The following is a 228,326-nucleotide window of genomic DNA, read 5'->3' on the forward strand; positions in this document are numbered from 1 at the left end:
GCGTAATCGCCACGCTGGGCCTGGATGCGGGTGCCGCCGTGGGGAAACACCGCGCAGCTGGAGGACAGCGTCGGCGTCAGCTCCTGCCACTTGCCTGTCGCCGCATCCCCTTCGACGAGCTCGTCCGCAGGCCAATAGCCTGCGCGGGCGTTGCCAACGAGCGGCCGGTACACGTGGATCTGGCCACGGCGCGTCACGATGTCGCCGGCGCGCTGTGCGACCACGGCAGCAGACTTGTAGTCATCGGTCTGATGCAGGAAGCCGCCGCGCGGATACACGTTGCCCCATAGGTTGAGCGTCAGGCGCGCGCCGATCTCGCGTCGGCCCGGCAGCAATGATTCTGGGTAGACGGATTCGGGAACGTTGTAGCGCCACGCCAGCGTATCGAGGGTGCTCAGCAGGTATGGCTGGTAGGGTGTGCCCGCCCCTGCGCAGGTGTAGCCGAAGGAACTGACAAAGCGGTTGAAGATGATGCCAGCCGGATGGCCGATCACATCTGCGTTCTTGAACTTCGCGAGGTTGTTTTCGTTGTCGTGGTTCGTCGTGCCGTCGCCGCCGCCCAGTGCACCCGGAACGGGCACGCTCATCGTCCGCACTTCGAGCCAGGGGTTCTCGCCGACGTTCGCGTAGCTCGACACCACGGCGTCGGGCACGTAGTGCCGGATCTTGGCGGAGGTGCGCACTGAACAGCCGAACTGTGTACAGAACAGCCAGTAGCAGATGCCGACGACACGGTAGTCCAGGCAGTCCGGCGATAGTGCGGCGGACGTGATCGTGCCCGTGTTCAGCGCGGATGCCGTACCGCTGCTCAGCAGCAGGGCTGCGGTGATTCGCCGCCACCGCGAGGCAGACCCCGTGATCCTGTGGCTCATGGCTGGGTCTTCCGATAGGCGGCGATCCGCGCAACCGCTCGTGCCACATCGGTCTCGCCGTAGATCACATAGCGGCGATCGACGATGACGGCGGGAATCGTCGCGATGCCTAGCGATCGTGCATCCGCTACGCCCTGATACGCGTTCGAGATGCGACGTTGCAGCGCCGCGCCGCCCTCGCGAATCCGTTGCTGCGCGATCTCTGTTGCGCGGGCAGGATCGGGGGGAAGGTCGCGTGCGAGTTCGGCCTCGATACGCGCTGGCAAGTCCAACTCGATGATGCGTGTGTCGCGCGCCGCACGAACGGGGTGATGGGCATCCGTCACGACCAGCACGTCGGTCGCGGCCGCATGGGATGCCGGACCGAGAAAGGACAGCAGTGCCAGCGTTACAAGTGGCAGCCGACGAGGCCTGACAGCATGGTGGAAAAGGGGTAGCACGCCGAGCCTCCCTGACGCAATCAAGGCTCCATTCGACGCGCTCTCGCCACTGACCAACGAGGAAGAATGCGATCTATGTGGGGTCCACTTTTCCTGCCCGGCATCGTGAGCCGGCCGAGGGTCGCTCAGTCCTTGTGACGGCAGGTTGGGCGGCCGCTGCCTGTGCGGGTCGTATCCCGCACAGGCACCCATCTAGCTGTCTGAATACTGAAGCTGCCCCGCCTCGGCGAAGGAATAGGCGCCACCCTGCCCAATCACCAGATGGTCCAGCAGCCTCACATCGATCTTGAGCAGAAAGTCCCGAAGTTCCTCCGTCAACTTGCGATCCGCTGGCGAGGGGGTGGTCGAGCCGGAGACATGCTGATGCGCAAAGATCACGGCGGCCGCGTTGTGGGCAAGCACGCGTTGCGCAACCACCCGGAAGTTCACGTGGGTTTCCGTGATGGAGCCCGTCGACAGCGCTTCATACGCCAGCGCCTGAAGATGGCTGTTGAGAAAGATCGCGGCGAACACTTCATTGGGCTGCGGGACGAGCCGCAGCTGAAAGTAGTTCATTGCCGTGGGCAAGGTGAGGACGGGGGCTTCGTGCTTGAAGATCCGGGCTTCCAGCAGCGCGATCGCTCGCCGGATAAGTCGGTCCTCCTTCTGTACTGTGGTCAGTGGCGTGCTGCGACGAGTCGTGGACGTGGACATATCGACCTCCATGGCGATTGGAGGGCGTACGCACCCGGAAGGGCCGAACGCCCTTCTGTGGGTTTAGTGGAAACGACGTGCTGCCGGTGGCGCGAAGACAAGAAATGGCCGTGCCCGAGCGGGCACGGCGAAGTACTGCTACAGCAAACCGGATTCAGCGAACGAGTAAGGTTTTCCCTTACCGATGATGAAGTGGTCAAGGATCCGCACGTCGATCATCGCCAACGCATCTCGAAGCCGCAGCGTGATCCGGCGGTCGGCATCGGATGGCGTCGTGCAGCCCGAGGGATGTTGATGGGCCAGTATCAGCGATGTGGCGTTGTGGACCAGGGCACGCTGGAGTACCACGCGCGGATACACGTCGGCCCCGTCGACGGTACCGCTGAACAACTGCTCGAATGCTAGCACTTGGTGGCGACTGTCCAGAAATACGGCTGCGAAGATTTCGTTGGGGGCGCTGACCAGTTTCAGCCGCAGATATTCACAGGCTGCAGCGGGTCCATCGAGGGGCGACCTGTCCTTGAACAGGCGCTGTTCCAGTAAGGTGATCGCCTGCTGGACAATCCAGTCTTCATGTTGCGCGGCAAGCAGATCAAGTGGCGCACGGGGAGCGTCGGCGACAAGGCAGGACATGCGAACCTCCATTGCAGTGATTGGAGGGTATGCCCCAGGAGGGCGAACCCTCCATGGGGATGACGTAGAGCGGGTGGGGACTGCGGGAAACGTTTCGGCATCCGTCACCGATCACGGTGACTGTTCGCGTGGGGATGCGGTGCGAACGGGTGCGATCGACGCGGCTCGCCGCGTCGTAGCCTTGAAGATCGCTGGCTACCTGGGCATGTTGCCGATGGGGATCGGCACGCATGAAGCTGTATGGGAATGCGGCGTGAAGCCCGGCGAATCGAATGGTTCAGTCATGCCGCGAGTTCCCACCGTAGCGGTTCAATGCCGCGCGCACGGTCGATGCGCTCGGCGACACGGAGGGCCGCATCGAGTTCGCTGAGGCCGAACTGCTTCATCAGCTGGAATCGCTCGGCCTTCTCTTCGGGTTCGGTCATGGCCATCGCGAGATGCAGGCTCGGCGGCACCGCCCGGAACAGCACTTCCATCGACTTCGACAGGATGACGCCTTCGCTGAACTTGCCGGCTTCCTTCCGCGCCGACAGCATCAACGCCTTCTGCGCGGGCGTGAGTTCCCGAAAGCGCGCAATCTTCTCGACCTCGTCAGGCGGCATCGAGAGACAGATCCACCACTCGATCATGTTGAGCATGGGTTCCGCAGCCTTGGGCAGGTCATCGAGGTTCTGCGTCGCGAGCCAGAACCACGCGCCCAACTTCCGCCACATCTTCGTGATCTTGACGATGTAGGGCGCGAGCAGCGGGTTCTTGGTGATGATGTGGCCTTCGTCGGTCACATTGATGATGGGCCGGCCCAGAAACTGATCGCGCTCGGCGAGGTTGTTCACCGCGTTGATAAGGCTTATATAGGCGATCGAGAGCTGCGCGTTGTAGCCCTCGCGGGCGAAGGTCGCCAAGTCGACGATGGTGATGTCGGCTTCGGGCCATGGTGTGCCGGGCCGATCGAATAGCTCGCCGTCCGTGCCCTGGCAGAACATGTCCATCGCGTCGGCCATCTCCAGCAGCCGCGCGCGGCGTGCGTCCGGCAGCGAAGCGTCGCGGCCACGCTCGCGCAGTGCGTCGCGTACGTCGCGGGTCAGCACGGTGCGCTGCTCAGTCACACCGCGTTGTGCGGCGTCGAGGATACATTGACGAATCAGGCTGCGGTCTGCGCGCGTCATGCGCGCGTCTTCCTTGTCCTCGCCACCCGTAATCATCAGCCGGGCGGTGATCTCCAGTTCGCCGAGCACGTCGCGCTGCTCGTCGCGGGCTTGCGCCGTGGTCGCGCCGGATGGCTCCTCGTCCAGCGCGTCGATGTCGAGCGTTTGCACCTGGCTCGGCGTGTCGACCAGGCGCCACGCATCGGCAAACGGCGCCAGCCGCACGCTCGAACCCGGAGCGAGCTTCACCCGATGCACGCTCAGGCCGAGCCGCGCCGCGAAATCCCCGAATAGCCCAAACGAGTTGCCCGCTTCCACCACAAACAACCGCGGCCGATAGATCGCCGTCACCTGGTTGAGCAGGTTGTTGAGCGTGGCCGATTTGCCGGAACCCGTCGGGCCGAACAGAAAGAGGTGGGCATTCATCTGCCGATCGAGCCGGTTCAGCGGATCGAAGGTGATCGTGCCGCCACCACGGTTGAAGAACGTGATGCCAGGGTGTCCGGTGCCAGCGCTGCGGCCCCACACGGGAGCGAGGTTCGCCGCGTGCTGCACAAACATCAGCTGGCTGTACCACTGGTGCCGATCCGCGGCGGGATCGAAGACCGCGGGCAGCCAGCGCAGATAGCTGTTGAGCGGCGCGACCTCATCGTCTTCGCGGACCGGCTGCAGTCCCGCGGTGAGCATCACGTTGGCGAGTTGGAGACCTCTTGCATCGAGCTCGGCCTCGTCGCGACCTCGCAGATAGAACGCCAGGGTGCCGCGGTAGAGCTTGTGCGCGCTGCCCACCAGGCGGCGCACCTGCTGCACATCCTCGCGGGTCTGTTCCGACGCGAGCGTCTCGCCAACCGCCTTCTTGGCAAGATGGTTGAGATGCGCTTCGAGCACGTCCTGGGGCGTGGCGATCAGCGTCAGGCACATCACCGTGCCTTCGGGCATCTGATCGAACAGTGCGTTGCACGCGTCACCGCCCTTGCGTGTTTCCCCGGTGATATGTCCGGTCGACGGTGGGGTGCGCAGACGGTCCATCACCATCACGCGATGGGGCATCCCATCGAAGTACCACGCACCGTTCGCGACGTCGGAGCGTGGCTGACCAAAGAACAGACGCTGCGCGAAATCGCCGCTGGTGCGCTCGATTTCACCCACTTCCTGTTCATCGGGGTAGCGGGTGAGCGCATAGAAGCGCTCACGATCGGCGGCGTCCGGGCCGAGTTGGGTCGGATGCGGATTGAACCAGCGCAGCAGCCAGGCATGGATATCGGCCGCCCGCAGCCGACGCGACTTGACGCCCGCACTGGCGAGGCCGCCCAGCAGCCGGTCGCAGGTGACCGCGAGCGCCTGCTCGGGGGAGTGACCACGCCGCGAGACGGCGCCATGGGGGATGCGGCGGTAGACGACCATGCGCACGCGCCGGACCTGGCCGCGCCAGGGGAGTCGCGTCACGGTCGTGTCGTCAAACAGGCCGCCGGGTTTTGCGACCGCGCGCAAGTGATGCGCAACCGATCGCAGATAGCACTCGGTGAAGGCACTTCCCTGCGCACGCGGCTGCACATAGCTCGCCAGCGAGCGCAGGTAGTCATCCCAGTTGGCTTCATCCTGGGCATAGAGCTGCACCACCCACGGATGCTCGTCGAGTTCGTCGAACGCGTCCTGCAGCGCATGCTCGATCGCATCACGCGCCTGCCACAGCCACGCGAGCTCACGGCCATCGGTGCCGATCGGGATGAGTTCGAAGAAGGCAGCCACCGATTGACCGTCTTCGAGCAACAGGCACTGCGAGTCGGGCAGGTATTCGACCCAGGGCAGCAGATCCGCGAAAGACGGGGCGACGTCGTAGCGCGCCGCATGGTCGGCCTGGGTGGCCGGTCGTCTGCCCTGACCGCGTGCGAGGCCCGGTTCGGCGATCCCATGGGCGGCCAGCTGCGACACATGCCGCTGCCACGCATCGGGCGTGTCGTCCTCGGCGGACCGGTGTCTGGCCGCCGCCTTGCGCCACGGCCAGGCCATCAGTAGTCCTCCAGCCGCTCACCCGGCAGCGCGTAGGGCACGCGCGCGTGGAGCGGGAACACCGTGCTGTAGCCCGGTACCGGCACGGCGAGCGAGCCCGCCAGATGCGGAAACACATACATCACGAGGTCAGGATTGGGCAGTCGCCGAAACTGGGCGGCGATCTCATCGCGCGCCGTGCGCGCATGGGACGCACGGTCTGCACCTGCCGCTTGGTGATCGCGCTCGGTCAATGGCCGCCGCAGGGCGAGGCGTGCGTCGAGCAATTGGCGAGCCGCGACACTGCCGCTCGCCTGGCCGCCCGTTTCCTGCTGCCAGATGTCGAGCATCGTGCGGTCGTGATGCGCGAGCAGCTGGGCCTTGTTCGTGGCACAGCCACTCACGGCCGCGACGGCCAGGAGCGCCGCCGTCTTAATCCAGATCCGAGACATTGGGGACTCCGGTGCGGTGTTGGACGCGACGCCCCTGGGCGTCATAGTCGATGTCGAGGGCGTGTTCGAGATGGACGGCGACTTGGGCGCCGGGCGGCACATACACCGCGGCAAACGCCTGGCCATAGAGCTTGTTGACCCACTCGGCCATGTCGCTCACGCCTGCGGCCAGCACACGCCCGACGGCCTCACTGCCGCTGATGCCGACCGTGCCCAATGCCCCGCTGCCGTTACCGACCACCGCGACGCGACCGGTATCGGCCGGCATCAGCGACGCCGCGCCTGCACCGGCCGCGGTGATCAATGCCTGCGTGCCGAGGTACTGCTGCGCATTCGAGCGTCGCTCACCCGTGACGCACGGGATACCGTGCGGGTCGCTGATCCATCCGAGGCCACCGCGGCTGCCCGCACCGCTCGGGTCGCCCGGATGGCTGCCGTTGGCGCTGCCGCGCGCCTCGGGTACGGTCCTGATCGTGCCGTCGTGGAACACGAAGGTGATCGAGCGAATCTGCCCGCGGACACACGAGAGCGTCCAGTCGCCCGAAGCGGTGCTACTGACGACGGCGCCGGCCACGTCAGGGAGGTCAATGCCATTGGCCGTGAGGTTGTCCGGGCCGATCAGCACCTTGAACGGATAGGGATCGTTGACCGTGCCGTCGATCGGCACGCGACCGATCAGGGCGGTCATCGCGATCGAACCCATCAGCGTCGAGTTGGCCGGCACCGTGTAGACCGCCTGGCGGGTGGGCGCGACACGGTCGCCCGTGTCGTCGTGGGCGGCGGTCGCGCCGGGCTGGCTCGCCGGTGCCGGAGCAAAGCTCGTCGGAAAGCTCGGCAGTGCACTCCCATTGGTGCGAGGCAACTCGGGCCTTGCGTCGGCGGGCTCCACCCAGCGCGTGCTGCCCAGCGATGCACTGCCGCCTGTGAGGCCCTGCGCATCGCCCGCTTCGAGGCCGAGACCGACCGGCAACTCGACCTGCTCGCGCTTCTGCGCCAGGGTGTCGAGCCGACGCTGCAAGTCCTGCAGCAATCCCTGCGTCTGTTCGCGTTCGCTCGACGCCTGCTCGCGTGCCTGTTGCAGCTGCTCCCGCTCGTCAGCCAGCGCATTGTCGATACGCTGATCGACCGCACTCTCACGTGCTCGCAGGCGCTGGTTCTCCGCTTCCTGCTGTGCGTTGTCGTCGAGCGCAGCCTTCAGTTCGCCGCGCAACTGCTTGACCTGTCCCACCAGGGTCGCCACGGTGTCGTTGGGCGTATCGCCCTCGATGCCGAGCGCCTGCATCTCCTCGTGCGTGAGGCGCGTCGCCGGCGATGTCGAGGGCGTCTCGCGTGCGGCATTACCCGACAACAGCTTGATGCCGATGAGTGCCAACACCAGCGCCATTGGGATCAGCAGCCACTTGAGCAGCGGATTACTTTTCATCGGGCGCTCCTTCGGCGTGACCTGCGACCGTGGACGACGGCAGCGTCGTGCCGGCGTCGAACGGACGCAGGTTCGGCAGCATCGACTCGGCCAGGCCATGGCCGCGGGTGATCAGATAGAGCACGGTGGTGTCGGTCGACTGGCCGACCGGGCCGAGATCCGGATGCTGGAAGGTCGCCGCGATGAAATGGCCCTGGAGCACGCGCGGATCGAGGACGAGCCAACGGGTGGACGTGTTGGTCAGCTGGATCGCGGTCACCCAGTGGTCGTCGAGCTGCCACGCGGCCAACGTGTGAGCACGGATAGAAAGCGTTGGCAGCAGACGATCCAGCGCGAGGTCACGGCGCAGGTTCACCCGTTGAATGCCGGCGACCGGCTCGACCGTGCGCAGCGGCGCGTACAGGGACTGCGCGGCGTAGCGCGTCAGCACGACCGCAACAGGTGTCTCTGCCCGCCGCATTGGCTGGCTTCGCTCCCCGTCCACGGACTGGACCGGATCCTCCTCGGCCGTCGGTGCGGCATCACCCTGCACGATGCGAACCGGTTCGAGGGCGGCTTGACCATCCTTGGCGGGCATGGCGGTGATGTCGAGCAGGATCAGCGCACCCGTCTCGACATCCTGTACCTGGAGCCGCGAGGACGCGATCGGGCCGCTCGCCAGGAGATAGATCGCGCCCGCCGCGCTCTGTACGCGGAGCCGGTTGCCCAACGCTGCCGGCACACCGACGCGTACATTGCTGTCGACGAACACCACACGCTCCTGACCGACGTGCAGCGATACCGCCACGGGCAATCGCTCCCACCGCCGCAGCTCAATGGCATGGGCTGGCAGGGCGGCCAGCACGAGCACGAGGTTGAGCAGGGCCGACAACGTTGCGGGCTTCATGGCAACTCTCCTTGCGCGTGCGCAGGCGCTGAGGCCGCGCTGCCCGGGCGGGGCGTGGGGGGAAGTTCGATCCGTTGCGGCGGACTGGCGTAGCAGTCGAGCGCGAGGCCGAACGGATTGCGCTCCGGGTCCACGTCCTGCCGAACGGTCTTGAGCGTGTAGCGGATCAGTGCGCGCTTGATCTGCTCAGAACCGTAGTACTCGTCCGCATTGACATCGAGCATCACGATCCAGTCGCGATCGGACACGACCTTGACGCGTGCACTCGGCTCGTCGCCGTAGCCGCGTCCAGGGATTTCGTAGATGCCGCGCACGCGCTGACGCAGCTCACCGCTACTGCGGCGACGGGCGTAGTCCTGTTGCAGGAAGGCCTGGCAGTCCGGGGTGAGGTAGGCGGAAAGCGCGCGCAGATTGCGCGCGTAGTCGTCCTCGCCGTTGGTGGGCCAGCGCTGGAGCTGCTGCCAGATATAGAGCGTGAACGCGTAGACATTCTCCGGAGGCGTATCCCACCACCGGCGCGTACTGCCCGAGCGCAGATCGGGCGGCACATGCACCGTGAGCTGGCTCGGCGCACTCCACCAACCGAAGCCCAGCAGCAGGGCTACCGCGAACAGCGCACCCAGCGCGAGGCGCAGCGTACGGACATGCGCTTGCAGATGGTCGACTTCGTTGCGAAAGCGGCTCATGTCGAGCCCCGCTTCCCGGTGCGTCGCGTGCTCCAGTACCCGGAACGCGTCACGAGGAGGCGCCCGCCCACATAACCCGCCAGCGACGGGTAGTGCACCGCGAGCCACCACTGCAGCTGGCGATACAGCCAGGTATCGGGTCGCCCGCGCTTTTGCCGGCGCAGAAAGCCACCGCCCACAAAGACCCCGGTCGCCATCCCCGCCACGATGGCGGTCGGCACCATCGCGATGCTGCCGGCGAGCCACGCGAGTGGCACACCACACACGAATCCGATCGTCGCGAAGAGCCCTGCGCAAACCCACAGCTCATCCGCGGTGAGCCCGCGCACGACCACGGGCTGGCGATTGAGTCGATGCGGCAGGAGCGTGACCAGCCCGTCCTGCGGCGTATCCGTCGTCGCAGCCATCGCCTACAGCACACCCGTGGCCTTGGTGAGCATCCAGATCGCCACGACGAGCAGGATCGCGCCCACCGCAACCGTCAGTCCGAACTGCCCCCAGGTCGCGCGGCCCGTGTGGATTTCCGAGTAGCGCGTATAGGCGTGGTAAGCGACGCCGACGAACATCGACGACACCACGAGCAGCGCAACCAGCATCACGATGTCGTAGCCATAGTTCTGAAGCGTCTGCAGAATGCCGTCGCCCTGACCGCGCGACGGGTCTTCCATGGTCGGCAGACCCGCCGCGAACGCCGTCAGCGGTGTGCTCGTGAGCAACGCGGCGATCAGGGCATTGCGGAGCAGTGGGCGGGAAGTGTGCGAAGGCGTGTGCATGATGAGGAGCCTTTCGTGAGGTCAGGACAGCAGGAAGAAGGTGAGCACCAGGTACATCGCCACGAAGCGCACCACGACCGCCACGAGCTGCCGCTCGGCAATGCGGTGTTCGGCCCAGCCGGTGTAGGCCGCGCGCAGTGCCCAGGCGCCCCACAGCAGCAGCACGGCGAACACGAAGCCGAGGACGACCACGCTGACCGCCGAGGGCGGGAAGCCGCTATTGGCCTGGAACGCCGCGACCTGATCGGCAGTCGGTCTCATCGCGCAGCCTCGCGTGGTGCCTCGCGCGTGTAGTCGCCAATAAGCGGCACGGGATCGCGCGGTTGCGCGCGGTACGGCACGAGATAGTCGTGAATGCCAGCGTGGACGCGCTGGAGGTCAGCGCGCAGGCGGGTGTAGTCGAAGTGATAACGGGCGGGGGCTTGCGAGGCGCTTGCGGCGGCGTGCGCAGTGAGACGCTCTGCCAGTTCGAGCTGGCGAATGAGCGCGGCGAGATGCTGGTGTTCCGGGGTGTCGGCAACGGCGACAGGACCACACAGGCACGACAGGAGAACGACCAGCACAGCCGGTCCGCGCGTCACCGCCCCGGCATGACGTTGAGCATCCATCGTCTCCACTCCTCATCAAGCGAATGGAGCGATGCTGCGCGGCGCCCGTGGGACGAGCCGCAATCAATCGGATCTGTCGGACTACCGCATTTCGCAATGGCCAAGCGATGCCTCAGCATCGACGCCGTTCGGTTTGCTGTGGAGTCGCTGTTGGGCTGCGTCTTCCTTGCGCTTCGCACTATCACAGGCGCCAAGCCAAAACTGCGCCGCGTGCAAACATGCTGATCCGAACCAGGATGGAGAGGCTTATGACTCGTCGTTGCTGGCGTGGTGAGTGCGGCGCAAGTCGGAAACGACTGACATCAACCGCTTGATCGGCTCGGCCAATCGCTTTGGTAGTACCCGATGGTCGCTATAGCTCTTAAAGTCGGCCTCCCAGCGGCGCGCAACCCAAAGATCGTCTTCTGGCTGGTCGTTATCCACGCCATTGCAGTACTTGTAGCCGACCAATGCATCGCTCCGTGACAGCAGGAGGCGCGCCATCGTCATATGGAAGCGATGAGCCTGGAGATCCGCCGGGCCCTTGGACCGTGGAAGCGTCAGCCGCAAACATCGTTGTGCGTTGAACTCGCTCCAGTCGGGCCCAACGACTTGTCCAGCGCGTTCCAGCATCTTGCGCGACTGTTCATTCTTGCCGTTGACCACGGCGACGGCGACCGATCCCTTCGGGTACTCCAGCTTCTCTGCAAGCCGATTCATCCAGCGCACCAGCGTGTTCAGGTTCTCATCGTCTGCAAACACCAAAAACTGGTGGCGCTGTTCGCGATCCAAGAAGGCAGGGAGTTGTGCATAGAGGGGATATAAGAGCTCGTGGAGATAGATGTAGGTCTGTCGACGTCCTTGCTCGTGACTACGCGTGGTCGCAGTCAATACGCGCTGCGCCCACGCCGGCGTAATGTCGGCCAGCGTCATTTCGGTGATGTCGATAGAGATCAGTGCAAAACCGAGCGACTTGCCTATCAACGCCTTTCGGCCGTCGAAGGCATGGCCGAGTTCGATTTCAACGCCACCTAGTATCATGGGCTCGGCCTGGATCGGTGGCCCCAGCACGGCAACGTCGAGCCGAAAATGGCTACCGAATGGGGTCTCAACGAGGTGCTCGGTGGCGACTTCGCTGGCACCCAGCAATAGGTTACCTTCCAGCGGAAAGTCCGACACATCCGCGTCCTTGAACGACCATGGCATTGCCAGCCCGGCCGCTATCCGTCGGGAGAGTTCGGCTGCGATGAGTTCTTTCGCTTGGCGGTGCTCGGGACTTTCCTGCACGGCACGCCAGCGGCTTTCTTCCTCGTCGTCGAAGTGCGCTTTCGTGTCATAGGCGTGTTGAGCAGGGAGCACGCGGAAGTGGGATCTGCGACGCAGCTTGCCGTCCTCAATCGTGGGACTGACCCAGGTCACCAATTGGCGCATGGCACCAGGCGACACGAGAGGCCAGAGCTTGCGAGCATGTTCTCGGCTTCGAACATCGCGCGCTGCGATTCGCGTCTGGAAAATCCCTTTTCGAGAGAAGACAACGATTGCTTCGTCCATTCTTATCTTTCTGCCTGTGGTCGTACGCCTGCTGCGTTCACTATGTCGTCCAGCCTGATGAGCCAGCAGCATTGGGATATGCAGGACATCCTGATCAGCCAATAGCCGATTCATATTGGATGCAGCCTCCAGTGGATCGCGCGTAGCTCCCAGAAGTTGCCGATGAGGAAGGGGCGACTGCCGCTTTGCTCGGACTGTCCGGACTCATGGTGAACAGTCCTAAGACCCCATCGATAATGATGAGAAGCAGGAGGATACTCTCGTTCGCGATGAGAGGCGTGTCCCCGGAACCGACACTTTCACCGCCCCTAGCCTAGTTGCACGGCCGATTTGCGTCAGGTCGAAAATCGCATAGTGGGTAAGCGTCGGTAGGCGGCGCACATCATGGATGTGCGGGAAGCGCGTTCAGAGATACTTCTTGAAGGTCGACGCCGTCACAGTTGTCGCCACACCAAGCAGTGCGGCGCTCGGTAGCAGGATCAGCAAGGGATGAACACTGACTGGCAGGGCCAGATAGATAATCCACGGCAGTACCATCAGCGGAACGAGACTCGCCTTGGCACGATGGAAGACAAAGCCCGACTCGCGCCCGGCCCCGAAGCGACGAATGTCACGACGCACCAGGCCGTCAACCAGGCCAACGAAAGCCGCGAGCAGAAACAGCGGTAGCGACAGGCCGAGCACGAGCAGCCGCACGAGGAACACCAGCACCGTATAGGCCGCGGCGATCAGGTAGCTTTCGAGATGGCCGTACACCACGCCAACGTAGTAGCGAACATCCTGGGTGGCGTGCTTGCTGCCCGCTTTCGCCTGCGTGGAGGCCTCGCGTATCCAGTCAAGCAGCCCGCTGCGAACGAACAGCCAGTCGTAGCCGTGTGTGACCCACTGATGCGCCGTGCGACCAGGTTCCTGCACCAGCGCACTGCGGACGAAATGGGTCGAGAGTTGTTCGAGTTCGTCGTTGAGCATCCCGCGCGCATGCCGCCAGCCCTGCTCGGGCCAGAACCAGTGCATCCCCACGCACTCGATCACAATGCTCAACAGAAGGGAACCGCACAGCACGCCGAGGAAGCGAAACGGCAGCGTGACTAGGTTCGCGATCAGTCCCTGCTGCTGTTGCTGCTGGCGTTGCGCCGCGACTGCCGGATCGCTCATGCCGTGTCCTGATCATCGTCAGCCGCCCTCTGCCTGAAGTCGTCACGCAGGTCGGGCGGCAATGCGCTGTCTCGCAAACCCGGGAGCGTCGTCTTGTCCCACCAGTCGCTGGCCTCGACATAGTGCTGCCGCATATGGCCGGTGAGCGCCTGCAGATCCTTCGGCATGACTTCGTCCGGGTCGGGTGCGGGCAGCGGCATGCGGATCTTCCACAGATTGCCGCCTTCGATCAGCGCAAAGCACTGCCCCTTGGGGAGCGCCACCACATGCGCGGGCTCGATCAGCGGCACGCTCGTGCTGGTGACGCGGTCCTGCGTGCTGGAGCTGAAAGCGGTCGTTCCGTGGGGGTCCGAGCTGTCGGTCGCTCCACTCATCACGGCCGTGGCGTAGACCTCCACCTTTGGCAACTGGCGGGTCAGCAACTCGGCGGTCGCGGTCTCGCGCACGCGCAGCATGAACAGGTTGTTGAAGTTGCCGACCACCTGGCCGGCCTTGGCACGGTTGCCGATGCGCGCCTCGATGTCGGAGAGGGTCTGGGTGTAGGCCGTGACCTGCACGCCCGCCCCGCCCCCTTTGTTGATGAGCGGAATGAACTCGTCGCCCATCAGTTCGTTGAACTCGTCGGCATGCACATTGATCGCGCTCTTCGTCGTGCTCGCGGTGTCCGGCAGACCCTCGTCAAGGCCGAACTTGTAGAGATGGCCCGCCACCGAGACAAGATCACTGAACATCGAATTGCCAACGGCCGCGCTGACCTCGGCGTCAGAGAGCGCGTCGAGCCCCACATAGACAATCGCGCGCTTTCGGACGACCTGCATCCAGTCGAAGATCGGGCGCGGATCGGTCAGGTCCGCATAGTTTGGGGCAAGCAGCTGCGCGATCTTGCCGGTGGTGAGCTTCTCCAGCAGGGGCAGCAGCGACGCCACGATCTTGTCGAAGTAGGTGCGGTCGTAGCGCACCGCACTGCGTAGCCCATCGAGCACGGGATCGTGCACGCGGACCTGCGACAGATACTGTTCGAGCGCCACGACGCGCTTCTCGCGTCCGACCATGTGACGCGGGATGGTCTTCTCGTTGAGTCGGGCCTCGAGCTGGACGATGACCTCCCACGCTTTCGGTTCCTGCTGGGCGAAGTAGCGCTGGGCGTATTCGATGAACAGGGCGTCGATATTGATCACGTAACGCTGGATCAACAGGTAGTCCGGCCGTTGTCCGAGTTCGACCAGGGCACGCGCGATGATGTTGACGAATCGCCAGGAGAATTCCTTGAACGCCGCGCTGTTGCCCTCGCTGGACAGCTGCCCGGCGATGCGCGTCGCCACTTCGCTGATGCGTCCAAAGCGGCCGATCGCGTTGTAGCGCGCGCTGAGGTCCGGCCAGCCCAGATGAAACACATAGAACTCGCCTTCGCGACCCGCACGCTTTGCTTCCACGTACATGCGCTTCAAGAGGTCCGCATCGCCCTTGGGGTCGAACACGATCACGGTCTCGTGCTGACCGTTGACGCGACGGCGGATGTCCTGGGTGATGAAGAGTTCTGCCAACCGCGTCTTGCCCACGCGTGTCGTGCCGAGCACCAGCGTGTGGCCGACGCGCTCGCCCAGTGGCAGGGTCACGTCGACCTCGTGCGGTTCGATGCCATGCAGTCGTGGCAAGCCACCGACGGGCGGCAGCGGTCGTGCGGGATTCCAGGGGCTGTCCCAGGCCAATAGCCGGGCGAGCGTAGAGAGTGGGGCTGGGGCGAACGCCAGTCGTGCTTCAAGTCGGCGGGCAAACCGGTAGAGCGCGGTGGGCTCCACGAAGCGGCGGAACTCCGGCCGGTAGGTCTGCATCAGCCGATGGGTATGTCGCTGGTCCCACCGAAAGCCGCGGCCGATATACAGGCGCTGCTGGCTCACTGGCACCTCGCGACTCGTCATCACATAGCGCGGCAGCCGCCGGATATGGCGTCGGTAGCGCAGGACAACGAGTGCATCGCAGAGCCGCAGCGACCCGAACACGACAAACGCCGCGGCCGAGGCGTGCCCGAGCAATGGGTCGAGGGCAAGCGACCATGGCGCGACCACGCACAGCACGGCCGCGCCCGCACAGGCCGCCACGCTGTAGAGTTCGACCGCAGGACGCAACAGCACCTCGACCGCATGAGAGGGCGCCATGGTCCGGCCTAGGGCTCGATGCCGGTCGCCGTGATCAGCACCGGGTAGTGACGCAGGCCAAGACGCTGGGCCAGTTCGTCGCCCGATACGGGCGAGAGCCGGATACCGGGCGCGAGGCGTCGGAGGGCATGCAGGGCGTCGTGCGTGGTGACGTTCACGACGAGGCCGACCGCCTGGAGCTCGCGCAATGCGTGCTGCCGGCGCTGCAACCAGGCACGGGAGCGCTCGTCATCACCGATGAGGAAGAGCGGCGTCAGTCCGGGCGCCTGAATCGCCCGGCGCGGTTCGCGGCCCGGCGACAGCGTCATCGAGCGCACCGGCAGCATCGCGGCCTCGGCCTCTGCGGCCGTGCCGATGCGCGGGGCCGGCACGGATGCCGAGGGCGGGTGGGCGTCCGGCGCCGGGCTCAGTGCTTCGTAGTACGGCAAGGCGGACACGCCCCCTCGGTCCTCGACGACGATCAGCGGTGGCGGGGTATGCGCATGGGCGACCGAGGCGGACAGCAGCCCGAGCACAGCGAACAGGACGGTTTGTTTCATTGGACGAAGCCCTGGTCAGTGGAGGAAGGGGCGGTCACGCCGAGCACCCGGGCGAGATGGCGGTGCACGCTGCGGCGGTAGCGCGCAGCCGGCTCGCCGCCCGCTGGGCGGTGGTAGCGGCCGATCGCGAGCAGCCAGTCCTCGCCCGGCGTGTGGTGCTCGCGCAGGATCTCGGCGGCGATGGCGAGGTTGCGGTAGGGGTTGAGCAGGTCGCACGGCGCGTCGTAGCGGTGTGCGTGATAGCCGAGATTCACCTGGCCCAGGCCCACATCGATCCGGTTCGCCGTCGTGTCCCGCAGCGCCTGCTGCAAGCCGCGGCAGGCGTCGGTCTGGGTCGTGTAGCGCTGCGGTGTGCCCGCCACATTGAGTGTCCAGGGCCAGGGGACAAGGCGGCCGCGGCGCGCGATCCCGCTTTCCTGCAACGCCACGGCAAAGAGCACCGAGGGCGGCACGCCGGCCAATCGCGCGGCGAGTTGGTAGGCAGGCGGCGGCAGGTCTTGCGCGCGCACCGTGGATGCGACAACGCACAACAGGGCGGCGAGGACAGGGCGGCGACCTCGCCGGGATGACAGCGCCCCGCGCCGGCCTATTGCCGTTGCCATTGGCCGTTCACTTCGCGCACCACGGCCGGCAGGTCGCCCGTCAGGCCCAGCGACTGCCAGCGCCCGGCATCATGGTTGAGCGTGATCGTGCGCGCCCGCACCTTGGCGGGATCCACCGCGGCCTGTGTCGCCCACTGGCGAATCCGGGCATCGTCCGGGCGACTGTCGACGAAATACACATCGAAGGCCGTGCCAGCCGCTTGCAGCTGCTGAACGCGCTGCACGCACGGCGGACAGTCGGCCTTGACGAAGACGGCGAGGCGCGCCGGGCTGGCTTTGACCGTCGTCGCTCGCGGCGCCTCGAAGCCGTTCATGCGCTGCAGGTCCGGAAACAGCCGCTGCCACGCCGCGTCGTAGGCGCGTTGATAGCTCAGCAGCTTCTCGACGCGCCGGGCTTCGGCCTGCACTTGCAGCTCGGCATAGCGCCGACGTTCTTCGTTCGTGCGCGCCTCGATCCCGAGCGCCGTCAGCGGATCAAGGTTAGGCGAATAGACCCCGAGCGGCCCCTGCATGAGTTGGCGGTAGCGTGCCCACTCGTCGGGGCGAAGCCCCCAGTCGCGCGCCTGGTGCGCGTCGGAGGTCGCCTCGGCGCTCACCTGCGTCCGGCTCTCCACCGCGCGGACCGTGTCGGTTGGAGGCGACTGCGCATAACCCTCGACCGCAGCGATCAGACAACCGCCCAGGCAAACCACACGATACCGATCCATGACCTACTCCTGGGGCAGCGCTACGCGCTGCGTCTGATCGCCCAGGCGAAACACGACGGCGTTGGTTTCGATCGACTGCAAGCGCCACACACCCGCCTCGCTGCCTTCGCGCAGCAGTCGGACCTCGGCCAGCGACGTGGCCTCACGCGGCAGAACCGACACAAAGCGCTCGGCCGCGCGTTGCTGCAGGCCGACGACGCGGAACGGCAAGGCAGGAACCGTCTTGGCTTGGGCTTTCGCCTGAACGAGCGGACGTCGTGCTGCCTGCGCACGCGACGGCACTCGCTGCGCCTGCGCAAGCTGGGCTTCGAGTCGATCGAGTCGGAGTTGCAACACCTGCACATCGGCGGCCTGCGCCACGCTGTGGTGGGCCTGCTCGATCGCGGTGAGCCGGGCGTCCAGTGCCCGGCGCAGGCCCTCGACCTCGGCGGGGGTGACTACCGCCGGTTGATGGGACAGCGCCGTGTCGAGCTGCTGCCTGAGGGTCGCCAGGCGCGCTGCGTGGTCGCCGAGCTGCGCCCCGACGCGCTCGGCGTCTGCCGCCTGCATCAGGCGAAACACCGCCGCGCTGTTGACGGCCGTGACCACGCCCATGACGAGCATGAAGACGCGTTGCGCCACGCGAACGCGCGGCCGGCCAGTTTCGGTCGAGTCGATCACGGATGGCCTCCTTCCGGAATGCGCTCGGCCGTGCCCGGATCGGGCGACGGCAGGTCTCGCTGACGGAAACACACGGTCCGGCTGACGTCGTCGACCGACATCGTCCAGGCGGGGCCGGCCAGCGTCAGCAGTGCGTCACGCAGCGTCAGGGGGCCGAGGGTGAGGTGGGCGGCGGGCAGCGGCAGCCGGTACAACGGGGCCGCATCGGCCGCCTCGCAGAGCCCGTAGCCGGTGCGCGCGAGCGCATGGCGCAGGGCGTCCCCGACGGTCGCGTCAACGTCGACCGGGATCGACATCGTCACGACCTGCGCGAGCAGATCACGCTGAAACGGTTCCGGGACCAGCTCGACGAGCGTATAGCGACCTTGCCGCACCACGGAGACGGACGACGCCACCGCAGTGGGGATGACGTCGGTGACGAGCGGGCGTGTCGCATCAGGGAGTACAGCTGGCTGCGTGGCGCAGCCAGTCAGCACGGCCCCTGACAGGCACAGACAGAAAACTTGCAGAGGGAAAGGCAGCACACGGCACCTCGTTGCGCAGAGTGATGCTGGCAACATTCCAGAACGGGACGCGGTGAGGTGCAGAGAATCCGCTCTGCCGCACGCCCCGATTTCCGCGAGGCAGGCACAGGCCGCACCGCCGGATCAGATGCTGGGTACTGGTGAGGTGAGGTTTTGCGATTTTCCGAAAATCGGAAGTCGCGCATAGCGTGGGAGGCCGCCCTCGGTCCTGCGGCCCCATGCCCAAGTCGATCTATCGCGACGAATACCGGATGCTGGTTGATCTGCTGCGTCACGCACGCGAGCAGGCGGGCATCACGCAGGGATCGGTCGCCGAGGCCTTCGGCTGGCCGCAGTCAACCCTGAGCCATCTGGAACGCGGTTCCCGTCGCATCGACGTGGTGGAGTTCGTCGACTACTGCCGCGTGATCGGCGTCGATCCGCGGACGGTGTTCAACGAGTTCCTGCAGCGAAGCGACAAGGCCGTGAGACGCTCGACCAGAAAGTCCTGAGCAACGGGTCGAGCCACTGGCTCAACGCGGTCGCGCTGGCAGGCAGACTCAGGCGGTCTTGGCCAGGTCGGCGATTAGGTCGCAGTGGACCTCGATGCCGATCGCTTCGGCCCCTTGGTCAAAGACCAGCTAAAGCGCGAAGCAGAAACCCGCCTCATCTTGCCGGAGCGCATGGGCAGATCAACCACCCTACCGACGGAGAAAACGATGGAACGAGAAGCAAGCGGCCAGCAGGCCAACCGGGACGAAGGCGCAGCCCTGCGCCGCAGATCAGCAGCAAGAAGCGCTCAAGCAAGAGCAAGAACAGCCCCGCGAATCGCAGCAGCAGGAGCAGCAGAACCGCCTCCAACAGCTTGCCAACCACATGGAGCAGCAGCGTATGGAGCGGGAGTGCCAACGCCAGCAGGAGCGCGAGCTCAGCGGCCCGGATTTGAGCCTACGAGGTGGCACCAATGGACGGCAAGGTGTCGGCAACCGTTGATGCCCTGTCGGCCACTCTTGAAAGGATGTTTCCAATGAAGACCAAAACCGACTTCTAAGCCTTCGGCGCAGCCGTGGCAACATGGATCGCGGAGCGAACCGACGAGCCGGTATCGGCCCAGCGCCTGCGCTGACACGCTCGCCACTGGCGAAGCCATCATCACTGCCGCCCAAGTGGCAAGCCATTTTGGAGGCCCGACCGGATGCCGCCGAGTTGGCCGGGTTGATCGAAGAGTGCCGGGCCTACGTCGAGGACTTGGCGTGATCCTCGTTATTGACCCTGAAGCGACCGTCGGTTTGACCTATCTGGAGAGTGTCCAAACAGTTAAGATTGCCGTCAATTTTTCTATGTTTGGGTACTGTCAATGAAACAACGAATAGGCTATGTCCGCGTTTCGACGGATGACCAGCACCTTGCCTTGCAGCGGGACGCACTGACGAAAGCCGGTTGCAGCGTCATCTACGAGGAAGCGGCCAGCGGGAAATCGACGGCCCGCCCGGAGCTTGAGCAGTGCCGCAAGGGGCTGCGAGAGGGTGACACGCTTGTGGTGTGGCGACTGGATCGACTCGGGCGCAGCCTGCCGGACTTGGTGCAGATCGTGGCCGAGCTGGAACAGCGCGGCGTTGGCTTCGAGAGCTTGACCGAGAAGATCAAGACGGACAGCGCAGCGGGCAGGCTGGTTTTCCATGTGTTCGCCGCCCTGTCGGAGTTCGAGCGGAACTTAATCCGCGAGCGCACACAGGCCGGTCTAACTGCCGCCCGTGCCCGTGGCCGGGCCGGTGGCCGCAAGCCGAAGCTGGATGAGCAGCAGGTGCGGGAAATCAAGGCGCTTTTGCGCGACCCAGACATTCAGGTGGCAGACGTGGCCCGCCGCTATGGCGTGTCCCGCACCACCCTTTACAAACACGTCGGCGTCATCGCGCCGCGCCAATGAGGACGTGACGGAATGCTTGAACAACTTGACACCGCAGACAGCGTGCGCCGCGAGGTTGCCCCCCGCACCGCCCAGAAGCACAAGTCTGAGTTGGGCCAGTTCATGACCCCTTCGAGCGTGGCCCGCTTCATGGCGGGCATGTTCCCGCCTAGCACCCTGCAGACCTGCCGCTTGCTGGATGCAGGCGCGGGCGTCGGTGCCCTCTCCTGCGCCTTCCTTGACCGCTGGGTGGCCGGTGGCTTCGGCTTCAAAGCCGTAGAGGCGACGGCCTACGAGGTGGACGAGAAACTGCGGGGACACCTCAAACAGCACTTGGCGGCCTACAGCAAGGTCAAGGCCGAAGTCATCGCCGGGGATTACATCGAGCTGGCGACCGCCGAGGATCTCCAGGCCAAGGGCTACACCCACGCCATCCTCAATCCGCCCTACAAGAAAATCAACAGCAATTCAGCCCACCGGCTGGCCCTGCGCTCTGTCGGCATTGAGACGGTGAACCTGTATTCGGCCTTCGTCGCGCTCGCCGTGGCACAGGCCGCACCGGGCGGCCAGATCGTGGCGATCATCCCGCGCAGCTTCTGCAATGGGCCGTACTACCGCCCGTTCCGTGACTTCATCCTTGAGCGTGCAGCTATCCGCCACATGCACCTCTTCGAGTCGCGTAACAAGGCGTTCAAGGACGATGAAGTGCTGCAAGAGAACGTCATCATCCGCCTTGAGCGTGGCGGCCAGCAGGGGCCGGTGACGATCACCACTTCGACCGACGACAGCTTCACCGACCTTGCCACGAACGAACACCTGTTCGACCGGATCGTATTCCCGGATGACCCGGGACGGTTCATCCATGTGCCCACCACCACCGAGAAAAGTGCCATCGAGCTATCGCCCGCCGTGCGCTACTCGCTGGCCGATCTGGGCATCAAGGTATCGACCGGGCCTGTGGTGGACTTCCGCTTGAAAGAGCAACTGCGTGACATGCCCGAAGAGGGCACGGTGCCGCTGATCTACCCCGGACACCTGAGCATCACCGGGACGGTGTGGCCGGTGCCGGGCTTGAAGAAGCCCAACGCGATCATGCGCAACGCCGAGACGGAAAAGTGGCTTTACGCGAACGGCTTTTATTGCGTGGTGCGCCGGTTCTCATCGAAGGAAGAGAAGCGTCGCGTGGTGGCGAGCGTGGTTGATCCTGCGGCCTTTGGCGACCATGCCGTACTGGGCTTCGAGAACCACCTGAACCTCTTTCACGAGAACAAGCGCGGCTTGCCGGAGCTGCTGGCCCGAGGGCTTGCCGTGTTCCTGAACACCACCGCCGTGGATGAGAACTTCCGCCGCTTCAACGGCCACACGCAGGTCAACGCAACCGACCTCAAGCTGATGAAGTACCCGAGCCGTGAGGCGCTGATCGAGCTGGGCCAATGGGTCAAGCAGCACAGCGAAATCACACAGGAAATGATTGATGAACAACTCGGGAAACTGACTGCATGACCGACAAGAAGAACGACTACATCGAGGCCGCCCACCAGATCATCATTTCGCTGGGCCTACCCCGAGCGCAGCAAAACGAGCGATCTGCTCTGTCACTGCTGGCCCTGCTGAACCTCACGCCGGGCAAGCCGTGGGCAGAGGCAGAAAACCCGCTTGTGGGCATTACACCGATCATGGATTGGGCACGCGCTTACTACGGCAAGGAGTACGCGCCCAACACCCGCGAGACGTTCCGCCGCCAGACCATGCACCAGTTTTGCGACGCTGGCGTGGCCCTCTACAATCCGGACAAGCCAGACCGCCCGGTGAACAGCCCGAAGGCCGTCTATCAAGTCGAACCCGCCGCCCTCAAGCTGCTGCGCAGCTTTGGCTCGCCCAAGTGGCACGACAACCTCACCGCCTATCTGGCCGAGCGTGAAACGCTGGTTGCTAAGTACGCGATGGAGCGCGAGCAGAACCGCATCCCGGTCGAGATCGCGCCGGGGAAGAAAATCACCCTCAGCCCCGGCGAACATAGCGAACTCATCCGGGCCATCATCGAGGACTTTGCGCCCCGCTTTGCGCCAGGTAGCGTGCTGATCTATGCCGGGGACACCGGCGACAAGTGGGGTTACTTCGACGCCGCGCTGCTGGCCGAGCTGGGCGTGGATGTGGACTCACACGGCAAGATGCCCGATGTGGTCTTGCACTTCACCGAGAAAAATTGGCTGCTGCTGGTGGAGTCCGTCACCAGTCACGGCCCGGTCGATGGCAAGCGCCACGCCGAACTCGCCAAGCTCTTTGCCGGTTCCAAGGCTGGGCTGGTCTATGTGACCGCCTTCCCGAACCGCTCCATCATGGGCCGCTACCTTGGCGAAATCGCATGGGAGACAGAGGTGTGGGTGGCCGATGCGCCGTCGCACCTGATCCACTTCAACGGCGTGCGCTTCCTCGGCCCCTACGCGACCGAGGGCTGACGCGATGACGAACAGCCGAGTCCACTCGCAACGGTGGATTTCGCTTTTGATCGCTGGAGCATGAAGAGCGGGCCAAGCAGATGCGGGCCGTGCGTAACCGCCAGTACGGGAACATCTACGCTGAGGCCGCCACCGATGAGCGATGGGTTGGCGACTTGGGCGAGATGGTTTTCAACTCGTGGCTCAAGCACGAGGGCATCCAAGGCTTCGAGTGGGTGCTGACGATGCAGCCGGTGCGCCTGACTTCGTGACGGCCCTGAACATCCGAATCGGGGTCAAGACCGTGAAGCGCAAGGTGCTGCCCCGCGAGGACTACACGGCCCAAATCACCCCCATCACGCTTGAGCAAGTAGCCCACGCCGGCACCTTGACGATGCTGCCCAGCGGATCGGCATTGCTCCTGAATGCCGACGCCGCGTGGTGCCAGTCGTAGCGATATTCGCGGCCGGATTCGGTGCGCACCACCAGGGCCGTGGGGGCCGTGACGCGTGCACATTCGCTGGCCTTCGCCAGTCGCGCTTCGCATTCGAATACCGGATTGGCGAGGGTGCCGGTGTAGAACGCGAGCGTGTGCTCGACATTGCTGCTCCAGCCCGCGCCCCACAGTCCCCGCTCGTGATCGGATGCCGCCGAATAGCTGCGCACGAGCTCCAGCGGCATCTCACCCGTGCCGCCGAAGTCCGTGTCGATCTGAATCTTGTTGCCGCTTTGCACCACGATCGGGTTGCCGACTGCAGCACTGATCCCTGGCACGGTGCTCTCGCACGGGTCGGCCGGCCACTCGTCTTCGTTGTCGGCAATCGGCGCGACGATAAAGGGGCGGGTGTGGCTATCCACTGCACTGAAAATCCGCGAGAACCCTGGGCTCATTGGCTGCAGTGGCAAGGGGTAGCCAATCACGGTCGTACCAGGCAGTCGACGCTGTGCGAGGGCTTCAGTGGGCAGGCAGAGGATGACCGCGGCGGTCACCATCGTGACGGCGAGCAGCACGAGCCGGAGGGCAGGACGCACAAGCGTTCGGATCAGTCGTTTCATGCAGGCGATAACTCATCAGGGGCAGGCTGCCCGTGGCGGGAGGGTTTGCAGCGGATGATCTGAAGGGTGGAGGTCGGTCGAATCACTTCCGTGCTGACGAAGGCCGTTCGTCCAGTGTCAGCACCGGGCGCGATCTCGCAGGTCGCCGAAAGGAAATTCGCGAGCTTGGAAGCTGCCGCCAGGCGCGACGGCGAGGGACCGGGCAATGCGGGGCGGGATGTCGACTATTCTGCAAGGCGACCGTCTCGCGGTCTGCGACGAATTCGCCCGGACCTGTTGGAGCGTGATGGGTGGGATTTCATGTTTTGCGATATCGGCATGCAGCCGATCACGACATCACAACACGACCCGGCCCGCCTCTATCACTCGATAGAGGATGAGCAAGACGATCCGGTGAGTGCGGCTATGGGCGGGACTGCGGCGCCTCGTCGCTGAGCATGAAGCGCAGCCTGAAGGTGCCGGCCGCTTCGGCTTCAAGCGCTGCCTTGGCCTGATCCAGTTCAGAGCGGATGAGGTCGAGCAGGTTGTGCTGGATATCGTCACTGAGGCGCTGGAACCGCTCGAAGCTCTCGCCGATCAGGCTGTTCGCGAGTGCCCAGGCGCGGGTCACATGCGCGATGGGCTCATCGGTGTAGTGACCACTGACGGGCGACTCGGCCATGGCTTGTCTTCGCGGCAACACGGGTGGGGCAAAGTCTGGCAGCTTCTGGCAGCGCCGATGACAAGCGCACTTTCATGGAATTGAAATTGCGTTTTCATCGGCGGTCGGATCGCATCGGGCCAGCGATCACTGCCTCGGTGGCCACCATAGTTGTCTACTTTTCAATTGATGTCGCGAGCGTCGACACGCGGCATCCGCCACAGCGGCAGAACGTGCGTGGGCTTGATGATGTGTGGCGTGCCGACTTTGAGCCCGATAAGGTGTTCATGCTGGTGGACGGCATTTCTCATCGAACTACCGACGTTTCGCACGGCGCTGTTGGCGCGGCTGCAAGACCTGCCTCGATCGGGCGCCGATGAGAGCCCAGGTATACGCCACCTAGTTCGCTGGCTACAGACGATGATTTCGCAGGGACGTTAAGAAGTGGCTATCCTCGATCCGCTCCGGTATTCAAGGGGAAACGCGATGACAAAACTCACCCAAGTGTTCGGCGTTAGCGCAGACCCAGTGCTGTCATACATCGTTCGCGACAGTATCGATGGCCTGTTCACCACAGTGCTGAACGAAGATAAACACATAGTAGTGTACGGCGCGTCGAAGCAAGGAAAGTCGGCCCTCGTTTCTCGGTACCTTCCTTACGACCAGAATATAGTTGTCCGGCTATCGCCGAACACGAACGTAGAAGATATCTATTCGAGCATACTTCGACAGTGCGGAGTAGAAATCGAAACAGGTAAGGTCGATGAAATGTCTTCGGAAACGTCCGCAACATTGGGTATTAGAGCTAAGGCAACCCTCTGGTTCTTCGGGGAGGGAGAAGCAAATGCGTCAGGTGGCCTTAAGGCGAACGACAAGGTTCAAAAGGCATCAAAGACAATTCCTTTCAACTTGGCTTTGGCTCAAGACATCGCTGAGCTTCTGAAAGCGGTCGGCTTCAAGAAGAAGATCGTACTGGAAAACTTTCATTACTTGGCAGAGGAAAAGCAACGCCAACTGGCGTTCGATCTGCGCTCGTTTCAAGAAATGGGGATCGTGTTCGTGATCTTGGGGGTCTGGCGTCAAAAGGACAAACTTCGCATCTATTGTCCCGACCTTACGGACCGTGTCGTAGACGTTGCGGTCGAGCCATGGACCGAAGAAGAGTTCAGGAAAGTTGCAGCAGAGGGTGCAAAGTACCTAGATGTCGCATTTAGCCCTGAAGTAATTCAGCGATGTATTGCGAATTCCTTTGGAAGCATTGGAGTCTTCCAAGAGCTGGTGAAGCACACCTGTCTAGCAGCCGGCGTGCTTGAACGGAAATCGCGTCCCCAGCAGGTCACCGATGCCGCATTCGCAGACAAAGCAATCAAGGATAAGGCCGATCAGTACGGCGCGACTCATCAGCAAGCGCTAGAAGTAATTTCCTCGGGGAATGTGACGCACTCAAAAGAAAAGGAGAAGACGCCTCTGCACCTGCCTTATTACTTGGTGTGTGCCATTTTGGAGATGGGGTACGCTGGGTTGGAACACGGAGCTAGCCGGTCTGATATCACGGAGAAAATCAAGCAGCAGCATCACCGCAAGGACGATGTGCGCGGGTCCGACATGAGCAACCTGCTCCACAATCTTTCGACGCTTCAGCACAAAAAGGGAATTAATCCCCCGCTCATTGACTATGATGTTGGAAAACGCCGGCTATACGCGATCGACTCCACGTTTTTCTTCTTCTTGCGGAACTGCGACCTCCAGCTTGTAAAGGATGAATTGCCTTCGCCGATTGATGGCAATGAGGGGTAGCAGGTCGTCTGCTACCTAACGTTATGTGGGTCCAAAAGGAAACGGCCCCGAAGGGCCGTTCAAACCATCACCTCAATTCACCAGCTGACGCGCCAGCGCGACTTCCACCGAGTCACCATCCGCGTTCAGGATGTCGAGCCCGGAGTCGGGTACATCGCCCGACGTGCTCTGCGACACCGCGATCTTCTTCGCCATCAGCGACAGACACGTCATTTGCGACGTGCCCGTGTAGCCGAGGTAGATCACCTTCACCGGCCACTGCTGTCCGATGCGCCATGAACGCCGTGCGGCCTGCTGCAACGAGTAGACGTTGTAGCCAGACTGCATGAAGACGATCGTCGGGAAGTCGAGCAGATCGAGCCCGGTCTTGACGAGTTCCGGGTTCGTGATGAGCACATCGGTGCCGCGGTCCAGCTGCTCGGCGATCCAGTCTTCTCGGCGTGCGGCATCGACGCTCGCGCGCAGTACCGCCACCTTGAAGCTTTCCTGCTCCAGCAGCGCCTTCAGGCGCGACGTGGTATCGCGCGTGCCGGTGTAGACCGTGTAGACTAGGGTCTTGCGCCCTTCTGCCTTCTGCTGCAGGCAGATCTCGATCAGCTCCCGCTCCTTCGGGATCACTTCGAGCTCGTGGAACTGAGCAGGCACGAAAGCCAAAGTCTGGCGCGTGCGCGGGTGCACCACTGATTCCGAGCGGAAACAGCAGTCCGGCCACGCCAGCAGCACGTTGAGCACCACGCCGAGCAGGGTCGTATCGCGTTTCGCGAGCGCCTGCTTGAGTTCCAGGGTCAGCCGACCCGCCAGATCACGATAGGCCGCAGCTTGCGCCGTGGTCATTGCGACCTCGCGGAATTCCTCGTCGTACGGCGGCAGCACATTGCCGCCGATGTCGCGAAGTTTGAGGAACACCGTGAACGGCAGTACGCAGCGCAACACCCCGTTGGGACCAAAGCCCGGCGCCTTGACCGTGCGCACCGAAACCTTGGTGCCTCTCGCGGTCTTGTGCGCCGTACCCTTCGTCTCGGAATAGATGTCCTTGAGCACGCCGTGGTCGCGCATGAAGGCCATGGCGGCCGCCGTCATGCTGCCCTGCCTGGTCGGCCGATAGCCGTCCTCGATCATGCGCGCCGGCAGCGCGCGGAACAGCAGATGGAACAGATCGTCACCATAGCCCCCCATCAGCGTGCCGGTAAGCAGCAAGGTCTTGCGCGACTTCGCCGCGAGCACGCCCATGGCCTGACCCTGCGCACTGCCACTGTTCTTGTACTCATGCGCCTCATCGGCGATCAGCAGGTCGAACGTGCCCTGCGGCAGGTAGCGTTTGATGAACTCGGACGGCTGATAGCCGCCCTCACCAAAGCCGAACTCCATGTTCGCCATCGCCCGCTCCATGCGCTGCGCCTGCCGATCCGAGAAGATCAGTTCACCGCGGCCATCCATCAGGTTGATGAACTCGTAGAGATTGTCGCCCAGCATCGAGGCGAGGAAGCCTTCGCCGAAGGTGTGGATCAATTTCTGTGCGGTGACATCCCCAATCGTGGGAATGCGTTTCAGGGCCTTGAGGACGGCCGAGGATTGATCGCTCTCGGACAGACTTCGCGGGCGCATCAGCGTCCAGAGTGGCGACGCGCACTGCCCACACTTCCGACGATGGGCTTCGGCGTCGAGCGCCGCGACGAGCATCGGCTCGCCATCGAGGTCCGTGATGAGCTGACCGCAGTCGGGGCATGCGCCGACGTCGCCGTGAGGCGTGTGCCGCCGCATGAAGCTGGGCTTCCAGTGGAAACCCATCCTCATCCGCACGCGGCCCAGCACGAAGAACTCGGGACCCTGCGCGGGGGCGTCCAGCTGCTCGCGCAGCCTGATGAGCTTGAGCAGGGTATCCGGGCCATTGAGCACCCAGACCTTGGCCCCGGCGATCGTCTCCTGGATCTCGCGCCGCCACTTGTAGACCAGATGGGGCGGTGAGAGTACCAGGGTACGGCGATAGCCCTCGGCATGGAGGACGGCGGCGACGGCAATCCCGACAGTGGTCTTGCCGCAGCCCATTTCGCCGTTGACGATGGCCGCGCGCTCGCCGCGATCGACCAGCAGTTCGGTCACGGCATGGACGACCTCGGCCTGGGCGGTAAACAGACGCCGCTTGAGGCTCGCGATCACCAGTTGCCGCGGTGGGCGCGGCTCTCCCGTGTAGACGGGCGGATTGGCACGGTTGAGGGAGTCGAGCAGCTCGTCGCCGAACTCGGTGACGAAGTCCTGCAGGCTGAGTGTGAGCGGCGAATCGTTCGCGTCGAGCAGGTCGCCCTGCCCGGGCAGATCGTGAGACGACGAGGTATCGAGAGGCATGGTGCGGCTCCTGAAAGCATCGGGGCACACACCGTCCCCGAGGGGCGATGGCGTGCCCCAGGTGGGAAGAGAAACGGCGTGAGGCTGTCGCGCGGATCAGTAGTCGCTGGGCAGCAGCACGGTCGTGACGCTGCGATCCCATTCGGTGATGATCCAGAGCGTGAGGTCATCCCTCACCCGGTAGGACGAGAACAGCCGGTCTTCACCGGACTGCAAGGCAAGATCGTTCGATCGGCGATCGGCATCGCTGACATCGCCCCAATCGCCTTGAAGATGGCGACACAGGTACGGGATCGGATTGAGCTGACCCTGTCGGACCAGTTCATCGATGCGGTGGGTGACGACCAGCTTGCCGGTCGAAAAGCGGGGGCTTGAAACCAAGCCAGTGCGTGTGAGGGAGGTCATGGTGGTTGCTCCGATAGCGGGGCCGCCACCCCCTGCGGGGTGGTGAACCCCGTGGGTGGGAAATGCGAGAAGTCCGTGGTGCCGTCAGCGAATTGGCGTGATCGAGAACGGCTCCGTCGGCAGCGCGATATAGGTCGCGCAGCGGTCGGCTTCGGTGAAGATGCGAATCGTCAGCTCGCGCGTGACCACATAGGTCGAATCGAGATAGCCGCCCGACGCGAGTGCACCGCTGTTCTCCAGCCACTGGATGTCCGACACGTCGCCCCAGTCACCGCGTCGGTGACGTTGGAAGTACGGCATCGGGTCGAGTCGGCCTTCGTCAATCAGTCGCGCGACACCCGTGCTGAAGACCAGGGCGCCGGTGGGAAACAAACGTCGCGGAAGGCCGCGATTGGTGGGGGTCATCGTGGTAGTCCTCGGGTTGCAGGGCCACGACCCCAGCGGGGAACGGGCCCCGGTGGGTGGCGACGGCAAGCCGTCGTGGAACAGTCGTCAGCGGATCGTCAGCACCTGGCCGAGCGTTGCGGAGCCGGGTGTCAGATCCCAGGCGCGAATGACTGGCACAAACTTGTCGGTGAGGATGCGGGTCTCGGCCACCGAACCGTCATCGCGCTCGGTGTATTCCGTCTGCAAGGTCTTCTCCTTGTGCGTGTCGCCCTTGACGACCAATACGCGGCCGGTCTTCGACTGCACGACGCCGGCAATCGCCCCGGCGGCGAGCGCGAGCGCCAGATGCCACGGCGACAAGGCTCGTGCCGGCGGCCGCAGTGACTGTTGTGCAGCACCCAGGTGCGTCTCGAACGCGGACCAGAGACCGTCCAGTCGGCCGACTTCCTCGGCAAACTGCTCGGGCTCCATCGTCACGCGATAGAAGTGCTCCGGTGCGCTGACACTCGCGGGGACGGTATACGGCTCGAATGGCCACGCCTCGGGCAGCACCTCGGCCTCCCGCTCGCCTTGACCAATCTGCAGCAGCAAGTTGCGGATCGCTTTCGCGGATTCCGCGGCGGCGTCCCGATGACGAACCCGCCGTCCGAAGATCACCACCTGTTTGAACTGCGTCTCCACCGCCCGGTAGACGCGCAGGTCCGTGAAGTGTCGTGTCAGCCAGCCGACCAGTTCGGCGTCGAGCACGTGGGACGGCACGATGAAGATCAACACGCCGTCGTACTGCAACAGCGGCAGCGTGCGCTGATAGAACAGCTTCTCCAGCCGCGCGCGACCCTGGCCCTGGTAGCCGAGGTTGCCGTTGAGGTCCTTCGGCAAGTCGCCGTAAGGCGGATTGAGCCAGAGCAGGCCAAAGGCCTGGCGCGAGATCAGCGTATCCATCAAGTCGCCGTGGAGGCAGTGATCGACCAGCTGCCGGGCATGGCGTGCACGCTCGGCGTCGTACTCGACGGCGAATGCGTTGACGCGCTCGCGCCCGAGCGCGTGGGCGACTTCGGCGATGGCCACCCCTTCGCCCGCACAGGGATCGAGGAGGCACATCGGCCCCGCGGCCGGTGCGAGCGCCGAGAGCGCCCGCGCCAGGGTCGGCTCGTCAGTGGGGAAATAGCCGTTCTTCACAAAATTGCGCGCGAGGCGCGGAAACATGAGTGCCATGGCGGGCTCCTGAGAAGGAAGGAAGCAGAGGCGTGCGCGGCGGCGCACGCCTGGGGGACGGTCAGGCTGCGAGACATACCGGTGTGGCCGGGAGCGTGCTGACGGGCGACGCCGTCAGCGTGCCGTGACGAATCAGCGTGCCCAAGGCCCGCGTCAGGGCCGGCACATCGATTGCGAGCCGAAAGCCTTCGAGCGGCCCAAGTGCGAGGGGCAGCGGTGTCAGCATGGCCTGGCGCTGCAACAGGGACAGCACCGGCTCGCGCCAGTGATCGAGCAGTGGCAGCGGACAGGTGTCGCACACCAGCGTCCACAGCCGGTCGAGCCGATGTGGGGCATCGCGGGGCAACAGTGCGAGCGCACTCGCGTTGGCCTTGTCGGGCTTCACGCAACGCCGATCGAACAGCCAGAGGTTCACCAGGGCGCCGAACAGCGTGCGCCGATAGGCGCGTGTGCTGCGCTTTTCCAACTGGTCAACGTGACCCATGGCGAGCGGCAGGGAGCCCCCGTCGAGCACGAGATGGAGTTGATCCAGACCGCGCTCGTCCTCGGCGAGCGTCAGCCGCGCCAGGAACTCCTGAATCGCGGTATCGCGTGCCCAGACAGACAGGAACACCAGATTGCCGCGGTCGTCGCCGACACAGCCGTCGACCATCAGATCGGGACATTCGTCGATGCGATACAGCACCGGGGAAGTAGCGGAAGCGAACATGGGGATGTCCTCAGAAAAGGCGGGACACCCTGCCCGACGGGGCGGGTGCCCCATCGGGTGGATAAAGACGGCTCAGTCAGATTCGAATTGCCGTGTATGCGGGTTGTAGTGAAGCGCGTCGCAGCCTTTGCGGATCGGCGTGAAGCCTTCCCGATAGATGCGGCACCAGTAGAGCATGCGATAGGTCAGGGCCTGGCGCGCCTGCGCGTCGCTCAAGCCATGCTCGACAAAGTAGGCGTGCAATTCGCCGTCGCTCGCGTCGTCATTGTGGGACAACTGATCTTCGACGAGTTGCAGCAGCGGTTCGGAGAGCGAGGATAGGACGGCGTCCATCATGTGACTCCTGAAAAGCCGGCGTGCTGCGGTGGGAAGCCGCCGGCAACGAGCGGGATGACCCGAGGCGCTCAGGCGCCGATGCGGGTCCACTGCTGGGTCGACCAATCCAATCGGTAGCCCAGGTCATGGAGCCGATCACGCTGCTGACGCAGGAGGCGACGGTCAGCGGTCGCGTCGAGCTTGAAGACGTCGGCCAGCGGCCAGAGAGACCCGAACAAGTCGGCATCGTCGGCGGCCGTGGCGGCCTCCGTCGCCGCCGTCGGTTCACTGCCAAACGGCGTGGTGTCGACCAGCGGATCCCGCGCGTTGCGCGGTGTCGGCTGCGGTGCCGGGACGGGCACTGTGGAGGTGGCCGCCTGCTCTTCGTCGAGTGGATCGACTTCCTGTGGACTCAGGCTGCGTGCTTCGTCGCGACTCAGCGCATCGGCCTTCGAGAGCGTCATGCCGCCCAGATGCGCGCGGATTTCGATGACCATGCGGCCATTGGCGTTGTAGGTCGACGGACGAATCTCGGCGATCAGGAAGTCACCGTCGTACTTGCCCTCGTCGTATTGCTCGAGCTCGGGGTTCTTGACCACGAACTCGCCGATCGACGTGGCCAGACGGCCCACCTTGAAGTCGCCGTTGCGACCATGAATCGTTTTGATGGCCAGTTGGCCTTGGACGGCAATCATGGGGAACTCCTACTGAAAAATGGCCGCACGAGCGCTGCCGATCGAGAATCGCAGCGCTGCACGCGAGGATGAGACTGCGGAACCAACGGATCAGAAGGACTCGGCCGTGGCCGAGAACGACTCGGCCGGCGCATCGTCGACGGTCTCCACACCAGGTGGCGTCGTGGTTGCCGGCGGCAAGGCCTGCGTCGCGGCGGCAGCCACGTTCGCAGCACCCGTGTCGTCCTCGTGCGAGGGCGTCCTGGGCTCGGCCTTGTAGACCGGCTTGCCGTCCACCTTGATGAAGCTGATGAACAGGAGACGCGCCTTGAGGCTGACACCGGGTTCACCGGCGTGCTTGCCCTTGGTGTGCACGAAGAGGTCCGTCCACAGGTCGCCGAGTCGAAAGCCGATCAGGACCTTCTTCTGGGCGTCCACGGCCTGGATGCAGCGACGAACGAGATGCTGTGCTTCCTTGCCCGTCACGCGGGTATCGAAGCGCACATAGGCGACGTCATCGCTCGCGCCCGTGAGTGCGGCGATGTCGCAGGCGAGGAACGCCTCGCCCTTCTTGGGTTTCACTTCGCGGATGCGATTGAGAAAACCGATGCCTGTGGTGTGCAGATCGAAATAGGTCTTGTCGGTCGAGTCGGACATGGTGAATCTCCCGAAGTGGTGCGGAGAGACACCTGGCCCTGGCGGGAGGTGTGGCACCCCGCATGGGTGGAGGAAACAGCGTGTGGGCATCGCCATCGGAACCGATGGACGTTCGCGCATGGATGCCGGTGCGAACGGGACCGATCAACGCAGCAACGCTGCGTCGTAGCCTTGAAGATCGTGGCTACCTGGGTGCTGACCGAAGTCAGCGCAATGCAGCCCGAGCGTCGCACGACAGGCGTCCCTGCTCGACGGCGAATGGGAATCCACCGCTCGCCGGTTTTTGTTTACCCGTGCGTCTGTCCATGCGAGCCGACGATGCTGCTCTCAAAGAAAAAGGACCATGCCCGGGTAGGCATGGTCCTATGGCTGGCTACGTTTTCAGTTGATGCATGCGTTCGGCCAGCAGCCAGAGCGCGCGATTGAGTCGCACATTCTGGTCGATGCCATGAACCGGTCGCGTGGTTTGCCGGCGGCCATGGACACTGCGGCCATCGAGACCGCCCTTGACGAGATGTTCCTGGACCCGGTTGAAGGTCGACCAGAGATCCGCCTGGTCGTCATCCCAGCGCCGCGGCTGCAACAACTGCAACGCCGTCACAGGCGCGGGGTGATCGGTGAGGTCATACTTGAGTTCGAGCGCCGCGCTCGCGAACACTTCCGCCTCACGCTGGTCGAGCGCGACATCGCGCATCGCATCGCGAGACTGTGCCACGCGGTCGAACGAATCGAGCACCGAGTACGCGCCTTCGATCACTCGTCCAACCACGTCGCCCTTGTGCGGGACGCGCACGTCGGCCACGGGGTCGCCAAAGACCAGGCCATTCTGACAAACGAAGCGAAACAGGCCCGCGAGCATCTGATAGCTGCTCGTGCCGTCGTGCGAGTTCAGCAGAATGATTTCGTTGGCTTCCGTCCCATTGATCTGGCTGGCATGACGCAGACGGATCATGTGCTTCGTGAAGTCATGGCGATCAGGCCGTCGTACCCGACTCTGACAGACGAAGAAGGGCTCGAAGCCCTCCTCTCGCAGCCGGTGCAACACCGAGCCTGTGGGAATGTAGCTGTACCGCGCCGATCGGCTCCCATGGGCCGCCTCGGCAAAGATGGCGGGGGCGACACGGTGAATCTGGTCGTCGGATAACGGGGCGTCGGAACGCAGGGCGCTCGATCGAGCCCCAAAACGAGAAGCGAGAAGCATGGACGTCTCCTTGAGAAAAGGCACACCACCACGACGGCGTGGCCGGCATGGATGGGGTGCGGGGGAAAAACAGCGGTCGCGGAGACGCGCGCCCCATCGCGGGGCATACGCGGCCCCGCAAGGGTCAGGATTAGGCGGACCAGAACGATGGCGTCGGGCGGTTCCTGCGCCGAGGCCCGTCCCACAACGGCAGCGTGCGATGCGCTGTGGGCGAGGCAGGCGACAGCTCAGTCGGCGTGGTAGATCGGCAAGCCATCGAGCACCGGCGCATTGGCATCAAACACCAGCATGCGCACATCGGCCGTTGCAGCGAGCACGATCACGTCGATCAGCGAGTCGGGCATCCCTTGCCGTTGCATCAAGCGGCGCATGTCGGCGAGAGTGATGCCGACGAGTGACTGCAGGTTGGCATCGGACCAGGGGGTGTCGAGCAACTTGACGCCGATTGCCCAGCTATCCGGAATGCGAAAGGCAACGAACAGGAAGTGGAGCGGCGTGCCGATATCGGCGAGTTGGGCGAGAAACTCGTTGGCCTCGATCGTGAGGTGCGTGCTGCTGATCTCGAAGCAGCGGCTGTAGACACCCGTCTGGAACCGGAGCCGTTCCACCACTGCGCGTGCGGCGTCGGCGGCGTACAGATCCCCCACATGCCGTGGCTGGTCCATCTGCTTGGCCATGATCGCGTAGACCACCGCGCGGACGGTGCCGACACCCGAACAGCGGGCATCGAGTTCATCGGGCACGGTTTGACCTTCCGTGATCAGCGCGAAGTCCTCGCAGAAGGTGCAGGGAAAGCGATCGATGTCGCCGTCCTTCAGATGTGCTTGTGACGGATGGAGCGGCCGGTAGGCGAGCGGACAATCGGCTTCGTAATCGATGGCGACCAGTCGCTGGACGGACAGGTCGCTAAAGCCCCGGATGAACGGGTTGATGAGCGGTGAGGACATGGGCGTTCTCCAGCGAGCGTGCTGGGGCGATTCCCTTGCCGGGATTGCCTCCCCAGCAGGTTGAAAAATGGCTTCGACGATGCGCCCGCAACGGGGTCGATCGTTGAGCCGGTACAAAAGGACATGCCCGGATCACCGGGCATGGGTGGAGAAAGCGGGGATTGCGTGCCGGCATGCGAGCGTTCACCAGCCTTCGTGGTGCAACAGCAGGTCAGCGATCACGCGACGACGCGCGAGATCGAGGCCGCTCAGATCAGAAAGACCAGCAAAGCCACAGCGCTTGAGCATCGCGCCGCCTTCGCGGGCGTTGTAGAAGCTCACCATCGCCGAGAGAAAGAGGCGTTGACCGCGGCTCAGCACACCCAACGCATCGTTGAGCAGCAGAACATTGGGTCGCAGCTCCCCCTTGCTCGTCGCGTGCAGCAGACCTTCTTGCGTGCCGTCGCCGAACCATTCGGGACCGGCGAGCTGGACGCCGCGTTTCCACGCCGCGAAAAACCGTTGCGGGGCCGTGGCAAAGTGCTGTTGCTCCAGCACGAACAGATCGATGGCTTCCTGGGGTAGTGCCTGGTTCATGGTTGACTCCGTCGGCTGAAGACAGGGATGGGGACGTGCTGCCAGGTCGAGGTGGGCGCGGCGCGGGCAGCGAGGAGAGGAGGCATCGGCGCGATAGGCGCTCGTCCGCTGATCGATGCGGTGCGGACGGTCGGTCACGCCAACACGGCGCGCAGCACTGACGACCGGAGCTGCCTGGGCATGCTGCTGACGACGTCAGCGAGACATGGGCTCAGCATGCGAGCGGCACGACAGACCGTCGCGCGCGAAAAGGCACTTCGCGTCCCCCGCATTCCGGTGCGCGGCGCGGCGAGCGAGTCGAGGTCAAATGACGAGCCGGACGAGATCAGGATGCCGAAGGCCCGCAGGCCTTCGGCTGGAGAAGAGCCATGCCACCTGTGGCTGTCGCCCGGCGGCCGTCGTCAACGCCGTGGGTCAGCAGTCGCACTCGGCTCGTGTCGTGGCGGGAGCCGACATTCATAGGCGTGTATCCACACACAAACGGCGCCCAGTGTTTCGCCGGCGGGCACCGGCATTGAATACCGTCGACCGGAGCGGTCTCCGGATGGCTCGCCCAGCGCAAGGCATCCGGAAACCGCTCGCGATCGGCGGGAGAGGTGTCGATCAGCGGGAACGGCGATCAGCGCGATTCGCGGAACAAGGGCCTTCTCGTCCCGAGGCCGCTTGGCTCGTGGACGCGCACACGGTGGTGAAGACGATGCGTGCTGGGACTCCCGCTGCGCGGGAGCGGGTCGCGGCCGGTGGCCAGCGAGAATGACGTCAGGACGCCTTGGACGCCGGGCGGCGCTTCTGCGGTGCCGGGCGACGGTCAGCGGGGGTGTCGACCGGCTGGGTGCCGCGACAGTCCGGATAGCGGGGACACGACCAGAACGCGCCCTGCTTGCCGCGGCGCTGGCGCATCGGCGCGCCGCACTGCGGACAGTTCGGGCCGGGCGGAAGCGCCAGGGCAAGCGTCGCGTCGCGGTACTGCGCAACGAGCTGCGTGACCCACGCCGACTGCCTGGCGAGGAAAGTGTCGAGTGTCATCTGCCCGGTTTCGATCATATCGAGCGCCTGCTCCCAGACGGCCGTGGTACCCGGATCGGCAATGGCCGCGGGCACCGCATCGATGAGCGTGCAAGCCGCTTCCGATGCGCGGAGGGCGCGGCCCTTCTTCACCAGATAGCCGCGGCCGATCAGGCCGGTGATGATGCTGGCACGCGTGGCTTCGGTGCCGATACCGGTCGTGTCCTTGAGCTTCTGCCGCAATCGCGGATCGGTGACGAGCTGGGCGACGCCCTTCATGGCCTTGACCAGCGTGCCCTGGGTATAGGGTTTGGGCGGCAGCGTCTTCAGCGCCTTCAGTTCGACCTGCTCGACCGCGCATCGCATGCCGCTCGCGAGCGACGGCAGCCTCTGGCTACGCGCGACCGGCTCGTCGGCAGCGGCATCGGGCGCCTCGTCGAGCACCGCGCGCCAGCCCACCACCACGACGTGTTTGCCGCTCGCCTGCAGCGATTGGCCCGCAGCGTCCAGCATGGCCGTTGTCCGGTCGAACTCGTGGTGCGGCAGAAACTGCGCCAGGTAGTGCGCGCGAATCAGGTCGTACACCGCGCGCTCCTTCTCCGACATCGCGGAGAGCCGCACGGGTTCGAGCGTGGGAATGATGCCGTGATGCGCCGTGACTTTCTCGTCGTTCCAGGCACGCGAGCGCTGTGTCCGATCGAGTTGCCCCAGCAACGGCCGCAGGCTGGGATCGGTGACGAGCAGCGCATCGAGTACGGTCGGCACCTCCGTCAGCATGCTCTCCGGCAAGTAGCCCGTGTCCGAGCGTGGGTAGGTGGTCGCCTTGTGCGTTTCATACAGCGACTGCGCGATGTCGAGTGTTTCCTGCACATCGAGACCGAGTTGGCGCGAGCAGACTTCCTGCAGCGTGCTCAGGTCGAACGGCAGCGGCGCCACCTCGCGCAGGCGCTCGGTCTCGACCGACCGTACCTGGGCGCCTGGCATCGTGCGCAGGCGATCAGCCGCCTGCTGCGCCACGACCTGCTGCAGACACCGCCCTTCGGGATCGGTGCTGCCTTCGGGAGGAACCCAGCTGGCCGTGAACGATTGGCCAGCCTGCGACAGCACGACATCGATGGCCCAGTACGGCACGGCGACGAAGCGCGCGATCTCGCGATCGCGATCCACCACCAGGCGTAGCGTCGGCGTCTGCACGCGTCCGACCGAGAGCACGCCGGGGTAACCGGCCTTGCGCCCGAGCAGCGTGAACAGCCGGCTCAAATTCATGCCGATCAACCAGTCGGCGCGCGAACGCGCGAGCGCCGCGTGGTACATCGGCAACGTCACGGACGAAGTTTTCAGCGCAGCGAGTGCAGCGCGGATCGACGCGTCGTTGAGCGCCGACAGCCACAGTCGCTGGATCGGACCGCGGTAGCTGCACCAGTCGACGATCTCACGGGCAATCATTTCGCCCTCACGATCTGCGTCCGTGGCGATCACTAGTTCGGTGGCTTGGCCGACGAGCTGCTGGACGATCTTGAACTGCGCAGCCGTCGCGGCCTTGGGTTCGACGCGCCAGTACTCAGGAATAATCGGTAGCTGCGCCAGAGACCAGCGCCGATACTGTTCACTGTAGGCTTCCGGCGGCACGGCCTCCACCAAGTGGCCGATGCACCAGGTCACCACGATTCCGACGCCGCGGTAGCAGCCGGTGCCGCGTTGTGCCGCGCCGAGCACGCGGGCGATGTCCTTGCCCTGCGATGGCTTCTCGCACAGGAACACGCGCATATCGCCTCCCGGGTGTGCATGATCGTTTCAGACAACGATCAGCATTCCCATCGGGCGCCACCACGACAGCAAACAACGCGGCATCGTGCCTGCCGCGAACGCGGCGCACAGCGTTAGGCCCCGGCATTGGCGCAGCTCGACGACTGCCAATCCCCGCTGTTGCACTGAAAGCGGCAATGGGCTGGTGCAGCCGCTTTCCTCGCACGCTTACAGGACTATCACGGATCGTTTCTGCTCTATACGAACGGATGGATCAGGCTGGGGCTGGCTACGTCAGCTCATTGCCCATGTCATGAGCAACGTCAAGGCGGCTATACGCCCAGACAACGGGAGCGCTTAGCACACGTATCGGCAATGCGGTCGGCTAGCGTGCCATGCCCCTCCGCGTCGTTGGTGATTGGCGTACGCAGCAAAGCACCGCCCATATACAGCGACCACATCGGGAAGGCGATCACGAAGCAGATGACGACGTACCTGAGCAAAAGCAGGTCTTGTAGCGAAGCAGCAAGCGGATCGAGATTCTGCATGCCGCGAAAGGCGAACCACCACGCGGTTGCTGGCACTAGCCAGAGGACGGCAGGGAGCAGGGTGAGCAATACTTCGGATTTCCAACGCATGCGCGCGCGCTGCCACAAGACGGCCAATCGTACTTCTGTTATCCGTGGATCGAGTGGTAGAGGCAGGCTAGCATCGCTCCGCTCGCTCTCACAGCTTGAGCCGGCGCAATGTGCTGTGCCGTGCGTACTAATTACCCGCGTCGGGCGAGGCCGACCTCGTGCTCGCGGCCGTAGATCAGCCGTTCAATGAGTTGCAGTTCTTCCTTGTCGCCTACCACCTTGAACTTCGCAATGATCGCACCACCGGAGCGCGCCGCAACTCGAGCGTGGTCCCGAATGCGGTCGTTGATCGCGTTCTTCGCTCGGCCGACGTAGGGCTTGCCGTCCGTTAGCCGACATCCGCGAGCGCTATGTCGAGAGGTCGCACTTTCGCTTGGCTGAGGTGTTCGAATTTGGTAATGCAGCGCCCTGGCCGCACGGCGCTGCGGATGGCTTCTTCCGAAATCAACGAAGGATCCCACCAGCCGAAAACAGCTTCGATGCGCGGCATCAACATCGCGGCGAACCAGTCGATCAACGGCACGCCCTTTCCGCCAATATGTAGCGAGCGGAGGTTCTGCAATTCGTACAGCTGCGCCGTGTTCGCTTGCTCGCTGATGAAAAGCAAGCGTATCCATTCCAACGTCTGCGCACTACCAATCGGCAGCAGGTCGATGAGCTGCCGGGCGCCTTCGATATCTAGCTTTTTAATGCGCGTTGCTTCGATTCCGCTTAAGCTCGTCAGCTTCTTCGCATCAGTAACCCGGAGTTCGTTCAATGCGGAGAATGCCGCAATGCCGTTCATGGAAGCAATCGCAGGGTTGGAAAGCCACAGATATTCAATCGTCGATTTGTTTGGAAGAGCGCTCAATGACTCGCCAGCGTACCCGCCGATCACCAACGTCCGCAGACGCGGGAGTTGGTCGATGGTATCCATGAGTCCCTTTTGCCACTTCGCATCCAGCGATTCGAGGAGTGGCAGCGGAAGCGGATGGAGTCCAGACTTGACCTTGGAGACAAGCGAAAGCCGTCTGAGCGATGAGAAAACTTCTATTCCGCCAAGGGCCTTAATTTCACCTCTTTCAAGAGAGCCCGAAATCTTGAGTCCTTGAATGCTGTCGACGGCGCCGGCGAACATCGAGAGATCAGACCAGTCCCCCGAAAGCTCCATGCGCGACGGCTGATACTGCAGAAGCGCATCCCGGATGTCATCGGTCCAGCGACCCGCAATGAACGCCTTCTCGGAATTGATGTTGTGACCTTGAGCCATGAAGACCTCTTATTTGCAGAGCTTGATATCGGCGAGCCGCTTGCGAAGCGTTGCTTTCGATGGGCGGTCCGGACTGAGCGGGTAATTATCGTTTGACATCGAGGGCTTCCCCTCTTCGCCAACAAGGAAGTCGTAAATGAGCTGTTCGATCAGTTGCAGCTCATCCTTTCCTGCATTACCTACGGTGTCATCTGCGTTCCTGATTCCGACTTTGAGTTTCGAGATGATGGCGCCAACGAGTCTCTTGCCATCGCGCGAATGTTGCTTCATCCGCTCGTCCAAGTCGTTCTTCGTCTGGCCGACGTACGGCTTGCCGTCTGCTTTGGCGTCCAAGAAGACGTAGATTCCATTCGTGATCTGCTGCTCGATCACGTTCTCGATCAGCAGGCACCCCGTCTTCTCGAACACGATACGGAAATTGCCCGTACTGGACATCACCTGCCGGGCCGCCGTGTTGAGCGTCTGTCCCAGCTCCTGCAGCGTCATGTGCCCGCTGGGATCGAGCTTGTTGACCGGGTCGGCGTGCGCGTAGGCGTACTTGTGCAGCGACGGCGGGTCCATCGCGAACCCGGCAAAGCTGTCCATCGTCGGGAAGCGCCCCGTCGACGGGTCGTAGTAGCGGGCGCGCAGGTAGTAGAACGCCAGCGCCGGGTCGTACTGCTCGCCGCGATACAGGTGGGTGACGGTCGTGGTGCCCGTCCGTTCCAGCTCGTTGCCGAACGCGTCGAATACGAACGTGTCGGTCACGGCGCCGGCCGCATCGGTCAGCAACCGGGTCGAGCCCATCCCGTCCGCAAGCAGGTACTGCGTCAGGCCATTGCGCGTCTGCGCAATCGGGTCGTCGCCGAAGGTGTGAATCGCCGATAGCCGGCGCGGTCCCGTGCCCTCCTGCGTGTGCTCCTCGATGACCTGCGCGTACTCGCCGCTCTTGTCGAGCAGGTAGAAGGTCGAGACCGTCGGGCCGCTGGCCGGGTGGTAGGTCTGGCCGATGCGCAGTCCGTCAGCGTCATACTGGTAGGTATGCCGCGCTCCGCCGGCCCGCATCTCGACCAGGCGGTCGGCGTCGTCGTAGGCGTATTCGACGCGGCCGTCGGGGCCGTCCTGGGTCAGCGTGTTGCCGTTGGCGTCGTAGGTGTAGCGGGTGACGTAGCCGCCGGTCGTCTCGCTGACCAGGCGATCGTTCGCGTCGTAGTCGTAGGCCGTCGTGATGGCCACGCCGCGCACGGTGACGGTCTCGGTCTTGCGGTTGCCGACCTTGTCGTAGGTCCAGGCCAGCGTCCGGTTGCGAGTCGCGTCGCGGGCCTCGACGGCTTCGCCGATCAGCCGATCGTGGTCGTCGTAGGTGTAGGTGACGGTTCGCGCGATCCCCGATGCGTCGCGCTCCTGCGCGATCCGGCGCTTGCCGGCCGGCGTCAGCGAATAGGTGACGCCGAACAGCAGCTCGCCCGCCGCCGTCTTGTGCGTGAGGCTGACCAGCCGGTTCTGTACGTCATAGCCGTAGTCCGAGCGGACGCCGTTCGGCCGGACGATCGCCGTGCGGTTGCCGACGCCGTCGTACTCATAGCGCGTCGTCCCATGGTCGTCTGTGACCGTGGCCAGGCGGTTCATGTCGTCGTACACGAACCGCAGGTGCTGGAACGCCGAGATCAGCTCGACGCGGTTTCCTGCGGCGTCATATTCGTACGCGATCGATTCGCCGTGCGGGTACTCAATGCCGAGCACTTCGCCGCGCGGACCATAGCCGATGGTCGTCGTGCCATTGCCGTCGGTGATCTTGACCGGCACGGTGTCGCCGCGCAGGTACTCGATCGTGACGTCGGGGTCGTTCGGGTAGTCGATCGAGGTCCGACGGTCGACCGCGTCGAAACCGTAACGCGTGGTCGCACCGTTGAAGTCCGTCCGCGCGACCAAGCGGCCGACGATGTCGTACTGCATCGTCTCGAAGTTGCCCGACGGCAGCGTGCGCTTGATGGGGCGATTGCCGTAGTCGTAGACCCAGCGCGTCGACCGGTCCTCAGCGTCGGTCTGCGTGATGAGGTTGCCGCGTGCATCGAACGCGTAACTCGTCGCGGCGACCGTTTCACGTCCGCTGGTCGACTGGACCAGGCGGCCGAGTTTGTCGTAGCGGAACGTGACGCGGCGACCGTCCTGGTCCGTCCGCGCGATGGGCCGGCGCACCGCGTCGTACTCGACCTTGATCGAGCTGCCGCCCTGGTACTTCGTCTCGGTGATGTTGCCGACGCCGTCGGTGACGAACTCGACGCGGTGGCCGTTCGGATCGATCGTCGCAGTGCGTCGGCCGCTCGTGTCGTACTCGTGGCGGGTCGTGTGGCTCAGCGGGTCGATGATCGTGACGACCCGGCCGGCGAGGTCATAGCCGAAGTTGGTGCGCTTGCCGCGTTCGTTGGTCTCGCCGACGATCTGGCCGGCCCGGTCGTAGGTGGTGACCCGACGCGGGTTGTCGTCGTCGCTGGCCGGCGTGGCGTCGGGCAGCACGACCTGGGTGCGGCGGTTCGCCTTGTCGTAGATGAACTGCGTCCGGCGGCCGGCGCGATCGGTCTTGGCGATGATGTTGCCGTTGCCGTCGTACTCGGTCGTGGCACGCGACCCATCGGCATAACGCACCTCCGACTCCAGGTCGCGGAGGTTGTAGACGCGCTCCACGCAGTGCAACAGCGCGTCGCACTCCTTCACCGGCTTCTGCGTCGGGCTGTAGTCCGTGGTCCGGAAACTGCCGTCCGGGTAGTCGGTGCGGGTGATGTTGCCGTTGCGGTCGCGCGTGTAGCGCGTCGTCAGGTCGACGGCCTGGCTGCCGTCGGCAGCCGTGCGTACGACCGCGCCGGCCTTCGGTGCAACTGCCGCCGTGGCGGCGCTCTGGTCACGCGACAGGCTCTCTGCGGCGAACGCGGACAGTGGGGCGAGCAGGGCAAGGGCGAGGGTCGCGAGTCGGCCTATGGCGCGCAGGCGTCGGTTCTGGTGCATCACGTCGATTTCCCCATGGTGGCTCGCCGGCGGTATTTGCCGGCCACGTCGGTATTGCTGTGTCGCGTCTGCGCGCGTTCTCGCAGCGCAAGCGCGCACGGCCGAGGCGCGAGGCCCTGGCCGTGTCCGATGTGTGTCCCTACTGAGGATTCCGCGAGCCGTGAACCGGCTTGATCGTCAGGCTGCCGCGGTGCAGCTCCTCCCCACGCACGATCGCAGCGCGCACGTCCTGTGCGGCTACCAATCGCCCCCCATCCGAAGGGCGCGCACTGTAGCCAGTAAACGCTGAGCGTTCAATGCGTCGCGACGGCATGGTGTGCCCCACCATTCAGATTGGCCGCCACGCATCGGGTCGTTCCAACACGTCTCTCCATGCCGCACACAGGTCCGCTAGCCGTGGCTGCCTACGTTTGATTGCCCCGCCTCGGACGACGTCGGCTTGGTGCTCAACAGCACCGAGTCCAGGCGATACGGCAGGATCGCGACGCGGCGTGCTTCAATCTTGAAAGTGACGCGCTCGTTCTCCTCGGCGTCCTCCCATTCCTCACGAACCGCGCGGCCCTCCACGAGTACCCGCATCCCCTTCTGATATAGGGCTTTCCAATGGTCGGCGTCGCGATGCCACAGCTCGACCGGTGCCCAGAAACCGCCGCGGTCTTCAAACTCGCCGTCCTTCTTGGGGATCGGGTTGTCGAAGTAGACATTGAGCCGGAGCAGTCGCCGCGGCTCCTCGTTGCCGTTCGGAAACTCCCGGTAGTCGGGCACGCTGCCGATATTGCCTTCGCCGATGAAGTGGGTGCTCATGATGACCTCGAGCCGGTGGTGGGATGGGCAACCGTCGGCGCGGGCCGACCGGTGCGTCGCTGAAAGATCGCTTCGGCGTGTGCCATCTTGTTGGCGCACGCCAGCGTCTGGCGGTTGATGGTGTGGATCAGGCTGACCTGCATGTTGAGCACGATTCGCTGCAGCTCGATCGCATACAGGTCCTCGATGAGCAGAGCCGGTGCACTGGCCATCAGCGCTTCCCACAGCGCGACGCCCATCATCGAGCGGTCGAGGTTGCGCCAGCGCAGGAAGGTCGTGCCGGCGCCCGTCGTCTGCGGGGACAGCTGGACATCGAGCAGATGGAACGGATGGGCGCGTGCCTGCGGCAGTATGCGCCGGAGCGCCAGCCCCACGAGGTCGTCGCGCAGCGCTTCACACTGGCTGGCCCACATGGTCAGACTCCCCTTACCCTTAAAAGGCCGTAAAAGGCCTTTTAGGTAGCCTGCGTGTTCCAGGTGCTGGAAGTCTGCGGGTTCCAGCATCCGAAACGCGTGCCGTGCGACTCGTGGATCGGTCATGCCGTCCCCGCCTCGTCATCCATCGGCACGAGCGGTGCGAGATCGCGGTCGCCGGCTTCGTTGTTCGTGGCCACCGGCGTCGAGGCGGGACGCAACGACAACGGCTGCCGCCGGATGATCGGCGGCGCATAGCGAGAGCGGCGGGTACCTTCGAGCACGTCCTGCGGCAAGGGGCCGAGCTTGTCGAGCGCGGCGCGCGCCGCGGCATTGTTCGCAGCGAAATCGTCGCGCTTCGTCCCGGAATACCGGTACTGCTGGGCCAGCGCGAACAGCGAGCGAAGCGCGTGGCCCCCTTCGTTGAGCCAGCGCTCCAGGGTGCTGCGATCGATAAGTGCTGCGTGGTGCGCGAGGATCAGCTTGCGCGCCAGGTCGTCGTAGTCAGCGAGCAGATAGACCGCCAGAAAGCCCAGCTGCGACGAGATGAACAGCGGCAGCTTCACCGGTTGCACATTGAGGTTTTCGCCGAGGCTCAGCGCGGTCGGCACCTGGGTCAGCGCCTGCTCGACCTGGTCGCGCAGCGTCTGCAACGTGGCCTTGGTGGCATCGAGCTTCTGTTCGATCCGCAGCATCCAGAAGTCGCTGTACGGGCAGTCCTGTTCCGCGCCGCGCTTCATCTTCTGCACCGCCGACACGAAGCTCGCGAGTCCTGCGATGCCGGCGCGGCCCTCTGCCGCGGCACGGCCATGCCAGATGCGCGAGGCATGATGCGTGTGAAGCGTGAGCGACATGGCGCTTCGCAGGGCGCCGAGATTGAGTTGCAGATCGTTGGCCATGGCAGCGTCCCGTGTTGACGAGACCGCAGCATCGACGGCCACAGGAAGGCTGTCAGTCAACAATCCGCATGAGGTGCACCGGGCATTCGCCGGCTGTCGCGGATCTATACCACTGGTATAGCGCGACACCCTGCGATGTTGCGCGCGAAGACGTGGTGCACCGGTGCTGCCTGGATCAGCGTCGCGCCTACTCGGCAAAGCTATACCACTGGTATAGCTGCCGCCGTCGCGCCAAAACGGTGGTGCAAAGACCGCCATCTATACCAGTGGTATAGCTTGATGCGTGGTGTCGCCAAGTCGACGGATCGTCCAGCGCATCGCCTCTGCGTCGACGCTATACCACTGGTATAGCGAACGCTCATCGCAGCTGAAGCAGATCGCGAAGCCGCGCGATGTGTTCCCTGACCAGTTCGGGATCGCTCGGTGGTCGCGCTGGCGCAGCCGGGGTCTCGGGCAGTGCGGATCGCGCGGGCGCCGATGGCTTTGCACAGGCCTTGAATTCACCGCGCATCGCCTTCTGGATGATCCCGAACAGGTAGCCCGCAGGATTGCGAACGGTGGTCGCTCCACAGCGCAGATCCCACTCGTCGAGCACGCCCTGCTGCAAGGCGGTGTCGACGCGCAGCAGGGCCGTGATCGCGCCCGCCTGCTGTTCTTCCTTGAGCGTGAGAAAGCGCGGCGGCAGCGCGAGGTGGCTCGCCATCAGCCAATCCTGGCTCGCGCGCGCGGTACGTTTTTTAGAACTGAAACTAGAACGTACAGTACTGTCCGACTTCGGATTCCGAAGGGAGTCGATTTTCAAGGGTTTGGCACCGATTTCGGATTCCGAAGTCGGGGCTTCCTGATTCCGAAGGCGGGTAGCCGAAGGCACTTCGGATTCCGAAGTGCGGACATCGGTCGGGAGGTCGGGCGCGAGCCCGCTGCGCTGTGCATCGATGCGCTGGGCAAGCAGCTGCAGTCGCGTCGGCAAGGTGCGGCCGGCGAGCGCCGGGTCTTGGTCGATCTCCTGGAGAACATGCTGGCCGGTCACCTGAATGGCGCGGCTCGCATGGGTCAGCGCATCGCTGACGAGGGACAAGTATTCGGGGTCGAGCTGAATCGCTTCGTAGGGTGACAACGGCGCGTCATGGAGCACATAGAGGTTCCCCAGCACGCGGCCGGTGCGCGGATCGCGCCGGCGACGGACGAGGCTCAGCCAACGCGTCAGTCGAAGGAGCGTGAGTGTGCGGGCCACGGTCTCCGTGGAGGCCAGCGCGCCCGGCATGGCGGCGAGAAACGGTCGCAGTGCCTCGTAGGTCGGCAGCACAGCGGGGCCGTCGTCCCGGACCTGGAGCCGGAATACCTGCCAGGCGTTGCGTTCAAGCGGCGTCAGTCGCCGGTCGAAGAACAGCGCGCGCGGCACGCTTTCATGCCGATTGCCGCTGAACAGCAACAGGTCGGTGGGAGGTGTCGGGTGGGTTGGGGGCTGCCCCGGGTCAGGCTGGGCGCGCGGCACGGCGTCGCCACGAGGCAGCTGCCGCGCGGTCATCAGGCGAGTCCCTGGTCGATCCAGGACTTGATCGCGGCCCAGATCACGGACGCGGGCAGCGCCATCGCCTCGGCCAGATCCAGCGTCAACGCGAGCATCGCCGTCTCATCGTCGAGGGCCATGCCACGCTGCTTTACTTCGGCGTGCCAGCGCGTCCACAGCGCCGTGTCCTGCGCCTCGTTGAGCACATGGTGGCGGCCCTTGCGTTTCGGCAAGCCCAACACATCGCGCCGCAGCGCGACTTCCTGATGGGTCAGGCCATAGAAGTGCGACACCATCTCGGTGCTGGCGCCGGCTCTCAGCATCCGATCGATCGTGGCGATCTCATGATCGACGGCGTCGACCTGCTTCAGCAGCCGCTGGACCACTTCGCGGTTGACGCTCACCGAACACCACGACACCGTCGCGTTGAGCAAGACGCTGACCAGCGCCGGATGCTTGAGCGCATCGAGTTCGCGCTCCGAAAAACCCATCGCCAGGCAGCGTCGCAACTGCCCGTTTCTCAGGTCATGCAGGGCCTGCGCCACCACGGCCTGGTTGAGTGGATGAGGCATCGACATGCGTCCCTCCGAAGAAGCTGGCGGCGTGGGGCTCGATATCGACGAGCACGCGGGCCAGACGAATCAATCGGAACAGCTTGAATAGGCCCAAGTCGCTCAAACGCGGCACTGGGCGTGATCCCGGCCCGGCTCGGACCAGCAGCGCGAGGCCTTGTGCGAGGGCGGGCGTGCTCACCGTCGTGGCGTGGTCGCCGCGATAGCCCGCTGCGAGGCTCGACAGCAGCGCCAGCAGCGCCTGGCCAGAGCGGTCGTCGCCTGCGTCAGCCGAGCAATCGAAGCCCAGACCCTGCGGCATCGGTTGAACGCAATCCGCCACCGCCGCCTCGTTCGCAATGGCACGCGCGAGCTGCGCGAGTTGGGCGCGCAATGGCGCCGGTGCGTGCAGATCAGGCTCGACCGACCACAGGTCAGTGGTCGGAAACCGCGCGTCGACAGCGAGTGCATCGGTCGCTGCCCCATCGGCCTCGATCTGACCGAACGTCTCACCCGTGTGTTCGGCCACGAGCTGCTGGATCGACTGCAGTCGCGTGGTGGGCACTTCAGCGGGCGGCTCGCGCGGAGCGTCAGGACGGGCGGCCTTGGGGAGCGGCACGACCTGCGCGGGGGCTTCGGTATCCGACGTACGGCGCCGCTCAGTCGGCGGCAGCGCCGGTCCAGCGTCAGGTGTCGCCTCCCCGGTCGGTGCGGACGGCGACGCCACGGGGACGGGGTCTGTGGATAGCGCGCGCTGCCGCGTCTCGGTCTCGTCGAGTTCGAGCGTGAGTAGGTCATAGTCGGCCTGCAACAGCTCGGCCATTGCACCGACCAGCTCGTCTTGCACGCGCTGAATCGAGAATCCCTGCGGGTCGAGATCGAACGCGGCCAGCACGTCCTGAAACAGCGTCGGGAAACCGACCGTGAGCGTGGCTGCGTCGGCTCGCCGCTCCCAGATCCGCTGCGCCGCGCGACGCATCGCCGTGAGCTTTTCCACCTGCGGGCGACCAAGCCCGGCGTAGAGCACCGTTGGGATCGCCGGCAACAGGAAGCGCACGGCTTCCTGCATTCGGCTGATATGGGGCTGGGACACCGGGTAGCCGTCGGCCGCGAGCCGCCTGGCGAGTTCGGACTGCGACAGCGCGCGGCCACATTCGGCTTCGTAGAGTTCGCGCGCCTTCTCCACGCCCAATGCTCGCTCGATCAGCGTGAGCGAACCGCGCACATCGTTTTCGCAGAGATGGCCCGTCAGCGCGATGATCTCGCCGCGCTCGGGCCACGGACGAAACAGGCAGGGAATCCGGAAGTAGCGCTCGTCCCGCGTCTCGGCCCACAGCTCGCGCAGGATGGCGAGTCGCGTATTGCCGCCGTTGCGAATGACGTAATGCGACTCGCCCGGGCGACGCGTAATGGCCGGTGGCGCTTCCAGTCCCCGCTCGCGGATCGACGCCTTGATGTCGTCGTACGACGGGTTGCGCGTCAGCCGCGGGTTCCATTCATAGGGCCGCAGCTCATCGAGTGTCACCACCATCGGGGTGTCGGCAATCGGATCACTGACCGTGCCGGCCGCCGGACCCAGGCGCGCAAAATTGTCGGCGAGCAGCTTGCTCGCCAGCTCGTCGATGGCGCGGTCAGTCACGGGACCTCCCGTCTGTTGCCGCCGCCCGCTCGGCGCGATCGAGCTGCGCACGCGCATTGCGCCACGACCGGTGGTCGCTGGCTGTTGCGCTGGTGTAGATCGGTGGCAGCCCCGGCTTATTGAAGCGAAGGTGGCCACCCGGTGTGCGGGCAACGGTCCAGCCACGCGCGAGTGCATGCTCGACAAGCGGCAGCAACTGTTTGCGACCGCGACACAGCTCACGCGGGCTGGGCATCGCGTGCCCTCCCATCGACCCGCGCGAAGCGCTCGGCCCACTGTGGGAACAACTCGGTGGCCAGCGCACGCTGACTGTCGAGGGCCGCAGGGGCGAGGCGCCCCGTCGGTCGGCGAATCTCGACGCGATGCGCAGGGAGACCCTGCGTGGCGGCGCGCGGATAGACCTCGATCGCCGGCACATCGGTCTGCAGCACCCGAATCGATTCGTGCTCGGCAAAGATCTTGCGCAGCGCCCCCTTGATCTGTCGGGCGTCGCGCGACACGGCGTGCGTACGGTTGATCAGGAGTCGGAGCGGCGGTGGCGTGATCCCGAGCTGGCGAAACGACGCGATGTCCTCGAACAGTTGCAGCGTGCCGCGGCGCAATTCACGCGCGGCGAGGATTTCCGGGGTGACGGGCGAGAGCGCCAGGTCCGAGGCGAGCACCGCCGCTTCAAGCAGCACGCTGCGTGCGCCTTGCGTGTCGACGAGCAGCAGGTCGTAGTGCGGGCGGAACGCCGGCAGCAGGTTGCGCAGGCGAAACCGGCCGTCCGGGGCATGCAACAGCAGTGTGTTGAGCTGGCCGCGGGCATCGTTCGACACGACGATGTCGAGTCGCTCGACGATCGTGCGCGAGGCGAGATGCGCCATCGTGCGCTCATTCGTTGCGAGCAGCTCATAGATCCCTGCCGGCGCGCGGTAAACGAGCGAGTAGTAGCTCGAGAGCGTGGGCTGGATGTCGAGATCGATCAGCAGCACACGCAGTCCGGCATCGGCCAGGAATCCGCCGAGGTTGGCGGCCGTGGTGGTCTTGCCCACGCCGCCCTTGGTCGAAATCACCGAAATCACTTGCATGGATCGCTCCTTGAAGGGGGCAGCGGGCATCAACCGCGCGTGTTGCGGCGCTCGGCGATCCACGCATCGATTTCGGCCGAGTCCCAACCGACTGCGCGCACACCCAGGCGCACGGCCTGGGGAAACTGGCCGGACTTCATCAGCGAATAGATGTGCGCGCGCTTGAAACCGGTTCGCGCTTCCACCTCGGGACGCCGGAGGATGCGTCGCTCAGTGGCGGGGTCAGAGAGGGTTTCAGCAGACATGCTCAGCACTCCTCAGCGCTCCATGGCACTCGTTGGTCATGCGCTGCATTCAACGGAGCGGCTTTTCTGCAAGACACCGAAAAATCGCCTTTCATGGCACCCGCTTTGTTGTGGTCTGCACGGATGTGCAGAGGACAACAAAGCCCATTCGGCGAGAAAGTCGGCGGCGGTCTGACGCGATGCGCACAACGCACAACCGGTGTGGCAGACCCACGCAGGTGTCGAGGGCGCCATCGAGGAGGTGCGCTGCGTAACAGCGATTTCCTACGAAACCTCTCGTACAGCGCTGCACGCGGTTACGCCGAGCAAGACGGGCTCGATCTATCGCCAGACCAAAAGAACATGGCGTGCCAGTCGGCACGCCATGTCCGGCGCAACAGGCGATCAGCCGAGGTGGTCGTCGCTCGCGTGCTCGCGCGTGGCGCGTTCCACGAAGCGCGCGAGCTGCGGCGAGGGTTCGGTGGCGGGACGTTGCAGATAGGTGGTCTGCACGGGAACGGCGCCGGCGAGCGGGCGCACGATGATCTCGTTGTGCAGGCAGGTCGCCTGCGGCGGCACGCAGGTGAGCCCCAGACCGTAGCCCGCGCTCACGAGCGCCTTCATCATGCTCTGCGACGCCGCGTGCTCGGCGACATGGAGTTCCTGGTCTGTGCTGACGCTCTTGAGCAACCGCTCGATCTGTTGGTAGTGCCCCTCGCACGTGTCGGGATGACACAGGATCAGCGGATACCGCAGCGCTTCGGTGAGCGGGATATGGCGATGGACCAACAGCGGATGTCGTGCGGGCAGCGCGGCGACCAACTCGTCGTGCCACACGGGCTGGGACTGCAGTCCCGGCTCGTTGCCGGGCGAGCGGGAAAAGCCCACGTCGTAGAGATCCGACAGCAGACCTTTCACCTGCTGTGAGTACGGCACTTCGTAGAGGCGGATGTCGACGTCGGGCTCGTCGATGCGACAGTTCGCGAGCACCGTGGCCAACCGATCGGCCGGCACGCAGTCGGACAGTGCGACCCGGAGCACGCCGCGAAAGCCCAGCGCGGCACGCTTCACATTGGCGCGCGCCTGCTCCAGCTTCGCGAGGAGGCGGCGCGTGTCGTCGAGAAAGCGCTCACCGGCCCAGGTGAGGCGTACGCCGCGCGAGTTCCGCTCGAACAGCACGGCGCCCAGGTCCGATTCCAGTTCCTTGATGGTGCGCGAGAGCGGCGATTGCTCGACATGGAGCCGGGTCGCTGCCCGGGTGAAGTTCAGCTCCTCCGCGACCGCGACAAAACTTCGAAGATGACGCAGTTCCATGGCAGGCACCTCACCAGCCGGCCTTGACTGCACCGCACGCGTCCCGAGCACATGTCGTGTATCGACAGCTCGACTCGATGATCGGTCGCACCCGCTGATCGGGCATCGGGGCGTCATCAAGTACGGCGTCGAGCGGCGCCACCCGCACGGGCGGGTACGGAAGCTCCATGCAAGCAGGTGAGACGACAACCGTGAGGGTACGAATCGCGGACTCCATCCTTGGCTCCAGTCTTTCGAGGGTCGTGTCAACAATGGTCGCTCCCCACAGCAGCTCAGAACCGCACGGCCGTAGGGGGCAACAGGCAGGTGAGGCAGGTGTCGTCTGGGTCGGTCCCCCCGGGAATAAATGACGTGTGAGTTTTCACATTGCGATGGCACCAGATGCGGTGGGCGTTGTGATGACAGTGCGCAATGCGGCGTGTGGCTCAGCGCCAGTGCTTGGGAGAGTGGAGAGAGCGGGCAGGCATGACGCGGTGCGACGTCATCTGAGAAAGGTCCGAAACTAGCATCGGGGAGAGAAAGCGACTCGCCGGTTTCGGACAGCAATGCGATAGAGGACAAATCGTCAGAATCTCCCCTCAATCCGATCAGCGAGTGGTCGTCGTATGAAATCGGGACGGACTGTCAGACACTGGAAGGCGAGTCGCCCACCGGCGCATTGGGCAGTCGCTTCCGTGCCCAATGGCATCGCAGTGAATTTGGTCGAACAGGTGTTCGATATAAAAACAGTGCGGCCGCCTTTTTGTTGCTGTTCCCACCGGTGCAGCCGAGCGGCATAGAATATCGAACGATTTCCCTATTCAATAACGTAATTCATCTAAATAGTCAGGTTCTATACTGCACAAATGAACCATAAACATTTGTCTTTAAAGTGCTGTTCCGTAAGGTAATAGTGGCTTGACTGAGGATGCCGCGATATAATCTATTCTTCGATCGACTCTAATAAGGGTGCGCACCGTTGTGCGCGCCGAGGGTGGATTTTTCTTTTTTATTCTCTTGTGGTTATTCAATGAAAAGCTGGTTAAAACCCTTCGCTTTTCCCCATGGTCATGGTCAACGCAGTATTCGAAAACTTGCTATTGCCGTGTCCTTGTTGGGAATCTCTCCGCTCACCCTGGCTGCCGATGACGATGGCACCACCATTCCCTATCCGAAAGTCTGTGACATTTCGAATGCCTGTATCGAAAGCACCAGTATTTCGGGATGGGTAGACCATTTCTACCCTGAGCCCAAACGGAATTGGTGGAAAGTCACCAAGGGTCCTTATGAGTGCTTGGCGCCCAATGGGATGCGAGCCAACTGCTATGACCTCACCATCGACGGAGCAAACTACCTACATGGCGTTATTCTCCGCGCTATCATCGGTTGTCCAGATGGAACCTTCTTTGGCAAAGTCAGCCAGCGCTGCCGGAAGATTTGCCCCGAGGGCGAGTATCTGGTGAAAGATGTGTCGCCGGATCAGTGCAAGCCCAATCCGAAACCTGAAGAACGTGATCCGGACGATACGGCTGATCCGGAACAGGGCATGCCCGAATGCCCAAAACGCTCAGAGGAAATGGATAAGACAACCGGCAATCCCATCAATACCGCGACGGGGAATAAGTTCCAGCGCGAGATTGATACCCTGCTGGGTGTGCCTTTCATCCGGTTCTATAACAGCCACGATTCCGGTCCGAAGCATCAACTCGGCCTGGGCTGGCGCCACAATTGGCACGCCCGGGTATTGCCGGTTTATTCCTATTTCATTGATCCGGGTATTCCCCCGCATATGGACCCGGATTGGCGCGAGTACTGGAATAGCCGTGCAGCGAATAGTTCAGGCCCGAAACCGCGTCTGTTGTTCTACCGGCTGGAGCGTACCGATGGGGCTTCCTTCTCTGCTACTACGGATGGCCGGATTATTGGCGCGACCGACAAGAACACCCTCAAGCTGACCATTGGCCCGACCGGCTTTACCGTCTTCGATGGCCTGAACACTGAGCATTACGACGCCAAGGGCAATCTGGTCTCGCTCGTCGAAGGCGGCGGCAAGCGCTACACGCTGACCTATGCCGATAAGCTGCTGAGCCAAGTCAAGGATGAGACCACGGGTCGCACGCTGACCTTTACCTACCGTCGGGAAACGCTGGGTGGAATCGAAGACGATTGGCTCAGCAAAGTCGAAAGCGGCAATGCTTCGGGCACGACAGGTCTGGTGGCGAGCTTTGACTATTCGCCCAAGGGCTATCTGGCCAAGGTGACACATGCCGATGGGACAACGCGTCAGTACGTCCACGACGACCCCGAGCGCGGTGACAAGCTGTCTGGGTTAATCGATGAGAACGGGGTGCGGTTTGCCACCTGGAGTTACAACCGATACGGCGCAGCGATCAGTTCCGAGCACGCCGGTGGGGTGAACCGCTACACCTTGAGCTTCGGCGGGGCACGTGGCTGGCCCAGCACGGTCCAGACCAGCCCAACGGGTGCCACCCGGTTCTTCAACTACCAGCAGATCGGCCGTCGCCTCCTCTTTGCGGGCAATTGGCAGCCGGGTGGTTCGGGTTGCAACGCCAGTACCCGCAAGCGTACCTACGACTCGGCTGGCAATCCGCAAGAACAGATCGACTTCAACGGCAATGTGACGTGGTTCACCTACGACCCCGAGCGGGATCTGGAGGTGACGCGGATTGAAGCCGCGACCAGCTCGGCACCTCGGGCGGTCACTACGCAATGGCATGCGACATTCCGCTTGCCCACGAAGATCAGCGCCAACGATCGGACCGTCAGCTTTGACTATGATGAGCGCGCCAATCTGACCAAGAAGACCGTTGAGTCCAACGGGAAGGTATGGAGCTGGCGTTATGCCTACGACAGCAACAATCGCTTGATGAGCGTGACCGAGCCGGCGGGCCGTAGCAGCCAGTTCGGTTATGACGCCACGGGCAATCTGGTCTCGTTCAAGGATCGTGCTGGGCTGGTCACGACGTATGGTCCTCACAACGCCCATGGTCAACCGCTGTCGATCACCCGTCCTGATGGCGTGGTGACATCGATGACCTATGACGCTCGGGGTCGCTTGCTGACCTACAGCGAGGGTCAGTCTGTGACGCGCTACCAGTACGCGCCGACGGGCCTGCTCAAGCAGGTCAATCTGCCCGATGGCAGCCAGATCGACTATGAGTATGACCCAGCTCACCGGTTAGTCGGCCTTCGCAACAACCAGGGCCATAGCATCCGCTACGTGCTGGATGCCGCCGGCAATCGACTTCAACAGGATGTGCAGGACGCCAACGGCACCTTGGCCGCTGCGATGGCGAAAGTGGACGCTGAACGTCTGTCCCTGATTGCGCCGAACAGCCTGCCGACTCAACAAGACAGCGAATAATTTCTTATGCGATTTCCTCGATTCGCCAGCGTCTTCACGCTGGCGGCGGCCCTGGCCGCCCTGCCTTCTCAGGCAGCCATTACCCACACCCTTAAACAAGAGTTCGATCAGCTGGGTCGACTGGCCAAGGTTATCCAAGCCGATGGCAGTTGGGTCAGCTATGGCTACGACCCCAATGGCAACCGGACCGCAGCGACTGATCATCTCGGGCGGACCACCCACTACGAATATGATGCGTTTAACCGCCTCACCACGATCCGCGACCCGAAGGGTGGCATTACGCGGATGGGATATGACGCCTTCAACAATCTGGTCAAAGTCACCGACCCCAAGGGTTTAACCACCGAGTACCAGTACAACGGTCTTGACCAGCTGGAAAAGCAAATCAGTCCGGACACAGGAACCAGCAGCCAGACCTATGAACTGGATGGCCAGCTCAAGACCCGAACCAATGCTGCGGGGCAAACCACTCAGTTCAAGTACGACGGTGCCGGTCGACTCATTGAGCAGCGCCATGCGGGTGGGCCAAACTGGACCTTCCAGTGGGACAGCGTCGGCCGGCTCAGTGAGGTCAAGGACAACACCGCGACCACGCGCTACCGCTACGACAGCCAAAGTCGACTGGAAGCCAAAACCCAGCAGATTGGCACGTTGACGCAAACGGTGAGCTATCGCTGGACACCGGCGAATCAACTATCCGGGCTGACGACGCCATCAGGTCGGGTAATCGACTATGTTCGGCAGAACGGTCAGATCGTCGCGGTTAATCTGGACGGCAAACCGTTGCTGACGCAGGTGGTCTATCAACCCTTCGGTGGACCGCAGGGCTGGACCTGGGCAAATGGGCTGCACCATACCCGGCTCTACGACACCAATGGTCGCCTCTACCGAGTCGAGTCAGCGGGCATCTTTGCCAAACGGCTGATCTTTGACGGGGCCAGCAATGTCAAGCAGCAGGAAGACCTGCAAGATGCCAAGCGGACGCAGGAGTTTGGTTATGACGTGCTGGATCGGCTGACGAGCGAAACCACAACCCATCGCAACGACGCTTATCAGTACGACGCCAACGGAAACCGAACCCAGGTCAGCCGTAATGGCACCGCCACACCCTCAACGATTGAGGCCACCAGCAATCGGCTGACGGGGTTGGGCAACCAGACGCGGACCTATACCGCGACGGGTCATCTGCAAAGCGACGGCACCCGGACATTCGAGTACGACGGGGCGGAACGGCTGGTCAAAGTCACGACGAATGGCAAGACCTATCAGTACAGCCACAATGCCTGGGGTGAGCGGCTGGTCAAGACAGGGGTGCGGTTTGTCTATGACGAGCAAGGTCATCTGCTGGGTGAGTACAAGACCGACGGTAGCCTGATCCAGGAAACGGTGTGGTTAGGGGATCTGCCGATTGCCACGATTCAACCGGACGCTAAAAGCCCCAGCAAAACGCGGGTCTACTATGTCCATCCGGACCACCTAGGCACGCCCAGGGCGGTCAGCGATCCCGTCAGCAATAAAGCGGTGTGGCGTTGGGAGTCCGATGGATTCGGTAACAGCACACCCGATGAAGACCCAGATCAGGACAAGAAGGAGCTCGTCTATAACCTGCGCTTCCCGGGTCAATACTTCGACCAGGAAACAGGGCTGAACTACAACTTCTTCAGGGATTATGAGCCGATTACAGGACGATATGTCCAATCAGATCGGTGGGGGCTATATGACGGCGTCAATACGTACGTTTACGCTCATGTCAATCCCTTAGTGGAAATCGACCCAACTGGCGAGTTTGCGTGGGGGCTGGTGTTCGGGGGGGCTGAATTGGGGTGGCAATTATACCAAAATGATGGAGATTGGAGCTGCGTAGACTGGACTGGTGTTGGGCTCTCGATGGTTGGTGGTGGATTAATGAATGGACTTTTCAAAGGCGCATTCAAATTCAAAACTGCTGGCAGTCACACATGGGATGCCACACGAAAGTGGATGAGCAAAAACAACATCATGCCGATCCAAAATGGTGTGCAGCGCCACCATTGGCTTTTTGAAAGAAATCAAGGTATCGGAAAACGAGTGCCGGATGTCGTCAAAAATCAACCTTGGAATATTAACCCTATCCGGTCCGACTTTAACAACTGGCTTGGCCGAAAGCCTTGGCGAGCACCGCTAGGTGCACCCTCATGGGCAGTGGAAACAGCGGTCGGCACTGGGATGACCGGGGTGGGTGCTGCTTCAGGAGACTAACGTGGTTCAGAGCAATCGTAACAACGATGTATGTCTGCTGTTCTTAGAGGGGGACAAGTCAATAATCCCTGTTGCGCTATCCGCTTTCCATGTAGCGCAAAGTGCGAAAAAGCAGCTCGAATCCTACGTAGGCGCCCTTGTCGTTAATAGAGAAGGCGAGGCTTATCTGATTCGACAAATCGAGAGAGTAGGCCTTCACGGTGACGGGTTCCCCCGGAAAATACTTAGCGCTCTGACTGGCGCCTATGACATAAAAGTTGAGTTCGAACGGAGGCCAGCGATAGAGCTCGAAAGCTTCAAGCTGCTACTCATAGAATACCTCGCCATCGACAGTGAGAAAGGTGACCCATTTCTCCCGCAAGACAATTCGTTCCCCATCGTTCTTGAACAGATAAAAAGGGCCAAAAACTTTGAGGAGATTTTTGAAGTAATCAAAATTCCCTCGGCTGAGGATGCGCTCGACGTCTTGTAGGACGGAAATGAGGCCCGGCGGATTGCCGGGCCTGTTCTATTAAGTAGCCAATATATATCTATGCCTGCCTGCGTTGCGATGCTCGATAGGTAACTCGTCGAAGCCAGGCTGAAAAGAATCGACCCCACCGAGAGTTGCAGTCGAGCGCAAAGCCGACGAATTCTTCGCCGAAGCGGTCGCGCGCGACATTCTCGATGCACTCGCGGATGCCGGCGGACAATACCGCCTCCATCGCTTGAAAGTCGAGACAATCGAGGTAAGGCTTGAGTGAAGCCGCCATATCATTCTCATCCTTAAACAACGAGCGGCGCGCATGAGCCGTTCGGCATCGTCGGGTCCGTCGATCGGATCACGGGGCGATGAGGCCAGCAGAGGGCAAGTTCTCAAGCTGTGCATTGAACTTCAGCGGGCCAGGACAGGACCCACGAGTTGATCAGATCCGCAGGTCGCTTTCGCTGGATCCAGCAGCGAGGACGGCCTTGAACAGCTAAAGCTGGCAAAAAGCGGCCCGATTTATTGTTTGCTCCGCTCCATTCGATCTAGCCCCACGTTGAGTTCTTCGTCGTGATCCAGGACGATGAGCCGGACAGCATCCGCTCGCGCGATCGTATGGAACGCACCGCTGGATTCGCACTCAACAAGCACGCTGGCTGCCCAGTTAGCGAGATGTGCATTGAATGCAGCGGATAGGTCTGCATCTAATGTCTGCTGGTAAAGCTCGTTGTACCCCACGATTTCGATCAAGGATTCCCACGGCTTCCATGCTTGGACGAACGTCGGCGCATATCGGTCATTGACGCAATACAGTGGCCAATCACCCAATGACCAGAATCGTTCTTGCAGCGATGGTGCAGAAGCCGCCGCTTCCATATCCATGCCTGCCTGCGCGGCGATGCTCGATAGGTAGCCCGTCGAAGCCAGGCTGAAAAAGATCGACCCCACCGAGAAGTTGCAGTCGAGCGCGAAGCCAACGAATTCTTCGCCGGGGTGGTCGCGCGCCACATTCTCGATGCACTCGCGGATGCCGGCGGACAACACCGTCTCCATCGGTTGGAAGTCGAGACGATCGAGGTAAGGCTTGAGTGAAGCCGCCATATCATTCTCATCCTTAGAACGACGAGCGGCGTGCATGAGCCGTTCGACATCCGTCGGGACCGTCGATCGGATCACAGGGCGACGAGGCCAGCAGAGCGCAAGTTCTCAAGCTGTGCATTGAACTTCAGCGGACCAGGACAGGCCCCGCGAGTTGATCAGATCCGCAGGTCGCTTTCGCTGGATCCAGCAGCGAGGGCGGCCTTGAACCAGCTCGGCCGCTTCCCGCGACCACCCCAGGTCTGCATTGGGTTCGCAGGATTTCTGTACTTCGCTTCGAGCGACCCACGCTTGAGCGGCGTAGGCCGCCGGGCCACATCCACCTCAGGAAAGAGTTCGCTGATCGAGAGGCCATCGGCCGTAGCCAAGTCGATGCACTTCTGCCGTACGCTCGCGAGCTTCTCGTGTACCAGCTTGTCGCGCAGATGCTCGGCTGCTTCGATCAGCTGTTGGAGTTCGTCAGCGGAAAGGTGGTCGATGTTGACGGTCATGCTGATGCATCCAGAGAAGGTATTGCAGCATACGGCAGAGCGTCCACGGGATGCGTAGAGCATGGACTGATAGAGCATGGACTGGATGGGGCACGGGCTCTAGGCAACAGGTGAGACAGGGTTAGGCTTCCTGACGCAAGCGCATGATGCAGTCCTGCGAGGGCGAGCACGCGTATACTTCTGTCGGCGGTTAGCTGATGCTTTCACCGATGCAAGTTGGTCCTGGCTCAACTTGCATACTGGCCCTTCCGCCTACCTCCGTGCGGGCAAGCATCTAGCACCGCGGCTGCAGCCCGGTCCTGCCCGCCATCATGCTCATGGACTACGAAACTGTGCGCATAGCCCGCCAGCTTCGAAACTGCAAGCGTAATGAGCCGCGCGGGTTCCATAGTGATCTGCCGCAAGTGTGTATCTATGTGTGTATATAAACCAAGAAAAAGGCAAATAACACACATAAAAATCAAAAGGTTACGTCAAAAATGCTACTCATGATCGATAACTACGATTCCTTCACCTACAACCTGTATCAATTGCTTGGTGAAGTGAACGGCCAGGCGCCGACGGTGGTGTGCAACGACCACCCACTGTCTGCCATCGACCTGAGCTGTTTTGACGCCGTGGTGATTTCACCGGGACCGGGTCACCCGGCCCGCGCTGCCGATTTCGGCATCAGCGCCCAGGTGATACGGGAGGCAGGACTGCCGGTTCTGGGCGTTTGCCTGGGTCATCAAGGTATCTGTCATCTATTTGGCGGCGAAGTCGCCCATGCTCCCGAGCCGCGTCACGGCCGGATTTCGGCGATCCACCACCACGGCCAGGACCTGTTTGCCAATCTGCCCTCGCCCTTTGAAGTGGTGCGTTACCACTCGCTGGTGGCTACCAGGCTGCCCGACATGCTCGAAGCGATCGCCTGGTCCGACGACGGTCTGATCATGGGTCTGCGCCACCGCTCGGCGCCGATCTGGGGCGTGCAGTTCCATCCCGAGTCGATCTGTAGCCAGCATGGTCGCACCTTGCTGGCCAATTTCCGCGATCTGGCCCTGGCATATCGAGGCGCTCAAGCAGCTTCACTAAATATCCATTCTTTCTATCCCAGGAACGCAACAACTGGTAAGGCTCCGGAGCCAGTGATTGAACAGGATAGTAAGTCCGAACTTCCCTTATCCCCCAGCCTTGTCGTCGAGCGACTCGACTTCCTGCCCGACCCGGAAGCGGCCTATCTGGCGCTTTATGCCGGGGCAGACTGGAGTTTCTGGCTCGACAGCAGCGAGCTGCGCCCTGGCCTGTCACGTTTCTCGATCATGGGCGACGCATCCGGTCCACTGGCCGAGCGGCTCAGTTACCGCGTCAGCACGGGTGAACTGACGGTGGAGCGAGCCGATGGGGTCGAGCGTTTGCAGACGGGTTGCTTCGACTATCTCGCTGCCCGTCTGCGCGGTCCGCGACCGCAGATACCGGCAGGGTTGCCGTTTGAGTTCGATCTGGGCTTCGTCGGCTATCTGGGGTACGAACTCAAGGCAGAAACCGGGGCGACGGCGGGGCATCAGTCCGAGACGCCCGACGCGGCCCTGCTGTTTGTCGACCGGGCCTTGGTGTTCGATCTGGCGGCGCGGCAGACCTATTTGCTGGCGTTGGCGGGAGCGGACAGTGAGGGCTGGATCGACGCCACCAAGGCGCAGTTGGCGGACTTGCCTGTGGCGGCGACGGAGCCGGCTGCGAGTCCGCGCCTGACTGGCGCGACCGACTTGGCCTGCCAGTGGCGCCACGATCGGACCGCGTATCTGCAAAGGATCGATCAGTGTCTGGCGCAGATCCGCGATGGCGAATCCTATGAAATCTGTCTGACCAATACCGCGACGCTGCCAGGCCGGCCCGATCCGCTGGCGACCTATCTGCGGCTGCGCCGGATCAGTCCTGTGCCTTTCGGTGCCCTGCTGCGTCTGGGCGAGTGGTCGGTGCTGAGTGCCTCGCCCGAGCGTTTCCTGCAAGTGAGCCGCGCTGGCGAGGCAATGTCCAAGCCGATCAAAGGCACGCGGCGCCGTGGCGTCGATGCGGCGGAGGACGCGGCGCTGGTCGATGAGCTGCGCCATAGCGAAAAGGAGCGTGCCGAGAATCTGATGATTGTCGATCTGGTGCGCAACGACCTTAACCGGGTGTGCGAAATCGGCTCGGTACAGGTACCGGTGCTGTTCGGGATCGAGAGCTATGCGCCGGTCCATCAGATGGTATCGACGATCAGCGGCCGTTTGCGGCCGGACCAATCGGCCATCGATTGCGTGCGAGCGTGCTTTCCCGGCGGTTCGATGACCGGCGCGCCCAAACTGCGCACGCTGGAAATCATCGACCGGCTCGAAGCCGGCCCGCGTGGCGTCTATTCGGGCGCCCTGGGCTGGTTTGGCCTTGGTGGGGCGCTTGATCTGAGCATTGTGATCCGGACCCTGGTCATCGGCCCGCAGCAAGCCAGCTTTGGCGTGGGCGGGGCGATTACCGCGCTGTCCGACCCGGCGGAGGAGTTCGAAGAAACCCTGATCAAGGCCCGTGCCCTGCTGGCGGCGCTGGCGCAGGGGCAGCGGCAGGGCAGCACCTGACGCTGTTTGCAGGCCGATTTCATTTGAGCCGTTTGTTCTTCTTGCGGCGTGGGGTAAGCGTGCGGGTGGCGCTGAAGGAGATCTTCAAGGCGTTGGAGAGCGATTGTCGGGTCGGTTCGTCCATATGGAACATATACATATGGTAGAGGCCGAGTGACTGGAGCACGCCGAAGGCATAGGGGTTCTTGTCGAGGTCCTTGGCCAGCGTCTTGATCTTGTCGAGCGGCACGGTATTGGGCCTGAGCAGCCGGGTGGCCGTCTCGATCAGCCGATAGGCATTGGTCGGGTTGCTCTGCACCACTTCACGGATATCCTCGCGCAGCTTGTCCGATGCCACGAAGCTGGCGGCCGAGGCCACGGCATTGGTGGCCACCCATCCCAATAGATTGAACAGCCGATGCTTGATGCGCTGCTCGGCCTCCTCGACCGTGGCCTTGGCATGGCGCTCGTGTTCGATCTGGCGCAGCTCCTCGATGAAATCGGGCAGCGAGGCGGCGATCTGCTCCAGCCACAGACGCAGCGCCCGCATCGGACCATCGAATACCTCACGGATCATCGCCTGCTTCTGCGGCCGCTCCAGCGAGCCGTAATAGTTCTTCAGGATCAGCCCGAGGATTTCCGCTGTCTTGTTGAGCAGATTCCAGCGCGCGGCAAAGCTCAGCATGTCGTATTCGTCGGGTTCGTGCCGTTTTTCCGCCTCCACGATCTGATCGCTGAATTCGCGTAACGCCAGCTGATTGCGCTCGACATCGGGCTGGGGAAAGGTGAGCTGTGCCGTCGTCTCCACCAGTTTATTGAGGTATTTGGTGTCGCCGTTGAGCTCGATCGGCTTTTTGTCGGCAAAGCATTCGCGCAGCACCTGACAGATCAGTTCGATCACCCATTGATTGTCGACATGGTGGGTCAGAAACATCACGGTCAGCGCGCGGTCGCGCAGATAGAGCTTTTTGCACGAATCCTCGACCCAGGCGCGGATGGCCGGCTGGTCGAGATTGCGCGCCAGATAGCGGCCGACGAAGAAGTAGTAGACGTAAGGGTAGGTAAAGAAGCAGCTGTCACCCTGGCGGGTCAGGATCAGGGCACGGGTCAGCAGGGTCAGCCTGTCCTTCAGATCGACCGTGACGAAGCGGCGCGAGAATTCGGCGTTGATCTTGCCCAGTTCGCCAAGTTCGATCGCCTTGAGCCCTTGCCGGTTCAGCTCCCACGCCAGCAGCGACAGATAGTTGAAGTGCTCGTCGAGTTCGGTCGGCTTGACCCCGACTTCGCCGAGGCTTTTGGTGATCAGATACTGGTAGTAGAAGCTGAGGCCGCTGTTCTGGATTTCCCCGTGCCGATGCTGCTCGCAGCTTTGCAGCAGGATCAGTAGATAGATCGGATATTCCGGTACCAGCTGCCTGCCGATCACGGCATTGACGATCGACTCGACCTCGTCGATGCGCTGGTCGAGTTCGGCCTTGGTGGCCACGGCCGAGAGCGAACACCATTTCTTGATCAGGCTGTGGCGCAGCTTGAAACCGAAGCGCAGCAGCTCGACTGCCACAAACGGCGCCAACGCCGCCGAGGCTTCCTTCGAGGTGAGATTGGTCACTTCAAAGCCCGTGGTGGCAGTGAGGCAGATACCCGAAAAATGGCGGCTGGCGTAATCGAGAATCAGCGGCAGCGTGTGCAGTTCCGCTCTGAGCCGGTCGATGTCGTCGAGCAACAGGATCTTGCGCTCGCGCGGCTGACGGGCGAACAGATCGGGATGGCGGTATTCCGACTCGATCACGCGGACGATACGCCGCTCCAGATCGTCGCCGCCCTTGATCGACAGATTGTTGGCCAAGAGATAGAGCGGCGCGTAGCCCTGGCCGAGCAGCTCGCGGAACAGCCAGTAGAGCAGGGTGGTCTTGCCGGCCTTCTCGTCGCCGTAGACGGTGAAGCGGCGGCCTTTCTGGAGCTTGCCGACCAGTTCCTGCGAGCTGCGGGTCTTCAGGGTGTTGATTTCCTTGCTTTCCCAATCGCGCAGATCGGGCCAGACGAAGATGTCTTCGAGCGTCACCCTTTCCTTGGCCGAATGGGTGAAGTTGCCGCCGGCGTCGTTCAGCTCGGCGGCAAAGGCCGGCGCGATGTCGAGTGCGCTGCGGGCCGAGTCCTTGTCCTCCCAGGTATGGTGGTGTCGCGTCGCGGGCCGGATGCGGCCGTCGTGGCCGATCAGAAAGGTCGAGGCATCGACCTGTTTACTGACCAGATCGAACAGATAAAGCCCGAAGCCCTGGTCGGCATCGGCTTCGTGCGCTTGCAGCGCCGGCGCTTCGAAGAACAGTGAATTGCCGCTGAGCTGTTCGGCGATCTGGCCGGTGTTGGCCAGATGCTCGTGTCCGCTCAGGATCGCGCTGCAACGCTGGCGCAGCCGGCGGCGCAATTGTTGGTAATCGGCCTGGGCATACCAGTTGAGCGGATGGTGGACCAGGGCCAGATGCAGCGCGGCTGGACGGTCGAGCAGCGGTTCGAAGCGGGTGATCGGGTAGACCATCTGCCCCTGCACCTCGGGCAGCCGCGACATCCAGGCGGCATTGAGCGAGGACACCAGCACCGGCTCGCCCAGCACATCGAAACGCTGCTGCCAGAACAGGGCCGACGGCTGCTCGGCCACCGGCAGGAGCCAACGGCTGGCGAAGTCGAAGAAGTTGTCCTGCACCCGGGCGCACAAGCGCACGATTTCTTCGAGCTGCGCCTTGTCGGGTGCTTCGATCACCGCCTGCACCAGCGTTTCGCGAACCTCGTCGCGTGGCCGCAGGGTGCAGTCATGGTTGCCCGGCACCATCGCCACCTGGACGGTACGGCCGGTCTCCTGTTGCAGGGCAGCCAGCAGTGGTCGCAACAGCAGGGTGTCGGCTATCCGGTACTCGGCCACCGTGCCGGAAAAAGCAATATCGCCGCTGATCGCCAGCAGACACGCATCGGCGGCGCGGGCCGTGGTGTAGCAGGTCTCGGCAATCGCCTCGATATGACGCAAGCAGGAGTCGGCGCTGCCGTGGATATGGATGTCGCTCAGATGGATGACGGCCAGTTTACTCATCATCGCCTCCTGCTCAAGGGTGTGGCGGATGGCAACACCTAAGCCACAACGAGCAACCCGTATGCCGATCAGGCCGAATTAAGAAATTTGCGTCAGGCAGGAAAGCGCCCGGGAAAGGTTTGCGGGACCAAACGACGAAGATTCTGCCGAAGTGGCCAGGTGGGAATCTGGCTATTGCCGAAACGCTGGCAGTCGGCAGTCGGCTGGCGGCCCAGCGGACCATTCTTCCCCTCATCAGGCACAGCGTCCCAACCCTCCCAGTCCCAGGTGGTTGGCTGCAAAGCGGTCTCGGACACCATGGCCTCCGACCCGACCAGCACGCGTGGCTGACCCAATGATGCGTGAAGACCTGGGGACGGGCGACTGCGAGGTTGCTGGATCAGGACGCCATGCTCGCAGCGAATCCGGCTGAAGTGGCTTGGCCGTCTCGTGAGGATTTCCCAAAAAAACTGGCCGGTCCGTTCAAGACGGACCGGCCAGTTGGTTCGAAGCCTGTTCAGGCGCGGATATCGATCAAGGTGCCGAGCATGTCGTCGGCGGTTTTGACCATCTGGGCGGAAGCCTGGAAGCCGGTTTTATTGACCAGCGACTGTACGGTTTCGCTGGCCAGATCGGCGCCCTGGGTTTCCTGCGGTGTCCAGCCGGCGATGCGGCTGGCTGATACTTCCAGTCCGCGCTGGAAATGCTGCATGCCCGATAGACCGGCGCCAAGTCCTGAAATCGCCATAGTACTGCTCCTTGCTCTGGGTCTGAGGCCCATCCGGGGCAGGAATCTTTCCCGGAGGGGAAGGGCGCCCGCTGGCGGAGCGTCGTCCACCGCTTGTTCGGTCGTGCTCGGTGCGCCTGTGCGGTCCGCTGCCGGACCACAGGCAGCCATCTTCGCACATTTATCAGCAAACCCTACTATTTGCCGGAAAAGGTGAGAAGTACCGCCTGTCGTCCGGTGAGTCTCAATAGCCGGCGGCCACGCCATCGGGGCTGCGCGGGTCGGCGTAGCCCAGGAAGCCGTTGGCATCGATGCGGATGGTCTGAGTCACGCCAAACGAGCGCTTGGGCACGACCTTGTGACCTTTTTCGCGCAGCAGCCGCACCGTATCGGGGCTGATGCCGCGCTCGACCCACAGCTCGTCCGGCAGCCATTGATGGTGGATGCGCGGGGTGATCGCTGCCTGGGCCGGGTTCATATCGAAATCGATGGCGTCGATGATGGTTTGCAGCGTGGTGGTGATGATCCGGCTGCCGCCTGGGCTGCCGGTGACCAGCCAGGGCTTGCCGTTTTTCAGCACGATGGTGGGCGACATCGACGACAGCGGCCGCTTGTAGGGTGCCACGGCATTGGCGTCGCCGCCGATCAGGCCAAAGGCGTTGGGCACGCCCGGTTTGGCCGAGAAATCGTCCATCTCGTTATTGAGCAGGATGCCGGTGCCGGCGGCCACGATACCGCTGCCGAAGTTGAGATTGAGGGTATAGGTGGTGCTGGCCACATTGCCCTGGCCATCGGCCACCGAATAGTGGGTGGTCTGGTCGCCTTCATAGGGCTGCGGCCGGCCTGGCTTGATCTCGGCCGACGGCCGCGCCTTGGCCGGATCGATCTGCTTGACCAGCTCGGCGGCATAGGCCGGCGAGGTCAGCCCTTTGACCGGGACCTTGCTGAAATCCGGGTCGCCCAGGTATTCCGAGCGGTCGGCATAGGCGAGCTTCATCGCTTCGGCCTGGATATGGATGGTCTGCGCACTGCCCGCGCCATATTCGCGCAGCGGGTAGTGCGACAGCATATTGAGCAGCTGCACGATATGGGTGCCGCCCGAGCTGGGTGGCGGCATCGACACGATCTGATAGCCGCGATAGTCGCCCGTTACCGGTTCGCGTTCCATCACGCGGTAGCGCTTGAGGTCGTCCAGATTGATCAGCCCGCCATGGCGGCTCATCTCGGCGGCGATCTTCTCGGCAATCGGCCCGCTGTAGAAGGCCGACGCGCCCCGTTGGGCGATCAGCTCAAGCGAATCGGCCAAATCCTCCTGCACCAGCTTTTCGCCGGCCTGTAGCGGCCGGTCGCCTTTGAAGAAGATCTTCTTGGTCGCCGGCCAGCGGCCCAGATGGTCACGGTTGGCGGCAAGCTGGGTCGCCAGATGTTCGCTGACCACAAAGCCTTTGCGTGCCAGTTCGATGGCCGGTGCCATCACCTCGGGCAGTTTGAGGCTGCCGTACTTATTGAGCGCATGGATCAGGCCAGCCACCGTCCCCGGCACCCCGACCGCCAGATGGGTATCGGTCGAGCGTTTCGGCACCACTTCGCCGCGCTCGTCGAGGTACATATCGCGGCTGGCCCGGCCTGGGGCCATTTCGCGGAAATCGAGCGCGATATTGCGGCCGGTGCGCGCTTCGTGGATCACCATAAAGCCGCCGCCGCCGATATTGCCCGCCGCCGGCAGCACCACTGCCTGGGCAAAGCCGACTGCCACCGCCGCATCGATCGCATTGCCGCCACGACGCAGGATGGCCACCCCGATCTCGGTAGCCAGCTTCTGCTCGGAAGCGACCATGCCATGGCGGGCGCGTACCGCCTGAATGGTGTCGTCGTACAGATCGTAGCGCGGCGACTGGGCCGCCACGGGCGCTGCCGTCTGGTCGGCCAGCGCCGGCCCGCACAGGATCAGCGACAGGGCCAGCGTGCTACCCAGCCGGCGCAGTGGGTCGGAAGTCAGGAATTGCATCGGATGTCCTCCATGGAGAGATGGCGGGCCACGGCACCACTGAGCGGCAGCGCGGCTTTTTGGGGTGATTGTCTATATATATTTATATTTTATTTTTGTTGGCTATTTATCTTGCAGTAATTTTTCCGAAAATTTTCCTTTTTGTCGGAAACCCGTCCCTGGACGACTGCAAGGTCTGCCAGCAGCCTGATTTTCCCGCCGCCGCACTCTATCCGATATCGCCTGCCCGGCGGGAGTCGTTCTTGCTGCGCAGCCAGGGCAAACCGAGTCGACCCGGTCTGGCGCCTGGCCGCCTTACCGGTTCCAGAAGGAGCCTTTGCCATGAAAACCACGCCTTCCTCTTCCTCCCTGGGCACCTGGTGGCATATGTGCCGTGCTGCCGCCTCGGCCTGGATCGACGACTACGCCCCGAGCATGGGGGCGGCCTTGGCCTATTACACGGTGTTCTCGCTGGCCCCCTTGCTGCTGATCGTGATTTCGGTGGCCGGCCTCGTGTTCGGCGCCGAGGTGGCACGCGATGCGATTCTGACCGAGATGCGCATGTTGATCGGGATGCAGGGCGCCCAGGCCGTGGAGACGTTGCTCTCCAGCGTCAGCAAGCCTGCCGAGAGTACGGCTGCTACCTTGGTCGGCGTGGTGGTGCTGCTGATCGGTGCCACCACCGTGTTTGCCGAATTGCAGGATGCGCTCGACCGTATCTGGCGCGTGGCGCGGCCCGATAATCGCAGCGGGGTATGGAGCCTGCTGCGGACGCGTCTGCTGTCGTTCGGGATGATTCTGGGAATCGGCTTTCTGCTGATCGTGTCGCTGGTGGCCAGTGCCGCGCTGGCCATGCTGGAGAAATGGTGGGCGCCGTGGTTCGGCGAATGGCTCAAGGTGGCGCAGGTGGTGAATTTCCTGCTGAGCTTTGGCTTGATTACCACGGTGTTTGCGATGATTTACAAAATCATGCCGCGTGTACGGATTTCCTGGCGCGATGTGTGGCTGGGCGCCCTGGTGACGGCCTTGCTGTTCACCATCGGGAAAGCATTCATCGGCTGGTATATCGGCACCAGCGGCGTGGCCTCGGGGTATGGCGCGGCGGGTTCGCTGATCGTGTTGTTGCTGTGGGTGTATTACTCGGCGCAGATTTTCCTGCTCGGCGCCGAATTCACCTGGATCTATGCCCACCAGTTCGGCTCCTTCCGTCAGCTTGAGCCGGTGCGGGTCGTGAAGCCGATGGCCGAAGTCACCCCGCTGCCAGGCAATCTCGGCGGGGTCGAGCATCGCGGGCAGATTTTGCAACCGCCGTTGGGGATGGGCTAAGCGCAGTTCCCGACAATTCGGCGTCAGCGTGTCCGGGCGCAAAGCATCGGGGCACAGCATCCAGCCAGGCTTGGCTGCGCTGCCGATTCAGGTGGATATTCTTCCATTCCGCCACAACATGGAGATAGACAATGGCGGAGTGGAAGACCAACCGTGCCTCCCCTCTCCTTGGCCGCTACCGGTCATGTCTAGCCGTTCTCGGCCGGTCCCACGCCGGCAAAGCGGATCAGCTCCGCCGTCGCTTTTTCCTTGATCGCCAGCCGCTGCTCGGGCGGCAGGCCGTAGCGTTCGCCCAGGGCCACATAGTCCGCTTCCGACAGCGACACCGTCAGGCGCGGCCGTTTCGGGCGGTGGGCGATCGGCAGGTCGAGTACCAGGCGGATCTGGTCAGAGGTCGATAGCTCATTGTCGAACGCAGCGCGGCGGATGGCCCGCAGTACGGCCTCTTCCACATCGAACGCCACCTGGACCGCCTTGAGCGCGCTTTCCGCTTCGCCCCAGCGGGCGGACAGTTTAGGCGGCATCGTCGGACTCCTTACGCTCAGGTCGGGTCAGGCTGACCAGTCGGTCGCGCACCAGCCGGCCTTCGGCCGCTGCGTCGCTGGAGGGTGCCGGATCGGCCAGCCGGCGCAGCCGCAGCCGTTCGAGCGAGGCTTTATCGACCAGTGGGCCGCTCTGGCTGATCGAGCGTATGGCACGGTGGACCGAAGCGCTGGTCTCGACCATGGCCAGCTCGCGCTGGCATTCGCGCAGTTGGGTTTCGACCTGGAGCAGACGACTTTGCAGATTGATGGACGGTTCTGCCTCGGATAAGGCGAGCCGCAGTCCGATCAGAGTATGCAAGGCGGCTTCGAGCCGTTGGCGGCAGCCTTGCAGGGTGGCGGGCGACGGTTCGTGGTCGGACGCGGTGGTCACGAGCTTGTTGAATAGCGCCATGGCGTCCTCACTGCTTCAGATAGTCGGCAAACGCTTCGAGTGCTTCGAGGGCGTTTTCGCTCAGCGCAGCCAGTTCCTGGGCCAGATCCTCGGGCCGCGACTGGCGCGCCAGCGCGCCGAACACCACGAAATAGCCTTCCACCCGGGCAAAGGCCGAGAGCGGCATCGGGATATTCAGATCGAGCATCGCCTCCAGCAGTTCGGTTCGTCGGCTCGGCTCGATCTCGTCGTCGTGCCATAAATAGCAGATGCACAAGGTCTGCTCGCCGCTTTGGGTCAGATAGATCGGCAATTCCTCACGCCCGCCGATGCAGGCCTGCACCACTTCCACTTCGCCGGGAATCGGTTGCCACTCCACGCTCAGCCCATAAACCGTCTGAACGATGCGGGTAGCCGCCTGGATCTGGGTCTGGAATTCAGTCATGGCATACCTGGCTCTGGCAGGCGTGGGAAGTCGATGATGGCGGCACGATAAAAGTGCTGACATAAGATGTCAAGACATAAAATGTCGTGTACGATGCTCATCCTTGGTCGGGCTTGGACGACCTAAGCCTTTTGTGAACTAGCCTGCGAGAGACTGTCATGGCCAATACTTATCCGCTCGAATCCTTGTTTGGCCGCGTGTTATCGCCCTTCGAGCAATTTCTGAAGCACAGCAGTGCCGGCGGCATCGTGCTGATTGCCGCCACCCTGCTGACGCTGGGTCTGGCCAATTCACCATGGAGCGAAGGTTTTCACCATTTCTGGGAACAGCCGATTGGCCTGTTCTACGGCACGGCCTTTCGGCTGGAGATGAGCCTGCACCATTGGGTCAACGATGGGCTGATGGCCCTGTTCTTTCTGCTGGTGGGGCTGGAGCTGAAACGCGAGGTATTGGTCGGCGAGCTGTCCTCGCTGCGCGACGCTGCGCTGCCCGTGATTGCAGCCGCAGGCGGGATGCTGATGCCGGCCTTGCTCTACACCGCCTTCAATGGCTCAAGCGCCGGGGTCAATGGCTGGGGCATTCCGACGGCGACCGATATTGCTTTCGCCATCGGCATCCTGGTGCTGCTGGGCAAGCGGGCGCCTCGCAATCTGATCGTCTTTCTGACTGCGCTGGCAATCGCCGACGACCTGGGCGCGGTGCTGGTGATCGCGCTGTTCTATACCAGCGACCTCAATCAGACGGCGCTGGCAGGTGCGGCGCTGACCTTGCTGGGATTGGGGCTGCTCAACCGCGCTGGCGTGCGGCGGGCGGCGCCCTATTGGGCGCTGGGATTGGTGCTGTGGTATCTGGTGCTGCTGTCGGGCATCCATGCCACGCTGGCGGGCATTCTGCTCGCGCTGACCATTCCAGCCATGCCGGCCTATTCGCCACGTCATTTCGAACAGCGGATCGAAGGTTTACTGGGCGAATTCCGCCAGCAGACCTCGCTCGACGACGCCGGCCCGCTCAGTAACCACCGGATGGCCGTGGTGGCCGCCAATATGGAGCACGCCTCGATTGCCGTGCAAAGCCCGCTGCAACATACCGAACATGGCCTGAGCCCCTGGGTGACTTTCCTGATCGTGCCGGTATTTGCGCTGGCGAACGCCGGGGTGGATTTCCGTCAGCTCGACCTCGTCGCCAGCCTGGGCGAGCGGATCACCCTCGGCGTGATTCTTGGCCTGGTGCTGGGCAAATTCGTCGGCATCAGCCTGTTCAGTTGGCTCGGCGTCAAGCTGGGCCTGGGCCGACTGCCCAATGGCGTGACCTGGAGACATATCCTGGGCGCCGCCTGGCTCGGTGGCATCGGTTTCACCATGTCGCTGTTTATCGGTCAATTGGCGTTCCGCGATCCGATCATGGTCGATCAGGCCAAGGTCGGGATCCTGCTCGGTTCCCTGATCGCCGCCGTGGTCGGCACCTTATGGCTGTTGCTGATCGCGCCGCGTCCGGTTGAGAAAGCGTGAGAGGAGGATGCTGGAGAGAAAGTCAGAAAAGTTGTGTGTGGAATCTATGCAAATACAGTAGCGGATATATAAGCGGAATAAAGTAGTTGGAAAGCGTGAGAGAAGGGCTGCGGAGAAAGAAATAGAAAGTTTTGTGCGGAATCTGTGCAAATACAGTGGCAGATATAAAAGCGGAATAAATAATTGAAGCAAAATTAGACTGCTCTGGGAGAGTGGAGCACCAGATCGGCGGACAGCCTTTTCAAGTGCTCCCTCCTCACTCACCCGTCCGATGGCATCAGACAAGCCACCCACCGGCTTTTCTGCCCTGATGGCTCTGCTTGTCGACAATGGCTGGGGCCGTTAGCATGCGGGCTGTTATCAACTTCGGATAAAGAAAGGAGGTTAATCATGGGTCTTCCAGAACGCGCTCGTTGGTATTTGCGCTTCCTTAGCGATTGCGCCGGCTCCAGTTCTCGTCTCGTCGCGCTGCGATAAGGCGGGCCGGAGCGAAACCTTTCCGATACCCGAGCATTTTCCCCGGTTCTTCCTGTTCGTCAGCGCCCCTGTTGATGTGGATGCGTGCATCCGCCATGTTTAGGCAAGCGCTATGACTACCCTGATTTCCGTCCAATCTCTGCAACTCGATACCGTTGCAGGCACCTTGTTCCACGACCTCTGCTTCACCGTCGGCCTTGGCGACCGTATCGGCCTGATCGGCTACAACGGCAGTGGCAAGAGCACCTTGCTGGCTCTGCTCGACGGCTCGCGTCAGCCTTCGCAAGGCGCCATTCATCGTGCGCGCCAGTGTCGTCTGCAATATGTCGAGCAGCATCTGCCGGCCCGGATGGCTGATCTGACCCTCTACGACGCCCTGTTCGCCGCCCTCGACTACCAGCCCGACCAGCAATGGCGGGTCGATAGCCTGCTGGGCGAACTCGGCTTCGAACCGGATACGGCCAGCGTGCCGGTCAAGTCGCTGAGCGGCGGCCAGCATACCCGGCTGCTGCTGGGACGGGCGCTGTTGCAAGAGCCCAATCTGCTGCTGCTCGATGAGCCGAGCAACCACCTCGATCTGCCTTCGCTGCTCTGGCTCGAGCGCTTTCTGCTCGACTGGAAAGGCGGCTTTATCCTGGTCTCGCACGACCGTCGTCTGCTCGACAACGTCACCCGGCAAAGCTGGATTCTGCGTGATCAGCGCCTCTACGGTTTCGACCATCCGGCCAGTTCGGCACTCGAAGCCCTGGCTGCCGCCGATATGGCGGCCGCCGAGCGTTTTGCGGCCGAACAGAAGGAAATCGACCGCCTGACCGACAGCAGCCGTCGTATCGCGCTATGGGCACGCGACTACGACCATGAAGGCATGGCCCGCAAGGCCAAGTCGATGCAAAAGCGCATCGACAAGCTCAAGGAAGAGCAATCCTTCGTCAGCCAAGGCGCACCGTGGTGTCTGACACTGCGCGGCCAGGCGCTGGCGGCCAAGCAATTGCTGGCGTTTGAGCAATTCGAGGTCCGCCCGGCTGCGGGACTGGCCCCACTGTTCGTCGCCGATGGCCTGTGGTTGCGACCCGGTGACAAGGTGGCGCTGCTGGGAGCCAACGGCAGCGGCAAGACTTCGCTGCTGCGCCAGTGCTGGCAGGGGCTGGTGCAGGAGTCGGCCGATCCGGCTTTCTATCACCATCCGGGCGCGGCGGTCGGTTATTACGACCAGACGCTGCAACGCCTCGATGACCAGGCGAGGCTGGCCGATGCGCTGGCGCCGTTTGCCAATCTGCCCGAGATGGCGATGCGGCGTGCGTTGATCGCAGCGGGTTTCCCGTATTCACGCCACGATCAGCACGTGGCGACCTTGAGCGGCGGCGAGCGGGCACGCCTGCTGTTCCTGGGCCTGTCGCTGGCGAGCTATCACCTGCTGCTGCTCGACGAACCAACCAATCACCTCGATATGGACGGCAAGCAGGAACTGGCCGACGCCCTGGCGCAGTTTGCCGGGGGCTTTCTGCTGGTGTCACATGACCGCGATCTGATCGAGCGCAGTTGCAACCGTTTCTGGGTAGTGCGCGAGGGCCGGCTCGAACAGTGGCTCGATGCACCGAGTGCCTATAGCCGGCTGTTCGAGCCGCCTGCCTCGACCTCGACCATTCGGGCAGAGCGGGCGATGCAGCATTCGGTACCACTCGACGACCCGGAGTGGCAATTGAACCGGCTGTGCGAACTCGAGGCGCTGCTGGCCGCCGATCTGGCGCGCAAACCCCGCCAGCAGCGGCCACAGATGCAGCAGCAGTGGCGCAGCGAGATCGAACAGCTCAATCAGATGCTCGGCCTGGTCGGGTGAGTGGAGAGGAATCCATCAAGAAACAAAAATAAGGAAAATTAGCTGCAAGATAAATAGCGGTATTTTTAAGTAAATAATTAATAAGCGCCGTACAGATTAATGGCCTGTCCGGCGCTTTCTTTATACCATCTCCCTATCCTCCCAAACCGTAACAAGCAAACAGAGCCGTCCCGTTCCCCAAAGCACAGGCGGGTGTCGGATCGCCGTCCATAAGTTGTGGTCTGCGTCCGACCGCATGCGGGTGCAAGGTGGGTTTGGACACTTGGGGGGCGGAATCAGCGGAGGGCACGAGTGAGGCAGATCGGTACGGTGAAAAATTTTTCCTATGCTCAACCCGTTTCCCGCCTGCCTGCCGTTCAAGCAGCCATCTCTGTCACGGAGCACTGCCATGCCTCGCTCGATTTTCCTGTTGCCGCTGTTGGCGGCCTTGCTGACCGGCGCGCCGGCCTTTGCCAAATCCCCGCCCGTGCTACCGTTGATCGCCATCGATACCCAGCTGGCGCCGCAGGAACAGCCGGTCAGGGTCGATTCGCTCACTATCGCTGTGCAGGCGGTGGGCAGTCAGGTCGAGACGGTGATCGACCTGACCCTGTTCAACCCCAACAGCCGCCCACTTGAAGGCAATCTGCAATTTCCCTTGTTGCCGGGCCAGCAGATCGTCGGTTTCTCGCTCGACATCGGCAACGAGATGCGTGATGCCGTGCCGGTCGCCAAGGAACGCGGTCGGCAGGTTTTCGAAGCGATCGAGCGGCGCCGGGTTGACCCGGGCCTGCTCGAAGTGACCGAAGGGAATTTCTTCCGGCTGCGCGTCTACCCGGTGCTGCCCGGTCAGGTCCGCAAGGTGCGGTTGCGGCTGGCCGAAACGCTGCCCCAGGTCGAAGGCGGCTATCGCTATGCCCTGCCGCTGGACCGCTTCCAATCGGTGGAGCGGATCGGCATGGCGGTCACGCTGCCCGCTGGGCAGAAGCCGGAGCTTAGCGCCGCTGACGGGCCGATCCAGCTGGTACGTCAGGGACAGGCGTATATGGCCGATCTGAAGCCGCTGGCAGCCGGTAAACGTCCGCTGACGCTGCGCTGGAAAGCAGCCGAGCGGCCGGTGCTGCTGACCGAACGGGTCGATGGCGAACAGTTCTTTGCCGCCGAAATTCCACTTGGCCCGCTGCCGGCACGGCAAGCCCCGCCGCCCGTTATCGGGCTGCTGTGGGACAGCTCGGGTTCAGGCGCCAAACGCGATCTGGCGGCCGAACTGCGCTGGCTCGAACGCTATCTGCGTGAAGTGAAGCAAGCGGAGGTGCGCTTGATCCGACTGCGCGACCGGGCCGAAAAGCCGCTGTCGTTCCGGATCGAAAACGGTAACTGGCGCGCGCTGCGTGAGGCGCTGGAGCGCACGGTCTACGACGGCGCAAGTTCGCTCGATGGCTGGACTGCGCAGGCCGATGTCGGCGAATACCTGCTGTTTTCCGACGGCATGGTCAATTACGGCACTGAAGGTTTTCCGACACTGAGCAAGAAACAGCGGCTGTTTGCCATCGATTCGAGCGTGGGCAGCGACCGTGACCGGCTGACGGCGCTGACCCTGCGCCATGGCGGCAGTGTGATCGCACTCGATGAAGGACGAAGCGAGCCTTTGCCGTCCGAGCTGCCACGAGTGGTCAGCTTGACTGGTGAAGGGGTGGGACGGCTGGTGTTCGATCCCTCCGACAGCGCGCGGGGACTCCTACGGATCGCCGGTGTGCAGCAAGGCCAGGGAGCGGCCAAGGTCCGGCTCAGGCTCGCCGTCAGTCATGAACTGCGCGAGATCGAGCTGCCTCTGCATGTCGAGCGCAGCAGCGCAAGCGGTCAGGCGGCCCGGCTGTGGGCCCGCTACCGCCTGGCGGGGCTGGGCCGCGATGCCGCCGACCGCGCCGAGACGCGTGCCATCGGCCGGCGTTTCGGACTGGTTACGCGCGATACCTCGCTGCTGGTGCTGGAAAATCTGTCCGACTACGTGCAATACGACATCGCACCACCCCCGTCGCTGCGGGCGCAGTTCGAGCAGCTGCGCGCGGCCAATCAGGCCAGCGAGCGGCAGCAGCGCGAGCGGCAGATCGAGCAACTGGTGCAGCAATATCAGGCCAAGATCGCCTGGTGGGAAACGCGCTATCCCAAGGACACCCCGCCGCGCCCGAAGCTCGATCACAAGATGGCACGTCGGGCGGGCCTGATCGCGCCGCCGGCCGCTCCGGCTCCGCTGGCCGCCGCCGCGGCGGAACCGATGGCCGAGGCGGTGGCGGACAAGGCCGAACAGGCTGCCGCTTCAGACGGCGCTGGCATCCGCATCGCCCTGCAACCCTGGCAGGCCGATTCGCCTGTGCTGCGGGCCTTGCAGAGGGTCCGGACCGAGCAACTCTATCCGGCCTATCTGGCCCGGCGTGCCGCCAACGCCAATAGCAGCGCTTTCTTCCTCGATGTGGCCGATCTGCTGCTGGCCCGCGGCCAGCGCGAACTGGCGCTGCGGGTGCTGTCGAATCTGGCCGAGATGGAATTGGAGAACCGCCATATCCTGCGCATCCTCGGCTACCGGCTGCTCCAGGCTGGCGAGCCGGCGCTGGCCGTGCCGGTGTTCGAACGGGTGCTGGAAATGGCCGAGGAAGAGCCGCAATCGTTCCGCGATCTCGGTCTGGCCTATGAAGCGGCCGGCCGCTATCAGGAGGCGGCCAACCAGTGGGTCGAAGTGGTCAGCCGGGTGTGGGATGACCGCTTCCCGGAAATCGAACTGATCACCCTGGCCGACCTCAACGCCCTCGACGCCCGGGTCGGGCCGCTGCGCATCAACCTCGACCCGCGCCTGCGCCGCAACCTGCCGCTCGATCTGCGTGCCGTGCTGACCTGGGACGCCGACAACAGCGATATGGACCTGTGGATCACCGACCCCAACGGCGAAAAGTGCTTCTACGGCAATCCGCTGACCTACCAGGGCGGCCGTATGTCGCGTGATTTCGTAGGCGGCTACGGTCCCGAGGAGTTCTCGCTGCGCCACGCCAAACCGGGCCGCTACAAGGTCGAAGCCAATTTCTATGGCCACCAGCAGCAGATCGTCGCCGGCGCCACTACCTTGCAACTCAAGCTGACCACCGGCTTTGGCACCCCGGCGATGAAGGAAAAGATGGTGACGCTGCGTCTGCAAGGCGCGGGAAAGACCGTGTTCGTCGGTGAGTTCGAGGTGCCGGCGAAGCACTGAGAACCGCCCTCCACTTGGTTCTTGTCCGGCCCGTGCTGCGTGCGCGGGCCGTTTTGCTTGCTGGGTGGGAGAGGGTTTGCAAGGGGCGGAGAGGAGAGGCTGAAACGGTATGAGAGAGTTTTACTAACTATCCTGCCAATCTTTCAATGGATTGGTGTGGTGGTTGTGGATAGATAAGCCTGAATGCCAATTAATGCGGGGTATTCAAGCTGAATACCCCAATCATTGCTTATCGGGATAATGGAAATTATCGAAGGTTAATAATCTTTACGGCTTCCAGCGTCCTGCCGACCGGCTGTGAAGGCCGATTGGCTGAGTCGAGCCGTGCAGGCCGGTTTGCGGGCAGCCTCCTATCGTCCCCAGGGCTTGCCTAGGCTAGGTGTTAACCCAGTTGTTGTGCTGGACTGGGTCAGGCACGCTGAGTCCCATTGCGAATTTCGGGTGTCAGAAGGAGAGACGAATATGACCCGCCATGTTCAGCGTGCCGATTCCGAGCCGTCTGTCACCGCCCTCAGCCAGGAGCCGGACCCCGCGCTCGACCGCCTGACCCGGCTGGCTGCCAATACCTTCGATGTGCCCATCGTGCTGCTGCAATCGGTGCCCCAGGAAGTCTGCCTGTCGCGCGTCGGCCCCGACGACGGCGTGAACTGGGAAGCCTTGCAGAACTTCTGCCTCGAATATGTTTCCGCAGCGTCCCGCGTAGTCCCCAATGCCCAGACCGACCAACGTTTTGCCAGTCATCCGCTGGTGACGGGGCCGGCCCATCTGCGTTTCTATGCCTGCCATCCGATCCGTGACGGCCAGGGCAATATCGTTGCCATGCTATCGCTGGTCGATCATCGACCGCGCTGTCTGTCGCGTGAGAAATATGCCTGCCTGCGCGACCTGTGCGCGCTGATCGAGACCCAGCTGCGCGACCGCAGCGCCGCCCTGTCGCATGCGCCCGTGACGCTGACTTCCGATCAGGCGTTCGAGCAGGCGGCGGTCGGCATGGCCATCCTGTCGCTCGACGGGCGCTGGCTGCGGGTCAATGTCGCGCTGTGCCGGCTGCTGGGTTACAGCGCCAGCGAACTGTTGCAGCGCGATTGCCAGAGCCTGACCCACCCCGAGGACCGGGCGGCCGATGACGTGCGTCTGCAAAGCGTGCTCGATGGCCTGAGTTCGAGCTATAGCGCAGAAAAACGCTTTTTCCACCAACGTGGCGATGTGGTGTGGGTGCAGGCCAGCATGACCTTGGTGCGCGATGCCGACGGCCAGCCTGACCATCTGCTGGCAGTGATCGAAGATCTCCAGCCGCGCCAGGAAGCCGCCTGGATCGCCAAGGTCGCTCAGGCCGAACTCGAAGCCAGCATCAAGGCCAATACCCTCGAGCGCCGTATCACCACCGATGTGCTGGGGCGGCAGATCGATCGCCGGGTCGAGGCACAACGCGAGCTCGAAGCCGAGCGCAACCGTATCCGCACCTTGCTCCATCATGCCTACGACGCCTTTATCGCGATGGACCAGGATGGCCGGATCGTCGAATGGAATCTGGCCGCCGAAACCATGTTCGGGATCGGTCGCAAGGAAATGATCGGCCGTCTGCTGATCGACAGCATCATCCCGGCCCGGATGCACGGCGTATTCAAGACCCGGCTCGAGCATGTGGTCAGCACGGGCGACCGCAGCCTGTTCGACCGGCCGTTCTCGATCACCGCCTTGCGTCACGGCGGCGAGGAATTCCCGGCCGAGCTGACCGTCTGCGCCGATCGGATCAGCGACCGTCTGCTGTTCAGTGCCTTTTTGCGTGATCTGTCCGAAGTCGAGCTGCAAGGCATACGCGATTACCGCGATGTCAGCCGCGACCGGCTGACGTCGTTGCCCAACCGTTCGCTGTTTGTCGATTACCTGACCCAGGCGCTCGACCGCTCGGTGCGGCAACGGCGCCATGTGGCGGTGTTGAGCATCGATATCGATCGCTTTCACCTGATCAATGAAGAATTCGGCCGGCCGGTCGGCGATGTGGTGCTGCATCAGTACGCCGAACGGCTGCGTAGCGCCGTGCGGCGTACCGACACCGTCTGCCGGCTCGGCGGCGACCGCTTTGCGGTGCTGCTCGAAGGACTGGGCAGCGACCCGCAGGCCGATGCCGGCCGGGTGGGCGAAAAGGTATTCGAGGAATTGAGCCGGCCCATTCTGGCCGACGGCCATCGGATCGAACTGTCGTCGAGCATCGGCATCGCCGTGCATCGCTGTGACGGAATCGGCGGGGTCGATGTCCTGCTGGAGCGGGCCGATGCCGAGATGTACCGGGCCAAACATACCAGATGGCAGCGCTATGTCGCCCGCCGTGCGGGTTAGGGATGTCTAGTTATCATGTCCATAGAACTCAGTTACTCCCAGCGAGTATCTTCGGCCGAGCCGGTCGAAGGACTGCCCTGGCAGTCAGCGGTCGAGCGGCTCGCTGACGGTGGCCAGCGAGTGGCGATGCGGCCCGCTGAAGTCCCCGGCTCGGGAGTGCGGCTGAGCAATGCGCGTTGGCCGCGCAATGGGGTGGTGGCCCAGAGTGGCGATACCCTGACCATCATGGGTCGCTTCACCGTCACCGAGGAAGATGCCGGCCGTCCGGTGGAAATGGTGGTGGTGGCCTGGTACGAGGATGCCTGGCTGTTTGCCTGCCAACAGGGCCGCTGGGTCAACTGGGACGGCACCTGGCCCGGCCTGCCCACCGCCTCGTCGCTGCAACTGACGGTCGGGGTGGTCGATGTGCCACTGGTCGAAGGCACGCTGCCGACCGGCCATTACCAGGTCTATTTCGGCTACCGGGTCCGCGACGAAGCAACGGCCCCGGCCGAATGGCGACTCTCTCTCTATGGACCAATTCGTTTTATGATTAAGTAGTAAAAAGTGCCTGAAAAAAAAATGGGCGTCTTGGGCGTCTTTTTTTATTTCTGCCTTCGGTCTGCCTAAGGCGCGGCGTTCCGGCCTGTCATCCGCCAAGCCGCCAGTGCAAGCGCGGCAAACCGATGTCGTGAACGATGCGACAGCCGCGTTGCACTTTTCCCGCTATCGACCTGGGGGTTGCGGTTATCCCGCTGCTGACGGGCGCCTGATTGGATTAGAATCGACCGCGACTTTCCGGCGCAGTCCGGGAATCTGCCTGCGATATACCTAAATAATCAGGAGCGAGACGGCATGGCAACGCAACAATCCCTTTCTTTGTCCAGCGGCGCGCCGCTATCCGAGTTGCTGCGGGTGGGCGCGGTGTTGCTGCTGGGGCTGGCGGTGATGGGCGCCGCCATCGAGCGCTTTTCCTTCGACCGTGACCTGGGTCTGATGCTGGGCTTGGTTCTGGCCGCGGCCGTCCCGGCCTATTTCTGCCTGGATTACCTGCGCGCCCAGCGCCGTCGCAGCGACGAAAGCTAAGCTGGTTCTCCCTCAAGGTAGCGTCCAACCCCACCAAATCGTAGGCTGCGTTAGCCGCAAAGCGGCGTAACGCACCATTGCTTTCGCCCTTACACAGGCTGGCGAAACAGACACTGGCGGCTTACCGCCTCTGGCGTGGATGCTTCTGCGGTCGTGGGGGATGCCAAGTTAAAGGCGAATGGTCTGATTGGGCTGCTTACAGCCAGCCCGCCTGCCTGAAGCGTATCCATAGAATCAGATCGAGCACCACCATGGTGCACAGGGCCAGTGGATAGCCCAGCGTCCATTTCAGCTCGGGCATGCCTTCGAAGTTCATGCCATAGATGCCGGCGATCAGGGTCGGCATGGCAAACAGCGCAGCATAGGCGGCCAGGCGTTTGGTGACGGCCGAGTCATCGAGCGAGATGACCGACAGATTGACCTGGATCGCCGTATTGACCATATCGCGCAGCACCTCGATGGTCTTGGTGATGCGCTCGACATGGTCGTATACATCGCGATAGTAGTCCTGCAAGGTGGCACAGACCTCGGGCACCCGGCCGCCGTACAGCTTGCCCACCGCCTCGAGCAGCGGCGTGGCGCTGTGCTGTACCGTCATCAGTTTGCGCTTGAGCAGATAAAGCTCTTCGATATTGGTGCGGGCCGAGCTGTTGGGACGGAAGATGCGTTCCTCGATATTCTCCAGTTCCTGGCCGAGCCGATCGATCACCGGGAAATAGCGGTCCACCACCGCATCCATCAAGGCATACAGCACGAAACCGGCGCCATGGCGCAGCAGATGCGGCTCACGCTCGCAGCGGGCCCGCACATCGAGAAAATGGATGCTGCTGCGAGTGCGCACCGACAGCACATAGTTGCGCCCGACGAACACATCGACTTCACCGACCTTGATCTGGCCCTCCGGGTCGAGTTCGAGCAGATGCAGCACGCTGAACAGCATATCGCCGTATTCCTCGACCTTGGGGCGCTGGTGGCCATGGCGGGCATCCTCGGCGGCCAGCTCGTGCAGCGAGAATTCCTCTTCCATCGCCTTGAGTTCTTCGGGCGTCGGGTCTTTCAGCGCCACCCAGACAAAGCAGTCGGGCTGCTCCAGATAGTCGCTGATATCGGCCGGAGGAATATCGGTCAGTTTGTGGCCATCGCGATAGACCGCGCAGTTGATCAACATAAGGGGTTTCCTGTGGGCTGGGCCGATCCTTAGCTGGCGAGCTGCCGCGCCAGACCCTGTTCATCGATAAAGCGCAGGAAGGCGGTCAGGGCCGCTGTCGGATGGGCGCGGCTCGGATAGATAGCGAAATAATCATTGGGCCGTGGCGGGAAGGCCGGCAACACGGTTTCGAGCCGGCCCGCTGCCAGATCGTCACGACAGGTGAAGACAGGCAGCAGGGCGATGCCGGCATCGGCCAGCGCCGCCTGGCGCAGAAAGGCCAGGCTGTTGCTGCTCAGTGCCGGCGGCGGCTCGATCGGGTCGAGATTGCCGAGCGGCCACTGTGGCAGCGGATGGTGCAGTAGACAACGGTGCAGCGGCAAGTGGGCCGGATGCTCCGGCCGGCCGCAACGGTCGAGATAGCCGGGTGAAGCCACCAAGGCCCGCCGTACCGGGCCGATGCGACGGCAGATCAGGCTCGAATCGTCGAGCCGGCCGGTACGGAAGGCCAGATCGATCCGCTCGGCCACCAGATCGAGCTGGGTGTCGCTGACCACCAGATCGATCTCGACGGCCGGATATTGCTGGCAGAACACGGCAAGCAAGGCAGGAAACAGCAAGGTACCCGAGGCTTCGGGTGCGGTCAGGCGCAGCCGCCCGGCCGGCGCCTCGCGCAGCAGGGACACCGCCGCTTCGGCTGCCCGGGCGGCATCGAGCATGCGCAGACAATGACCCAGATAGAGCTGACCGGCGCTGGTGAGGCCAAGCCGACGTGTGGTTCTTTGCAGCAGCCGCACCCCGAGCCGGTCCTCCAGTTGCGACACGCGCTGGCTGACGGTCGACTTGGGCAAGCCCAGCCGACGCGCCGCTGCTGTGAAGCTGCCGCAGTCGGCCACCTCGGCAAAGATCGCCATCGGGTCGAGTTCCAGCATCGGGATTGTTCATCAGAGTGGACAATGTATCCGGATTATAGGGACTAATCGTTCTCAATCGGCGCTCCTATACTGCCTGCCATCGAGTCGTCGCCAACCGCGACGAAATCAGTCAACCCCCAAGGAGGTCTGTGATGAAAGCCGTTGGTCTCTATCGTTATCTGCCGATCGATCATCCCGAAGCGCTGCTCGACCTGGAGCTGCCGGCGCCGGTGCCGGGGCCGCAGGATCTGCTGGTCCGGGTCGAAGCCGTCGGCGTCAATCCGATCGATTACAAGGTGCGTGCCCCGAAGGACAAACAGGAAACCACGCCGCGGGTGCTGGGCTGGGATGCTGCCGGGGTGGTCGAGCAGGTCGGCGCCGAAGTGACGCTGTTCCGGCCGGGCGACCGGGTCTATTACGCTGGCGATATCACTCGGGCAGGCAGCAATGCCCAGTTGCAACTGGTCGATCAGCGCATTGCCGGCGCCATGCCCAAGACCCTCGATTTCGCCCGTGCCGCCGCGCTGCCTCTGACTACCATCACCGCCTGGGAAACCTTCTTCGAGCGGCTCGGCATCGACGCCGATGGCGCCCATGCCGGCCAGACGCTGCTGATTATCGGCGGCGCCGGCGGGGTTGGTTCGATCGGTATCCAACTGGCCAAGCGACTGGCGGGCCTGACGGTGATCACGACTGCCTCGCGGCCCGAATCGGTGGCCTGGTGCCGCGAACTGGGCGCTGACCATGTGATCGACCATCGCGGCGAGCTGGTGGCGCAGTTGCGTGAGATCGGGCTCAAGCACGTCGACTATATCGCCTGCTTCAACGATACCGACCGCCATTTCCGCGCCATGGCCGAGTTGATCCGGCCGCAGGGCAAGATCGCCTCGATCGTGGAAAACGTCGCGCCGCTGCCGATCGAGCTGCTGAAGAGCAAGAGCGCCACCTTTGTCTGGGAAATGATGTTCACCCGTTCGATGTTTGCCACTCCCGATATGATCGAACAGCACCGGCTGTTGACCCGGGTGGGGCAACTGATCGACGATGGTCGGCTGCGTACCACGCTGGCCGAGGTGATGGGACCGATCAACGCGGCCAATCTGCGCCGCGCCCATGCCCAGCTCGAGGATGGCCACACCATCGGCAAGTTGGTACTGCAAGGTTTCTAGCCGAGCCGCAATTGCCGGCCGGCAGAACTATAAAGGAGGGAACGGCCGGCGCCGTTCCCTTTTTTTTGACAGGACATCGACTTGCTGAGCTTTCTGCCCGAACAGGCTTCCCGCATCCTGATCGTCGACGATAGCGTCACCAATATCCGGCTGCTGGGCCATATGCTCAAGGATCTCGGGGAGATCTTCTTTGCTACCGACGGCCAGACCGGCCTGCGGCTGGCCCAGGAGAAGCTGCCCCAACTGGTGCTGCTCGATGTCGAGATGCCCGATATCGACGGCTTCGAGGTGTGCCGTCAGCTGAAGGCCGATCCGCGTACCGCCGGGTGCGCGGTGATTTTCGTTACCGCCCACAGCAGCGTCGATCATGAGGTGGCCGCCTTGCAGGCCGGCGCGGTCGATTTCATTTCCAAGCCGCTCAACCCGCCGGTGGTCTATGCCCGGGCCCAGACCCAGCTGACCTTGCGCCGGCAGGCCGATATCCTGCTTCATCTGGCCCATCGCGACGGGCTGACCGGCGCCTACGACCGGGAGTACTTCGATCGCCAGGTATTGCTGGAATACCGCCGCCATCAGCGCCATGGCATGCCCTTGGCGCTCGCTTTGATCGATATCGATCATTTCCATGGCTATAACGAGCACTATGGCAACCGCCAGGGCGACCAATGTCTGCGCCGGCTGGCCGAGACCCTGAACCAGGGCACCCGGCGGCCGGGCGAGCTGGTGGCGCGTTATGACGGCGACTGTTTCGGGGTGATTCTGCCCAATACCGCCACCGCCGATGCGATCAAATACGGTCTATGGATCGGCGACCGGGTGCGCGGCATGGTCTTGCCGCATGAAGGCATGGGCGCGAACTGCTTTGTCACCACCAGCGTCGGCCTGGCTTCGAGCGTGCCCGAACGCGATGAGAGCCCGGAAGCGCTGCTGGCCCGGGCCGAACGGGCCTTGCAGCAGGCCAAGCACAACGGCCGCGACCGGCTGGCGATCGGCTCGGAGCCGCTTGACACCACATCTGTCGGCAAGGAATAGGACCTGGCGCCGACTCTGTCTATTTGCTAAATAAATATGAAAAAAGCCTGCAAGACAATAAGCAGAAAGTAACAAAAAACAAATAATAACTGCAAAAACCCTCGGCTGATGCGGCGCCGTAAACGGCCGGCAGCCGGAGAAACAGGGGGAAGGATCATGGCCGCGTATCGGACCGAAGGGTCGCGGACCTTGTGGATCGGTGCCGCCTTGCTCGGCCTGGTCTGGCTGGCCTTGGGTACGGTCGGCCTGGCTGCCACCGGTCAGTTGGGGGTGGTGGGGCTGATGTGGCTGGGCAATAACGTGGCCTTCGTGGTCCTGCTGCGGCAGCCCGGGCGCCACTGGTTGCCCTTGCTGGCGGTCGTCTGGCTGGCCGGGGGGCTGTTGTCGCTCTGGCATGGCCATTCCTTGCCTTTTGCCGTGGCGTTCGGGCTGATCGGCGTCTTGCAGACTGGTCTGGCCGCCTGGCTCGCCAGCCGCTCGCCGGCCATCACTGCCCGGCCCCTGGGCCTTGAAGGCGCGCTGGGGGCCTTGACCTGCTATGCCCTGTTCAGTGCCCCGCTCAGTGCATCGCTGGGCGCATGGCTATGGCACTGGGAAAGCGGCACCGATTGGGAAACCACCCTGCTCGATTGGTGGCTCAGCGAAGCCATCGGGGCGCTGCTGCTGGTGATTCCGGCGCTATCGCTGTCGATGCCGCTGCTGCAACGGCTGCTGCGCTGGCCGGTGCTGCTGCCCCTGCTGCTGATCACCGGGCTGGTGGGTAGTACCACCTGGATGCTGCTGCAATACCATCATCCCTTCCCATTCATCTATGCCAGCGTGCCCCTGACTGCCGTGGCGCTGCGCTATGGCGCCTTGCGTGCCGGCATTGTCGCCAATCTGACCGTATTGTCGCTGGGGACCTTGCTGTGGTTCGACTGGCTGATCCCCGCCCCCTGGCTGCTGGACCCGCATCCGCGCACCCTGTGGGCGGCGGTGGCGCTGAGCTGCGTGCTGCCCGTGCTGGTCGGGGTGGTCATCGACCAGATGCGGGCCCGTGGCGCGCTGCTGGCTGCCAGCGAAGACCGTTTCCGTGGTGCCCTCGGTTCGGCCGCCACCGGCTTTGCCCTGATCGGTCCCGATGGCCGTATCGACGAGGTCAACGATTATCTGTGCCGGATGCTGGGGCGGCAGCGCCAGGAGCTGCTTGGGCGCAACTGGGCCGATCTGGGCCATCCCGACGATCGCGGGGTAGCCAGCCAGGTATTGCATGACCTGCTCGATGGGGTCTATCCGATCTATCAGCGCGAAGGCCGCAGTCTCGACCGTCACGGCCAGACCATCTGGGTGCAGTTCAAGGTCTGGCGGCTCGACCAGGGGCGCGGCACCGATGAGCTGATCGTGCAGATCGACGATATCTCGGCCCGGCGCCAGAGCCAGGTCGAGGTGACGCGGCTGTCGGAGCGACTGACGCTGGCAACGCGGGCGGTCCAGCTTGGCGTCTGGGATTGGGATCTGGACAGCCAGGAAATGGTGTGGGACGACGAGATGTACCGCCTGCACTGGTCGACCCCGGGTAGCGGCGACAATAACTATGAGTACTGGGCGCAACTGGTCCATCCCGACGATCTGGCGCGCACCGAGGCGCTGGTGATGGCAGCGTTGCACGACGAGGCCGAGTACAGCACCGAGTTCCGCCTGGTCGGGCCAAACGGCGAAGTCCGTTTCATCGGCGCCAATGGCCTGGTGCAGCGCGCACCCGACGGCCGGCCACAGCGGATGGTCGGGGTCAATTTCGATATCACCGCGCGTAAACGCACCGAGGCCTCGTTGTTGGCTGCACGGGCCCAGTTGCAGGGGGTGATCGATGCGGCGGGCGAATTTGCCATTATCGCGACCGATCTCGATGGGGTGATTACCCTGTTCAGCGTCGGTGCCGAGCGCATGCTGGGCTATCGGGCCGAGGAGATGGTCGGCCGGGCCGAGGTGGTGCGGCTGTTGCAGCCCGAGGAAGTGGCGGCCCATGGCGCGGCCCTGTCCGAGCGCCTGGGCCGGCCACTCGAAGGGTTTGCCGTGCTGGTCGAGAAGGCGCGCCAGGGCGAAGCCGAGGAAAGCGAATGGACCTGGGTCCGGCGCGATGGCTCGACGCTGACGGTGCAACTGGTGGTCAGCCCGATCCTGGACGAGGTGGGCGTGTGCGGCTTTCTGGCTGTGGCCCGCGATGTCACGGCGCAGCGTCAGGCGCAGGCTGCGCTGGCGCTGGCCAAGGAGCAGGCCGAGACAGCCAGCCGGGCCAAGAGCGAATTTCTGGCCAATATGAGCCATGAAATCCGCACGCCGATGAATGCCGTGCTCGGCATGGCCCATCTGCTGGGCGCCACGCCGCTGTCACCCGAGCAGCAGCGCTATCTCGATATGATCGACGCCGCCGGCAATTCTCTGCTGGCCCTGCTGAACGATGTGCTCGACTTTTCCAAGATCGAGGCCGGCCGGATGGAATTCAGCCGGGCCGAATTCAAGCTCGACGATGTGCTGGGCACCGTGGCCGGCATCATGACGGTCAGCGCCGAAGCCAAGGATCTGGAGCTGGCGATCGGGGTCGATCCGGCCGTGCCGGCCACCTTGATCGGCGATGCGCTGCGCTTGCAGCAGGTGCTGGTCAATCTGGCCGGCAATGCGGTCAAGTTCACCAACGAAGGCGAAGTGGCCGTGGCGGTAACGCCGCTGGCGCGGCGCGATGACAGCATCGATCTGCGCTTCAGCGTGCGCGATACCGGCATCGGCATGACACCTGAGCAGCAGGAGCGGCTATTTGCCGCGTTCTCCCAGGCCGACAGTTCGATGACCCGGCGCTTTGGCGGGACCGGGCTCGGCCTTGCCATCTCCAAGCGACTGGTTGAGCTGATGGGCGGCGAGATCGGGGTCGGCAGTGTTCCCGGCGAAGGCAGTGAGTTCTGGTTCACCTTGACGCTTGGCGTGGCTGAGGAGCAGCCGCGCCAACTGGCGGCGCCCGAGCCGCTTGATCTGCTGATCGTCGACGACAGCGCCACGGCCCGCGCTTTCCTGGCCCGGATGGTGACTGCCTGGGGCGGCCGTGCCGATTGTGCCGATTCGTGCGCCACCGCCGTGGCTCTGTTGGCGGACCGTCAGGCGCGCGGCGCGCCTTACCATGCGGTACTGGCGGATTGGAAGATGCCCGAGACCACCGGCCCCGAGCTGCTGGACGAGCTGCGCCAGGCGGGTGGGACGGCCATGCCGCCGATTCTGGTGATGGTCAGCGCCTATGGCCGCGAGGCGGTGCTGAACGCCGCCAAGTCAACTCCGATCGACGGCATTCTGACCAAGCCGATTACCGGTTCGAGCCTGTTCGACAGCCTGCAGCAGGCGCTGGTCCAGCGCCATGGCGACGCCGGCTCGATGGTGCAGGCCAGCCAGGCCAGTCGCACCGCCGCCCTGCGCAGTCGCCGGCTCGACGGGGTGCATCTGCTGCTGGTCGAGGACAACCCGGTCAACCAATTGGTGGCGCGTGGCATTCTCGAACATGCCGGTGCCACGCTCGATATCGCGGGCGACGGCCGCCAGGCCATCGATCGCTTGAGCCACGACGGCGAGCGTTACCATCTGGTGCTGATGGATGTGCAGATGCCGGTGATGGACGGCTTTACGACTACCCGGCTGATCCGTGGCGAACTCCATCTGAGCCTGCCGGTGATTGCCATGACGGCCGGGGTGTTGCAGTCGGAACGTGAACAGTGCCGCGCCTCGGGTATGGATGACTTTATCCCCAAGCCGCTCGAAGTCGGCCAGATGATGGAAGTCATCATCCGCCATCTGCCTGCGATGCTGCTGCAAGGCCCGCGTCTGCCGCTGTCGCCTGCGCCCGTCGCCAGCACTGATACGTCCGCGCCGGGTTTCGATCCCGATCTCCTGCTGCGCATGCTGGGTGGCGACCAGACCACCCAGCGCACCGTGGTGCGTCAGTTCATCGACGGCAATGCCGGACTGATCGAGGAAGCACAGCGTTTGATGGACGAACACGCCTGGCGCGAGGCCGCGCGCCTGTTCCATACCCTGAAGGGCACGGCCGGGACTCTGCGCATCGCCGAATTGGCCATCCAGGCCAAACAGGTCGAACAGATGCTGCTGACCCAGGATGAATTCCGCACCAAGCTGGCACTCGAGGTCCTGGCCCGGCTGCTCGACCAGACCCTGGCCGAGATGCGTGACTGGCTCGACGGCGCGGCGGCGCCTTCTGCTGCCGCTGCGCCAGAAACCGCCACCGACAGCAGCCGATTGCCCGACGATCTGCGCCGGCTGCTCAAACTGCTGCAAGAACACAATATCGAAGCCTGCGACCTGTATGCCGCCGTGCGGCCTCATCTGCTCAAGCGCTGGCCGAGGGAGCGGGTCGAGCAGATCGATCAGTCGCTCGACCGGCTCGATTTCGAGCGGGCCAGCGAGCTGCTGGAACAGGAGTCTGTGGCGCTACAGCCATAGAGAGGTCACCGGACAGGCTGCCGCTTCGCTTGCAACAGGGCATCCCCAGCCATAATACCTCTCTAGAATTCTCGTTATAAAAAGCGTCAAAAATCCTCCAGTCCGTAGGGTGTGTTAGCCGCAAAGCGGCGTGAAGCACCATTGATTCGGACACGCTGTAGCTGGTGAGGGATCGATGGAAGGAAGCTGGAAATGGCGCATTCCCGCCTCCAGCCTGAAATCAGATTGACGCCAGTCATAAAGAGAATCGATGCACTGTCCCCCTCAGGTGGATGCCTGCTCAGGACTGCGCACAGCCGTGTCAGGTTCGTTTTCCATTTCCTGCACCACATAGTTGTTGCGACCGCCCTGCTTGGCGCGATACATGGCGCCGTCGGCCGTGGCAAGCAACTGTTCGGCACGGATGCGCCGGCCCGGGCCGGTGACGGCGGCGCCGATGCTGGCGGTACGGGTCAGGGTGACGGTGCTGAGTTCGAAGGGCTGCTCCATCGCCGCCAGGATCTTGCCGGCGACCAGGGCGCCGTCGTGGACCGGTTGATGGAGGTTTTCCAGAATCACCACAAATTCGTCGCCGGCAAGCCGAGCGACCGTGTCAGTAATCCGTACCGAAGCGCGGATACGGGTGCCGAACTGGCGGATCATCTCATCGCCGATATCGTGGCCCCATTCATCGTTGATCGATTTAAAGCGGTCGAGATCAAGGAACAGCAGACCCAGGCCATGGTGCTGACGGTGGTAGCGCTGGACCGCCTCGTCGAGCCGCGCCATCAGGGCGCGCCGGTTGGGCAGGCCGGTCAGCGGGTCTTCGGTGGCTTCACGCGCCAGTTGCAGCTCGAGCTGTTTGCGCTCGGTAATGTCCTGTTCCATGGCATAGAAGCCACACACCATGCCATCGAGGTCATATTGCGGCAGATAGTTGACCAGAAAATAGCGCAGCCGGCCTTCCCCATCGCGCAGTTCCTGTTCGAACACCACGGCGCGGCCAGTCAGCGCCCGTTCGGCATGCGGGCGCACCTGGTCGAGTTGGCTCGCGTCGAGCAGGTTTTCCAGGCTGCGGCCGGGCAGGGTGGCGGCATCGATGCCGAAGCGGCGGCCGTAGGCGGCATTGGCGAAGGTGAAGCGCAGGCTCCGGTCGAACTGGGCTACCAGGGCCGGCAGACTGTCGGCGATGGTCTGGAGCTGCTGCCGACTGCGCTGTAGCGCCTGCTCGGCCGCCTTGCGCGGCCCGATATCGTGCAAGAAGGCATGGAACAGGAAACCGCGCGAGGTCTGCTGGGCGTTGATGGTCAATTCGGCCGACAACTCATGGCCATCTTTATGCAGCGCGGCGAGTTCGGTGCGCTGGTTGAGCATCGGCGCACTGCCGCTGCTCAGGAACTGGGCCAGTCCGGCCCGATAGCGATCACGGTAGCGCGGCGGCAGGATCAGCCCGAAGATCGGCTGATTGAGCGCTTCCTCGCGGGTCCAGCCGAAGGTGCGTTCCGCCTGCCGGTTCCATTCGCGCACACAACCCTGTTCATCAAGGCAGATATAGGCTTCGAAGGCGTTTTGCAGGATATCGCGCAGTTCACGCTGGCTTTCCAGCAGTCGGTCATGGACAGCGAACTGATGGGCCATCGACTGTTCGAGCTGGCGATTGGCCTCGGCCAGTGCCGTGGTGCGGTCGTCGATGCGCCGTTCCAGATCGGCATTGAGGGCATTGAGCGATTCACTCTGCTGCCGCTCGCGCAGATCGAGATCGATCAGGGCGCGCGACAGCAGATGGACTTCTCGGTAGTCGTCGCAATAAGGAATCGGCGGGTCACGCTGGCCTGCCTGATGGCGGACGATGGCGGCGGTAAGCCGGTCGAGCGGCCGGGCCAGCCGCCGCCCGCCCAGCACCGCCCCACCGGCGATCAGCAAGATGGCGACCAGCCCGGCGGCCAGGGCCTGGCGGCGGACGTTATGGAAATCGGCCAGCGCAATCGCTTCGGACTGGCGCACCATGACAATCCAGCCAAGACCCGGATAGCGGCCGTGGCCACGGGTGGGCATATAGGCAGTCAGCATCGCACGGCCCTGGCCGTCGATTTCGCGCGTGACCGTGCGTTGGCGGGCGCGGACGGTATCAGGCAGCGGCAGCCGCTGTTCACTTTCGGCGCCCGGACCGAGCAGTACGGTGCCGTCCGCACGCAGCACCAGCGCTTGCGCCCCATGTTCGCGCAGGGCGGGCTCGACCAGTTCACGACTGACATCGCCCGCCCAGTTCCAGCTCAGATGGGCGCCAAGTACCCCGCGCAGCTCGCCCTGACTGCTGCGCAGCGGTATCGCCACATCGACAAAGCGCCAAGGCTCGGTCTGGCTCGGCAGTTTCTTGGCCAGTAATACGGCCGGATGGACATCGCCGACGAAATTGCGCACCAGCCCCGCCTTATGCCAGGGGCGGCTCGATACATCGGCGCCTTCGAGCAGCCCGCCGTTGGCGGCCAGTACCCGGCCGTCGGGGGCGGCAAAGCCGATCCAGGCGTAATGGGGAAAACTGTCGTGCAACTGCTCAAGCAGCGGGCGGATGGCGGCCGGTTCGGCGTCGCGGGCCACCTGGGCCAGGGTCTCGATATCCTCGTAGCGCTCGGCCATACCCTGGTCGAGCGCTTCGCTCATCTGCCAGCCAAGCTGGATCAGATTGTTGCCGGCCTGTTCGCGCGCATAGCGCTCGACATACAGACTGATCACCGTCCCCAGCAGCGCTGACGTCACCAGCACAGCAAAGGCAGCGCTCAGGCTGAGCCAGAACACCATGCTGAGACGAGGTGGGGTGGGACGTACCGGCATCTTGCTACATTCTCTGGGAAGGAGGTCGTAAGGGCGGGATACGATCCGGCTCAGAACAGGGGCAGGGGATCATCCCGGCCAGGACGCAGGGAAAAACGGCACCCTACCTTTTTAAGCACCGAAAGCGGCAAATGCAATGCGGCAGCGCGGGAGGGCGGGCCACGGCTGCGCACTCATAGCCTGGCTGCTCACTGAAGGGGTGGACGAGCCGGAAATAGCGCTGCTGGGTCCGGTTGGGATCCGGCCCGGACGCTAAGTGATCCTTCCGTAGTAGGCTGCTCTGTTGATGGATGGTCGGTCCGGACACGCTGTGGCCCTGAAAAGATCGGTGAGGCCGCAAACCGTGCTGGCCTGTCGGCTGCATCCTTCGGGGAAACCGCCGAGCTAGCGCTCGACGCCATCAGGACGCGGTGTGGCCGGATGACCGGGGGGTGGCAGCGGCCAGTTGGGTTGCAGGGTGACGTGGTCGATGGCGTAGTCCTTGGCCAGCATCGCCTGTAGCGTAGCCAGCAGACGCGGCCACTGTTCGGGTTCGTTGATGGCCAGATGGGCCGACAGGGCCACCTGTTCCGGCCCGATATGCCAGACATGCAGATCGTGTACCGCCACCACGCCGGTCTGGGCAGCCAGCCGCTCGGACAGTGCCGCCAGATCGACATGGGCCGGCACCCCTTCAAGCAGCATATGGCTGGACTGCCGCACCAGCGTCCAGGTCGAGCGCAGAATCAGTCCGGCGACCAACAAGGACAGCAAAGGGTCGATCGGCTGCCAGCCGGTCAACCAGATCACCGCCCCCGCCACGATGGCGGCCACCGAGGCCAGCAGATCGCCCAGCACATGGAGCAGCGCCGCGCGGCTGTTCATATTGTGGCTGTCGCCCGAGAGCAGCCAGGCGGCGCCCAGATTGACCAGCAGGCCGATGGCGGCAATCGCCATCACCCCGATGCCGTCCACCTTGCCGGGCGAGAACAGCCGCATCAGCGCTTCAACCGTGATCCAGCCAACCAGGGCCAGCATGAACAGACTATTGAGCAGCGCTCCCAGAATCTCGGCCCGGGCATAACCATAGGAATGATGGGCCGAGGCCGGACGGTGGGCGACCCGCTGGGCATAGAGCGCGATGCCGAGCGCAGCGGCGTCGGTCAGCATATGGCCGGCGTCGGACAGCAGCGCCAGCGAGCCGCTCCATAAGCCGCCGCCGATTTCGATCACGGCGTAGCCCGCAGTCAACAGCAAGGTGCCCACCAGTCGGCGTCGGCTGGCCGGGGGTGGGGTTTCGTGATGATGGTGGGAATCGGGGTCGGCAGCTCGCGACGACTCGGCTTCCATCGGGTCGATCCTTGTGCGCGGGGCGAATCCCTATTGTGGTCGCCCAGTTGTCACCTGCCAAGCCGACACGAGCCAGTCCGCCGCCAGTACAATGACGGCCCGTCCATGGATTGGAACCGCTTCTTATGACCGCTCCGCAAGCCCAGCTCAGCGTCGATCTGTCCGGCCTCAACTGCCCGTTGCCCATCCTGCGCGCCAAGAAGGCGCTGGCCGATCTGCCCTCGGGAACGGTGCTCCATCTGATCTGCACCGACCCCGGCACCCCGAGCGATTTCGCCGCTTTCTGCGAACAGACCGGCCATAGTCTGCTCCATCAGGAACAGGCCGACGGCAAATTCCTGTTCTGGCTGCAACGGCGCTGAAATAAAAATTTCGTGACAAATAGCCGCAAGACCTGTTGTCGAAATTGAAAGAAAATAAATTATATTGCCGGAAGCCTGAATAGCCGGCTCCGGCCCTTGCCGCAACTGCCGCCGTCAGCAAGCGCTTCTCCACCAAGAACCCGTCAGCCTTGCCGCCAAGCCACCACGGATCGTCCGGGATATCGGCCGCCAGGCAGGGTTCCGACAGTGGTGGCTTTTCTCACGCCGGCTCGTGGGCCGGCGGACGCCGGGTTATGGCCTGCTGCCTGTTTCACACTGGGGCTTGGAGGCTGAGTCGAAAGCGGGTGGGGCCGTGTCTGTCTGGTGCCCGGCAATGTCCGGCTTTCCGGCTGGTTGGCCCTGACCCGCAAGCCAGGTAGAACCGCCTTGCCGCTCGTCCGCCGATCGAAGCGGGCGGCTTTTTTGCAGGCGGGCTTGTCGCTACAATGGCGGCCTTGTTCCGAGGAGCGCTGCGAGACGCGAAGCTGTCCCAGGCTCGGACCTTTCTTCAACGGCGCTCACCTGACCAACCCGTGCCGGGCACGGGATGCAGGTGAGATCGCATCCCGCCCGGCCACACGTTTCGAGGACCATCATGAACGCTGTGGCTGACCAATTCACCGATTACCGCGTTGCCGACATCTCCCTGGCCGACTGGGGGCGCAAGGAACTCAATATCGCCGAGACCGAGATGCCCGGTCTGATGGCCGTGCGCGAAGAGTTCGCCGCCAGCCAGCCGCTGCGTGGCGCCCGGATTGCCGGTTCGCTCCATATGACGATCCAGACCGCCGTGCTGATCGAGAGCCTCAAGGCGCTTGGTGCCGAAGTGCGCTGGGCTTCGTGCAATATTTTCTCGACCCAGGACCACGCCGCCGCCGCCATCGCCGCCACCGGCACCCCGGTGTTTGCCTTCAAGGGCGAATCGCTCGACGAATACTGGGAATTCAGCCACAAGATCTTCGAATGGCCCGAAGGTCAGAACGCCAACATGATCCTCGACGACGGCGGCGACGCCACCTTGCTGCTGATCCTGGGCAGCAAGGCCGAACAGGATCGCAGCGTGCTCGCCAAGCCCACCAACGAAGAGGAAGTGGCGCTGTATGCCTCGATCGCCCGCTATCTGGAGATCGACCCGCAGTGGTATTCCAAGCGTCTGGCCGCCATTCAGGGCGTGACCGAGGAAACCACCACCGGCGTGAAGCGCCTCTATCAGATGGCCAAGGAAGGCCGTCTGCCGTTCCCGGCCATCAACGTCAACGACTCGGTCACCAAGTCCAAGTTCGACAATCTGTACGGCTGCCGCGAAAGCCTGGTTGACGGCATCAAGCGCGCCACCGATGTGATGATCGCCGGCAAGATCGCCGTGGTGGCTGGCTACGGCGACGTGGGCAAGGGCTGCGCCCAGAGCCTGCGTGGCCTTGGTGCCACTGTCTGGGTCACGGAAATCGACCCGATCTGCGCCCTGCAAGCCGCGATGGAAGGCTACCGCGTCGTCACCATGGAACAGGCCGCACCGCAGGCCGATATCTTCGTGACCGCCACGGGCAATATGTCGGTGATCAACCATGACCATATGAAGGCGATGAAGCACAACGCCATCGTCTGCAATATCGGTCACTTCGACAGCGAGATCGAAGTCGCGGCACTGCGCCAGTACCAGTGGGAAAACATCAAGCCGCAGGTCGACCATATCGTGTTCCCCGACGGCAAGCGCATCATCCTGCTGGCCGAAGGTCGTCTGGTGAACCTCGGCTGTGCCACCGGCCACCCGAGCTTCGTGATGTCCAACTCCTTCACCAACCAGGTGCTGGCCCAGATCGAACTGTTCCAACACGGCGCCAAGTACGAGAAGCAGGTCTATGTGCTGCCCAAGCATCTGGACGAGAAGGTCGCCCGTCTGCACCTCAAGCAGATCGGTGCCCAGCTCACCACGCTGACCGACCAGCAGGCGGCTTACCTCAGCCTCGACAAGAACGGCCCGTTCAAGCCCGATCACTACCGCTACTGAGTCAGCCCGCTGCAATCGAAAAACCCCGCCTTGGCGGGGTTTTTTCTTGGGGAAGCCGGCTTACAGGGCTGGCTGGTCCTGGCAGCAGGAGGTGTCCGGCGAGCGGTGCGCCGGAAACTTACCGAGTGGCGCCCGGCGGCGGTGCAGTGAGGCGGGACAGATTGCGGGCGCTGCGCTGGGCCAGTTCGGCCAGATCGTCGTCGCTGGCCGTCAGCAGACGGACACTGCTGCTGCCGCGTTGCTGAAGCAGCGGTTCGGGGTCGATGGCGATGCTGACCAGTCCGCCGGGCAGGGCATCACAGAGCAGTTTGCGCCGGGCCGGTGACTGGGCGGCCAGTTCTTCGGCGGTGGAGCGGGTGATATGCAGACGTTGCCGCTGCACTTGCAGCGCCCCATCGAGATAGGCGCGCGGCAGTGAAGCCTGGATGCGGTCAAGCCGCTGTCCCAGCCCCAGCAGCGGACCTTGCCAGGCATTATCGAGCCGCGCCTGGGCGACTGCGCCACCCGGCTCGCCATGCTGGCGGCAGGCAGCGGCGCTTTCCTGTGCCAGTTCGCGCACGAAACGCACGGTCAGGACGGCTTCGACATCGCTGCCGCTGAGCGGTGCGGCGGCGACCGGTAGCGCCAGACTCCAGAGCAAGGCCAGAAAACGCATCGCCATCGGCCGCTCAGTTGATCAGCCGGGCGACGGCATTGCGGACGTCGGGGTCGGTATAGAGCTGCTGGGTCAGTCGCTGCACATCGGTATCGGTAATCGACATGATGCGGGCAAGCGAGCTGCGATGGCTGGTCAGGATGGCTTCGGGGTCGGCAATGCTGGGCAGCAGCCGTTGCACCACCGCCTTACAGGCATCGTTGCGCTCGGACTGCTTCATCCGGGTCAGCGTATCGAGCGCCGAATCGCCGACACTCCAGCGTTTACGGTAGGACTGTTCATACGGCCCGGTCAGCTCGGTCGGCAGGCCCATGTAAAGCAGGTCGAGCCGGCGGGCCAGCACGGCATAACGGGCCATCCAGATATTGCTGTATTGAGTGAGGGCTTCGAGGGTGCCGGGCTCGTTGAAACTGGCACAGGCTTGCAGGGCTTCGAAGGAGATATGGCGCAGGGTCCGCACCTTGAGCAGCGCAGCCAGATCGCCTGTCGGGATGGCGGGCGCGCCTGCATGGGCAGCGGTGGAAAGACCGAGCAACAGGGCAATCAGGGAGGCACGCATCGGTGGTCGCCAAGGAGAACGCGGAATGCTCTATCTTAGCAAGGCTTACCCCGTGCCGGGAATGCTGATGGCATCGACTTGAATGCCATTCATCGCCGCATGCGTAAAACTGATAAGGCGGCGGTTCAGCTGGGTGGTACCATCGGACACGCAATCGTCTTCCGGTCTGCCCGATCATGACTCCCACCTATAGCTTCGAGTTCTTCCCGCCCAAGACCCCCGAGGGCGTCGAAAAACTGCGCAATACCCGCCGTCAGCTCGGCCAGTTCCGCCCGGCCTTCTTCTCCGTCACCTTCGGCGCCGGCGGCACCACCCAGCAGGGCACGCTCGATACGGTGCGCGAAATCCGTCAGGAAGGCTTTGAAGCCGCTCCCCATCTGTCCTGCATCGGCTCGACCCGCCAGAATATCCACCATCTGCTGTCGCTCTACCGTGAAAACGGCATCCGCCGCATCGTGGCGCTGCGCGGCGATATTCCGTCGGGGATGGTCGAAGTCGGCGAATTCCGCTATGCCAATGAGCTGGTCGAATTCATCCGGCGCGAGTTCGGCGACTGGTTCCATATCGAAGTGGCGGCCTACCCCGAATACCACCCGCAGGCCCGCAGCGCCCACGACGATCTCAAGCATTTCGTGCAGAAGGTCGAAGCCGGCGCCAGTTCGGCGATTACCCAGTATTTCTTCAACCCCGATGCCTACTTCGCCTTTGTCGACGAGGTGACGGCGCGCGGTGTCAGCGTCCCCGTGGTGCCCGGCATTATGCCGATCAACAACTTCACCCAGCTCGCCCGCTTCTCCGACACCTGCGGCGCCGAGATTCCACGTTGGCTGCGCCTGAAGCTGCAAAGCTACGGCGACGATGTGGCCTCGATCCGGGCGCTGGGCCTCGATGTGGTGACGGACCTGTGCCGCAAGCTGCTCGACGGCGGTGCGCCGGGCCTGCATTTCTATACCCTCAATTCAGCGGGCGCAGTGTCCACGATCTGGCAGCGGCTGGGTCTGTAGCGCCTTTTGTCGGATCGGTGCCGAGCACGGATTCGGCGCCGCACGGTTTTCCGTAGAATGCCGCTTTTTTCGCATTCGGCTGGCCTAGCGTCGTCATCGCCGGCCGGCTGTCTTTCAGGCCATTAACGGAAAATCATCGTGATGAAGTCTTATCGATCCCTGCTGGCGGGCGTTGTGCTCGCCGCCGTCCTAAGCGGCTGCGCCATGCCCAAGTTCCATAGCGTCGCTCCGGTCCAGACGCTGCCGGCGCCTGCCGCTGATCGAGCGCAGATCGTGTTTATCAATCCGGGTCAGGCGATCCATGACGGCTTGCCGACCACGCTGTACGAAATCAAGGCCGGCCAGCGCGAGTTTCTCGGCGTCAGCGCCGCCAAGACCCGTCTGGTCCATGAGGTCGCGCCGGGCCGCCATCGCTTCATGTCGCAAGGTATGTTGGCACCGGCCCATTTTCTCGATGCCGAGGTGGAAGCCGGCAAGCGTTATTACGTGCTGCTGCGCTTCGTCTACGGCAATGGTCGGCAACTGCGGCCGCTGCGCAATCAGGGTGATTCCGACTACAACTTCAACAATCCGAAATTCGAAGTTTGGAAGCGCGAATCGGTGGTGGTGCTGAGAAACGCCGACGCCGACAACTTCTATCGTGCCAACGAAGGCGCCATCGCCAAGGCCCAGGCTGCAGGCGAGGCCATCTGGAACGGCAAGAACGCCGAACAGAAGGCGCAGTTGACCTTGAATCGCGAAGACTCGACCGAGCGCTGACCGGTCGGCCGCGCTACTCGGTGTAGCGCGGCGCTGTCTGGCGCAGCACTTCATCGCGCACGGCGCCCAGCCGTTTCCAGAAGCGTTCCACGATCGGTCGATTGCGATGGTAGAAGTCGCGGTTGAACACCAGATAGTAGTCTTTGGTCGAGATCGGCAGCGGCAGCCGCTCGATATCCTTGTAGCCAAGGTTGCGCAGTGCCGAATCGCCGGCCAGGTCCTGGGTGGCGTAGGCGCCGATGCGGCCGGCGCGCAGCTTGTCGAAGTTCTGTTTGGTCGAAAGGGCTTCTTCGATGGGAATGCCGAGATTGCGCAGATCGTTGCCGACCGACCAGCCCAGGTTCACCCCGACCGAACCGTTCAGTTGGCTGAAGCGTTTGCCGTCCCAATTGACCTCGCTGCCCTGACGGCGGTAGGCGTAGTAGGACAGCGAGGTCATCCGCCGGCTCGGGTCGGGATGGCCATCGATTTCGGGATAAGCCAGATGGACCGCCCGCTCGGCGTTATAGGAATACATAAAGGCGCCGTCGTAGCGACCGGACTGGGTTTCGGCCAGGACGCGGCGGTTGGGCATCCGGTAATAGCGAATGGTGCAGCCCAGATCGGCGGCCACCCGCTGCACCATCTCGACGGCGATCCCGGGCTGTTGCGGCAGAATCTCGGGACCGCTGCCCGCCAGATAAGGCAGCAGCGGTTCGTCGTTGAAGGCGAGCGACAGTTCGCAGCTAGCGGTGCTGACTGCTAGGGCGACGAGAATCAGGACTTGCTGCATGGCGGCTCCGACAAGGTCATCCGTTCTCAGCTTAGCTGGCCTCAGCCCGCTTGATGGGACCGATCACATTCCACCCGCCGCTGCACCGCCCGCCGCAGCAGCAGCGACAGCACGCCACAGCCGGCGCAGGCCAGCCACAGGGTGGTCGGGCCGAAGCGACTGTAGAGCTGGGCGCCCACGGCCGGGGCGATCAGGGTGCGGCCGCCCCATACCGCCATATAGATTCCCAGATAGCGTCCGCGCGCCCGGCCTTCGGACAATTGCATCACCAGACTGATCTCGGCCGGCGAATGGAGCATCTCGCCGATAGTCAGCAGCACCATCACCAGCACCGCCGTGGTCGCGCCCTGGCCCAGCGGCAACAGCAGCCAGCAGAAGGTCATCAGTACCGTGCCCCAGCTGGCGGCACGCCACAGCCCCAGCCGACTGACCCAGTTCGACACCAGACCCTGGCACAGCACGATCAGCGTGCCGTTGAGGGTAAACAGCGCACCGAACCAGATCGGCGCCAGCCGGTAGTGTTCGCGCAAAAAGGTGCCGAACATGCCGTACATCTGGTCATAGGCCATCGCGAGCGCCAGACAGCTTGCCATCAGCAGCAGAAACGCCGGATCGCGCCAGGGCGAGCCGCCGTCCTTGGGGGCTGCGGTCACTTCGGTTGCCGTGGCGGCAGTTTCGGGCTGGGGCCAGCGCCGGTAGCCGTAGTGGAACCACGCCAGCGCCAGAAAGGTCGCCAGACCATCGCCGATAAAGACCGCCCGATAGTCCCAGCCTGCCGCCAGCCCGGATACCAGCCCGCCAATCGCCCAGCCCAGATTGATCAGCACCCGGTACAGCCCATGGGCGCGTGGCCGGATGGCCGGTTCGCAGCTTTCCAGCAGCAGCCGCTGGTTGACCGGTCGCATCCCGCCTTCGAACAGACCCGACAGCACCAGCCAGACCGCCACCAGTGGCACCGGCCACGATCCGGCCAGTAGCAGCAGGCTCAGGCCATTGCCGACGAAACACAGCGTCATCACCCGCCGTGGCGCCAGCCGGTCGGACAGGCTGCCGAACAGATAGGCGCCAAGCAGCAGGCCGGCGCCATAAGTGGCCAGCAGCCAGCCCACCTGTTCGATCGACAGACCGACCGTCTCGCGCAGATACAGCGGCAGAAACATCTTGGCCGCCCCGCCTGCCCGGTTGACCAGCCCGGCCACGGCCTGGATCCAGGCGTGCGGCGGCAGACCGCGATAGGGGGAGAGAAACGGTTCGAGCGAGGCTGGCATGGCGGCGACGGGCAAAACCCGCATTATCGCGGCGCCGGCTGGGGGAAGGACAAGACGTAGGACTACCGAGAAGGCTGTCTGACGCGGGCTGGACCCGGGCGGGTATAGCGAAAACCGATCCTCGTTGCGGCAGCAGGTCAAGCGCTCAATTGGGGGCTTGACGGCAAATGCGCTTAGAATGCGGGTTGGTCATTTTTCCATGACGACAATGCTTAAATTCCTCGGCCTTGATCGGCCGTTTTTATTGCTGGCTCGACGACTGCTCTATATCTGGGTCCGTACCCGGGTGCTGCCGCAGGATCTGGCCGCCTTGGGACTCGATCCGGCCAAGCCGGTCTGCTATGTGATGCAGCGGCGTTTCTTCAGCAATCTGCTGCTGCTCGGGCGTGAAACCGAGCAGCTCGGCATGCCTCCCTCGCTGGCGCCGCTCGATGCCGGCAAGCTGCGGGCGCGGCGTTCCTTCTTCTTTCTCAACCGGGCCGAGCCCTGGTTCGGCCGCCGCAAGGCGCCGGGCGTGTCACCGCTGCTGACCAGCCTTGTGCGCGCCGCCCGTGGCCATAGTGAATTCGAGGTGCAACTGGTTCCGGTCAATATCCTGTGGGGCCGCTCGCCCGACAAGGAAAGCTCGATCTGGCAATTGCTGTTCAGCGACGACTGGGCGCCACGCGGTTCGCTGTCGCAGTTCTTCACCATCTTGCTCCATGGTCGCAATACCCTGCTGCGCTTTGGTCAGCCGATGTCCTTGCAGGAGCTGGTCAGTGACACCGAGGACGAGGAACGCGCCATCCGCAAGGTCAGCCGGGTGCTGCGGGTACATTTCCGGCAGCAGCGCGAAATGGCCATCGGTCCCGACCTGTCGCACCGCCGCACCCAGGTGGAAGGCCTGCTCGAAGCGCCGTCGGTGCGGGCGGCAATCGAACTCGAAGCAGGGCAGGGTGGGGCCGGCGCCGTGGTCAAGGCGCAGGACAAGGCGCGGGCTTATGCGCTGGAAATCGCCGCCGACTATTCCTACCCCGTGGTGCGGGTACTCGACCGCTTCCTGACCTGGCTATGGACCCGGCTCTACGACGGCGTCGAAGTCGGCCATATCGAGGCCTTGACCTCGGTCGCGGCCGATCACGAAATCATCTATGTGCCGTGCCACCGCAGCCATATCGACTATCTGCTGCTGTCCTACATCGTGTTCAAGCAGGGCCTGATGGTCCCGCATATCGCCGCAGGTGCCAATCTGGACCTGCCGGTGGTTGGCGGCATCCTGCGCCGCGGCGGCGCCTTCTTCCTGCGGCGTTCGTTCAAGGGCAACCAGCTCTATGCGGCGGTATTCAATGAATACCTCCATATGATGATCGCCAAGGGTTTCCCGATCGAATACTTCGTCGAAGGCGGCCGCAGCCGCACGGGCCGGCTGTTGCAGCCCAAGGCCGGCATGCTGTCGATGACGGTGCAGAGCTATCTGCGCGATTCGACCAAGCCCATCGTGTTCCTGCCGGTCTATATCGGTTACGAGAAGCTGTTCGAGGGCCGCAGCTACGTGGGCGAGCTGATGGGCAAGCCCAAGAAGAAGGAATCGCTGTTCGATCTGGTGCTGGCGCTCAAGGAACTGAAAAAGAATTTCGGCAAGGTCCACGTCAATTTCGGCGAGCCGATCCGGCTGGCCGAGGTGCTGTCGGCGGCCCATCCGGGCTGGCGCTCGGAGCCGGCGTTCAACGACGAGCGGCCGGCCTGGTTCAGCCAGTCGATCGAAGCGCTGATGCGGCGGATCGCCGATGGCCTCAACAGCGCGGCGGTGGCCAATCCGGTGAGTCTGGCCAGCCTGGCCCTGCTGGCCACGCCACGCCACGCGCTCGATGCCGAACAGCTGGCCCGCCAGCTCGATGGCTATAAACGCCTGTTGACCATCGCGCCTTATACCGCGCGTACCCGGGTGACCGAACTCGACGGTGCTGCCATGGTGGCCTATGTCGAGCGGCTCAAGCTGGTGCAGCGCCATCCGCATGCGCTGGGCGATGTGATCCACCTCTATCCCGAAGAGGCGGTGCTGCTGACCTACAACCGCAACAACGTGCTCCATTGCGTGGCATTGCCGGCGCTGATCGCCTGCCTGTTTGCCCGCAATACCACCTTGAGTCGGGAACAGTTGGGGCGGCTGGCGCGCACGGTCTACCCCTTCCTGCGCGCCGAGCTGTTCCTGCGCTGGTGCGATGAGGAACTCGACAGCGCGCTCGACCATTATCTGGCGGCGCTGTGCGAACTGGGCTGGCTTGCCAGCCACGGCCGCGAGGGGGTCTACCATGCCCCGGCGCTCAATAGCGACGAATACGCCCAGCTCTCGCTGTTTGGCGAGGCGGTGCGGCCGACGCTGTTGCGCTATTTCATCACCCTGGCCGTGCTGACCCAGCAAGGGCCGGGCAAGATGACCCCGCAGCAACTCGAAGGCGTCTGCCATCTGCTGGCACAGCGTCTGTCGCTGCTGCGTGAATTCAATGCTCCCGAATTCTTCGATCGGGCGATCTTCCGCACCTTTATCCAGACGCTGAAGGAGCGCGGACTGGCCAGCACCGACGAGCAGGACCGTCTGGTCTTCGACGGCAAACTGCGCGATGCCTCGGCCGAAGCCCGCTTCGTCCTGCCGCCCGATGTGCGGCAGAGCGTGCTCCATCTGACCCGTCTTGAGCCGGCTACCATGGCCCAGGCGCTGGCGCGGTTGGCAGAGAAGAGTAAGGGTTGAGCGTGCATATCAGGTAGGATGAAACCCCACATTTCCTTCGGGTCTGTGGGGTTTTATCTTGTCTGGCGGTGCCTGACACCGCAGCCAGGCTGGAGCGGACGGTATGCCCCAGCCTTTGACGATGTGAACGATCAATCGAGGAATAGGTAATGGATAACAACTATCTGTTGTGGGGTCTCGGTACCCTGTGCGTGCTGATGATGCTGATCTGGTTCGTTGACGATCTGCTGCGCGAGCGCAAGCGGGACCGTTCCTACCGCCAGGGGTCGGACGTTGATCCCTTGCTCGATGGGATGCCGCCACCGGTGGCTTTCCGGTCGCGCAACGATGGCCATGACGGTGATCTGGATGATTAGATCAATGCAGTTTTATTTATAAAACTTACAAATTTAGCTGTAAGTCTTGCAAAGAAATATCCTGAATTTTTAGTAAAGGGCGGGCGGGAAACTTGGTTTCCCGCCCGCTCTGGTTTTTGGCAGAGAAGAACTGGCCTTTCGCTTTCACGAGGTGTTCCTACCTCACGCTCGCAGAAACGGACAGGCCATAGGTGGTTGGTGCATTCCCGAACAACTCGGCGTCCGAGGGTGGGGACACCCGGCGTCCGTTCAGGCCGATCGACCAGCATTGCTAGCGACGCCGAAGTGCCCGCCGCGCTGTGGGTGGACACCAGGGTGCGTGACGACCTTTGGTCTGACGCACCCTACGATTTCGTGGCCACCCTGCGGTTTGTGGCCTTGGACGCCATTGCTAAGAAAGAACTTCGATGGGACAGTCTTTAAAAATCTTAAAATAATTCCTGTTTTTATTATTTCTGTACTTGTATTGCTGTATGGCTTGCAATGTTTTTGCGGAATTTTTTATAAATGGATCATCCTGCCCAGACTACGCCTCCAGTGCCTCCACCATCGGCCGCAAGACCGCCGCCATCTGATCGAGGTCCTTGATGCCACCGGCAATCGCCTTGACGCAGGCGCTGTAGGCATTGCGTACCAGCCGGGGGTTGCGGGTAGCCAGGGCGAAATCGTACAGATAGCGGGCGGCCGAGGCGTATTCCTGGTTGGCGACGTGGCTCATGGCCGTGTTGGCGATTTCGAGCACGCGCTGGCTGGTGGCGGCGGCCAGGACCGACCAGTCGGGACGACGGGTCAGCGCGACCTTGAGCTGTTCGGCGTTCTGGCGTGAGGCGGCGTAGCGGGTGCAGATGCGCTCTATCCATTGCGGCGCGACCGCATGGTCGGCTGGCAGCAGGGCCAGCAGGCCGAACAGGTCGAGTGCGAGGTCGAAATCGAGCTGGCCTTCACACAGGCTTGCCACGGTCAGCGAGGCAATCTCGTCGGCGCGGGCGTGGCGCCCCATCAGCACGGCGTGGGCGGCGTGGGCCAGCAGGATCAGCGACTTGAGCAGCGGCGTTTCACGCCGCGTCACCTGATCGACCAGCATGGCCTGATACTGCTCGGCATCGCGCGTGCGGCCTTCGCCGCAGGCCGACAGCAGCAGTTGATAGAGCACACGCGGGTCGAGTTGGTTGGAGTTGCCGCCGCAGATCACCGCCCGTTTCATCAGCGCTTCGGCCTGATCGCGCTGACCGAGCCGGAAAGCGAGCTGGCCGGCGGCTTGCAGACGCAGCACGCTGTTGGGGGTGATCTGGACGGCCCGCTCCATGATCGCCAGCGCCTTGGCCGGCTCGCCCTCATCGAGATAGTGGCGTGCCAGCTTGTCGTAGACCGCCACATAGTTGGGACTTTGTTCGAGCAGTGATTCGAAGATCTGCGCCGCTTCCTGCTTGCGGCCCTGGCGGACGTGGCAGCTGGCGATGCCAAGCCGGGCCCACGGCACCGCCTTGGCTTCGACCACTTCGAGGTACAGCGCCAGCGCCTCATCGTCGCGTCCCAGATCGTTGAGCAACTGGGCCAGCAAACGTGAGGCGTCGAGCCGGTAGGCCGGTTGTTCCTGCATGATCTGGCGGCCGGTGCTCAGCGCCTGCTCGAAACGCTGTTCGTCGATGGCCTGGTAGAGCGGCCCCAGCACCAGTTTCTTCTTGACCGCCCGCGCGATGCGCTCGACCAGATCGCGGGTGCTGAAGGGCTTGAGCAGATAATCGTCGGGCGCGACTTCGGCGACCGATACCACTTTTTCGTAGGCCGCTTCGGCCGTCACCATAAAGAAGGCCGTGGTCAGCGGCATGATGCCGCTGTGACGCAGCTCTTCGAGGAAATCCTGACCATTGGCGCCGCCGCCCAGGTGGTAGTCGCACAGCACCAGATCGTAGCGCTGCACCTGGATGCGTTTGCGCGCCTCGCCGATGCTCGGGGCGAAATCGATCTGGGTGACGCCCAGGCTCAACAGCATGGCCTTGATCGATTGGCGCACCACCGCCAGATCGTCGATCACCAGTACACGCAGTTCGTGAAGTTGCAGTCCCATGATGGTCTCCTGCTATGACGACACGCCCTGTCGTCCTGGGTCAGGCGAGCAACGCTTCCGCCCTTTCCTGGTAGCGGCGTGCCGCTACTTCCTGGCCGCGCGATTCGAGAAAGCGCGCGGCGTGCTGACAGGCGGCCCAGCTCAATTCGAGGTTGTCGCCATGGGCGGCATAGTCGAGATGATGAAGGCCATCGATGTGTCCCTTCGCCACCAGCAGACGGCCGATGGCGTAGTGGGCGCCCATATGGTGCGGGTCTTGTTGGAGCACGTTCTGATAGAGCGGCACCGGGTCGCTGTCGGGCCGATAGCGTTCGGTCAGCACCGCATATTCAAAGCGCGCACCGGCGGGACCGGGCGACACTTCGTCCCACTGTCTGAGCCGCTCCTGGGCACGTTCGGCCGCGCGGAACTCGTCGCGCCACCAGCCATGGATCTCTTCACGCCAGCGCTCATCGAGCAGCCGCGCCCAGTCAACGGCCCGATGACCCAGTACCCGCTCGGCCGCCGAATGCTCCGGCGGCGGCACCACCCGGGCGCCCATCTGCAGGGCGACCAATCGTTCGGTCAGTGTCGGATGGGTATCGTGCCGGCTGCGCTTGACCGCCAACAGCGCCCGCAGACGGTCACGGTCGATGGCTTCGTCGAAGCTCGCACGCAATGCAAGCGGCAGGGTGGCAAACGGCCGACCGACCGGCGCCGGCTCGCGCTCGGCCACCGCCAGTTGGCGCGGCCAGAAATCCTTTTCCAGGAAGTCGGCCCGCAGATGCATGGCCAGCAGCGCATCGGCCGTATGGCGCGGCCCGGCTACCTCGGCGGCCAGTCGGTCGGCCTGGAATTCCTCGTTGCGACAGAACACGAAGGTATAGGCGTCGAAATGCGGCCAGTAATGGAACAGGAAGGGGCGCAGCGTCCAACCGAGCCAGCCCACTTCGCCGAGCCGCTCGGCCAGTTGGCGCCAGAGTTGGCGCTGGTGGTAGATCCAGGCGCCCGGGTGACCACCGCCGCGTGGCAGATGGCTGTATTCGTGCGCGAGCACCGCAGCGAACTGACCGCCCGACAGACAATGGAGCAGCGGCAGACCAATGGTCAGATGACGGCGGCGCTGGCCGAACCAGCCGAAACGGTTGTGCTGGATCAGGCTGACGCCGAATTCGGTGGTCAGCCAGACCGCGTCGAGCCTGGGCCCGTTGACCGCCCGCCGGACCTTGTCGATCGCCCGCATCAGCTCGGGCGCGTTGTGCTCATCGACCAGTTCGCCTTCGGGCAGGCTGAACGGCAGATACAAGGTGATCAAGGTCGAAGCCCCCAGCATCAGTCCCGCCAGTACCGTCCCGATGCCGACCACGCCCAGCCCCTGCTGGGTCAGCCACCACGGCGCCAGCGTCATCATCACCAAGGCCAGGGTCAGCAACAGACCCAGGTAGCCCAGGCCGAGCAGTACCAGCAAGGCGGTCTTGCGCCGGAAAAGTTCGGGATGGTCGTCCGCCTCGCGTACCAGCTGGGCGACCAGGGCTTCATAAGATTCCTTGTTCATCGTGTCCTGGCCTTGCCAATGTCATGGCTGCGCCGTAATGGTTGCGGATTATAGGGCAATAAGAGCTTGTTTATTAAGCATCTATGACATTTGCCCGACCAACGGTTGAGTGTACATCTTGCAAAGGTCATAACGCCAGCACGGACAGGGGCACAGCGTGAAGGTACGGGAAATCCTGAGGGAAAAGGTCGGAAGCGGCAGGGCAGGCAACAAGCGGCCAATTACATAAAAGATAAAAATACTTGCAGAGTATCTGCAACATCTGACGCAGATAATTGATACAAAGGAATTAAACAGGTCTCGGATTCACTCCGACATCCAAACCAGCCTCCACCCTTGGCACTTATTGGATGGGCGTCCGACACTGGAGTCGGAGTCGGAGTCGGAGTCGGAGTCGGAGTCGGAGTCGGAGTCGGAGTCGGAGTCGGAGTCGGAGTCGGAGTCGGAGTCGGAGTCGGAGTCGGAGTCGGAGTCGGAGCCAAGCCAGTCCGCTGCTCGCCGCAGGCAGTTCGGCAGTTCCGTCGTGTCGGCCAAGTCCTTATGCGGCAATAGATAAAACTATGCAAGGTATCTTGCAATCAATAGGTATTTTTCATGGCAAGGTATCTTGTTAAGCAAGGTACCTTGTATTAAAGTGAGCATCAGTTCAACCGCTACTGCAAAGGAAGACCGTGATGGAAAACGCTGAAATGTCGCTGTGGCAGACCGTCAGCGCCGGGGTGATCGGTTCGGTGCTGGTGCTGGGTATGGCCACCCTGGTGGCGCCTGCGATGCGCGATATGGCGCCCGGGGTGGAGCAGGTGCTGGCCAAGGGGGATGTGCCGCTGCAAGTGGCCTCGCAGCGACCGGCCGTGCGGCGCAGCTGAACGGTTTGGACCACCGGCTATGACATATGGAAATTAGCGGCACGGGGCCGGCAAGCGTGGCTATAATGGCGCTTTGTCCGCGAACCCTGTTGCCGCGATGATCGAAACCGACCAGCTCAACAGCCGTCCCGACCGCCTGATCACTCCGGCGCGCCAATCCGTGCAGGAAGAGGCGCAAGAGCGTGCGCTCCGGCCCAAATTGCTGGAGGAGTACGTCGGTCAGGAGAAAGCACGCGGCCAGCTCAGCATCTTTATCGAAGCTGCCCGCCGTCGTCGCGAAGCGCTCGACCATGTCCTGTTATTCGGCCCGCCCGGCCTGGGTAAGACCACGCTGGCCCATATCGTGGCCCGCGAACTGGGCGTCAACCTCAAGCAGACCTCAGGCCCCGTGCTCGAACGCGCCGGCGACCTGGCGGCGATGCTGACCAATCTCGAACCGCACGATGTGCTGTTTATCGACGAGATCCACCGGCTGTCGCCGGTCGTCGAAGAAATCCTCTACCCGGCGCTCGAAGACTATCAGCTCGATATCATGATCGGCGAAGGCCCAGCAGCCCGCTCGGTCAAGCTCGACCTGCCGCCGTTCACCCTGGTCGGCGCCACCACCCGTGCCGGGATGCTGACCAATCCGCTGCGCGACCGCTTCGGCATCGTCGCCCGGCTCGAATTCTATACCCCGCAGGAACTGACCCTGATCGTCACGCGTTCGGCGCAACTGCTCGACGTGACCATCGACGAGGAAGGGGCATTCGAAATCGCCCGCCGTGCCCGTGGCACGCCACGAATCGCCAACCGGCTGCTGCGCCGGGTGCGCGACTATGCCGAAGTGCGCCATGGCGGCCAGGTCAGCCGTGAAGTGGCCGACGCCGCCCTGACCATGCTCGACGTTGACCATGCCGGTCTTGATCTGATGGATCGTAAATTGCTCTCGGCAGTGATCGAAAAATTCGGCGGCGGTCCGGTCGGGCTCGACAATGTGGCCGCCGCGATCGGCGAATCGCCCGATACCATCGAAGATGTGCTGGAACCGTATCTGATCCAACAGGGTCTGTTGCAGCGGACGCCGCGCGGCCGGATGGCCACGGCGCTCGCCTACCAGCATTTCGGCCTGCCCGGCGTCACCGCGTCGGGCGAACTATTTTAAGCGACCGGGACCGCTGACGACGCCAACTCCCGGTTCCCATCACAAAGCGTTGAGGAAGGAAACCCCTTGGAAGCCAGTTTGACCCCGCACGATATGTCCATCGTCAGCCTGATCAGCAACGCGAGCCTCGTGGTGCAGATCGTTATGGGGCTGCTGCTGTTGCTGTCGATGCTGTCGTGGTGGCATATCTTCGCCAAGTGGTTCGGCCTGCGCCACGCCAAACAAAAGACCGACAGCTTCGAATCGGCATTCTGGAGCGGGGCCGATCTCAATACCCTGCACCAGCAGGTCAGCCGCGATATGGCCGGCGTCGGCATGGAGCGGATCTTCGAAGCCGGCTTCAACGAATTCCTGAAACTGCGTCGCCAGCCCGGCATGGACATGAGCGCCCTGATGGAAGGTACCCGCCGCGCCATGAAGGCTTCGTTCCAGCGCGAAGTGGACCGGCTCGACGCCCATACCGCCTTCCTGGCCTCGGTCGGCTCGGTATCGCCCTATATCGGTCTGTTCGGCACGGTGTGGGGGATCATGAACGCCTTCCGTGGCCTCGCCAATGTCGGGCAGGCCACCCTGGCCCATGTCGCTCCCGGCATTGCCGAAGCGCTGGTGGCCACGGCAATCGGCCTGTTTGCGGCGATTCCGGCGGTGGTGGCCTATAACCGCTTCTCCCACGATGTGGACCGGCTGGCCAACCGCTTCGAAAGTTTCATGGAAGAGTTCTCCAATATTCTGCAAAGGCAGGCCGCCAAATGATTTCGCTACTGTCGATGCGCCGCGCCCTGCGCACGCTATGGCTGCTGTTGCTGCTCGGCAGCGCGATGTCGGCCCATGCCAAGCTGTTCCTGTGGCAGGCCGAGCAGGAGGGTCGCAAAGTCTGGCTGCTCGGTTCGATCCATGTCGGCCGGGCCGATTTCTACCCGCTGGCCGAGCCGATCGAAGCGGCCTATCGCAATACCGATACGCTGGTGGTCGAAGCCGACGTGAGCGACCCGACTGCTGCGCTGCCCTATATGGGCCTGGCGATGTTGCCGCCCGACACCACACTCTCCAAGCAACTGTCCGCCCCGGTCTACAGGAAACTGATGGCCCGGCTGCCCGATACCGGCCTGCCGCCCCAGGCCGCCGAGCGGATGAAGCCGTGGTTCCTGGCCCTGACCCTGACCATGAAGGCGCTCGACAGCTATGGTTATCAGTCGAGCGATGGCATCGATCTGCATTTCCTGCGCCGCGCCAAACAGGACAGCTACCGGATCGTCGAACTCGAATCGGTCAAATTCCAGCTCGAACTGTTCAATAGCCTGAGCCAGCGCGAGGCCGAGCTGTTTGTCGGCGAAACCCTGCGTCAGCTCGACGACGGCAGCTTCAAGCAACAGCTCGATGCCATGCTCAAGGCGTGGCAGAGCGGCGATACCCGGGCGCTGATCCGGGCGGTCGAGGCCGGGATGCCCGAGCGGCGCGAGGCGCGCCAATTGATGAATAAGCTGCTGCGCGAGCGCAATGTGGCGATGGCCGACAAGATCGCCAATCTGGCCAGTCGCGACAAACCGCCGCTGGTGGTGGTCGGGGCTGCCCATCTGGCCGGCAGCGGCAGCGTGGTCGAGTTGTTGCAGGCGCGCGGTTTCCGCCTGAGCCAGCAGTAGGGAGGCGCCATGGCCCGTAGACAACGCCGCGCAGTGGCTGAGATCAATGTCGTGCCTTATATCGATGTGATGCTGGTGCTGCTGGTGATCTTTATGGTGGCGACACCGATGATGCAGCCCGCTACCGTCAATCTGCCCTCGGTTGACCGTGCCGACCGCGCCCAGGATGTGCGGCCGCTGCGGGTCGATATCAGCCGCGAACAGAAACTGTCGCTGATCGATGAAGGCCGCACCGAGCGGGTGGCCGACGTCAAGGCGCTGGTGCTGGCCGTCAAGGCAAAGACCGCACTGAAGGCGCGGCCGGTGGTGATCGCCGCCGACCAGGATGTGCCCTATAAGGCCGTGGTGGCGGTGATGGACGGGCTCAAGACCCAGGGTGTGGAACGGGTCGGCTTGCAGGTGCAGCCGCAACGATGAATTACGAGGAACGTCGCGGCCTGTCGCTGGTCCTGACGGTGCTGATGCATCTGGCGATCGGCGGCTTACTGTATTTCGGGGTGCAATGGCAGACCAAGCCGCCTGAGCCGGTCGAGGTCGAATTATGGTCAGGTGCGCCTGAGCCGGCGCCACGGCCGGTCAAGACCCCGCCGCCGCCCAAGCCACGCCCGGTCGAGCCGCGTGAGGAGCCGCGCGAAGCGCCCGAGCCGCCCAAGCCGCCGCGCAAGGCCGATATCGAAGAAGCGCCGCCGAAAAAGACCCCGAAGCCGGTGGAGAAAAAGCCTGAGCCCAAGCCGCCCGAGCTGAAGCCGCCGCCCAAGCCTGAGCCCAAGAAGCCCGAACCCAAGAAGGAAATCAAGCCGGCGCCCAAACCGCCGCTCGAAGAGGCCGAAGGCGAGACGCCACGCGACAAGCCGGGGCGACTCAAGGCGGCACCGGCCGATGCCAGCGCCTCGCTGAGCGCGCTGGCGGCCCGGCAGGAAGCGGCCGAGGCCGGTGAGCGGGCATCGGCCTATAAAAAGGCGCTCGACAGCTATCTGGGCCAGGTCAGGAACAAAGTCCGCCGCAATATGACTTATCCCGACGACGGCCCGGGCAACCCTGAGGCCGAGTTCGAAGTGGTGCTGCTGCCCGATATGACCATCCTTGAAGTGACCTTGCGACGGTCGAGCGGCAACAGTGGTTTCGACGAGGCGGTCAAGCGCGCATTGCTGCGTACCGCTGAATATCCGGCGCTGCCCGGCGGAATCGATTTCCGCATGTTGCGCCGCCATACCCTTAAATATCGCCTGCATGACTGACGACGCTCCGGTCCTCCGTTTGCTATCGCGCCGCCTGTGGGCATGGCTCATGCTCCTGCTGCTGGCCGCTTGCGCCACGCCGCCGGCGCCGGCACCTGCCGCGAAGGCACCGGTGCCTGTGGCAGCACCGCAGCCGGCTGTGCCGGCAGCGGCGCCGGTCGATCCCTTGCCCGACTATATCGACAAGGTGCGCCGACAGATTCGTGGCAATATGTTGTACCGCAGCAAGTCGGGCAATCCCGAAGCGATGTTCGAGATCAGCCTGCGGCCCGATATGAGTATCGTGTCGGTCAAGCGAATCCGTGCCAGCGGCGATGCGGCCTTCGATCGCGCCGTGCAGCGGGCGATCGAAAAGATGCGGAAATATCCTCCCCTGCCCGCCGGGGTGGAATTTTCGTTATTTGAAAAACACAAGATCAAATACCGCCTCCATGAAAACCGTTAACGCCATGCGCTGGGCCCTGGGCCTGGCTCTCGCCACCCTGACCCTGGCTGCCCGCGCCGATGTGACCATCGAGATCACCGGCGCCGGTGCCCGTCAGATGCCGGTGGCCATCGCCAACTTCGCCGGCGAAGAAGGTCTCAAGGAATCGATGAGCGCCATCGTCCGGGCCGATCTCGAACGCAGCGGCCGCTTCAAGCTGGTCGATCCGGGAACGGCCGCACTGCCCGAGAGCGCCGCCCTCAATCTGAACGACTGGAAAGGTCGTGGCGCCGACAGCGTGGCCGTAGCGAGCGTCAGCGACGGCGGCGCCACCGTGCGGCTGCGGCTCTATGACACCGTGGCGCAAAAACAGTTGGGCGGGTGGGAATTGCGTAATCGTGGCGACATCCGCCGCACTGCCCACCAGCTGGCCGACCAGATCTATGAAGCGCTGACCGGCGAGCGCGGGGTGTTCTCGACCCGGATTGCCTATGTGGTCAAACAGGGCAAGCGCTACGAACTCCAGGTCGCCGACGCCGACGGCGCCAATGCCCAGACCCCGGTCGCCTCGAACGAACCGATCATGTCGCCGAGCTGGGCACCTGATGGCCAGCGCATCGCCTATGTCTCGTTCGAGCGCAAGAAGCCGATCATCTTCGTGCAGAACATCGCCACCGGTGCCCGCCGTGCCGTGGCCGCCTTCAAAGGCAGCAACAGTGCCCCGACCTGGTCGCCCGACGGCCGTCAGCTGGCGCTGACCCTGACGCTCGATGGCATCTCCCAGCTCTATATTCTCGATGCCAACGGCGGTGAGCCGCGCCGCCTGACCCGCAGCAACGCCATCGACACCGAACCTGCCTGGTCGCCCGACGGCCAGTCGATCGCCTTTACCTCGGACCGTGGCGGCAGCCCGCAGATCTACCGGATTCCCATCAGTGGCGGCGAGCCGCAGCGGCTGACTTTCGAGGGCAGCTATAACGTCTCGCCGCGTTTCTCGCCCGATGGCCGCAGTCTGGCCTATATCCGGCGTGAAGGCGGCCGCTTCGGCGTCGCCGTGCTCGATCTGGAGACCCGCCAGTCGATGGTGCTGACCGATAGCGGGTTCGACGAATCTCCGACTTTTGCTCCCAATGGCAAGACCATCCTGTACGCCACCGAAATCGGCCGCCGTGGCGTGCTGGCGACGGTCTCGGTCGATGGTCGCATCAAACAGCGGCTGTCCTCGTCCGGCAACGTGCGTGAGCCGGCCTGGGGGCCGTTTACCAGCGCCGCTCCGGCGGCACCGCTGCCCGTGCGCTAGCGCAAGCGTTCCGCTCAACCCACTCAGGAAAAACCCACCATGATGAAAAAAGCGCTATTGAGCCTCGTGATCGTCAATCTGTTGGCTGCCTGCTCCAGCACCAAGGAGCCGGTCAAGGTCGAGCAGAAGACGGCTGAGCCAGTCTCGCAGACCAGCACCAACACCGGTGCCGATACCTCGGGCACCCAACAGAATATGGGTGGCGACGCCAACCGGCTCGACCCGCTCAAGGACCCGAACAACCAACTGTCGAAGCGCAACGTCTACTTCGACTACGACAAATACGACATCAAGAGCGAATACAAGTCGCTGGTCGAAGCCCACGCCCGTTTCCTGGCCCAGAACCCGTCGCGCACCGTGCGCATCGAAGGTAACGCCGACGAGCGCGGCAGCCGCGAATACAACCTGGCCCTGGGCCAGAAGCGCGCCGAAGCCGTGCGCAAGGCCCTGGCCGCCACCGGCGCCAGCGACCGTCAGGTCGAAGCGGTCAGCAACGGCGAAGAAAAGCCGCGTGCCACCGGCAGCGATGAATCGGCCTATACCGAGAACCGTCGCGCCGACCTGTTCTACAACGGCGAATAATCCCCGACCCGCGCGGATGGCCAGTCCATCCGCGCCAGATCCACGGCGGCCTCCGGCCCGCCTTTGCCTATTGCGGAAACCGCCATGCTGAAACGGCTTCTTCCACTTGCCGTCGTGCTCGCCTGTTCGAGCGCGACCCAGGCCGGCCTGTTCGACGACGACGAGGCGCGCAAGCAGATCTCGGAGATGCGCCAGAATTACGAGCGCCGGCTCAACGAACTCTCTGAACAGATCAAGCAGCAGGACACCCGTGGCGGTCAGAAACTGATCGATCTGGTCAATCAACTCGACGGTATCAATCAAGAACTCGCCAAGCTGCGCGGCCAGATCGAGGTGCTGACCTTTAATCTGGAGAGCCTGCAAAAGCGCCAGAAAGACCTGTACGTCGATCTCGACGGCCGTCTGCGCGCCATCGAGGAGTCCGGTCCCAAGGCAGCCACCCCGGCCGATACGGCTCAGCAGGCCCAGCGCGACGCCGATGCGGCCAGTACCTACGAAGCCGCCTATAACCTGTACCGCGAGGGCAAGTTCAAAGGCGCTGTCGATGCGTTCAGCGCCCTGGTCAATCAGCATCCTTCCAGCCAGGTCACGCCCAATGCCTGGTTCTGGCTCGGTATGTCGCAGGCTCAGGCCAAGGACAGCCGGGGGGCGATCCAGAGCTTCCGTAAGCTGGTCGACGGCTGGGCCGAGCATCCCAAGGCGCCCGATGCGCTGCGCGCCATCGCCACGCTTCAGCTCGAACAGGGCGACCGGCGCGGTGCCACGCGCACGCTCAAGGAGCTGACCGGCGCCTATCCCGGCACCGACGCTGCCCGCGAGGCGGAAAAGCAGCTCAAGAAGCTGTAGTTGACTCGCCAGCGGCACGGTTTTCGGCGATAATTGCCGTCAATTCAATCGCTTGGACCGATCGGCACGGGACCGCCCCGTGCCGATTGCTTTTACCTTGAGCCACGATCTTTCCTCGCAGACAGAACGTCTGCGCATCAGTGAAATCTTCCATTCCCTTCAGGGCGAGACCAGTCGGATCGGCCTGCCTACCGTTTTCGTGCGCCTGACCGGCTGCCCGCTGCGCTGCGGCTATTGCGACAGCGCCTATGCCTTCCACGGTGGCCGGATGATGAGCCTCGATGCCATCATCGAGCAGGTGCAGTCGTTCGGTGCGCCCTATGTCTGCGTCACCGGCGGCGAGCCGCTGGCCCAGCGAGGCGTGCTGGCGCTGCTGACCCGGCTGTGCGATCTGGGTCTGTCGGTCTCGCTCGAGACCAGCGGGGCGCTGCCGATTGGCGAGGTCGATCCGCGTGTGTCGCGCATTGTCGATATCAAGACCCCCGGTTCGGGCGAGGTCGAACGCAATCTGTGGGAAAACCTGCCTTTGCTGACCCCGCATGACGAGCTGAAATTCGTGCTGGTCCATCGCAGCGACTACGAGTGGGCGCGTGATCTTCTGCGGGAATATCCGCTTGAGGCACTCTGCCCGGTGGTGTTCTCGCCGGTATGGGAGTCGTGCCGGCCGGCCGAACTGGCGCAGTGGGTGCTGGAGGACCGGCTGCCGGTGCGGGTGCAGGTCCAGCTGCACAAAATCCTGTGGGGCGACCGGCCCGGTGTCTAGCCGCCCCCGTGCTTTCCTGGCCACGTCCGTGGCCTTCCGGATAGGTGAAAACTATGAAAAAAGCCGTGATCCTGCTGTCCGGCGGACTCGATTCCGCCACCGTGCTGGCGATTGCCCGCGACCAGGGCTTTGCCGCCTATTGCCTGTCGTTCGACTACGGCCAGCGCCATAACGCCGAACTGGCGGCGGCGCGGCGGGTGGCCGCGACGCTCGGAGCGACCGAACATCGGGTCGCCACGATCGACCTCAAGGCATTCGGCGGCTCGGCGCTGACCGATGCCAGTATCGAAGTGCCGACCGGCGGGGTGGTCGAGGGCGAAATCCCCGTCACCTATGTGCCGGCCCGCAACACCATCATGCTGAGCTATGCGCTTGCCTGGGCCGAAGTGCTGGAGGCGAGCGATCTGTTTATCGGGGTCAATGCCGTCGATTACTCGGGTTACCCCGATTGCCGGCCCGAATATATCGCGGCGTTTGAAGCCATGGCCAACCTGGCCACCCGCACCGGGGTCGAGGGCAAGCCACTGCGGATCAACACCCCGCTGATCGACCTGACCAAGGCGCAGATCGTGCAACGCGGTACGGCACTGGGGGTCGACTACGGCCTGACCGTGTCCTGCTATCAAGCCGATGACCAGGGCCGCGCCTGTGGCGCTTGCGATGCCTGCCGCTTGCGCCGGATCGGTTTTGAAGCGGCCGGTCTGACCGACCCCACCCGCTATCGACCCGCCGCTTAATCCAGTCTGCAAAAAAAGAAAATAACCCGCAAAAGCTCTGCAAGATCTAGTGCGGGTTTTTTTATGTTTGGAATACTTTCTGCTGCATCTCTACTCGACAGCCAGCCAGAGCAGGTCCGGTTGGATCCGAGCCAGGCACCAAGCCGATAAAGCTGGGCGGCCGGGGCTGCTTCATCGAAGACAGCGGGGTCGAATCGATGGACAGAGAGAGTGCGTTACGGCATTTCCGCTTGCGGAGTCATCGCAAAGTCTGGTTGAGCGCTACGCTGCACGCTGAGGGCCGGACACGCTGACGCCGAATTGGCTGGAAATGCGCTAGCCGCCAAGCGGCGTCATGCACCATTTTTCCATCATGGGCTGTCGCTCGATCCTCAGTGAGGACAGCAGCGATGGTGCGTTACGACCTGCGGTCCAACGCACTCTGCGAGACGCTGCGTTTTCACGCCGAGCCTGATGAGAACTCTCCAGTTCGCTGCTCGGCTCCTTCAGGCAGGGAGAGGCAGATTGTTAGTTAAAATAATCTGTAAAATTCTTGCAATGATTGGGGCTGAACTAAAACGATTTATCAAAAATCGTCTATTTCAGCTCTCCGCTGAACGCCACCCTCTCGTAATCGACGCCACGTTCCACCATCTGTTCGAATCGCACCTTGCAGTTATGGTCGTCGATATGGACTTCGACGATACGCCCCGGCTTGAACCAGTTACTGGGCAACAGCAGGCTGGGTTGGGTCTGCAGGGCCGGCATCGACGGCAACAGCAGCGCCTGGGTGAACTGGTGGTTGGTGTTGTTGATCCCGGTGGCGCGGACCGCCACGGGTTTGGGCACACCGGGCAGGATCCGTACCCCGATCTCGATATCACCGCGATGACCTTCGCGGAGCCAGCGCACCGAGCCGGCCACGAAAGGCTGGTCGGGGCGGGGGCGTACCGCCAGGATCTGGTGATGATGGATACGTTGCCCGGCACCATGGCGGGTCAGCTTGAAGCCAAGCGCGCTTTCATTGTCGATCTGCCAGGACTCGATGTCATAGGCCGAATCGCTGGCGCGCGCCTGACTGCTGGTCAGATGGTGAGCCCGGCCGCCGAACAGATGGAAGTCGGCGATGCCGCGACCGTGGATTTCGCTTTCATTGGGCGGCTGCACGAAGACATCGCCATGGACGGCGAAATGGGCGCCGTTGATCCCCAAGGCAAGCTGGGCCGGTGGCGTATTGGGCCGCACCGGCCGGCGCGGCAGGGCACGTTCGACCGGGACATCGCACCATTCCTGGTAGAGGCCGATCAGATTATTTTCGGCCGTGGCGGTGGCGTACTCCTCGCCCAGGCCAAGCTGGGCCGGCGGCTCGCCGGCGCGCAGGTATTTGATCCGTTTCTTGATGCTCTTGGCGATCGAATCGATATCGAGATAGCGCCAGCCCGGACCTTCGGGCGCTGGATCGAAGCGGCGTAATTCGCCCGGATGATCGAGATCGAGCGCCAACACCCCCTTATCGAGCGCTTCGGGCAGCGTGGCCGACAAGGTGGCCTGGTTGGACCAGCGGTCGAGCAGACGATCGGTCCACAGCACCTGGCGCACCGTCATCCCACTTGGGTTGGAAGCGGCAAGCAGCAAGGCTTGCAGAAAGGCCGCGGTGCAGGAGGACAGTTCGGTCTGCCGGTTGAGGCTGTCCTTGACGACCTTGATGGCGACATCGGTTTCGGCGGCGGCGCGGTAGAGCCGGAACAGGTCGTTCCAGTATTCGTCGGCGATGGCCCGATAGGCCAGATGGTGTTCGCGGATGGCGAGACTGACATAGCGCAGGGCGCGTTGGCCGCAGAGCGCCTGATGTTCGGCGATGCCCGGTTCGTTCTGACGGGCGGCGGCCCAGGCGTGGCGGTAACCGACCGACATGGCGAGCCAAAGCTGGGTATTGGCCTGCCAGATGGCGTTTTCGTTGTCGGCCAGCGGGAACGGCCGGCTGATATAGCGCTTGGCGCTTTCCTCCTGGAGCAGGCTGATGGGCTCGCGCAGCAGCTCCAGCATCTTCAGCCGCTCGATGGGCAGTACCGGGCTGCGGTTGAGGCGGTCCAGCGTCTCCAGGATTTCTGCATGGGCCTGACGCACATTGATCATCGGCACCAGCTTGAGCCAGTCCTTGAAGCCGCGTGCGTCGGCGAATTCGAGCGGTTGGGTGGGGTCTAGGGAAGGAAGTCCGAGGTCGATTGACATAAGGGTGTCCTTCTCAGGATCGACCCTGCTGTTCGAGGGTCAGGAAATGGGTGGCCAGCGTGGCCTTGAGCCGAGCCAGATCGACCTTGGGCGGGGAGGCGTCACGGCGCGGTGCCGCCCAGATCGGATCGGGAAAATGGCGGTCGTCCCGCCAGCGCGGGATCACATGCCAATGCAAGTGCGGCACCTGATTGCCAAGGCTGGCCAGATTGATCTTGTCTGGCGCCACACAGTCGCGCAGGCAGCGCTCGACCGTGAGCACGGCAGATAGCAGGCGGCCGGCTTCACCATCGGGTAGATCGCTCATCTCGGCCACATGGCGGTTCAGAATCACCCGGCAGAAACCCGGGTAGGCGGGATCGTCGACCAGCACGATTCTGAATAGTGCGCTCTGCCATACCAGCTCACCGCCGGGACCGTCGCACAAAGGGCAGGAATGAGCAGCCATCGGACACCATGACAAAGTTAGTACGCTGGCATTGTGGCGGGTGTTGCCGCGATACTCAAGCGCTGGGGCTAAATCTTTGTTCCGTCTGTAAATATTTCAACTTGTATAGCCCAGAGCGGACTATAAAGCAGACATCATTACCAGCCGGAGAGCGGGCCATGGTCCGGTGGATCGTTGCGTTGTGCTGCTGTATCGCCACCTGGGCCGGCGAACCGCTGCGTATCGCTTATTTCGACAGTTTCCCTCCCTATTCTTTCCGCGAGCATGGCGAGATGCGCGGTGTGCTGATCGAGCTGCTCGACGAGGCACTCGGTCGGCGCATGGGCGTGCCGCTGCGCCACGAAGGATATGCCTGGCTGCGCGCCCAGGCCCTGGTGCGCGAAGGTCATGCCGATGCCCTGTTCACCATGGTGACGGCCGAGCGGCTGAGCTATGCCGAAGCGAGCACCGAGTCGCCGCTGTCGCTGACCATGACGCTGTTTACCTACCGGGGTCATCCACGCTGGGACGAAATGGAAAAGGTCCGCACTCCCGACCAGCTCGCCTCGTTTCGCGTGGCCAGCTACTACGGCAATGGCTGGGCCAAGACCCGGCTTGCCAATATCGTGCTCGACTGGCGCCCGACCGACCGCGAGGTGCTGCGGCTGATCGCCATGAAACGCTACGACCTGACCGTTATCAGCCCCGAAATTGCCTATCGCCTGCTCAGCGATATGAATTTGAGCGGCGAGGTCGTCCAGGTGGGAGAACCGCTAGAACGGGTGATCTTTCATTTGCTGATCAGCCGCCGCTCGCCGTATCTGCCGGAGCTGACCCGCTTTGACGAGGCGGTGCGTGCGATGCGACGCGATGGAACGCTGGCGCGGATTCTGGAGAAATGGGGAGTGGGCGGATAGTTTATTTTGTTGTTCAAATCCGCTCTGGATCTTGCAAAGATTTTGCCGAATATTTTCTATTGGTCTTGTTGTCCACGCCGATACGTCAATATCCCACCCCAAATCCCATCAAGCCGGATTCGCTGTCACGGCGCGTCCGGCATGAAGAGGGGCAGGATGCCCGGTTGAGGCGGAGACGCCCTGTGGATAAGCCGGTTCGGTATCGATGACACTGCTTGGCCTTCATGGCACATCGCCCGGTTTCAGCAGGCTGCAAGCCACCGTCCGTCTCCACCACGAGGTCGGCAACGATGGGGCGTGAAAGCGGCTGGCGCATTTCCGTTTGGATCGGCATGAGAGGGTCTGAATGCTTTGTATCCGGACCCTCTGCCGCCGAATTTGTCGAAAATGCGCCAAGTGCTATCTGTTGCGACGCCTCGTCTCTGCAATATCGGCCTTAGAGCAGTACGCGCTCGATGCCGCCGTGGCGGGCGCGGTCCACGTACTGTTCCAGCCATTGCTGGCCGAGCACATGGCGGGCGATTTCCACCACGATATAGTCGGCGGTGGTGCCGGCATCCTCATCGTAGCGGCTCAGACCCTGTAGACAGGCCGGGCAGGAAGTCAGGATCTTGACCTGGGTATCGGCCCCCGAGTTGGCGCGCAATTGCTCGGCGCCGCGCCGCATCTCTTCTTCCTTGCGGAAACGTACCTGGGTCGAGATATCGGGCCGGGTGGCGGCCAGCGTGCCCGATTCGCCGCAGCAGCGCTCGTTCTGCGTCACGCCGCCGCCCATCAGCTCATTGGTGAGCTTCAAGGGATTCATGGTCTTGATCGGGGTATGGCAGGGGTCGTGGTACATATAGCGGACCCCCTCCACGCCTTCGAGCCGCACGCCCTTTTCCAACAGATACTCGTGGATGTCAAGCAGCCGGCAGCCCGGGAAGATCTGCTCGAATTGGTACTTGAGCAGTTGATCCATACAGGTGCCGCACGACACGATCACCGTCTTGATATCGAGGTAGTTGAGCGTATTGGCGACGCGGTGGAACAGCACGCGGTTCTCGGTGGTGATCTGGTCGCCCTTGTCCTGGAAGCCCGACGAGGTCTGTGGATAACCGCAGCACAGATAACCCGGTGGCAGCACGGTGGTGGCGCCGACATGCCACAGCATGGCCTGGGTGGCGAGGCCGACCTGGGAGAACAGCCGCTCCGAGCCGCAACCGGGGAAGTAGAACACGGCTTCCGATTCCTCGGCTGCCACCTTGGGGTTGCGGATCACCGGCACCATGGTCGGGTCTTCGACATCGAGCAGCGCACGGGCAGTCTTCTTGGGCAGGCCGCCTGGCATCTTCTTGTTGATGAAGTGGATCACCTGGGCCTTGAGCTCGGGCTTGCCGACCGTCGAAGGCGGCGCCTGGGTCTGCTGGCGGGCGACCTTCTTGAGCAGATCGTTGCCCAGCCGCTGCAAGGTGTAGCCGACCCCGACCATGCCGACGCGCAATGCCTTGATGGTGGCCGGGTCTTTGGCGCTGAGGAAGGCCATGGCCGTGGCGGTGCCGGGGTTGAACGGCTTATGACCGGTCTTGCGCAGGAAATTGCGCATTGCCACCGTGACATCGCCGAAGTCGATCTTGACCGGGCATGGGTTGACGCACTTATGGCATACGGTGCAGTGGTCGGCCACATCGCCCAATTCGGCAAAATGCTTGAGGCTGACACCACGGCGGGTCTGTTCTTCGTACAGGAAGGCTTCGGTCAGCAAGCCCACACCGAGGATCTTGTTGCGCGGGCTATAGAGCAGATTGGCCCGCGGCACATGGGTGGCGCACACCGGCTTGCACTTACCGCAGCGCAGGCAGTCCTTGACCATATCGGAGATCTGGCCGAGGTCCGATTGCTCAAGAATCAGCGATTCGGCCCCGAGCAGGTTGAACGAGGGCGTATACGCCTTGTTCAGATCGGCGCCGGGCAGCAGCTTGCCCTGGTTGAAATGGCCGTGTGGGTCGACTTGACGCTTGTAGTCGACAAACGGGCGGATTTCCTCGTCGGTCAGGAATTCGAGCTTGGTGATACCGATGCCGTGCTCACCCGAGATCACCCCGTCGAGACTGCGCGCCAGCGCCATGATCCGCGCCACGGCACGGTGGGCGGTTTGCAGCATCTGGTAGTCGTCGGAGTTGACCGGCAGGTTGGTGTGGACGTTGCCGTCGCCGGCGTGCATGTGCAGGGCCACGAATACCCGGCCCTTGAGCGTGTGCTGGTGCAGCGCGCGGATCGCCTCCCGTACCGGCACATCGGCCACGCCCGAGAACAGCGCATCGAGGTCGGCCAATACTTCGCGTTTCCAGGACACCCGCAGCCAGAAGTCGCGCAGCGCATGGAACACGCTCTGTGGCGCATCGCCGTCGAGCGGGCGCTCCAGCGGCGCCGTGGGGTAGAGGACCGGATACTGCTCGAAGGCATCGTCAAGATGCTCGAGCAGCCAGCGCCAGCGGCCGCGCACCGAGTTGACCAGCTCAAGCGCACTGGCGCGGCGGTCGCCGATCAGCTCTTCGTGGCTGATCGGGGCGTCGCCCGCGTCGACTGGCAGATTGCCGCTGTGGAAGAACTCGGCCAGCCGGTCGAGCAGGGTCAGCTTGTTGCTGATGCTCAGCTCGATATTGATCCGCTCGATCCCGTCGGAGTAGTCGCCCAGGCGAGGCAGCGGAATCACCACGTCTTCGTTGATCTTGAAGGCATTGGTATGGCGGGCGATGGCGGCAGTACGCGAGCGGTCGAGCCAGAATTTCTTGCGCGCCTCGGCCGTCACGGCGATAAAGCCTTCGCCATGGCGGGCGTTGGCGATCCGGACCACCTGGCTTGCCGCTTCGCCGACGGCATGCTCGTCGTCGCTGACGATATCGGCGATCAGCACCATCTTGGGCCGACCGCGCGACTTGGCCTTGGTGGCGTAACCGACGGCACGGACATAACGCCAGTCGAGGTGTTCAAGACCGGCCAGGATGGCGCCGCGGTGGCGGTCGAGATAATCCTTGATCTCGACGATGGCTGGGGTCGCCTCTGCCACCGTGCCGAAGAATTCGAGGCAGACGGTGCGGATATGGCTGGGCATCCGATGCAGGATAAAGCGCGCCGAAGTGATGATGCCGTCGGTGCCTTCCTTCTGCACGCCAGGCAGCCCGGCCAGGAATTTATCGGTGACGTCCTTGCCCAGGCCCACCTTGCGGAAACGGCGACCGGGGATTTCCAGTATCCGTTCTTCGAGCTGGGTCTTGCCGTCGGGGCTCAGGCGGCGCAGGCGAAAGCGCGCCAGTTCGGCGTCGTGGATCTTGCCGAGGTTATGTTCGAGCCGTTCGCACAGCAGCCAGTTGCCATCGGGGTCGACCATCTTCCACGAGGCCAGATTGTCGAGCGCCGTGCCCCACAGCACGGCCTTCTTGCCGCCGGCGTTCATCGCCACATTGCCGCCGATACAGGATGCTTCGGCCGAGGTCGGATCGACGGCAAACACGAGGCCGGCGGCTTCCGCGGCTTCCATCACCCGCTTGGTGACGACGCCGGCGCCGCATTCGATGGTGGCGACCTTGCCGGCCACGCCGGGTAGGTCGAGATATTCGATGCCCTGGTGACGGTCGAGCTTTTCGGTATTGATCACCGCAGACAGCGGCGTGAGCGGGACGGCGCCGCCGGTGTAACCGGTGCCGCCGCCACGCGGGATGATGGTGAGGCCGAGTTCGATACAGGCTTTGACCAGTCCGGCGATTTCCTGCTCGCTGTCGGGGCACAGCACCACAAAGGGATATTCGACCCGCCAGTCGGTGGCGTCGGTCACATGGCTGACCCGGGCCAGTCCGTCAAAGCAGATATTGTCACGCCGGGTCAGGCCGCCCATGCGTTTCATGATGCGGCGACGCAGATCGGCCGTGGCGGCAAACGAGGCTTCGAAACGGTTGACGGCGGCGCGGGCGAGGTCGAGCAGTTCGCCCACCTGCGGATGGTCGGCACGGCGCCGTTCGATTTCGGTCAGGCGGTGCTGCATCGCTTCGACCAGCAGTTGCAGCCGTTGCGGGTTGTCGAGCAGGTCGTCCTGTAGATAGGGATTGCGTTCGACCACCCAGATATCGCCCAGCACCTCGAACAGCATCCGGGCAGATCGACCGGTCTTGCGTTCGCCACGCAGGGCGTCGAGCGTAGACCAGGCGTGTTCGCCCAGCAGGCGGATCACGATCTCGCGGTCGGAAAATGAGGTGTAGTTATAGGGAATCTCGCGCAGGCGAGGGGCGGTTTGCTGCGGGTCGGCCATGGCGGGCGAATCTCCGGGCGGTTGCATCGTGGGAGCGGCTGCCCGGGGCGCGGCCGACGTCGCCGGGACAGGGCGCCGGCGCGGCAGACACGCTTGGCCAGACAGCTCGGCTGCGATCGGGGGGAATCGATTGTAGCCGAAAATGCTGCGCCGCACAGCGACAAATCAGGACGGTGGCGCAAGCAGGGTGGGTCAGGCAAGACACTGATCTGAAAAGAGAATTATCGGTGTGGTGACTGAGCCGTCAATCGCAGAGCCGACGCGGCAGCGTCTGACACAGCGGGCTGGCATTGCCCGACGGGCACAGTCGGGCGGTGGAGCTGCGATAAAGCAGCCGATGCAATTGGCGCAAGCCCTTACCTTGCAGATAGAAGCCGAAACCATCGTTGGAAGACCAGCGTAGCCCTGCCCCCGGTGAATTGCCCGAGCGTGACAGGCAGAGCGTGCCGCGCTCGCGTTCGGCGATCTCGGTGCTCTCGATCACCCGGGCCAGCCGCTCGGCCGCTTCACGCTCGGGGTCGGGCCTGAGGCTGGGCGGCCGTGCTGCCGGACCGGCCGGACCTTGCAGGATGGGCGACAGCGCGGCCACAGCGGAAAGATGGCTAGGCGGAGAGCGAGGGAGGTCGAGGTTGAGGACCGGACGGCGGATTTCCTGGGCGGGCGGCAAGACGACACGACGCTGATGCTCGTCGACCATGGCAAGCGTGGCCGACAGCGTAGTTGCCCAGTATAGCGATGGGATCAGGCAGAGACTGCTCACTTCGCACCCGGAAAACAGGCATAGACCGACGTACTATAGACCCGGCCTGGAGCGATTCCAAGTCGGGTTCCGACAGCCGGTCGCCCGGGGTGCGGCGGCCCTAGCGCGGGCGGCCGAGGAACAGGGGCCAGGCCGGGTTATCGCACTCGTCGGTATAGCTGTAGCCCAATTCCTCGAGGAAACGCTGGAACGCTTCATCCTGCCCCGGCGGGACTTCCATTCCCACCAGCACGCGACCGTAGTCGGCGCCGTGGTTGCGGTAGTGGAACAGGGTGATATTCCAGTCAAGCCCCATTCTGGTCAGGAAGTTGAGCAGCGCGCCCGGCCGTTCGGGAAACTCGAAGCGGTACACCCGCTCATGCCGCACTTCGGGTGCACGGCCGCCGACCAGATGGCGGATATGCAGCTTGGCCATCTCGTTATCGGTCAGATCGAGCGCGGTCAGTCCGGCCTGGCCCAGCCTTGCCAGCACGGCACCGATCTCGCGCCGGTCGTGGATCTGCATCCCGACGAAGATATGCGCCTCGCCCGGGTCGGCGAAGCGGTAGTTGAATTCGGTGATCGCATGGTTGCCCAGCAGCTCGCAGAACAGCCGGAAACTGCCCGGCCGCTCGGGGATGGTGACGGCCAGCACCGCTTCGCGTCGCTCACCCAGTTCCGCCCGCTCCGACACATGGCGCAGCCGGTCGAAGTTCATATTGGCGCCGCTGGCGACGGCAGCGAGGGTAAGACCGGTGACGCTCTGACGCTCGGCCCAGGCCTTGAGCCCGGCCAGTGCCAGGGCTCCGGCCGGTTCGAGAATCGAGCGGGTGTCTTCGAACACGTCCTTGATCGCCGCACACATGGCGTCGGTATCGACCAGCACCACTTCATCGAGCAGCTCGCGGCACAGCCGGAAGGTCTCGGCCCCGACCTGACGCACTGCCACCCCATCGGCGAACAGCCCCACCTGAGGCAGCACCACCCGTTCGCCGGCGGCAATCGAATCGTGCATCGAAGCCGCTTCGACCGGCTCGACCCCGATGACCCGGATACCCGGTTTGAGCCGCTTGATATAGCTGGCCATCCCGGCCGCCAGCCCGCCGCCGCCGACCGGAATAAAGACCGCATCGAGGTCGGCGCATTGCCGCAGCATTTCCATCGCCACCGTGCCCTGACCGGCGATCACATCGGGGTCGTCGTAGGGGTGGACAAAGGTGGCGCCGTTGACTTCGGTGAGCCGGATCGCTTCTTCATAGGCGTCGGAATAGGAATCGCCATGGAGCACCACTTCAGCGCCGCGCCGGGCGACCGCGTCGATCTTGATTCGTGGTGTGGTGACGGGCATCACGATGGTGGCGCGGCAGCCGAGCTGCTGGGCCGACAGCGCCACGCCCTGGGCATGGTTGCCTGCCGATGCGGCCACCACGCCCCGGTCGAGTTCTTCGCGGCTAAGCTGCACCATCTTGTTGAACGCGCCGCGCAGCTTGAAAGAGAACACCGGTTGGGTGTCCTCGCGCTTGAGCAGCACCCGGTTGCCGCAACGCCGCGACAGATTGGGCATCGGATCAAGCGCCGTTTCGATGGCGACGTCGTAGACGCGGGCGGTCAGGATGCGTTCGAGATAGGACGACGAGACAGACATAGCGGTTTCCGCGTTGCAACAATCGAACGCCGTAGGCTAGCAGGAAACCCGACGGGCGCCGAGTTGCCGCAGACGTCAAGTGGCTGGCTTGGCGACTGCGGACGTGGTAATGGATGCTATAAGGTATTTGTCCTTATTTTTTGGGAAATTTAATTTATTAGCTAATATTCTTGCGAAAGAATTGCTGAAAATTTTATTTTCATGGAATTCCCGCCTATGTCTTGCCCTTGCGCTGCCCCAGACTGATCAAGGCGACGGCGGCCAGTACCACCACCATCCCGGCCAATAAGGGCCAGGTCACGGCCTCATCGGCGAGCAGCCAACCCAGCAGCAGCGCCACCACCGGATTGACATAGCAAGAGCTGGTCGCCAGCGCCGGCCGGGCGTGGCGCAGCAGCCAGACATAGGCCGAGTAGGCCAGCATGGAACCGGCCACCGACAGATAGAGCAGGGCGCCGAGCGCTACCGGCTCGATTCGATCGGGCAGGCGCTCGCCGGTCAGCAAGGCAATCGGCAGCGACAGGGCGCCGCAGGTCAGCATCTGGATGGTCGAGGACATGGCGCCATCGGGCAGGTCGAGCCGGGGAATCATCGCCGAGGCAATGGCCCAGGAGACGCAGGCGGCCAGAATCAGCAGCACGCCGTTGGGGTCGGCCGCCAGGCTCTGGTCGAGGTTCATCAGCACCACCCCGATCACCCCGGTGCCCAGGCCCAGCCATTCGAGCCGGCGGGCGCGCTGGCCCAGCAGCCGGTTGGCGAGTACGGTCAGAACCGGGGTGGACGCCACCAGCAAGGCGGCAGCGCCCGAGGCCACGGTCTGTTCGGCGACGCAGACCAGGCCATTGCCGATGGTCAGCATCAATACCCCGATCAATACGCTGTTGCGGGTCTGGCGCAGGCTGGGCCACGGTGTACCGAGCAGTTTGACGATCACGACCATGGCAAGACCTGCCAGCAGATAGCGCAGGCCCGATAGCAGAAACGGTGGAAAGCTGATCAGGGCGTAACGGATGGCAAGGTAGGTAGACCCCCAGATGATCCAGGTAGCGGCAAGGCAGAGCGGCAGCAGCAGAGTGCGGGACGGCATGATGACAAAGACGAGGCGGGACGGGGCGCCAGCATAGCGGAGGAAGACCGGGCTTGTCGCCGGACCAATGTTCAGACCGCAAGGGCGTGTCAGGCCCTACAATGAGAAACCTTCCTCAGCCCACCAGTGCCGCATGACCGTCACGCCTTCCGTCCCCGATGCCTTCTGGCGCTCTGCCAGCATCTTCAATCTCTTTCGCGTATTCGTCGCACTGGGTCTGCTCGGGATCAATCTGGCCATCGAAGGCACGATCTTTGGCAGCAGCGAGGCGGGGAATCAGCTCAATATCCTGATCGGCAGCTATCTGCTGGCGATTGCCGGTTATGGCCTGCTGCTGCGACGGCGCTGGCCGGCCTTCCATATCCTGCTGACCGTGCAGGTCGGCGCCGATATCGCGGTCATCGTGCTGGTGATGCAGCTGGTCGGCGGCTTCAACGCCGGGGTAGGGATGATGCTGCTGCCCTATCTGGCCGCAGCCGGGCTGGTCAGCCGGGGGCATACCACCTTGTTCCATGCGGCGCTGGCGAGTATCGCCCTGCTGTTGCAGCAGGCCTATTTCTATTTCTCGCAGGACACCAGCAGCGGCCTGTTCCCGGCCGCCATGCTGTCCATTGCCTGTTTTGCCACCGCCTGGCTGGCGCATCGGCTGGCCGAATATGCCACGGCTTCCGAGCAACTGGCCGAGCAGCGCGGGGCCGATCTGGCCAATATGGCGCAGATCAACCGGCTGGTGATCCAGGATGTGTCGGACGGGGTACTGGTGCTCGACGATACCGGGGTGATCCGCCAGTTCAACCAGCAGGCCGAGCGGCTGCTGGGGTCGGGCATGCAGGCCGGGCGCACCGGTCTGGCCGATTGCAATCCGATGCTGGCCCAGTCGCTGGAGCGCTGGCGGCAGGGCGACCACAGCACGGTCAAGCTCGAAGTCGAGGCCACGCGCCGGCTGGTGCGGCCGCGTTTCATGCCGATCCGTTCCGGTGGCGGGCTGAGCGGCATCGTGGTGTTTCTCGAAGATATCGAGCGGCTGCAGAGCGAGGCGCAGCAGATCAAGCTCGCGGCCCTGGGCCGGCTGACGGCCAATATTGCCCATGAAATCCGTAACCCGCTGGGCGCCATCGGCCATGCGGCGCAATTGCTGGCCGAAGAGGTCGATAGCCCGACCGGCCGCCGGCTGACCCAGATCATCGCCGATAACACCAGCCGGCTCGACCGTATGGTGCGCGAAGTGCTCGAACTCAACCGACGCGACCGCGCCCAGCCGGTGCAGATCCGTCTGCATGACTGGCTGATCAGTTTTCTCGACGAATTCCGCCAGGTCGAGCGGATCGACATGCTGATCGTGCTCGAATGCCCGCTGGGCGCCGTGGTGCGCTTCGATGAAGGCCAGTTGCATCAGGTGCTGTGGAACCTGTGCCGCAATGCCTGGCGCCATGGCCGCAAGGACGACGGCAGCCTGCGTCTGGTGGTGGCGGCCGAGGCCGAACGCTGGGTGCTGGAGGTGCGCGACGATGGTCCGGGCGTGCCGCCCGAGTTGGTGTCACAGCTGTTCGAGCCGTTCTTTACCACCGAAGCCAAGGGTACGGGACTGGGCCTCTATATCGCCCGGGAAATTTGCGCCGGTAATGACAGCGTGCTGGAATATATACAGGCGCCCTATGGCGCCTGCTTCCGAATCTCCTTCAAGGCGCAAGTATGAGCCGAAAAAACACCAAGACGCCCCGGGTGCTGGTCGTCGATGACGAACCCGATTTGCGCGAGCTGCTGGAACTGACCCTGCTGAAAATGGGCCTCGAAGTCGAAAGCGCCGAAAGCGTGCCACAGGCGCTGCAACGGCTTGACCGGGGCGGTATCGATCTGTGCCTGACCGATATGCGGCTGGGCCAGGGCAGCGGGCTCGATGTGGTCCGCCATATCAACGAGGGCGGGCTCGATGTCCCGGTAGCGGTGATCACCGCGTTTGGCAGTCTCGATAATGCTGTCGAGGTCCTGAAGGCCGGAGCCTTCGACTATCTGGCCAAGCCCGTTTCGCTTGAACAGTTGCGCACCCTGGTGCGCTCGGCGCTGGAACTGGAACGCCCTCCCGCCTCGCGTCCGGCCGATTCGGCCGATAAGCCGTTTATCGGCGAGTCGCCCGCCATTGCCGCGGCGTTGACGCTTATCGACAAGCTGGCCCGCAGTCAGGCCCCCGTCTATATCACCGGTGAATCGGGCAGCGGCAAGGAGCGGGCGGCACGGCTGATCCACCAGAAATCGAGCCGTTCCGATAAGCCATTCGTCGCCGTCAACTGCGGGGCCATCCCGGAAAACCTGATGGAGAGCGAGTTCTTCGGCTACAAGAAGGGCGCCTTCACCGGGGCCGATCAGGAGCGCGACGGCTTTTGCCAGGCGGCCGATGGCGGCACGCTGTTTCTCGATGAAGTGGCCGATCTGCCGCTGGCCATGCAGGTCAAGTTGCTGCGGGTGATTCAGGAGCGCCGGGTCCGCAAACTGGGCGATACGCGCGAAATCCCGATCGATGTGCGCATCGTCTGCGCCACCCACCAGGATCTGGCCAAATGCGTCGAAGCCGGGCGTTTCCGGCAGGATCTGTACTACCGGCTCAATGTGATCGCCCTGCATATGCCGGCGCTGCGCGAGATGCGCGAAGATATTCCGGCCATCGCGCGCGGCCTGCTGACCCGGCTGGCCGGGCTCAACGGTATGACCGAGCCGAGCCTGAGTCCCGATGCGCTGGCCGCGCTGGTCAGCTACGACTTCCCCGGCAATGTGCGTGAACTCGAGAATATCCTCGAACGCGCCCTGGCACTGTGCGACGGCCGCCGGATCACCGTGGATGACCTTCAGCTCAAGCGGCTCGACGACGAAATGCCGCCGATGGCAGCCATCGGCGACAAATATCCCTTGCAGGACTACCTCGACCGGGTCGAGAAGGAAGCGATCCTCGAAGCCCTCGACAAGACCCGCTTCAACCGTACCCAGGCCGCCAAGATCCTCGGCGTCACCTTCCGCTCGCTGCGTTATCGGATGGAGCGGCTGGGCATCAACTGAGATGGCGGACGGCAATATGGACATTCCTGAAAAATAAAATTTTAGGTAAATGGTGTTCAAGATATGTCGCCAAATATATGAGGAAATAAATATATGGCGACATATCTTGCTTCACGGCTTCCAGCCTCGATCGGCGCTGGCTTGGCAGCAGGCGGCTCGGAGGATTAAGGTAGTGCCATCTTTTTGTACGGATGAACCATGTTGTCCCGAGCCTTCCGCCTGCTGCTCTGTCTATTGTCGCTGGCCGCGACTGCTGCGCCGTGGCGGCCGGTGCCCAATGCGGTCTGGCATCTACAGATGAGCTATCTGCCCAGCACCGTCGAAGAGATGCTGACGCTGGCGCAAGGTGCCGATGTGATCGAAGTCGATGCTTTCGACGTCAAGGCCGAGATGGTGGCCGGGCTCAAGGCGGCCGGGCGGCATGTGGTCTGTTATATCAATGTCGGCGCCTGGGAGAACTGGCGCGCTGATCGCAATGGTTTTCCGGCGGTGGTCAAGGGCAGCGCCTATGCCGGCTGGCCCGGCGAGAACTGGCTCGATATCCGTCGTCTCGACATCCTCGGCCCGCTGATGACGGCTCGGCTCACCATGGCGCGCGACAAGGGTTGCGACGGGGTCGATCCGGACAATATCAACGGCTACGAAAATCCCACCGGTTTCCCGCTCAAATACGCCGACCAACTGACTTACAACCGCTGGCTGGCCCAGACCGCCCACAGTCTGGGGCTGGGCATCGGCCAGAAGAACGCGCTCTATATGGTGGCCGATCTGGTGGCCGACTATGACTGGGCCACGATCGAGAGCTGCTACGCCGGCAAGTGGTGCGGCCGTTTCGAGCCTTTCGTGCAGAACGGCAAGGCGGTATTGCAGATCGAGTACGACGGCCACGACTACTGGCTGGAGGAAATCTGCCCCGAAGCCCGCACCCACGGCTTCAGTGCCCTGTTCAGCAACCGCGAGCTGGACGGCTGGAAGGCGCCGTGCAATGTCCCACTGGCCCAACTCGACAAGCTGCTCGACCTGGCCCAGCACACCTATCCCGCCACCTTCAGCCGCCCACGCGGCCCCTCGGCCAGTTGGATGGGCTACTACTTCCGCTGCTATGACCCCGATGGCGTGTGTCTGGGGGCAAAAGGGGATGGATTGTTCTTCTACGCACCGGGCAGCGGCGTGATGGAAGTGGGACCGGTGCGGCAGTTCCTGTCGCCTTAGCGCATTTCCAGACCCTTCGGAGTCAGCGCGTGTCCGGACCTCAGAGCGCAGGCATGGAGCACTGAGCTAGCCTTAGCCGCGATTCGGATTTAAACGGACACGCGCCAATGGCTGTCCCGAGCAACTTTCCCTTGTGCCTTTCCAGTAACTTCTCTGTTCAATAAAAGATTTTCAGGGCTCAGGCTGACTTGCCTTGCTTGCCATGGACAAATAAAAACTCCCGGTGACCCGGGAGTTTCAATGGTTTTTCAGATTGTTTCTGACCGACGCAGCTTCCAGCCCGTCTTCTACCCTCAGCCGTAACGCTTGGCGGCCTCGATGGCCAATCCGGCGCCGATGGAGCCGAACAGGTCGCCTTCGACCTGGCGGGCCTGCGGTAATTGGGCCGCGATGCGGTGACGGAGGGCGGGGACGCCGCTGCAACCGCCAGTGAAAAACACCGTGTCAACCTGGTCGGCTTTGATGCCGGCCTGGTTCAACAGGCTGTTGACCGTGGCGGCCACCTGATCGACCAGCGGTACCGTGGCCTGCTCGAACAGCTCGCGACCAATAAGCGGAGCAAGGCCGGCTTCGAGGCGGTCTAGGGTGAGCGTGGCCGTGTCCGCTTGCGACAGGGCGATCTTGACCTCTTCGACCTGGATGGCCAGCCAGTGGCCGGCGCGCTGCTCGATCAGGCTGAGCAGCCGATTGAGCCGGTCACGCTCGAGCGCATCGCGGTAGACATCCTGCAACTCCGTCCAGATCTTGCGCGAATACACAAAGTTGATGGTGTGCCAGGTCGCCAGATTGAAGTAATAGCTGGAGGGGACTTCCGAGTTGTTCTTGAGCCGGCTCCGATAACCAAGCAAGGGCATGGCGGCGGCAAGGCTCAGGTATTTGTCGAAATCGGTGCCGCCGATATGGACGCCGCCATTGGCCAGGATATCGTCGAGCCGATCAAGCCGGTCATGACGGGCGGGCGACAGTCGCACCAGCGAGAAGTCGGAAGTACCGCCGCCGATATCGGCGATCAGCACCAGTTCTTCGCGCGCTAGCGTCGACTCGTAGTCGAATGCCGCGGCAATCGGCTCGTACTGAAAGCTGACTTCGCGGAAACCGACCGCGCGGGCGGTTTCGGCCAGGGTGGTCTCCGCCAGGGCGTCGGCCTTGGGGTCGTCATCGACGAAATGAACCGGCCGGCCGAATACGGCGGCCTCGAATGGACGGCCGGCCAGCCTTTCGGCGCGCTGGCGCAGTTCGCCGATAAAGGCGCCCAGCAATTGGCGAAACGGCACGGCCTTGCCTTGGACCTCGGTCTGGCCGTCGATCAGGCTGGAGCCGAGCAGGCTTTTGAGCGAGCGCATCAGCCGGCCTTCATAGCCTTCGAGATAGTCGGCCAGGGCGCGGCGGCCGAAATAGTGGAGGTCGTCGTCGTAGTTGAAGAACACCACCGACGGTAGCGTCACCTTGCCGTCTTCCAGCGGCAGCAAGGCCGGTTGGCCCGGACGCAGCCAGCCGACGGTGGAGTTGGAGGTGCCGAAATCCACGCCCAGTGCCTGGGCGGATTGGCTAAACGGGGACTGCATGCGGATGGCCCTCCGGTTCGAAAGGGGCGGGGATGCTACGCCGACCCTCGAACCTTGGCAAGCGCGTGAGTTTTGGCGTGGCAGGACGGCAAAACTGCCGATACAACAGACGGCCCGCAGTCGTAGTCTGTTTCTTGACGCCGTGTCGTCGATCCGGCAGGGCGATTCCCCCTACGGCGTCACCGGACTTGTTCCGGAGAAAAGGATCATGCCTTAACTGTGCAAGACAGGCAGGCAGTCCTGATTAAAAAATAAACAAGGCTGTCAAAACAGGTCTGCCAACCTCAACAGCCGGAATTTCCAAGTGGTTGTACACCGGGTCGATGCTGGTCATCCATCGCCCGGTTTTCTTGTGCCTGATTCCCTTACACGTCGAGCAGCAGGGCGCGGTAGCGCTCCAGCAGCTGTTCGGGCTGATTGATCGACATCTGCAAGTCCTGCAACAGACCATTGTCGAGCCGGTAGACCCAGCCATGCACCGTCAGCGGCTGGCCACGGGCCCAGGCATCCTGCACCACCGTGGTCTGGGTCGCGTTGACCACCTGTTCGATCACATTGAGTTCGCACAGCTTGTCGGCCCGCATCTCGGGCGGGAAGCGGTTGAGCCAGTGATAGTGGGCGCGGCGGATATCGTGGATATGGCGCAGCCAGTTATCGGCCAGTCCGACCCGACGGTCGTCGAGTACCGCGCGCACCCCGGCGCAGCCATAGTGGCCGCAGACGATGATGTGCTTGACCTGGAGCAGGTCAACGGCGAATTGCAGGGTGGAGAGGCAGTTGAGGTCGGAGTGAACGATCAGGTTGGCCACATTGCGGTGGACGAAGACTTCGCCCGGCAACAGACCAATCAGCTCATTGGCCGGGACGCGGCTGTCGGCGCAGCCTATCCACATATATTCAGGCGCCTGCTGGCGTGCCAGACGGGCAAAAAACTCGGGATCGTCGTGCTTGACCTGGTCGGACCAGTGACGGTTATTGGCAAACAGATGGGCAAGAGGATGCGGCATCGGACGGTTCCGGAAGGAAAACCCGCCGAGTTTATGCGCTTTGGCCGCCAGTGCAAAACCCGATCAGCGGAGGGTGGGCTGCGATTATCGGCGCGACTCGGGATGGCCGGTCAGAAAATGGACAAAAGCATCGATCAGACGGGTGGTGCTGCGGTCGAGATCGAGCAGGGCCAGCTCGATATGGAAACGCTTCGGCGTGACCGCAGGCTGGCAGGCTGCGATGCGGCAGCGGGCCTGGATGATATGTTCCTGTCCATCGAGCGGCAGCATGAAGTAGATCGTGCCCATGCCGCCTGGGCTGACCGGCTTGTCGAGTTCCATGCCAAGCGTCGTTGCCGAGATGTCCTCGATATTGCCAAGCAGGCCCGCGCCCTGGTCGAGAATCACCTTGACCCAGGTCTTATAGCGGATGCGGTTGAATAGCGGTGTGCCGGCCATGCCCATAAGCGGTTGTCCCGTGCGGCGATTCGACTTCAGTTAGCTATTTAAGCAAGTTTATGCGGTCGATGCCGACTGTTCGCGTCTGTCTGCTGTCGGCGCTTGCAGGGGACTGGCGGTGCAGGATTGGAAAATATTTTATTTACTTCTCTGGATACCTACAGGCCTTGCACTGAATTTTTCCAATTACTCTGTAACGGCCTGCTGGGCAGCCGGTGCCCGAGCCGGCCTGGCGTCGTACCATTGCTTGGCGGCAATCAACAGGCCCAGGGCGAAAAAGGCTCCCGGTGGCAGCAGAGCCAGCAGAAAGCCGTAAGCGGGCGGCGCGAGCTGCAAGGGCGCAAAGCCTGGGCCAAGCAGCAGATCGATACCGGAGAACAGCGTGCCCTGGCCGATCAACTCTCGCAGCGCACCCAACACCCCCAATACCCCGGTGAGACCCAGACCCATCGCCAGGCCGTCGAGCGCGGCGTGAGCAGGCGGATGGCGCGAAGCGAAGGCTTCGGCGCGTGCCAGAACGATGCAGTTGGTGGTGATCAGAGGGATAAACAGGCCCAGCACCAGATAAAGGCCATGGAGCCAGGCATTCATCGCCAGATCGACCACCGTCACCAGGGCCGCGATGATCAGGATAAAGATCGGGGTGCGCAGCTCGGCCGGGACAAAGCGGCGCAAGGCCGCCACGGCGGCGCCGGACACGGCCATCACGAGGCTGGTGGCCAAGCCCAGCGAGACGGCGTTGACGATATTGGTGCTCATCACCAGCACCGGACACAGCCCCAGCACCTGCACCAGACCGGCGTTCTGGCGCCATAGACCGTCGTTGACGATACGGGCGGCTTCGTTGCGTTCAAGCATGGGGGACTCCGAACCATTGCCCGCGCCGCTCGGCCGTCAGTTCGAGCGCGGCGCGCAGGGCGCGCACGATGGCGCGTGGGGTGATGGTGGCGCCAGCACGGGCATCGAAGACGCCGCCATCGCGACGCACGGCCCAATCCTCTGGCGCTGGCTCGTTCAGAGAGCGGCCACGGAATTGGCTGGCCCACGGTGATTTGGCCGGTTCGATATAGTCGCCGAGCCCCGGGGTTTCCTTATGGGATAGCACACGTACGCCGAGAACCGTGCCGTCAGCGGCAACGCCGACCAGCAGCTCGATCGGACCGGCATAGCCGTCGGGTGCCGTGAGTTCGAGCACGGCGGCGACCGGCTGGCCCTTGCGTCTGGCCAGATGGATCACGCCAGCGCCCTGCCGGCCCAGGCGGGCGTTGTCGGCGGCACTCAGCGGCAGCGTGTCGCGGGTCAGATCGTTGTCGAAGCCGCCAGCGGGCAAGACCCGCGCGAGTTCCGCCCGGCGCATGGCGGTGGCTTCGGCTTCGATACGCTGGCGGGTGCAGCCATGGGTGGCGGCGAGCAGGGCAGTAAAGGCCAGCGCGAACAGCGCGAGCGTCAAGGCGCTGCGGACGGCATGGCGCAACGCTTCGTTCATGGCCGGCCCTTATGGCCGAAGGCCGCTGGCCGGGTGAGCTGGTCGAGCAGCGGCACGGTGATATTCATGATCAGCACGGCAAATGCCACGCCGTCGGGATAGTTGCCGAAGCTGCGGATCACCCAGGTCAGCACTCCCGCCAGCGCGGCAAAGATCAGCCGGCCGCGCGGGGTCGATGGGGCGGTGACGGGGTCGGTGACGATAAAGAAGGCGCCCAGCATGGTCGAGCCGGCCGCCAGATGAAACAGCGGCGAGGCGGTCTGGCCGACTAGCTGGCCCAGCGCAGCACTGGCGGCCAGACCGCCCAGAAAGGCCAGCGGGAGTTGCCACGGCACCAGCCGGATCGCCAGCAGATACAGCCCGCCCAATAGATACGCCAGTGCGACCCAGGCAAAACGCGGGTCGGTGGTGGCATCGAAGGGCAAGCCCTGCCGGCTCAGCGTGCGGAAGTGGTCGAGCGGCGTGGCCGAGGCAATGGCATCGAATGGGCTGAGGCCGAAAATCGCCTGCCAGGTCGCCTGCACCTCGGGTGCCTGGGCCGGCCACTGCGCCATCTGCGCCGGGAAACACACCAATAGCGTGGCAAAGCCGACCATGGCCGGATTGAACAGATTGTTGCCCAGGCCGCCGAATAACTGCTTGGCCACCACCATCGCAAAGAAGCTGCCGATCACGGTGAGCCACCAAGGCAGTGCCGGCGGCAAAGCCAGCGCCAGCAGCGCGGCGCTCAATACGGCGCTGCCGTCGAGCAGATTGACCTTGATCGGCTGGCCTCGCAGGGCCAGCATCGCTGCCTCGAAACCCAGGGCCGAGACGGTGGCGATCAATATCTGGGTCGGCACCCCGATGCCCATCAGCCAGGTCTGGGCGGCGATGCCGGGCAGCAGCGCCAGCCAGACCTTGAGCATCAGCACCGGTACACGGACCGGGCGGGTCAGATGCGGGGCGTTCATGGCCGGGCAGGTGCGGCCGGCGGGGCTTCGGCGGGGACGGTGGCCGGGGGTGTATCGGGTTTGATATCGAAGCGGATATGGTGCGGCCGGGCGGCTTCACGTTCCTTTATCCGTTCCTGCCAGCGGTGGACAGCGTAGAACATGGCGATAAAGACGGCAAAGAAGCCAAACACGCTGATCAACATGGACCACTTGATGGAACGGCGGCGGCGATTGAGGAATTGCTGTTTAAGCAAAGCGGCCTGGCTTGGATCCAGGCCGCCGGACTGACTGGGTTCGGTCATCGGTTCAGGGGGCTTTTCTTGGTGAGGCGGCGCGATTGCGTCGGATCTGTTCTCGGACCTGATCGATCTCCATCACGGTGTGCTGCCATTGCAGCCGCTCGCGCTCTTCGTTGATCTCGCGCCAGCGCCGGTAGCGCCAGGCGAAAAGACCGATACAACCGCCAAAGAACACCAGCACGGCCAACAGATTGTGCTCGAATAGAAGCAGTGCAATGAAGACTGCGATCAGGACGCTAATAATGGCGAAGCTGATCCCTTTTTCGTTCATGGTTCACTCCAGCGACGCCCGTCAGGATGGGCGCCAGGGGTCATAGACCAAACCGCGCCTGGCGCGGCTACCTCGCGGTCGGATGCAACAGGATGGCGCCACCATGAAGCGGTGACGCTGGTGTGCCTCCTGGCCGTCTTGCCATCCTCATCCCATATCAGTGACGCCGTGGTGGCGTCGCCAGTCTATCCATGCCGTGGCATGTCGCTGGTTAGTCGAACAGACCTCGTAGGTCATTTTGCAGACGGCTCGCTTCGGTCGGTATCACCCTTTGCGATGCGGCCGCGATTATGGCGCAGCAGACCCAATCTGGCGATGCTTGCCGCTGCTATGAATTCCTTCATACCGCGCTTTTTCCAGATTGACCTGACCTGTCCGACGAACGGCGCTATTGGCGGCCAAAGGCCGGTTTTTGCTCAAGGCGACGAACGGTCTACAGCAATATCCGGGTGCAAGACTGGCTCAGATAACCGCGATTCTTCTTTGTGTCGAGCTGGTAAGTCAGAAAAACAAAATAATAAGCAAGATAGTCACTAGATGTAGTGCTTGCTGGATGTGAAAATTAAATATTTATGCGTATAGGTCTTTGGGGCGAAGAAGTGGCCCTACAACTTCCTATGGCCTAGGACTTTTCGCTATCCCGATCCTGATCGTTATTAGTTACCTCTCTACGCTCGCGCGGCGTTACCTGCTCCGCCCGCAATTTGGCGGCACGAGCCATGGCAGCTTCGATGGCGGCACGTTTCGGATCGACGGGCGCTGCGGCGTCCGGGGCCGGCACAGCAGCCTCTTCCGTCCGGGTCCTCGGCGTCGCCTGTTCTTCGCGCAGTTTGACAGCGCGAGCCATGGCAGCTTCGATGGCGGCGCGTTTGGGATCGACGGGCGCTGCGGCGTCCGGGGCCGGCACAGCAGCCTCTTCCGTCCGGGTCCTCGGCGTCGCCTGTTCTTCGCGCAGTTTGGCAGCGCGAGCCATGGCAGCTTCGATGGCAGCGCGTTTGGGATCGACAGGCGCTGCGGCGTCCGGGGCCGGTACAGCAGCCTCTTCCGTCCGGGTCCTCGGCGTCGCCTGTTCTTCGCGCAGTTTGGCAGCGCGAGCCATGGCAGCTTCGATGGCGGCGCGTTTGGTTTCGGCGTCGTCGGTGGGGGTGGGGGCTGTCGGTTCCGGCGTGGGCGTGGCGGGGGCTTGTCGGGCGGCGTGGCGTTCGAGGGCGGCGCGGATCTTGGCTTGTTTTTCCGGATCCTGGAAATCGGGGTCGTCGAGTTTGGCGACGGCTTTGGTGGCCAGGCGGGCGGCTTTTTCCTGCCGTTCGCGTTCCAGGCGGAACTGGCGGAATTCATGACGTTCACGCGCCAGATCAGCGGCCTTTTTCTGCTTTTCTGCCGCCCAGATTTCCGATTTGGCGAAGCGGTAGTAATCGACCAGCGCAATATCGCTCGGGCAGACATAGGCGCAGGCGCCGCATTCGATGCAGTCGAACAGATTCCATTCCTGGGCGCGGCCGAATTGCTTTGATTTGGCAAACCAATAGAGCTGTTGCGGTTGCAGCTCAGCCGGGCAGACCACCGCGCACTCGCCGCAGCGGATGCAGGCGCGGGCCGGGGGCAGTGGCGGGAATTCGGCGCGGGTCTTGGCGATCAGGCAGTTGCTGGCCTTGCTGATGCCGACGCTCAGGGACGGCAGGGTGAAGCCCATCATCGGGCCACCCATGATGACGCCGTCGAGATCCGATTCGGCCCCGGCGAATTGCAGCAGATGCTCGACCGGCGTGCCGATCAGCGCCTCGACATTGCCCGGACGAGCCACCGCACCCGTCAGCGTCACGATGCGCGACAACAGCGGCTCACCGTGATGGATCGCGCGGGCCACGGCATAGGCGGTGCCGACGTTGAAGCACTGCACACCCAGATCGGTCGAGCGCACGCCCGAGGCGACTTCAATGCCAGTCAACAGCCGGATCAACTGCTTGGCACCGCCGCTTGGATAGCGCGTCGGCACCGCCACCACCTCGATGGCGTGGCCATGGGCGGCAGCGCGCATGGCGGCGATGGCCTCGGGTTTGTCGTCTTCAATCCCGACCAGCACCGTGCGCGCCCGGGTCAGGCTGCGCATCAGGACGATGCCCTCGACGATCTCGGCCGCGCGTTCGCGCATCAGGCGGTCGTCGCAACTGATATAGGGTTCGCACTCGGCGCCGTTGATCACCAGGGTAGCGAGGCCATCCTGGCCGCCACCGAGTTTGAGATGGGACGGGAAAACCGCGCCGCCCAGGCCCACGATGCCCATTTCCTGCAGATAGGCGCGAGTTTCAAAGGCGGTGGCTTGTTCGACGGTGAACGGTCGGCGGGCGATCCAGCTTTCCTCGCCGTCAGGCAGCAGCACGATGCATGGGTCGGCCAGACCGGACGGGTGGGCGACCTGCCGGGGCTCGATGGCGATCACCGTGCCCGAAGTCGGGGCATGGACAGCAGCGGAGACCGAGCCGTCCGCATCGGCCAGCTTCTGGCCTTTGAGCACCCGCTCGCCGGGCATCACCGCAGGCAGGGCCGGTTGGCCCAGATGTTGACGCAGGGCGATTTCCAGCCGTTCAGGCAGCGGTGGCACCGCGATGGGGTGGGCGTTGGAGCGTGACTTATTGGCCGGCGGGTGGATGCCGCCATGGAAACCGAACAACTGCCGTGCTGTCACGATTTCACCACTTTGATCGGAATGACCGAGTATTGGCGCGGTGGCTTTGGCTGTTTCCATTTCCAGCTTTCCAGCGTCTCGCCGACTTCGACCATATGGATGCAATCGACCGGGCAGGGGGCGACGCATAGCTCGCAACCGGTGCATTCGCTGGCGATCACGGTGTGCATATGCTTGGCGCTGCCGACGATGGCATCGACCGGGCAAGCCTGGATGCACAGGGTGCAGCCGATACAGACATCCTCATCGATCAGCGCCAGCGCTTTGGGCTTTTCGACCCCGTGTTCGCTATTGAGCGGCTTGAATTCGACCCCGAGCAGATCGGCCAGCTTATGGATGCCGTCCTCACCGCCCGGCGGGCACTGGTTGATCTCGGCTTCACCGCTGGCGATGGCTTCGGCATAGGGGCGACAGCCCGGATAGCCACACTGTCCGCACTGGGTCTGCGGCAACAGGGCATCGATCCGCTCGACCAGGGGGTCGGCCTCGACCCGGAAACGCACCGCCGAAAAGCCGAGCACGGCACCCAGCAATAGCGCCAGTATCACTACCAGCACGACGGCGACGACAAAACCGCTCATTTCACTATTCCTGCAAAACCCATAAAGGCAAGACTCATCAGCCCTGCCGTAATAAACGCAATCGGCATGCCCTGGAACGGTGCCGGCACCTCGGCGCCTTCGAGCCGCTCACGAATTGCCGCGAACAAGATCAGGATCAGGGAAAAGCCCAGCGCACTGCCAAAGCCAAAGACCAGACTGTCGGCAAAGCCATGCCCGAGATTGGCATTGATCAGCGGGACCCCCAGCACGGCACAGTTGGTGGTGATCAGCGGCAGATAAATGCCCAGCACCCGGTAGAGCACCGGACTGGTCTTATGGATGAACATCTCGGTGAACTGCACGATGGCCGCGATCACCACGATAAACGCCAGGGTGCGCAGATAGGTCAGGCCCAGCGCCAGCAGCAACTGATCGATCAGCCAGGCGCTGCCGCAGGCCAGCGTCAGCACGAAAGCGGTCGCCAGCCCCATGCCGATCGAGGCATCGAGCTTTTTCGACACGCCCATAAACGGGCACAGCCCGAGCACCCGGGTCAGCACCACATTGTTGACCAGGGCGGCGCCGATCAGGATCAGCAGGTAATGCCCGAATGCCACCGATTGCTCCTGCCGGCTTCAGCAAGAAGTCGGCGCTTGGCCTCCACCGTCCAGACGGACGGGGAAACGATTGTTGATGCCCAGAGCGTCCCCACTCACCCGGTCGTCGCAGCGTCAGCCACCAGGCGGTGATCCATCCCTGTCCCTGTGCTCACTAGGGCTGGTGCTGGACACGATGGGGGAGACCCCCGATGGCTTGCACCACTTGACGAGCTTGCGGGCTGGGGACGTCTGGTTGAAAGCGGACTGGCTTCAGTCGTCACCCGCGCAGCGGCCGTACAGCGCAGCGTCGAACGCCTTGCCATGGCGCATCAGGCGCGAACGCAGCAGACCTTCATGGCGAAAACCGCTGCGCTCGGCGACCCGACGTGCCGCCATATGGTGGGCCAGCACCAGGATTTCCTGCCGCAATACCGCCAGCTCGGCAAAACCGAAGTCGCTGGCCAGCGATACCGCCCGAGTCATGATGCCGTTGCCGTGCCGGCTGGCGCGCAGCCAGTAGCCCAGACTGGCGAAATCGGCCTGCTCGTCGCGGCGCAGCGTCAGCGTGACCCCGCCCACCAGCATGCCGTCGCCGAGGCTTTCGATGGCGAACGGATAACGGCTGTTGCCGCGTGCCCAGTCCTGGATGCTCTGGGCGATATAGCACTCGCTGTCTTCGCGCCGGTAGCCCTGATGGCACCAGGGCAGCCAGCGCCCGACCACATCGATCGACTCGCGGGCGGCGCGGTAGAGGGCGTCGACATCCTCGACCCGGTAGGGCCGGATGCGGATACCGTCGAGATCGGCCTGATAGGTGTGGCGACTCATCTGGCCTCCCGATCGGCAGCGATCAGGCTGTAGAGGGCCTCGTCGGTCGGCTGGCCATTGCACAGCAAGCCGAGTCGCAGCACGCCTTCAAACTGGAAACCGGCCTTCTCGGCCACCCGGCGGCTGGCCAGATTGTCGACGGCGGCACCGATTTCCAGCCGGGGCAATTGCAGGGTGTCAAAGCCGAACTCGACCGCCAGCCGGGTCGCCATGGTGGCGACGCCGCGTCCGGTGGTATCGCTGCGCACCCAAAAGCCGATATTGCCGAGTCGCTTGGCCGGGTTGCTGATGACCTTGACCGACAGGCCGCCCAGCAGACGCTGGCTCGCCACTTCTTCGATCACGAAATTGAACGGCCGCTCCGGCTCGCCCCAGCCGAGTACGCAGGCGGCGACCCACTGTTCGGCCTCATGCCGGGCATAGTCGCGATGGAGCCAGCTCAACCAGCGCCCGACCGTCTCGACCGAGGCACGGCTGGCGCTGAAATAGCCGTCAACATCATTTAAGCGGAACGGGCGCAGGCGGATGCCGTCCTGTTCGGCCTGATAGGGGGGAAGCCGGCTGCTGCGCATATCAGACCATGGTCCCCTGACGCGGCCGGATGGCACGGATCGATTCGCCGATCAGTGCCGGGCCGCGATAGATCAGGCCGCTATAGAGCTGAACCAGACTCGCACCCGCTTCGATCTTCTCGGCGGCGTGCTGGCCTTCGAGAATTCCGCCTACCCCGATGATCGGCACCTTGCCGCCCAGCACGGCCGACAGCGCCCGGATCACCGCCGTCGATTTGGCCCGCACCGGGGTGCCCGACAGGCCGCCCGTCTCATTGCCATGACGCAGTGTCTCGACCCCGACCCGCGACAGCGTGGTATTGGTGGCGATCACCGCATCGAAGCGGTATTCGAGCAGCAGACGGCCGATTTCGACGATCTGTTCGTGTTCGAGATCGGGCGCGATCTTGAGCGCCAGCGGCGCATAGCGGCCGTGGCGCACGGTCAGCCGCGCCTGTTCGTCCTTGAGCGTGGCGAGCAGCCGCTCCAGCTCGTCGCTTTGCTGTAGCTGACGCAGATTCTTGGTATTGGGCGAGGAGATATTGACCGTGATATAGCTGGCCAGCGGGTAGACCCGGGTCAGACAGGTCAGGTAATCGTCAACGGCGTTCTCGATCGGGGTGTCGAAGTTCTTGCCGATATTGATGCCCAGCACGCCCTGATACTGGGCCGCTTCGACGTTCTTGACCAAGGCGTCGAGACCCTGGTTGTTGAAGCCCATCCGATTGATGATGCCCTGGGCGCCCGGCAGGCGGAACAGCCGTGGCTTGGGGTTGCCCGGCTGCGGCCGTGGCGTCACCGTGCCGATTTCGATAAAGCCGAAACCGAGGTCGGCCAGGGCATCGATATGTTCGCCGTTTTTATCGAGTCCGGCCGCCAGACCCACCGGATTGGGAAAGCGCAAACCCATCACCTCGACCGGCTTGTCGGCCTCGCGGCTCCCCAGCACCGTGCCAAAACCCAGGGCATGCAAGGCATCGAGACTTTTCAGGGTCAGGTTATGGGCGGTTTCCGGTTCGCAGGCGAACAGCAGCGGACGAAGCAGCGGGTAGAGCATGAAGTGGGTCTCGGTAATAGATTCGTTAAATTCGACAAATTTATCTTAACGGTGCGGTCGAAAATGCCTGGATGTCCCGTCAGGGCTGACATTCAGGCATTCAAACACTTTCACTATCGCCCCGGACCCGTTCAGGGGTACAGCGCCAGATGGGCTTCCAGGGTGTTGTGCATCAGGGTGGAAATGGTCATCGGTCCAGCACCGCCCGGCACCGGGGTGATCCAGCCGGCCACCTGACGGGCTGCCTCGAAGTCGACATCGCCGCATAGACGGCCGTTGGGCAGGCGGTTGATCCCGATATCGATCACGATGGCGCCCGGTTTGATCCAGTCGCCCTGCACAAAATTCGGCCGGCCGACGCCCGCGACCACAATATCGGCGCTGCGTACCTTGTCGGCGAGCTGGCGGGTCTTGCTATGGCAGACGGTGACGGTGGCACGTGCCATCAACAGCTCCAGCGCCATCGGGCGACCGACGATATTGGAAGCGCCGATCACCACGGCATCGAGCCCGGCCGGGTCGACGCCGGTGTGTTGCAGCAGGGTCATGGCGCCAAACGGGGTACAGGGCCGCAGCAGCGGCATCTTGAGCGCCAGACGGCCAAAGTTATACGGGTGAAAACCATCGACATCCTTATGCGGATTGATGGTTTCGATGATCAGCTCAGGATCGATATGGTCAGGCAGCGGCAACTGCACCAGGATGCCGTCGATCTCGGGGTCTTGATTGAGTTGCTGCACCAGTTCGATCAGAGCGGCTTCGCTGAAGCTCGCCGGGTATTCAAACGAGACCGAACGGATGCCGGCGCGTTCGCAGGCGAGTTTCTTATTCCGGACATAGACGGCCGAGGCCGGGTCGTCGCCGATCAATACCACCGCCAGTGCCGGAGCACGCCGGCCTTCGGCGAGTCGCTGTTCGACGCGGCTGCGGATGGCCTGGATCTGTTGTTCGGAAATCTGTTTGCCGTCGAGCAGTTGGGCGGGCATGGGGCGGACTCCGGGGGGTGGGAAGCGCGCTATTGTCGCATTTTTCTTTAACCCTCCAAAGCGAAAGCGCTTGACGCACCGGAACGGCCAACGTATATTTGCGCGCTCTTCGGGGCGTAGCGCAGCCTGGTAGCGCACCTGATTTGGGATCAGGGGGTCGCGAGTTCGAATCCCGCCGCCCCGACCAGCAGTATCTTGCCAGGTCAACCGAAGCATCGGAGCGCCCGTAGCTCAACTGGATAGAGCAACGGCCTTCTAAGCCGTAGGTTACAGGTTCGATTCCTGTCGGGCGCGCTGCAAAGCACGAAGTAAGTAGTAAGCCAGTGGTGGATATAGCTCAGTTGGTAGAGCCCCGGATTGTGATTCCGGTTGTCGTGGGTTCGAGTCCCATTATCCACCCCACCCCATTCAAGCCCCTGTAAGTCGATGACTACAGGGGCTTTTCGCATTCGCCCACGCCAAATCCCCCGTGCCGTCTCCGGCCAGAAACAGCCTCCCAGCCCAGCCACTCATTGCCTGACATTACGGCAGTGGACAATTCCCCTGACGCAGCCGCTGCTCCAACGCCGTAGTCCGAGGCAGGCTCAGGCCCGGGCGGCCGGTATAGTCTTCGAGCAGCAGCGGCTGGCTGGGTTGGCGCAGCCGCTGGCGGATGGTCTGTTCCGCCTGCTGGTCGATCAGGGTCAGCCGTCCGTTCAGGGTGTCGTGTTCGATTTCAAGCTGGCGCAGCCGTGAACCGGCCAGTCGCTCGCGCCGCGAGAAATGGCTGGCGCTGAGCCGCCATTGACTGTCGATACGGCGGAACTGGTGCACATCGCGGTCGATACAGCCGTGGGCATTGGACCAGCTGCCGATGATCAGCCGCTGACCGGCAATATCGAGCCGGTCGATATCGCAGCTCGGGCTGTCGCAGTCGCTCAGCAGTTCGGCCGAGACGCCAGCGAGCGCATAGTCCTGACCTTCATTGCGCAGCACATAAAGCCGTTGGCCGTTATGGTCGTCGCGGGCGCGCACCAGGCCGGCCCAGTCGTTGCGGCCGTCGCCGTCGAGGTCGCCGCTGGCTTGCAGACGGACCCGATACAGTTTGCCGGGTGCCGCCTGCGGTGAGGTGCCGCTGCCGAACAGCGAAGCGAGCCGCGCCTCGACCGCTGTCGGGGCGGTATCGATGGGCACGGCGCCCGCCAGCGAGGGCAGTAGCGCAAGAAGCAGGATCAAGCGTGGCACGGCCGGACTCCGAAGCACGATGAGAGGATTCTACGCGGCAAAGCGCTGCCCCGCGCAGCTGGCATGTTTCCGTCATATTCGGGGTTTATGATCTGCTTCCGGACTGGCACTAAGGAGGCAGCCATGCTCTACGACTACGATGATGAACTCGCGCCGGAACCCCGTCCGCCCCGACGCGAGGCGCTCGATAGCGCAACGGTGTTGGCCCGGGCACGCGATGAAGACGGCTCGACCGCGCTGCATCGGGCGGTGCAGGCCGGCGAGTGGGCGCTGTTGCCCACACTGCTGCGGCTGGGGGTTGAGGTCGATGCGGTCAATCGCGACGGCGACACTGCCCTGCATCTGGCCGCCCGCCAGGGTGCCCGGCTCAGCTACCGGCTGCTGTGCCAGGGCGGGGCCGATCCGCAGCGGCGCAACCGGCGCGGCGAGACACCCGAAGCCTTGTTCGGTTGGGACCACTGAGGCCATGTGCATGGCGTGGTCGGGACAAGTCTGTGACAATCGATGTCCTGTCCCGAATCCGAGCAAATCTCCCATGGCCGAAGAACTCAATGTGCTGGGTCAGGCGCTGCAATCGTGCAGCGTCGACCCGATGACCGGCTTTTTCCGCGACGGCTGCTGCCGTACCCATCCCGAAGACCTGGGTCAGCATGTGGTCTGTGCCGAAATGACCCCCGATTTCCTGCGATTCTCGCGCGAGCGCGGCAACGATCTGTCCACCCCCCGTCCCGAATATGGCTTCTCCGGTCTGCAACCGGGTGATCGCTGGTGCCTGTGCGCCACGCGCTGGGTCGAGGCCCTGCTCGATGGCGTGGCCCCGCCAGTGGTGCTGGCTGCCACTCACGAGGCGGTGCTGGAACTGGTATCGCTGGAAACCCTGGTCGATTACGCGCTCGACTGGCCGAAACGGCGGCCTTGAGGCAAGCGATGGCGCTCACTTGGCGGCCGGACCCGAAGACACTGAAAAAGCCCGATCTTCGGCTCGTCCACCCTCTTGGGTGAGTTCCATCCATCTTGAGCAAGCCAAAGAAAAAGACAGCTTTGCGGGCGTGGTTGTCCTTTGGAGAGCCGGATAAGGTGTGGGAGGCGAAGTGTATTTACTTTTATTTAAACGCCGCACAATATCTTGCAGGCGTTTTTCCTGAAATTTTCTTTTTGCCTCCTGCTCGTTCGCAGGAGGTTCCGTGCCACGGTCTCGCCCGCTAAGGCCGATTGCCCAGATTCCAGCGCGCGCAATACCACTTGGTCTGCTGATTGGTCAGTCCCACCATCACGCTGGCGCTGTCGTTCATATAGCGGGTGCCGTCGACGGTCAGGACCGGGTGGAAGGTGACGAGCAGGTTCTGTTCGACAATCCGACGCACCTCTTCGACCGGCTGCTCGATCAGTATGCCGACCATCAAGGCCTGGCTTTCGGGCAGATTGGTAAACACTTCCTTGGCGGTGACGCCACCCAGTTGAGCGCCCTGGCCGTCCCACCAGCGCGCCTCACCCCAGTCGCGCAACGATTTCTGTAGATGGAGCGAGAAGTAGCCGTGCCAGAAATCGGTCGACCATTCCGAACGGCACAGCAGTGCTGCCGTCACTTTGTCGCCGAAATCGACCGGCAGGGCGGCGCAGGGGCCGGCGGCCAGCAGCAGGGCCAGCCGCCATAGCGACCTTTTAGCCACTGTTACGCAGGCCGGCAGCGATGCCGTTGATGGTGAGATGGATGGCATACAGGACCTCCTCGCTTTCCTCGCCGCTGCGGAAACGGCGCATCAGTTCGACCTGAAGGTGGTTGAGCGGGTCGAGATAGGGCAGTCGATTCTTCAGGCTGCGCGCCAGTAACGGATTGTCGCCCAACAGCTCACGGTGGCCGGTGATCGCCAGTACCGCATCGACGCTGCGGCGCCATTCGGCGCGGATGCGGCCGAACATCCGGCGGCCCAGTTCCTGGTCGCGCACCAGGGTGGCATAACGGCTGGCCAGATGAATATCGCTTTTGGCCAGCACCATTTCCATATTGCTGATCACCGCGCGGAAGAACGGCCAGTCGCGATAGAGCGCGCCCAGGGTATCGAGTGCGCCGTCGCCGGCTTCCTGCTGATAGCGGGCAATTGCAGTGCCAAAGCCGTACCAGCCCGGCAGCATCAGCCGCGATTGCGCCCAGGAAAACACCCAAGGAATCGCGCGCAGGTCCGCAATGCTATGGCCGGCTTTGCGGGCGGCCGGGCGGCTGCCGATATTGAGCCGGGCGATTTCCGAGATCGGCGTGGCTTCGCGGAAATAGGTCAGGAAGTCGGGCGTGTCGTAGACCAGATCGCGGTATTCGGCATGGGCATAGCCCGATAGCCGCTCCAGCAGGGCATGGCGGCTATCGTGCTCGGTGCTCGATTCGGACGCGGGCGTGGCCAGGCTCGATTGCAAGGTGGCGGCCAGCAGCGTCTCCAGATTGCGCCGGCCGATTTCGGGGTCGGCGTATTTGGCGGCGATGACTTCGCCTTGTTCGGTGATCCGGATCTGCCCGGCGACCGAACCGGCCGGCTGGGCCAGGATGGCATCGAAGCTCGGCCCGCCGCCGCGCCCGACCGAGCCGCCACGGCCGTGGAACAGCCGCAGCCGCACGCCGGCCTCGCGGAACACATCGACCAGCTTGAGTTCGGCCTTGTACAGCTCCCAGTTGGAGGTCAGATAGCCGCCATCCTTATTGCTGTCCGAATAACCCAGCATGATTTCCTGTGTCTCGCCGCGGGTGGCCAGCAACTGGCGCCAGGCCGGCAGCGCGAACAGCTCGCGCACGATGGCATCGCAGCCGCGCAGGTCGGGAATGGTCTCGAACAGCGGAATGATATTGAGCGCCGCACGCGGTGTCGGTGTCAGCGCCACCAGGCCGGCCTCCTTGAGCAGCACGGCGGCTTCGAGCAGGTCGGACACGCTGGCGGCGTTGGAGATGATGTAGTTGGGCAGTGCCGCTGCACCGTAGATCGCGTGGATATCGGCGCAGGCCCGCACGATGGCCAGTTCCTTGGCGGCCTCTTCGCTGTATTCGACAAACGGCGTGCTGAGCAGGCGGGCGCTGCCCAGTTCGCGCAGCAGGACGCGCTGGCGGGCGGCTTCGTCGAGGCCGAGATAGTCTTCGAGCCCGGCGTGCTGGAACAGCTCGGCAATCACCCGTTCGTGCATGGCGCTGTGCTGGCGCATATCGAGCGGCGCCAGATGGAAACCGAATACCTCGACTGCCCGGATCAGCCGCCGCAAGCGACCATCGGCCAGCGGTGCCGAGCCATGGCGGGTCAGCGAAGCGGCCAGCGCGCGCAGATCGGCCGCCAGCTCGCCGGCATGGGTGTAGGGCGCGGCGCCCCGGTCGGGCAGCAGGCCGACGCGGAATTTGCCCAGTCGATGGGCCGTGGCGACGATGCGCTGGCGAATGGCCGCCACCGCCTGGCGGTAGGGCTCCTCGGCCCGGCTGACCGGCTGTTCCGGTGCATGTTCGGCGATCTGCAACACGGTCGGGTCGATCGCGACCAGCCGCGACGACAGGCTCAGTTCGTCTTCGAGCTTGCCGGCCTGTTCGAAATAGAAATCGAGCGCCACCGCCGCCTGGCGTGCCACCGCGTGGCGGGTCAACTCGGCCGTGACAAAGGGATTGCCGTCGCGGTCGCCGCCGATCCAGCAGCCGATCCGCATAAACGGCGGCAGCTCGGCCGGTTTGCCCGCTGCATCGGCCAGCCGGTTTTCCAGTTCGATATAAAGACGCGGCAATTGAGGCAAGAAGGTGGCGCGGAAGTAACTGAGGCCGTTCTCGATCTCGTCGTGCACAGTCAGGCGAAAGGCCCGGATTTCGCGGGTCTGCCACAGCGTCAGCAAGACGCGCTGCAAGGCCGCCTGATTGTCGTCGAGCTCGTCAGGGGTGAGCGCCACCCGGTCACGCACGGTCAGGAGCCGGGCAATCGCGCGTTCGCAGTCAAGCAGGGTCTTGCGTTGGACCTCGGTCGGATGGGCAGTCAGCACCGGCACGATGCTGGCCGTTTCAACCAGCTCGCGGATGGTCTCGGTGCTGATGCCGCGCTGGGCCAGATCGTCAAGCGCATGGGCCAGACTGCCGCGCTGCGGCTTGGAGCCCTGGCTGCGATGCCATCGCCGGCGCCGGTTGTGGTGCAGATCTTCGGCAATATTCGACAGATGGGAGAAATAACCAAAGGCGCGGGCCAGGGCCACGCTGTCGTCGAGGGTGAGTGCCGTCAGGGTACCGGTCAGTGCGTCGGCGGCTTCCTGGTCGGCTTCCCAGACAAAACGCACGGCCAGCTCGCGGATCGCTTCGATCTGGGCCAGGGTTGCGGCCCCGGCTTCGCGGCGGATGGTGTCGGCCAGCAGGCGGGCCAGCAGATCGAGGTCTTGTTCGAGCGGCAGGTCCTTGGCCGCTGCGTTGTCGTAGAGCGCCATGCGTGTCGTTCCCTGTGTGGTCGTCCGGCACAGCGAGAGTAGCCGAAGGCGGCGACGTAGGGAAACCTGCCGCCACTACGGCGAGGGCAAAAAAAATGCCCACCATGTGGCGGGCTAGAGGAGGAGGACCGGAAGAGACGTCGTCGTTCTTGTCGGTGGGACGGCGTCGCTATCAATCTGGGGTCGGCGGCTGAGAAACATTGGCGGGCTGGGCCTGGCTGCTGTTTCATTTTTGCCGATCAATTGAGGCGTAGTGTAACTAGCGTGCAGTTGTTTGTAGCCTAGGTAAATGCCTGGGTTTTTCCATTTTTTGTCGGGGCGAGGCAAGTTTGCGGCGCATCGGCTGGGGGAATGGCGTTGGGCAGGGAGGGCTGGCTGGCGCTTCATCGAGGCGTCCGTGATCGATTCACGATGATCCCGCAGCTACCGCCTGTCCGTTTGCCTCGGTGTCGTCGTCAAGTGCTGTTCGCCTGTGCTGTGAGGTCCGGACACGCTGACGCCGGAGTGGCGGGAAATGCGCTAGCGAAGGTCGATGACCAACCACAGCGGGAGAGGCTGACGGGGTGATCGGGGCAAAAAAAAATGCCCACCATGGAGGCGGGCTATAGGAGGAGGACCGGTAGGGACGTCGTCGTTGTCGTCGTGCTCTAGGGCTGGACGGCGTCGCCATGAATGCTTCAGCGCATCGACCAAACTTGTGCGGAGTCGCCGCGGCGGTTGTTTGGCGTTTGCTTATTTGCTGAGACGAAGTGTAGCGATTGCTGAGTCGCTTGTAGCCTAGGTGAATGCCTAGTTAAGGCTTTCCCTAGGAGTCAGCAAAGCAGCGGGCGCGAGGGAGAGCCCGGGCAGAGGAGGGAAGTTAAGCTGTACAGAGGTTATATGTCTATATTTTTTATTTTTAATTTATCTATTGCAAACGTATTTGCATTTGTTTTTCACAAAATTTGATATTTGTCCTATAAACCTTAACCCAGCGCCGAGACGATCAGCAGGGCCGTCACCAGACCGGCAATCACGGCCAGCCAGTGATTGCGGCGGCCTTGTTCCTGGGCCAGCCGTTCGGTGGCGATGACCAGACGGTCCTGCCGGGCCGGGTCGGCCAGTGTCACCAGGGCGCGCGGCAGTTGCGGCAGGATTTCGGCCCAATATGGCGCTTCGCGGCCCAGATGGCGCAGCAGGGCGCGCCAGCCGATCTGCTCGTTCATCCAGCGCTCCAGAAAGGGCTTGGCCGTATCCCACAGATCGAGTTGCGGGTCGAGCTGGCGGCCCAATCCTTCGATATTGAGCAGGGTCTTTTGCAGCAGCACGAGCTGGGGCTGGATTTCGACCTTGAAGCGGCGCGAGGTCTCGAATAGGCGCAACAGCACCTGACCCAGCGAGATTTCCGCGATCGGTCTGTCGAAGACCGGTTCGAGCACGGTGCGGATGGCCGCTTCGAGCTCTTCGGGCCGGGTTTCGGGCGGCACCCAGCCCGATTCGATATGGGCGGTGGCGACGCGGTGGTAGTCGCGATTGAAAAAGGCCAGGAAATTGATCGCCAGATAGCGCTTGTCGTATTCCGACAGCGTGCCGACGATGCCGAAGTCGAGCGCGATATAACGGTTGTCGGCCGCGACCAGGATATTGCCCGGGTGCATGTCGGCATGGAAAAAACCGTCGCGGAACACCTGGGAAAAGAAGATTTCCACCCCGTAGCGGGCGAGCTTTTTCAGATCGATGCCGGCGGCCTGCAATTCCGCGATACGCGAAATCGGGATGCCCTGCATCCAGTCCATCACCATCACCTGGCGCGAGACATAGTCCCAATGGATTTCCGGCACGATCAGCATCGGCGAATCGGGGAAATTGCGCCGCAACTGGCTGGCGTTGGCTGCCTCGCGTTGCAGATCGAGTTCGTCGTGCAGATAGCGGTCGAACTCGGCGACCACAGCTCGCGGCTTGAGGCGGGGGCCGTCGGCAAACAGATGCTCGACCAGCCAGGCCATCACGCGCAGCAGCGCCAGGTCCTGTTCGATCACCAGTTCGATGCCGGGACGCAGTACCTTGACCGCCACCGCGCGGCCATCGGGCAGCTCGGCGTAGTGAACCTGGGCAACCGAGGCCGACGCGACCGGAGTCGGGTCGAAGCGGCGAAATAGCTGGGCGGGCGGCCGGCCCAGCGCCTGGGCGATCACTCGCTCCGATTCGCTGGCGGGAAACGGCTTGACCCGGTCTTGCAGGCGGGCCAGTTCGACCACCAGATCAGGCGGCAGCAGATCGGCCCGGGTCGATAGCACCTGACCGAATTTGACGAAGATCGGCCCGAGCTTTTCGAGCGCCCGCCTCAGCCGCACCGCCCGGCTATCGCGCAGCCGGCGCCAGAACAGCACGCGCTTGACCAGCCATTCAAGGCCACGGACCCGTTCATGGCCCAGGATAAATTCGTCAAGGCCATAGGCAAAGACGATGCGGATGATCTTGAGAAGGCGCAGCAGAAACATGGACGAGGCGGGCGGTGGCGGGTGGCGCGATTGTACGGGCTGAGGGCGGGGGTGGCGAGCGTACCGCGGCCGAGATGGACGACAGCGCGACGGTCGGGCCTACATGCTTAATTCTTAATAAATTCTGCAAATTCTTTGCTAGACACAGAGCAGGTTTGTATAAGAAATAAAAATATCTGGATAAATCTACCAGCAAGCACTGGCTACCACGCCCTCGTAGGACAGGCATTCCTCGACCCGGCGTCGCTGCGCTTCGGCCAGATCCTCGACGGCGAAGAAGCGCCATTCGCTGTGCTCGTCACCCAGGCGGATCGACTCGGGTTGCAGCAGTTCGCAGCGGTAGATAAAGGCATGCGAATTATGCCGGCTGTGGTAGTAGACCCCGGTCATATGGCGGATGGCGACGGTCAGGCCCAGGGTGCTGAGGCATTGGCGTCGCAGTGCCGTGTCGGGCGTCTCGCCCGGGCCGAGCGCGCCGCCGGGCAGGTCCCAGCCACGGTCGCCCGAGCGTGCCTTGAGCAGCAATACCCGGTTGTTCGCTTCGGTGATGACGGCGTGGGCCGACAGGCGGAACAAGTCCTCGTAAGCCATATTTTTTTATTCTCCGGCGAAGGCAATCACAACGCGCTTATTGCGTTTTCCTTCGGATTTGATTTTCTGCACCACCACCGGGCCGATCTCGGCGGTGTTGCGCACATGGGTGCCGCCGCAGGGCTGGAGGTCGATGCCGTCGATGGCGATCAGGCGCACCCGGCCCTGGCCTCGTGGCGGCTGGACCGACATGGTACGTACCAGTTGCGGATTGGCATCGAGTTCGGCGTCGTCGATCCAGCGCGATTCGACCGGGCTGGCGGCGGCGATCAGGGCATTGAGACGGGCCTCGATGGCGGCGGCGTCGAGTGCGGCCATCTCGATGGCGAAATCGAGCCGGGCCTTGTCGCTGGCCACCTGACCGCCTGTCACCGGTGCCGGGATCACGGCGCACAGCAGATGGAGGCAGGTGTGGTAGCGCATATGACGATGGCGCCGCTCCCAGTCGAGCACGGCGCGCAGCGAGGTGCCAGGGGCAAAGCCGCTCAGGTCGGCATCGGGGTCGAGCAGATGGACGATTTCATCGGGCTGTTCGCCCTTGACGGTATCGCGGATGCGCAACCGGCGGCCGTCGGGGTGTTCGAGCCAGCCACTGTCACCGGGCTGGCCACCGCCGTTGGGGTAGAACACGGTACGGTCGAGCCGGACGGTGTGTTGATCGATATCGAGAACGATCGCGTCGGTGCTGGTCTGGTAGGCATCGTCGCGAAATAGCCATGCGGTCATGGCGGCGCTCCTTGTCAGGGGGACGGGGCGAGCGACCGCTCCAGCAGATCGAGGCGTTTTTCCAGGCGGGCGGTGTCGTCGCGCAGACGATCGACCTCGGTGTTGAAGTGGTCGATGGCGACCGAGGTGGCAAGCAAGCGTGCTTCTTCTTGTAAATACTCGCCGCCGGCCTCGGCCAGTTGACGCAGCAAGGTGCGCGGGTCGATCAGCCAGCGTCGCGCCAGATCGGCGGCTCGGCGGGCGGGAATATCGCCGATCAGCCGGGCCAGATCATATTCGGCATCCCAGTCGAGCGATTGCAGAATACGGGCGAGATCGGCAGCAAAGCCGGGATGGCCGTCGAGGCGGACCTCGCGGGCGGCGCTGGGGTCGTCCAGCGCCAGACGCGGCAGCAGCCACGGGGAAACGGTCACGCTGGCATCCGGCGCGGCGTCAGCCGTCGTCAACAGCCCGTCTTCACCCACGGTGAAGACCAGCCGGAACGGCGGCACGACCACCGCGCCGATGCGGCCATGGTGACGGCCGAGCTCGGTGCGCAGATCGGCGCGTTGCGCCAGCAGATGGTTGAGCACGGCCAGCCGCAGCATGTCAGACCGCGGTCTCGTCACGCTGCTGGTCGGCCATCTGGCGTTCTGCCTGGCTCTGGCTCTGGCTTTGGCTCTGGCGCTCGCTCGGGGCGCCGTCGTCGCGCCAGCGGTCGATAAAGCGCAGGCGGCTCTTGTGCGGTTCCTGATCCACTTCGAGGACGCGGCGGGCATAGGGGCGCAGCACGTCGGCGATACTGGTCAGCGAGCCGATCAGGAACAGGTCGACGTTCTCGTTCTCGACCAGGTTCTGCACCGGCTCATGGAAATCGGCGTCGCCGGCGAACAGGGCCAGCTTGGTCCATTTGCGTTTATGGAACGAACGGGTCATGTGATAGACCAGGCCCACATCGACGGCTTTCTGGGTGGTGATTTCATAGATCACTTCGGGCTGGCTCGGATGCGTCACCGGACCGCCGCCCAGATGATTGGGCCAGTAGAGCTGTTTTTTCTGTAGCCAGTAGTTCTTCACCCGCAGACCCGGACCCTTGGGGTAGGGAAAGGACAAGGCATTGTGCAGTTTGGATGCCATCGTCTGGTTGTCGTCGGCATTGAAGAAATAACCTTCGTCCACGCTGTCGCCCAGTTCTTCCTCAACCAGACGACGTAGTTCCAGATAGTTGATTTTCTCGCGTCCGAACGCCTTATAGGCGTAGGCGCCATCAATAAATAAACCGATAGGCACGATCGTGATCCTTTTCTACATGTGAGAGTGAAGCGTTTTCTTGTGTTTTATTCCAACTTTGCCCGCGTCCCGTCGACGCGGACCCAAACGCGCTTGTCGCGCTGTTTTTATACGAAAACTTCCCACGGGTGACGGCCCGCTCACTCCCCTTGCCGGCAAGCAGCGTCGCTGTCTGCCGGCGTGTTCGCAAGCCGGGCTGGTTCTGCGCCGGCTGCTTCAGATTGCGCGCAATGACAAATTGTACTGCCAACTGAAGGAGAGGGGCGGATCGATCACGCCAGTCCGGTCAGGTGGACCAGGGGCAAGGCAGATGGCCGACAGGCCCGCCGCCCGCGACTCGCCGATCGGGTGGCGGGTCGGTGCGCTGCGGGCCCATCGCACATCGGCGGCTGGCCGATCTACAGTTTGTAACCTTTATGCAGGGCAACCACCCCTGCGGTGAGGTTGTAGTAATCGACTTTGCTGAAGCCCACTTCGCGCATCATCTGCGCCAGTTCCTCCTGGCCGGGATGCATGCGGATCGACTCGGCCAGATAGCGGTAGCTATCGGCATCCTGAGCAATCATCTCGCCCATCTTGGGAAGAACCTTGAAAGAATACAGATCATAGGCTGGCGCCAGAGGCTTCCAGACCTTGGAGAATTCGAGCACCAGCAGCCGGCCGCCCGGTTTGAGCACCCGCAGCATCTCGGTCAGCGCCTGGTCTTTGTGCGTCATATTGCGCAGGCCGAACGCCACGCTGACGCAGTCGAAGTAATCGGTGGGGAAGGGCAGTTTTTCGGCATCGCACTGGGCGACCGGCAGGGCATAGCCCCGGTCGAGCAGGCGGTCGCGGCCGACGCCGAGCATCGAGCTGTTGATATCGGTCAGCCAGACCTGGCCATTTTTGCCGGCCAGCTTGGCAAAACCGGCCGACAGATCGCCCGTGCCGCCGGCAATGTCGAGCACCTTGTGTCCGGGGCGTACGCCGCTCTGCGACAAGGTAAAGGCTTTCCAGACCCGATGCAGACCGGCTGACATCAGGTCGTTCATCACATCGTATTTCTGTGCCACCGAATGGAAGACTTCGGCGACTTTCTGGGCTTTTTGCGATTCGGCTACCGTCTGGTAGCCGAAATGCGTGGTGGATTCTGTCATGACGGTTCACTCGCAGCGCGGGTCAGGCCGGCGGCCGCGAGCCGGTCCAGATAATCTTGCCAGTTGGTGTCCTGGTCGCGGCCCAGCGTATAGAGGAGATCCCAGCTGTAGAGGCCGCTGCGGTGGCCGTCGTCGAAGACCAGTCGCACGGCATAGTGGCCGACTGGTTCGATCGCGGTAATGGTGACGTCGCGTTTGCCGGCGACCGTCTGCATCGGGCCACCATGGCCACGCACCTCGGCGGACGGGGAGTACACGCGCAGGTATTCGCACGGCAAGCGATAGCGCTTGCCGTCGTCGAAAACGATTTCCAGCAAGCGTGAAGCGCGGTGCAGTGTCAGTTCGGTGGGTGCGGGGGTCTCGGCGCCGAGTCCTGCCATCAGGGGACGTCTCCTTGAAAGTGCGCGCATGATACCCCGACCCGGCGCAGACGGTAAGCTGGGTGTTCTCCCAGGTTTGCCGAGCACTTGTAATAATTGCGTCATGCGGTCTACTTAAGCTCGCAACAAATTTTTTCGCGTTACGGGGAGAGTCGCTGTGCCTGCGAATATCTTGTTGGTCGAAGACGAACCGGCGATCCAGGAGCTGATCGCCTTCAATCTGCAACAGGCCGGCCATCATGTCGTACGGGCCGATTCGGCCGAAGCGGGGCTGACCGTGGTGCGCAGTGCGCTGCCCGATCTGATCCTGCTCGACTGGATGCTGCCCGGCATGTCCGGCATCGAGTTCGCCCGCAAGCTGCGCGCTGACGAGCGTACCCGTCAGGTGCCGCTGATCATGCTGACCGCCCGCTCGGAAGAGCAGGACAAGGTGGTAGGCCTCGAAACCGGTGCCGACGACTACATCACCAAACCGTTCAGCCCGCGCGAGCTGCAGGCGCGCATCAAGGCGGTGCTGCGGCGGCGGGCGCCGCAGATGACCGATGATGTGGTCGAGGTCAAGGGTCTGCGGCTTGACCCGGGCACCCACCGGGTATCGGGCCACGGTGATACGGTCGATCTCGGCCCCACCGAATTCCGCTTGCTGCATTTCTTCATGACCCACCCAGAACGGGTGCATTCGCGTGCCCAGTTGCTCGACCATGTCTGGGGCGACCATGTATTCGTCGAGGAGCGCACGGTCGATGTGCATATCCGTCGCCTGCGTTCGGCGCTGGAACCCACCGGCCACGATGCGCTGATTCAAACCGTCCGCGGTACGGGCTACCGGCTGTCGGCGCTCTAGCGCGGCCTGGTCCAAACCGTTGCGCCACGGCGCCGAGCGGGTATGCTTCGCCCCGCGCCGGGTGGCGTCATTTTTGGAGTTGTCATGTTCTGGTGGCGGTCGGGTTTGTTGCTGGCAGGGTTTGCGCTGCTGGCGCTGGTGTTGCAGCCCTTTGTGGGCTGGCTGGCAGCGGAGACCATCTTCCTGCTGTTGGTGCTGGGCCTGCTCGGTTTTCATCTGCGCAATCTAGAACGGCTGGGCCGCTGGGCCCGCGATCCGCGTGCCGATGCCATCCCCGAGAGCTGGGGCGCCTGGGATTCGATCTTCAACCGGCTCTACCGGCTGGTCCGCAGCCAGGACAAGAACCAGCGCCTGCTGACTGCCACGCTCGACCGCTTTGTCGCCGCCGGCGAAGCGATGCCCGAAGGGGTGGTGGTGCTCGATGCCAATGACCGGATCGAATGGTGCAACCCGCGCGCCATGCCCCATCTCGGACTCGACCCCAAGCGCGACCAGGGCCAGCATGTGGCCTATCTGGTGCGCCAGCCCGCCTTCCAGCAGTATCTGACCGCCCAGGACTACAGCCAGCCAGTGATCCTGCGCAATCTGCGCGGCGCCGAAATGACCCTGTCGGTCCAGCTCGTTCCGTTCGACAGCACCCGCAAACTGCTGCTCAGCCGCGATATCACCCAGCTCGAACGGGTCCAGACCGTGCACCGCGACTTCGTGGCCAATGTCTCGCACGAGCTGCGCACGCCGCTGACGGTGATCGGCGGTTTTGTCGAAACCCTGCTCGATATGCCGGAGCTGGACGCCCAAACCCGCGAAGCCCAACTGCGGATGATGCAGGACCAGACCCGCCGCATGCAGCGACTGGTGGAAGACCTGCTGACCCTGTCGCGGCTGGAAAACGGCGGTGAGCTGCGCGAGGACCGGGTCGATGCGGTGGCGCTGGCGCGTGTGCTGGCCAGCGAGGCCGAAGGCCTGTCGCAAGGTCGGCATCGGGTCAGCGTACTGATCGAAGACCAGCATGGCCTGCGCGGCAACTACGACGAGCTGCACAGCGCCTTCGGCAATCTGGTCAGCAATGCCGTGCGCTATACCCCCGAAGGCGGCGAAATCCGGCTCGCCTGGCGCATCGACGGCGAGTGGGGGGTCTTCAGCGTCGAAGATACCGGCATCGGCATCGAACCCCAGCATATCCCCCGCCTCACCGAGCGCTTCTACCGGGTTGACCGCGGCCGCTCACGTTCCACTGGCGGCACCGGACTGGGGCTGGCCATCGTCAAACATATCGTGCAGCGCCATCAGGCCAGGCTGGAAATCCATAGCGAGCCCGGCCAGGGCAGCCGCTTCTCGATCCGCTTCCCTGCTGGCCGCTTGTTGGAGGCGGTGGCGGTGACGGCTTGAGGAGGCCGGACTTCCGATTGCCTTGTCGGGGCGGCCATTTCTCCGGCTCGGACGCCAAGTGAGCACGCTGCCCTCAAGATGTCTCGCCTGGGCTTGTGGTGATGCGGGACGAAGTGTGATGGGGCGGTCCGGCGCGGCAAGCGGATAGCCCTGTCCGGTGATAACGGAACAGCAAGGTTGGCAGTTTATTATCCTGCGTCGGCAACTGCCTCAATGTCGCGCCAGTTCTTGCACTAAAGCGCTGGGAATAAAAGGATAGATGGTGCAATGCGTCAGGCATTTCCCCTGCTGTCAGCACGGTTGCAGGTCAGTGCCTTGGCTCGCTACTATCGATGTTTCCAGCCACTCTTGCCGCAACGCACCATGAATCCACTTCTATCTGCCAAGGCGCTGGGACAGCGCATCTGGCTCGACAATCTGTCGCGCGAACTGCTGGCCGGGCCGCTGGCGCAGTTGATCGAGCAGGACGGCCTCGCCGGCGTCACCTCAAACCCCGCCATCTTCCAGAAATCGATTTCTTCGGGTCAGGGCTACGCCGAAGACCTGGCCCGCCTCAAAGCCCAGCCGCTCGACGCCGAACAGCGTTTCGAGGCGCTGGCGGTGCCGGATGTCCAGGCAGCCTGTGATCTGTTCGCTGCCACCTACCGCGACAGCGACGGCCTGGACGGCTATGTCAGCCTTGAAGTGTCGCCTCGCCTGGCCCAGGATGGCCCGGGCACGCTGGCCGCTGCGCGACGGCTGTGGGCGGCGATCGACCGGCCCAATGCCATGATCAAGATTCCCGCTACGGCAGCCAGCCTGCCGGCTTTCAGCCAGGCCATCGCCGAAGGCATCAATGTCAATGTGACGCTGATGTTTGGGCAGCTCCACTGTGATCAGGTATTCGATGCCTATTCCGAAGGTCTGCGTCGTCGCCATGCTGCCGGTGGCGATCTGAGCCGGGTGCGGTCGGTGGCGAGCCTGTTCCTGTCGCGGGTCGACACCCTAATCGACCGTCGGCTCGATGAGCTGGGCGGTGAAGCGCTGGCGCTGCGTGGCCAGGTGGCCGTATCGATGGCCAAAGTGGCCTATCGGCGCTGGCAGCAACGTTTCTCCGCGGCCGAGTTTGCCGAACTGGCGGCTGCCGGCGCCCGGCCGCAGCGGCTGTTGTGGGCCAGCACCGGCACCAAGAATCCGGCCTATTCCGATCTGCTTTATGTCGACAACCTGATCGGCCCGGAAACCGTCAACACCCTGCCCGACGCCACCTTGGCCGCCTTCCGCGACCACGGCTCGGCTGCGCCGCGACTGCTCGACGAGGTGGACCATGCCGAGGCGGTACTGCGTCAGGCCGCGGTACTTGGCATCGATCTCGATGCGGCTGCGGTGCAGTTGCAGCTGGAAGGTTTGAAACTGTTCGATCAGGCTTTCGACCAGTTGCTGGCGCTGCTCGATTGACGCGGCACTGATACAGCAATGAATAAAAGGGTTTTGCATAAAAAATGCAAAACCCTTTTTTGTTGGCTTAATTCCTGGCAAAGCTTTTTCTGGAAATTTGCTATTTTGGCTTCTGGCGCACTGTCGGGCTGGAGCCTGTCCACTTAAATCGGAGTCGCCGCCAAACCTCGCCGGCGCCTTGAGGTCCGGACATGCGGACGCCGAATTGTCTGGAAATGTTCTGATTTCGCTATCGATGAGGCAAAGAGTGGGGATTGCTCGACGCTTTTTCTGCTCGGTAGAGCTGCTTGTCGAGTCGATGCCCAGAGAAAAAAGCATGGCCAGCGTCGTCAGACGGCTGGCCATTCGATGAAGCCTGAGCGCGAATCCGGCCCTACATCTCGATCTGCGTTCCCATCTCAACCACCCGGTTGGGCGGAATCTTGAAGAAGTCGGTCGGTCGGGCGGCGTTGCGCTGCATCAGGGCGAACAGGCGGCGGCGCAGCCAGGAGAACACCGGTTCCTTGGCGTCGACAATGGTTTCGCGCGACAGGAAGAAGCTGGTGGTCATCAGCTCGAAATCGATCTGGTGGGTTTCTGCGAGCAGCGCAAGGATGTCGGGCACCGACGGTTCTTCCTTAAAGCCATAGGTCGCCACCACTTTCCAGAACGAGGGCGAGAGTTGCTCGACCTGGAGGCGTTCCTTCATGGCCACGTAAGGCTCGTCGGTCGATTGGATGGTCAGGAAGACCACCTGCTCGTGCAGTACCTTATTGTGTTTGAGGTTATGCAGCAGTGCGTGCGGCACGGTATCGGTGCTGCCGGTCATGAAGACGGCGGTGCCGTCGACCCGATGCGGCGGGTTGGCCTCGATCGACTCGACGAACATGGCAAGCGGCAATTCGCCGTCGTGCAGACGGTGGAACAGGGCACGTCGTCCGCGTTTCCAGGTGGTCATCAGGAAGAAGGTGAAGCTGGCGATCACCACCGGCACCCAGCCGCCATCGAGGAACTTCATCGCATTGGCGCTGAAGAACGCCAAGTCGATCATCATAAACAGCGCCAGCAGTGCAAACAGCGCATAACGCTTGGCCGGCGAGCGCAGGATGCTCTCGCGGCGGCCCAGCACGGCGAAAGCCATGATCGAGGTGATCACCATGGTCATGGTGACGGCGATGCCGTAGGCCGAGGCCAGGCGTTCGGACTTCTGGAAGCCCACCACCAGCACGATCACCGCCGCCAGCAGTGCCCAGTTGATGCCGGGAATATAGATCTGGCCCCGCTCTTTTTCCGAGGTATGGCGGATTGCCATGCGCGGGCAGTAGCCGAGCTGGATTGCCTGCCAGGTAATGGAATAGGCGCCCGAAATCACCGCCTGCGAGGCGATCACCGCCGCCGCAGTGGCCAGGATCAGTTGCGGAATCAGGAACCAGGACGGTCCCATCATATAAAAGGGATTGCTGACCGCTGCCGGATTGGTGAGCACCAGAGCGCCCTGGCCGAAGTAGTTCAGCACCAGCGCCGGCCAGACAAAACCGAACCAGCCAAGCCGGATCGGCTTGAGGCCGAAGTGGCCCATATCGGCATAGATCGCTTCGGCACCCGTGAGCGCCAGCACGACGGCACCCAAGGTGATAAAGGAGAGCCACGGATGGGCCAACAGGAACTGCACCGCATAGTGCGGCGATACCGCCCCCAGCACTTCGGGCGACCTGGCGATGTTGTAGATGCCCAGTACCGCCAGCATCACGAACCACGACACCATAATCGGGGCGAACAGCTTGCCTATGGTGGCCGTTCCGTGCGACTGCATGGCAAACAGCACCACCAGCACGGTGATGGTGATCGGGATGACCCAATGCTCCAGCGTCGGCGCGATCACCTTGAGCCCCTCGACTGCCGAGAGCACCGAGATCGCCGGCGTAATCATGCCGTCACCGTAAAACAGCGAGGCGCCGAAGATGCCCAGCAGGATATAGATCGAAAACTGGCCGCGCTGGCGGTGCTGGGTTCGGGTCGCCAGCGCCATCAGCGCCAGGATGCCGCCTTCGCCCCGGTTGTCGGCCCGCATGATGCAGTAGACGTACTTGAGCGATACCACCATCAGCAGCGACCAGAACACCAGCGACAGCACCCCGATAATATTGTCGTGGGTGAGCGGTAGGCCGTGGATCGGGTTGAAGCATTCCTTGATCGTATAGAGCGGACTGGTACCGATATCGCCATAGACGACGCCGATGGCGGCGAGCGCCAGGCCGTATAGGGGTTTCTTGCTCTGGTCTTGGTCCTGGGTGGTTTGGCTCATGGTTTTTCTTACCTTTGTCGCGGCTGTCCCGGGTGATGGGCCGCGATTAGCGTTTCTCTTCTGGAAACTGAGTACCGTCCAGCGGTGGTCGCACGATGCGCGACCAGTCGAAGAACGGACCGGGGTCGGTCTTACGAGTCGGGGCGATATCACTATGGCCGACCAGATGACTGATCGGGTAGGCAGCGTACAAGGCCGTCAGCAGCCCGTTCAGGCTGTGGTACTGCGCCTCCTCGAATGGCCAGTGATCACCGCCTTCCAGTTCGATTCCTACGGAAAAGTCGTTACAACGCTCACGCCCCAGCCAGGATGACTGACCGGCGTGCCAGGCACGATCAAGGCAGGAAACGAACTGGAGCACTTCGCCGTCGCGCCGGATCAGGAAATGGGCCGAGACGCGGTAGTGTTGCAGGCTTTCAAAACAGGGATGGGCAGCCGGATCGCAGCGGTTCTGGAACAGCCGGATCACTCCATCGCCGCCGAACTGGCCGGGCGGCAGACTGATGGCATGAATCACCACCATATCGATTGCACAGCCACCAGGGCGGGCATCGTGATTGGGGGAGGGATGGTATTCCAGGTTCGGGAGCCAGCCGTCAGCAGCGACGGCAAGCAACGGATCGGGACAGGACATCGGCGGGAACGATGTATCAGGGGCGCCCATTGTGCGCCGCAAAAGTCGGATGCGCCAGTGGACAGGAAGTGGAATGGAAAGGGCGTCTGTTATTGACCACGCTCTGGCCGCACCCCACCGTCGGTCTGGCAGGGCACGGTTTCGGCGCGTCCCGGGCTAGTGGCTGGGCAGCAAGTCCAACTGCCCCTGCATCGCATGACGTTTTTCGTGGTCGAGCAGCCAGCGCTTGCGGGGCAGTCCGCCGCCATAGCCGATCAGCGAGCCGTCTTTGCCGATCACGCGATGGCACGGCACGATAATCGAGACGCGGTTGGCGCCATTGGCGCTGGCGACTGCGCGTACCGCCGAGGGCCGGCCGAGCCGTTCGGCCTGTTCCATATAGCTGGCCGTCTGACCGTAGGGGACGGTTTGCAGAATCTGCCACACGCTGCGCTGGAATTCGCTGCCGGGCAGATCGAGCGCGACGCTGAATTCGGTGCGCTGCCCCGAGAAGTATTCGCCCATTTCCTGTACCGCCTGCCGGATATGGTCGTTTTCGCCATCGACGATCGGCGCCTTGAGTAAGCGTTGCAGATCGTTGAACTCGGTCTCGAGCGCTCTTCTATCGACGAACTCAAGCAGGCAAACCCCTTTTTCCGTCGCGCAGACAAACATCGGCCCCAGTTGCGTAGTAAAGCGATGGATCAATATCACTTGTGCTGCCTCACTTGATGCACTCCCAGTCGGTTTCTTATAGGTGTAAGCCAGGCCATGCAGGGAGTCGTGCTCCCCCGCCTCGCGGCGACGGCGGCCTGTTTTCAGCTCTTGCAGAGCATGGTTGATACGCAGCATTCGTTGGAATGCCTGAAAAGTCATGCCGTGGTGTTTGAGGAACCAGCGCCGCACCAGCTCGGGTGAGATATCGCGCTGTTTGAGATCCCAGTCGGTGATGCGCGCTTTGAGGTGATGTCGGGCCAGATCGATCGCCGCGACCACCATCGCCGGTGCAGTGTGGCTGTTTTCGGTCGGCCGACAGATCTTGCAGGGTCGGAAACCTGCATCGAGCGCGTCCTTGAATTGGCTGTAGAACTCGACGTTCTCAAGCTTTGGCTTGCGTGCGTTGCAACTGGCGATGCAGAACACGCCAGTGGTCCTGACGCCGACAAAGAAAACCCCAATATAGTCACGCGCCCGCTCGACGAGTGCCCGGTAATAGGTGTCGATTTGTGAAGTATCGGTGATCAGCATAAGACGGCTGTCCAGAACAAATGATAAGAGGCATCCATTTTCGACGCCGTTGACTGCGCAGGTGCCGGAGTCTGTAGAAAATCGCTCAGCAGCACGCCTCTACCCATTACCCGCCAAGTCTACGCCAATGGCCTTCTTCCAAGAAAGCACAGCCGGGCCTGCTTTATGACTGAGCGCGGGTCAAAACTAGCTGCCAATTACTGCCTCCCTCGCGCGCAGCCTAAAAGCCCCGCTTGAGCTGCCTTTATATGGATAAGGCAGCAGGCCAGACCGGACAGTCGCTGCCGGTCTTCGGGACTTATCCTTTCAGCCGTTCTCTTGCGCTGGTCGGATTTTTCGATGGCACAAACTAGATTTTCGATATTGCTGGGCATTATCCTTTTTTGGAACAACAGTGCTTCGTGTTGCAATGGAGTCTTAATGGTCGAGCTTTTGGGCTTTGCCGGGTAGCGATAAGCCGGAAAGCGGCTCCTGTGGGAGGTCATATGTTGCATTCCCACACGATGATTCGGTAGTAAATGGTTTTTCTCTGTTGCTTGTCAAAGGCTTGTTTTCACGATTGTTCCATAATTTGCCGATGTGATGATCTGCACAAGCTGTTGAAAGCAATGAAGATATTGAATTTCATGGAATGCTGTTTTTGCTTGTATATTCAATATCCTTACGGCCTCAAGTAAGAAATGGGCGCTGTCAGAATTGTGTCAGTCATTTGTAAATATTTCAAAGCACCGATTAATGCAAATGCATCTTGCCTCGCTGGAAGTTGGACGCTAGTATCCGCAGAACCTATTTTTTTGGCCGACACAAGTAAATTATGCCGTGCGACCGCTGAGAAAAATCATGCATCAGTTTTCCTAATTGATTCGGGTAAGCTGTGCAATTTCTTGGAAGCCGCCTCCAGCTTAGCTTTGCGGCCGATTTCTGGTTTTTCGCAAAATACCTGTTTTGCGTATTTTCCGTTTATATCGGCTGTCTGTGTGGCAATTGTCATGCATAAATATTTAATGCATAGCAACAGGCGCTGGAAAAACTAATCCGGTACCCTCAGTGGCTTGATATTGACTGTATCAGGCAGGGCAAGGGCGGATTTGGGCATAGTTAAAATATAAAAATTGTTGAGGCGAAGTCTGTTGCTATTGCCTCAATCTTTGCATGTGGAGGTGGTAAATGAGCAATCGTAAGACAATCGTTGTGGGTTATAGCGCTGCCGCATTGGCGTCATTGCAAAAGCTGCGTGAACCTGGTTCCGTCATTCTGGTGGATGAACCGGATGTGGTACGCAAGCGGAAGATCGATGCGGAAGTCCAGAAATATAGCGTTGTCGATAAGCTGATTCCCTTTGAATATCAACGCGAAGAGGCCGCCGATGCCTTCTTTGCAGAAGTGCGGCATTTGGATGTGGTGAGTGTGGTGCCGATCCAGGAATATGCGACCCCGTTTGCGGCCCGCTTGGCCGAACGCTTCGGGGTTCCCGGAGCCAGTTATGGCGCAAGTCTGATCATGCGCAATAAAAACCGGCTTCGGGCAGTGACGAAAGCCTTCGGCATCAAGAACCCCGCTTCCGAAACCGTCAGCAATCTGGCCGAACTTGAAGCCTTTGCGGCTTCCCATCCTGGCTCCCTGATCATCAAGCCCGCCAATCGGCAAGGCTCGGTCGGCACGGTGATCGTCCACGACCCGTCTACGCTGGCTTCTGCCTGGCAGGCATCGCAGACGCGCGATGAAGGGGTGATGGTGCCCGATCGCGGTTTTCCGGAAATCACCCTGGCCGAGCAATTTATCAAGGGATCGGAATACAGCGTCGAAGCCCTGGTGGTCGCAGGAAAAATCATTTTTTCCAATGTGACCCAGAAAGACCTTTTCGACGGTGTCCATCCGGTCGAAAGCGGCCATACGGTGCCGGCAGCGCTCAAGCCCGCCGAGACCGATCTGCTGGTCGGCAATACCCAGAAAGTGCTTGATGCCACCGGTTTCCAGACCGGGATCATCCACTGTGAATGGATGTTCGATGGTCAGGACGCCTATCTGATCGAATGTGCCGGCCGGTTTGCCGGCGATGGAATCATCGATCTGATCGAGCGGGCTTATCGCTTCGATATCGTGAAGTGCTATCACGCGATCATGCGTGGCGAATCGCTGACCGATTTGCCGGTACGGGCCGAAAAGACCGCCAAGGTCCGCTTTGTGGGCGGGCGCAACGGCAAGATCTCCGATATTCAGCTCAATGAAACTGCACTGACCCGACCGGGCATCGCCTATTACTCGGTGACGGCCAAGGTCGGCGATACGACGGTCGAACCGTCGATGTCCTGGCATCGCCTGGGTTCTGTCACCGTCGAGGCCGATACGTCTGAATTGGCCAATAAATTGATTTCGGATGCGATTGCCGGAATCCAAATATCCTACAGCACGCCTTAATCGCGCATTGTTAGGCTTGAGCGGGCGTCGGTATTGAGCGACGTCCGCTTAAACTCCCTGCCTGTTTTATTGGCATGAATTGATTGCCTGAGATTTCAGGTGTTCGGATACGCCATGTCTTTATCGTGCCTCGAAGATATCGAAGTATTTGGTATCGAAATCAAGCCCGCTTCGTCCCGATACGCAGAAGTCGTGCGACCCTATAACGAAGCAGCCCGTCCCGCGCAGCCGCAGCGAATCTTTGCGCCGCGCGAGCTGGCCCATATCCAGGCCATCATTCAGTTCGCCCGTTCAGAAGGACTGAAACTGAGCGTACACAGCACCGGCCACGACTTCGAGGGGCGCTCCCTCGACGGCGACATCATCATGCATATGGGAGCGTTCAATACGGTCTCGTATGACCCGGCGAGCGAGACCGTCACGGTCGGCGGTGGCGCACGCATCGAGGATATTTACCGGGTCCTTGCCCCGCACGGCCGAGCGATCACCACCGGCACCAATCTCGACGTCGGGATTACCGGCCTCGCGCTCGGTGGCGGTGCCGCCTATACCTCGCGCCTCTATGGGCTCACTTGCGATCTGCTGCTTGAAGTGACGCTGTGCGGCTTTAACGGTGAAGTCATACAGGTCAACGATGATTCCGCCCCACAACTGATGCGTCTGCTGCGCGGCGCCGGGGCCGGCGTATTTGGCGTGGTCACCCAACTCAAATTCAAGACCTATGCGGCCGCACCGGTCACCATCTTCCGGGCGACCTGGCCGGCTTCGCTGGGCGGCCAGCATCTGGCGCAACTGGAAAGCATCCTGCTCGCGGCCCCGCGTGAATTGAGCATGCGGGTCGGCACCAATGTCACCGGTGCAGATCCGGTTGGGGTCATCACGCTGTCGGGCCAATTGCAAGGGGCACGCGAGGCGGAAATCGAACGTGCCTTCGGCCCGCTCTGCCATGGCTCGAACTGGACGCAATCGACCATCGGCTATTACGACGCCATGGTCAGCGCCCGCCATCAGACCAGCGGTGGGGCATTCAAGATCAAGAGCCGGTTTGCCATGCAGGCCATCGGTGCCAGCGGGCTGCACGAGCTGCTCGACCATGTGATGAGCTGGACGCCCACTTCCAATGAGGACGGCGCCGGTTTCGGGCTGTTTGCCTGGGGCGGGGCGGTGCGCGATTTCCCGAGTGAGCGCTCGTTCATGCCGGCGCGCAATGCCGAGTATCTGGCCTCGTTCGATACCTCGTGGACGGCGCGCGAGTCCGAAACGGAAATCATCGAGCAGCTCAAATGGCTCGATGAAATGGACCGGATCGGTGCGCGCTATCTGAGCAATATCGCTTATCTGAATTTCCCCGACTCGGACGACGGCCGATTCTTCGAGCGGCATTTTCCGGCCGAGTACGAGCAATACGAGACATTGCGCTCGCAGTTTGACCCCGATGGGCTGGTCAGACAGATCTCGCGCTGCATCAATATCTAACTTCAACTGATCGGACAAACGATGACGCAGCTCTCGCCTCCCGTGTCGGTCACAGGTTTCCTGCGCGAAACCAACTCGACCACGCGCATTCTGCTGTTTGGCGCCTTCCTCAATCAGTTGGGCTACTTTATCCAGGCCTATCTGATCGTCTATATGAGCGCGAGCGGTTTCTCGGTCGATCAGGCGGGGTTGGGGCTGGGCTTGTTCTGTGCGGCCTCGATCATCGGCACGATCGTGGGTTCGAGCCTCTGCGACCGTTTCGGCAGCCGGAACACCATCGCGATTGCCTCGGGCTTTCTGGCGCTGAGCGTGGTGTTCGTCCCCAGTATCGTGCGCGCCGATATGCCAACGGTGGGCTGGATGGGCTGGCTGTTCCTGTGCGGCTTCTTCGCGCAGATGTCGCGGCCGGCTTCGGGGGTGATCCTGAGTGCCCATGTGCCCGATCGCTATCGGGTGATGGGTTTCTCGATGTTCCGTATCGCGCTCAATGTGGGCGGTGCGGCCGGCCCGCTGCTCGCGACGGTGCTGATCCCCTACGGCTGGCATTACGTTTTCGCCCTCAATGCGGTGTGCAGTATCGGCTACTGTCTGATCGCCCTGCTGATGCTGCCCAATGAGTCCGCCGCCAAAGCCACTCAGGCCACCACGCCCGAGATCCACAAGGTGAGCTGGGGAGCGCTGCTGACCGACGGCAAATTCGTCGCCTTCCTGCTGTCGATGTTGCTGAGTTCGGTGGTGTTCATCCAATTCACCTCGACGGTGCCGGTCGCGATCGAAAGCAAAGGCCTGCCGCTGGCCAGCTATAGCTCGCTGCTGACCATCTACGCGATTGTGCTGATCCTGCTGGAGCTGAAGATCAGCGCGATTGTCAGCCGATTTCAGGATTGGATTCCCGCTACCGTCGGCACGACCTTGCTGTGTCTGGGCGTGGCCTCGTTCGGACTGTCGCTGGGATCGGATCTGTTGATGAAGATAAGTGCCACCGTCCTGGTGGTGGGGCTGATGATCAGCGGGCCGACGATGTTTGCCTATCCCGCCTCGTTCCCCATGGAAATGCGCAGCCGCTATATCGGTGCCACCCAAGCGGCATTTTCTACCGGCAATGCGCTGGGTCCGGTGATTGGTCTCTATCTCTTCAATTCATACGGTTCGGTGGTCTGGATCGTATGCCTCGTGCTTGCCATTCTCTCCGGCCTGCTGGTCATGGTGGGGATGAAGCCGAACGCCAAGTCAAAGGAAAACAACGATGTCAAATTCGCGTCTTGAAGCCAAAATTGCCCAGTTCCGCGAGCTGCACAGCAAAGGCCAACTGCTGCTCAACAACTGCTGGGACGTGATGACCGCCAAGATCGCCGAGTCGCTCGGTGCCAAGGCCCTGGCGACCACCAGCGCCGGCGTGTCGTGGAGCCTGGGTTTCTCCGATGGTCATTTCGCCAAGCGTGATCTGGTGCTACAGAATGCCGCGCTGATCGCCGCCCAGACTGACCTGCCGGTCTCGATCGATATGGAAGACGGCTTTGTATCGCAGGGCGAGTGCAAGATCGTCGTGATGACCGCACTCAAGGAAGCCGGGGTGGCAGGTGTCAATATCGAAGACTCCCACGACGGTCGTTCGCTGCCGATCGAGGAAGCTGCCGCCCGTCTCAAGGCTTTCCGCGAAACCGCGGCTTCGCTGTCCTACCCCATCTTTATCAATGCCCGGATGGACGCCGTGCTGCTCGGTGAAAGCAAAGGCGTCGACGATCTGGTGCAAAGAGCCAATGCCTATTTCGCCGCCGGGGCCGATTGTGTATTCATCCCCGGTCTGATCGATCTGGCTGCCTGCAAGGCCGTGTCCGCCCGACTCAACGGCCCGCTCAATGTGATGGCCCTGCCTGGTGGCCCGAGCGCCAAGGAACTGTTTGCCGCCGGGGTGACCCGAGTCAGCGCTGGCTCCTTCCATGCCGAATCGGCCTATGGCCATATCCTGGCCCAGATGCGTCACTTTCAGGAAAGCGGCAGCTTGCAGGTCAATAAGGAAAGCCATCTGGGCTACTTCGATGCCAACGCCCTGGCAGGACGGGGCCAGGCATGACCCTGTCAGTCCAGGCTATCGGCGCCGAGTTGCTACAGCTCCGGCTGGAGTTCGATCCCTTGGACGATGCCTTGCGCATGGTGGCAAGCGACGTCGGCGAACTCCCTCAGATGTCTGATGCCTGGCTGGCAGAGCGGGCCAGTCGTCTGTCTGCGCTCAGCGCTGCCCTGTCGGGCGCCGGCACGGCAGACGACCTCATCGGGGCGGGCGTGGCCCGACTGCAAGCGCTCGACCTGGGCCAGAAGCTCGATATGCGGCTATGGGCGACGTTTGTCAGCGGTTACGACCACTCGCCCTTGGGGCGAGTGACCGGCGGCCTGCCGTCGCTGCCGCTGGGGCAGGCGGAGGAGCGGGAGCGTTTTACCGAGCTTTTCCTGTCCAGCGGCCGCTATGTCGCTTCGTGCATCGACGGCACCGTCGCCGCAGCCCGGTCGCAGCGGGCACCGATGGCGTGGAGCGTCCAGACGGCGGCCCAGCGCTGGAAGGCGCTCTTGGCCGAGGACGGTGTCTCGCTGATCCCCGAGGCGGCTTCTGCCGAGTTTCGCCGTGAACTGAGCAGCGAGTTCCGCCGCCGCGTCGCGCCGCAGATCGCCAGGTATGTCGATATGCTCGAGACGACCATCCTGCCGCTGGCGCGCCCCGACGACCAGCCCGGGCTGTGCCATATCCGCTCGGGCAGCAGCGACTACGAGCAGCTGGTGGTCACGCATACCGATGATTTTGCTTCGGTCGATGAGATCCATCGGCTTGGCGAAGCGGAAGTCACCCGGATTCGTGAGCGGATCTGTCAGCTTACCGGCTCGCAGACGCCCAATCTGGACGAATTCCTCGCTGGCCAGGGGGCCGACTTCAGCGGTGTAGCTGAGGTGATCGAGCATGTCAACGCCGTGGTCGCGCGGGCCCGCAAGGACTTTGCGCACCTGGTGGAGATGGCACCGGTCGGGCCGCTCGATATCGAGCATATCCCGGAGCACCTGTCCGACTTTTCGCCGATTGCCTATTACCTACCAAGTGGACGCGGAGAAGCGAGTGGCAAGCTGTTGCTCAACGTTCATCGGCTGGCCAAGGCCAAGCGTGGCAAGGAGCTGGCGATGCTGGTGCACGAGGCGATTCCTGGCCACCACGTCCAATTCGAGTATGCCAAGCAAGCGGGCTTGCCGGCTTTTCGCACCAGTGCTTGGTTCAACTCGTTTATCGAAGGATGGGGGCTGTACGCCGAAGAGTTGGCCGAGGAGGCAGATTATTACCAGACCGCAGCCGAGAAGATAGGAAAGCTGCAAATGGAATTACTGCGCGCCTCGCGGCTGGTGGTCGATACCGGTCTGCATTATTACGGCTGGTCGAGCGCCCGGGCGGAGGAATATCTACAGAATATGACACTGCTCAAGCCGGCTTTCGCCAAATCCGAGGTGCGGCGATATACGGAATATCCAGGTCAGGCGCTTTCCTATACCGCAGGGAGATTGCAATTGACCGCCTTGCGCGAAAAGCAGCGCAGTCGCCTGGGGCAGAATTTCGATATGGCCGATTTTCACCGCAATGTTTTAAGGCACGGAACCATTCCGATCTCGGTTCTCTCGAAGGTATTGGAGGAAACCACTGCATAATTGGTCGGGTCGGGCAATAAGAAGAATGGATGGGGAAGAAACCCTTGTCCGTGGAAAATGGAGAATCGAGGAGACATGAACGAAGCGCCGCATTACCTCAGGGCGGTCAATTCGTTCAAGCGCCGAGTATCACTCGTTAATGGCACTCCTTACTTCCATAAGGCCGGTGGCGGGGGCAATGTGAATGGGCTCCAGAGGATCAGGAGAAATCTGCATATTGCCCTGTGTCACTTAACTTGAGTGTGAATTGGCAAGGAGCTATCAAGACCAACCCAAGCGTTATCCCAACAATAATTTATTAGTTTTAATTCCTCCTTCCTCTCCCTGCATGACTGTTGCAGGTTCCAAGAGGGCTACACGTTCCAAACTACCACCCTGCTGCGCGATCTATTTTTGACGCGTGTAGGCGGCGCTCGTCCAAAATCAGGCTGATCAGCGCCGATCAAAGGTTAAAAGAAAGGATGTGCAAGCATGATTCAGGCAGATTTATTATTGATTGGCGGCGGGCCGGCCAATATCGCTTTCGCAGTGTCTCTGGAAGAGAGTGGCTGCGATGAAAAATTAGGTAATGTCATTATGCTGGAGAGGGAAGACAGCATCAGTTGGCACAAGAACATGCTGATTGATAATGCAGTCTCTCAGGTGTCGTTTCTCAAGGATCTGGTGACCCTGCGCAACCCGACCAGCAAATTCAGTTTTCTGAACTATCTGCACAAGAATGGACGACTGGAGGAATTCGTCAATCTGATGTCGTTCTTCCCTTATCGGCGCGAGATTTCCGACTATCTGCAATGGGTGGCCAATAACCTGACCAAGGCAAAGGTCCATTATTCCAAGGCCGTTTGTAGTGTCGAACCCATCGTGGACGGGAACGGCAAGATCGAAGGCTGGCTGGTGGGCACCAGCGACGGCACGCTGTATCGCGCCAATCGCCTGATCTTCGGCGCCGGCCGTGATGCCAGCATTCCGCCGGTCTTTGCCGAGGTGCAGTCGGAACGGCTGATCCATAGCTCGCAATTCCTGTCGAAGATCGCCCATTTCCCGACCGCCTCGGTCAAGAAGGTCGCGGTGATCGGCGGGGCGCAAAGCAGTGCAGAAGTGTATTCGGCCTGCCTCGAGCGTTTCCCGACGGCCGAAGTGTCGATGATCATGCGCTCGGTCGGCCTGACCACTTACGGTGGCAGCAAATTCATCAACAAGATCTACCAGAGCAATTATATCGACGTCTTCTATCACGCCCCCGATGAAGTCAAACGGGATGTGCTCGAAGAAATGCACTTCACCAATTACTCGGGCGTGTCGGCCACCACGATGGAATCGCTTTATCGATTCCACTACCTGCAAGAATTAAACGGTGAAAACCGGGCACGCATGATCATCCAGTCGGAATTGATGTCGGCGCATACCAAGCAGGACAAGATTTCCCTGGTCTGGAAAAACAAGATCAGTGGTGCCGCCACTGAGGACGACTTTGATCTGGTGATTCTCGGTACGGGCTACAAGAATATGATGCCAAAGCTGCTGCAGTCGGCCCTGTCGCGTGTCAATGTCAGCAAGCCAGAAATCACCCGGGCTTATCGGGTCAAATTGCCGACCACCAGGGACTGCTCGCTGCATATCCAGGGTATTTCCGAAGCCACTCATGGAATTTCCGATACCTTGCTGAGCGTCATTGCCACCCGTGCCCAAGAGATTCTGGTCGATATTGTCGAATCGGCGAATCAGGCCAGTTTGGAGAACAGTGAATATCCGCAGCACGGCCACCTGGGCAGATATAAGCATCCGGGTGAATCGATATTCACCAGCTGAGACACTCTGGAGGAGCGAAAGATGTTCGAAAAAAGAGAACTGGCGAGAGAGCATCTCAAATTCGAGAACAATCTCTTTGCACAGCGACTGGTGCCGTGGCCGCTACTTAATGCGCCATTCGAAGGTTCCTGGTGCGTCATTGCGCCGGGTACGGCATCGACCCCGCACGCCCATCATGAGTATGAAATCTTTATCGCAATGAAGGGTAAGGCGCGGCTGGAAACGGGTGGGAAATCGATCGATTTCAATGTCGGCGATATCGTCCATTTTACGCCGGGTACTGATCATTCCATCGTCAACGATGGGACGGAGCCGTTTGAAATGTACAGCGTGTGGTGGGATGCCCCCATGGCTGAGAATTTCCTCAAGAAGCATGTCGCCACGGAGAATTAATATGCTGCACTTTCTGATCATTGCACCGCCGCCCACTCCCAATGGCGATCTGCATGTGGGCCATATGGCCGGTCCTTATCTGGCTGCCGATATCTTTGCCCGCTATTGGCGTGCGATGGGTGCCAGCGTCAATTACGCCACCGGCACCGACGATAGCCAGACTTATGTGGTGACCAGCGCCGAGAAGCTCAATATGGCGCCCGAGGCGCTGTGCAATCGGTCATGGCACGATATCCAGTCGTCGCTGGCCGCCTGGGGGGTGGAACTGGACGGTTATGCGCCGTTTGATGAGCACTATAGGAAGATGGTGCTCGACTTCCTGCTGCCGCTCCATGAAGCCGGGGTATTCAAGCGCAAGCGCGTCAAGCTGCCGTACTCGCCCACCCGGCAGGAGTTCATGGTCGAGTCCTACGTCAGCGGCGACTGCCCGACCTGCCTGAACCAGACACGCGGTGGTCTGTGCGAGGCGTGCGGCCATCCGAACAATTTCCAGATGCTGGCGCGGCCGCGCTCTACCCGGGCGCCGTTCGAGGCGCTGGAATACCGTGAAGTCGAGATCCTGGTCTTCCCGGTCGAGGCATATCGCGCCCAGCTCGAGGCTTATTATGAAAAGGTCAAGGGCAGCTGGCGGCCGCATATCTTGCAGCTGATGCGCGAGCTGTTCAGTAAGCCGCTGATCGACTTCCCGATCACCTATCCCATCTCCTGGGGGATCAAATCCCCCTTCCCGGGTACCGAAGGGCAGGTCATCAATGCCTGGGCCGAGGGCATGGCCGCTTCGATGTACTGCTCGCATTGCGGTGATGGCAATAAGGGCCCGATCGACCAGACCTGGCGCAGCGAGAACGAGGCGAAGCTCGTGTATTTCCTGGGCTTCGACAACTCCTATTTCTGGGGGGTGACCCACCTGGCGCTGCTGATGGCCCATCAAGGCAAGTACATCCTGCCGCAGACCATCGTGCCCAATGAGTTCTATGAACTCGACGATTCGAAGTTCTCCACCAGTCGTGGTCATCTGATCTGGGCCAAGGACCTGGTCAAGGAAATTCCGCGCGACTATGCCCGGTTTTTTGTCTGCTTCACCTGCCCCGAGAACAACCGCAGCAATTTCAGCAAGCAGTCGCTGACCAAGGTGATCAATGAACGCCTGGTGACGCCCTGGAATGAACTGGTCGCGGCTTACCACGAATATGCCAATACCTCGGACCGCTCGATTGCCCCGCTGTCGGGCGACTCGGCCCAGATCATGAAGGATAGGCTGGCGAATTGTTTTGCGCTGGAGACCTTCAGCCTGCGTGCTGCGGCCGACTGGGTCATGCAGAACATCGAGCGCATCGCCAAGAACCTTAAAGAGCGGCGCTATAGCACGCTACAGGATGCCAATGCCGAGATCAGCGCGCTGGTGGCCGGTTTCGCGCCGATTCTGATCGACCATCATGAGCAACTGCGTGCGGCGGGAGTATTCGGGCAAACCGAGGTGTTGCCGCTTGCCAACTTGCAGTCGCTTTAATCGGACGGGAAGAAGCCAATGAGGGTGGGCGTAATCGGTGCTGGGGTGATCGGACTGCTGTTTGCACGCCGATGCGCGGCCAGGCAGATCAAAGTCGATCTTTTTGATGCGGAAGCCTTACCCAATCCTAAAGGACGGTCAGTCGACATTTCTCGGCTGTTCCGAGTCGTCCACCCTCAAAACCCTGAATTGCAACGCCTGGCTGTTCAGTCGCGTGCGTATTGGCTCAAGTGGGATCAGCAGAGCGGCGGAGGCCGACTAAGGCCCGCCAGATGTTATCGCTGTCTCGATACCGGTCAGGCGGCCACATTGGCCGGCATTTACCAGCAGCTTGGGCTCGAATATCAGCTTTATCGTCCGGCAGAACCGTCGCCGCTCGATGCACATTATCGAGTCGATCAACGATTGACGGTTTTGGCGGGACAGGACGCCTATGTATTGAACAGTCAGCTTATCCTGGCAGATCTGCTGCGTCAGCTGGACAAGGCGTCATCTGTTCGCCGCCATGAGCGCTGTCGTGTCCATAAGGTCGGCCGTGATCCGGCTGGCAATCTCTATCTTGCCCACGACAAAGGCTTGTCTTTCTACGATGTCGTGTTTGTGGCCACGAGTGCGCCGACGCTGCTGCCTGAAATCTATCCCGAATACTTCAGCACCAAGCCTGTATTGCGCCATCAGTTCTTTTTGAATGTGCAGGTGGAAGGCAAAGGCAATGAGCGGCATATGCCGCCTGTGCTCGATTTGGGTGACGAAGTGGGAAGCTGGGTGGTACCGGGATTTGAGCCCGATTGCCTGAAGATCAGCGCGGCCTCGTTTGCCTTTGCCGATGAGGGATTCAGACAGGACATCGATCATTACACCAGCTTGCTGCTCTCCAGGTTGAAACATCGCCCGCTGAAGGTCGAGCCCTATGTGGTGCCTTATTACGAGATTCCGCATCGCGCCGAACTCGATATTCCCTATATCAAGCAGAGTCTGTTTCCCGGCGTCTATATCGTCGATTCCTGCGATGCGGGTCTTTTCAAAGCGGCGCCGGCGCTGGTGGATGAACTGTGCCACACGGTATTTCAGCAGCATGGTGTGAACTTCGCTGAGCCTGACTTCCAACATTCATTTTAATGCTCAGTATCCAGGTATTCGGTGTGCCGCAGTCGGGAAAATTGCTGTCAGCCGAATATCTTCTCGAATATCCCGACAGGCATGAAAGGAAACTTATCTTGAAAGTTCTGGCTATTGAGGTTTCCCAATTCGGGAACTACTACAACTCCCGCTACGAACACCTGGAAAAGCATGGTGTCGAGCTGTTTGTCTTGTCGGGCAGCGCGGATAAGAACCACTGGCATAAAGATCGGTTTGCCATTGCCAAGAGCAAGCAATTCGATGATCTGATCGAGACGGCAAGGCTTCTGCATCAGCAGCATCGGTTCGATGGGGTATTTACCTTTGCCGAAAGCAGCGTAATTGCGACTTCGCTGATTGCCCAGGCGCTGGGCCTGCCCAGCATCGGGCCCGATGCGGCCATCTGTAGCCGCAACAAGTTCTTTATGCGGCAAGGTCATCAACGATTCGGCGCTCCCCATCCGGCTTTTGAGCTGGTGCCGACGCTTGAGGCGGCGGTAGCGGCCGGCAGGAAAATCGGCTATCCGGCCATCCTGAAACCGACGCTCGGTGCCGGCAGCCAGTTTGTCTACAAACTCAATAACGAAGACGAGCTGATTCAGATGTATCCCAAGGCCTGGGATGGGGTGCAGACCTTTACCCATGTCTCCAATGAAGGCTCAAGCGATAAATTGGGCCCCAATTCACTGCTGCTCGAAAGTTTCCTCGACGGACGCGAGTTTCTGATCGAAGCCTTTACCTGGGATGGGGAAACGGTCCTCGGTTCCATCGTTGACCGGGTCACCTTGGAGGGCAACAACTTCGACGACGATGTGCACCATGCGCCGACCGATATGACGCCTGAACAGATCGCCAAGGTGCATAAGGCGGTCCATCAAGGCGCGCTGGCACAAGGGCTCAAGCGCAGCGTAATGCATGCGGAAATCCGTTTCCATCAAGGCGAGCCGTTTATTCTGGAAATTGCCGCCCGTCCCGGTGGCGGTGGGCTCGACCATATGGCCCGCATCTCGGCCGGTTATTGCCCCTTGATGGCCACCGTCAATATCGCTGCCGGTAAGCGTCCGGCAAACAGTGCTTATACCCCGACCGGCAAGGACACCTTTGCGCTTTGCCTGATCTCGGCCGCCGGTGAGATTGCCAATATCACCATTCCGGCTGAAGTTTCCGAAGACCCGATGGTGTTTATGTTGAAGATGGTGGTGACACCGGGCAGTCGGATTCGACGTCCGCCCTATGGCAATGATATTGCCGGTTTCCTGGGAGTAAGCGGTCTGTCTAGGGAAGAAACCGAAGCCAAGGCCAAAGCCTATGCTTCGGCCATTACCTTCCAGATGAGGTAATGGCAATGCTCAAGCTGGGATTGGCGATTGCCTTGGAGAAAGACGCCACTTCGCATACCAAGACTTTCTTGCAGGCGGTGGATTACTGTCGGATCGTCATTCCTGGCTTGGATGGAATATCGATTCAGATCGAAAACGATCAGAAATCGGTCCGGGGCGGGCGCGACGCCGCTGCGAAGCTGCTGAAGTGGGGCGCCCAGGCCGTGGTCGGCCATTATTCGAGTGCCGCAGCGCTCGGGGCGCTGCCAGACTATTTCGACCGCGGGGTGCCGGTATTGCTGCCGGCTTCTACTGCGGTCAAATTGGATAATTTCGGCCGCCAGGCAAGCAGAGTGCTGTTTCGCTATCAACGTAGCGATAAGGAATTGATCGATGGCTGCATCCGGGAAATTGCCGCTTCCGGCCATGCCGGTCCGATTGTCTTTGTGATCGAAGAGGGTCCTTATGGCGATGCATTTGCGGCCTTGATCGAATCTTCGCCTGGTATTTTCATTTTCCGCTTCACCCCGGACGATATCGATGCCAAGGCTTTCTACGTCATGCTCGGTCATGACAGCTTCGTCCAGCAATCTGTCCGTGCCTTGACCCGCATCTTTATTCGGGGGCTGGCCTTGCTCGACGATGCCTATCACGACGGCGCGCTAGAGGCGATCAAGTGTGCGCCGGGCCGGGTTTTTACCGTGCACAGCAAGGTTGTCATCAAACGGCATGTTTCCTTGCGCCCGTTCTGGAATGAAACCGTCCTTGCCTTGGCAGCGGCTGTTCGTCTGCTGGAGACGATGGGTGATCCACGGCGTGATGCGCGAGAAATTGATTCTGCAATGGGTGTGCAGAAATTCGATGAAAAAGGTATCTATGCCGAATCCGGATTTGTCGTACATGATCTGTCCAATGAGGTCCGGAAAAATAGACAACACACCTATATCGAACCCACCCGATGCGCAGAGACAAACCGCCCTCGCGCGTTTTTTATGGGAAATGTCTAAGGAGGAAGCAAATGAACAACAAACGCCTTTTTATGGTTGGTGGCTGGACTGATCTGTATAAAAAGATCAAAGAGGTCGGTTTTCATCTGACGGTGTCGCAGAATAAGGAAGACATCACGACGGAAGATGTGCGGATCATCGATCAATTGCTCACTGAAACTCGCGCCGCCCCCGAAGTGGTCGAGCTGGCTGCTGCCATGCATGCGCTGCGTCCATTTGATGCGGTGGTGTCATTCCAGGAGCAGGGGGTGATGAATGCCGCCATTATCGGCGACAGGCTTGGCATTGCCGCCAATCCGCTCGAACCGGTGGTGCTTACCCGAAACAAAGGCAGCATGCGGGCGCATATGGCCAAGGCGGGACTGCCTTCGATTCCCTTCAAGGTCGTCAAGAATGCAGAGGAGGTTCGGGCATTCGCAGAAGAGGTGGGCTATCCGATTATCCTGAAGCCCCTCGAAGGGCTGGGCAGCCACCATATCAATAAGCTGTACGACGGAAGTCTCGCGGCCAAGGCATTTGCCGAGATCAAGGCCGATTATCCCGATACCGATCCGATTGCCGAGAAATATATGGTCGGGCCGGAAGTCAGTGTCGAAGCCATCAGCTGGAACGGTAAGCATCAGATTCTGGCCGTCACCGACAAGATCACGACGGGTGAACCCTATTTCGTTGAAACCGGCCACACCATGCCTTCGCGTCTGCCCGCCGAAACGGTCGCGGCCATTCGTAAGGTGACGGAGGATTTCCTGATCTCGATTGGCCATCAACATGGGCCGTCGCATACGGAAATCATCATTACCGATAAAGGCCCGATTATTGTCGAGTCCCATACCCGGGCCGGGGGCGACCGCATATCCGAAATGGTGAAGTTGACCTACGGCGTCGATGTGTTCGAACACATGCTGTTGGGTCTGCTTGGGGCAGATAATCAGGTAGAGCCGACTCCGCCGGCCGGGGCTGCCATTCGCTATCTGTCGCTGCCGCCTGGAGAAATTGTCGACATTGTTGGGCTGGAGGAATTGCGCCAGTCCGAAGGCGTGGTGCGGGTCGACTTCAGATTCAAAGTCGGCGATAGCGTCAAAGCCTTTACCCAATCGATCGAGCGGCATGGTTATGTGCTGGCGACCGGTAAGGATGCCACCGAGGCCGCGCAGCGGGCCGAAGGCGCCATCAAGAAATTGCAGGTGGTGATCAGGCGCAGTGAAAGCGAAACCACTAAGTCGGAAGCCGAGGTACTGACGGCCTGATCGAGGGTGTCCTGTTGGAGCGCGTCCGCTGAGTCAGATCATCGATAAAGAGGCGTGCTCTAACAATTGGTTTTAATGGAACAGGTCTAATTGCTTATCAAACAGGAAAGAGGTTTTGACGTCGATATGCCGGAGAATCGTTTCGGCGATGGGCTTGATCTGTTTGTCAATATAATGTTGGTAATCTATCGGGGCAGTGAGATTGTCGATAGGTTCGGGCCCGTTTCGCGTCATCACATACTGGATATGTGAGTTTTCCTGAGAGAGTTTGTCTTTGCGCTCGCCTTGGCGCAGTTCCTTCAAACGGGCGGCGCGGACATGGGGTGGGGTGGTTTTCGTATAGTTTTCGAGTGGCTTGCGGATGCGGCGGGTATAGATCAAGGCCGAATCGAGGGCTCCCGACAGGATTTCATCGAGTTGTTTCTCGATAAGCGGCACTGGGTCCTGGTCGTAGAAAATGCATTCGTATAACTGATGCTGGAAATTCTTGGCCAGTTCTGTCCAATCGGTTCTGACATTCTCCAGACCTTTGAAGATAAGTTTGTCGACCAGATTGCCGTGTTCCTCGACCACTCCCATGCCGGCATAGCGCTTCTTGCTGCCTTCGTCGTAGGCGCGCATGGTGGGCATGAAAAATCGGCGGTAGAGAATATCGTATTGCAGGGTAAGGTGGGATTCGAGGAAATGACTGTCGCGTAACACCGAAGCCCATCTTTGATTGATCTTTTCGCACAGGGTTTCGGCTTGCTGGATGCATTGCCGGCTATCTTGCTCAGGCGGGAACTGCACAAATATCGAGTCGGTATCGCCATAGATGACGGCATAACCGAACTCCTCGGTCCAGGCAGCCGTCTGTTTCAATATCTGATGGCCGCGTTTGGTGATCGAGCAGGCGAGTTTATTGTCGAAGAAGCGACATGAGGGGGCTGCCAGGATTCCATAGAATGAATTCATCAGAATCTTGATGGCCTGTGAACGTGCAGAATCAGCGGCTTGCTTGGCTTTTTCCCTTTCTAACGACAGCTCGGCGATCAGGCCGGGAAGAATATGTCTGCTGCGCGAGAATTTGGCGCCGTCAAAGCCGGCCACCACATCGTGCGGCGTATCATCGGCTTCGATCATCCCGATCGGGTCGATCAGAAAAGTGCGGATGATCGACGGATAGAGGCTCTTGAAATCGAGCACCACAATATTCTTGAAGATGCCGGGGCGTGAATCGAGCACGTAGCCGCCCGGGCTGGTGGAGTTGGGATCGAGTACATCACCCGAGACATAACCTGCCCGGTGCATTTTTGGCAGATAGAGATTGGTGAACGCGGCAATCGAGGACGGACCCCGATCCAGTTCCACTCCGGTCAGCTTGCTGCGATAGACCAGGAATGCGAGAAGTTTTGTTTTCTTGAATATTTCAGCAACCAGCAGGCAATCGACAATATTGTAATTGGCCAGTGCTAGTTTATCGTTGAGAAAATAGCTTTCGATTGTTTCGAGTCGTTCGGTTACAGACGAGATTTCCTTGCGGCGGCCGAGCAGGGTTTGCGCCACATTATCGAGCGAAAATGATGGGAAACTATACGTGGCGGCTCTCAGGGCAATAATGCCGTCGATGACCACCCGGCCCGGAATCTTGATCTTGGTCTGCCGCCCGGGTTCTCGTTTGGACAGTTCGGGACAGGAGCCATCCCTGGCAATGGCGAGGGCTATATCATGGAGACTGGCTCTTTCGAGCAGGAGACGAAAGTCGAAATCGATGACGTTCCAGCCAATAATGATATCGGGGTCGAAGCGGTTGAGTTCCTCGACAAATCGCTGAAGCAGGGTTTTTTCCGATTCGGCCCAGTCGATCCAACCTTCTGCTCCTGAGCCGACCATCAGTACTTTTTTATAGTTTTCCGATTCGCAATAAAGACCGATGCAATAAAGCTCGCCATGACGGGAACACTCGATGTCGAGCGATAAGGTTCTGAATTCCGGAATGAATTCTGTTGCAGTGGCCGAGTCGGCCAGGAATATTGGGTAAGGATGCTGCTCGACGAATGTACCACGCGCCCGGACCGCGCCTTTGATATGCCGCTCCATCAGATACCTGTCTGTCGGGCGAATATCATCCTCGAAGCAGGCAATGCCTAATTCCCGCAAGATTCTGGAGGCTTTGCGGGCTGTGGAATGATTGGCGAAGTAGAGCGCGGAGACAGGTTTGCGTGCCGTCGAGCGCAGGGCAAGGTTACGGGTCTTTTGCGGGGTTGCGCCGTTCAGGTTTTTTATGCTGGGGAGATCGGTTGTTTCGATGAAGAAAATGGAAAATTGCCGGGGGATAGAAATATAGACTGCACCGGTATCGGTTTTGACCCAGAGATTGATGGACAGGCTGCCATGCTCGTCGGAATGACTGCGCGTCAGAATGAATCCATCGACTAACTCGCTAGTGCTATTTTCCATGGTCGTTGTTTGGTGTTGTAATTTTGCTGGTGCAGCATAAAGCCAATGTACACCAGTGCGGAAAAATCCTTCTCTGAGCGCCGCTATTCTTTCTTCCGATATCTACACTGGTCAACGATGATATTCACCTGCTGAGTGATATTTGCTGTGGCAAAAGAGTATGGGTTTGTAATTTTTATAAGGCGCTTGACATTGATTGTCAAATCAATGACTTTGGTGTAGTCTCGTGACAGACTGTAGGTTTGCGTATGGACCTGAAATCCTGTCTTGATGACTCACTTGATAAATTTGAAAAACTGTATCTGCACATAATTAAGGATGATTATGACTACAGATGTCAAATTGGGTTTTTCCGATGTCGCTAGACTTCCCTGCGCGGATGAGAGTCAATATTGGACTCTGCAAGAATCCGGGGTGGTCAGCGTTTTCAAGGTGGGCGAAGTCGTTGAATTCGCCAAGGTAAGAGAAGCCTTGTTGGATTTGCTGCAATCAAATCCGATCCTGTGGATGAGAAAAAGAAAGACCAAAGAGGGTTCCGAAGTCTATCTGGCCGAAAACCGCACCCTGGATGTGCCGTATATTTCCTATTGGGGAATATCGGAGCCGCAACGGGATCAGATATTCAACGCGGCCTTGTTGCGTGAAGTCGAACGCAGACGATTCATGTTTGATTCTTCCCTGCTGACCGTCCTGTTCTTTAGCAAGACAGCCCAGGAAAATTACCTGCTGGTCGGCCTCCATCAAGATCTGCGTCAATATCTTACACCGAAAAAAGCCGTGGAACACATTAATCGATACGTAGGGCTTAATGTGTTTGGCCCGGCCGGCATCGATCTCTCATTCTTGCTGAGCGATCTTGCAGTGGAGTAAGCAAAGCCAGCCACAAGTTGATATCGAGCCTCTCACAGCCCCTCTATATCGATGCTTCCCGTTCAATAAAAATAAAAATCCCTCAATAAATCCTACAAAATAACCTTTTGAGTGTCTGATAATGACACCAATAATGAAATAGGCCCATCCGAGGAATGATGAGCCTATTGCTGGTCAACGGGCAGGCAGCATCCCGTCCCATTCAATCTAGGCTAGACGGTTTTCGCCTTGTATTCGCACAGATCGTGCACCACACAGACGCCACAATCGGGTTTTCTGGCCTTGCAGACATAGCGGCCATGCAGAATCAGCCAATGGTGGGCGTCGAGCTTGAATTCCTCGGGGACGACTTCGAGCAGTTTGTCCTCGACGGCGCGTACATCGGCGCCTGGTGCCAGGCCTGTGCGATTACCGAGACGGAAGATATGGGTATCGACGGCGATGGTTGGCTGTCCGAACGCGGTATTAAGGATCACATTGGCGGTTTTGCGCCCCACACCCGGCAACGCTTCGAGCGCTTCGCGGTTGTTGGGGACTTCGCCGTGATGCAGATCGATCAGTTGCTGGCACAGCCCGATCACATAGCGCGCCTTGCTGCGATACAGGCCGATGGTGGCGATATAGCCTTCGAGCGCTTCCTGGCCCAGCGCCAGGATGGCGGCCGGGGTATTGGCCACCGGGAAGAGTTTGCGGGTGGCCTTGTTGACGCCGACGTCGGTAGCCTGGGCTGACAGCACCACGGCCACCAGCAGCTCGAACGGGGTGCGGTATTCGAGTTCGGTGGTCGGGGCCGGATTGGCGTCGCGAAGTCGTTCGAAGAATTGGCGGCGGGTCTGCGGAGTCATTGGCCGAATTCTACCGGCTTGCCTCGTCACTGGGGACTGTCGAAACCATGCCCCCTAGCGTCCGCGCCTTCTCCACAATCCTCTTTGTCCCCTTCGCAAAGTCCCGCCACTGGACCATCGTCTGTCTGTGCAACTTGGCGCCGCCGCCCAGCCTGACTGAGGGTTACGCCCCTGCGCTCTTCGGTCCGGACCCGCCGACTCCGGACCGGCTGGCAATGCGCCATGCCTCGACGCCAGGGCTATCGGCATGCTCAAGCCGTCTTGTCCGGATATTCACACAGCTCATACAGCACGCAGCGCGCACATTCAGGCCGCATGGCCTTGCAGACGTAGCGTCCATGGAGCAGCAGCCAGTGATGGGCGTAGCGTTTGAACTCGTCGGGGACGACTTCCTGCAAGGTTTTCTCCACCGTGCGCACATCGTTGCCCGGGGCGAGTCCGGTGCGGTTGCAGACGCGGAAGATATGGGTATCGATGCCGATTTCATGGTGGCCGAAGGCCGTATTGAGCACCACGCTGGCCACTTTGCGTCCCACCCCTGGCAGCGCTTCGAGCGAAGCGCGGTCCTGTGGCACTTCGCCACCATGGCGTTCCAGCACCAGCTTCGACAGTCCGATCAGATAACGCGCCTTGTTGTAGTGATGGTTGACCGGCTCGATCTGTTGCGCCACCTCGTCCTGGGTCATCTTGGCCAGCGCTTCGGGCGTATTGGCGATGGGAAACAGCCGGCGCGTGGCGGCATTGACGCTGCGGTCGGTGGTATGGGCCGACAGCACCACGGCCACCAGCAGCTCGAACGGAGTGCGATGGATCAGTTCGGTGGTGGGCGTCGGGTTGCCCGCTTGCAGACGCTCGAATAGTTGGCGACGTGCCTGGGAGTCCATCATGGGCCTCACTGCATGGAAGGATTATTTCTATTTCTTTTATTTTCGGCTATCAATCTTGCACAAGGTTTTCCTGTTATTTTCTATTTGTCCTGCAACGGTAGCCGCAAGCAGCGTGCCGGCAGGGCAGGCCGGATGGGGGGAGGACGGGCTGGTGGCGGGACAGGAAGAGCGAGGCCGGCAGGATGGCTGAAGCGACCGACCGCCCGCGAGGGAGCGGCCGGGAGGAGGGGGTTAGTGGAAATCCGCTTCGTTATCGCTGAGATGGCGTTTGATCAGCGCATCGGCCGACAGCGTGCCTGGGCCGTGCACCACCAGCAGGGCGAGGATGATGCCCCAGAGCAGATGCTGGGTCAGCGCTGCGGCGAAAGTCGGCTGTGACAGCACGTGGTAGTAGGACACCACCGCCATGATATTGACGAAGGACAGCCCAAGCGCCCCGAGCCGGCCGCCCAGGCCCAGGGCCAGCAGCACCGGAAAGACCAGCTCGCCGGCTGTGCCGAGGATCGCAGCCAGTTCGGGCGGCAGCAGCGGCACCTTGTACTCGTCGTTGAACAGGGCGACGGTGATTTCCCAGTTGTCGAGCTTGGTGCGGCCGGCCTGGAAGAACACATCGGCGAGATAGACACGGGCGGCCAGATCGACCAGCGGGCCGAGCCAGCGCTCGACGACGGAAATCATGCAGCGGCCGATCCTGACGATAGGCAGGGTTTGCACGGCAGGGACTCCTCAGCGGATGGTAATGAACACTTGGTCGGCGATCAGGCGGTTCAATGACACGCCGAGTTCAAATGTTTCATCTTGGGCGAAGGCTGCCTCTATCGCCAGGCCGAGCGGTTCACCATCATAGAGCGCGGTCACGAAGGCGGCTTCTGCTGGCGCGAGCGGTCGGACCGAGGGGTGATGGTCGCGCCAGACCAGCGCGGTTTCGCCGCCCTGATCCTGCGCCGGGAATTCGCCGCCCTGATGGGCCAGCCACAGGCTGGCAATGGGCCAGGGCGAGGTCAGCAGTGCGCTGGCGGGGTGAGGGATAAATACCAGTTCGGCCTGCTGTGCCGGATCGACCGCTGCAAGCGCAGCAAAGTCGAACGGCCCGGCGTCAGCGGCGTAATAGGCCAGATGGACCAGCCAGTCGAGCCGGGCCGCATCGGCCAGATAGGGCAGGTCAGCGGCGGGGGCAAAGCCGGCGATAAAGTCGGGGAAGGTCGCGCCGTAGCGGTTCAGATCGCCCGAGGTCGACGGGGTGCCCCGGGCAAAGGCGCGCGCCATGGCGCCGAAGAAATCGTCGCCGACCAGCCGCCGCACGATGGGAAATGCTTCGGCCAGCGCATCGGCGCGGTTGAACAGGGTGTTGTTGGCATAAGCCGACAGGCCGCGCGCGCTGGCGCCGAAAAGCTGGCGGGCCAGTTCGGGGTCGCCTTGGGCGGCGATGAAACCGTCTTGCAGCTCGCTGAGACGGTTCATGGACGGACCTCCGCCAGCCGGGCCAGCGCATGGCTGATCTGTCGGGCTTCCGCCAGCAGTTCGGCCAGGGGTGGCAGATTGGTATCGCGCTCAAGCAGGGTCGGCACCGGCCCGAAGCGGGTGTAGGCCACGTCGAGCAATGCCCAGGCAGCCGGATCGACCGGGGCGCCGTGGGTATCGAGGGTCAGGCCGTCGGGGCGCAATTCAAAGCCGGCGATATGCAGTTCGGCCACCGCCTCAGGCGGCAGGGCCTGCAAGGCGGCTCGCGCATCGCGGCCCAGATTGCGCTGGTTGACCAGCAGATTGTTGATGTCGACCAGCAGGCCGCAGCCACTGCGCCGCGCCAGCTCGGCAAGGAATTCGCCCTCGGGGATGCAGTCTTCGGCAAACGCCACATAGGACGACAGGTTCTCGATCAACAGCCGCCGTCCCAGCGCTTCCTGGGCCTGTTCGACCCGCTGGCACAGTAGATCGAGCGCCGCCTCGGTGTAGGGCAGGGGCAGCAGATCGTTGAAGCATTCGTGTTCGGTGCGGTTCCAGCACAGGTGCTCGGACACGGCGGCGGGTTCGAGCCGGTCGATCAGCTGGCGGAACTGGGCTAGATGCTGCGGGTCCGGCTCGACCATCGAACCCAGGCCCATGCCGACCCCATGGAGCGACAGCGGGTAGTGGGCACGCACGGCAGTCAGGGCGGTCAGATTGGCGCCGCCGCCGAAATAGTTTTCCGGATGGACTTCAAACCAGGCCACGGCAGGCCGTTCGGCCAGCACCTGACGGATATGCGGCAGACGCAGGCCGACGCCGGCGGCGCGCGGCAGGGCAGAGGTGGAGGACATAGACGACCTTCGGGCAGACCAAGACAAAGGGCGGCTTGCGCCGCCCTTGCGGGATGGCCGGCTTACTTCTTCTTGCCGGCTTCGAGGCTGCCGCCCATTTTTTCACAGGTGCCCTTGGCTACGTACTTCCACTCGTTGGGGTCATTGTCGGCCTTCGACTGACCGGCACAGGAATGCGAGCCGTTGGCGGCGGCGCAGTCGTTCTTGCCGGCCTTGGCCACGCCGTAGCATTTTTCCTTGGCGCTCTTGTCGTCGGCTTGCGCGGCGACCGACAGACCGAGGGAGACGAGACCGGCCAGGGCGCCGGAGATCAGGGCTTGCTTCTTGTCCATGGTAAGACTCCTTGAGTTCGGTGGGATTGGGCGGCAGGACCGCTTGCCCGTTTGTCGATAATAGCGCCGCGATTCTTACACACAAGCCGCTCGCTCTGCCGGGAGCAATGTAGGACGACGCGGCTGAACTCGGGCTGAACAACTGCGCGACGGTAGGATTCACACGGCAGGTGCTCCCACAGCGGCCGGCGGCACGGCTTTTTGCGATAATCGCGCTTTCGTCCTTTTCCGCCGCGAGCCGCCATGTTTTCCCTTCAAACCGACGCCGACCTGAGCCGCGCCAATACCCTCGGTCTGGCTGCGCGGGCCGGCCTGCTGTGCGTGCTCCACGACCCGGCCCGCCTGCCTGAACTGCTGGCCCATCCGCAACTGGCCGGTCTGCCGCGCCGGGTGCTCGGCGGTGGCTCCAATCTGGTGATGGGACGCGAGCTGCCCGGCGTCACCATCAAACTGGAAAACCGGGGTCGGCGCTTGCTCGACGAACAGGACGATGCCGTCCTGCTAGCGGTTGCAGGTGGTGAGAACTGGCATGAGCTGGTGCTGTGGACGCTGGCGCAAGGCTGGCCTGGACTGGAGAATCTGGCGCTGATCCCGGGCAGCGTGGGCGCGGCGCCGATCCAGAATATCGGTGCCTACGGCCTGGAGCTCAAAGATCGCTTCCATCATCTGATCGCCCGCTCGCTCGACGACGGCAGCCAGCGCCGCTTCGATCTGGCCCAGTGCCGTTTTGGTTATCGCGACAGCGTGTTCAAGCACGAAGAGGCCGGACGCTGGCTGATCGAGGAAGTGGTGCTGCAACTGCCCAAGCGCTGGCAGCCCAAGCTCGACTATGGCGACCTGCGGGCCCGGCTGGGCACTGCCGAACCGACGGCGCAGGCGGTGGCGGAAGCCGTGATGGCGGTACGGCGCAGCAAGCTGCCCGACCCGGCGGTGCTCGGCAATGCCGGCAGCTTTTTTCACAACCCCGTTGTGAGCGCCGAAGAGCATGCGAGATTGCATGTGCTGTTTCCTGACCTGATCGCCTATCCCCTGCCCGATGGCCGCTTCAAGCTGGCGGCGGGCTGGTTGATCGAGCGGGCCGGCTGGAAAGGCCGCCGGCTCGGCCCGGTCGGGATGTACAGCGAACAGGCGCTGGTGCTGGTCAACCACGGCGGCGCCGATGCGAACGATGTGGCGCGACTGGCCGAGGCGGTCACGGCCGATGTGCTGGCGCGCTTCGGTGTGCGCCTCACCCCTGAACCGGTCTGGTGGTAAGCCCAGGCGATCTGCTAAGTTGGCTACAGACCCGCCCCGCAAGCGGGCTGGTTTGAAAGGGCACCATGGAGCACGATACCGAGACCTTCCTCAATTCCCTGGGCGAGCGCCCCGACACCATGGCGAGCCGGGCCGAGCGCTGGGGCAACCGTGCCCTGCGGGCCACGCTGGCGCTGGTGTTTGTCGATATAGGCTTCTTTATCGTCTTTCTGCTGGCGCAGACCGGACTGCTCAGCGGCAACTGGATCGACCGCCTGCTCGACTTCTGGGAAGCCGCCGCCTGGATCACGGTGGCCATGCTGGCGGTTGCCTGTATCGCCGGGATGTTCAAAGCGGTCGGAGAAGCGACCGGCGATTGAGTTTAATGAAGTAATAAATATTTATTTATGATTGTATCAAGCAACCTGCCTTGCAGATAATTTGCCGGATATTTTCATTTTCTGGCTAAGCTTCTGGTCTCCCTCTCTGCGCCCTTGCCCTGGCAAAAGTACGGCTTGCGTACTATTCCCCCACGAAATTCAGTTGTTTTTCTCTATCGTTGCGGCTGCCGGTGGCAGGTCCCTGTCCCGGTTCCCAACTGACTGACAGCGTGACGGCCGCTTCTGCCGTTTCGGACAAAAGGACAAGGGCCATGAGGAAGAGGACATTTCTTGCCAGCCTGCTCGGGCTGGCGCTACTGGGCGCGTCGGGTTGGGCCGGCGCGGTAGAGACCGAGCTGGCAGGCCCAAGCGGCCGCTGGATGCTGCGCGAAGACGGTTCGGTCTGGATATTGGATGATGGCTACTTACTGAAGCGCCATGTGCAGCGCAGGATAGGCGATGGCTTTGTACAGATTGCTTCCACTGGGTACACGGTGATCGGCCTGCGTGAAGACGGGTCGGTGTGGGAATGGGGAGCGAGAACGGATAAGCAGCAAGATGGCGGCATCTTTCACCGTGTGATGGACCGGGTGGTAAAGATCGATGCCGCTAATGGCGTGGTGGCGATGCTGGGTCGCCAGGGCGAAGTCTGGGGAATGGGCGCGCTGAGCCTGAAGCCGGTGACTCGCCTGCCTGGTTCGTGCATGTATCAGTCGGAAGCGACCGGGCCCATCCTGATTGGGCGCGGCATGCGCGATATACGGGTCGGCAGTGACGGCATCATGGCGCTCGATACCCAGGGCAGCCTGTGGGCGATGCGGAGCTACGTCGTTCTCCCGAGCAGCTTCGACCTCATACCCCTTGGCTCAGCGCCGGGCGGTGTGCCGTGGCACGGTTTCGATCGCAGCGACCGCAGCAAGAATCGCTTGCAGTCCAGCGATGGAAGCTGGCACCTCTTCCCGACCGCCTCGTTTGAGTTTCCCTGTCGCACCACGAGCCCGTCCTGGGAGTCGACCCCGACGTCGGCACCGACCGATCCGGTGGCCAGCGTAATCCATGAGGGGGCTGTACTGTGGGAAGGTTCGGGACCTTTTTCTGGCCCCCATGTGTTTGCGCCGCCTTGCCTCAATCGGCCAGACCTGCCCGGATATCTGCGGCCCGAACAAATGAAGCAGGTTTGGTTGTCCAGTCATGGCTTTGTCGGACTGCGGCGCGATGGGCGAGTGTTCAGTTGCGGTCAGGCGGCCATCAACCCTGCACCGATTGACTCGGTGGAGCGGCCTATCCCCCTGGGCCGACGTTATCGAGCGGTCTACGCCGCGGAAGGCGATACGGCCCATACGCTGGCCCTGGACGAACAGGGCACTGTCTGGAGCTGGGGTATGGGTGGCGACGATGGCAGTCAGGGAGTGGTGCGCAGATCCCATTTCGAACTGACCAGGGTGGGCGATCATTTCCAGACCCTGGCCATCGTGCCTTATATGGCCAGTTCGGTCTTCAATGCCGGGATCAAGCGTGATGGCTCGCTGTGGTTCTGGGGAGGCCGCTCCCGGGATAACCGCTACCACGTGCAGCCGCTGACTCAGGTCGACCAGGAGCGCTATCGCGCGGTGATCGGCAGAAGCAACCAACTGCTGGCGCAGCGGGAAAATGGTCAGTGGTGGAGTTTGTCGACGTTTGAGTGGTCGTGGCGTACAGACGGCCAGCTACCTGCCTGGGAGCTTTTCCCCCTGCAAGGCTTTATCGATATTTTCCCCTCCGCCACTCTGGCGATTGGTGCAGATGGCCAGCTATGGACCTGGGGCTCCGATTCGGCCCAGTGGCTCGATGGCAAAGAGACTGAGGCTCCGCGTCCCTGGACCGAGCTGGGCGGTGAAGGGCCCTTTGCCAAGATTCTGGTTGCCAGCCAGAGATATATTGCCGTGCTGGGCAAGGATGGCCGGCTGTGGCTGTCTACCCGACCGAACCACGATCAGCCACGTGGCCAATTCGTCATGGTGGCAACGGATATCGTCGATCTCAAGCGGTTCGATACCCAACTTTATTTCTATAACCTCGATAGTCTGGTGGCGCTGAAACGTGATGGCAGCGTGCTGTTGTGGCCGGAAAGGACCAAGCCGTTTCAAGATACGCCGCAACTGCTGGCCCGCAATATCCGGAGTATGCAAGTCGGCGTTGATTTGAACTGGAAACGTTTGCTGTTGAACCACAACGATGGCGAATTGTGGGGCATGGGCAGCAATTTCCTGCACGAGCTTGGGGTAGGTGGACCGAAAGCGCTCTCTCAGCCGACCGAAATCGTCTTTGACCGGGAAGGCCAGCTTTCGGCCAATTCGGTGGGGGTACTGGCGCATCTGCGTCTGCATGGTCGCATCACACCGGCTGCAAGCGAGCTGGGCCGGCCGGGCCGCTACTTCGTCGGCGCGGCTTTGAAGGATGTGCCGGGGATCTTCTCCTACGACGGAGTAGGCTGGCACTACCAGCCCGACGGCAAGCCCTTGTCCCTGCCTGGTGCGACCACCCTGGCCGAGCGGCTGGTCGAGGTACTGAACGGCGTCGATGTGCAGACGCTGGCCGGGACGGAACTGTGGCTCGGTTATGGCCTGGGCGACAGCGAGGAGGCGGCACGGCAGGAGATGCTGGCCAGCGATCGCTGGCGGCCGGTGCATCGCCTGGAGTGACACCGACCGACAGTCGGACAATCGCCGGTGCGGCTGGGCTGCCCCGGCGATTTTTCATGGCTGTTTGGACGCGGTGTGGGGACCATCACATCCCCTGTGTCTTGGCCGCCAATTCGTCCAGACGCTCGGGTGGTGCCTCATGTTCGGCCAGTTCGGCCAGCCGGGCGCCGGTATCGCGCAGGCGGCGGGCCAGCAGGATGGCCAGATTGCGGTACAGCTTGGTTTCCAGCTCGGGCACGCGGTAGATGCTGCCACGGTCGAACACCAGGGCACGCACCCTGTCCTCGCTGACCACGGCCGCCGAGCGCGGGCCGAAATCGAGCAGGGCCAGCTCGCCAAAGCAGTCGCCCGGGCCGAAACGGGCCAGCCGCTGGCCGGCCCGGCTGACCTCGACATGGCCCGAGACCAGGATGAACAGCTCCCTGCCCGGATCGCCCTCATTGAACAGCCGGGTGCCCGGCGGATATTCGCGCACCACGCAGCAGCTCAGGAATTCGGCGGCTTCGCTCTTCTCGAAACCGGCGAACAGGCCGACGCAGGAAATCAGTCTTTGTACCAGTTGCTCGTTTTTCATGGCAGCAGGGCAAGAGGGTCACTCCACCATATGTAGCCCGGCCGCCCGGCTTCAGCCAAGCGTATCGAGCAGACGCTGATGGATGCCGCCAAAGCCGCCATTGCTCATCACCAGCACATGGTCGCCCGGTCGGGCGGCGCGCTTGATGGCAGCGATCAGAGTGTCGAGGTCGGTATGGGTCTGGGCACGCTCACCGAGCGGCTGCAGCGCTTCGGCCGGGTCCCAGCCGAGTTTGCCGGCGTAGCAGAACACCAGATCGGCCTCGTTGAGGCTTGGCGCGAGCTGGGCCTTCATGGTGCCGAGCTTCATGGTGTTGGAGCGCGGCTCCAGCACGGCCAGGATGCGCTCGGCGCCGACCTTCTGGCGCAGTCCTGCCACGGTGGTGGCAATGGCGGTCGGATGGTGGGCGAAGTCGTCGTAGACCGTGACGCCGTTGGCCATGCCACGTACTTCCATCCGCCGCTTGACGTTGCTGAAGCGCGCCAGGGCTTCGATGCCGACTGCCGGCGTCACGCCGACATGGCGGGCCGCGGCGAGCGCGGCGAGCGCGTTGCTGCGGTTGTGTTCGCCCAGCAGCGACCAGCGCAGCCAGCCCTCTGAGACGCCATCGAGCAGGACCTCGAAGCCGTCGCGGTCCCGCTGGCCGACCTGCCAGCCCTGCTCGCCGCCGAAGCGCTCGACTTCGCTCCAGCAGCCGCGCGCCAGCACGCGGTCGAGGCTGGCTTCGCGGCCGTTGGCGATGATCCGGCCGTTCGAGGGAACGGTGCGCACCAGATGGTGGAACTGGGTTTCGATCGCGGCGAGATCGGCAAAGATATCGGCGTGGTCGTATTCGAGATTGTTGAGTACCGCCGTGCGCGGCCGGTAATGGACGAATTTCGAGCGCTTGTCGAAAAAGGCGCTGTCGTATTCGTCGGCTTCGATCACAAAGAACGGGCTGACGCTGGCCGGGTCCTGACGCGGCGTGCCGGGCAGGCGGGCCGAGACGCCGAAGTCGCAGGCGACGCCGCCGATCAGAAAACCGGGAGCGAGGCCCGCGTAGTCGAGAATCCAGGCCAGCATCGAGCTGGTGGTGGTCTTGCCGTGAGTGCCGGCGACGGCCAGTACCCATTTGGGGTGGGGGCCATGGAGAATATTGTCGGCCAGCCACTGCGGGCCCGAGATATAGGGCAGGCCACGGTCGAGAATCGCTTCGATCAGCGGATTGCCGCGAGAGATGGCATTGCCGACCACATAGAGATCGGCGCCCAGATTGAGCTGGGACGGGTCCCAACCTTCGATCAGCGCGATACCGGCGGCTTCGAGCTGGGTGCTCATCGGTGGGTAGACATTGGCGTCGCAACCGGTGACGGTGTGGCCTGCGCGCTGGGCAAGCTGGGCAATGCCGCCCATAAAGGTGCCGCAGATGCCAAGAATATGGATATGCATGAAGAACCCGCCGGCAACGCCCGAAAGCCAATGCTCGGGCGATGCGTCTGTTAAGATGAAAAATCGCTTCCAGGGAATGTTCGTCCCATGAGCAGCTCGCCCACGCTGACGCCGACCGATATCGCCCGCATCGCTTTGAAGCGCCTGGCCGAACTGGGTTTGCCGCCCACTCCGGACAATTACGGCAGATTCTACAATGCCGTCGCCACCATCAAGACCCCGCAAGACAAGACCGACGTCGAACTGCGCAATGCCTACGCCATCCTGTTCCAGATTGCCGAAGTGGTCGACGAAGTCAGCGAGACGGCCGACCAGCTGCTGCTGGGGCTCGACCTTGGCAGTCGCCATATCCACGATTCGCTGCTGATACTGCGTTCAGGCCCGGCGGCCTCGGGGCTGGAGCAACTGGTCAATAGCCTGATCGGCTCGACCGACCAGGTCTACCGCACCGTCTCGGCCTCGCAGCGCGATTTGCAGGAATTGCGCGACGCTATCGAACGCATCCAGAGCGATCTTGACGTCAACCGCCAGACCATGGAGCGCGACCCCTTGACCGGGGCGCTCAACCGACAGGGGATGGAGCAGTTGCTGAACCGTGAGGTCAAGCGCAGCCACCGTACGGCGACGTCGCTGTGTCTGGCGATGATCGACCTCGACGATTTCAAGCAGGTCAACGACCGCTGGGGCCATCTGGTGGGCGACCATGTACTGATCCATTTCGTGCGGGTGGCCAAGGCGGTGCTGCGCGAAACCGATCTGCTGGTGCGCTATGGCGGTGAGGAATTCCTGCTGCTTTTGCCCGATACCGATCTCAACGGCGCCCACTTTCTGATCGACCGCTTACGTCAGGTCAATCTGCGCACCCCTTTTCATCATGACGACCAGACGATCGAAGTCCGGTTTTCTACCGGCCTCGCCCAACTGCGCCCCGATGAAAACGGCCATGGCCTGCTGGTACGCGCCGATGCTGCCATGTATCAGGCCAAGATGAATGGGCGGGATCAGGTGGTGCTGGCCAATTGATCCGAAAGATTTTGTCCCAATAAGATATTTTTCTTATATATGACGCTATCTGTCTTGCAGACGTTTTTCCTAAATTTTTAATGGATGATTCGTCTGCCTCTCCGGCCTTTCCCCACTTCCTTTCCAAGCCCCACCACTAGCTTTGATCGCCACGGCAGCGTCCTCGAGCAGGAGTTCGGCCACGTCGGCTCGATGGAGACGGTGACGAGTCGGGCCACTTGAAGCGCAAGTGACAGCGGCAGCGATTCCAACCGCTTTCAGTAATGCGGCAGCAACCAGCGGCCGGCGTCATCGACTAGCCCATAGCGGGTCTGACCGTCGACCAGCACGGCGATACGGGCCAGTCTGGCGGCGGGCCAGACGGTGACGTTCTGGACCAGATAGGGGCTGCGTTGCTGCGGTGGGGTCCAGTGGCCCGGCAGGGCGCCGGCGACGACGGCATGGCTGCCGATAAAGTCGCTGGCCGAGCGGTAGCGTGGCGGAATGGCCCAGCGACCGGTCGGGGTCAGATAGCCATAGCCCAGATGGGTGCGGGCCACTGCCAGGCCACTGGAGAACGGGCCGATCTCTTCGACGCCCTCGACCTGGACGCCCCGACCGTTCGGACTGAGCAGGGTGAGTTTGCCGTTTTCGTGCCGCACGGCGGCGACGCCTGCGCTAAACGGCTTGGCTTCCAGGAAGACGGCCGGTTGCAGCCAGCGTCCGGTGGTATCGAGCAGCCCCCAGCGTGGACCCAGGCGAACCCAGGCCGCGCCGGCATAAAACGGTTGGGCGGCGTCGAAACGCGGGGAAATGGCCAGCTTTCCCTGCCGATCGAGATAACCCCAGCGGCCTTGCCGCTCGACCGGGGTCAGTTCGGCCATCGGCAGCGGCGACTGGTAGGGCTCGGCACTGCGATACTGACTGGGCACGCGGCGGCCGCTTGGGTCGATGCGCTGACAAGGTATCGATTCCGGGGCCGGGCAGACTCGTGCCGAGCCGTCCTCCGCCAGGTCGCTGACTTCGCGGAACAGAAAGGGCAGCACCATTTCGCCACGGCGGTTGATCAGGCCGATATCGTGGATGCCGGGCTCGGGGCGGCGATGAAGGTTTTCCCAGGCAAGCGCGATCAGATTGGCCGGTGGCTCGGGCGTGAGCCAGCGGCCGTGCGGGTCGATCAGGCCGGGCAGGCTGTGTTGGCGCACCTGGGCAATCCGGCCGACAAAGGCGCCGGCTTCGTGGAATTGAGGCGGAATGCGCCACTGACCGTTTTCGTCGCGATAGCCAAGCCAAGGGGCGGTGGGGCCGACGTCGGGCAAGAGGCCGGCGCTCAATAGCGCGGTCGGCGGGATGTCGCTACATGAGCCGATCAGGCTGCCATCGCGGCGGGCGGCGCACCAGTGCTGATCGCGGCCCAGCCGGAGCAGGCCGTTATCGAGTTCGATCAGGCTGTGATAGTCGGGAGAAAGCCGCCAGCGACCCCGGCCGTCCATCAGGCCGCAGCGTGGTGCAGCGGACAGCCGGCGCAGCGGCTTGCTGGTGCCGCGCGCCATCAACAGCGGCGCCTGGCCTGCTACGCAGGCGACAAAGGCATCGGGCAGAAAAGGCCAGACGTCGCTCAATTCCTCGGCAAGCGCTGCCCGGTCCGGTTCGGTCGACAGGACCCGGTAACGTATTTCACCTGCCGCATTGGGGCGCGCTTCGGCGTAGACATGGTCAAGCAGCGGCCGCAGCCGGCCGGCGGCGGGGCTGCGCACGCTGATTTCGCCACGGTAGAGATGAAACAGGGCGTCGCCGCGGCTCGACAGCAGATTGAGCGTACCGCTGGGATCGCTCTGTTCCACCCGGCAGCAGGGCAATAGAGCCGGTGCGCTGCCATCGGCGGGGAATAGCCAGTGTTCGTCGTCGCGGCTCAGGATGACGTGGCGCCCCCAGGGTCGCAGCGTCCAGTCGCTGCCCAGCCGGGCGGTGACATTGCTGTGGCGCTGCTGGCCGCCCTGGTCGATCAGTTGCGGCTGTGCAAGGCTGCCGAGCGGTACGATCCGGGCCAGCCCATTGGCCCACGGTTCGGCCTGGGCGTATTGCGGGGCGATGCGCCATTGGCCGCGCGGATCGACATAGCCCCATAGCTCGCGCCGCTGCACGGTCTGTCCGGCGCTGTCGGGACGCGGCATATAAGCCATCACCCGGGCAGGCGCGAGCCCCTGCTCGAACGGGCCAAGTTCCAGCACCTGCTCGATCTGCCATGGTCCGGTCTGCGGGTAGTCGGTGGCGATCTGGATCAGTTGCCGGGTAATGCCATCGAGGATCTGCGGCGCCTGCGACGGGTCGAGCGGATTGAGGCTGATCCAGCGTCCAGCCGGTGAATTGTCGGTGGGACCCGAAGGCAGCGCCGAGCGGAAAGCCCAGGCGCTCTCGCGCTGCACCGGCATGGCGTCGCGCAGGGCGACACCCTGGAAGTTGCGGATCGGCCGCTGAGAAGGCGTGACGATGGTTTCGGGCTGGTTGAGATGCCAGGCGACGGCGCTGAGGCCCAACAGCACGACCAGACCGGCCAGCGGCCGGCGCAGCCGGCGGCGGGGCGGGGGATGGGTGTGCATATAGAGCCGGCCCATCAACACTCCTGCACCAGGCGAATGCCCAGCGGGCACGGCGCGCGGCAGCGGCTAAGCGATAAGGCGGCAAGGGCAGACATGGACCAGCTCCGCGACGAGGTCCAGCGCCAGTCCGGGCGCCGGCGGAAATGCCGATTGCAGCAGGACGCGCGGCAAAAGGCAAGAAAACAGCGCGCCTCAGCTACGCCAGAGCGTGACATAGCCGTTCCAGCCCACCTTGACGGCGAAATACAGAAACAGCAGCGCCGAGGCGATATGGCACCAGCGGCGCAGACGATTTCCCAGCAAAGAACCGCCGCGTGCCGCCAGCAAGGCAATGCTGACCGACCAGACGAAGCCGCCGACAAAAAAGCCGGTCAGGAACAAGGGCACCCGCGCCGCCTGCCCGGCCGTCGCTTCGGCGATCAGCCCGGCGCCGACGGCGGCAAACCATAGCAGGGAAGACGGTGAAGCCAGTGCCAGCATGGCACCACGGCGCAACAGCAACCAGTCGCTTGGCGGTGGGGTGTCGAGCGGCGGCGGGGCGGTTTCGGGCCGGCTGGCATCGAGCCAGGCTTCCCGCGTCATCCTGGCCGCCAGCCAGAGCAGCATCGTCGTGCCACCGAGCCAGATGGCCCATTGCACCCAACCATAGCGCAACAGCCAGGCGACCCCGGCGGCCGACAGCGCGGCATACAGCAGGTCGCCAAAGCACGAGCCCAAACCGACCAGAATCCCCGCCCGCGCCCCGCGCTTGATCGCACTGTCGATGATGGCGACGTTGACGATGCCGATGTCCAGACAGAGCGATAGCGACAGCAGAAAACCCGTAACAAAGATATCCATCGGCAAGGTCAGGCGGAAAACTGGCGATTGTAGCAGCGGGCCGCTGCCGTTGACGTGGCGGCCGGCGAGGGGATGAGCTGCTGGATCCGCTGACTATCCGGCACGAGGGGAGAAGCAGACATCGGCTTCTAGATCAGCCTCCACCTCCACCCACCCTTGCTTCAGTCCTGCGCGGTGGTGAGGAAGGAAATGGGCAACCATCCATGACGCCGCCTTGCTGTCCGGACCCGATGGCTAATGGCGTCCACTTGACGTCCGGACCAAACCCCAAGCCACCAAAATGGCCTCCATCGCCTCTGACCTCGTACGGTAGGTCAGGCCGTAGCCCCCCATTGCCTCCTTCACGTGCCGTGGTGAGAAAGGACAGGGAAGTGAGGAGGGACGCCTTTTTTTGACGAGAAAAATGGCGTCCTTAGGGTTTCTGCTCGTCCGATTCCAATGCTTTCGCCAGTACTTGCAGATCGGCCGGCAGCGCACGATCGGGATAGGCCCGGCGCAGTTGCTGCAAGGCCGTTCGCGCTTCGGCCGGGCGCTGCTCGCGCAGCAGGCGGCGGATCGTTTCGACGGCGGCTTCAAATGGCTCCGGCACAGAGGCGGTATCGGCCAGCGCAGGTTTGGCCGCCTCGCTCCCGGCTGCATTTACCCGTTCGGCGGCCCGACTGGCAGGTGCTTCGAGTTTCTTCAGCGCCGGACTGGGGGCGGCTGGAGGTGGCGGCGCGGCAGGTGCCGGGGCCGGTGCTGATTCGACCAGCGGCGCTGCTGGAGGGGCTGCCTGATCGGCCATCACAGCGCTGGGCGCTTCCGCCTGACTGTTCAACGACCGGGTCTCGGCCACTTTCGCTTTGTCTGATGCCACCGCTTTTCGATCAGCCTGCGGGGCTGGCAGGGCAAGCCCGCGTTGCGGCGCGGCGGCGGCTTCTGCTGGGGGCGGCGCTTCCTGGGCCGGTGCCGGCAGCGCTGCGGTTTCCTCGACAGCTTGAGGCAACGGCTCCATGGCCGAGGTTTCCGGCCGTGGTTGGAAGTCGAGCTGGAAGACGATGCCAACAGCAAGCAACAGGCTGGCAGCCAGTCCGACCGGTGCGAGCCAGCGCCGCCGCTGTGGCAGTGCCACGACTTTATTGCGGGCATTGGCGGCCACCGCCTCGTGGGCCGCAGCAAGGATGGCTGCGTCAAGTGCTGCCGGCGGTTGATCGTCGAGTTGGCGGAAAGCCGCGCGGACCTCGCGATCGTCGAGGTCGGGATCGAAGAAAGGTTCGCTTGGCTTATGCATCACTTCTGCTCCAGGCCATCAATGCCGTCTTGAGTTTGGAGACGGCGTAGCGCAAGCGGCTTTTGGCCGTTTCGGGCGAGACGCCGGTCAGGCGGGCGATCTCGTCGAGCGACATCTCGGCTTGTTCGCGCAGCAAGAACACCTCCCGCTGGACCGGCGGCAAGGCTTGCAGGGCGGCGGCAATCGCCGCGGCCGCCTGGCGGTCGGCCAGACGGGTCTCGGGACTGCGACCACCTGGGTCGGCTAGGCGGGACAGCGGGTCCTCCTCCGCCTCCGACTCGACCAGATCGGCCAGCAAAGCCGGCTCATGGAGCCGGATACGGTCGATCAGCTTGTTGCGGGCGATGCCGAACAGCCAAGTGCGGAATTGCGCGCTGGGCCGGTAGTCGGCCCGGGCACGGATCACGGCCAGCCAGGTTTCCTGGAACAGGTCGTCGATCCAGGCCGGTCGGGGCGACTGCCGGGCCAGAAAGCCGTACAGACCGCGCCGGTGGCGCTGATAGAGGGTATCGAAGGCCGCTGCATCGCCGGCGGCATAGGCCAGCATCAGGGCCTGATCGTCAGCCTCGTTGGCAGCAGGGCTTGAGCGAGCGAGGCGACGGCCGGGACTGGCGGAAGCGTCCATGTGTTCAAACGGCGCAGGTGGGGAAAACGGGTTGATCGGGCCGACGAAGCGTCGCTTGGTCAGCAGGGCAAACGGGCAAGCCGGTATGCCCGGAATAAGCCATGGTGTAGGGATATTTCATATTGATTTTATTTTGGTTTGTAATTCGCTACAGATCTTGAAGGCGTTTTGCGGAATATTTTCTATATAGGGCAATGCCCGCCATTCACCAGCTCACCCGCAATTCTCCGGGGGGCAACACCACATGACAGGCCAGCCTGGGCAAGGCCGGGGTATCGGGCAGGGTCGGCGCGCTGCGCTGGGCTTCGTCGAGCTGGCCACGGCGGGCCAGGACATTGCGTTCCTTGCCGCTCAACACCAATGGTCGGGCTTCGGCCGAAGCGGCGTGTTCGAGCCGGACCAGACAGGCGCCGCAGGTGCCCTGGCCGCAGCGCCAGTAGAGCGGCAGCAGGCCGTCGCGTGCCAGATCGCGCACGCAATCGATCAGTCTGCTGCCGGTTTCGGCCTCGACCCGCAGCGGCTCGACCATGCCGCCGCCCTGCAAAATCAGACGGGTGGTTTCCATCGCGGCGACGATCCCCCGATCGGCCCGCAGCGTCAAGGCTGTCGCGCTGGAATGCCGCTGTCCTGTGGTAAGCTGGCAAGCCCGCTTCGGCCGTTTCCGTCGCACCTGACTCTGCTTATGAACGCCAGCTTTCGTATTCTCCGGTTCGCCATCCTGGCGTTAGGTCTTGATGCTCTGGTATTGGCTGCGCCGGTGGACGATATCCGCGCTGCACGCGAGGCCTTCCGGCAGGGCAATCTGCACAAGCTTTCCGAACTGATCGAGCGTACCGATGGCGGTACGCTCGAACCTTATCCGCGCTACTGGCTGCTGTCGTCCCAGATCGACACTATGCCGACCGAGCGCATCGAAGAATTCCTCGAGCGTTATCAAGGCAGCTATCTGGCCGATCGGCTGCGCGGCGACTGGCTGCGCCAGCTCGGCCGGGTCGGCGACTGGGACCGCTTCGAGGCCGAATGGCCCAAGCTGGTCGGCTGGGAAGCCGGCAGCGATCTGCATTGCTACCGGCTGCAACTGTCCCAGGTGCGCAATGAACGGGCACGGTTTGCCGAGGCGCGCGCGCTGTGGTTTTCCCCCAAGCCCCTGCCCGAGCCGTGCGGCCCGGTATTCGAAGCGTTGTTCCAGCAAGGTCTGCTGACCCAGGACGACGCCTGGGGACGGGTCCGCCTGGCGCTACAGGCGGGTTCGGCCGACTTTGCCCTGCAACTGCTGCCCCGATTGCAACGGCCCGATGGCCTTACCGCCCGCAGTGTGCGAGAAGTCGCCGCCCAGCCCGACCGGGCACTGGCGCGCAACGACCTGAGCAGCCGTGGCGGCCGCGAGCTGGCGCTTTATGCGATCAGTCAGGCCGGCCGGCGCAATGTCGAATCGGGTCGGCAACTGCTTGAGCGGCTGGCGCCGCGGCTGCCTGAGGCCGACCGCCGCTATGCCTGGAGCCGGGTGGCCTGGCTGGCAGCCCGCAAACAGCATCCCGAGGCCCTGCTCTGGTATCGGCGCGGCCTCGATGAAGGGCTGGGGGTGGAAGAGCGGGAATGGCGCATCCGTGCGGCGCTGCGTGTCGGCGACTGGCGCGAGGTGGCGCAGCAGATCATGGCGCTGCCGGCCGATCGGCGCAGCGATCCTGCCTGGCGCTATTGGCTCGGGCGCACCCACAAGCACGCCGGCGAGACGCTCGAAGCCAACCGGCTGTTTGCCGAGCTGGCGGGCGAGCATCATTTCTATGGTCTGCTGGCGCGCGAGGAGCTGGGCACTTATGCCGACGCGAGCGTGGGCCGCTACCGGCCCAGCAGCGAGGAAATCCAGACCACCCGTCAGCTTCCCGGCGTCGCCCGGGCGCTGGCGCTCTATCAGATCGGCTGGCGGCTTGAGGCCGTGCGCGAATGGAACTGGGCCATGCGCAATCTGAACGACCGCCAGTTGCTGGCGGCAGCCGATCTGGCACGCCAGAGCGAGTGGTACGACCGGGCCATCTATGCCGCCGAACGTACCCGCGATATCCACGATTTCGGCCTGCGTTTCCTGGCGCCTTATCGCGAGGTGACCCAGCACTACGCACGCAGCCTCGACCTTGACGAAGCCTGGGTCTATGGCCTGATCCGCCAGGAAAGCCGTTTCATCTCGGTCGCCCGCTCTGGTGTCGGCGCCCAGGGCCTGATGCAACTGATGCCGGCGACGGCCGAGTGGGTGGCCAAACGGATCGGCCTGCGCAGCTTCCAGGCCGAGACGGTCAACGAGATCGGCACCAATGTGCAGCTCGGCACCTACTATCTGCGCCATGTGTTCGACACCCTGAGCAGCCAGCCGGTGCTGGCAACGGCCGCCTATAACGCCGGCCCCGGCCGTGCCCGCGCCTGGCAGGGGGGCCGGGCGATCGAAGGGGCGGTCTATGTCGAGACGATCCCGTTCAGCGAAACCCGTGACTATGTGAAAAAGGTCATGAGCAACGCCATCTACTACGCCCAGGCGTTCGGACGAGGCTCGACCTCGCTCAAGGCGCGTCTGGGCGTGGTGCCGGCACGCGGCAACGCGGCCGTCGAGGTGGTGATCGACAATCCTTCGGCAGCGCCTTCACTTGAGCCTTGATCCGACCTGGACGCCAAATCGGTATAACTGACTTTGGCGGGGTCGGACCGCTGCCGCGACAATGCAGTGCCAGCCGCCCTCGGGCGCTGGCAGAAGCAGTTGAACCGCCCGTCTTGCCATGGGCGGCCTGTCGTGATGGTGATGGTCTGATACAGGAGGAATGCAACGATGGATCAGAAGGAAGTCAATCTCAAAGCCTTCTTGAAGTTGATTCGTTACGCCGAGCATAAGCGGGAGGACAACGAGGTCTATACGATCATGTACGGCGGCGGCACCTTCAAGGACACCTCGACGCACCCCAACACCCTGGTGCGCAAATGGGGCAAAAGCTCGACGGCGGCCGGCGCTTACCAGATTCTGTACGGTAGCTGGGCCGAGGCCAAGAAACTGGGCATCGTCAACGATTTCTCACCCGATGCCCAGGATCGCTTCGCCATCTGGAAACTGAAGACCCGCGGCGCCTATCCCTTCGTGCTCGAGGGCGATGTCGAAAAAGCGGTGGAAAAGCTGCGCAAGGAATGGACCTCGCTGCCTGGTGCCAGCCAGTCGTCCTTTGTGATGAGCGATGCCAAGGCGCGCTTCCAGCGCTATGTCACCGAGTACAGCAAACCATGAGCGCCCGGTTTTCCTGCGGCAGAAAGCTGGGGCTGGCCGGTCTGCTACTTGCTGGCAGTATGGTCTGGGCCGACGGGCCGACCTTCAGCGAGCGTGAGGACCGGCTCCGCTGCGGCGAAGTCGAGCTGGTGGCCAAGAGCGACTGTGTGCTGCTCGACTCGGGCAAGCAGTGCCGACGCCAGACCCTGACCCTGCACGCCGATGGCAAGGAGAAAACCCTGCCCAACGACGGTCGGGCGGTCAAAAAGCAACTGGCCGGGCCGGGCAAGGTGCTCGATGGTTTCGTGACCGGCTGGGCCTGTATCAACTCAAGTAAGGGGACACCGTATCTGCTGCTGGCCTACAGCTGTAGTTTCGGCGAGGAGCGCGGTGCCTGTGCCCGGGGCGAGAAGGAATGGATGCGGCTGTTCTCGCTCGATGGCCGTCATCTGACGGCCGGGCTGTCGCGGCAGGATAAGCGGGCCGATGCCCTGTTCGATCGGCTCGGCTTGAGCGAAACGCTGGAAGCCGGGGTAAAGATGCAAGGTCTCGATCCCTGAGCCGTGTCCGTTCGACGGCGGGCGCCGCACCCTGCGGTGCCCGCAGCTATCAAGAATAAATACATCGGTAAGTCGAGGAGCGCGCCATGCCCATTTCTGCTTCCTCCCGGATCCTGGTGGTCGGTGGATCTGGCCTGATCGGTACTTCGCTGATCGAACGTCTGGTTGAATGCGGCTATCCCGTCACGGTGCCGACCCGCAACCGCGAACGCACCAAGAAACTGCTGCCCTTGCCCCGGGTCGAGCTGGTCGAGGCCGATGTCCACGACCCGGCCACCCTGGACCAGTTGCTGCCCGAACATGGTGCGGTGGTCAATCTGGTCGGGATCTTGCAGGGCTCGCCCGCCGCCTTCCGGCGCGCGCATGCCGAGTTGCCGGCCAAGCTGGTGAAAGCCTGTGCCCAGGCCGGTGTGCGGCGGCTGCTCCATGTGAGCGCGCTTGGGGCCGATCCATCCGGTCCGTCGCACTATCTGCGCAGCAAGGGCGAGGGTGAGCGGACGGTGCGCGATTCGACGCTCGATTGGACGGTATTCCGTCCTTCGCTGGTGGTGGCCGGTGAGGGCGGCTTCGTGCCCTTGCTGACGGGTCTGGTGCGGCGGCTGCCGCTGGTGCCGCTTGCCGGTGCGCATTCCCGCGTGCAGCCGGTCTGGATCGAGGATGTCAGCCGCGCGCTGCTGGCGGCGCTCCATCGCGATGAGCTGATCGGCCGTTCGCTCAATCTGGTCGGGCCGCGTGTCTACACCATGGCCGAGTTGACCCGCTATATCGGTGAACTCAGCGGCCACCCCCGCCCGGTGCTGGCACTGCCCGATCCGGCGGCCCGTCTGCTGGCGGCGCTGTTCAGCTTCCTCTCCAATCCGCCGCTGAGCGCCGACAACCTCGATTCCCTGACTGTCGACAATGTCGACCCGGCCGGCTTCCCTGCCGTGCTCGGTTGGGCACCGACCTGTCTGGAGGCGGTCGCTCCGGCCTATGTGGCCAATCTCACGCCGCGCGGCCGTTATCTGTCGCTGCGCCGCTCGGCCCATCGCTGAGACGGTCTGAACCGTCCTTTCAAATCCAAGGAGAAAAGATCTTGCTGCGTCTCATCATCGGCAATAAAGCGTATTCCTCGTGGTCGCTGCGGCCCTGGTTTCTGCTGCGGCAGGCGGGGATCGAATTCGAAGACCAGGTGGTGCCGCTCTATCAACCCGACAGCCGGGAAGCGCTGCTGCGCTATTCGCCCACCGGCAAGGTGCCCTGCCTGATCGATGGCGATCTGACGATCTGGGAATCCCTGGCCATTTGCGAATATGTGGCCGAACAGTTCCCGGAAAAACAGCTCTGGCCCGCCGACCGCGCCCTGCGCGCCGAAGCACGCGCGTACGCGAGCGAAATGCACGCCGGCTTTTTCGCGCTGCGCCAGCACTGCCCCTTCAATGCCCGCCGCCAGTTCGCGCCCCGTGAATGGCCGGCCGATGTGCAGAGCGATCTGGTGCGGATCGGCCAGATCTGGAGCGATCTGCGCCGCCGCCATCAGCACCTCGGACCGTTCCTCTATGGTCAGTTCTCGGTGGTCGATGCGATGTTCGTGCCGGTCGCCAGCCGCGCCCGAACCTATGCGCTGCCGCTGCCCGAACTGGCACAAGGCTACGCCGATATGCTGCTTGACCTGCCCGCCATGCGCGAATGGTACGCAGCCGGCGCGGCCGAGCCGTGGGTGGTGCCGGGCAGCGAGCCTTGATCGCTTGCGGCGGGTGAGTCCGGGATCGGCAGTGATGCGCCCTGCTTGGCATGTCTGAAAGCGTGAAATAGGTTATTAAAAAATCAGGAAAACTGTCCGCAAGTAGCTATGCGGTATTTGATTGAAAAATAAAAATAAACCTATAGATTAATGCCGGTCCTGAAACACCCGTCAACAGCCGGCTTACGTCTCAGGTTCGGAAAGCGTGGCAGAGTGGTTGATTGCGCCCCGCCTGAAAGCCGGCCCAGCCGGTGAGTAGACGGGGCGGTTGTCAGGCGGCAGCCTGGCAGCCCGTGCGTTCGAATCTCACCGTTTTCCCTCCTTCTCGAAGCAGTGTCTTGGCCGGCTGCCGTGTCTGGAATCGCTGCTGCGCACGCTGCCTGTAACGGATGCGTTGTGATCGTCGAGGTTAAGTAGCGGCCGGACGTGCAAAAGCCCTGGGTGACCAGGGCTTTTTGTTGAGGGCAGGGGAGAGGTCAGGCATTTTCCCCTCCCTCGCCAGCAGTGCTGCTTGGTCGGCTCGACGCCGATGTGCGGTGTCCGGACCCACTGACTCCACATTGGCTGGAAATGCGCTAGCCCTTGCTGTCGGTACGGAAGCGTCTGACCATTTCTTGCAGGCTTTCCGACTGCCGTTTGAGGTCGTCCACGGCCTTTTGCACCGCCTCGATCGAGCTGTGGTTGTCCTGGGCCATGATGCTGATGGTTTCCACGTTGCGGGCGATTTCGTTGGTGGCGGCAGATTGCTCCTCGGTGGCGCTGGCGATGGTGACGACTTCATCCACCATGGCCGAGACATTGCTGCGGATGGCGGCAATCGCCTCGGCCGCGCCGCGCGATTGCGAGACACCGCGATCGACCTGTTCCACCGCAGCATGGACGCCATCGACCGCAGCCCGGGTTTCACCCTGGATGGCGGCGATGGTCTGGCCGATCTCGCTGGTGGCGCTGGTGGTGCGTTCGGCGAGCTTGCGTACCTCGTCGGCCACCACCGCAAAGCCCCGTCCCATCTCGCCGGCGCGGGCGGCCTCGATGGCGGCGTTCAGCGCCAGCAGATTGGTCTGGTCGGCAATTTCCTTGATGGTATTGGCTACCTGACCGATATCGCGCGAACGGCTGTTGAGCCCTTCCATCATGCTGGTGAGCCGGTGCATGGTGGCGTTGATCTGGCTGATTTCCTCGGCGGTGCGATCGACCTGGGAAGCGGCCGTCGCCACCAGTTCATCGGTATGGCTGGCCTTGTTGCCGGCCGTCTGGGCATTGCCGGCGATATGGTCGATGCTGACCGTGACCTGTTCGGTTGCCGCGGCCGTGGCACTGGCTGCGTCGGCCTGGCGGGACGAGCGGTCCGTTACCTTATGCCCCAGCTTCTCCAGCTCGTCCGCTGCCGCATCGACGCCTTGCGCCTCGTGCTTGATCGATACCACCAGATCATGAATCCGGCTGACAAAGCGGTTGAAGGCATCGGAAATGCTGCCAATCTCGTCTTGCGACAGCACCGGCAAGCGGTGGGTCAGATCGCCCTCGCCCGAGGCCAGTTCGTCCATGGTGCGGGACAGCCGTTTGAGCGGCCGGGTGATACGCAGCAGCAGAGGCACCAGCACCAGCGCAAGCAGGCCAAGCCCCAGGGCGCTGACGCCGATAATCACCAGCACCAGCCGATGGGCGCTGGCCATCACCCGATCGAGCGGTGCGGCGACCAGCAATCCCCACGATTGGGCGGCCGGGCCGATCCGTACCGGTTTGACGAAATACAGGTATTGGCCGTCTTCGTAGGCGTAGGGCTTACCCGAGGCCACTGAAGCGAGCACGGCCTTTGGCAGGTCGTCGACGGGCTTGCCGAGCTTCTTGGTATCGGCATGGGTCACATAGACCCCGCCGTTTGACAGCAGCCGCACATAACCCGTCTCGTAGGGCCGCACATCGGACAGCATGTCTTGCAGCCCCGCCAGCAGATAGTCGGCCGTGGCGACCCCGAGCGTCTTGCCCTCATGGATGATGGGCAGGGTCAGGGTGGTCATGGCGGTGTCCTTGCCCAGCATCTGGTACAGATAAGGCTCGGTCACGAAAGGCTGGCCGGTCTTGAGTGGCTGGTAATACCAGTCGTTGCCTTCCTCTTTCTCATACCCCACCGTGACTTCGCCCTTGATGCTGCCGCTGCCGCGGTTCCACCAGATCAGGAAGCGGCCGGTGGCGTCGTGCATGTCGCGGCCGGCAAAGGCGGCGTCGTTGTTGTCAAAGCCGTTGGGTTCCCAGTAGGTCGAAGTGCCAAGCAGTTGCGGATTGTCTTCGAGCTGGCGGATGGCAATCCGATTGGCCAGCTCGCGGTCGGTGAGATTCTGTTGCTTGAGTGCCAGTACGGCCTGTCGCAGTGCGCGCACGGCGGCGAAGGAGCGGTCGAATTCGGTTTCGAGGCGGCTGGCGTAGAGGTCGGCGAATTGGCTGGCGCGGGCGCGGCCTTCCTGTTCGGCGGTCTGGCGGGCCAGCGAGGCGGTGGTCAGTGCCGCCACCAGAAAGGCAATACCGGCTACCCCAAGCACATAGGCCATGACCCGGACGGTTAGACTGCTGCGCTTTCGCATGATGGCTCCTCAATGCAATACGCCAAGACTGAGCAATAGTCTGCTTCAATCCAATAGTGCTATCCCAATATCGAACCTGATCGGAGCCAGGTCAACTTCGCTTTGTGGCTGAGCTGACCCAGATCAATTGATTGATCGAATGTTCAATTTCCAGGGGTTTCCGGCTGCGGTGGCGGGTTTTCGCGGCGGCGTTCGTCGCGCCGATCCGATTCGAACAGGCCTTCCAGTTCCTGCAAGGCATCGCGCGTGGTCTGGAGCAACTGGACCTCGTCGTGGAATACCGCCTGCTGCTTGGTCAGCAGCGCTTCATCATGACGGCGGAAGGCCGCCGTTGCCGCCGCGGCACGCTGTGGGTCGAGGCCCAGCCCGCACAGCACATGGCCGGCCAGATCGAGGCTGGCCAGGAAAGTCTCCCGCTCGGCCACTTCCACCCCCAGATCGATCAGCCGGTAATAGTGAAAACGGTTACGGGCGCGGGCATACACCTTGACCTGCGGGAAATGGCGTCGCACCAGCTCAGCAGTCTTGAGCGAAGTCTCGATATGGTCGATGGCCAGCACGAACACCTCTGCATGTTCCGTTCCCGCCGCGCGCAGCAGATCGAGTCGCGAGGCGTCGCCGTAGTAGACCTTATTGCCAAAGCGACGCACGAAATCGACCTGTTCGGGACTGGCGTCGAGCACGGTGGCGCCGAGGCCCTGGGCATGCAGCAGACGCACCACGATCTGGCCGAAACGGCCAAAACCTGCCACCACCACGCGCGGATGAGATTCGGCAATCGTGTCGAAGGCCCGCTCGGCCTGTGCTTCGAGCCGTGGCACCAGCCATTTTTCGTGCGCCAGCACCAGCAGCGGCGTCAGGGCCATCGACAGCGTCACGGCCATGGTGAGCAGATCGGCATGGGCCGGGCCGATCAGCCGGTAATCGGTCGCCACCGCAAACAGCACAAAGGCAAATTCCCCCCCTTGCGCCAGAAACACCGCAAGCCGCCGTGCCGAGCGCTCGTCGAGGCCGGCGCTGCGACCGATCACATACAGCGCAATCGCCTTGATTGCCATCAGTCCGACTGCCACGCCAAGCACCACCAGAGGCCGCTCCAGCAGTACCCCCAGATTGGCCGACATCCCGACGGCCACAAAGAACAGCCCCAGCAGCACGCCTTTGAACGGCTCGATACTGGCTTCGATCTCGTGTCGGTACTCCGACTCGGCCAGCAGCACCCCGGCCAGGAAAGCACCCAGTGACAGGCTGAGTCCTACTGCCTGCATCGCCCAGGCCATGCCGGTGACGACCAGCAGCGCGGCCATGGTGAAAATTTCCTGACTACCGGCCTCGGCTACCCGCTTGAGTGCTGGTCGCAACAGCCAATGACCCGCCAATACCGTGCCGATGACTACCGTCGCCGCGACCCACCAGGGCGGCCCTGAACGGGCGCCGGCGTCAGGCGCAATGACCGGCAGGAGCGCCAGCAAGGGAATGACCGCCAGATCCTGAAACAGCAAGACGGAAAACGCATCACGGCCGTGCCGGGTGGCCATCTGGTTCTTTTCGGTCAGCATCTGCAAGACAAAGGCAGTCGAGGATAGCGCCAGCACCAGCCCGACCACCCCCGCCGACAAGGGCGACATTCCGAGCCAAGCCGCCAGCAAGGCAAGCGGCACCGCTGACAACAGCACCTGCGCGCCACCCAGGCCAAACACCGCCCGGCGCAATACCCATAGCCGCGCCGGTTGCAGTTCCAGCCCGATCACGAACAACAGCAGCACCACACCAAATTCGGTCACATGCAAAATCGCCTCTGGCGCTTCGATCAGCTTGGCTCCCCACGGACCGATCGCCACGCCAGCCGCCAGATAACCCAACACCGAGGCCAACCCGAAACGCTTGAACAAGGGAACGGCGATCACCGCCGCGGCCAGCAATACCACCGATTGCGACAACAGGGACATGGAGAAACCTTTTCCGGCCGGCACACGCCGGCGATGCGGAAACATAGCACGTCAGTTGGCGTTCTGTTGGAAGGCCGGGGATGAGGGAAGAGGCGGATGGAAACTAAGCGGACAGATGGCTGCAAGATCAGTAGCCATGCTGGAGTGAAAATAAAGAGGTGTTTTTCAGGCGGCGGAGATTGAGGAGGAGGCTGGACGATGGGGACAGGTGGGTGTGCGGGAGCGTGCCGGGTGTCTTCAGCGTTGGCTTTGGAAAGAAATGGAAATTAAAGAGACATTTAAGCGCAAATATAGGAGACAAAAATATACAAAAATAAACATTTACGGCTCTCGCCTAAACAACCCATCCCCTTGCCGCGCTACAAGGTGATCTCCAGACAATTCCCTTCCGGATCGAGCAGACAGCTTTCGAAATAGCCGTCGCCAGTCAGCCTGGGCGGTGACAGCAGCTCGCAGCCGGCAGCGGCCAACCGTTCGGTCAGCCGTTCGACTTCAAGCGCCGTCCCGGCAGAGAAAGCCAGATGGGCTAGACCACGTCGTTCTGCCTGCATCGGGGCGTCGGCCCGGTCGGGCCGGTGCATCAGTTCGAGCCGGGCGCCATCATCGAAATACAGGAAGTAGGAGGAAAAGCCGGTCTTGTCGTTGTGGTAGCGCGTACTGGCGGCGCCTCGGAAATGACGGCAGTAGAAATCCTTCATGGCTTCGAGGTCGGCAACCCAGACGGCGACGTGTTCGATACGCATGGCAAGTGGTCATACCGGAAATGATGCAGCTTATCATGCCATGTTTTGCATGTTTGTGCGTGATTTATCCGGTATGTGTCGGTTGGTGAGTGGAAAAACGCACAGTCAGGCGAAAAGCTGCAAGGGCGGCTATACTGGCAGTCATGTTTGCCGAGGAGCGCCGTCAACATATCCTCGCTGCCCTGACGCGAGACGGCCGCGTCGAAGTGGCGGCGCTGGCCGAGCGTTTTGCCGTGTCGGAAGATACGGTCAGACGCGATCTCAACACCCTGGCCGAGCAGGGTTTTCTGCAAAAGACCCACGGCGGTGCGGTCGCGCTGGCCACTGCACGCATGGACTGGCAGTCGCGCCGCTCGGTACTGACCGAGGCCAAGGCCAGAATCGGCACGGCGGCGGCCGAACTGGTCGAGCCGCACCAGACCTTATTCGTCGATGCCGGCTTGACCACTCTGGAATTCGTGCGGGCGCTGCAAGTGCGGCCGCTGCGCATCGTCACCAATTCGCTCGATGTGGCACAGGTGCTGGCCGACGACGGTGAAGTGCAACTGGTGCTGAGCGGCGGCGAATGGTTCGGCCGCGAACGCCATCTGAGCGGTCCGGCAGCCCTGGCGACCGTACGGGCACACCGGGCCGATCTGGCGATCCTGGGTGCCTGCGCCGTTCACCCCACCCTTGGCGTCACCGCCACCCATCCCGGCGACGCCGAAGTAAAACGCGCCATGTTCGACGGTGCCGCCCGCCGTGTCCTGCTGGCCGACCGAGGCAAATTCGACCAGGTCGCACCCAACTTCGTGGCCAGGCTCGATGCGTTCGACCTGCTGATTACCGATGCCCCACCGCCTGATCTTGGACCGGCGGCGCCGTCGGTGAAGTTGGCAGAGTGAGCCGTCTGAAATGAAAAAGCCGACCTCGGGGTCGGCTTTTCTGGTTTCCCGCGCTATCAGCCTTCGCTGCGCACCGGATTGAGGTAGATCTCCACCCGGCGATTCCGTGCCCGGCCGCTTTCGCTGCGGTTGTCGGCGATCGGTTCCTTTTCGCCGCGACCGGTGGCCATCAGCCGCTCGGGTGCCACGCTGCGGTTGGCCAGATAGGCTTCGACCGCTTCGGCGCGCTTGAACGACAGTTCGCGGTTGACCTGGTCGGCGCCCTGGTCGTCGGTGTGGCCGAGGATGGTGATCTGGGTCTTGCCGTAGGTGTTGACGCTCTTGGCAATCTTGTCGAGCGTGCCGTAGAAGCCCGGTTTGATCGCCCAGGAGCCGCTGTCGAAGGCAGTTGCGGCCGTCATGGTGACCTTGATCGAATGGTCGGCGCGCTTATCGATCTGGATATTGCCGGCACCGACTTCGGGAGCCAGTACCCGGGCCAGATCACGGGCCTGGTTATCCATATAGCTGCCGATGGCGGCGCCGGCGAGGCCGCCGCCCACGGCACCGATCAGCGCGCCCTTGCCACGGTTCTTGTGGTTGATCGCCGCTCCCAGCACCGCACCACCGACCGCGCCGATCACGGCACCCTTCTCGGCCTTGGTGGCCGGGCGGCTGCGGCCGTATTCGTCGGTAGCGCAACCCGCCAGTTGCAGTGCGATCAGCGTCAGTATCAGGCCCTGTCGTTTCATGCCAATGTCCTTATGGAAAGTCGCCGCGATTGTGGAACAAGCCTGCTGACAGCGGCAAGCCGAACTCAGCTATAAATGCTGTTTTGATCTAAGGAATTTTCTGTAAATTACTTATCGATCTATTTGGCCGGCCCGTACACTGCGTCAACTCCCAGCCTTCGAGGTAGAACGATATGCGCCGCTCCCGTCTGGCCGCCCTGTTGGCGGTTGCCCTGTTACCTGCCGCCGCGTGGGCCAATTCCCTGCTCAATGTGTCCTACGACCCGACCCGTGAGCTGTACCAGGACGTGAACAAGGCATTTGCCCAGCACTGGAAGCAGCGCACCGGACAAGAAGTCGCCATCCGCCAATCGCACGGTGGCTCGGGCAAGCAGGCGCGCTCGGTGATCGACGGTCTGGAGGCCGATGTGGTGACGCTGGCGCTTGCTTACGATATCGATGAGCTGGCCGAACGGGCCAAGCTGCTGCCGCGCGACTGGCAAAAGCGGCTGCCGCATAACAGCTCGCCCTATACCTCGACCATCGTGTTCCTGGTCAGAAAAGGCAATCCGAAGCAGATCCGCGACTGGGCCGACCTGGTGCGGCCGGGCGTGCAGGTGATCACGCCCAACCCCAAGACCTCGGGTGGGGCACGCTGGAACTACCTGGCCGCCTGGGGTTGGGCGCTGAAACAGCCAGGCGCCACCGAGCAGAAGGCGCGCGATTATGTGAGTCGGGTGTACCGCAATGTGCGGGTGCTCGACACGGGCGCCCGGGCCTCGACCGTCACCTTTGTCGAGCGCGGCATCGGCGATGTGCTGATCGCCTGGGAAAACGAAGCGTTGTTGTCTATTAAAGAACTCGGACCCGACAAGTTCGATATCGTCGTTCCGTCGTGGTCCATCCTGGCCGAACCGCCGGTTGCCGTGGTCGATCGCGTGGTCGATAAAAAAGGCACACGCAAACTCGCCACGGCCTATCTGGAATTCCTGTACAGCTCGCAAGGCCAGGAACTCGCGGCACAGAACTACTACCGTCCGATCGACCCGCGGATTGCGGAAAAATACGCCCGCCAATTCCCGACCTTGAAACTCTTTACGGTCGATGAACTGTTCGGCGGCTGGAAAAACGCCCAGAAGACCCATTTCAGCGACGGCGGCCATTTCGACCAGATCTATCAACCGGGCAAGTGACCGCCCCTGTCAGGAGGATAAGCAGATGACTTTGCGCCTAGGCGATATTGCGCCCGACTTCACCCAGGAATCGACCGAGGGACCGATCCGCTTTCACGAGTGGGCTGGCTCCAACTGGGTGATCCTGTTCTCGCACCCGGCCGATTTCACCCCGGTCTGCACCACCGAACTGGGCCTGACCGCCAAGCTCAAGGACGAACTGGCCAAGCGTAATGCCAAGGCGCTGGCGGTATCGGTCGATACGCTCGATTCCCACCATAAATGGGTCGGCGATATCGAAGAAACCCAGGGTGTGCGGCTCAACTTCCCGATCCTGGCCGATCCGGATCGCAAGGTAGCCACGCTGTACGACATGATCCACCCCAATTCGCTGGCCAATCTGACTGTGCGGACCGTGTTCATCATCGATCCCGACAAGAAGATCCGCACCACCCTGACCTATCCGGCCAGCACCGGGCGCAATTTCAACGAACTGCTGCGGGTGCTCGACTCGCTGCAACTGACTGATGAACACAAGGTGGCAACGCCGGGCAACTGGCAGGACGGCGACGAGGTGGTGATCGTGCCGAGCCTGACCGACGAAGCCGAGATCAAGCGCCGCTTTCCCAAGGGCTATCGGGCGCTGCGGCCCTATCTGCGGCTGACACCGCAGCCCAACAAATAAGCGGGGCATCGGGATTGGGGATGAAAGACGCTGCCCGGCTCTGCCGGGCTTTTTTGCCGGAATGGAACGGTTGATGGGCTTTGACCGCGACTGGCTCACTTCCCGGCTGAGTTCGCTGCCGCGCGAAGCGGTGGCAGGGTTTCCGCTGGCCTGTGTCGAGGGTGGCGTCGCCGGCCGTTTCTTCAAATGCGAACTGCGCGCCCGTTTCGAACCGGTCCGGCTGGGTACCGAAACCCTCACGCTCGGCGCCATCGTGGCGCGCGGTCCGGGCGGCATCACTTTCCCGACCGAGCGGCTGTTCCGGCTCGCCAGCGGCGAAGACGGCCTGTTGCGGCTCGACCGGCTATGCCGGCTGATCCAGGCGCTCGACCATTTCGTGGTGCTGGGCCGGCAGGATACGCTGGCGCTCGATATCCATCCCCGTCTGTTCGATTACGTCAAAAGCGGCCATGGCCAGGCGTTTACCCGTCTGTTGCGCCATTTCGAACTGGAGCCGGAACAGTTTCTGTTGATCCTGCCCGACCAGGTCTGGAGCGAGTCGCAGGAATCGCCGGTACTGGTCAATTACCGCAGCTTGGGCTTTCGGATCGAGCCGCGCAGCCGGATCGAACGCTTGTGAGTCGTGGCCGGGCTTATATATCCGGATAGCCTTAAACCTTCGATTAAATATTCTTTATAGGGCTAAGCCGCCACGGCTATTCTGGCTGCCATTGTTTTGATTCGCGGAGTCCCGTCCATGTCTGGTCTGTCCCGTTTCGCGCTTGTCGGCCTTGCCGCCTGGTCGGTCAGCGGCTTTGCCGCCACTGAACTGCTCAACGTCTCCTATGACGTGATGCGCGACTTCTATAAGGATCTCAATCCGGCCTTCGTCAAGCAGTACAAGGCAAAGACCGGTCAGGACGTGACCATCCAGCAATCGCACGGCGGCTCGGGCAAACAGGCGCGGGCGGTGATCGATGGCCTGGCGGCCGATGTGATCACCATGAATATGCCGCCTGATATCGATGCCCTGCATGACCGGGCCAAGTTGATCCCGGAAAACTGGAACACCCGCCTGCCCAACAACAGCCTGCCTTTCACCAGCCTGCAAGTGCTGATCGTCCGCAAGGGCAATCCCAAGCAGATCAAGGACTGGGGCGACCTGACCCGTTCGGGCGTCCAGGTGATCATGCCCAACCCCAAGGTCACCGGTAATGGCCGCTACAGCTATCTGGCCGCCTGGGGCTGGGCCTTGAAGCAGCCCGGCGGCAGCGAGCAGAAGGCGCGCGATTTCGTCGGCGCACTGCTGCGCAATGTGCCGGTGCTCGACTCGGGTGGCCGCGCCGCCACCACCACCTTTATGCAGCGTGGCATCGGCGATGTGCTGCTGACCTTTGAAAACGAAGCCGAAATGATTGCGCGCGAATTCGGGCGCGGTCAGTTCGATGTCGTCTATCCCTCGCTGTCGATCCGGGCCGAGCCGCCCGTGACCGTGGTCGACAAGGTGGTCGACAAGAAGGGCAGCCGCAGGGTGGCCGAGGATTACCTCAAATTCCTCTGGACCGCCGAAGCCCAGGAAATCGCCGCCCAGAACTATCTGCGTCCGCATGACCCGACGGTGCTGAAGAAATACGCTGCCCAATTCCCGGCCGTGCCGCTGTTCACCGTCGATGACACCTTTGGCGGCTGGCGCCGTGCCCAGAAGACCCACTTCGAAGATGGCGGCGTATTCGACCAGCTCTATCTGAAAAAATAGACTGCAAGCCAGAGGCTGGATAACTTTTATTCCAAAATGAATAAATGCCTTATTTAGCCTTGCAGTGATTTTTCTTATTATTTTAATTTTCGCCGCGACAATTCCCCGCCATGCGTCTCAAACAAGCGAGCGTCCTGCCAGGCTTCGGTCTGGCGCTGGGCTACACCCTGCTCTATCTCGGGCTGGTGGTATTGCTGCCCCTGTCGGCCCTGGTGGTGAAGACCGCGAGCCTCAGCCTGGCCGAGTTCTGGGAGGTGGTCAGTGCCGAGCGGGTGGTTGCCGCCTACAAGCTGACTTTCGGCGCCAGTCTTATCGCAGCGCTGATCAATCTGGTGGCGGGTTTTCTGGTGGCCTGGGTGCTGACCCGTTATGACTTTCCGGGCCGGCGGCTGATCGATGCGCTGGTCGATCTGCCGTTTGCGCTGCCTACCGCGGTGGCCGGTATTGCGCTGACCACGCTGTATGCCCCGAACGGCTGGGTCGGTGCTGCGCTGGCGCCCTTGGGACTCAAGGTGGCGTTTACGCCGCTTGGTGTCGTGGTCGCGCTGACCTTTATCGGCCTGCCGTTTGTGGTCCGTACCGTGCAGCCGGTGCTACAGGATATGGAGGCCGAGCTCGAAGAGGCTGCCGCCTGTCTCGGTGCCGGTCGCTGGCAGACCTTCAGCAAGGTGATCCTGCCGGCGGTGGTGCCTGCGCTGATCACCGGTTTCACGCTGGCATTTGCCAGGGCGATCGGTGAGTACGGTTCGGTGATCTTTATCGCCGGCAATATCCCGCTCGAATCGGAGATCGTGCCGCTGATCATCATCGGCAAGCTCGAACAGTACGACTATGTCGGTGCCACGGCGGTGGCACTGGTGATGTTGCTGATGTCGTTTGCCATGATCCTGCTGATCAATCTGGTGCAATGGTGGCATGGTCGCCGCCACGGCATGCGCAAGTGAGGCCGCCATGCATCGTGCTTCCCCCGTCTCCCGTTCGATCAGCACCACGGAAACCCGCTGGGTACGCTGGACGCTGCTGATCGCCGCGCTGGGTTTTCTGGCCTTCTTCCTGCTGCTGCCGCTGGTTGCGGTGTTTGCCGAAGCCTTTCGCAAGGGCGGCGAGCTGTATTTCGAGGCATTGCGCGACCCCGACGCCCGCTCGGCGATCGAATTGACCCTGATCGTCAGCGCGATCTCGCTGCCGCTCAATCTGGTCTTCGGGGTAGCGGCGGCCTGGGCAATTGCCAAATTCGAGTTCCGGGGCAAGAGCCTGCTGGTGACGCTGATCGATCTGCCGTTCTCGGTGAGTCCTGTCGTCGCCGGCCTGATCTATGTGCTGCTGTTCGGTGCCCAGGGCTGGTTCGGGCCATGGCTGTCGGCGCACGATTTCAAAGTGATCTTTGCCGTGCCCGGCATGGTGCTCGCGACCATTTTCGTGACTTTCCCGTTTGTGGCGCGCGAATTGATTCCGCTGATGGAAGCACAGGGCAGCGACGAGGAGCAGGCGGCGCTGGTGCTGGGCGCAAGCGGCTGGCAGACCTTCTGGCGGGTCACGCTGCCCAATATCAAGTGGGGTCTGCTCTACGGGGTGATTCTGTGCAATGCCCGGGCGATGGGCGAATTCGGCGCGGTGTCGGTGGTATCGGGCCATATCCGCGGCCAGACCAATACGGTGCCCCTGCATGTGGAGATTCTCTACAACGAGTACAACTTCGTCGCCGCCTTTGCCTGCGCCTCGATCCTGGCCCTGCTGGCCCTGGTGACGCTGGCGCTCAAGACCCTGGTGGAAACCCGGCTGGCGCGTGAACAGGACGCGGCGCTCCAAGCGGCCTGATTTTTCCTCGACGATCCATTTATCTAGCGACTGAAGCGGACAGGACCATGAGCATCTCGATCGACGGCATCGCCAAGCGTTTCGGCCAGTTTGTGGCGCTCGACAATATCCAGCTCGAACTGCCCAGCGGCGAGCTGACTGCACTGCTTGGCCCGTCTGGCTGCGGCAAGACCACGCTGCTGCGCATCATTGCCGGTCTGGAAACGCCCGATAGCGGGCGCATCCTGTTCCAGGGCGAGGATGCTACTGATGTCGATGTGCGTGAGCGTCAGGTCGGCTTCGTGTTTCAGCACTACGCCCTGTTCCGCCATATGTCGGTGTTCGAGAACGTGGCGTTCGGCCTTCGCGTCCGGCCCCGCAAGACCCGCCCGCCCGAGGCCGAGATTCGGCGCCGGGTTCATCAACTGCTGGAGCTGGTCCAGCTCGATTGGCTGGCCGATCGTTATCCGGCCCAACTATCGGGCGGCCAACGCCAGCGGATCGCCCTGGCCCGTGCCTTGGCGGTGGAGCCGAAAGTCCTGCTGCTCGATGAGCCGTTCGGTGCGCTCGACACCCAGGTACGCAAGGAATTGCGGCGCTGGCTGCGCCGTCTGCACGATGAAGTCCATGTCACCTCGGTGTTCGTGACCCATGATCAGGAAGAGGCGCTCGAAGTGGCCGACCGGGTGGTGGTGATGAACAAGGGACGGATCGAGCAGATGGGAACGCCCGATGCGGTGTACGACAATCCGGCCACCCCATTTGTCTACCAGTTCCTGGGCGATGTGAACCTGTTCCACAGCCGGGTTCATGGCGGCTTTGCCCAGGTGGGCGAACATAGCAGTCCGGATGGGGCGGTAGCCTATGTGCGGCCGCATGACATCGAGCTGCTGCGCGAGCCGGCCGGCAGCACGCTGGCGGTGGTGGTCGATCATGTACGTGCCATCGGCCCGGTAGTGCGGCTCGATATGCGGCTCGACAACGGCGACCCGGTCGAGGCGGAACTGAGCCGCGAGGCTTACGCCGCCCAGGCATTCAAGGCCGGCGAGCGGGTGTTTATTCGGCCCAGGCAGGCTAAGGTGTTTGCGGACGATTATTCGATCTGAATCACACCCGTAGGGAAAGACAGACCGCCGCTCCTTGCTGAAGGAAGCGGCGTTTTTTGTCTGGCATTGCAGGCATTTATTGCTGAGGTGCGGGCACAAAAAGTTTAGCTCTTCTGGCTGTCCTGTATCACTTCCTGTCTAAGTTTTTCAAAATCCGGTTGGTTGTGAAGCCGGAGGTTGTTGACAGTGTTTATAAATGGCAAAAGCTTTGGCTTTGTCGATCTTTGCGTTGCTGCTATATCGATATTCTTTGTCAGATCAAATCCTGATTAATAATCTTCTTGCGAATATTCGATTTCCAGCTATTTCAGCTGGTAACAGTGTCGGAAAATCGATGATTTCTTGTCTTGGCTTATCTTTCTGTTGCCGTCTTTGGAGATATACCCCTGATGCATGCAGGCTTTGGCCATTTTATGCTCCGCAAACCCCAATGACAGGGAAGTTGCTTCAATGGCTGACTGAGGGGGTAAAAAGGCTGAAAACTATTTTTGTGAGAGCATTTCTAACTTGCCCGAATCACGGATAACGAATCGATATTGTCTCGGCCCAATAATCACGGTGGTTGTGCATATCCCATGAAGTGGTATGCAGTTGATGTTTTTGTAGATAATGTTCTCGGTATTGGTTTCGATGTTTTTTTGTTTGAGAAGGTCGGGTAGATTTTTCTTTAGTGATTTAATGGATCTTGCTTCGTATACGTTATTTCCGATATTAAATCCAATAACGGCAATGGTCAGATGAAATAGCAAGGCTGCGACTGATCCGGCAAGGATCTTTTTTTTCTTCCCGAAGCAAGATAAAAGCAGAAGAAAAAACAAGGCAATCAGCAGCCCTATCAGCAAGGAGGCTTGCTTGCTGCCAACCCCAATGGAATAAGAAAAAAAAGAAACTGGTGCAATCAAGAGAAAATGGAAAAGAAATTTTTTCTTTTTAAGAAGGATTTTTCTGTCCATGATGTACCTGGTTTCGGCTTTGTTCGCCGGTTGGGGTGCAGATGTTAAATTGCAGTAACTTAAGGGGCTGAAATCCAGTGAATTTCATTGGGGGTTGCTTGGAAATTCCCTGGATCATGAGCATCTGACTCTGGGGTGTTTGGTTGATTAGGTATTTGCGAAGAACATCAGCCACATAAGAATTCCTCTTGATGGGGAAATGTATTGGAAAGCTCAAGTTCTTGCAAATACGAGAGTCGGCAACAAAGTCGGATTGAATAAGCGTTTGAGATGAATTTATTTTTTTGCTTTGGGCTCAGCATTGCTTTGTGGGGGCTTGGTGCAAGCCATTTGCTGGCACTCTATAATGACCGAGCGTGCCCATGCCACACAATTCTTTCCCCATAAAAGGCTATAGTCATGTCTCACGTCGTCATTATTGTTGGAGTCGGGGATGTTGACAGAGCGGGCTACACAGCTTTCATATTTCTTTTGGTCGCACCGCGGTTCGGTGTCAACATCCATCTTTTTACATTGAGCACCAGATTTCCGTCCTGAATCATTCATGATTGCGCCATCCCGATCTATTCCAATAGCACCTATTAGTGTATTGGTGGGCTGAAGTCCTGCACATTTATCATTGAGGCAGACAAATTTGTGGATGCCGTCGGCGCAATATTCAACACTTAATCCCTTTGGGTCGGAATGCAGTGGAGAATTATTAAGGGCGTACGCATAAGTATTCCACCCACCATTTAATCCTATTGGGTCTGACTCCAAATAGCGTCCAGTTTGCGAATCGTAGTTCCGGAAGTAGTTGTAATTCAGCCCACTTTCACTATCGAAATACTGCCCCGGGAACCGCAGGTGATAGACGAACTTCCTCTTGTCGCCATCCACATCTTCATTGGCCGCGCCCTGGCCAAACGCATCGGATTCCCATCGCCACAGCGTCTTGTTGCTACTCGGCTCGCTCACTGCGCGTGGGCTGCCTAGGTGGTCGGGGTGGACGTAATACACCACGGTTTTCTTGGCGTCGGTGGGGTCGGGGCGGATGGTCGCTACCGGCAGGTTACCGAGCCAGACCGTCTCCTGAATCAACGAACCATCGGTCTTGTACTCACCCAGCAAACGGCCGGCTTCGTCGAAGACAAAACGTGTGCCTGTCTTGATGACACGCTGTCCCAGGGCGTTATAGGCGTACTGATAGGTCGTACCGCCCACCGTGGCACGGATCATCCGCTCGGCGCTGTCGTACTGAAAGGTCTTGGCGCCATCGCTCAACAGGTGACCTGTAGTGGCGTAGGTGCGCGCCTGGCTGGCAACACTCGTCAGCTTGTTGCTGGCTGCATCGATGGCGTAGGGGGTAGCGGCGCCGTTGCGGCTCATCAGCGTGCGGTTGCCGTTGGCGTCGTACTGGTAGCTGTCATTGCGGCCGGCTGACATTTCCGAGATCAGTCGATCAAGATCGTCGTAGCCGAAGTCCTGGTTACGGGTCTTGTCGAGCAGATCGTCGATCTTATCCACATTGCCGGCTGCGTCGAAGGTCAGCAGCTTGGCAATGATGCCGGCCGATTCGATCCGGTACAGCCGCTCGGCTTTGTCGAAGAGCCGAGTGTGATGGAGACCATTGGCCCAGCTCCAGCCCTGTGGTGCACCGTTGGGATGGTAGGCGACCGTGGTCAGCAGCGGTTTGCCGTCGAGGGTGATACCGACGATCTGGCCGTTCTTGAGCTGATAGTCGATCTTGCGGCCCGATGGGGTAGTCAGACCGGACAACTGGTCATCGGCTGCCCAGCGGTAGGCAATGCTATGGGTCAAGGTACCCAGAATCTGAGTCTTGGTCGTGATATGGCCTTCGGCATCATAGACATAGCGCGTGGTGGCGTTCGGGTCCTTGATTTCTGAGAGCCGATTCTTGGCATCCCAGACAAAACTCCACTTCGGGCCAGCGGCATGGCTCTGCTCGACCAATCGGCCGGCGGCGTCGTAACGATAGCTGACCGTCTGGCCCGCCGCGTTGGTGCGGCTGAACAGCCTGCCGTCGGCATCGTAGCTGGCACTCCCTGCGCCTGTGTCGGGACTGGACCGCTTCAGGGTTTCATTGAAGGCATTGACTTCGTAACGGGTCGTGAGACCGCGCGCATCGGTGACGCTGATCAGACGATCCAGGGAGTCGTAGTCGTAACGCTCGACCTTGGTATCCGGTCGGGTCACTTGGGTGGTGCGCCCCAGCACGTCATAGCCGTATCGGGTGATGCGGCCTTGGGGATCGGTGGTGGCCGTGATCCGGCCCGAGGCATCAGGCTGGTATCGGGTGGTCTGACCGGCACCGTTCGTGGCTGAGATGAGATTGCCGCGACCGTCATAGCTGAAGGTCTGGCTGGAAACGACTTCCGCCTGCGTGAGCGGGCCCAAAGCTGCCAGGACGGCGAGGGTGAGGCACTTGAATGAGTTCATTAATCAAAATTCCTGAAAATCCTCTGCCACAAATATAGCGATACAGAGAAATAAATTAATAAGAAGTGATATTGCTTATTCGCTATCGTCCTGAGGGGCGGCCGGACTCATCTCGGCCAGTGCGGCGTCGGAGGCCGTGCGCAACCGGCCCTTCGGGTCGGAAGTGTCGATCCGGGTCACGCGGCTCATGGCGTCGTACTGATAGTCGAGCCGGTTGCCGGCGCTGTCATTGACCTGGACCAGACGGTGTGCCGCGTCGTACTGCCAACTCATCCAGCTGCCATCGGGGCGGGTCTGCCTGGTCGGCTGGCCTGCCTTGTCATACTCGTAATGGGTGGTCTGGCTGCCAACGGTCTGGCTCTGTAGACGGCCGCGACTATCGTAGAGGCGCGTGGTGATGACGCCCTCGGGACCGACGATCCGGCGTGCGCGGCCGTTGGGGTCGTAGTCGCTGAACTGGGTCGACAGATTGCCCGGGCGGGTGATGCTCGACAGATTGCCGGCTGCGTCATAGGCATAGCTGGTCTTTGCACCGCTCGGATCGATCTGGGTGGAGAGCAGACCGTTGGCCGTCCAGGTGTAGCGCCAAGTACGCGACTGGTTGCGGAGGGTATCGGTAACGGTACGTTGGCTGACACGGCCGTTTTCATAGACAAAGTCGGTGCGGCGGCCTGGTTCGTCGATACGGGTCGGCTGATGCAGCGAGGCATGCCATTGATAGTGGCGGGTGCGTGCCTGCGGGGTACCGAGAGCCTCGACCTGCTGCTGCGGCAGACGGCGAGCATCGTAGCTGGTGGATTGGATCGCGCCGGCGCTGTCGACCATACGTGTCATCCGTCCTTCGGCGTCGTACTCGAACTTCTCGTTGGAAGTCGGGCAGTTGGTGCATTCGATCCGGCGCTCGGTCGGCAACACGCGGCCTTTGACCGTTTGCAGGCTGGCAGTGGTTTTGGCGCCCGTGGCACTGGTGTAACTGACCTGGTTGGCGGAGCCATAGCTCACACTGACCTTTTCCACTCCCTTCGCGTGTTCGGAGGTGAGGGCACGGCCTTTGTCGTCGTAGCTCCAGGTGGCAAAGCGCTGTCCGTTTTCGTCGGTGATACCGGTCAGCGCCTGAGGGTGGCGGCTGTCTTCATAGTGGTAGCGGCGAGTGGTCTGATCGGGATAGACCACGGCAGCAAGACGGCTCTGGGCATCGTACTGATAGCCGACCACGCTGCCCGCCGGGTCGGTGATGCTGTCGAGGCGGTTCTGGGCGTTGTAGGCGAATATCAGCCGGTGGCCGAACTGATCGCTGATGGCGGTGACGCGACCTTTGGCATCGAGCGCTGTGGTCAGGAGGTAGCCATCGCGCAGCCGGATCGACAGCAGACGGCCTTCCGAGTCGTAACGCTCGACCGTATCGTTGGGCGTGGTCAATTGCCAGCCGCTGCCGTCCTTGGCGAGGGTGTAGCCAAGGCCGGCATGGTCGCTGCCGCTGTCGGCCGTGAACGGAATCAGACGACCACTGGCGCGGCGAATCTGCCGTGGCGGCTTGGCGGCGGGAATCGCACAGACGCTGACAGGGGTTTCAGGCGACGTCAGCTTGAGCGTGTCACAGTCGATCAGATTGGGGTCGGCTGCCGCGCTGATGCCGGGCGTGCCGCCACTGCCGGAGGTGTTGATCAGGAGGCGCTGTGAGAATGGCATGGTCCAGCCGCCATCGAGGCTGTTGTAATGACGTTCGACGCGCAGGCGGTTGCTGCCGGCCCCCATATAGTCGGTTTCGACCTGATATTTGTTGCCGGTGGCGGGTTGGATCGGGTTGCCGCATTGCAGCGTCACATCCTGGCTGTTCGGGTCTTCCTCCTGAAAGCAGGTGCCGAAATTCACCGGGTCCGGGCCGTTCGGGCCACCGACTGGTGCGCACTTGGCCTTGTCGCCTTTGAAGTACAACATGCCCGCGATCGTCGTCGGATTGGGGCCGGCGCCGTTGAGCGTACCTTTGTAATTGTTGTGAAGCACCACGATATGAGAACCGCACACGTTGCGATACAGGCGCTTCATATTGGGTTGGCTCATCACTGCCTGAGCGGCGGCCTCAGGCGTGCTCTCTGCCGACGTTGTGATCAAGGCAACGATCTGGCCGCCCACGCATTGCAGCAGCGCTTGCTCGTAGTAGAAACTGCCGTCGTTGAAGCGGTCCGAGGTCGCGGAGACCTCGATGCCGATCTGGGTGACGCCGCCCTTGGGGTCACAGGTGCCGGCCTGAGCCAGACCGATTGCTCCGGCTGCCGATAAGGATTGAGCAATAAGCGAGTAACGGATGGGAAATTTCATAAATTCTCTGCAAGAAAAATCAGAATAAATAAGCGCCGTCCTCTGCCTTGCCGAAGAGGTGGAATGTCCATCTTGCCTCCTCGGCCCCTTTCCCAAGACAAACTGATGAGGAAAGCAGGAAGCCGGCAGCGTTGCCAACCGACACACCTGTCAGCAGCAAGATGAGTATCCTTGATATGAGAATGTCATTTAATGCGGGAAGTCCATGATATGAATAATGTATAAAAGCAATGATTTCCCGAATTGGTCAGTCAGGTCAGCCGATAATTTCTTAAAAATTATCATTTTGGAATATTGTTGTTTGATGGTTGGGGGATTTTCTCCCTTATCCCCATTTTTCTCTTCATTGCACGATGTCTGGTTTCCGCTCGCTTCGGATTGCAGAAGGAACCTACGTCTGCCTCAGCTCTCCATCGTTTCCTGACGACTTGCTCTCCCTATCGAGGAGCCGCGGTCTATTCACCCAAAGGACGCCTGCTATGACTTCTCTGAAATCTCGCCTTCTACCTTGGCTATGCCTTGGCATGTTGGCGCTGTCTTCGCCTTCCTGGGCCGAACCCCTCGGTTCTGCCAAGCTCGACAAAGTGCGTGACGGTGCCGCCGGCTGGCAGATCGATCGTTTCGAGGCCGAAGGTTTTTCGTTTGAATTGATGCGGCGGCCGGGCCAGCAGCCTGTCCATCAGGCGCAGCCCAATGGCCGTGAGCAGTGGGGGTTTCTCGATGTCGAATCGGGGTCGATTGTTTCGGTGACGCGCTATCCCAACGGCGATCCGGCCAAGCTGCTGCGTGACGCCAGCAGCGTAGACAACCCACAGGCCATGCGGCTGCGCGAGAAGCGCGACGATCCACTGACGCTGGGCGGGCGGCGGGTCGCCGGCAAGAGGACCACGGTGGATGTGCTCACACCAGGCGCCGAGGAGACCCGGGTGCAGCGCACCCTGGTGATTCCGGTCAAGAAGACCGTCTACGTGGTGTCGGTGTCCTACCGGGATAGCGAGTCGGCGCTGGGTGACCAACTGGTCGATACGATTGCCCGGCAGTTCAGGTTCAGCGGTAAATAGGGCATGCCGCTCTTCTATAGCCGTCCCTTTACATGGCGTCCAAGCCCGTCAGATCGCCAAGGTGCGTTGGGATGACGCACCCTTGCGGTCGACTTCCCTACGGTTCCCACTGGAGGCCGGTCCAAGCGAGCCG

The 228,326-nt window shown here is 62.4% G+C and carries 202 protein-coding genes, 4 tRNA genes and 1 riboswitch (1 of these 207 running past the window's edge); of the genes, 84 read left to right on the forward strand and 122 right to left on the reverse strand.

The features are described 5' to 3' along the window. The 21 genes from ACFOW7_RS15285 to pilL2 form a co-directional block, all read right to left on the reverse strand. Positions 1-872, reverse strand: the 5' portion of a protein-coding gene (locus ACFOW7_RS15285; RefSeq protein WP_378165816.1) for a TIGR03756 family integrating conjugative element protein. It extends 91 nt beyond the left edge of the window; the window shows 872 of its 963 coding nt (coding positions 1-872); it begins with the start codon at positions 870-872; its stop codon lies off the left edge, out of view. After that, positions 869-1,312, reverse strand: a complete 444-nt coding sequence (locus ACFOW7_RS15290) for a TIGR03757 family integrating conjugative element protein (RefSeq protein WP_378165819.1) — start codon at positions 1,310-1,312, stop codon at positions 869-871. The genes ACFOW7_RS15285 and ACFOW7_RS15290 overlap by 4 nt, the downstream gene beginning before the upstream one ends. A 192-nt stretch (positions 1,313-1,504) precedes the next feature. Then, positions 1,505-2,005 carry a JAB domain-containing protein gene (locus ACFOW7_RS15295; protein ID WP_378165821.1) on the reverse strand — a complete coding sequence of 167 codons (501 nt, stop codon included), beginning with the start codon at positions 2,003-2,005 and terminating at the stop codon, positions 1,505-1,507. Positions 2,006-2,143: 138 nt separating this feature from the next. Further along, on the reverse strand, positions 2,144-2,638 hold the full coding sequence (gene radC / locus ACFOW7_RS15300) for a RadC family protein (protein WP_378165823.1): 495 nt from the start codon (positions 2,636-2,638) through the stop codon (positions 2,144-2,146). A gap of 281 nt (positions 2,639-2,919) precedes the next feature. Beyond that, entirely contained in the window at positions 2,920-5,793 is a 2,874-nt protein-coding gene (locus ACFOW7_RS15305) for a conjugative transfer ATPase (RefSeq protein ID WP_378165825.1), read from the reverse strand. Next, positions 5,793-6,224 (reverse strand): TIGR03751 family conjugal transfer lipoprotein, encoded by a 432-nt coding sequence (locus tag ACFOW7_RS15310; protein WP_378165827.1) that lies wholly within the window; start codon positions 6,222-6,224, stop codon positions 5,793-5,795. The genes ACFOW7_RS15305 and ACFOW7_RS15310 overlap by 1 nt, the downstream gene beginning before the upstream one ends. Next, complete coding sequence (locus ACFOW7_RS15315; protein ID WP_378165829.1) at positions 6,205-7,647, reverse strand: TIGR03752 family integrating conjugative element protein; 1,443 nt, start codon at positions 7,645-7,647, stop codon at positions 6,205-6,207. Before ACFOW7_RS15315 ends, ACFOW7_RS15310 begins: the two co-directional genes overlap by 20 nt. Further along, positions 7,637-8,533 carry a TIGR03749 family integrating conjugative element protein gene (locus ACFOW7_RS15320; RefSeq protein ID WP_378165831.1) on the reverse strand — a complete coding sequence of 299 codons (897 nt, stop codon included), beginning with the start codon at positions 8,531-8,533 and terminating at the stop codon, positions 7,637-7,639. The genes ACFOW7_RS15315 and ACFOW7_RS15320 overlap by 11 nt, the downstream gene beginning before the upstream one ends. Further along, complete coding sequence (locus tag ACFOW7_RS15325; RefSeq protein ID WP_378165834.1) at positions 8,530-9,219, reverse strand: PFL_4703 family integrating conjugative element protein; 690 nt, start codon at positions 9,217-9,219, stop codon at positions 8,530-8,532. Before ACFOW7_RS15325 ends, ACFOW7_RS15320 begins: the two co-directional genes overlap by 4 nt. After that, positions 9,216-9,626, reverse strand: coding sequence for a TIGR03750 family conjugal transfer protein (locus ACFOW7_RS15330; RefSeq protein WP_378165836.1), 411 nt, complete (start codon positions 9,624-9,626; stop codon positions 9,216-9,218). Before ACFOW7_RS15330 ends, ACFOW7_RS15325 begins: the two co-directional genes overlap by 4 nt. Positions 9,627-9,629: 3 nt before the next feature. Next, the gene (locus ACFOW7_RS15335; protein ID WP_378165838.1) at positions 9,630-9,992 is read right to left on the reverse strand and encodes a TIGR03745 family integrating conjugative element membrane protein; all 363 of its coding nucleotides are present in this window, start codon (positions 9,990-9,992) and stop codon (positions 9,630-9,632) included. 21 nt (positions 9,993-10,013) lie between these two features. Next, complete coding sequence (locus tag ACFOW7_RS15340; protein WP_378165840.1) at positions 10,014-10,253, reverse strand: TIGR03758 family integrating conjugative element protein; 240 nt, start codon at positions 10,251-10,253, stop codon at positions 10,014-10,016. Continuing rightward, positions 10,250-10,600 (reverse strand): integrative conjugative element protein, RAQPRD family, encoded by a 351-nt coding sequence (locus tag ACFOW7_RS15345; RefSeq protein ID WP_378165842.1) that lies wholly within the window; start codon positions 10,598-10,600, stop codon positions 10,250-10,252. Before ACFOW7_RS15345 ends, ACFOW7_RS15340 begins: the two co-directional genes overlap by 4 nt. A gap of 246 nt (positions 10,601-10,846) precedes the next feature. After that, positions 10,847-12,130, reverse strand: a complete 1,284-nt coding sequence (locus ACFOW7_RS15350) for a hypothetical protein (RefSeq protein ID WP_378165844.1) — start codon at positions 12,128-12,130, stop codon at positions 10,847-10,849. Positions 12,131-12,535: 405 nt separating this feature from the next. Continuing rightward, the gene (locus ACFOW7_RS15355) at positions 12,536-13,285 is read right to left on the reverse strand and encodes a TIGR03747 family integrating conjugative element membrane protein (RefSeq protein WP_378165846.1); all 750 of its coding nucleotides are present in this window, start codon (positions 13,283-13,285) and stop codon (positions 12,536-12,538) included. Continuing rightward, positions 13,282-15,441 (reverse strand): type IV conjugative transfer system coupling protein TraD, encoded by a 2,160-nt coding sequence (traD, locus tag ACFOW7_RS15360; RefSeq protein ID WP_378165848.1) that lies wholly within the window; start codon positions 15,439-15,441, stop codon positions 13,282-13,284. The genes ACFOW7_RS15355 and traD overlap by 4 nt, the downstream gene beginning before the upstream one ends. An 8-nt stretch (positions 15,442-15,449) precedes the next feature. Further along, positions 15,450-15,980 carry an integrating conjugative element protein gene (locus ACFOW7_RS15365; protein ID WP_378165850.1) on the reverse strand — a complete coding sequence of 177 codons (531 nt, stop codon included), beginning with the start codon at positions 15,978-15,980 and terminating at the stop codon, positions 15,450-15,452. Then, on the reverse strand, positions 15,977-16,489 hold the full coding sequence (locus tag ACFOW7_RS15370) for a transglycosylase SLT domain-containing protein (RefSeq protein ID WP_449252236.1): 513 nt from the start codon (positions 16,487-16,489) through the stop codon (positions 15,977-15,979). The genes ACFOW7_RS15365 and ACFOW7_RS15370 overlap by 4 nt, the downstream gene beginning before the upstream one ends. Before the next feature lie 77 nt (positions 16,490-16,566). Then, on the reverse strand, positions 16,567-17,289 hold the full coding sequence (locus tag ACFOW7_RS15375; protein WP_378165854.1) for a TIGR03759 family integrating conjugative element protein: 723 nt from the start codon (positions 17,287-17,289) through the stop codon (positions 16,567-16,569). A gap of 3 nt (positions 17,290-17,292) precedes the next feature. Next, complete coding sequence (locus ACFOW7_RS15380) at positions 17,293-17,949, reverse strand: hypothetical protein (RefSeq protein ID WP_378165856.1); 657 nt, start codon at positions 17,947-17,949, stop codon at positions 17,293-17,295. Continuing rightward, entirely contained in the window at positions 17,946-18,473 is a 528-nt protein-coding gene (pilL2, locus tag ACFOW7_RS15385) for a PFGI-1 class ICE element type IV pilus protein PilL2 (protein WP_378165858.1), read from the reverse strand. Before pilL2 ends, ACFOW7_RS15380 begins: the two co-directional genes overlap by 4 nt. Positions 18,474-18,691: 218 nt before the next feature. Here pilL2 and ACFOW7_RS15390 point away from each other — a divergent pair, with 218 nt between their 5' ends. From ACFOW7_RS15390 to ACFOW7_RS15410, 5 genes are all read left to right on the forward strand, one after another. Continuing rightward, positions 18,692-18,964: a helix-turn-helix domain-containing protein gene (locus tag ACFOW7_RS15390; RefSeq protein WP_378165860.1), complete on the forward strand. Its 273-nt coding sequence runs from the start codon at positions 18,692-18,694 to the stop codon at positions 18,962-18,964. Positions 18,965-19,809: 845 nt separating this feature from the next. After that, positions 19,810-20,379, forward strand: a complete 570-nt coding sequence (locus ACFOW7_RS15395) for a recombinase family protein (RefSeq protein ID WP_378165862.1) — start codon at positions 19,810-19,812, stop codon at positions 20,377-20,379. 12 nt (positions 20,380-20,391) lie between these two features. Continuing rightward, on the forward strand, positions 20,392-21,861 hold the full coding sequence (locus ACFOW7_RS15400) for an Eco57I restriction-modification methylase domain-containing protein (protein ID WP_378165864.1): 1,470 nt from the start codon (positions 20,392-20,394) through the stop codon (positions 21,859-21,861). Continuing rightward, positions 21,858-22,817 (forward strand): BsuBI/PstI family type II restriction endonuclease, encoded by a 960-nt coding sequence (locus ACFOW7_RS15405; protein WP_378165866.1) that lies wholly within the window; start codon positions 21,858-21,860, stop codon positions 22,815-22,817. Before ACFOW7_RS15400 ends, ACFOW7_RS15405 begins: the two co-directional genes overlap by 4 nt. 89 nt (positions 22,818-22,906) lie before the next feature. Then, positions 22,907-23,068 carry a hypothetical protein gene (locus tag ACFOW7_RS15410; protein WP_378165868.1) on the forward strand — a complete coding sequence of 54 codons (162 nt, stop codon included), beginning with the start codon at positions 22,907-22,909 and terminating at the stop codon, positions 23,066-23,068. Positions 23,069-23,129: 61 nt separating this feature from the next. Here the strand turns inward: ACFOW7_RS15410 and ACFOW7_RS15415 are convergent, their stop codons facing one another. Together ACFOW7_RS15415 and ACFOW7_RS15420 are read right to left on the reverse strand one after the other, a co-directional pair. After that, positions 23,130-23,852 carry a DUF6531 domain-containing protein gene (locus ACFOW7_RS15415; protein ID WP_378165871.1) on the reverse strand — a complete coding sequence of 241 codons (723 nt, stop codon included), beginning with the start codon at positions 23,850-23,852 and terminating at the stop codon, positions 23,130-23,132. 403 nt (positions 23,853-24,255) lie between these two features. Then, positions 24,256-24,513, reverse strand: coding sequence for a hypothetical protein (locus tag ACFOW7_RS15420; protein WP_378165874.1), 258 nt, complete (start codon positions 24,511-24,513; stop codon positions 24,256-24,258). A gap of 74 nt (positions 24,514-24,587) precedes the next feature. Between ACFOW7_RS15420 and ACFOW7_RS15425 the strand changes: the two genes are divergently transcribed. Both ACFOW7_RS15425 and ACFOW7_RS15430 read left to right on the forward strand, forming a co-directional pair. Further along, positions 24,588-24,872 (forward strand): hypothetical protein, encoded by a 285-nt coding sequence (locus ACFOW7_RS15425; protein WP_378165876.1) that lies wholly within the window; start codon positions 24,588-24,590, stop codon positions 24,870-24,872. A 106-nt stretch (positions 24,873-24,978) separates the two neighbouring features. Next, positions 24,979-26,289 (forward strand): hypothetical protein, encoded by a 1,311-nt coding sequence (locus ACFOW7_RS15430; RefSeq protein WP_378165878.1) that lies wholly within the window; start codon positions 24,979-24,981, stop codon positions 26,287-26,289. Between the two features lie 72 nt (positions 26,290-26,361). On the opposite strand, the gene ACFOW7_RS15435 is transcribed toward ACFOW7_RS15430, so the two are convergent. From ACFOW7_RS15435 to ACFOW7_RS15555, 25 genes are all read right to left on the reverse strand, one after another. Continuing rightward, on the reverse strand, positions 26,362-28,632 hold the full coding sequence (locus ACFOW7_RS15435; RefSeq protein WP_378165880.1) for a helicase-related protein: 2,271 nt from the start codon (positions 28,630-28,632) through the stop codon (positions 26,362-26,364). 96 nt (positions 28,633-28,728) lie between these two features. Further along, entirely contained in the window at positions 28,729-29,037 is a 309-nt protein-coding gene (locus tag ACFOW7_RS15440) for a hypothetical protein (RefSeq protein ID WP_378165882.1), read from the reverse strand. Between the two features lie 84 nt (positions 29,038-29,121). Then, entirely contained in the window at positions 29,122-29,442 is a 321-nt protein-coding gene (locus ACFOW7_RS15445) for a hypothetical protein (protein WP_378165884.1), read from the reverse strand. 87 nt (positions 29,443-29,529) lie between these two features. Further along, positions 29,530-30,639 carry a DUF6094 domain-containing protein gene (locus ACFOW7_RS15450; protein ID WP_378165886.1) on the reverse strand — a complete coding sequence of 370 codons (1,110 nt, stop codon included), beginning with the start codon at positions 30,637-30,639 and terminating at the stop codon, positions 29,530-29,532. A gap of 61 nt (positions 30,640-30,700) precedes the next feature. Then, a complete protein-coding gene (locus ACFOW7_RS15455; protein ID WP_378165888.1) occupies positions 30,701-31,348 on the reverse strand; it encodes a hypothetical protein in 648 nt (215 codons plus the stop codon). 72 nt (positions 31,349-31,420) lie between these two features. Then, entirely contained in the window at positions 31,421-31,684 is a 264-nt protein-coding gene (locus ACFOW7_RS15460; protein WP_378165890.1) for a hypothetical protein, read from the reverse strand. A 68-nt stretch (positions 31,685-31,752) separates the two neighbouring features. After that, entirely contained in the window at positions 31,753-32,358 is a 606-nt protein-coding gene (locus tag ACFOW7_RS15465) for a DUF3275 family protein (RefSeq protein ID WP_378165892.1), read from the reverse strand. Between the two features lie 90 nt (positions 32,359-32,448). Continuing rightward, positions 32,449-32,994, reverse strand: a complete 546-nt coding sequence (locus ACFOW7_RS15470) for an STY4534 family ICE replication protein (RefSeq protein WP_378165894.1) — start codon at positions 32,992-32,994, stop codon at positions 32,449-32,451. Positions 32,995-33,367: 373 nt separating this feature from the next. Then, a complete protein-coding gene (locus tag ACFOW7_RS15475; RefSeq protein WP_378165896.1) occupies positions 33,368-34,195 on the reverse strand; it encodes a DUF932 domain-containing protein in 828 nt (275 codons plus the stop codon). Between the two features lie 227 nt (positions 34,196-34,422). Then, the gene (locus ACFOW7_RS15480; RefSeq protein WP_378165898.1) at positions 34,423-35,142 is read right to left on the reverse strand and encodes a DUF5983 family protein; all 720 of its coding nucleotides are present in this window, start codon (positions 35,140-35,142) and stop codon (positions 34,423-34,425) included. A gap of 183 nt (positions 35,143-35,325) precedes the next feature. Further along, positions 35,326-35,718, reverse strand: a complete 393-nt coding sequence (locus ACFOW7_RS15485; protein WP_378165900.1) for a hypothetical protein — start codon at positions 35,716-35,718, stop codon at positions 35,326-35,328. A gap of 759 nt (positions 35,719-36,477) precedes the next feature. Further along, positions 36,478-38,490: a DNA topoisomerase III gene (locus tag ACFOW7_RS15490; RefSeq protein ID WP_378165902.1), complete on the reverse strand. Its 2,013-nt coding sequence runs from the start codon at positions 38,488-38,490 to the stop codon at positions 36,478-36,480. Positions 38,491-38,801: 311 nt separating this feature from the next. Further along, positions 38,802-39,086, reverse strand: a complete 285-nt coding sequence (locus ACFOW7_RS15495; RefSeq protein ID WP_378165904.1) for a hypothetical protein — start codon at positions 39,084-39,086, stop codon at positions 38,802-38,804. Between the two features lie 349 nt (positions 39,087-39,435). Next, a complete protein-coding gene (locus ACFOW7_RS15500; RefSeq protein ID WP_378165906.1) occupies positions 39,436-40,356 on the reverse strand; it encodes a hypothetical protein in 921 nt (306 codons plus the stop codon). Positions 40,357-40,365: 9 nt separating this feature from the next. Further along, positions 40,366-43,338 carry an RHS repeat-associated core domain-containing protein gene (locus ACFOW7_RS15505; protein ID WP_378165908.1) on the reverse strand — a complete coding sequence of 991 codons (2,973 nt, stop codon included), beginning with the start codon at positions 43,336-43,338 and terminating at the stop codon, positions 40,366-40,368. A gap of 390 nt (positions 43,339-43,728) precedes the next feature. Next, positions 43,729-44,142, reverse strand: coding sequence for a single-stranded DNA-binding protein (locus ACFOW7_RS15510; protein WP_378165910.1), 414 nt, complete (start codon positions 44,140-44,142; stop codon positions 43,729-43,731). Beyond that, positions 44,139-44,681, reverse strand: coding sequence for a DUF3158 family protein (locus ACFOW7_RS15515; protein WP_378165912.1), 543 nt, complete (start codon positions 44,679-44,681; stop codon positions 44,139-44,141). The genes ACFOW7_RS15510 and ACFOW7_RS15515 overlap by 4 nt, the downstream gene beginning before the upstream one ends. Beyond that, positions 44,678-45,454 carry a PFL_4669 family integrating conjugative element protein gene (locus ACFOW7_RS15520; protein ID WP_378165914.1) on the reverse strand — a complete coding sequence of 259 codons (777 nt, stop codon included), beginning with the start codon at positions 45,452-45,454 and terminating at the stop codon, positions 44,678-44,680. The genes ACFOW7_RS15515 and ACFOW7_RS15520 overlap by 4 nt, the downstream gene beginning before the upstream one ends. A gap of 358 nt (positions 45,455-45,812) precedes the next feature. Beyond that, complete coding sequence (locus tag ACFOW7_RS15525) at positions 45,813-46,982, reverse strand: STY4528 family pathogenicity island replication protein (protein ID WP_378165916.1); 1,170 nt, start codon at positions 46,980-46,982, stop codon at positions 45,813-45,815. After that, positions 46,982-47,542: a DUF2857 domain-containing protein gene (locus tag ACFOW7_RS15530; RefSeq protein WP_378165918.1), complete on the reverse strand. Its 561-nt coding sequence runs from the start codon at positions 47,540-47,542 to the stop codon at positions 46,982-46,984. Before ACFOW7_RS15530 ends, ACFOW7_RS15525 begins: the two co-directional genes overlap by 1 nt. Next, positions 47,490-49,154, reverse strand: a complete 1,665-nt coding sequence (locus ACFOW7_RS15535) for a ParB family protein (RefSeq protein WP_378165920.1) — start codon at positions 49,152-49,154, stop codon at positions 47,490-47,492. Before ACFOW7_RS15535 ends, ACFOW7_RS15530 begins: the two co-directional genes overlap by 53 nt. Next, the gene (locus ACFOW7_RS15540; protein WP_378165922.1) at positions 49,147-49,389 is read right to left on the reverse strand and encodes a type II toxin-antitoxin system HicA family toxin; all 243 of its coding nucleotides are present in this window, start codon (positions 49,387-49,389) and stop codon (positions 49,147-49,149) included. The genes ACFOW7_RS15535 and ACFOW7_RS15540 overlap by 8 nt, the downstream gene beginning before the upstream one ends. Next, positions 49,373-50,224: a ParA family protein gene (locus tag ACFOW7_RS15545; RefSeq protein ID WP_378165925.1), complete on the reverse strand. Its 852-nt coding sequence runs from the start codon at positions 50,222-50,224 to the stop codon at positions 49,373-49,375. Before ACFOW7_RS15545 ends, ACFOW7_RS15540 begins: the two co-directional genes overlap by 17 nt. 29 nt (positions 50,225-50,253) lie before the next feature. Then, positions 50,254-50,469 carry an AlpA family transcriptional regulator gene (locus ACFOW7_RS15550; protein ID WP_378165927.1) on the reverse strand — a complete coding sequence of 72 codons (216 nt, stop codon included), beginning with the start codon at positions 50,467-50,469 and terminating at the stop codon, positions 50,254-50,256. A gap of 384 nt (positions 50,470-50,853) precedes the next feature. Continuing rightward, complete coding sequence (locus ACFOW7_RS15555; RefSeq protein ID WP_378165929.1) at positions 50,854-51,762, reverse strand: LysR family transcriptional regulator; 909 nt, start codon at positions 51,760-51,762, stop codon at positions 50,854-50,856. Positions 51,763-52,771: 1,009 nt separating this feature from the next. Here ACFOW7_RS15555 and ACFOW7_RS15560 point away from each other — a divergent pair. From ACFOW7_RS15560 to ACFOW7_RS15570, 3 genes are read left to right on the forward strand one after another with little or no spacing between them, the layout of a single operon-like run. Further along, positions 52,772-55,126 (forward strand): RHS repeat domain-containing protein, encoded by a 2,355-nt coding sequence (locus ACFOW7_RS15560; protein ID WP_378165931.1) that lies wholly within the window; start codon positions 52,772-52,774, stop codon positions 55,124-55,126. Positions 55,127-55,132: 6 nt separating this feature from the next. After that, positions 55,133-57,364, forward strand: coding sequence for an RHS repeat-associated core domain-containing protein (locus tag ACFOW7_RS15565; RefSeq protein ID WP_378165934.1), 2,232 nt, complete (start codon positions 55,133-55,135; stop codon positions 57,362-57,364). A 1-nt stretch (position 57,365) separates the two neighbouring features. Then, entirely contained in the window at positions 57,366-57,836 is a 471-nt protein-coding gene (locus ACFOW7_RS15570; RefSeq protein ID WP_378165936.1) for a hypothetical protein, read from the forward strand. A 58-nt stretch (positions 57,837-57,894) separates the two neighbouring features. Here ACFOW7_RS15570 and ACFOW7_RS15575 read toward each other — a convergent pair whose 3' ends face one another. From ACFOW7_RS15575 to ACFOW7_RS15585, 3 genes are all read right to left on the reverse strand, one after another. Then, positions 57,895-58,116, reverse strand: a complete 222-nt coding sequence (locus tag ACFOW7_RS15575) for a hypothetical protein (RefSeq protein WP_378165938.1) — start codon at positions 58,114-58,116, stop codon at positions 57,895-57,897. Positions 58,117-58,349: 233 nt separating this feature from the next. Continuing rightward, a complete protein-coding gene (locus ACFOW7_RS15580; protein ID WP_378165940.1) occupies positions 58,350-58,931 on the reverse strand; it encodes a DUF4303 domain-containing protein in 582 nt (193 codons plus the stop codon). Positions 58,932-59,086: 155 nt separating this feature from the next. Beyond that, positions 59,087-59,419 carry an H-NS histone family protein gene (locus ACFOW7_RS15585; protein WP_378165942.1) on the reverse strand — a complete coding sequence of 111 codons (333 nt, stop codon included), beginning with the start codon at positions 59,417-59,419 and terminating at the stop codon, positions 59,087-59,089. 479 nt (positions 59,420-59,898) lie between these two features. On the opposite strand from ACFOW7_RS15585, the gene pabB reads away from it, so the two are divergent. Beyond that, positions 59,899-62,007, forward strand: coding sequence for an aminodeoxychorismate synthase component I (pabB, locus tag ACFOW7_RS15590; protein WP_378165944.1), 2,109 nt, complete (start codon positions 59,899-59,901; stop codon positions 62,005-62,007). Positions 62,008-62,026: 19 nt separating this feature from the next. Here pabB and ACFOW7_RS15595 read toward each other — a convergent pair whose 3' ends face one another. The 3 genes from ACFOW7_RS15595 to ggt all read right to left on the reverse strand — a co-directional run bounded on the left by ACFOW7_RS15595 (position 62,027) and on the right by ggt (position 67,782). Next, positions 62,027-65,068, reverse strand: coding sequence for an STAND family AAA ATPase (locus ACFOW7_RS15595; protein ID WP_378165946.1), 3,042 nt, complete (start codon positions 65,066-65,068; stop codon positions 62,027-62,029). A 496-nt stretch (positions 65,069-65,564) separates the two neighbouring features. Beyond that, positions 65,565-65,795, reverse strand: coding sequence for a flagellar basal body rod C-terminal domain-containing protein (locus tag ACFOW7_RS15600; RefSeq protein WP_378165948.1), 231 nt, complete (start codon positions 65,793-65,795; stop codon positions 65,565-65,567). 223 nt (positions 65,796-66,018) lie between these two features. Further along, positions 66,019-67,782 carry a gamma-glutamyltransferase gene (gene ggt, locus ACFOW7_RS15605; protein ID WP_378165950.1) on the reverse strand — a complete coding sequence of 588 codons (1,764 nt, stop codon included), beginning with the start codon at positions 67,780-67,782 and terminating at the stop codon, positions 66,019-66,021. Positions 67,783-68,103: 321 nt separating this feature from the next. Between ggt and ACFOW7_RS15610 the strand changes: the two genes are divergently transcribed. Continuing rightward, complete coding sequence (locus tag ACFOW7_RS15610) at positions 68,104-69,087, forward strand: YihY/virulence factor BrkB family protein (protein WP_378165953.1); 984 nt, start codon at positions 68,104-68,106, stop codon at positions 69,085-69,087. A 188-nt stretch (positions 69,088-69,275) separates the two neighbouring features. Here ACFOW7_RS15610 and ACFOW7_RS15615 read toward each other — a convergent pair whose 3' ends face one another. Genes ACFOW7_RS15615 through ACFOW7_RS15625 form a run of 3 tightly spaced genes read right to left on the reverse strand, consistent with a single transcriptional unit; the run spans position 69,276 to position 70,447 of the window. Beyond that, positions 69,276-69,611, reverse strand: coding sequence for a hypothetical protein (locus ACFOW7_RS15615; protein WP_378165956.1), 336 nt, complete (start codon positions 69,609-69,611; stop codon positions 69,276-69,278). Then, positions 69,601-70,023: a hypothetical protein gene (locus ACFOW7_RS15620; protein WP_378165958.1), complete on the reverse strand. Its 423-nt coding sequence runs from the start codon at positions 70,021-70,023 to the stop codon at positions 69,601-69,603. Before ACFOW7_RS15620 ends, ACFOW7_RS15615 begins: the two co-directional genes overlap by 11 nt. Before the next feature lie 7 nt (positions 70,024-70,030). Further along, positions 70,031-70,447, reverse strand: coding sequence for a YjfI family protein (locus tag ACFOW7_RS15625; RefSeq protein WP_378165961.1), 417 nt, complete (start codon positions 70,445-70,447; stop codon positions 70,031-70,033). Between the two features lie 158 nt (positions 70,448-70,605). On the opposite strand from ACFOW7_RS15625, the gene nhaA reads away from it, so the two are divergent. The 6 genes from nhaA (at position 70,606) to ACFOW7_RS15655 (ending at position 80,894) form a co-directional block, all read left to right on the forward strand. Next, positions 70,606-71,955, forward strand: coding sequence for a Na+/H+ antiporter NhaA (gene nhaA / locus ACFOW7_RS15630; protein WP_378165963.1), 1,350 nt, complete (start codon positions 70,606-70,608; stop codon positions 71,953-71,955). A gap of 589 nt (positions 71,956-72,544) precedes the next feature. After that, positions 72,545-74,269 (forward strand): ABC-F family ATP-binding cassette domain-containing protein, encoded by a 1,725-nt coding sequence (locus ACFOW7_RS15635; RefSeq protein WP_378165965.1) that lies wholly within the window; start codon positions 72,545-72,547, stop codon positions 74,267-74,269. Between the two features lie 388 nt (positions 74,270-74,657). Continuing rightward, the gene (locus ACFOW7_RS15640) at positions 74,658-77,489 is read left to right on the forward strand and encodes a DUF2135 domain-containing protein (protein WP_378165967.1); all 2,832 of its coding nucleotides are present in this window, start codon (positions 74,658-74,660) and stop codon (positions 77,487-77,489) included. Positions 77,490-77,951: 462 nt separating this feature from the next. Then, on the forward strand, positions 77,952-79,829 hold the full coding sequence (locus ACFOW7_RS15645) for a PAS domain S-box protein (RefSeq protein ID WP_378165969.1): 1,878 nt from the start codon (positions 77,952-77,954) through the stop codon (positions 79,827-79,829). A gap of 15 nt (positions 79,830-79,844) precedes the next feature. Continuing rightward, positions 79,845-80,369 carry a hypothetical protein gene (locus ACFOW7_RS15650; RefSeq protein ID WP_378165971.1) on the forward strand — a complete coding sequence of 175 codons (525 nt, stop codon included), beginning with the start codon at positions 79,845-79,847 and terminating at the stop codon, positions 80,367-80,369. A 294-nt stretch (positions 80,370-80,663) separates the two neighbouring features. Beyond that, positions 80,664-80,894 carry a hypothetical protein gene (locus tag ACFOW7_RS15655; protein ID WP_378165974.1) on the forward strand — a complete coding sequence of 77 codons (231 nt, stop codon included), beginning with the start codon at positions 80,664-80,666 and terminating at the stop codon, positions 80,892-80,894. Between the two features lie 196 nt (positions 80,895-81,090). Here ACFOW7_RS15655 and corA read toward each other — a convergent pair whose 3' ends face one another. Together corA and ACFOW7_RS15665 are read right to left on the reverse strand one after the other, a co-directional pair. Next, on the reverse strand, positions 81,091-82,062 hold the full coding sequence (corA, locus tag ACFOW7_RS15660; protein ID WP_378165976.1) for a magnesium/cobalt transporter CorA: 972 nt from the start codon (positions 82,060-82,062) through the stop codon (positions 81,091-81,093). Positions 82,063-82,091: 29 nt separating this feature from the next. Next, positions 82,092-82,973 carry a LysR family transcriptional regulator gene (locus ACFOW7_RS15665; RefSeq protein WP_378165978.1) on the reverse strand — a complete coding sequence of 294 codons (882 nt, stop codon included), beginning with the start codon at positions 82,971-82,973 and terminating at the stop codon, positions 82,092-82,094. Between the two features lie 134 nt (positions 82,974-83,107). On the opposite strand from ACFOW7_RS15665, the gene ACFOW7_RS15670 reads away from it, so the two are divergent. From ACFOW7_RS15670 to ACFOW7_RS15680, 3 genes are all read left to right on the forward strand, one after another. Then, the gene (locus ACFOW7_RS15670; protein ID WP_378165980.1) at positions 83,108-84,124 is read left to right on the forward strand and encodes a zinc-binding alcohol dehydrogenase family protein; all 1,017 of its coding nucleotides are present in this window, start codon (positions 83,108-83,110) and stop codon (positions 84,122-84,124) included. A gap of 81 nt (positions 84,125-84,205) precedes the next feature. After that, entirely contained in the window at positions 84,206-85,156 is a 951-nt protein-coding gene (locus ACFOW7_RS15675; protein ID WP_378165983.1) for a diguanylate cyclase domain-containing protein, read from the forward strand. A gap of 156 nt (positions 85,157-85,312) precedes the next feature. Continuing rightward, the gene (locus ACFOW7_RS15680; RefSeq protein WP_378165985.1) at positions 85,313-89,632 is read left to right on the forward strand and encodes a PAS domain S-box protein; all 4,320 of its coding nucleotides are present in this window, start codon (positions 85,313-85,315) and stop codon (positions 89,630-89,632) included. A 264-nt stretch (positions 89,633-89,896) separates the two neighbouring features. On the opposite strand, the gene ACFOW7_RS15685 is transcribed toward ACFOW7_RS15680, so the two are convergent. Next, a complete protein-coding gene (locus ACFOW7_RS15685) occupies positions 89,897-92,443 on the reverse strand; it encodes a sensor domain-containing diguanylate cyclase (protein WP_378165987.1) in 2,547 nt (848 codons plus the stop codon). 384 nt (positions 92,444-92,827) lie between these two features. Further along, positions 92,828-93,772, reverse strand: coding sequence for a cation diffusion facilitator family transporter (locus ACFOW7_RS15690; protein ID WP_378165990.1), 945 nt, complete (start codon positions 93,770-93,772; stop codon positions 92,828-92,830). A 125-nt stretch (positions 93,773-93,897) separates the two neighbouring features. Between ACFOW7_RS15690 and ACFOW7_RS15695 the strand changes: the two genes are divergently transcribed. Continuing rightward, positions 93,898-94,134 (forward strand): sulfurtransferase TusA family protein, encoded by a 237-nt coding sequence (locus ACFOW7_RS15695; protein ID WP_378165992.1) that lies wholly within the window; start codon positions 93,898-93,900, stop codon positions 94,132-94,134. A 456-nt stretch (positions 94,135-94,590) separates the two neighbouring features. Continuing rightward, positions 94,591-94,661: riboswitch (S-adenosyl-L-homocysteine riboswitch) on the forward strand. A gap of 68 nt (positions 94,662-94,729) precedes the next feature. Then, a complete protein-coding gene (gene ahcY, locus ACFOW7_RS15700; RefSeq protein WP_378165994.1) occupies positions 94,730-96,142 on the forward strand; it encodes an adenosylhomocysteinase in 1,413 nt (470 codons plus the stop codon). A 118-nt stretch (positions 96,143-96,260) separates the two neighbouring features. Here the strand turns inward: ahcY and ACFOW7_RS15705 are convergent, their stop codons facing one another. Both ACFOW7_RS15705 and ACFOW7_RS15710 read right to left on the reverse strand, forming a co-directional pair. Beyond that, positions 96,261-96,803 carry a hypothetical protein gene (locus ACFOW7_RS15705; RefSeq protein ID WP_378165996.1) on the reverse strand — a complete coding sequence of 181 codons (543 nt, stop codon included), beginning with the start codon at positions 96,801-96,803 and terminating at the stop codon, positions 96,261-96,263. A gap of 7 nt (positions 96,804-96,810) precedes the next feature. Further along, entirely contained in the window at positions 96,811-97,356 is a 546-nt protein-coding gene (locus ACFOW7_RS15710; protein ID WP_378165999.1) for a hypothetical protein, read from the reverse strand. Positions 97,357-97,532: 176 nt separating this feature from the next. On the opposite strand from ACFOW7_RS15710, the gene metF reads away from it, so the two are divergent. Together metF and ACFOW7_RS15720 are read left to right on the forward strand one after the other, a co-directional pair. Further along, entirely contained in the window at positions 97,533-98,360 is an 828-nt protein-coding gene (gene metF / locus ACFOW7_RS15715; protein WP_378166001.1) for a methylenetetrahydrofolate reductase [NAD(P)H], read from the forward strand. 141 nt (positions 98,361-98,501) lie between these two features. After that, complete coding sequence (locus ACFOW7_RS15720; RefSeq protein WP_378166003.1) at positions 98,502-99,119, forward strand: hypothetical protein; 618 nt, start codon at positions 98,502-98,504, stop codon at positions 99,117-99,119. Positions 99,120-99,132: 13 nt separating this feature from the next. On the opposite strand, the gene ACFOW7_RS15725 is transcribed toward ACFOW7_RS15720, so the two are convergent. Both ACFOW7_RS15725 and ACFOW7_RS15730 read right to left on the reverse strand, forming a co-directional pair. Continuing rightward, complete coding sequence (locus tag ACFOW7_RS15725; RefSeq protein WP_378166005.1) at positions 99,133-99,891, reverse strand: substrate-binding periplasmic protein; 759 nt, start codon at positions 99,889-99,891, stop codon at positions 99,133-99,135. A 41-nt stretch (positions 99,892-99,932) separates the two neighbouring features. After that, positions 99,933-101,183 carry an MFS transporter gene (locus ACFOW7_RS15730; protein WP_378166007.1) on the reverse strand — a complete coding sequence of 417 codons (1,251 nt, stop codon included), beginning with the start codon at positions 101,181-101,183 and terminating at the stop codon, positions 99,933-99,935. Between the two features lie 175 nt (positions 101,184-101,358). Here ACFOW7_RS15730 and plsB point away from each other — a divergent pair, with 175 nt between their 5' ends. Both plsB and ACFOW7_RS15740 read left to right on the forward strand, forming a co-directional pair. Then, entirely contained in the window at positions 101,359-103,887 is a 2,529-nt protein-coding gene (plsB, locus tag ACFOW7_RS15735) for a glycerol-3-phosphate 1-O-acyltransferase PlsB (protein WP_378166009.1), read from the forward strand. Positions 103,888-104,036: 149 nt separating this feature from the next. Beyond that, positions 104,037-104,243 (forward strand): hypothetical protein, encoded by a 207-nt coding sequence (locus ACFOW7_RS15740; RefSeq protein ID WP_378166011.1) that lies wholly within the window; start codon positions 104,037-104,039, stop codon positions 104,241-104,243. 526 nt (positions 104,244-104,769) lie between these two features. Here the strand turns inward: ACFOW7_RS15740 and ACFOW7_RS15745 are convergent. After that, positions 104,770-106,311: a response regulator gene (locus tag ACFOW7_RS15745; RefSeq protein WP_378166013.1), complete on the reverse strand. Its 1,542-nt coding sequence runs from the start codon at positions 106,309-106,311 to the stop codon at positions 104,770-104,772. A gap of 40 nt (positions 106,312-106,351) precedes the next feature. Continuing rightward, the gene (locus tag ACFOW7_RS15750) at positions 106,352-107,845 is read right to left on the reverse strand and encodes a M48 family metallopeptidase (protein WP_378166015.1); all 1,494 of its coding nucleotides are present in this window, start codon (positions 107,843-107,845) and stop codon (positions 106,352-106,354) included. 674 nt (positions 107,846-108,519) lie between these two features. Between ACFOW7_RS15750 and ACFOW7_RS15755 the strand changes: the two genes are divergently transcribed. From ACFOW7_RS15755 to queC, 12 genes are all read left to right on the forward strand, one after another. Beyond that, positions 108,520-108,711 carry a hypothetical protein gene (locus ACFOW7_RS15755; RefSeq protein ID WP_378166018.1) on the forward strand — a complete coding sequence of 64 codons (192 nt, stop codon included), beginning with the start codon at positions 108,520-108,522 and terminating at the stop codon, positions 108,709-108,711. A 97-nt stretch (positions 108,712-108,808) separates the two neighbouring features. Then, positions 108,809-109,855, forward strand: coding sequence for a Holliday junction branch migration DNA helicase RuvB (gene ruvB, locus ACFOW7_RS15760; protein WP_378166020.1), 1,047 nt, complete (start codon positions 108,809-108,811; stop codon positions 109,853-109,855). Between the two features lie 93 nt (positions 109,856-109,948). Continuing rightward, complete coding sequence (gene tolQ, locus ACFOW7_RS15765) at positions 109,949-110,608, forward strand: protein TolQ (RefSeq protein ID WP_378168051.1); 660 nt, start codon at positions 109,949-109,951, stop codon at positions 110,606-110,608. Beyond that, positions 110,605-111,495 (forward strand): TraB/GumN family protein, encoded by an 891-nt coding sequence (locus ACFOW7_RS15770; protein WP_378166022.1) that lies wholly within the window; start codon positions 110,605-110,607, stop codon positions 111,493-111,495. The genes tolQ and ACFOW7_RS15770 overlap by 4 nt, the downstream gene beginning before the upstream one ends. A 9-nt stretch (positions 111,496-111,504) precedes the next feature. Next, positions 111,505-111,912, forward strand: coding sequence for a biopolymer transporter ExbD (locus ACFOW7_RS15775; protein ID WP_378166024.1), 408 nt, complete (start codon positions 111,505-111,507; stop codon positions 111,910-111,912). After that, on the forward strand, positions 111,909-112,733 hold the full coding sequence (locus ACFOW7_RS15780) for an energy transducer TonB (RefSeq protein WP_378166026.1): 825 nt from the start codon (positions 111,909-111,911) through the stop codon (positions 112,731-112,733). The genes ACFOW7_RS15775 and ACFOW7_RS15780 overlap by 4 nt, the downstream gene beginning before the upstream one ends. Positions 112,734-112,782: 49 nt before the next feature. Then, a complete protein-coding gene (locus ACFOW7_RS15785) occupies positions 112,783-113,178 on the forward strand; it encodes an energy transducer TonB (protein ID WP_378166028.1) in 396 nt (131 codons plus the stop codon). Next, entirely contained in the window at positions 113,165-114,457 is a 1,293-nt protein-coding gene (tolB, locus tag ACFOW7_RS15790; protein ID WP_378166030.1) for a Tol-Pal system beta propeller repeat protein TolB, read from the forward strand. Before ACFOW7_RS15785 ends, tolB begins: the two co-directional genes overlap by 14 nt. A 39-nt stretch (positions 114,458-114,496) precedes the next feature. After that, positions 114,497-115,039, forward strand: coding sequence for a peptidoglycan-associated lipoprotein Pal (pal, locus tag ACFOW7_RS15795; protein WP_378166032.1), 543 nt, complete (start codon positions 114,497-114,499; stop codon positions 115,037-115,039). Positions 115,040-115,123: 84 nt separating this feature from the next. Then, positions 115,124-115,885 carry a tol-pal system protein YbgF gene (gene ybgF, locus ACFOW7_RS15800; protein WP_378166034.1) on the forward strand — a complete coding sequence of 254 codons (762 nt, stop codon included), beginning with the start codon at positions 115,124-115,126 and terminating at the stop codon, positions 115,883-115,885. 79 nt (positions 115,886-115,964) lie between these two features. Continuing rightward, positions 115,965-116,648, forward strand: a complete 684-nt coding sequence (queE, locus tag ACFOW7_RS15805; RefSeq protein ID WP_449252237.1) for a 7-carboxy-7-deazaguanine synthase QueE — start codon at positions 115,965-115,967, stop codon at positions 116,646-116,648. A 53-nt stretch (positions 116,649-116,701) separates the two neighbouring features. Beyond that, positions 116,702-117,385, forward strand: a complete 684-nt coding sequence (gene queC, locus ACFOW7_RS15810) for a 7-cyano-7-deazaguanine synthase QueC (protein ID WP_378166036.1) — start codon at positions 116,702-116,704, stop codon at positions 117,383-117,385. A 576-nt stretch (positions 117,386-117,961) separates the two neighbouring features. Here the strand turns inward: queC and ACFOW7_RS15815 are convergent. Together ACFOW7_RS15815 and ACFOW7_RS15820 are read right to left on the reverse strand one after the other, a co-directional pair. Beyond that, positions 117,962-119,596 carry a hypothetical protein gene (locus ACFOW7_RS15815; protein WP_378166038.1) on the reverse strand — a complete coding sequence of 545 codons (1,635 nt, stop codon included), beginning with the start codon at positions 119,594-119,596 and terminating at the stop codon, positions 117,962-117,964. 13 nt (positions 119,597-119,609) lie between these two features. After that, positions 119,610-120,044, reverse strand: coding sequence for an HIT family protein (locus ACFOW7_RS15820; RefSeq protein ID WP_378166040.1), 435 nt, complete (start codon positions 120,042-120,044; stop codon positions 119,610-119,612). Positions 120,045-120,202: 158 nt separating this feature from the next. On the opposite strand from ACFOW7_RS15820, the gene ACFOW7_RS15825 reads away from it, so the two are divergent. Then, positions 120,203-120,940: a substrate-binding periplasmic protein gene (locus ACFOW7_RS15825; protein WP_378166042.1), complete on the forward strand. Its 738-nt coding sequence runs from the start codon at positions 120,203-120,205 to the stop codon at positions 120,938-120,940. A 436-nt stretch (positions 120,941-121,376) separates the two neighbouring features. On the opposite strand, the gene ACFOW7_RS15830 is transcribed toward ACFOW7_RS15825, so the two are convergent. The 4 genes from ACFOW7_RS15830 to yedA all read right to left on the reverse strand — a co-directional run bounded on the left by ACFOW7_RS15830 (position 121,377) and on the right by yedA (position 128,696). Further along, complete coding sequence (locus tag ACFOW7_RS15830; protein ID WP_378166044.1) at positions 121,377-125,225, reverse strand: DUF3683 domain-containing protein; 3,849 nt, start codon at positions 125,223-125,225, stop codon at positions 121,377-121,379. Between the two features lie 244 nt (positions 125,226-125,469). Then, positions 125,470-125,985: a hypothetical protein gene (locus tag ACFOW7_RS15835; RefSeq protein ID WP_378166046.1), complete on the reverse strand. Its 516-nt coding sequence runs from the start codon at positions 125,983-125,985 to the stop codon at positions 125,470-125,472. Between the two features lie 100 nt (positions 125,986-126,085). After that, positions 126,086-127,609 (reverse strand): threonine ammonia-lyase, biosynthetic, encoded by a 1,524-nt coding sequence (gene ilvA, locus ACFOW7_RS15840; protein ID WP_378166048.1) that lies wholly within the window; start codon positions 127,607-127,609, stop codon positions 126,086-126,088. A 214-nt stretch (positions 127,610-127,823) separates the two neighbouring features. Continuing rightward, the gene (gene yedA, locus ACFOW7_RS15845; RefSeq protein WP_378166050.1) at positions 127,824-128,696 is read right to left on the reverse strand and encodes a drug/metabolite exporter YedA; all 873 of its coding nucleotides are present in this window, start codon (positions 128,694-128,696) and stop codon (positions 127,824-127,826) included. A gap of 133 nt (positions 128,697-128,829) precedes the next feature. On the opposite strand from yedA, the gene ACFOW7_RS15850 reads away from it, so the two are divergent. The 3 genes from ACFOW7_RS15850 to ACFOW7_RS15860 all read left to right on the forward strand — a co-directional run bounded on the left by ACFOW7_RS15850 (position 128,830) and on the right by ACFOW7_RS15860 (position 132,956). Beyond that, complete coding sequence (locus ACFOW7_RS15850) at positions 128,830-130,392, forward strand: two-component system sensor histidine kinase NtrB (protein ID WP_378166053.1); 1,563 nt, start codon at positions 128,830-128,832, stop codon at positions 130,390-130,392. Beyond that, positions 130,389-131,744, forward strand: coding sequence for a sigma-54-dependent transcriptional regulator (locus ACFOW7_RS15855; RefSeq protein ID WP_378166056.1), 1,356 nt, complete (start codon positions 130,389-130,391; stop codon positions 131,742-131,744). The genes ACFOW7_RS15850 and ACFOW7_RS15855 overlap by 4 nt, the downstream gene beginning before the upstream one ends. Positions 131,745-131,942: 198 nt before the next feature. Then, entirely contained in the window at positions 131,943-132,956 is a 1,014-nt protein-coding gene (locus ACFOW7_RS15860) for an endo alpha-1,4 polygalactosaminidase (RefSeq protein ID WP_378166059.1), read from the forward strand. 293 nt (positions 132,957-133,249) lie between these two features. On the opposite strand, the gene ACFOW7_RS15865 is transcribed toward ACFOW7_RS15860, so the two are convergent. The 15 genes from ACFOW7_RS15865 to folD form a co-directional block, all read right to left on the reverse strand. Beyond that, positions 133,250-134,521 (reverse strand): Hsp70 family protein, encoded by a 1,272-nt coding sequence (locus ACFOW7_RS15865; protein ID WP_378166062.1) that lies wholly within the window; start codon positions 134,519-134,521, stop codon positions 133,250-133,252. 365 nt (positions 134,522-134,886) lie between these two features. Further along, entirely contained in the window at positions 134,887-135,528 is a 642-nt protein-coding gene (gene can / locus ACFOW7_RS15870) for a carbonate dehydratase (RefSeq protein WP_378166064.1), read from the reverse strand. Positions 135,529-135,612: 84 nt separating this feature from the next. Then, positions 135,613-135,972 (reverse strand): PilZ domain-containing protein, encoded by a 360-nt coding sequence (locus ACFOW7_RS15875; RefSeq protein WP_378166066.1) that lies wholly within the window; start codon positions 135,970-135,972, stop codon positions 135,613-135,615. Positions 135,973-136,152: 180 nt separating this feature from the next. Further along, a complete protein-coding gene (locus tag ACFOW7_RS15880; protein ID WP_378166068.1) occupies positions 136,153-136,824 on the reverse strand; it encodes an electron transport complex subunit E in 672 nt (223 codons plus the stop codon). Next, entirely contained in the window at positions 136,817-137,452 is a 636-nt protein-coding gene (gene rsxG / locus ACFOW7_RS15885) for an electron transport complex subunit RsxG (protein ID WP_378166070.1), read from the reverse strand. The genes ACFOW7_RS15880 and rsxG overlap by 8 nt, the downstream gene beginning before the upstream one ends. After that, a complete protein-coding gene (locus ACFOW7_RS15890; RefSeq protein WP_378166073.1) occupies positions 137,449-138,405 on the reverse strand; it encodes an RnfABCDGE type electron transport complex subunit D in 957 nt (318 codons plus the stop codon). Before ACFOW7_RS15890 ends, rsxG begins: the two co-directional genes overlap by 4 nt. Beyond that, positions 138,402-138,590, reverse strand: a complete 189-nt coding sequence (locus ACFOW7_RS15895; protein ID WP_378166075.1) for a hypothetical protein — start codon at positions 138,588-138,590, stop codon at positions 138,402-138,404. Before ACFOW7_RS15895 ends, ACFOW7_RS15890 begins: the two co-directional genes overlap by 4 nt. Before the next feature lie 103 nt (positions 138,591-138,693). Continuing rightward, positions 138,694-138,957: a hypothetical protein gene (locus ACFOW7_RS15900; protein ID WP_378166077.1), complete on the reverse strand. Its 264-nt coding sequence runs from the start codon at positions 138,955-138,957 to the stop codon at positions 138,694-138,696. 622 nt (positions 138,958-139,579) lie between these two features. Further along, the gene (gene rsxC / locus ACFOW7_RS15905; RefSeq protein ID WP_378166079.1) at positions 139,580-141,703 is read right to left on the reverse strand and encodes an electron transport complex subunit RsxC; all 2,124 of its coding nucleotides are present in this window, start codon (positions 141,701-141,703) and stop codon (positions 139,580-139,582) included. Next, positions 141,640-142,224, reverse strand: a complete 585-nt coding sequence (rsxB, locus tag ACFOW7_RS15910; protein WP_378166081.1) for an electron transport complex subunit RsxB — start codon at positions 142,222-142,224, stop codon at positions 141,640-141,642. Before rsxB ends, rsxC begins: the two co-directional genes overlap by 64 nt. Then, the gene (gene rsxA, locus ACFOW7_RS15915) at positions 142,221-142,802 is read right to left on the reverse strand and encodes an electron transport complex subunit RsxA (RefSeq protein ID WP_378166083.1); all 582 of its coding nucleotides are present in this window, start codon (positions 142,800-142,802) and stop codon (positions 142,221-142,223) included. The genes rsxB and rsxA overlap by 4 nt, the downstream gene beginning before the upstream one ends. A gap of 252 nt (positions 142,803-143,054) precedes the next feature. Beyond that, on the reverse strand, positions 143,055-143,612 hold the full coding sequence (locus ACFOW7_RS15920) for a GNAT family N-acetyltransferase (protein WP_378166085.1): 558 nt from the start codon (positions 143,610-143,612) through the stop codon (positions 143,055-143,057). Continuing rightward, the gene (locus ACFOW7_RS15925) at positions 143,609-144,184 is read right to left on the reverse strand and encodes a GNAT family N-acetyltransferase (RefSeq protein ID WP_378166087.1); all 576 of its coding nucleotides are present in this window, start codon (positions 144,182-144,184) and stop codon (positions 143,609-143,611) included. Before ACFOW7_RS15925 ends, ACFOW7_RS15920 begins: the two co-directional genes overlap by 4 nt. 1 nt (position 144,185) lies before the next feature. After that, positions 144,186-145,220, reverse strand: a complete 1,035-nt coding sequence (locus ACFOW7_RS15930; RefSeq protein WP_378166089.1) for a quinone-dependent dihydroorotate dehydrogenase — start codon at positions 145,218-145,220, stop codon at positions 144,186-144,188. A 131-nt stretch (positions 145,221-145,351) separates the two neighbouring features. Beyond that, entirely contained in the window at positions 145,352-146,206 is an 855-nt protein-coding gene (folD, locus tag ACFOW7_RS15935) for a bifunctional methylenetetrahydrofolate dehydrogenase/methenyltetrahydrofolate cyclohydrolase FolD (RefSeq protein ID WP_378166091.1), read from the reverse strand. 110 nt (positions 146,207-146,316) lie between these two features. On the opposite strand from folD, the gene ACFOW7_RS15940 reads away from it, so the two are divergent. The 3 genes from ACFOW7_RS15940 (at position 146,317) to ACFOW7_RS15950 (ending at position 146,608) form a co-directional block, all read left to right on the forward strand. Beyond that, positions 146,317-146,393, forward strand: a tRNA-Pro gene (locus ACFOW7_RS15940). Positions 146,394-146,426: 33 nt separating this feature from the next. Next, positions 146,427-146,500, forward strand: a tRNA-Arg gene (locus ACFOW7_RS15945). Positions 146,501-146,532: 32 nt separating this feature from the next. Beyond that, positions 146,533-146,608, forward strand: a tRNA-His gene (locus ACFOW7_RS15950). A gap of 120 nt (positions 146,609-146,728) precedes the next feature. On the opposite strand, the gene ACFOW7_RS15955 is transcribed toward ACFOW7_RS15950, so the two are convergent. Then, positions 146,729-147,430 carry a hypothetical protein gene (locus ACFOW7_RS15955; RefSeq protein ID WP_378166093.1) on the reverse strand — a complete coding sequence of 234 codons (702 nt, stop codon included), beginning with the start codon at positions 147,428-147,430 and terminating at the stop codon, positions 146,729-146,731. A 123-nt stretch (positions 147,431-147,553) separates the two neighbouring features. On the opposite strand from ACFOW7_RS15955, the gene ACFOW7_RS15960 reads away from it, so the two are divergent. Together ACFOW7_RS15960 and ACFOW7_RS15965 are read left to right on the forward strand one after the other, a co-directional pair. Beyond that, the gene (locus ACFOW7_RS15960; protein WP_378166095.1) at positions 147,554-147,892 is read left to right on the forward strand and encodes an ankyrin repeat domain-containing protein; all 339 of its coding nucleotides are present in this window, start codon (positions 147,554-147,556) and stop codon (positions 147,890-147,892) included. Positions 147,893-147,965: 73 nt separating this feature from the next. Continuing rightward, a complete protein-coding gene (locus ACFOW7_RS15965; protein WP_378166097.1) occupies positions 147,966-148,349 on the forward strand; it encodes a DUF2237 family protein in 384 nt (127 codons plus the stop codon). A gap of 283 nt (positions 148,350-148,632) precedes the next feature. Here ACFOW7_RS15965 and ACFOW7_RS15970 read toward each other — a convergent pair whose 3' ends face one another. The 9 genes from ACFOW7_RS15970 to ACFOW7_RS16010 form a co-directional block, all read right to left on the reverse strand. Next, a complete protein-coding gene (locus ACFOW7_RS15970) occupies positions 148,633-149,100 on the reverse strand; it encodes a hypothetical protein (RefSeq protein ID WP_378166099.1) in 468 nt (155 codons plus the stop codon). Beyond that, positions 149,093-151,855, reverse strand: coding sequence for a phosphoenolpyruvate carboxylase (ppc, locus tag ACFOW7_RS15975; protein ID WP_378166101.1), 2,763 nt, complete (start codon positions 151,853-151,855; stop codon positions 149,093-149,095). The genes ACFOW7_RS15970 and ppc overlap by 8 nt, the downstream gene beginning before the upstream one ends. A 965-nt stretch (positions 151,856-152,820) precedes the next feature. Next, positions 152,821-154,335: a ubiquinone biosynthesis regulatory protein kinase UbiB gene (gene ubiB / locus ACFOW7_RS15980; protein ID WP_378166103.1), complete on the reverse strand. Its 1,515-nt coding sequence runs from the start codon at positions 154,333-154,335 to the stop codon at positions 152,821-152,823. Between the two features lie 186 nt (positions 154,336-154,521). Then, positions 154,522-154,926 (reverse strand): NUDIX domain-containing protein, encoded by a 405-nt coding sequence (locus tag ACFOW7_RS15985; RefSeq protein WP_378166105.1) that lies wholly within the window; start codon positions 154,924-154,926, stop codon positions 154,522-154,524. A 6-nt stretch (positions 154,927-154,932) separates the two neighbouring features. Beyond that, positions 154,933-155,652: an alanyl-tRNA editing protein gene (locus ACFOW7_RS15990; RefSeq protein WP_378166108.1), complete on the reverse strand. Its 720-nt coding sequence runs from the start codon at positions 155,650-155,652 to the stop codon at positions 154,933-154,935. Between the two features lie 14 nt (positions 155,653-155,666). Next, a complete protein-coding gene (locus ACFOW7_RS15995; RefSeq protein WP_378166110.1) occupies positions 155,667-156,239 on the reverse strand; it encodes a ubiquinone biosynthesis accessory factor UbiJ in 573 nt (190 codons plus the stop codon). Between the two features lies 1 nt (position 156,240). Continuing rightward, positions 156,241-156,921, reverse strand: coding sequence for an NYN domain-containing protein (locus ACFOW7_RS16000; protein ID WP_378166112.1), 681 nt, complete (start codon positions 156,919-156,921; stop codon positions 156,241-156,243). 398 nt (positions 156,922-157,319) lie between these two features. Further along, complete coding sequence (ubiE, locus tag ACFOW7_RS16005) at positions 157,320-158,057, reverse strand: bifunctional demethylmenaquinone methyltransferase/2-methoxy-6-polyprenyl-1,4-benzoquinol methylase UbiE (protein ID WP_378166114.1); 738 nt, start codon at positions 158,055-158,057, stop codon at positions 157,320-157,322. Further along, the gene (locus ACFOW7_RS16010; protein ID WP_378166116.1) at positions 158,054-158,437 is read right to left on the reverse strand and encodes a gamma-butyrobetaine hydroxylase-like domain-containing protein; all 384 of its coding nucleotides are present in this window, start codon (positions 158,435-158,437) and stop codon (positions 158,054-158,056) included. The genes ubiE and ACFOW7_RS16010 overlap by 4 nt, the downstream gene beginning before the upstream one ends. A 157-nt stretch (positions 158,438-158,594) precedes the next feature. Between ACFOW7_RS16010 and phoB the strand changes: the two genes are divergently transcribed. The 3 genes from phoB (at position 158,595) to tal (ending at position 162,107) form a co-directional block, all read left to right on the forward strand. After that, entirely contained in the window at positions 158,595-159,281 is a 687-nt protein-coding gene (gene phoB, locus ACFOW7_RS16015; RefSeq protein ID WP_378166118.1) for a phosphate regulon transcriptional regulator PhoB, read from the forward strand. Between the two features lie 84 nt (positions 159,282-159,365). Continuing rightward, positions 159,366-160,670, forward strand: coding sequence for a phosphate regulon sensor histidine kinase PhoR (gene phoR / locus ACFOW7_RS16020; RefSeq protein ID WP_378166120.1), 1,305 nt, complete (start codon positions 159,366-159,368; stop codon positions 160,668-160,670). 363 nt (positions 160,671-161,033) lie between these two features. Beyond that, positions 161,034-162,107, forward strand: a complete 1,074-nt coding sequence (gene tal, locus ACFOW7_RS16025; protein WP_378168055.1) for a transaldolase — start codon at positions 161,034-161,036, stop codon at positions 162,105-162,107. A gap of 373 nt (positions 162,108-162,480) precedes the next feature. On the opposite strand, the gene ACFOW7_RS16030 is transcribed toward tal, so the two are convergent. From ACFOW7_RS16030 to ACFOW7_RS16040, 3 genes are all read right to left on the reverse strand, one after another. After that, the gene (locus ACFOW7_RS16030; protein ID WP_378166121.1) at positions 162,481-164,391 is read right to left on the reverse strand and encodes a potassium transporter Kup; all 1,911 of its coding nucleotides are present in this window, start codon (positions 164,389-164,391) and stop codon (positions 162,481-162,483) included. 46 nt (positions 164,392-164,437) lie between these two features. Next, the gene (ampD, locus tag ACFOW7_RS16035) at positions 164,438-165,025 is read right to left on the reverse strand and encodes a 1,6-anhydro-N-acetylmuramyl-L-alanine amidase AmpD (RefSeq protein ID WP_378166122.1); all 588 of its coding nucleotides are present in this window, start codon (positions 165,023-165,025) and stop codon (positions 164,438-164,440) included. Positions 165,026-165,181: 156 nt separating this feature from the next. After that, positions 165,182-166,252 (reverse strand): bifunctional transcriptional activator/DNA repair enzyme AdaA, encoded by a 1,071-nt coding sequence (locus tag ACFOW7_RS16040; RefSeq protein WP_378166124.1) that lies wholly within the window; start codon positions 166,250-166,252, stop codon positions 165,182-165,184. Between the two features lie 1,167 nt (positions 166,253-167,419). On the opposite strand from ACFOW7_RS16040, the gene ACFOW7_RS16045 reads away from it, so the two are divergent. From ACFOW7_RS16045 to ACFOW7_RS16100, 12 genes are all read left to right on the forward strand, one after another. Further along, complete coding sequence (locus ACFOW7_RS16045; protein ID WP_378166126.1) at positions 167,420-168,670, forward strand: ATP-grasp domain-containing protein; 1,251 nt, start codon at positions 167,420-167,422, stop codon at positions 168,668-168,670. 114 nt (positions 168,671-168,784) lie between these two features. Further along, positions 168,785-170,146: an FAD-binding oxidoreductase gene (locus tag ACFOW7_RS16050; RefSeq protein ID WP_378166128.1), complete on the forward strand. Its 1,362-nt coding sequence runs from the start codon at positions 168,785-168,787 to the stop codon at positions 170,144-170,146. 21 nt (positions 170,147-170,167) lie between these two features. Next, positions 170,168-171,412 (forward strand): MFS transporter, encoded by a 1,245-nt coding sequence (locus ACFOW7_RS16055; RefSeq protein WP_378166130.1) that lies wholly within the window; start codon positions 170,168-170,170, stop codon positions 171,410-171,412. Then, entirely contained in the window at positions 171,393-172,220 is an 828-nt protein-coding gene (locus ACFOW7_RS16060) for an isocitrate lyase/PEP mutase family protein (RefSeq protein ID WP_378166132.1), read from the forward strand. The genes ACFOW7_RS16055 and ACFOW7_RS16060 overlap by 20 nt, the downstream gene beginning before the upstream one ends. Continuing rightward, positions 172,217-173,827, forward strand: coding sequence for a DUF885 domain-containing protein (locus ACFOW7_RS16065; RefSeq protein ID WP_378166134.1), 1,611 nt, complete (start codon positions 172,217-172,219; stop codon positions 173,825-173,827). Before ACFOW7_RS16060 ends, ACFOW7_RS16065 begins: the two co-directional genes overlap by 4 nt. A 471-nt stretch (positions 173,828-174,298) precedes the next feature. Next, the gene (locus ACFOW7_RS16070; protein WP_378166137.1) at positions 174,299-175,636 is read left to right on the forward strand and encodes a SidA/IucD/PvdA family monooxygenase; all 1,338 of its coding nucleotides are present in this window, start codon (positions 174,299-174,301) and stop codon (positions 175,634-175,636) included. A 21-nt stretch (positions 175,637-175,657) separates the two neighbouring features. Then, on the forward strand, positions 175,658-176,029 hold the full coding sequence (locus ACFOW7_RS16075; RefSeq protein WP_378166139.1) for a cupin domain-containing protein: 372 nt from the start codon (positions 175,658-175,660) through the stop codon (positions 176,027-176,029). Between the two features lies 1 nt (position 176,030). Further along, positions 176,031-177,539 carry a class I tRNA ligase family protein gene (locus ACFOW7_RS16080; protein ID WP_378166141.1) on the forward strand — a complete coding sequence of 503 codons (1,509 nt, stop codon included), beginning with the start codon at positions 176,031-176,033 and terminating at the stop codon, positions 177,537-177,539. An 18-nt stretch (positions 177,540-177,557) separates the two neighbouring features. Further along, positions 177,558-178,658 (forward strand): FAD-dependent oxidoreductase, encoded by a 1,101-nt coding sequence (locus ACFOW7_RS16085; protein ID WP_378166143.1) that lies wholly within the window; start codon positions 177,558-177,560, stop codon positions 178,656-178,658. Between the two features lie 98 nt (positions 178,659-178,756). Next, complete coding sequence (locus tag ACFOW7_RS16090; RefSeq protein ID WP_378166145.1) at positions 178,757-179,998, forward strand: ATP-grasp domain-containing protein; 1,242 nt, start codon at positions 178,757-178,759, stop codon at positions 179,996-179,998. Positions 179,999-180,003: 5 nt separating this feature from the next. Next, positions 180,004-180,984 (forward strand): ABC transporter substrate-binding protein, encoded by a 981-nt coding sequence (locus ACFOW7_RS16095; protein WP_378166147.1) that lies wholly within the window; start codon positions 180,004-180,006, stop codon positions 180,982-180,984. Next, positions 180,936-182,231: an ATP-grasp domain-containing protein gene (locus ACFOW7_RS16100; RefSeq protein WP_378166149.1), complete on the forward strand. Its 1,296-nt coding sequence runs from the start codon at positions 180,936-180,938 to the stop codon at positions 182,229-182,231. The genes ACFOW7_RS16095 and ACFOW7_RS16100 overlap by 49 nt, the downstream gene beginning before the upstream one ends. A gap of 72 nt (positions 182,232-182,303) precedes the next feature. Here ACFOW7_RS16100 and ACFOW7_RS16105 read toward each other — a convergent pair whose 3' ends face one another. Further along, a complete protein-coding gene (locus tag ACFOW7_RS16105; RefSeq protein WP_378166152.1) occupies positions 182,304-184,670 on the reverse strand; it encodes a DNA polymerase II in 2,367 nt (788 codons plus the stop codon). 324 nt (positions 184,671-184,994) lie between these two features. Between ACFOW7_RS16105 and ACFOW7_RS16110 the strand changes: the two genes are divergently transcribed. Continuing rightward, positions 184,995-185,540, forward strand: a complete 546-nt coding sequence (locus tag ACFOW7_RS16110; protein WP_378166155.1) for a hypothetical protein — start codon at positions 184,995-184,997, stop codon at positions 185,538-185,540. 212 nt (positions 185,541-185,752) lie between these two features. Here ACFOW7_RS16110 and nth (ACFOW7_RS16115) read toward each other — a convergent pair whose 3' ends face one another. Beyond that, positions 185,753-186,385, reverse strand: a complete 633-nt coding sequence (gene nth, locus ACFOW7_RS16115) for an endonuclease III (protein WP_378166158.1) — start codon at positions 186,383-186,385, stop codon at positions 185,753-185,755. Between the two features lie 251 nt (positions 186,386-186,636). Then, positions 186,637-187,269: an endonuclease III gene (gene nth / locus ACFOW7_RS16120; protein WP_378168057.1), complete on the reverse strand. Its 633-nt coding sequence runs from the start codon at positions 187,267-187,269 to the stop codon at positions 186,637-186,639. A 1-nt stretch (position 187,270) separates the two neighbouring features. Here nth (ACFOW7_RS16120) and ACFOW7_RS16125 point away from each other — a divergent pair, with 1 nt between their 5' ends. Next, positions 187,271-187,462, forward strand: coding sequence for a hypothetical protein (locus tag ACFOW7_RS16125; RefSeq protein ID WP_378166160.1), 192 nt, complete (start codon positions 187,271-187,273; stop codon positions 187,460-187,462). A 41-nt stretch (positions 187,463-187,503) separates the two neighbouring features. On the opposite strand, the gene ACFOW7_RS16130 is transcribed toward ACFOW7_RS16125, so the two are convergent. The 4 genes from ACFOW7_RS16130 to ACFOW7_RS16145 form a co-directional block, all read right to left on the reverse strand. Beyond that, positions 187,504-187,986 carry a DoxX family protein gene (locus ACFOW7_RS16130; protein WP_378166162.1) on the reverse strand — a complete coding sequence of 161 codons (483 nt, stop codon included), beginning with the start codon at positions 187,984-187,986 and terminating at the stop codon, positions 187,504-187,506. 12 nt (positions 187,987-187,998) lie between these two features. Further along, positions 187,999-188,733 (reverse strand): HvfC/BufC family peptide modification chaperone, encoded by a 735-nt coding sequence (locus tag ACFOW7_RS16135; RefSeq protein ID WP_378166164.1) that lies wholly within the window; start codon positions 188,731-188,733, stop codon positions 187,999-188,001. Beyond that, positions 188,730-189,569 (reverse strand): MNIO family bufferin maturase, encoded by an 840-nt coding sequence (gene bufB / locus ACFOW7_RS16140; protein WP_378166166.1) that lies wholly within the window; start codon positions 189,567-189,569, stop codon positions 188,730-188,732. The genes ACFOW7_RS16135 and bufB overlap by 4 nt, the downstream gene beginning before the upstream one ends. Positions 189,570-189,631: 62 nt before the next feature. Then, the gene (locus ACFOW7_RS16145) at positions 189,632-189,901 is read right to left on the reverse strand and encodes a BufA1 family periplasmic bufferin-type metallophore (protein ID WP_378166169.1); all 270 of its coding nucleotides are present in this window, start codon (positions 189,899-189,901) and stop codon (positions 189,632-189,634) included. A gap of 243 nt (positions 189,902-190,144) precedes the next feature. On the opposite strand from ACFOW7_RS16145, the gene murB reads away from it, so the two are divergent. From murB to ACFOW7_RS16160, 3 genes are all read left to right on the forward strand, one after another. Next, a complete protein-coding gene (gene murB, locus ACFOW7_RS16150) occupies positions 190,145-191,155 on the forward strand; it encodes a UDP-N-acetylmuramate dehydrogenase (RefSeq protein ID WP_378166171.1) in 1,011 nt (336 codons plus the stop codon). 65 nt (positions 191,156-191,220) lie between these two features. Next, positions 191,221-191,514 (forward strand): hypothetical protein, encoded by a 294-nt coding sequence (locus ACFOW7_RS16155; protein ID WP_378166173.1) that lies wholly within the window; start codon positions 191,221-191,223, stop codon positions 191,512-191,514. Positions 191,515-191,786: 272 nt separating this feature from the next. Further along, positions 191,787-194,195, forward strand: a complete 2,409-nt coding sequence (locus tag ACFOW7_RS16160) for a hypothetical protein (protein ID WP_378166175.1) — start codon at positions 191,787-191,789, stop codon at positions 194,193-194,195. 85 nt (positions 194,196-194,280) lie between these two features. Here the strand turns inward: ACFOW7_RS16160 and ACFOW7_RS16165 are convergent, their stop codons facing one another. Further along, positions 194,281-194,769 (reverse strand): Crp/Fnr family transcriptional regulator, encoded by a 489-nt coding sequence (locus ACFOW7_RS16165; protein ID WP_378166177.1) that lies wholly within the window; start codon positions 194,767-194,769, stop codon positions 194,281-194,283. Positions 194,770-194,820: 51 nt separating this feature from the next. Beyond that, the gene (gene mpl, locus ACFOW7_RS16170) at positions 194,821-196,197 is read right to left on the reverse strand and encodes a UDP-N-acetylmuramate:L-alanyl-gamma-D-glutamyl-meso-diaminopimelate ligase (RefSeq protein WP_378166179.1); all 1,377 of its coding nucleotides are present in this window, start codon (positions 196,195-196,197) and stop codon (positions 194,821-194,823) included. A gap of 87 nt (positions 196,198-196,284) precedes the next feature. Here mpl and ACFOW7_RS16175 point away from each other — a divergent pair, with 87 nt between their 5' ends. Next, on the forward strand, positions 196,285-197,220 hold the full coding sequence (locus ACFOW7_RS16175; protein WP_378166181.1) for a GGDEF domain-containing protein: 936 nt from the start codon (positions 196,285-196,287) through the stop codon (positions 197,218-197,220). 257 nt (positions 197,221-197,477) lie between these two features. Here ACFOW7_RS16175 and ACFOW7_RS16180 read toward each other — a convergent pair whose 3' ends face one another. The 5 genes from ACFOW7_RS16180 to ACFOW7_RS16200 all read right to left on the reverse strand — a co-directional run bounded on the left by ACFOW7_RS16180 (position 197,478) and on the right by ACFOW7_RS16200 (position 203,099). Continuing rightward, entirely contained in the window at positions 197,478-199,814 is a 2,337-nt protein-coding gene (locus ACFOW7_RS16180; protein WP_378166183.1) for a WG repeat-containing protein, read from the reverse strand. A 177-nt stretch (positions 199,815-199,991) separates the two neighbouring features. Next, complete coding sequence (locus ACFOW7_RS16185) at positions 199,992-200,639, reverse strand: LysE family translocator (RefSeq protein WP_378166185.1); 648 nt, start codon at positions 200,637-200,639, stop codon at positions 199,992-199,994. 412 nt (positions 200,640-201,051) lie between these two features. Further along, complete coding sequence (locus tag ACFOW7_RS16190; protein ID WP_378166187.1) at positions 201,052-201,909, reverse strand: hypothetical protein; 858 nt, start codon at positions 201,907-201,909, stop codon at positions 201,052-201,054. Further along, on the reverse strand, positions 201,902-202,534 hold the full coding sequence (locus ACFOW7_RS16195; RefSeq protein WP_378166189.1) for an RNA polymerase sigma factor: 633 nt from the start codon (positions 202,532-202,534) through the stop codon (positions 201,902-201,904). Before ACFOW7_RS16195 ends, ACFOW7_RS16190 begins: the two co-directional genes overlap by 8 nt. A 205-nt stretch (positions 202,535-202,739) precedes the next feature. After that, on the reverse strand, positions 202,740-203,099 hold the full coding sequence (locus tag ACFOW7_RS16200; RefSeq protein ID WP_378166191.1) for a 2Fe-2S iron-sulfur cluster-binding protein: 360 nt from the start codon (positions 203,097-203,099) through the stop codon (positions 202,740-202,742). A 117-nt stretch (positions 203,100-203,216) separates the two neighbouring features. Here ACFOW7_RS16200 and ACFOW7_RS16205 point away from each other — a divergent pair, with 117 nt between their 5' ends. The 6 genes from ACFOW7_RS16205 to ACFOW7_RS16230 all read left to right on the forward strand — a co-directional run bounded on the left by ACFOW7_RS16205 (position 203,217) and on the right by ACFOW7_RS16230 (position 208,376). Then, on the forward strand, positions 203,217-205,181 hold the full coding sequence (locus tag ACFOW7_RS16205) for a lytic transglycosylase domain-containing protein (protein WP_378166193.1): 1,965 nt from the start codon (positions 203,217-203,219) through the stop codon (positions 205,179-205,181). 168 nt (positions 205,182-205,349) lie between these two features. Further along, entirely contained in the window at positions 205,350-205,796 is a 447-nt protein-coding gene (locus ACFOW7_RS16210) for a glycoside hydrolase family 24 protein (RefSeq protein ID WP_378166195.1), read from the forward strand. After that, entirely contained in the window at positions 205,793-206,335 is a 543-nt protein-coding gene (locus ACFOW7_RS16215) for a hypothetical protein (protein WP_378166197.1), read from the forward strand. Before ACFOW7_RS16210 ends, ACFOW7_RS16215 begins: the two co-directional genes overlap by 4 nt. Before the next feature lie 86 nt (positions 206,336-206,421). After that, positions 206,422-207,369: a complex I NDUFA9 subunit family protein gene (locus tag ACFOW7_RS16220; protein WP_378166199.1), complete on the forward strand. Its 948-nt coding sequence runs from the start codon at positions 206,422-206,424 to the stop codon at positions 207,367-207,369. Between the two features lie 41 nt (positions 207,370-207,410). Continuing rightward, complete coding sequence (locus ACFOW7_RS16225) at positions 207,411-208,058, forward strand: glutathione S-transferase family protein (protein WP_378166201.1); 648 nt, start codon at positions 207,411-207,413, stop codon at positions 208,056-208,058. A 199-nt stretch (positions 208,059-208,257) separates the two neighbouring features. Continuing rightward, positions 208,258-208,376 (forward strand) — tRNA-OTHER (locus ACFOW7_RS16230). A gap of 257 nt (positions 208,377-208,633) precedes the next feature. Here ACFOW7_RS16230 and ACFOW7_RS16235 read toward each other — a convergent pair. From ACFOW7_RS16235 to ACFOW7_RS16245, 3 genes are all read right to left on the reverse strand, one after another. Continuing rightward, positions 208,634-210,640, reverse strand: coding sequence for a methyl-accepting chemotaxis protein (locus ACFOW7_RS16235; RefSeq protein ID WP_378166203.1), 2,007 nt, complete (start codon positions 210,638-210,640; stop codon positions 208,634-208,636). A 143-nt stretch (positions 210,641-210,783) separates the two neighbouring features. Then, on the reverse strand, positions 210,784-212,589 hold the full coding sequence (locus ACFOW7_RS16240; RefSeq protein ID WP_378166205.1) for a monovalent cation:proton antiporter-2 (CPA2) family protein: 1,806 nt from the start codon (positions 212,587-212,589) through the stop codon (positions 210,784-210,786). Between the two features lie 359 nt (positions 212,590-212,948). Further along, positions 212,949-213,332 (reverse strand): VOC family protein, encoded by a 384-nt coding sequence (locus ACFOW7_RS16245; protein WP_378166207.1) that lies wholly within the window; start codon positions 213,330-213,332, stop codon positions 212,949-212,951. A 143-nt stretch (positions 213,333-213,475) separates the two neighbouring features. Here ACFOW7_RS16245 and ACFOW7_RS16250 point away from each other — a divergent pair, with 143 nt between their 5' ends. Then, entirely contained in the window at positions 213,476-214,216 is a 741-nt protein-coding gene (locus ACFOW7_RS16250; protein ID WP_378166209.1) for a DeoR/GlpR family DNA-binding transcription regulator, read from the forward strand. 56 nt (positions 214,217-214,272) lie between these two features. Here the strand turns inward: ACFOW7_RS16250 and ACFOW7_RS16255 are convergent, their stop codons facing one another. Further along, positions 214,273-214,947 (reverse strand): OmpA family protein, encoded by a 675-nt coding sequence (locus ACFOW7_RS16255; RefSeq protein WP_378166211.1) that lies wholly within the window; start codon positions 214,945-214,947, stop codon positions 214,273-214,275. A 173-nt stretch (positions 214,948-215,120) separates the two neighbouring features. Between ACFOW7_RS16255 and ACFOW7_RS16260 the strand changes: the two genes are divergently transcribed. The 7 genes from ACFOW7_RS16260 (at position 215,121) to ACFOW7_RS16290 (ending at position 221,421) form a co-directional block, all read left to right on the forward strand. Further along, entirely contained in the window at positions 215,121-216,119 is a 999-nt protein-coding gene (locus tag ACFOW7_RS16260; protein WP_378166213.1) for a sulfate ABC transporter substrate-binding protein, read from the forward strand. 25 nt (positions 216,120-216,144) lie between these two features. Beyond that, positions 216,145-216,783 (forward strand): peroxiredoxin, encoded by a 639-nt coding sequence (locus ACFOW7_RS16265; RefSeq protein WP_378166215.1) that lies wholly within the window; start codon positions 216,145-216,147, stop codon positions 216,781-216,783. 61 nt (positions 216,784-216,844) lie between these two features. Further along, positions 216,845-217,402, forward strand: a complete 558-nt coding sequence (locus ACFOW7_RS16270; RefSeq protein WP_378166217.1) for a hypothetical protein — start codon at positions 216,845-216,847, stop codon at positions 217,400-217,402. Positions 217,403-217,519: 117 nt separating this feature from the next. Continuing rightward, positions 217,520-218,518, forward strand: a complete 999-nt coding sequence (locus tag ACFOW7_RS16275) for a sulfate ABC transporter substrate-binding protein (protein WP_378166219.1) — start codon at positions 217,520-217,522, stop codon at positions 218,516-218,518. Positions 218,519-218,628: 110 nt separating this feature from the next. Beyond that, a complete protein-coding gene (gene cysT, locus ACFOW7_RS16280; RefSeq protein ID WP_378166222.1) occupies positions 218,629-219,462 on the forward strand; it encodes a sulfate ABC transporter permease subunit CysT in 834 nt (277 codons plus the stop codon). A gap of 7 nt (positions 219,463-219,469) precedes the next feature. After that, on the forward strand, positions 219,470-220,336 hold the full coding sequence (gene cysW / locus ACFOW7_RS16285) for a sulfate ABC transporter permease subunit CysW (RefSeq protein WP_378166224.1): 867 nt from the start codon (positions 219,470-219,472) through the stop codon (positions 220,334-220,336). 47 nt (positions 220,337-220,383) lie between these two features. Further along, positions 220,384-221,421 (forward strand): sulfate/molybdate ABC transporter ATP-binding protein, encoded by a 1,038-nt coding sequence (locus ACFOW7_RS16290; RefSeq protein WP_378166226.1) that lies wholly within the window; start codon positions 220,384-220,386, stop codon positions 221,419-221,421. 482 nt (positions 221,422-221,903) lie between these two features. On the opposite strand, the gene ACFOW7_RS16295 is transcribed toward ACFOW7_RS16290, so the two are convergent. The 3 genes from ACFOW7_RS16295 to ACFOW7_RS16305 all read right to left on the reverse strand — a co-directional run bounded on the left by ACFOW7_RS16295 (position 221,904) and on the right by ACFOW7_RS16305 (position 227,132). Further along, positions 221,904-222,374: a hypothetical protein gene (locus ACFOW7_RS16295; RefSeq protein ID WP_378166228.1), complete on the reverse strand. Its 471-nt coding sequence runs from the start codon at positions 222,372-222,374 to the stop codon at positions 221,904-221,906. 276 nt (positions 222,375-222,650) lie between these two features. Further along, complete coding sequence (locus ACFOW7_RS16300) at positions 222,651-224,813, reverse strand: RHS repeat-associated core domain-containing protein (protein WP_378166230.1); 2,163 nt, start codon at positions 224,811-224,813, stop codon at positions 222,651-222,653. Positions 224,814-224,888: 75 nt separating this feature from the next. Beyond that, positions 224,889-227,132: a DUF6531 domain-containing protein gene (locus ACFOW7_RS16305; RefSeq protein WP_378166232.1), complete on the reverse strand. Its 2,244-nt coding sequence runs from the start codon at positions 227,130-227,132 to the stop codon at positions 224,889-224,891. Positions 227,133-227,656: 524 nt separating this feature from the next. Between ACFOW7_RS16305 and ACFOW7_RS16310 the strand changes: the two genes are divergently transcribed. Continuing rightward, on the forward strand, positions 227,657-228,193 hold the full coding sequence (locus ACFOW7_RS16310; RefSeq protein WP_378166234.1) for a hypothetical protein: 537 nt from the start codon (positions 227,657-227,659) through the stop codon (positions 228,191-228,193). Positions 228,194-228,326 lie beyond the last annotated feature (133 nt).

Source organism: Chitinimonas lacunae, assembly GCF_042650885.1.
GTDB classification, from domain to species: domain Bacteria; phylum Pseudomonadota; class Gammaproteobacteria; order Burkholderiales; family Chitinimonadaceae; genus Chitinimonas_A; species Chitinimonas_A lacunae.

Bases quoted from the DNA above. Each gene is read 5' to 3' on its own strand.
- ACFOW7_RS15325 (WP_378165834.1), bottom strand. From the start codon at position 9,219: ATGAGCCGCTTTCGCAACGAAGTCGACCATCTGCAAGCGCATGTCCGT.
- ACFOW7_RS16050 (WP_378166128.1), top strand. From the start codon at position 168,785: ATGTCTTTATCGTGCCTCGAAGATATCGAAGTATTTGGTATCGAAATC.
- ACFOW7_RS15435 (WP_378165880.1), bottom strand. From the start codon at position 28,632: ATGCCTCTCGATACCTCGTCGTCTCACGATCTGCCCGGGCAGGGCGAC.
- ACFOW7_RS15350 (WP_378165844.1), bottom strand. From the start codon at position 12,130: ATGGACGAAGCAATCGTTGTCTTCTCTCGAAAAGGGATTTTCCAGACG.
- ACFOW7_RS15985 (WP_378166105.1), bottom strand. From the start codon at position 154,926: ATGGCTTACGAGGACTTGTTCCGCCTGTCGGCCCACGCCGTCATCACC.
- ACFOW7_RS15650 (WP_378165971.1), top strand. From the start codon at position 79,845: ATGTCCATAGAACTCAGTTACTCCCAGCGAGTATCTTCGGCCGAGCCG.
- ACFOW7_RS15990 (WP_378166108.1), bottom strand. From the start codon at position 155,652: ATGACCGCATGGCTATTTCGCGACGATGCCTACCAGACCAGCACCGAC.
- ACFOW7_RS15925 (WP_378166087.1), bottom strand. From the start codon at position 144,184: ATGCGCAGCAGCCGGCTTCCCCCCTATCAGGCCGAACAGGACGGCATC.
- ACFOW7_RS16200 (WP_378166191.1), bottom strand. From the start codon at position 203,099: ATGGAAACCACCCGTCTGATTTTGCAGGGCGGCGGCATGGTCGAGCCG.
- ACFOW7_RS16265 (WP_378166215.1), top strand. From the start codon at position 216,145: ATGACTTTGCGCCTAGGCGATATTGCGCCCGACTTCACCCAGGAATCG.
- ACFOW7_RS15330 (WP_378165836.1), bottom strand. From the start codon at position 9,626: ATGGCTGCGACGACGGATACGCCGCAGGACGGGCTGGTCACGCTCCTG.
- ACFOW7_RS15490 (WP_378165902.1), bottom strand. From the start codon at position 38,490: ATGCGCGTGTTCCTGTGCGAGAAGCCATCGCAGGGCAAGGACATCGCC.
- ACFOW7_RS15600 (WP_378165948.1), bottom strand. From the start codon at position 65,795: ATGGCGATTTCAGGACTTGGCGCCGGTCTATCGGGCATGCAGCATTTC.
- ACFOW7_RS15500 (WP_378165906.1), bottom strand. From the start codon at position 40,356: ATGGCTCAAGGTCACAACATCAATTCCGAGAAGGCGTTCATTGCGGGT.
- ACFOW7_RS15960 (WP_378166095.1), top strand. From the start codon at position 147,554: ATGCTCTACGACTACGATGATGAACTCGCGCCGGAACCCCGTCCGCCC.
- ACFOW7_RS15565 (WP_378165934.1), top strand. From the start codon at position 55,133: ATGCGATTTCCTCGATTCGCCAGCGTCTTCACGCTGGCGGCGGCCCTG.
- ACFOW7_RS16070 (WP_378166137.1), top strand. From the start codon at position 174,299: ATGATTCAGGCAGATTTATTATTGATTGGCGGCGGGCCGGCCAATATC.
- ACFOW7_RS16160 (WP_378166175.1), top strand. From the start codon at position 191,787: ATGAGGAAGAGGACATTTCTTGCCAGCCTGCTCGGGCTGGCGCTACTG.
- ACFOW7_RS16040 (WP_378166124.1), bottom strand. From the start codon at position 166,252: ATGCTGATCACCGATACTTCACAAATCGACACCTATTACCGGGCACTC.
- ACFOW7_RS15405 (WP_378165866.1), top strand. From the start codon at position 21,858: ATGACCGACAAGAAGAACGACTACATCGAGGCCGCCCACCAGATCATC.
- ruvB (WP_378166020.1), top strand. From the start codon at position 108,809: ATGATCGAAACCGACCAGCTCAACAGCCGTCCCGACCGCCTGATCACT.
- ACFOW7_RS15585 (WP_378165942.1), bottom strand. From the start codon at position 59,419: ATGACCGTCAACATCGACCACCTTTCCGCTGACGAACTCCAACAGCTG.
- ACFOW7_RS16295 (WP_378166228.1), bottom strand. From the start codon at position 222,374: ATGGACAGAAAAATCCTTCTTAAAAAGAAAAAATTTCTTTTCCATTTT.
- nhaA (WP_378165963.1), top strand. From the start codon at position 70,606: ATGGCCAATACTTATCCGCTCGAATCCTTGTTTGGCCGCGTGTTATCG.
- ACFOW7_RS16305 (WP_378166232.1), bottom strand. From the start codon at position 227,132: ATGAAATTTCCCATCCGTTACTCGCTTATTGCTCAATCCTTATCGGCA.
- ACFOW7_RS15815 (WP_378166038.1), bottom strand. From the start codon at position 119,596: ATGTCAATCGACCTCGGACTTCCTTCCCTAGACCCCACCCAACCGCTC.
- ACFOW7_RS15525 (WP_378165916.1), bottom strand. From the start codon at position 46,982: ATGACCGCGCGGCAGCTGCCTCGTGGCGACGCCGTGCCGCGCGCCCAG.
- ACFOW7_RS15320 (WP_378165831.1), bottom strand. From the start codon at position 8,533: ATGAAGCCCGCAACGTTGTCGGCCCTGCTCAACCTCGTGCTCGTGCTG.
- ACFOW7_RS15530 (WP_378165918.1), bottom strand. From the start codon at position 47,542: ATGTCGATGCCTCATCCACTCAACCAGGCCGTGGTGGCGCAGGCCCTG.
- cysW (WP_378166224.1), top strand. From the start codon at position 219,470: ATGCATCGTGCTTCCCCCGTCTCCCGTTCGATCAGCACCACGGAAACC.
- ahcY (WP_378165994.1), top strand. From the start codon at position 94,730: ATGAACGCTGTGGCTGACCAATTCACCGATTACCGCGTTGCCGACATC.
- ACFOW7_RS15645 (WP_378165969.1), top strand. From the start codon at position 77,952: ATGACCCGCCATGTTCAGCGTGCCGATTCCGAGCCGTCTGTCACCGCC.
- ACFOW7_RS15470 (WP_378165894.1), bottom strand. From the start codon at position 32,994: ATGTCCGACTCGACCGACAAGACCTATTTCGATCTGCACACCACAGGC.
- nth (WP_378166158.1), bottom strand. From the start codon at position 186,385: ATGACTCCGCAGACCCGCCGCCAATTCTTCGAACGACTTCGCGACGCC.
- ACFOW7_RS16245 (WP_378166207.1), bottom strand. From the start codon at position 213,332: ATGCGTATCGAACACGTCGCCGTCTGGGTTGCCGACCTCGAAGCCATG.
- ACFOW7_RS15920 (WP_378166085.1), bottom strand. From the start codon at position 143,612: ATGAGTCGCCACACCTATCAGGCCGATCTCGACGGTATCCGCATCCGG.
- ACFOW7_RS16030 (WP_378166121.1), bottom strand. From the start codon at position 164,391: ATGAGCCAAACCACCCAGGACCAAGACCAGAGCAAGAAACCCCTATAC.
- rsxB (WP_378166081.1), bottom strand. From the start codon at position 142,224: ATGAGCGGTTTTGTCGTCGCCGTCGTGCTGGTAGTGATACTGGCGCTA.
- ACFOW7_RS16255 (WP_378166211.1), bottom strand. From the start codon at position 214,947: ATGAAACGACAGGGCCTGATACTGACGCTGATCGCACTGCAACTGGCG.
- ACFOW7_RS15785 (WP_378166028.1), top strand. From the start codon at position 112,783: ATGCTCCTGCTGCTGGCCGCTTGCGCCACGCCGCCGGCGCCGGCACCT.
- ACFOW7_RS16065 (WP_378166134.1), top strand. From the start codon at position 172,217: ATGACCCTGTCAGTCCAGGCTATCGGCGCCGAGTTGCTACAGCTCCGG.
- ACFOW7_RS15420 (WP_378165874.1), bottom strand. From the start codon at position 24,513: ATGGCCGAGTCGCCCGTCAGTGGTCACTACACCGATGAGCCCATCGCG.
- ACFOW7_RS15890 (WP_378166073.1), bottom strand. From the start codon at position 138,405: ATGAACGCCCCGCATCTGACCCGCCCGGTCCGTGTACCGGTGCTGATG.
- ACFOW7_RS15780 (WP_378166026.1), top strand. From the start codon at position 111,909: ATGAATTACGAGGAACGTCGCGGCCTGTCGCTGGTCCTGACGGTGCTG.
- ACFOW7_RS16275 (WP_378166219.1), top strand. From the start codon at position 217,520: ATGTCTGGTCTGTCCCGTTTCGCGCTTGTCGGCCTTGCCGCCTGGTCG.
- ACFOW7_RS15400 (WP_378165864.1), top strand. From the start codon at position 20,392: ATGCTTGAACAACTTGACACCGCAGACAGCGTGCGCCGCGAGGTTGCC.
- ACFOW7_RS16290 (WP_378166226.1), top strand. From the start codon at position 220,384: ATGAGCATCTCGATCGACGGCATCGCCAAGCGTTTCGGCCAGTTTGTG.
- ACFOW7_RS15965 (WP_378166097.1), top strand. From the start codon at position 147,966: ATGGCCGAAGAACTCAATGTGCTGGGTCAGGCGCTGCAATCGTGCAGC.
- ACFOW7_RS16095 (WP_378166147.1), top strand. From the start codon at position 180,004: ATGCTCAAGCTGGGATTGGCGATTGCCTTGGAGAAAGACGCCACTTCG.
- ACFOW7_RS16185 (WP_378166185.1), bottom strand. From the start codon at position 200,639: ATGGATATCTTTGTTACGGGTTTTCTGCTGTCGCTATCGCTCTGTCTG.
- ACFOW7_RS16250 (WP_378166209.1), top strand. From the start codon at position 213,476: ATGTTTGCCGAGGAGCGCCGTCAACATATCCTCGCTGCCCTGACGCGA.
- ACFOW7_RS15430 (WP_378165878.1), top strand. From the start codon at position 24,979: ATGACAAAACTCACCCAAGTGTTCGGCGTTAGCGCAGACCCAGTGCTG.
- ACFOW7_RS15850 (WP_378166053.1), top strand. From the start codon at position 128,830: ATGACCGTCACGCCTTCCGTCCCCGATGCCTTCTGGCGCTCTGCCAGC.
- ACFOW7_RS16270 (WP_378166217.1), top strand. From the start codon at position 216,845: ATGGAACGGTTGATGGGCTTTGACCGCGACTGGCTCACTTCCCGGCTG.
- ACFOW7_RS15480 (WP_378165898.1), bottom strand. From the start codon at position 35,142: ATGTCCTCACCGCTCATCAACCCGTTCATCCGGGGCTTTAGCGACCTG.
- ACFOW7_RS15505 (WP_378165908.1), bottom strand. From the start codon at position 43,338: ATGCACCAGAACCGACGCCTGCGCGCCATAGGCCGACTCGCGACCCTC.
- cysT (WP_378166222.1), top strand. From the start codon at position 218,629: ATGCGTCTCAAACAAGCGAGCGTCCTGCCAGGCTTCGGTCTGGCGCTG.
- ACFOW7_RS15355 (WP_378165846.1), bottom strand. From the start codon at position 13,285: ATGAGCGATCCGGCAGTCGCGGCGCAACGCCAGCAGCAACAGCAGCAG.
- ACFOW7_RS15865 (WP_378166062.1), bottom strand. From the start codon at position 134,521: ATGCAGTCCCCGTTTAGCCAATCCGCCCAGGCACTGGGCGTGGATTTC.
- ACFOW7_RS15395 (WP_378165862.1), top strand. From the start codon at position 19,810: ATGAAACAACGAATAGGCTATGTCCGCGTTTCGACGGATGACCAGCAC.
- ACFOW7_RS15820 (WP_378166040.1), bottom strand. From the start codon at position 120,044: ATGGCTGCTCATTCCTGCCCTTTGTGCGACGGTCCCGGCGGTGAGCTG.
- ACFOW7_RS16195 (WP_378166189.1), bottom strand. From the start codon at position 202,534: ATGGACGCTTCCGCCAGTCCCGGCCGTCGCCTCGCTCGCTCAAGCCCT.
- tal (WP_378168055.1), top strand. From the start codon at position 161,034: ATGAATCCACTTCTATCTGCCAAGGCGCTGGGACAGCGCATCTGGCTC.
- mpl (WP_378166179.1), bottom strand. From the start codon at position 196,197: ATGCATATCCATATTCTTGGCATCTGCGGCACCTTTATGGGCGGCATT.
- ACFOW7_RS16085 (WP_378166143.1), top strand. From the start codon at position 177,558: ATGAGGGTGGGCGTAATCGGTGCTGGGGTGATCGGACTGCTGTTTGCA.
- radC (WP_378165823.1), bottom strand. From the start codon at position 2,638: ATGTCCTGCCTTGTCGCCGACGCTCCCCGTGCGCCACTTGATCTGCTT.
- ACFOW7_RS15485 (WP_378165900.1), bottom strand. From the start codon at position 35,718: ATGAACCAGGCACTACCCCAGGAAGCCATCGATCTGTTCGTGCTGGAG.
- ACFOW7_RS16100 (WP_378166149.1), top strand. From the start codon at position 180,936: ATGCGCAGAGACAAACCGCCCTCGCGCGTTTTTTATGGGAAATGTCTA.
- ACFOW7_RS15555 (WP_378165929.1), bottom strand. From the start codon at position 51,762: ATGGAACTGCGTCATCTTCGAAGTTTTGTCGCGGTCGCGGAGGAGCTG.
- ACFOW7_RS15895 (WP_378166075.1), bottom strand. From the start codon at position 138,590: ATGTTGATCAGCGTGTTTGGCTTCTTTGCCGTCTTTATCGCCATGTTC.
- ACFOW7_RS16165 (WP_378166177.1), bottom strand. From the start codon at position 194,769: ATGAAAAACGAGCAACTGGTACAAAGACTGATTTCCTGCGTCGGCCTG.
- ACFOW7_RS16220 (WP_378166199.1), top strand. From the start codon at position 206,422: ATGCCCATTTCTGCTTCCTCCCGGATCCTGGTGGTCGGTGGATCTGGC.
- ACFOW7_RS15335 (WP_378165838.1), bottom strand. From the start codon at position 9,992: ATGCACACGCCTTCGCACACTTCCCGCCCACTGCTCCGCAATGCCCTG.
- ACFOW7_RS16135 (WP_378166164.1), bottom strand. From the start codon at position 188,733: ATGAACCGTCTCAGCGAGCTGCAAGACGGTTTCATCGCCGCCCAAGGC.
- ACFOW7_RS15580 (WP_378165940.1), bottom strand. From the start codon at position 58,931: ATGGCGGCTTCACTCAAGCCTTACCTCGATCGTCTCGACTTCCAACCG.
- ACFOW7_RS15340 (WP_378165840.1), bottom strand. From the start codon at position 10,253: ATGAGACCGACTGCCGATCAGGTCGCGGCGTTCCAGGCCAATAGCGGC.
- ACFOW7_RS15475 (WP_378165896.1), bottom strand. From the start codon at position 34,195: ATGCTTCTCGCTTCTCGTTTTGGGGCTCGATCGAGCGCCCTGCGTTCC.
- ACFOW7_RS15615 (WP_378165956.1), bottom strand. From the start codon at position 69,611: ATGCCGCCTAAACTGTCCGCCCGCTGGGGCGAAGCGGAAAGCGCGCTC.
- ACFOW7_RS15305 (WP_378165825.1), bottom strand. From the start codon at position 5,793: ATGGCCTGGCCGTGGCGCAAGGCGGCGGCCAGACACCGGTCCGCCGAG.
- ACFOW7_RS15510 (WP_378165910.1), bottom strand. From the start codon at position 44,142: ATGAGCACCCACTTCATCGGCGAAGGCAATATCGGCAGCGTGCCCGAC.
- ppc (WP_378166101.1), bottom strand. From the start codon at position 151,855: ATGGCGCTCTACGACAACGCAGCGGCCAAGGACCTGCCGCTCGAACAA.
- ACFOW7_RS15860 (WP_378166059.1), top strand. From the start codon at position 131,943: ATGTTGTCCCGAGCCTTCCGCCTGCTGCTCTGTCTATTGTCGCTGGCC.
- ACFOW7_RS15595 (WP_378165946.1), bottom strand. From the start codon at position 65,068: ATGAGTAAACTGGCCGTCATCCATCTGAGCGACATCCATATCCACGGC.
- ACFOW7_RS15440 (WP_378165882.1), bottom strand. From the start codon at position 29,037: ATGACCTCCCTCACACGCACTGGCTTGGTTTCAAGCCCCCGCTTTTCG.
- ACFOW7_RS15550 (WP_378165927.1), bottom strand. From the start codon at position 50,469: ATGTCTGCTGAAACCCTCTCTGACCCCGCCACTGAGCGACGCATCCTC.
- ACFOW7_RS15540 (WP_378165922.1), bottom strand. From the start codon at position 49,389: ATGCCCAGCCCGCGTGAGCTGTGTCGCGGTCGCAAACAGTTGCTGCCG.
- ACFOW7_RS16205 (WP_378166193.1), top strand. From the start codon at position 203,217: ATGAACGCCAGCTTTCGTATTCTCCGGTTCGCCATCCTGGCGTTAGGT.
- ACFOW7_RS15995 (WP_378166110.1), bottom strand. From the start codon at position 156,239: ATGCTGCGGCTGGCCGTGCTCAACCATCTGCTGGCGCAACGCGCCGAT.
- ACFOW7_RS16105 (WP_378166152.1), bottom strand. From the start codon at position 184,670: ATGGAAAATAGCACTAGCGAGTTAGTCGATGGATTCATTCTGACGCGC.
- ACFOW7_RS15690 (WP_378165990.1), bottom strand. From the start codon at position 93,772: ATGGAAGCCGAGTCGTCGCGAGCTGCCGACCCCGATTCCCACCATCAT.
- ACFOW7_RS15390 (WP_378165860.1), top strand. From the start codon at position 18,692: ATGCCCAAGTCGATCTATCGCGACGAATACCGGATGCTGGTTGATCTG.
- ACFOW7_RS15635 (WP_378165965.1), top strand. From the start codon at position 72,545: ATGACTACCCTGATTTCCGTCCAATCTCTGCAACTCGATACCGTTGCA.
- ACFOW7_RS15745 (WP_378166013.1), bottom strand. From the start codon at position 106,311: ATGGGACTGCAACTTCACGAACTGCGTGTACTGGTGATCGACGATCTG.
- tolB (WP_378166030.1), top strand. From the start codon at position 113,165: ATGAAAACCGTTAACGCCATGCGCTGGGCCCTGGGCCTGGCTCTCGCC.
- ACFOW7_RS15740 (WP_378166011.1), top strand. From the start codon at position 104,037: ATGGATAACAACTATCTGTTGTGGGGTCTCGGTACCCTGTGCGTGCTG.
- ilvA (WP_378166048.1), bottom strand. From the start codon at position 127,609: ATGTCTGTCTCGTCGTCCTATCTCGAACGCATCCTGACCGCCCGCGTC.
- ACFOW7_RS15295 (WP_378165821.1), bottom strand. From the start codon at position 2,005: ATGTCCACGTCCACGACTCGTCGCAGCACGCCACTGACCACAGTACAG.
- ACFOW7_RS16125 (WP_378166160.1), top strand. From the start codon at position 187,271: ATGGGCCTCACTGCATGGAAGGATTATTTCTATTTCTTTTATTTTCGG.
- ACFOW7_RS15515 (WP_378165912.1), bottom strand. From the start codon at position 44,681: ATGACCGATCCACGAGTCGCACGGCACGCGTTTCGGATGCTGGAACCC.
- ACFOW7_RS15730 (WP_378166007.1), bottom strand. From the start codon at position 101,183: ATGCGGGTTTTGCCCGTCGCCGCCATGCCAGCCTCGCTCGAACCGTTT.
- ACFOW7_RS16215 (WP_378166197.1), top strand. From the start codon at position 205,793: ATGAGCGCCCGGTTTTCCTGCGGCAGAAAGCTGGGGCTGGCCGGTCTG.
- ACFOW7_RS15900 (WP_378166077.1), bottom strand. From the start codon at position 138,957: ATGAACGAAAAAGGGATCAGCTTCGCCATTATTAGCGTCCTGATCGCA.
- ACFOW7_RS15520 (WP_378165914.1), bottom strand. From the start codon at position 45,454: ATGGCCAACGATCTGCAACTCAATCTCGGCGCCCTGCGAAGCGCCATG.
- plsB (WP_378166009.1), top strand. From the start codon at position 101,359: ATGACGACAATGCTTAAATTCCTCGGCCTTGATCGGCCGTTTTTATTG.
- murB (WP_378166171.1), top strand. From the start codon at position 190,145: ATGTTTTCCCTTCAAACCGACGCCGACCTGAGCCGCGCCAATACCCTC.
- ACFOW7_RS15620 (WP_378165958.1), bottom strand. From the start codon at position 70,023: ATGGCGCTATTCAACAAGCTCGTGACCACCGCGTCCGACCACGAACCG.
- ubiE (WP_378166114.1), bottom strand. From the start codon at position 158,057: ATGACAGAATCCACCACGCATTTCGGCTACCAGACGGTAGCCGAATCG.
- ACFOW7_RS15560 (WP_378165931.1), top strand. From the start codon at position 52,772: ATGAAAAGCTGGTTAAAACCCTTCGCTTTTCCCCATGGTCATGGTCAA.
- ACFOW7_RS15425 (WP_378165876.1), top strand. From the start codon at position 24,588: ATGGAATTGAAATTGCGTTTTCATCGGCGGTCGGATCGCATCGGGCCA.
- nth (WP_378168057.1), bottom strand. From the start codon at position 187,269: ATGGACTCCCAGGCACGTCGCCAACTATTCGAGCGTCTGCAAGCGGGC.
- ACFOW7_RS15930 (WP_378166089.1), bottom strand. From the start codon at position 145,220: ATGCTCTACCCGCTGCTTCGTCCGCTGCTGTTCGCCTGCGAACCGGAA.
- ACFOW7_RS15830 (WP_378166044.1), bottom strand. From the start codon at position 125,225: ATGGCCGACCCGCAGCAAACCGCCCCTCGCCTGCGCGAGATTCCCTAT.
- ACFOW7_RS15640 (WP_378165967.1), top strand. From the start codon at position 74,658: ATGCCTCGCTCGATTTTCCTGTTGCCGCTGTTGGCGGCCTTGCTGACC.
- folD (WP_378166091.1), bottom strand. From the start codon at position 146,206: ATGCCCGCCCAACTGCTCGACGGCAAACAGATTTCCGAACAACAGATC.
- ACFOW7_RS15310 (WP_378165827.1), bottom strand. From the start codon at position 6,224: ATGTCTCGGATCTGGATTAAGACGGCGGCGCTCCTGGCCGTCGCGGCC.
- ACFOW7_RS16175 (WP_378166181.1), top strand. From the start codon at position 196,285: ATGAGCAGCTCGCCCACGCTGACGCCGACCGATATCGCCCGCATCGCT.
- ACFOW7_RS15545 (WP_378165925.1), bottom strand. From the start codon at position 50,224: ATGCAAGTGATTTCGGTGATTTCGACCAAGGGCGGCGTGGGCAAGACC.
- rsxC (WP_378166079.1), bottom strand. From the start codon at position 141,703: ATGGAAACAGCCAAAGCCACCGCGCCAATACTCGGTCATTCCGATCAA.
- ACFOW7_RS16240 (WP_378166205.1), bottom strand. From the start codon at position 212,589: ATGTCCCTGTTGTCGCAATCGGTGGTATTGCTGGCCGCGGCGGTGATC.
- ACFOW7_RS15665 (WP_378165978.1), bottom strand. From the start codon at position 82,973: ATGCTGGAACTCGACCCGATGGCGATCTTTGCCGAGGTGGCCGACTGC.
- rsxG (WP_378166070.1), bottom strand. From the start codon at position 137,452: ATGAACGAAGCGTTGCGCCATGCCGTCCGCAGCGCCTTGACGCTCGCG.
- ACFOW7_RS15770 (WP_378166022.1), top strand. From the start codon at position 110,605: ATGATTTCGCTACTGTCGATGCGCCGCGCCCTGCGCACGCTATGGCTG.
- ACFOW7_RS15625 (WP_378165961.1), bottom strand. From the start codon at position 70,447: ATGACTGAATTCCAGACCCAGATCCAGGCGGCTACCCGCATCGTTCAG.
- ACFOW7_RS15655 (WP_378165974.1), top strand. From the start codon at position 80,664: ATGGCAACGCAACAATCCCTTTCTTTGTCCAGCGGCGCGCCGCTATCC.
- ACFOW7_RS15610 (WP_378165953.1), top strand. From the start codon at position 68,104: ATGAAAACCACGCCTTCCTCTTCCTCCCTGGGCACCTGGTGGCATATG.
- ggt (WP_378165950.1), bottom strand. From the start codon at position 67,782: ATGCAATTCCTGACTTCCGACCCACTGCGCCGGCTGGGTAGCACGCTG.
- ampD (WP_378166122.1), bottom strand. From the start codon at position 165,025: ATGTCCTGTCCCGATCCGTTGCTTGCCGTCGCTGCTGACGGCTGGCTC.
- ACFOW7_RS15465 (WP_378165892.1), bottom strand. From the start codon at position 32,358: ATGATTGCCGTCCAAGGCCAACTGGCCATCAAAACGATTCATGGTCGC.
- metF (WP_378166001.1), top strand. From the start codon at position 97,533: ATGACTCCCACCTATAGCTTCGAGTTCTTCCCGCCCAAGACCCCCGAG.
- queC (WP_378166036.1), top strand. From the start codon at position 116,702: ATGAAAAAAGCCGTGATCCTGCTGTCCGGCGGACTCGATTCCGCCACC.
- ACFOW7_RS16060 (WP_378166132.1), top strand. From the start codon at position 171,393: ATGTCAAATTCGCGTCTTGAAGCCAAAATTGCCCAGTTCCGCGAGCTG.
- ACFOW7_RS15315 (WP_378165829.1), bottom strand. From the start codon at position 7,647: ATGAAAAGTAATCCGCTGCTCAAGTGGCTGCTGATCCCAATGGCGCTG.
- pal (WP_378166032.1), top strand. From the start codon at position 114,497: ATGATGAAAAAAGCGCTATTGAGCCTCGTGATCGTCAATCTGTTGGCT.
- ACFOW7_RS15450 (WP_378165886.1), bottom strand. From the start codon at position 30,639: ATGGCACTCATGTTTCCGCGCCTCGCGCGCAATTTTGTGAAGAACGGC.
- ACFOW7_RS16260 (WP_378166213.1), top strand. From the start codon at position 215,121: ATGCGCCGCTCCCGTCTGGCCGCCCTGTTGGCGGTTGCCCTGTTACCT.
- ubiB (WP_378166103.1), bottom strand. From the start codon at position 154,335: ATGTTTCTGCTGCGCCTTCTCAAGATCATCCGCATCGTCTTTGCCTAT.
- ACFOW7_RS16045 (WP_378166126.1), top strand. From the start codon at position 167,420: ATGAGCAATCGTAAGACAATCGTTGTGGGTTATAGCGCTGCCGCATTG.
- ACFOW7_RS15710 (WP_378165999.1), bottom strand. From the start codon at position 97,356: ATGCGTGCCTCCCTGATTGCCCTGTTGCTCGGTCTTTCCACCGCTGCC.
- tolQ (WP_378168051.1), top strand. From the start codon at position 109,949: ATGTCCATCGTCAGCCTGATCAGCAACGCGAGCCTCGTGGTGCAGATC.
- can (WP_378166064.1), bottom strand. From the start codon at position 135,528: ATGCCGCATCCTCTTGCCCATCTGTTTGCCAATAACCGTCACTGGTCC.
- ACFOW7_RS15365 (WP_378165850.1), bottom strand. From the start codon at position 15,980: ATGAAACAAACCGTCCTGTTCGCTGTGCTCGGGCTGCTGTCCGCCTCG.
- ACFOW7_RS15705 (WP_378165996.1), bottom strand. From the start codon at position 96,803: ATGGCGATGCGTTTTCTGGCCTTGCTCTGGAGTCTGGCGCTACCGGTC.
- ACFOW7_RS15445 (WP_378165884.1), bottom strand. From the start codon at position 29,442: ATGACCCCCACCAATCGCGGCCTTCCGCGACGTTTGTTTCCCACCGGC.
- ACFOW7_RS16235 (WP_378166203.1), bottom strand. From the start codon at position 210,640: ATGCGAAAGCGCAGCAGTCTAACCGTCCGGGTCATGGCCTATGTGCTT.
- ACFOW7_RS16145 (WP_378166169.1), bottom strand. From the start codon at position 189,901: ATGGACAAGAAGCAAGCCCTGATCTCCGGCGCCCTGGCCGGTCTCGTC.
- traD (WP_378165848.1), bottom strand. From the start codon at position 15,441: ATGGCGCCCTCTCATGCGGTCGAGGTGCTGTTGCGTCCTGCGGTCGAA.
- ACFOW7_RS16075 (WP_378166139.1), top strand. From the start codon at position 175,658: ATGTTCGAAAAAAGAGAACTGGCGAGAGAGCATCTCAAATTCGAGAAC.
- corA (WP_378165976.1), bottom strand. From the start codon at position 82,062: ATGTTGATCAACTGCGCGGTCTATCGCGATGGCCACAAACTGACCGAT.
- yedA (WP_378166050.1), bottom strand. From the start codon at position 128,696: ATGCCGTCCCGCACTCTGCTGCTGCCGCTCTGCCTTGCCGCTACCTGG.
- ACFOW7_RS16300 (WP_378166230.1), bottom strand. From the start codon at position 224,813: ATGAACTCATTCAAGTGCCTCACCCTCGCCGTCCTGGCAGCTTTGGGC.
- ACFOW7_RS15375 (WP_378165854.1), bottom strand. From the start codon at position 17,289: ATGGATCGGTATCGTGTGGTTTGCCTGGGCGGTTGTCTGATCGCTGCG.
- ACFOW7_RS15720 (WP_378166003.1), top strand. From the start codon at position 98,502: ATGAAGTCTTATCGATCCCTGCTGGCGGGCGTTGTGCTCGCCGCCGTC.
- ACFOW7_RS16080 (WP_378166141.1), top strand. From the start codon at position 176,031: ATGCTGCACTTTCTGATCATTGCACCGCCGCCCACTCCCAATGGCGAT.
- ACFOW7_RS15670 (WP_378165980.1), top strand. From the start codon at position 83,108: ATGAAAGCCGTTGGTCTCTATCGTTATCTGCCGATCGATCATCCCGAA.
- ACFOW7_RS15575 (WP_378165938.1), bottom strand. From the start codon at position 58,116: ATGGCGGCTTCACTCAAGCCTTACCTCGATTGTCTCGACTTTCAAGCG.
- ybgF (WP_378166034.1), top strand. From the start codon at position 115,124: ATGCTGAAACGGCTTCTTCCACTTGCCGTCGTGCTCGCCTGTTCGAGC.
- ACFOW7_RS15880 (WP_378166068.1), bottom strand. From the start codon at position 136,824: ATGCTTGAACGCAACGAAGCCGCCCGTATCGTCAACGACGGTCTATGG.
- ACFOW7_RS15775 (WP_378166024.1), top strand. From the start codon at position 111,505: ATGGCCCGTAGACAACGCCGCGCAGTGGCTGAGATCAATGTCGTGCCT.
- phoR (WP_378166120.1), top strand. From the start codon at position 159,366: ATGTTCTGGTGGCGGTCGGGTTTGTTGCTGGCAGGGTTTGCGCTGCTG.
- ACFOW7_RS15680 (WP_378165985.1), top strand. From the start codon at position 85,313: ATGGCCGCGTATCGGACCGAAGGGTCGCGGACCTTGTGGATCGGTGCC.
- ACFOW7_RS15855 (WP_378166056.1), top strand. From the start codon at position 130,389: ATGAGCCGAAAAAACACCAAGACGCCCCGGGTGCTGGTCGTCGATGAC.
- ACFOW7_RS16110 (WP_378166155.1), top strand. From the start codon at position 184,995: ATGACTACAGATGTCAAATTGGGTTTTTCCGATGTCGCTAGACTTCCC.
- bufB (WP_378166166.1), bottom strand. From the start codon at position 189,569: ATGTCCTCCACCTCTGCCCTGCCGCGCGCCGCCGGCGTCGGCCTGCGT.
- ACFOW7_RS15755 (WP_378166018.1), top strand. From the start codon at position 108,520: ATGGAAAACGCTGAAATGTCGCTGTGGCAGACCGTCAGCGCCGGGGTG.
- ACFOW7_RS15685 (WP_378165987.1), bottom strand. From the start codon at position 92,443: ATGCCGGTACGTCCCACCCCACCTCGTCTCAGCATGGTGTTCTGGCTC.
- ACFOW7_RS15825 (WP_378166042.1), top strand. From the start codon at position 120,203: ATGGTCCGGTGGATCGTTGCGTTGTGCTGCTGTATCGCCACCTGGGCC.
- ACFOW7_RS15875 (WP_378166066.1), bottom strand. From the start codon at position 135,972: ATGGGCATGGCCGGCACACCGCTATTCAACCGCATCCGCTATAAGACC.
- ACFOW7_RS15460 (WP_378165890.1), bottom strand. From the start codon at position 31,684: ATGATGGACGCCGTCCTATCCTCGCTCTCCGAACCGCTGCTGCAACTC.
- ACFOW7_RS15750 (WP_378166015.1), bottom strand. From the start codon at position 107,845: ATGAACAAGGAATCTTATGAAGCCCTGGTCGCCCAGCTGGTACGCGAG.
- ACFOW7_RS16180 (WP_378166183.1), bottom strand. From the start codon at position 199,814: ATGGGCCGGCTCTATATGCACACCCATCCCCCGCCCCGCCGCCGGCTG.
- ACFOW7_RS16010 (WP_378166116.1), bottom strand. From the start codon at position 158,437: ATGGCAGGACTCGGCGCCGAGACCCCCGCACCCACCGAACTGACACTG.
- ACFOW7_RS15455 (WP_378165888.1), bottom strand. From the start codon at position 31,348: ATGTTCGCTTCCGCTACTTCCCCGGTGCTGTATCGCATCGACGAATGT.
- ACFOW7_RS16210 (WP_378166195.1), top strand. From the start codon at position 205,350: ATGGATCAGAAGGAAGTCAATCTCAAAGCCTTCTTGAAGTTGATTCGT.
- ACFOW7_RS15345 (WP_378165842.1), bottom strand. From the start codon at position 10,600: ATGGATGCTCAACGTCATGCCGGGGCGGTGACGCGCGGACCGGCTGTG.
- ACFOW7_RS16155 (WP_378166173.1), top strand. From the start codon at position 191,221: ATGGAGCACGATACCGAGACCTTCCTCAATTCCCTGGGCGAGCGCCCC.
- ACFOW7_RS16310 (WP_378166234.1), top strand. From the start codon at position 227,657: ATGTTGGCGCTGTCTTCGCCTTCCTGGGCCGAACCCCTCGGTTCTGCC.
- ACFOW7_RS15695 (WP_378165992.1), top strand. From the start codon at position 93,898: ATGACCGCTCCGCAAGCCCAGCTCAGCGTCGATCTGTCCGGCCTCAAC.
- ACFOW7_RS16190 (WP_378166187.1), bottom strand. From the start codon at position 201,909: ATGCATAAGCCAAGCGAACCTTTCTTCGATCCCGACCTCGACGATCGC.
- ACFOW7_RS16055 (WP_378166130.1), top strand. From the start codon at position 170,168: ATGACGCAGCTCTCGCCTCCCGTGTCGGTCACAGGTTTCCTGCGCGAA.
- pabB (WP_378165944.1), top strand. From the start codon at position 59,899: ATGCTACTCATGATCGATAACTACGATTCCTTCACCTACAACCTGTAT.
- ACFOW7_RS15415 (WP_378165871.1), bottom strand. From the start codon at position 23,852: ATGAAACGACTGATCCGAACGCTTGTGCGTCCTGCCCTCCGGCTCGTG.
- ACFOW7_RS15725 (WP_378166005.1), bottom strand. From the start codon at position 99,891: ATGCAGCAAGTCCTGATTCTCGTCGCCCTAGCAGTCAGCACCGCTAGC.